The following is a 230686-nucleotide window of genomic DNA, read 5'->3' as shown; positions in this document are numbered from 1 at the left end:
GTCGGCGCCGGTGGGGTCGAGGGCGGCGTCCATGTCCGTGACCCAGCCGCAGTCCACGGCGACGATGTCGTGGCCGTGGAAGGCGACGCTGACGGTGTGGTCGCGGCCGGCGCGGTGCACCGTCAGGTCGGTCGGGGCCGCGTCGTAGCCCAGCGCGCGCAGGACGTCCTGATGCCAGCCGGCGAGCCGCTTGCACCACTGCGGGTCGTCGTAGGCCGACATCCGCAGCGCCGCGTCGTCGCGCTGCACCGGCGCGGCGAGGAACCCGCGGACGTCCTCGTGCAGGTAGATCCCGCGAAGGGAGCGGATCGCCTCGCGTGGCGTCTTGCGCGGGTCGTGCTCGTCGGTTTCCCGTCCGGCCCAGGTGGCGAAGATGCCCTTTTTCAGGTCGCCGCCGAGTTGTTCGGCGAAGTAGTGCGCCGACAGGTACTCGCCGCGGTTGCTGATCGAGTCGAAGTAGGCGCTCATCCAGCGGGCTCCGTGGTGTCGATGTGCGGTTGCAGGACGGCGAGCACCCGAAGCATGGGTTCGCCGGCGGTCTCTAGGGAGGCGACGAGCTTGAGCAGCCGGTCGGCGGTGCTGTCGATGCCGCGTCGGTCGGGACGCGGTCCGGCGATCAGCGCTTGTTGCTGCCATACCTGGACCCGATCGCGGTACGGGGCGAGCTTGGCCTCGACCCGCTGCCGGTACTCGTGCTCGCGCGTGCCGAGGTACCTTCGCGCCTCGTCGACGGCCGCCGGGACGAGCTTCGTCAGCTCCGGCAGGTCGTACGGGACGGCCCGCCCGGGCATCCTGGGACCCAGGCCGTAGTGAGCCAGCAGCTGCGGGGTCAGTGGCACCGTGTCCGGGTCGGCTGGGAGGCCGGTAACGGCCATCCACTCCACGATCGTGGGCCGGCCGAGCGCATTGGAGTAGATGCCCTGCAGCAGGAAGACCGGTTGGTCGACGGTCGCGGCGAGCACCGGCGCCTGGTGCCGGCCGATCTCGACGAGGACCTTGTCGGTCAACCATTCCAGCACCGGATGCACGTCGGTGATGTAGGAGACGTTCGGCCACTGCGTCTTGGAGCTTTCCCGGGCTGCCTGCAGCCGGGTGTCGGCGAGTTGCTTGGAGAATGTGATCCGCACGCGGCCCGGTTCGGTGCGCGTCGGGAGGATGCGCTGCTCCTCCAGGTAGGAGCGGGGCAGGGAGCGCAGCCGGTAGAGCAGGTCCGGTGGCGGCTCGAAGGCGATGGTGCCGTCGTCGTCGCGGCGCAACGACAGCTGGTCCTCAGGGTTGGGTCTGCAGACCTGCCGCAGGGCTTCGTCGAAGTAGTCCCCGGTCGAGTCGAACAGGGTCAGCACCGCTGCTCGTTCGACGTCGGGGTGTGCCGGGGCGGCGCCAACCTGGCCGAGCAGCCCGGCGAGGAACCCCGCGCCCTGATGGGAGGTCTCGATGGACTCCTCGACGGTCCGACCGGCGATGAGGTCCTGGACGAGCCGGTCTTCTTCCTTCTGGGCGCCGTACAGTCCGGTGACCGCCTCGGCGGTGCCCTCGATCTTGTGGGCCTCCGCCTCGCGGGTCAGAAGCTTCTCGCCGACGAGCCGGTCGTCGAGCGTGCGCGGCCGGCCGGTGGCCGGATCGGCGCGCCACGGTAGATCACAGGTGAGGATCAGCGCGCGGAACTGTGGCGGGTGCTCCTGGCCGTAGCGGTCGATGCGGCCGTTGCGCTGCTCGATGCGGATCAGCGACCACGGCAGGTCGTAGTGCATCAGCAGGTGGCACTGCTGGTGCAGGTTCACGCCTTCGGAAGCGACGTCGCCGGTGAACAGCAGCCGCACCGGGTCGTCGCGCAGCCCGAACTGTTCGATGATGCGGCGCTGCTCGTCGTCGGTGCTGGAGTCGCCGTGCATGACCTGGGTGGCGCCGGCGTACGCCAGCCACGGCCGGCGTTCGTCCGAGCTGGCGCCGCGCGGGAAACCGAGTGCCACGGGCACCTGCGTGGCCAGCCAGGTCAAGGTCGGAATGCTTTCGGAGAACACGACGACCCTGGTGTCGGACCCAGGTCCGACACCGAGCTGTCGAAGCTGCTCGACCAGGGCGCAGAACTTCGCGGCCTGGTCGTCGGTGATCCGTTCGGCGAGCGTCCGCAGCTCGTGGAGCGCCGCCAGTTCGGTCGCTCGCGCCGCCGGGTCGGACGGCTTTTCCTCCAGTGACGCGGTCAGGGTCCGCTGCCTGGTGGCAATGGTCGCCAGCAACGCCCGGTGCGAGGACAGGAATGACTTCAGCAGCCGGTACGGCACGAGCTGTGAGGTGCTCACGGACGGGCCGGCATGATCGCCCGGGATCCACCGTTCGATCAGCTCGGCGAACACCGCGGTCTCGGCGTCCGTGGCGGGCACGTGGATCGGCTGGGACGGTCCCCGGTCGGCCCATGCGCCTTTCAGACCGTCGCGGACCTCGGGCGAAGCCTTCGTTCGCCGGATGTACAGATGGCTGAGCTCGCCCGGGTCGTACTGCTCCGGGTCCGCGATCGCCGCCTCGTCGAGCAGTCCGATGAGTTCGGCGAACGATGACGCCTTGCCGTTGTGCGGGGTCGCCGACGCGAGGACGAGTGCGTCCGTTCGGCGGGCCAGCAGGTTGGCCAGGTCGTTATTCTTGGTGCCGCGGTTGAGCAAGTTGTGTGACTCGTCGATGACGACCGCGTCCCAGTCGGTACGGTCGAGATGGTGGGCGTAGAGATCGCTCTTCAACGTGTCGACGGAGATGATCACCCGCTTGAAGTACGCGAACGGGTTCCGGCCGGCCGGGATGTCTCGCTGCACCCGCTGAATTCCTGACGAGTCGAGTCGCACCAGCGGGATCGCGAACCTGGTCCACAGCTCCCGCTGGAACTGCTCCAGCACATGCTGTGGGGTGACGACAAGGATCCTTTCGCCGCGCCCGCGCCGGATCAGCTCGGCGAGCAGGATGCCGATCTCGAGCGTTTTGCCGAGGCCGACGACGTCTGCGATCAGGATTCGCGGCTGCGGGTTGCGCATCGACAGCGCCAGCTCGGCCGGGCGCAGCTGATGCGTCTGCTGGTCCATCAGGAAGCCATCTGCCAGAGCGAGCCCGTGCTCAGTCTGCGGCAGTGCGGTCTTACGCAGCACCGCCTCGAGGAACAGCCGTGCCCGCCGGTGGTTCGGGGAGTCGTCGCCTACGAGTGTTGTCTGCCGCGGGTCCAGCACCCTGATGTCGTCGAGGCGCTGGTAGAACACGGCGTCGGTACCACGGACGAACGGCGACACACCGGTGACCTCGACCATCCACCCGTCGTGCCGGGTCAGTGTGGTCTTGCGGACCAACCATTGCTCGTCCCGGACCAGGACCTGGGCGCCCGGCGGGAACCCGGGCTCCGCCCGGCCGCTCATCCCGGCGGTCGCGGCCTCGACGCTCACTGCTGCTCCGATCGTTCGCTGGTGCGGTGCCTGTCCCCTGGGCGACCCTACTTACAGGGCCGATCGCGCCGCGTAGGCGGTCCGCAACTCATCGGCCACCCGTCGGGATGCCGGGAGGCGTCCCGGCCGTTTCGCCCGGGCTGTGCCAGCCGGAGGCTGCCCATCGGCGCCTTCCCGGGTCGGCGGCGCTTCCGGTTCTGCCTCTTCCTCGCCGGTGTCTGGCGGAACGTCCAGAGGGCTGTCCAGGGCCGTCGCGTCATCTAGAGCGTTCAACGCATCCAGCCGCGCCTCGATCGACGGGGACAGTTGCTGGCTGATCTCTCGCGCGGCGGACGACTCCGCAGACCGTGCGATCAACGCGAGCCGAGCATCGGCCGGCGCGACACCCATCCCGGCCAGCAGACCCGCACAGGTCGCTGCGACGTTCGCCAGGGCCGGCCTCGCCTGCGGCTCGTGCGCCAGCATCGCGGTCAGCAACGGAATCAGGCCGCTCGCCACGCCGCTGAGGTCAGGGCCAGTCTCGGGGTTCAGCACGTTCGCGACGATCGCCTCCCACCGGACGCCGTCGTACGGGTAATGGCCCGCAGCGGCGTACAGCAGGACCGTACCCAGCGCGTACACGTCGGCGGCGGGTGTCACGTGCGGATTGCCGCCGGCCTGCTCGGGCGGCATGCACCGGACCGTGCCGATGATCATTCCGCTGTGCGAGAGGGAGTCGTGCGGCGCGTCGACGAACGCCGCCAGCCCGAAGTCGATGATCATCGGCCCGTCGGTGCCGAGGATGATGTTCTGCGGCTTCAGGTCTCGGTGCAGCAGGCCGACCGCGTGAACGGCTTCCAGCCCCTCGCACAGCAGGGCGCCGAGGCTCGCGATCAGCGGCAACGGCAGCGCGCCGTGCTCGTCGACGTGCTGCAGCAGGGTGTGGCCGGGCACGTACTCCATGGCGAGCCACGGGCGGTCGGCGTACGGGTCGGCGTCGAGGAAGCGGGCGACCCGGTTGGTGCCGATCACGGTGCGGGCGATGAGCGCCTCCCGTTCGAACCGGGCTCTGGTGCTCGCGTCCAGCCGATCGCCGCGGATGACCTTGACCGCTACCGGCGAGCCGGCCGGGGAGTACGCCAGGAAGACTTCCCCCATGCCGCCCGCGCCGAGCCGCCGCGCGACCGTGTAGCGGCCGACCTGGGCCGGAATGTCATCCACGCGTCGTTACCGTTCCTTCCCGGTCGGTCACTCCTTGATTCACTCCGCGACAGTCTGCCCGATCAGCACCCCTCCGTACGACCCCCCGTACGGTGCGTGAACCGCTGTCCGGTTCGTCAATCGCTTGACCGCAGTGGGCGGCACCGAGCGCCCCTACCGGTGATCAACACCCAGTTCGATGAGGGTGCCCGGCTGGATGGAGACGGCGAGCCGGCGGTCGCGCTGGAGATCGGCAAGCGCGGCGGCGGCGTGCGGGATCGTGTTGGTGACGTGCACGGTGTAGGCGGCGTCGGCGGGACGTGACTCGACGAGCCACCGCAGCGTGGCCACACTCGGATGGCCGTGCTTGCCGTCCGCGGAAATGACGTAGTGGTCGGCGCGCACGGCCGTGAAGAACTCCGGCGCGACGTTGTTGGCGCTGCCGTGGTGCGGCAGCTTGAGCACGTTGACGTGCAGTCCGCCGTCCGGCATGAGACCGGTCGCCTGCAGGCCGTCGAGAATGTCGTCGCCACGTGCGTCGCCGGTCAGCAGGACCGTCTGTCCGTGGCCCGCGAGGTGCAGGCCGATGCTGGAAAGGTTCGGGATGCTGCGGTCGGTGAACCCCGCGCCCTGCACCGCCGGGTCGTCGGGAGACTTGGCCCGCCACTGGACCGCGAGCCGCTCCAGCGCCAGCCGTCCCGGCGTGACGACCGTGATCGTGAGGCCATGCAGCTCCGCCTCCCTGCCAGACGTCAGTGAGCCGCCGAACGGCACATTGCCCTCCAGCCGCAGCTGCCGTGCGTGGCTCATCAGCTCCCGACCCTGCTGGTAGCTCGCCGCGCTGACGGCGTCGACCGAAGGCGGCAACGGCGCCTGGAGCAGGTCAAGGCCGTTGAACCACAGACGTTCCACTTTGAACGGCATCGCGCCCTGGTCGTCTCTGACCGCTCGCACGTTCGTGCCCAGCAGCCCGAGTACGCCCGCGATGTGGTCGTCGTCGATGTGGGTGACGCACACCGCTTCCAGCGGCCACCGCAGGTTGGTCAGCCGTGCGCGGAGCACCCGCTCCCAGGTGCCGGCCGGGCCGCCGTCGATCAGCATGCTGCGACGACCGGACTGCCAGTGAACCAGGCAGCAGTCGCCGTGCCCGGCGTCCAGGAACTCCAACGTCAGCACCGGCGCCAGCTCAGATCGATTGCATCGCGCGCAGGACGTCGACCAGGCCGTGGCCCTGAAACGACCGTTCCCGGCCGAGGTCGGTGGCGGTCGCGCAGAGGACCTGCTTCACCCGCTCCGGCCGTCCGAGCAGCTCCCGATGCCGGGCGATCAGCATCGCTGCTGCTCCGCTGACGTGCGCGGCCGCCTGGCTGGTGCCGTGCATCGCGGCGATGCCGTGCTGCGGTACCGGACCGTCGATGTCCTCGCCGGGCGCGAGGAGGTCAGGCTTCGGCCGGCCGTCGGCGGTCGGGCCCCGGCCGGAGAAGTAGCTCACGCCGTGCCGGTGGGGATTGCTGCGATGTGTTGAGCCGACGGTGATGACGGAGTCCGCGTTGCCGGGGTCCGAGATGCTGATGCCCCGGTAGTCGGCGCCGAGTGTCTGGGTGGCGCCGACGAACCCGGAGTTTCCCGCCGCGGCGACGACCACCACGCCGGAGCGGACGAGACGTTCGACCTCGATGCACACCGGCGTCCAGCCGCACGCGTCGGCGGTGACATCGTGCGGCACGGCCAGGCTGAGGTTCGCCCCGGCGATGACAAGCCTGCCGGCCTCCCCGTTGATGTGCCGGATGGCCTGCAACGCCGCGATGACGGCGAACTCGTTCCCGGCACCGCGGTGGTCGAGCACGCGGAAGTCGTACAGCCGGATGTTGGGGCATACGCCTTTCAGGCCCTGGTCAGGCCAGAACCCGCCGAGCACACCGGCGACATGGGTTCCGTGCCGATCCGTCGGCACCTTGTATCCGCGCTGCGGCTCGTGACCCCGGGGCCAGTCGCCGTCTTCGTGCAGGAACATCTCGACCTCGGGCAACGCCCGCGACCAGTCGATCGCCCCGGTGCCGGCGCTCTGAGCGAGCGCTTTGCGGGCGTCGACCAGGTCGAACGCTCGCACGACTCTGGATGCGTCGTGCTCCCAGGCACCCTCGCGTTCGGTCCAGTTCAGAAACGCCGGATGATAGGAGTCAATGCCGCTATCGACGACCGCCCAGCCGATCGCGCTGCAGTCCACGGAGAAGAGCTGCTCCGCCGCATCCGCCTTCACCGTTGCCCGCGACCGGGTGACCGCGGCGGTCGCGGGCCGGTTCATCGTCACTGCGATGATCGGATACTCACGGCGCCGGTCCAGAGTGTCGTCTGTGTCCTTGAGTCGCCGCCGTTCGGGTGGCATTACGGCGTCGTGCAACAGCCTCGCAACCACGTACGACACCGGAACAAGATCGACCGGCGCCTGCCCCTCAGTTGTGGACGGCCGTGCCGCCTGGACCACCGCATGGAGCAGCTTGAGGAACCACCGCAACTGCTCGCTGGACTCCACACTGCGGGCCGGTTTCGCCTCATCCCGGAACAATTCGGCCCGTTCCTCAGCCAACGAGCCGACAAGATCGGGCAGCCACTGTTGGAGGCGCTGACTGGTACTGATCAGGCTCGCCATGCTCGTCATCGGCAGGATCACGCGGACAAGTTCGGCTAACGTCAGCCGTGCGGCGACGAAGCTGCCCGCAGCGATTGGCTGCGCCGTCGCGAAGAGGCCGTTTTCGCGAAGTACATCCAGCACTCGCCGCACCCCGTGCTCCTCGTGGACGGAGAGGATGAGGTCGGCGCGTTTCTCTGCGCCTCCACGCTCGCGACGGGCAAGCTCGAACCACACGTCGAACTTGACCGGGCACTCCGTCGCCCAAGGGTACGCGACCTGACCGGCGCCGTAGAACAGTCGCGCAAGCCGCTTGCGATCCACTGGACCTCCGTTCAACATCAGGGTTCAAAACCGCCGAGCCGACCCCCCCGACACCCATCTATCGCGGTCGAGTTACCGTAGCGGTAGGCGTGGATAGGCCAGACCAGTAGGTCGGACCGAATGAGCCGAACGACGAACACCAGCCATCAAATCGGTTACGGGCTCGTCACTGTAAGACATTCCCGGTACTCTCGGCCGCATGTCGAGTGGGCCATCAGCGCTGTCGATCGACTGGCCGGTCGATGACGGACTGACGCGTCGACTGAAGGCACTGTCATGCACGGCACCTCTGCATGACGTCGACACCCGAAAGGCACGGCTGGCGTGGGCTGACGTTCAGGTGTAACAGATGTCGGAAATTGCACTCACGATCATCGACCATGTCACCATCCGATTAGACTTCGACTGCGGCACCGACCATCGGGGAGGTCGTCGAACGCACCATCCCCTTCGTTCGCATGCAAGCGCCCGACCGCGGTCGCGAGGAACACTAACGGATCGCCCGCTGAGTGCTGGACAGCCTCATCAACGTCGGAAGCAGGATCGCTGTTTCGTGGCGACATACGGCGCCGTCGACGCCGCAGGCGCATACGAGCTGCGGAGCTTGCCTTTTCAAACTGCTGGTAGCGCGTGATCTTTCGATATATTGGGGAAGGCCCAGGGTCCAAGCGCAGCCAGGAGGAGTGTCCCGATCGAGGTGGTTGGTGTAGACGCTTCCGTACCGGAAGTGCCGCTCCCTGGCATGCCGAACGCGTACCCGCTTCGGTACCTGGAGGGCAGACTCCGCCTCGAGAAACCCGGGCATCGGTGCGACGCGATGCTGCCGTGTAGCGTGCTCTGTCGTGAAGGGCGGTAGTACCGCAATGGTGACCGGACGAGATGCCGCCCTCGGCCTACTCGCGGACCAACGGGACCCGGGCGATCGGATCGCTCCGGCGCTGCAACACCTGCGCGGTATAGGCCTGACCGTGCCCAGCGCAGCGCTTGTCAGCGCCATCGGCGTAGGACTCACCCACCGGACCTATCTCTACGAGAACACCACCGACCTGCCCGGGATGACGACCGGGCTGCTGGACGGGCTACGGGCCCTCGGACATACGTTCGTCCATCGCCAGGCAGGTGTCGAGTCCTACCGTCGGATGCCCAGCGCGTCCGCTGGTGCGCTCAGCGATGCCGTCGCGAACATCATGAGCAACCTTCCCGGCTGGGCGGCCGCGCAGCCGTGGCTGCTGCGTTCGGCGGCGCTGGGGAAGAGCTTCGCCGGTGGCCAGGTCCCAGCGAAGGTCTCGGCCGACCTCGGCCGGCAGCTGATCGGAGTGCTTTGCCTGGCTAGCCGGTCCGACATCGCCGCGGACCTGCTGGGCGACGTCATGATTATGCATGGCCAGGATGTCAGTCCGGCCGCGCGCAACCCGAAGTCGTTTCTGGAGGCGAAGTTCGGCACGGGCGGGCTGACGGTGACGGTCGAGCGCGAGGGAGCCGATCACAGATCCTGGTTTCGTGCGCGGGTCACGGACCTGCGCGGGCGAAGTGGCAGCGGTGGCGGATCGGGCAAGAAGTCGGCGCTTCAGGCCGCCTCCCTTGACTACCTTCAGCGGCACATGCCGGAGGCGCTGGTCGCCGTGCCGAAGCCCCCCTTGACGCGCCCGGCGCCCAAGATGCTGACCGGCGTCGCCCCTCATACTGTCCAGGTCCGCCGACTGCTGAAGCTGTTCGCACTACCGAACGAGACGGCGGGCCTTGTGTCTCAGGCGTTCGTCCACTCGTCGTGGGCCTACGAACACCGCCCAGAGCTACACGCTGCCGACCAGCGGGACAACAGCGCGCTGGCATTTGTCGGATCCTGCGCCGCGATGTACGAGCACGCCCTGGGTTCGGTCCGCCACGTCGTCTGCCAGCCGCCGGCCGAGTACACCTTCCGTAACCTCGACAATGACGGGTACGCGGCTCTTTTCGACCTCACCGGCGCACGTCCCGGCCTACTGCTCGGCACCGGGCAGGAAGCCGTCGGCGTCTCCCCGGAGATGGCCGCAACCGCCTTCCAGGCCACAATCGGCGCGATCTTTGTCGGTTCCGGCTACCCGCCCAGCCTCGTGCAAGTGTGGCCAGCGGAGTGGGACGCTGTCCTCGCGGAGATGGCCCCAGCCAGTCCTTACGACGCCGATCCAACAACGATCTTGCAGCAGCATACCAACGCCTTGCGTCTTCGAGTGGAGCGCGAGTTTCACGTTTCGGGTCCACACCACGCCACGGTTTACATCACCACAACCACGCTCATCAGCGATGCACTCGGCGTCCAAACGACTCTGACGGGACCGCAGGCCCACTCCAAGGTCCGCTCAAAGCACGACGCCTCCGGGGCGATCATGAGAGTCCTTGATGCCCTCGCCGAGCCCGACTTCCTCGAACGGATCCAGGGCTGGCCCGCCACCGATCGCGCGCTCGCAGACTTCCTGCTCGCCCACCAGGCCGCCGTGCTGGTCGACACCCCGGTCGCAGCGACGACGTGGAGCCGATTCCGCTTGTTCGGCACCCACCTCGCCACCTCTCAGGAACGGCTGACGCGCTGGGCACGCAACGCGGACACAGCGCTCCGAAGCCACGAAACTATGAGCGGCAGCCAGCCGCGGCTGGAAGAACTCTTCCGCACCGTGCTAGAACGTGACGTCTCGTTGGGTCAGGCTCTCGACAAATGGCTTACGGAGTCGCTGTACACCATTGAGCGGATAGAGCGCCCGACCGGCGTCAAATCCAGTTACGTCAACGAGCTGATCCAGCTGTGCAACGTGTACCGCTGCCTCGGCGCCGACGACCTGGGTGGCGACCTGAGCGAAGCTGCCGAAGAGTGGCGCCTGCTGTATCGCGGTCGCGTGACGGCTGCGGAGATGTCGGGCGCCATCGTCGACGGACGCGAGCGAGCGGTGCTGGACGCGGCCCTGCGGACCATGCTCGGCCGGGACGCCACCGTGGCGGTGTCACTGACGCGCGGCAGCCCAGTTCGCGTCCTGGTCAGAACCGTTGACGGACCCCGCCCCCACCCGGCCAAGGTCGAACGGGTGTGCAAATTGTGGTCCGTGGTCACCGCAACGACAACGCTAACACCGGTGCCGGACGGCATCGAGATAGCCGTTACCCACGCCGCCCTGGAGTCGGCCCCTGGGCCGATCCTGGCCGCAGTACTCGCCGCGAGGCGTCCCAAGGCCGAGCCCTACCGGGCCGGAATTGCAGACCTTCTGCACGATCTCAAGAACCAGCTGACAGCAACCAGGCAAGCCATCACAGACCTGCCCGAGGACCCCGTCGCGCGCCTTGAGCAGCGGCTCGCCGGCGAGCGGCACCTTGCAGCAGCCAAGGTAATCGCACTGAACGTCCGAGTAGCCGCCTCGCTGCTGGAGCGGGCGCCGGACGATGAGGGCCGGACGGAGCTCGGTAACTACCTACGCCGGTACGGAACAGCCGCCATCGGATGGCTACCTGCCGAGATCGCGCTGCGCGTCCCGCCAGCCAACCGAGTCCTCGACATCGCGGTCGACGGCTCAACGCTCACGGCGGCACTGGACAACCTGATGCGCAACGCAGTCGAGGCGATGCCTGACGGCGGCTCGATCTCGCTCGATTGGACGGCCAACGTATACGAGGCGACGATAGAACTGCACGACGACGGCCCAGGACTGCCGCCCGAGGTGGCACAAGCGCTCGAAGCTGGTCGACGTGTTCGCAGCACCAAGCCAGGCGGCAATGGACTCGGCCTCGTGGGCGTTAAGTCGCTGCTCCGCCGCGTCGGCGGACGGCTCACCGCGGTCCCGTCACCCACCGGCACCACTTGGCACATCACCCTGCCGCTCGCACCCACCGTCACGCAGGAGGACCTGTGACCGACGATCTCGACGGAACGCTCGTCCTCGTCGCCGACGATCAGCCCGACGTGGCCCGATCCATCTGCAAGCCGCTGGAGAAGGCCGGCGCCCGCCTACGCTTCGTATCTGACGGAGAGGCTGCGCTGGCCGCTATCGTCGACCGGCCATTGGACCTTCTCCTTGTCGACATGAAGATGCCACCAGACCATTGGGGTGGTCTCTGGTTGCTTGAGAAGCTGCAGCGCGGCGGCTGGAGCATCCCTGCGGTTGCTCTCTCGGGTGAGGGCGCGGCCCACCAGATTACCCGGGCGCTACGGCTCGGCGCGCGCGACTGGGTGGACAAGGACAATGCGGGCGATGAGCTCGCCGAGCGCTGTGCCGTCGCCGTCGGCGACCAGCGGGCCGATGCCCTGAACCAAGCCTCACGGCAGCTGCCTACGCCGATGGCGTACCGCTTCGACCGTTACCTGCGCACCACCGACCCTGAGAAAAGGTTTCTCGAAGGGTTGCATGTCCTGGAGTCTGTGTTCCGCTTCGCAGCAACTGTAGGGCTGGCCGGAACGCCGCCAACTATCCTGAGGCGCGTACGGGCGCAGCAGCTCGGCGCCCCGAGCATGGGAACCTGGCTCAACGTCTGCCTCGCGCTGGACGAATTGCCAAACGCAGGACCCGACTTCAAGCGCCTGTGGGCGTACCTCACCCCAGACCGGAGGAGTCAGCAGACGCTCCAGCACTTCGTCTCCGTGCGCAACGACATCGCGCACGGCCGTGCCGCAGGTAACGGCGAACACGACGAAGGGCTAGACACGCTCCTGCGCCGCTTCGCGCACCGAGCCTTGTCAGCGTGGCGGGCGGAGATTGCCGTGCCGCTCTCGATGATCTACGACGGCGAGCGCTTCGCCATTGAGGCGCTGAAAGCGCGCGGCGCGGGGCATCCCATCCCGGAAACGCTATACACGGATCTTCCCCTCGTCAGCAGAGCGCCGGTCCTGACTCATCCGGACCACCCGCCGCTACCAATGGAACCGTGGATGGCCACTCGGATGCCAGGCGGTCCCGAGACTGCGCACTGCCTCCTGTTCGACGGCGCCGAGCGTACGGCCAGCGGCCCGGCACCCGACACGCCACTACGCTATTCTGCCGCCAACGGTGACGGTGCTGGTGCGACCGGCCCGGGGACGTGGGCGTCCGTCCTGCTTTGGGCCGCTCCGTAGGGCTTCCTCAAGGACGTCCGCCCGTTGACTCGATAGGCCGACCGCACCACCTGCCAAGGGCTACTGCGGAAGGTCGCCCTCAGACCCCGGGCTATTTGCCGCGGCAAATCGCGCAGGCACCGACTCACTGAAAGCTGACCCCGAAAAGCACAGCCGTAGAGCTGGTGACAAGACCTATTGCGGCGACGCGTCTTTCTCGCCGGCTGGTCAACCATCCACCAACCGCCCGACGTACCAGCGCCGATCGTTTGACGAAAAGACGCTCCTGAACGTCCCGCCGCCGCCTAACGGCGGCGTGCCGCCAACGCCCACACGGTCAGGCGCGGATCTTTCCCCAAAACCAGCAACATCAGCATCCGCCCTCGCCCCCCGTCCGGGAACGACGCTAACCTGCGACCGGCGTGCGCCGAGCGAGTCTCGCCAACAGTATTTCCGCGCCTACTCGAGTACACATTCGGCAGAAGTGGAAGGCGGCTGGACTGCAGCGGGTCGCGGTGGGTTGCCGGCCGTACTGGCAGCGTTGGAAGTCAGCCAACAACCAACGAACCGTCTGATAGGACCTCGCCGACAAGCCATTCGCGGGCATAAGGGTCGCGGCTCGGCGGATAGCTGAGGACGACGTCGACGATCGGCGTGGTGATCGACACACGAGCGGCGCTGCCGCCCAGCGTCCCGCGGTCGCTGAACTGCTTGACAACGATGGTGAACTCTGCCGGCCTGGTCACGGTGACAGTCTCGGGTTCCGACCCGTCGATCACGTCACGGTCAAGCCAGGCGAAAGGGTGCGACTCTGCGGAGCCACGATTTTCAAAGTCAATCTTCCACGGCAAATCGGAATCCTCCATACAGCCGCTGACGTGCAAGTCGAGATCCATCGGATCTGGTGTCCAGCTCAACTGCACCGTTGCCCAGGCGCTGCCATCGGCGGATATGGACACCTGAACAGGGTCCAAGTCGAGCACTTGCCTCAACTCAGTCCGCAACCGTTGCCGCTCCTGCGCGTTGTCCGGTCGCAGATGTGGTAGGAGCACGCAGCGGCTCCGGTCTGGCAGCGGTACCCGGTCCAGGATCGCGGCTTGCCCTGGCCCATAGTTGGCCAGCAGCACGCGTGCGTTGGGATGACCGGCAGCGTAGTCGCGCAGGGCCGAGCCGAAGTTCGTTGGGCTGGCCCGCCGATACTGCTTGCATTCGATCACCGCGATCGCGCTGGATGCCGCAGTGACCGGTGGCGTCACCAGTACGTAGTCGGGCTGGATGCCGGCCTTACGACCGCGACCGACCGGTCTCGCTAACGGCGATCTCAGTTCAGCCATCACAAACACCGGACCGTACCGGTGGGTCGTGATGGTCGCTACGTGGCTCCCCGCGAAGGAGAAACTCAGCTTGCCGTCGGGGGTCGGGTGCAGTGCCGCCAGTTTCGGCCCTGCCGCATCGACGATCAGCGTCAGCATCCACGCTGCATAGAGCTCGTGGCGTTTCTTCCACGCTGGAAGGCTCAGCACCTCTTCGATCGACGGCATCAGCCGCTCGACGTCGGCGGCGCCAGCCGGTCGTGTCGCGTTGGCGAGCCGTGCAGTCAGCAGGGCTGCGTCGAGGCCCGAGCCAACGCTGTGGGCCGCCACCAGCCGATCCAGCCCACGCAGCACTTCCTCTGGCCATCGATCGTGATCATAGCGGGCGAGCATGCTGTCCGGTTCGACCTGCTGCAGGGCCGCGCGGTTCACCCCCTGGCTACGGCACAGCTCGATGAAAGCGGCCACCATCGACCGTGCGGACCGCACCTGCCGGTCCAAGTCGTTGTCGCCGGTCTGCGGCAGCACCGGAAGCACATAGGGCCAGCGGCCTTGGTCGTACTCCTCGCTCCAGACGGCCACCGTCGCCGAGAGCGGGTGTTCGCCAGCGGTGTACGCCCTGACAGCGCCATGTAGGAGCGCGAGCTGGTCCGGGGTCCATTGAGGCACACGAGCGAGCGAAACGACCGAGCCGACGGTCTCGACCCACGTCCGGAACGTGTCGAGTAAGAACGTCCACTCGCCGTCGGCACCGCCGAAGTCGTACGAGACAAGCAGGTTCGCACGGTCCGCGCGTGTCGCCGCAGCCTGCTCGAACATGCGCAGAAGGTCGGTCAGCATGCCCGCAAATGGCAGGACACTGCGCAGGACGACGTCCAGCAACGCTTCGATCGAGACTTGGTATCGACCGAGAAGTACGTCAATGTCCCCAGCTCCCAGCCCCAGCTCGTCTCTGATGAGATCGGCGAGATCGACGTCGTAGCCGGTCGGATCAAGACCATAGGCTTCGCGCAGGCCGTCCCAGACCTCCCGGCTGGTCCGTGTCGGAACCGCCATCGGTTGGCCGCTACTCAAGCTGTTCACGTCGGCAGACTAGCCGCACGCAACTCTGCGAAGCTGCCGCCGGACCGCCTCCGCTTCGTCGTCTATCTGTCGAAACCGGTCTGCACACAGAGGGATTAGACTGTTGATCGAACGGAGCAGATTCCATATTGTCAACGCATGAACCCCTGTTTCGTGCAGGGGTGCTATGGGTGGGGGTTCACATCCCCCCTTCGACACGTTAGCCCCTGCGCGCAGACATCTCCGCGCAGGAGGGTTAATTCGAATATTCCGCCTGAACCAGGCAGGAAGTCTCGCTGCAGGACACCACGAGCTGGTGCTCGCGAAGATGGCGGGCGAGCATCCAGACCGGCTGACCTTCAGGGTCCTCGTTCTGCTGCTCGTGCAGTAGCGCGCGAAGGGCCACGATCATTCGGTCCTCTCGGACGTAGAGGTTCCGCAACCGGCCCGTGCCCCTTGGGCCGTGCACTGGAATGACGGTGCTTGCAGCGGTACGCCGGCCGCCCGTGCGACCAGCAGGACTCCATCCGACGGCGGCACAGTCCACAGCGCAGTAAGCCGACCAGCTGATATCTCCGGACACCGCCACACGCCGGGGCGGGCAGCGCGGTGATCTCCTGCGCCGCGATGAAGTCAGCCTCCGACACCAGCACCGGATGGGCCAGCTGCTTGGACATCACCCAATCGCTCGTCCTGGCCCACCGCTGCGTCTTGAACGGTCCCGGCAGGCCCGCCGGCGTGTGATGCGCGGGCTGCCGGTTCCAGACCTGCCGCCCGGTGTACTTCACGTTCGCCAGGATCGCCTGCACCGTCGTCAAACCCCACCCATCCCCGGCCCGGTGACGGTTGCGGCCCGGATCGGCCTGCGACGGGCACGGCACCCCGTCCGCGTTCCGCATCGCAGCGATCCGCGACACACTGCTGCCTCGCAGCCGCTCCGCGAAGATCCGCCGCACCGTCGGCGCGGTCACCGGATCGACGTCGTGCCGCCGCAACCGCCGACCCCACTTCGCATGCATCGGGTTCGGACGCGGGCCGGCGTCCACAAGCCGGTACCCGTGCAACGGCCGGCCGCCGAGGAACCGGCCCTCGTCACGGATCTGCGCCCGTATCGCCGCCAGCGCACGCGAACGCGCCCGCAACACCTCCCGCTTCGACTGCGCCCCGAGCAGCATCAGCAACGCCCGGTGCGCCGGCTCACCGGGATCGACCGGGCCGTGCGCCTCCGGCAACCACAGTTGCACACCGTGACGTTGCAGGAACGGCAGCAACGACAACACCTGATCGCCGTAGAACGTCCGCTCGTACTCCCCCACTACCACCGCATCGAAGCCACGGCCCGGGTCAGCGATCGCCGCCGGCAACAATGCCGCCTGCGGCCGATCCCGCCACGGCAGCCGCCGACTCCGATCGACGTCGAAGAACTCGGCCACGATCCGGCCGTGACCGTCGACGAGGTCTTCGGCGACATCCCGCTGCCACCGCCGCGACGAATCCCGCTCCTGGAAGTCGGCCGTGGACACCCGACCGTAGAACGCGAACCGCAACAGCCCAAGCTCATCAGGTCGTCGCCGGCGCGACCGCTCCACCGACCGGGACTGACTCACCCAACACCTCCGAAGCATGCCGCTCGCTCACCAAAGAGGCCGTCCTGATCTGGAGAAGGAGCCGACCAAGGCGCTGAGTGTGAGTCGAGCCGATCGGCGCGTGTTCACACCGAGCTCAGAACCAATCCGTGGGCGTGCCGCCATCCGGCTCCAGCCCGAACCGGCGAATTCGCCGGACCGGCGGATCCAGGGTGCCTCGATCCGGTTCTCGGCGACAGGGGCGAGCGCGGAGCCGCGTTGACCTCGACCGCTGCGACGGCTCGGCCGGCCGGGGCACATCCCCGGCCGGTGCTCGGCCTCTACTTCGAGTCGTCGATGAGCGTGTTGAGCTTGTCGAGCATCCAAACGGCCGACCGTCCTCGACGAGCGGCCCGGCTCCTCGCCACCGGCCTCGGCGCGGACCAGGTCGAGATCCGGCCCGCAAGCACGGCACCGGCCGTCCCGGCGGGGGCGTGGCCACGCCCCGCGGACGGCGTACCCGCCGGCCGCGCGGCGCGTACCGTGCGGCTGGAGATGCCGATCCCATACCACGGCGAACCGGTCGATACCCTGATCGTGGTCGGCGGACCAGCTGACGACGATCCGCACGCCGACCGGCAGCCGACCGCGGTCGCCGGCTATGTCGGGATGTTGCTGCGCAGCGTCCGCCTGCGATACTTCACCGCCCCGGCCGGCCGCACAACCGGCGTTCACCGAACTCGGCCCCCGCGAACGAGAGGTGCTCGACCTCGTCGCGGGCGGCCTGACCAACGCCGCCATCGCCGGCCGTCTTGGTCTGTGGGCCAAGAACGTCGGCAACCACACGTCGGCGATTTTCACAAAGCTGCAGGTCGCGGGGCGAGCGGAAGCCATCATCCGGGCCCGGGAGGCGGGGTTCGGTCGCTGAGTTGTCGGGTGCGGTGGCCGACAGGACGGCCTGGTCAGGGTTGTCGGGCCTGCCAGAGCCGGACCGTGCCGTCGTCGCTAGCGGAGGCGAGCAGGGTGCCGTCCTGGTTGAACGCGACGGCTCGGACCTCGTCGGTGTGGCCGGTCAGTGGTTCGCCGACCGGTCTGCCGGTGGCGGTGTCCCACAGCCGCACGGTGCGGTCGGCACCGCCACTGGCCAGGATGCTACCGCCGGGCCGGTAGGCCACGCTCCAGACGGCGCCGGTGTGGCCGGTGAGAGGCTCACCGACCGGTCTGCCGGTGGCAGGGTTCCACAGCCGCACGGTGGCGTCGGCGCTGCCGCTGGCCAGGACGGTGCCGTCGTGGTTGTACGCGACGGACAGCAGCGAGTCGGTGTGGCCGGTGAGAGGCTCACCGACCGGTCTGCCGGTGGCAGGGTTCCACAGCCGGATGGTGTCGTCCGCACCGCCGCTGGCCAGGGTGCCGCCGTCGGGGCTGAACGCGACGGTCCACACCCAGTAGTCGCCGTGACCGGTGATCGGCCGACCGATCGGCTCGCCGGTGACACCGTTCCACAGCCGCACCGTGCGGTCTGAGCCGGCGCTGGCAAGGACGCTGCCGTCGCGGTTATACGCCAGCGCCAGCACCGTGTCGCTGTGACCGGACCGCGCGCGGCCCATTGGCTCGCCGGAGATGGGGTTCCACAGTTGGATGGTGTTGGCCGCGCCGGCGCCGGCCAGCATGCCGGTGACGCGGTTGAAGGCGACTGCGTGGACGGGCTGATCGCTGGTGAGTGGCGGTCGGGACGCGGTGCCCGTAATGTCCCAGAGCCGGACCGTGCCGTCGACTCCCGCGGTGGCGATGCGGCTGCCGTCCGGGCTGAACGCCACGGCGAAGACCTCGCCGCGGTGGCCGGTCAGCGTCGTGACGGCCTGCCAGCGAGTCGGCTGCGCGCTCGCCGATACCGACACGGCCGCTGCAGGCGATCCGCCGGTGGCCTGCCGTCGCGGTGGGTCGGTGTCCCGCTGCCAGACGATGATCACGGCGGTCGCCGCGATCGCCGCAACGGTAACGGCCGCAGCCACGATCATCCGACGTCGCCGGCGTCGGGATGCGGTTGCTATCGGAGCGCTCCCGGCCGCCACGGCGGGCGCGGCGGCCCGGGTCGCCACTGGCTCGGACGGCGGTGCCGGGGTCGCCACCGCAGCCGGTGGCATCGGTGCGGCGACCCAGGCGTCGACCCCGGCGTCGGCTGCGAAGGTGGGCTTGGCCGTGGGTTCTACGGTGGGCTCGGCGGTGCCGGATGCGGCGGGAATCGGGGAAGGGTGCCTGCGGGCGGCGGGGACGGCCGGAGCCGGGACCGTCGGGGCGCTCGGCGGTGCCGCCGTCCGGCTGTGCAGGCTGCCCTTGGCGACCACGAGTTCCGGTTCGTCGATCGCGGTCGGCGGGTGGCGCAGCGCGCGGTGCAGCAGGGTTGCGGCGAGCGGTGTCCGGCTGGCGCCACCCACAAGCAGCACCCCGGCGAGGTGCTGCGGCGCGGTGTCGGTCGCCCGCAGCGTGGCCACGGTGAGCTCGACGGTGCGTTCCAGATGCGCTCGGGCGACCTTGTCGAACTCGTCGCGGGTCAGGTGCAGGTCCGCGTCCAGCAGTGGCACGTGCAGGTCGGCGGTGGCGTGGCGGGACAACCGTTCCCGGGTAGCCCGGGCGTGCCGCCACAGAGCATGGTGGGCCCGACGGTCCGCCGGGGTCTGCGGCCAGTCGAGCCGTCCCCACGCGTCGGCGCCGCCGGGGTTGAGCGTGCGCACGTGGTCGATGACGGCGGCGTCCAGATCGAGGCCGCCGACGTCGGGCAGGCCGTCTGCGGCGACGACGTCGTACCCGCCGGAGGTCCGCCGCACGACGCTGACGTCGAAGGTGCCGGCGCCGAGGTCGTAGACGAGCAGGCACTGACCGGGGCGCAGGTACCGGCCCAGCACCGTGGTGAAGTAGGCGGCCGCCGCGACCGGCTCCGCAACCAGCCGCACATCGCTGTTGCCGCAGCGTGTGGCGGCCTCGACGAGCACGGCCAGGCGGGTGGCGCTCCAGCTGGCCGGGTGGGTCAGCACGACCTCGCTGATGGGGCCGGCGGCGACCCGGTGTGCTTCGTGGATGACCCGGGCGAGTACCGCGCCGATCAGGTCGGTGACCGGGAGCTCGCGTTCGCCGAGCCAGACGGTGCCGTCGTCGATGCGGCGTTTCGGGTTCGGTTCGAACCCGGCGGGCTCGGTGGCGGCGGCCTGTTCGGCGTCGTCGCCGGTGAGCAGGGTCGCGTCCGGGGTGGCGAATACGGCGGAGGGCAGCAGCGGCGATGCGCCGAACAGCAGCTGGGTGCACGAGCCATCGGGTCGCTGCAGGACGGCCACGGTGCTGGAGGTACCGAAGTCGATGCCGACCCGGGAGCCGCCGGTCGGTGTGGTGTGTCGTGGTGTCGTCGGCTCGCTCATTGCGCCGCCGATCCGCTCCAGAGGCGTTGGGTGGTCGCGGTGTCGATCGTCGGCGGGTCCGGTGCGGGCAGGTGCTGCAGGGCCAGGTAGACGGCGCGGACGGCGATGACGCGACTGATGTCGCCCAGGATGCCGGCGAAGTACCGCTGGCGGTACTCGCTGTCAGTCATCGAGGACACCGCGAAGTACATGACGCTGAACCCGGCCAGCAGCACCGCCACCGTCACCATCGTCGCCGGTACGGCGTGGACCAGGCCGGACGCTTCGGGATCGGCGCCGATCCATTGTTTGGCGGTGTCGGGGTTGACGGCGATGAGCCCGAAGACGATGAAGAACGCGAACACCGCGACGCCGACGACGGCGGCGCGGATGAGCTGGCGGGTGCCGAGGATGAACAGGATGTTGAGCATCTCGGTGCGACGCAGCCCGGTGAGCCGGGCAACGGGGGCCAGGTCCGGTGCGACCGCCTCCAGCGGGGTCCGCGCGCAGGCGGCGACGAGCCGGTCGGGGGCGGTGGACTGCTCGATGGCGTTGAGCTCCTCACGCAGCCGGGCAGCGATCGCGAAGAACGTGACCGCGGTGAAGACGGCCAGCGTCGCGACGAGCCGCCGCGTGGACAGGTGACTGGCCAGCACCCAGATGTCGGCGGTGAAGAACAGGAAGATGATGATGAACAGCAGGGTCGGCAGCGCCCGGCCGAGCAGACCGAAGCTGTTGCGCAGGTCCCCGACCAGGTGCCGGAGCGAGTGCAGCACCAGCGACACCACGCCGTAGCGGGTGCAAACGTTGGCGACCGCGACGATCAGGGCGAGGCTCAGTGCCATCCTCAAGGCGACCTCGGCCTGGCCCACCGCGCCGGGCGTGACACCGAACGCGCCGGGGTCCAGCGCGACACCAAGCGACGCCAGGCCCATCGGCGCCGCCACGTAGCCGCCGACGAGCAGTACCGCCAGCCAGCGCGGTAGTACCGGCGGCGGCCGCCGCCCGGCCCGGGTGACGATCAACCAGATCGCCGCGGGCACAACGGTGGCCACGGCGACCGCCGTGCGCCAGTCCTCGATGGGGACGACCATGAGGAGCAGGACGAGCAGCAGCAGCGGGAACATGCGCGGCAGGGTGTGGGTGCGCAACGTCTGCCTCGTCACGAACTTCGGCAGACCCTGATGGATCAGCCACCACTCCGTACGCCGGACCAGGGCCGCTCTGTCGGCCAAGGCCGACGGGATCGTCTCAGAACGCTGTTGCAACGTGCACCTCCAGGGAACCGGTGGGCGAACTCAGCGCGGTGCTGTGAGCATGCCGCCCGGCGAGCGAACCGGGCATCAGTACTGCCGCCGGACACGGCACGCAAGACGGTGCAACCGCGACCAGCGGACCGTGAACATGGTCGGCTCACCCGGTCCGGCCAAAGCGATCTCCCAACCTTGGTACGCGAAACCACGGTGGCCCGCGGGCGCATTGCCGGTCGACGGCGGCAGCGGCAGCGGCAGGCCGCCCGGCGGGTTCCGTCGATTGCGTCATCGGGCACCGCTGAGGATGCGGCACGCCATTGCGTCGAGGTTCACGGCGCACCACGTGACGACGCCTCGGCCGGCAGGTAGAGGCGCACCTCGATACCGTCCGGGTCGTGCAGGCCGACGAGGACCCGGCCCATGCGCCCGGTGACGATCCCGCCGTGCGGCTCACCGAGGTCCTCGAAATGCCGCTGCCACCCGTCCAGCGCGGCCGGTGTGGGCAGTTGCAGGGCGAGCGGGTCGAACCCGGCCAGCACGGCCGCGCGTGCCGGATCGCGGCGCAGGGCCAGCTCGATGCTGTCGCCTGGGTCCCGCATCGCCACCCCCATCAGCTCACCCTCCTCCACGAACTCGAGGTGGGTCCGCAGCCCGAGCACCCGCGCGTACCAGTCCCGGCTGCGCACCGGGTCGGTGACCGGAAGCTTGACGTGATGGAAGCCGTTGATCGCCGTATCCATGACATCTCCGAGAGGTCGTTTTGCTGAAGTGAACTATAGCGAATTGCTACAGTAAACTCTAGCGAATGAGTGAAGGTGTCAAGCGAAACCGTCAACCTGGCACACGGCGCGCGGAACAGGCTCGCGCCACCCGCCGCCGGGTCATCGACCACGCCACAACGCTGTTCCTCAGTCACGGCTACTCGGCCACGACGCTCGACCAGATCGCCAAGGCCGCCGGCATCTCGGTGCAGACGCTGTACTTCCACTTCGGCAACAAGGCGACCGTGCTCAAGGAGGTCGTCGACGTCCTGGCGGTCGGCGACGACAAGCCGGTGCCGTTGCTGGACAGGCCCTGGACCCAACGCCTGCGCGACGCATCGGACGGCCCGCAAGCACTGGCGATCTGGGTCCGCAACGCGCGCACCGTCTTCGGCCGGATTGCCCCGATCATGAAAATCGTGCGCGACGCCGCCGGCAGCGATCCGGAGATGGCCGCGCAGTGGCAGACCAACATGGCACAGCGCTACACGGCGCAGCGCACGGTCGTTCAGCACCTCGCCGACAGGCACTTCCTGGGGCCGGACCTGACCGTGGACCGCGCCGCCGGCATCGTCTACTGCCTCATCAGCATCGAGGTCTACCAGCTGTGCACCGTCGACCGGGGCTGGTCACCCGCCCAATGGGAGCAATGGATCATCGACACGCTCACCAGCACGATCCTCCGCTGAAACACGCAGGTCGGCGTCCATGACGCATACAGCGATCGACTTTCGAAGCGCCGCCCCTCCGGGTCAGCAATGCCACGGGCGACGTGCGGTCTGCTGCCGTCGGTGGTGCGCCGACGACAGGTCAGGCCGCCGGCGGCAGATCGCTTACGGCTGTGCCTCGCCGAAGTACCGGGCCGCCTGTTCACCAGCACCCGACGAGCATTGACCACCGACGAACTCACCGACATCAACCACGTCGCCCGCACCACCGGCAACGACACCATCCTCGACGCACTGCCGCTGCGCCTGCACACCGAAACCGCCTGCCGGCGCGGCGGCGGTCGGATGGGCGGTGGCTCCCAGGACCCGGATCCGCCGGCTGGTGTGCTCGTTCACCGCGAGGACGTACATCCGTGTCCCGCTCAACGTCGCCGTCTCGAGGACGTCGCATGCCAGCAGGGCGTCGGCCTGCGAACGCAGGAAATCCGCCCAGGTACTGGAGGACCGCTGGGGTGCCGGATCGATCCCAGCCTCTTTGAGGATCTCCCAGACCGTGGACGCGGCGACCTTGACTCCTAGTACGAGCAGTTCGCCGTGCGGACGTCGGTAGCCCCAGCTGGGGTTCTCCCTTGCCAGGCGGAGCACCGGGACGCGGATGGACCGTAGCGTGCGCGGCCGGCCGGGGCGCTTGGGTCGGGAGGCGGCCGCGTGGCGACCGGCGATCAGATCGCGGTGCCAGCGCAGGACGGTGTCGGGGCGGACGAGTAACCGCAGCCCGTGGAGCACATGTATTGGCAGTCGATGCAGCAGCGCTGCCAGGAACGCCCGATCAGTCGGGTCGAACCGCACCCTGTCCTTGCCCAGTTGACGTCGCAGCACCATGAGCTGGTGGCGGAGGGCGAGGATCTCGGCGTCTTTGTCCCGGTCGCTCATCGGCAGCAACCGCAGCATCGCGAGCACGTTCGTCACACCGAGGTACGCCAGTCGTAGCAGCCCGACGGGCCATCATCCCGCAGTTGTCGTCGGCCATGCGTGAGAACGGCCGCACCGCACGGGTCAAGATCCCTAGCGGCCCGGCATCGGCCTGACCAGGGTGACCGTCAACGGCGGCCACACCATCTGACCGCTCAGCACCCGGCCGTTCAGAGCCCGGCCGTTCAGAGCCCGGCCGTTCAGAGGCTGGCGGCGCGGCCCTCGGTGCCGGGGATGGGGCCGGGCGTCCCGGTGGCGGCGCGCCGGTGCTGGGTGGTGGAGCGGCGCAGCGTCTTCGGGACGGTGAAGGTCTCGGTGTACTGCTCGTAGCCGACCGCGCCGGGCACGGAGATCGCGTTGCCGAGCGGCCCGATGAGGCTGTCCTTCAACGCGAGGGGGCCGCCGAGCAAGACGCCGTAGGTGATGCTGCCGGCGTTGCGGGAGAAGTACGCGCGGGTCGGCTCGCTCAGCGTGCCCGGCGCCGACAGCAGCAGCGGACCTCCGTTGGCACCGATCATCGCCCCGCCGGTGAGGGCGTCGAACCACGTCGTGGCGGTGGCGACGGCCGCGGTCCGCGGGCCGGTGAAGAAGAACTCGGCGACGGCGACCGCGGTCTCGAACTCGGTCGCGCCGAAGACCGGGTAGTACTCGGCGCCGTCGGGCCACGACGGCAGCTGGTTGCGCGCCCCGGCGTTCTCCAGTGCCCGGACGGCCGGTCCGCCGACGGCGATCATCGCGACGGCCTCGGGGTCGAGGCCGTCGAGGTACGCGGCGGTCGCCGCGGGCATCGTGTCGCCGGCGGTGAGGACCACGACGGTGCCCGGGTTCGCCCCGGCGGCGGCACCGGCGGCCAGGGCGTCGTAGTACTTCAGCGACGTCGCCAGGATCACCGCGGACGGCTGGGTGGTGATCGCCTTGGCCACGGCGACGGCGGTCGCGTACTCGTCCTGGCCCCACAGCCGCACGACCGTGTAACCGAGGTCCCGCACCTGCGACTCGACCTTGGCCGACAGCGCGACGGTGCCGCCGAGCAGGTACACGGTGCCGGAGCCGCCGAGGATTCGCTGCATCTCGGCCTGAGTGTCGGCGTGCAGCTTCCCGGGCGGCGTGATCAGCAGCGGACCCTGCTCGCCGACGGCGAGCGCGGACCCGCCGAGCGCGTCGAAGTACACGTCGTCGCGGGACAGCACGACGGCCTTCGCCGGCGCCCGGAACCCGTCGTCGACGCCGTGGTCGGCCCAGTTGTAGCGGGACGTCGCCACGGCGGTGCCGAGTGCGGTGGCGCCCCAGACCCGCTCGACGGTGTTGTCGTTGACCGGCTGGCAGGTCGCCTGGTAGCCGTTCACGACGATCGTGGTGATCGTCTTCGTGGTGACGTCGATCCGCTTGACGTGCGGCACGTCGTTGACCCGGCAGGTGAACAGGATGGCGGTGCCGTCGGTCGTCCACGTGGGGTTGGTGTTGGCGACGCCGGCGGTGGCCTCGGTCGTCAGCTGCACCATGCCGGACCCGTCGGCGTTGGCCATCCAGATCTGCACGACGCGCGGGACACCGTCCATGCCGCCGGTGGAGCGGCTGTAGGCGAGCTTCGTGCCGTCCGGGGAGAAGTCCGGCTCCCACACGCCGCCGGTGATGATCGTGGTGGCGGCGCCGTTGCTCTCGAGCCGCCGGATGACGCTCTGCTCGCCCTGACCCTCCTGGAACACGACCGTGCCGGTGACGGAGACGGCGGGCTCGCTCCTGTGCGTGTCGGCCGGGCCGCCGAACAGGATCTCGCCCTCTTCGCCGCCGCCACCGCCGGCCGGGGCGATGCGCAGCCGGAACCAGTCGCTGAAGATCACGAACGCGCCGTCGGGGGTGTAGGTCGGCTCCTGCAGGGTGCCGGTCGACGGTCCGGCGAGCACCTCCCGGTCGCTGCCGTCCTGGCGCACCGACTCGATGGCCGAGCCGGAGGAGAACACGAACCGGCTGCCGTCGGGCGACCACTCGCCGGATCCTCGCGACTGCGGCGCGTAGTCGACGAGGGTCCGCTCGCCGGTGCCGTCGGCGTTGGCGATGAAGATCTGGAAGTCGCGGCGGAACGTGATCGATCCTCCGCTGCCCGGCAGCGACGCGTGCGCCGTCCGCTGTCCCGGCACGAGCCCGGGGACCGCGACGGCGGTCGCTCCGGTCATCGCGGCGAGGATGGCGGATCTGCGTGTGAGCCCGAACGACATGCTGTCCCCCGTGGTCGCCGTGACCACCGGCGCGGTGATCACGGCGAGGAGTGTAACGGCGGTTCAGCGTGCGGTGGAGGGGCCCTTCGTGCCAGGGATGCCGCCGGTGCGGCCCGGCGTGGTGGCCCGGTGGTGCCGGGCGGAGCGGCGCAGGGTCGTCGGGACGGTGAAGGTTTCGGTGTACTGGGAGACGTCGTACTGACCGGGCACCGAGATCGCGTTGCCGAGCGGCGTGATGAGCGCGTCCTTCAGCGCGAGGGGGCCGCCGAGCAGCACCCCGTACGTGATCGAACCGGCGTTGCGGGAGAAGTACGCGCGGGTCGGCTCGCTCAGCGTGCCCGGCGTGGACAGCAGCAGCGGGCCGCCGTTGGCGCCGATCATCGCACCGCCGGTGAGCGCGTCGAACCAGGTCGTCGCCGTGGCGACGGCGGCGGTGCGCGGGCCGGTGAAGAAGAAGTCCGCGACGGCGACCGCGGTCTCGAACTCCGTCGCGCCGAACACGGGATAGAACTCCGTGTCGTCGGGCCACGACGGCAGCACGGCGTTGCCCAGCGCCCGCACGGCCGGCCCACCGACCGCGATGACCGCGACCCGGTCCGGGTCGACCGCGTCGAGATAGGCGGCCGACGCCGCGGGCATGGCGTCACCGGCGGTGAGCACGACGACGGTGCCCGGGTTCGCGCCCGCGGCGGCACCCGCGGCGAGCGCGTCGTAGTACTTCAGGGACGTCGCCAGGATGATCGCGGACGGTTCGGTGGTGATCGCCTTCGCGACGGCGACCGCCGTCGCGTACTCGTCCTGGCCCCACAGGCGCACGACGGAGTAGCCGAGCGATCTGAGCTTCGTCTCCACGTTCGCGGACAGCGCGACGGTGCCACCGAGGAGGTACACGGTGCCGGTGCCGCCGAGGATCCGCTGGATCTCCGCCTGGATGTCGGCGTGCAGCTTCCCGGTGGGCGTGATCAGCAGCGGGCCCTGCTTCGCCACCGCCAGGGCGGAGCCGCCGAGCGCGTCGAGATACGTGTCGTCGCGGGACAGCACGACGGCCTTCGCCTGCGCCCGGACGCCGTCGTCGACGCCGTGGTCGGCCCAGTTGTAGCGGGACGTCGCCACGGCGGTGCCGAGCGCGGTGGCGCCCCAGACCCGCTCGACGTGGTTGGCGTTGACCGGCTGGCAGGTCGCGTCGGACGCGTTGTCGGCCAGCGGGTCGATCTGCCTCGTGGCGACGTCGATCCGCTTGAGGGTGCGGTTGGCGCCCGCGCGGCTGGTGAACACGACGGCGCCGCCGTCCGCCGTCCAGGTGGGGTTGCCGTTGGAGAAGCCGGCGTTGGACACCGTCGTCAGCTGGACCTGGTCGGTGCCGTCCGCGTCGGCCATCCACACCTGCTGGACGATCGGGGCGCCGTCGCCGCCGGTCATGCGGGTGAATGCGAGCTTCGTGCCGTCCGGGGAGAAGTCCGGCTCCCCCGCGCCGCCGGTGATGATCGTCGTGGCGGTGCCGACGCCGTCGACCCGGCGGATCACGCCGTCGAGGGCATAGTCCCGCTGGAACGCGACCGTGCCGTCGACGGAGACGGTGGCCTGCTCGGCGAAGGACCCGCCGGGGTCGCTGTACACCAGGGCGTCGGCCGTGCCGTGGTCGGTCCCGGCCGCCGTGACGTACAGCTTCCCGCTGTCGCTGAAGATGACGGACCCGCCGTCGGGGGTGAACGCGGGCCCGGTGACGTTGCCGGCGGCGCGCTGGTACACGACGACCCGGTCGCTGCCGTCCTGGCGCACCGACTCGATCGCGTGGCCGGTCGAGTAGACGAACCGGCTGCCGTCCGGCGACCAGCTGCCGGGACCGTAGCCCGCGTTCTCGACGAGCAGCCGCGCGCCGTTGCCGTCGGCGTCCGCGATCCAGACCTGGGTGCCGCGCAGGAACGTGATCGCTCCCCGGCTGCCGGGCAGCGACGCGTGCGCCTTCCGCTGCCCCGGCACCAGGCCGGGGACGGCGACCGCGGTCGCCCCGGTCACCGCCGCCAGGATCGCGGACCTGCGCGTGAGCCCGAACGACATGCCGTCTCCCCCGTGCCTCGCCGACCACCGGCGCGGTGATCACAGCGAGGAGAGTACCTCCGCGAGGCGCTGTTGCGTTCGCCCAGCGGAGGACGCGTTTGACAGTTGCGACAGGTCTTCAGATCGCGGTGGCGAGTTCGGTGGACGCTGCGGCGACCCGCATCCCGTGCGGTGCGTCGACGCCGAGTTCGTAGTGTCCGCGGCGCAGATTCCGCATGAACGCGTGCCCGGCGATGATCGTCTGCGCGGTCCGGTCGGTCCGTAGCCCTCGCACCGGTCTGAGCCGGTGCTTGAGCTGACTGTGGTCGCCCTCGATCCTATTGTTGGCATGCCGTTCGACGTGGTGCCCCGCCGACGGCGTCCAGCAGGATCGCGGTGTGCCAGGCCCGATCGGCCCGCTGGGGCGCGTCGCGCAGGGGCCGGCTCAGGTGCAGGGCGACCCGTTGGTCAGGGTGAAGTTGGTCGGGTTGGTGTTGGTGCCGGTGTAGCCGGCCTGGAAGCCGAAGTTGACCGTCGCGCCCGGGTTGATGATGGCGTTGTACGACTCGTTGTTGATCGCCACGTGCTGCCCGGTCTGGGTGGTGATCCCGTTCCAGGTGCTGGTGATCGTCTGGTTGCCCGCGAAGTCCCAGTTCAACGTCCACTTGTTGACGGGCGCCGGACCGGTGTTCTTGAGCGTGATGTTGGCGGTGAAGCCGCCGGACCAACCGCTCGCCGAGTAGGTAACCTCGCAGGAGAGCGTCGGGTTGGTCACCGTGTACCCGTTGGCTGCGTCGCGCACGGCGGTGACCGACGGGCAGCCGTACGCGTCGTCCGGCGTGTTCAGACCCCGCCAGTGCGAGTTCGACGGGCCGAGGTCGACCCATGAGCCGCTGATCTGCACCTTGATGCCGCTCGCCTTCCACACGTGCCCGCGGCTCTTCGTGCAGTAGTCGCCGACCGTGGTGACCGGGTTGTAGCCGGTGTAGGCCTCGAAGATCGCCCAGCCGAACGTGTCGCCGCCCCGGTTGCCGTGCGTGGTGTACAGAACGTCCCAGGTCGAGGTGGTGACGTTGTACACCGACGCCATCCACTCGTTCGTCGCGGCGTTGGTCTTGACGATCTGGAAGTCGTACGCCGAGTTCGGGGCGTACTTCGACCGGAAGGTGCTGTCGATGTCGGTCAGCTTGTGCAGCCCGCCTGTGACGTCGCACTGGTCCCAGACCCAGAGCTCCAGCCCGTCGTGGTAGTTGTCGTACAGCTCGATACAGGAGTGGCTGCCCGGATAGAGGGTGGGAGAGTAGATGAAGTCTCCCGTGGAATAGCCGGGGTTGATGCTGTGCCGGGCCCGGGCCCCGGTGACCCCCGCATGGATCTCGAACCCGTAGTCGGGGTGGAGCTGGCCGCTCCAACCCGGCAGCGGCAACGGCGGCGACTGCAGACCGGGCCGGATTGTGAATGCCGGACGGCCGTCGGCCGCCTGCTGCGACGCCTCGGCCACCGCCGCTCGCCCGGCGCCGCTGGAGCCCGCCTGCGCTGGGATGCTCCCGCCGGCGAGTGCGATCGCCATGCCACACACGGCCGCCAGACCGGTGGTCACGCCAAAGTGAAACCTCAAGGCTTCCCCTTCCTCCGTGCCAGGGCAGGGCGCGTGCACAGACGACGCCGATGTCGTCCGTCGCCGTCCCCCGTCCTGACGTGACGGAGTCAGCCTCGGTCCCCCGGCCGTCCGGATCCGCGTTCCCGGACAATCCCGGACAGCGCTAACGTGTACCGCCGGCGTCGCGGCCGCCGGGTGCACCTGCGCCTACCTGAGCGCGGCCCGACAACCGCTGCGTCGAACCCCGCCCGGCATGTGCCACCCCGGCTTGACGGCGGATTCCACCTGACCCAGGAAACCGTCGGCCGGCAAGGACCCGAGTTGAGGAGCTGACCTTCGCCGATCCGAACGCTGCGGCCAGCCGCCAACGACGGCGGCGTGCCGATTCGACGACGACGGCGACCGCCGCCAGGAACATCATCGGCACGCACCCGAGCCAGACCCACGGCGGGGTCAGGACCTGATCGGTGGTTTGCCCGGCGACCCGGGGCAGCGAGAGCGGTCCGAGGGCCGTCCCGGCGAGGAGCACGCCGAGCAGCGGGCCGGTCAGTCCGGCGATCACCGCGACCGGCAGCCGTTCCCCGGCCGCGACCCCGGCGGGCATCGCGCAGGCGCAGGCCAAGGGTCCGCAAGCGGCTCAACGTCAGCCATCGCTGCGGCGCTTGCGCCGCCGCGCCCAGCATCAGCCCCATGAGTCCGAGCGCCATCAGGGTCACGACCGAGGCCGCCGACAGCCGCAGCAGACCGGAGACCGTCGAGCCCCCGGATCGTGCGGCGTCCCGCGCGCCAGCAGCACGCCGACGGCCGATCCGTGCCCGGGCATGCCGTGTCCGGTCCAGTGGTTCGTGTCAACGACGCACGAGGAACGCCTCGATCGCGGCGGCGGCGGCCGCTGGGCCGTCTTCACGGCGGATGGCGGTGCCGATCTCGGCTGCCCGGTCGGCGTAACGGCCGGTCGTCATCAGTTCATCCAGCAGACCGGCGAGGCGGGTGGTGGTCAGCCGGCGCAGCGGCAGTGGGCGCGGTCCGACGCCGGCGCTGCGGATGCGATGTGCCCAGAAGAACTGGTCGGCGAAGCTGGGCAGGGCGAGCGACGGAAGGCCGTGCCTCAGGATCTGTGCCAGTGTTCCGGCGCCGCCGTGGTGCACGACGGCGGCCACCCGTGGCAGCAGCGCCGCATAGTCGATCGCCTCGACGGCGTGCACGTTCTCCCCGGTGACGCCCCGGCCGAGCTTGGCGGTGCCGTCCTGCACGACGAGACGGTGCCCGCTCAGCGAGGCGGCAGCGACCACGGTGCGGGCGACCGCGGCGGCATCGGGCACCGGCGTCGAGCCCAGTGTCACGAACACCGGCGGCGGGCCGGAGTCGAGGAAGCGACGAGTGTCCGGGTCGAGCGGCGACACCGTCCCGGGACGGGTCTGCAGGTATCCGGAGACGACGACGTCGTCCGGCCAGTCCGCAGGGCGGGGCAACACCCTCGGGCTCACCGCGGCGACAGCGCCCACGCGCCGCTGGTGCAGGGCGAGCGCCGCCGACGCGGACAGCGGCGGTCGGCGCAGGACGCTATCCCGCAGCCGGTTCATGACCGGTGCGGTCAATCGCCAGGCCAGGCGCCGCTCGACGGCGTACGTGAGACGGTTGCCGATCGCGCCGTAGTTACCGGACACCCGGTGGGCGCTGGGCGACGGGAAGCGGCCGGTCGGGATGGCCGGCACGTGGTGCAGATGGACGGCCGGCACACCGGCGTGCTGGGCGACGTCGAGCGCGGGAAACGTCATCGGATGGCACACGACGGCGTCGGCGTCGGCGACGGCGCTGACGGTCGCCCGGTAGAGCATCTCGAATCCGGGTTCGAGCGCGTCCATGAGCTGCCGGATGGCGCGAGGGTCGAACGGTCTGCGCAGCAGGCGCTTGGCCGCCGGAAGGTCGAGCAGGTCACCGGTCGGGCCGAGGTCGATCCGGTACAGCTCGACGCCGTCGGCACCCGCGGCGAGGTCAGGCTGCGTCACGAGGCGGACCTGGTGACCCCTGGCGATGAGCGCCCCTGCCAATGCCAGGAACGGGTCCACATCCCCGCGCGAGCCGAGGGTGACGAGAACGAGCCGCAGCCCAAACATTCAGGCAACCTACATACATTGACATCCATCAGCAACCAAGCGGAAGTGAATGAATCGTATTCCGCCCTCGTACAGGTGAACATCCACCCATGACGTTCCATCTCCATGGAGCCAGATCTATCGTTTTCCTGGGCTTCGACGGAAGGTGGCGTCCAATGCTTCAGATTCCATTGTCCGATCTGGATATCGAACCCGGCCGCGTATACCACTGGCGGTTGCGCCCGCCGGACGACTTCGATCCGGCCAGGTCGTCCAAAGCCGCTTCGTACAACCAGGAAAAGCACTTCTCCGCCGCGCTCGCGGCGCGGATGGAACACGCCGCGGAGGACTACTGGGTGGCGATGACGCTCCGCATCGACGGTCAGGTGGACCTCGATGCCCTGGAGCTCGCGCTCCGCCGCTTCGTCCAGCGGCACGAGGTCCTCCGCTGCGGGTTCGAACAGATCACGAGCGGCCTGCACTGCGACGTCATGACCGCCGACGAGGTGGCCCTCGAGCGGGTCCATCTCGGCGTGCTGCCGAGCGCGGAGGCGGTGCGCCGCCATCTCGGCGACACGTTCAGCCGCGCCATCAGCGCACTGTCCTGGCCGCTGTTCCTCATGGGCGTCGTGGAGCACCGGCTGCGCTCGACGGTGTTCCTGGCGTTCGACCACATCGTGTGCGACGGCATGTCGCTGGCGATCGCCGTGGAGGAGATCCAGCGCCTGTACACCGCAGCGACCCGCGGCCATCTGCCCGCGCTCCAACCGGCGGGCAGCTATCTGGACTTCGGCGTCGCGCAGCGGCACCGGTACGCCACGATCACCGCCGACGGCCCCGAGCTTGCGTACTGGCGCTCCTTCGTCGCCGGCGCGGGGAGCCTGTTCCCGCGGCTGCCCCTGGAGCTCGGCCTGGACCACGGGCACATGTACCCCGCACACAACGAGACCACGCGCCTGCTCGACGATGCGGCGGCGAGGGAGTTCGAGGCGCTGTGCGACACGCATGGCGTCAAGCTGTCGACCGGGCTGCTGGCGGTGGTCGGCATGTCCCTGCACGAGATCACCGGCCACCCGACGTACCACGGATTCATGCCGATCAGCGAACGGCGCGACCCGCGCTGGCGCGATGCGTTCGGCTGGTTCGTCAACACCTTGCCGATCACGTTTCCCATCGACGTCGGCAACGACTTCGCCGCCGCAGCCGCCGGGGCGCACAAAGCATTCCGTGCGCTGCTGCCGCATACCGACGTCCCGTTCGTCAAGGCGTGGCAGCTCCTCGCGCCGCAGTACTTCCATCTGCGCACGTGGCCCTATCCGGTGAACTTCTTCTCATTCATCGACTATCGGAGGATGCCCGGCGCCGAACATTATCCGCAGTGGCGCCCCACGACCATTCCGGAAGCCTCCCATTCGAACACCGGAAACATGTGGTTCCTACGGAACCACGACGGCATCCACCTCAACATGATCTATTCGGACACACCCAGGTGCCGCGCGGCGATGACCGGTTACCGGGACGCCATCGCTGAACGCCTCGTCGCCCAATGCCGAGCAACCGCAGCTCCCGGCTTCGCGGCACCGTCGGCGGAGCCGCCGCAGCAGCGTTCCGCAGCAACGGCATCTTCCCGCGGGCCCGTTACCGACGCATCGCCAGCCGGCGCGGCACCAGACGCGCGGTCTCCGCGGTTGGCCCCGGCATCCTCACCACCGCCCGGCACGTGATCACCAGCGACAGCCCATCTCGCCGCGACCAACGCCTTCGCACTGCTGCGCTTGCTGCCGATGCGTGACCGGGACAAAGGCATCGAGATCCTTGCCTGCGACATCCACTGGTCGTCCTGCAGCGCCAGGTCGGCAGCCCACGTTCACCAACGCCGACCGCGCTGTCCTCGCCGGTGGGGCGAACTGGCGCGGGCCCGCACCGGTGGGGCGAACTGGCGCGATCAGCCGCCCACTGCCGGGCAGACCCAGCGGCGGGACGTGGCGGCCGGAGGACACCCGTTCAGCTGCGCTGTCCTTGACGACGTGACGTTTCACGCTGACGGGGAGGAGCTTGCGGAGGGCGGCGTTGAGGATGTGCTCCGCGAGATGGCTCCGGCGCTGCGGCGCTGCGGCGCCGCGTTACGAGTCCCTACCGTGTCCGGGAACAACGACGACGGCGGGTACGTCGTGGAGATCAACGGTCGTCGGTGTCTAGTGCTGGACGCCGGCCAGTGGTGGACGACCTCCGAGCACTCCTTCCAGGCTCAGAAGTTCCCCGGTACCCGCCACGCCGAGCTCATCCGGCGGACGGCGACCCCGTTGCGGGCCGCCGAGCTGGGCCGCGACCGGTCCCGGCCGCTGCGCCGCGACTGGGAACGGGTCAAAGGCGACGTGATGCGCCGGGCCGTGACGGCCAAGTTCACCGCCCACGACGACATCCGCGCCGTCCTGTTGGACACCGGCGACGAGGAGATCGTCGAGGACACCGGCACTGACCACTACTGGGGACGCGGCCGCAGTGGCACGGGCAAGAACGCGGACGCCAGGCTTCCGATCAGTTCCGCGGGCCTACGCCGCCGCCCTTGTCGCGGCGCAGCGTGTCCGTACGTCGACGAGCTTGGTCGTGGTGGCGCGAGCCTGCTGGGTACCGCCGGATACTACGGCCACGCCCCGCGAACGAGGTCCCGCGCAGATCGAGACGACGGCCTCGGAGCGCGGCATCGGCGATCGCCCCGGCGCACGGCCGGCGAACGTCCCGAGCGCTGCGGCGACCGCAGCTGCCTCGACGTCGGTTCCCATCATCCCTCCTCGGCGGAGGTCGATGCGTCGTCAGGACGGCCAGCTGTTCGCGCGCGCACCAGCCGTACACCGGTCGCAAGCAGCCACCCGAGCCAGGCGGCGTAGCCGGGCATCCCCACGAAGAGGAGCGATGAGCCGTCCGCGATCGCGAGGTTGGCCGCCCCGGCGGCGAGCAGCAGGCCTCCCCCGGCCACTGCGAGCAGACGCTGCCACGGCGGCGTCAGCTCGCTCGCGTGCGCCGCCAGCGCAGCGCCGATGCATGTGGTGCCGAGCGCCGGCAGCGCCAACGCGAAGGCTGCTGCATGCAGTTGCCAGGCGAGCTCGAACTCCGGGCTCGGATCGGCGAGGTCGCCGGCGGACAGCACGACACCGTTCCACAGGACGGCGTAGAGCGCAAAGACTGCCGAGAGGGTCGCGCCTGCGGCCACCGCGAGGCGCGACCAGTCTGCGCCCGCACGCCCGCGGCGCTCGACGAGCCCGTGGAGACCGGTCAGGAACCCGAGCAGCAGCGGCAGGTTCAGCGCCTCCAGGCCGACCGCGATCGCGACCGCGACCCGGTGCTCCGCGTGGAAGGCGAGCACCTCCCCGATCGGGTCCCCGTAGCCCGGCGCTCCGGCCCAGACCACCACCGCGTTCTGGATCGCCACCGACGCTGCCAACGCGATCGCCGTCGCGCCCACGACCCGCTCTCGGAGCGCTCGGGTCGGGGTAGGCACCGTCGTCGCCGCTGCCGCGCTCACGGGCACGTGCCGGGATTCAGCGCGGTGGCGGGGTTGTGCGGTGATCTCATCTCTCGCTCCTTCGTTGCGGTCGGATGACCGGTGCAAGCACCACGTCATTCGTGGCGCAGGAATGGTCGGAGTTGGTTTCGGAGTCTTCTTTGGCTGCCGTTCCGGTGCTGTGGGACAGATTGCTGGAGCGGCCGGATACGCCGCCACGAGCCAAGGTCGATGGTGGTGGGCCGAAGGTCTACACCTCGGGATCGACTTTGGTCGGATGCCGTGGGGCCCGGCCGGGCCGTACCCTTTGATCATGACGGCCCCGGCGGACCCGCCGGATCGCAGCCCGCTACCGGCGGGTGTGACCAGCGATGCTGACCACGATCCGGTACGCCCGGCCGGGCGCACGATCCGCGGCCGGGTGGTCGATGCCGTGTGTTTCCTGCTGGCCGTCGGCCTCATGGTGCTCGCCCTGGGCGACGGCCTCGCGCAGCACGTCGCCCCGGTCCCGCTCACTGTCGACCTCGTTCTCGGCGGCCTGTGCAGTCTGGGGGTGTGGCTGCGCCGGCGCTGGCCGGTCGGCCTCGCCGTGGTCGCCGGTGTGGTCGGCGTCTACGCGACGTCCGCCTCGGGCGCGGCGATCATCGCGCTGTTCACCGTCGCGGTGCACCGGCGCTTCGCGGTGGTCGCCCCGATCGTGGCTGGGTACGCGCTCGTCCCGTTCCTGACGCTGCTGGTTCGACCCGACGTCCCAGTCGGTTCTCCGTCGGACATCGTGCTGGGCGTCGTCTTCGCGGCCGCGGTACTCGCCTGGGGCATGTTTGTGCGGGCCCGACGCCAGTCGCTGCGGGAGCGGGCCGGGCGGGTCGAGGCCGAACAGGAACTGCGCGTCGCCGAAGCCCGCCAGGGCGAACGCAACCGGATCGCCCGGGAGATGCACGACGTGCTCGCCCACCGCCTGTCCCTGCTGAGTCTGCACGCCGGGGCGCTGGAGCTACGCCCCGACGCCGCGCCCGAGGAGGTCGCCCGTGCCGCCGGTGTGGTCCGCGAGAGCGCCTACCAGGCACTGGAGGACCTTCGGGAGGTGATCGGCGTCCTCCGCGCCGGTGTCGACCGGTCCGACGAGACGCCGGAACGGCCGCAGCCCACCCTGGCCGACCTCCCTGACCTCGTCGACCAATCGCGGCGCGCCGGGATGCGGATACGGCTCGACTGGCAGACCGACGCGCTTTCCGCCGTACCGGCCGGTGTGGGGCGCAGCGCTTACCGGATCGTGCAGGAGGGGCTGACCAACGCCCGCAAGCACGCCCCCGAAGGCGAAGTGGCCGTCACCGTCCGGGCAACCCCGGGCGACGGCGTAACCGTCGAGATTCGCAACCCGTACCCGGCCGAGACCAGCCCTGCCGGCATCCCCGGCGCCGGCATCGGCCTCATCGGGCTCGCCGAACGGGCCGTCCTCGCCGGCGGACGCCTCGAACACGGCCTCACCCCCGCCGGTGACTTCCGGCTCAGGGCCTGGCTACCGTGGCCTACCCTCTGATCGCGGTCGGAACCGGCCCCCGGCCCAGGTGACCACGGACAAGGAGCCCAACGTGAACGCACCGGTGCGGGTCCTCATCGTCGACGACGACCCGCTCGTGCGGGCCGGCCTCACCATGGTCATCGGCGGCTCGCCGGACATCGCCGTGGTGGGCGAGGCCGGCGACGGAAGCGAGGTAGCCGCCGCCGTCGACGCATACGCCCCGGACGTGGTGCTGATGGACATCCGCATGCCCACCCTCGACGGCCTCGCCGCCACCGAACGACTCCGCGCCCGACCCGACCCACCCGAGGTCATCGTCCTGACCACCTTCGACGCCGACGAGCACGTCCTGCGCGCCCTGCGCGCCGGGGCCAGCGGCTTCCTGCTCAAACACACGCCACCCGCCGAGATCCTGCGCGCCATCGCGCGGGTCGCGGCCGGCGAACCCATCCTGTCGCCGACCGTCACCCGACGGCTCATCGCCCATCTCAGCGACACCGGCGCCGCCGCCCGGCATCAGCACGCCACCACCGCGCTGCATCAGCTCAGCGAACGCGAACGCGAGGTCGCCGTCGCCGTCGGGCGGGGCAAGTCCAACGCCGAGATCGCGGGCGAGCTGTTCATGAGCGTGGCCACCGTGAAAGCGCACATTTCCCGCATACTCACCAAACTCGATCTCAACAACCGTACGCAGGTCGCCCTACTCGCCCACGACGCCGGCCTCACCGGCTGACACCGGAAGCCTCTCGGACTGGCGGGCGCGGGCGCGCGGTGCGACTTTTTCCGCGAACAGGGACATTCTTGTGTCGAACCCGCCCGCAGCGGCTGGCCGCCGTACGCGGCGCGACAGCCGGGGCGGGGGTGCGGCGTTACATCGGGTTCCAGCCGTCGGAACCCGCGAGGTACTTCTGCGGCGTGTAGTTGGCCGCCATCGAGTCGCTCATCTGCCGGCGGTTGCTGTTCACCGTCGCGCCCGGACCGGTGTTCTTGTACTCGTAGAACCGGGCGTTCTGCCAGGGGTTGCCGGACATGTCGATCCACGGCTGGCTGGTGGCGATCGTGTTGCTCAGGTTCGACTCCCGGTAGACGACCTGCGCGGCGGGGCCCCAGGGCCGGCCGAGCTGGGTCTTGCCGGCCACCGCACCGGTGATCGTCGACCGGTAGATCAGGAAGCCGTAGGTCTGCGTGGAGGGCGTCCGGGCCGCGGTCAGCGGGCCACTGGTGGAGCGCTTCTCGTAGATCGAGCAGTTGTTGAACACCGCGGTGCCGTCGCCGAAGATGAAGTCGACGGTGCCCTCGATGTAGGAGTTCACGAAGTACGACCGGGCGCCGGAGTTGACCAGCAGCGTGTCCTGGTCGCCGATGAACCGGACGTTGTCGAACGTCGACCGGTCGGCGGCGTCGTTGACCGCCACGGCCTGGGTGCCGCTGCCGGCGTTGGTCTCGTCGAAGTCGTTCGCGAACTGCAGGTTCGTCGCGGTGAAGTCGTGCCCGTTGATGAACACGGTGGCGCTGTTGAACGTGCCGTAGTTGTTCGCGCCGTGGTTGTTGATGATGTTCACCTGGCTCGGCGAGGAACCGAGCCCCTGCAGCGTGATGTACGGCTTGTTCGCCGGGATGGTCACGATCTCGCGGTAGGTGCCCGGCTTGATGGTGATCACCCGCCGTGTGGTGTTGTTCGTCGGAACCGCGTTGATAGCAGCCTGCACCGTCGAGTACGTGCCCGTGCCGTCCGCCGCCACCGTCGGCGGGGTCGTCGTGACGGAGCCGACCTTGACCATCTGCCACTGCTGGTTGTATCCGTCGAGATCGGCGTACTGCGCGACCATGCCGCCGTCGGCGACCGACCACTCCCACAGGTCCAGCGCCTTACCCGAGTGCCGGCTGATGAACCGCACATACCCGCCGGCGGAGTCCTTCACGGCGAAGTGCTGCTTGGTGTCGGTGCTTGCGGTGGTCTGGATGACCTGCGCACCGTCGGTGGCGCTGGGCACCGCGATGACCTTGCCGCTGTTTCGGTTCTTCAACTGGTAGTAGCCCGCGCCCACGTCGACGAACTGGAACTGCTGGTTCACCGCATCGGTACGCGTGTACTGCCGGAGGTTGCCGCCGTCGGCGGTCGACCACTCCCACATGTCCATCGCCTTGCCGCTGTTGCGGTTGACGATGACGTACCATGCGCCGGTGTCGATCGTCGCGGCGTTCGCCGTGGTGACGGCGGACACCGCAACGCCGGCGGCGAGGGCGAGCGCGAGCGCGAGACCGATGATGGCGGGCAGCCGCCACAGACGCCCGCCGGGACGGTTGCGGACCGGGTTCATCAGAACTCCCAAAGGGAACGGGGCAACCGTCGGACGGCACGCGGCCGGCGCGACAATCACCTTGTGGAGGTTTCCGCACCTCGCACGCGCTCAAGGAGGCGTGGCCCCAACGAGGAAAACGCTTTCCTCGATCGTAGGAATTCCGATGAAACATGTCAATGTTTCCGGACTCCCCGGAAGCGGTCCGTCTCATGCGAGCAGGACTCGCAGGCGGCGGCGCAGGTGGTGCCGGAACGGGTCGACGAGGGTGTCGCGGGAGCGCGGCGGGCGTTGCCGTTGCCCGGCCGTGGCGGCGCGGGCGTGGCGTTTCACGGTGTCCAGCGCCCAGCCGAGCCGCCGGGAGCACTCCAGGAGGCTTTGGTCTTGGTCGAGGAGGCCGAGCGGGTCGTTGCCGGGGGCAGGTGCCTCGCCGGCTGCCGCGCGGGCCGCCTGCGAGGCACTGTCCGGTCAGCTGAGGCTGAACCGCTGGTTGGCCTGTCCACCGCAGGACCACAGTTGCAGCTGTGTCCCGTTGGCCGTGCCGGGGGCGTCCAGGCACAACCCCGACTGCACCCCGGTGATGGTGCCGTTGGAGTTGACGTTCCACTGCTGGTTCGACTGCCCGTTGCAGCTCCAGATGATCACGGCGGTGCCGTTGCTGGTGCCCTTGCCGTTGGCGTCCAGGCACATGTTGCCGTACACCTGCAGCTGCTTGCCGGAGGTGTACGTCCACGACTGGTTCGCCTGACCGTTGCAGTCCCACAACTGCACGCGGGTGCCCGCGCTCTGCGAGCTGTTGGGCACGTCCACGCACCGGCCGGACTGCGCGCCGACGATCCGCTTGCCCTGCCCCGGGTCGCTACCGCCGCCGATGCTGTAGGAGAAGTTGTTGACGGCGAGGCCGGTGCCGTTGACCCAGGGCTCGAATCCGGCCTGCACGCTGGTGATGTACCAGGAGTTCTGTGCGTACCCGCGGTTGAGCATGTCGCGGTAGAAGGTCGCGATGTTGAAGTTGATCGAGGAGGTCGAGCCCTGCCGGACGTAGGACACGACGTTCCAGCCGTAGTTGGCGTACCAGACCTCCCAGTTCGCACCCGCGAGGTTGACCGTTCCCACCTGCGAGCCGGCGGCGTGCACGGACCCGGTCTTGTTGAGCCACACCATCAACTCGGCGCCGGTGTTCTGGCCGTCCGTGCGGGGGGTCGGGTCGAACCAGACGTCATAGGAGGCGTCGTACACGCTGCCGTTGTTCGGATAGCTCATGCTGACGCTGGTCGAGATCGTGGAGAACCGGCTGTCGCTGACCCGCAGGGGCAGGCCGCTGCCGGAGGTGCAGTTGCCGTAGTGGCACCCGGCGTAGATGGAGGGATACGCGGCGGGGGCGCCGTTCTGCGGCAGGTTGTGCACAGCCGAGGTGACCGAGAACCCGGTGTTCGTCACGTTGATGCACTGGGTGGTGTCGTCGCCCCAGACATTGTTCTGGACGATGTACTTACCGCCCTGGATGGACGTCGACCCGTACTTGGTGCAGATCTGGGTGTCGGCGAGGGCGGCGGGCGCGGCCACCCCGACGGCGACAGCACTGCCGACGGCGATGAGCGCCGCGGCGACGACGACGGAGAGTCGTCTCATGTATTCCTCCTGAGTGGCTGCGAACGGCGGACTGGAACCGCTTCCGGGAACGATGTGCCGAATGCCGGGTTGTTGCAGGTGATGTGGTGTGGAAGCGCTACCGGCCTTGTGTAGCGGCCGGGCGGCGCGGACGCAACCATCGATCGCCCGGGCGGTGGACCCCTCAGATGCATCGAGGTCGGGGCATGCGACACGCCCGCCGGACGTTGAAAGTTTCAGCTCGCCTGATCAGCGGTCGGGTTTCCGGTCCGGATCGGCTCCGGCGGCGCCGGCGATCTGCGCCGCCGGCCGTGATGCGGAGCGTTTCAGGCCGACTCGCGGACCACCAGGCGCGTGGGCAGGATCAGCGGGCTGGGCTCCTGCCCCGCCAGCAACGCCGTGAGCATCCGGGCCATCTCCGTGCCCAAGGCTCGCACCGGCTGGTGCACCGTGGTCAGCGGCGGCTCCGTGCGGGTCGCGATCTCGAGGTCGTCGAACCCTACGACGGCCACGTCGTCGGGGACCCGGCGACCACGCTCGCGGAGCACCCGCACCGCGCCCGCCGCCATGTTGTCGTTGGCGACGAACACCGCGTCGAGGTCCGCGCGGGTGTCCAGCAGCTCCGTCATCGCCGCGGCGCCGCCGGCGACGGTGAAGTCACCGGCCCGCACGGCGTGCGGTGCCAGGCCGGCGACGGCCATCGCATCGCGGTACCCGTGGTATCTGGACTCGCTGACCTCCGTGTCGGACAGACCGGTGATCGTGGCGATGCGGGTGCGTCCGAGCCCGATCAGGTGGTCGGTGCCCGTGCGGGCACCACCCCGGTTGTCCGCGTCGACGTACCAGGCGGGCTCGCCGTGCAGCGGCCGGCCGCCGTAGACGGTGGGCAGGCCGGAGCGCTCCACGAGGTGGACGAGCGGATCGTCGCCGCGCAGCGCGATGAGCATGACGCCGTCGACCGCGCGGGTGCCGAGCAGGCTCTTGAACCGTGTCTGGGCCCGTCCGGATGCGCCCAGACACAGCAGCAGGTGCAGGTCGGTCTCCTCCAGGGCCGCCGAGATACCGACGATGACATGCGCGAAGAACGGATCGGCGAAGAGGGCGGGGTCGTCACCGGAGACGGCCAGGGCGACCACGCCGCTCTTGCGCGTGGCCAGCGCCCGGGCGCTACGGCTGGGCGCGTACCCCAGCTCCCTGATGGCCTTCTCCACGGCTTCCCGCTTGGCGCGGCTCACGTGCGGCGCATTGTTGATCACCCGTGACGCTGCGGTCATCGACACGCCGGCCCGCGCGGCAACCTCGGCGAGCGTGGGCTGCCGTCGGGACGAACCCGCCGCCGTTGCCATGCATCGTCCCTTCGCCGGTGCCGCCGCGCCACGAACGGTGCGCCGACAAAGAGTACGAGGAGGGTGCGGGCCACCGTCGGCCCACACCCGGGGCCGCGCATCCCAGGAGGCGTTCCTCGGATGGACTCCCGGACCTTCGGCACCCTCGAACAAGCTCGCCCCAGACGCCTCCCAGCGGCGCTGACCACGTCGAGCCGTACCTGGACAGTCGTCGGGCTGCCGGCGCACACCGCCGGCTCTCCGCGCCGGACTGCCCGGCGCCTCGTCCCGGGAAGCCGCGTCTTCGCAGGTGGACGGTGGTGCAACGTCCCACCGTCCCAGGTGTGCGCCACGGGCTGGTCCGCGGCCGGGCCGCCGTGCCATGATCCCTGCCGCCGGGCCATGCAGGGAAAATCCGGTCCGGACCAAAGCGTCAGTTGGCGCCAGGCCCCCGCCATCTCCGCACAGCCGTGTTACGCGCTGTCACTGTTCGTGACAATCCGCCGATCAGCGCTCATCGGTGGGACGGCGACGGACGGTGCGCACGGGCCCGGTCCGGCAACTGTCCACCGACACGTGGAGCTACCCAATGACCGACGCCGTACCTGACGAAGTCGATCCACCCGCCCAACCGCCCGTGGCCGTACCGTATCTGCTGGTCATGCCCGGCGGCGATGGACGGCCGCAGCCGGTCGCCTGGCCCGGCACCGCCGAGGGGCAGACGTGGGCGATTCCCGTGACGATTCCCGCGGGGACCCCGGGATTCGCCGTGTTCGTGCCGCTGGTCCCGGGCGCGACGGCCAAACCTGCCGAGGGCATGACGGCCGCGCCCGTTGAGCCCGAGCCAGTCACGCCCGTCGCCGAGCCGGTCACGCCCGTCGCGGCCGCTGCCGCCGCGCCTGTTGAGGAATCGCCCGACGACGAGCTCGAAGAAGACGAGGAACACGACGAGGAACACGACGAGGAAGAAGACGAGGGACACGACGAGGATGCTGTCGCACCGCCGCCGGCGCAGCACCAGTCGGCAACACGGCCTTTCGCGCCGCCGTACGCCGCGCCCTTCCCGCCGCATCCTGTAGTGCCCCCGTTCCCGCCCTATCAGACCGTTCCGCGGGTCATGGGGCCGCCGCGACCGCTGCCGCCCGGGTTCCTGGAAGCACGTTGGCCCGGGCCGGAGCCCGCGAGCGGCTGGCGCGTACCGGTCGCCGTGCTCGCCGGCGGACTCGTCGCCGCGATCGTCCTGCCCGGCATGCGGGTCGGCATCGGCTGGTTCCTCGGCGGGTTCGCGCTCGTCGCCGCCGTCATCGCCGGCATCTGGCCGGCCGCCGCAGCGCTGCCGAAGGCCGACCGTGCGATGCGGGCCGTCTGGGCCGGCTCCGCGGTCGTCCTGCTGTCGGTGCTGGCGTTCCGCAACGCCTGGTGGCTCGTCACGTTCTGTGTGCTGGGAGCGCTCGGCTGCGCCGCCCTGGCCATCGTCGGCGGCCAACGCGTCCGCTCCATACTGTTCAGCCTCGTGGCGGCGCCGTTCGCGGCCTTGCGCGGCATCCCGTGGGTGGCCAAGCACCTCAGCGCCACCGGCGACCGGCACGGCAAGCCCCGCCACACCCAGCGCGTCGCCTGGTCGGTCGTCATCACTGTGTTCTTCGTGCTGGTCTTCGGCGCGCTGCTCTCCTCCGCCGACGCCGCGTTCTCGCAGGTGCTCTCCGCCGTCGTGCCGACGGTCAGCGTCGGCCGCGTGTTCCTGTTCATCCTCTGCGCGCTGATCGCCGTCGCGGCCGTCTACACCGTCGCCGCGCCGCCGGACCTGTCCACCATCGACAAGCCGGGCACCGCGCGGCTGCGCCGCCTGGAGTGGGGGCTGCCGATCGGGGCGCTGGTCCTGCTGTACAGCGGATTCGTCGTCGTGCAGGCCACCGTCCTGTTCGGCGGCCAGCACCACGTGCTGCAGACCGCCGGCCTCACCTACGCCGAATACGCCCGCAGCGGCTTCTGGCAGCTGGCGACCGTCACTGTGCTGACGATCGCCGTGCTGGGCGGCGTGACCCGCTGGGCCAGCCGCGAGGACCGGGCCGACCGCATCCTGCTGCGCACGCTGCTCGGCCTGCTCTCGTCGCTGAGCATCGTGATCGTGGTGTCGGCGTTGTCCCGCATGTACGCCTACCAGAAGGTCTACAGCTTCACCGGCGAGCGCATCTTCGTGATGGCGTTCGAGCTGCTCCTCGGCACCGTCTTCGTCATGGTCATGGTGGCCGGCATCAGGTGGCGCGGCACCTGGATCCCGTCGACGACCGTCGGTCTCGCGGTCGTCATGCTGCTCACCCTCGCGGTGCTCAACCCGGAGGACTACGCGGCCCGCCGCAACATCGCGCGTTACCAGGAGACCGGCAAGATCGACGCCTGGTACCTGCGCGCCCTGTCCTCCGACGCCACCCCGGCCCTGTCGACCCTCCCTGACTCGGTCCGTCGCTGCACGCTGAGCTGGATCGTCGACGACCTGGACGAGCCGGACCCGTGGTACGGCTGGAACCTCGGCCGCGAAAACGCCCGCGACGCCCTGGAGCGCGTGGGCTCGTCCGGAATCGGCGGCTCGAGCGACTGCCAGCGGGCCGACCAGTTCGACCTGCCGAAGACACGCTGACGCGCCGCCCCGGGCCGCCCCAGCACGGCGGCGGCCCGGTCCGGGCCGTTCGGCTGCGTTCACACCGTGCGGGTCGCCTTCGCGAGGTTCGCCTCCAGCCCGGCCTTCGCCTGCTTGACGACGCTGGGTGAAGGCCTTGACCTCATCCGGGTCGTCGCCGGCATGATGCCGCGCCCCGCCACCGGCGTCCACTCCCGTAACACCGCCGTCGAGGTCGGCATGGACGCCATCACGGTCGAGCAGACCGCCGCGGCGCTCGCCACCGAGCCGGCCGCCCGAGCGCGGCGGGTCTCGCCGGCTCCTTCGCCGACGACAGGGCCCCGCACGTGGCTGCTCATCCTGGCCCTGCTGGCCACCGCCGCGGTCAGCGACCCCACCTCCGGCGACGACGAGACCCCGGCCGCGCTTCCGACCCGGGTCCCGTCTCCTGCCGAGCCCGGCCCCAGACGAAGGCGCCGCCGACCAGGACACCGCAGGTCGCGCCGCCGGCGTGGCCGCCTCCGGTTTCAGCACCCGTGCATTTCGCGTGGGAACCCGTCGGTGCCGCGCTCGAGACGGACGGTGACCGGATGCCCCCGTTCCGCATCCGGTCACCGTCGCCGGTGGCCGGGCCGCCGCTCCCCCAACGGTGCGGGCCACCGCGCTGGCAGTCTGTCAACGCCGTGGTACGGGCGCCAGACGCCGGGACCGATCTGGGACGGCGGGACGGTGGAAACGGACTGACCTGCGGGGATGTTGCGGTCTTGGGACGGTCGATAGGATGCAGCCCGCCCCGACACATGGAGATGACGGCGATGCCGCACCGTCCCGGCGAGCTTGCCGCGCTGCTGACCGCACTGAAGGACCGCAGTGGGCTCAGCTATGCCCGCATCGGGCAGAAGACCAACCTGAGCAAGTCGGCGGTGCACCGGTTCGTCGCCGGGGCGGCGGTGCCGCAGGACTTCGGCACGGTGGAGCGGATCGCCACGGCGTGCGGGGCGGACCGTGACGAGCTCGACCGGCTCTATCCGCTGTGGGCCGCGGCCCCGCGACAAGACCCGGCCGCCATCGCAGACCCGGCCGCCGGCCCAGAACCCGCCGCCGGCCCAGAACCCGCCGCCGGCCCAGAACCCGCCGCCGGCTCCGAACCCGCCGCCACCGCAGCACCCGCCGCCTCGTCGAAGGCCGCCGTTGCACCGGCGCCGCGGCGCCTCGCCCTGTACGCCGGGCTGGCCGCGGCGCTGCTGGTGCTGGCGGGTGCGGTGACGGCGGTGTGGTGGCGGGGCAGGGAGGACCGGCAGCAGACCGCGCCGCCGAGCGCGACCCCGCAGTGGATCAGCGGCCCGAGCTGGACGCTCCCCGCGCGACCGGTCCCGCCGGAGTACTTCGGGGTGACGATCAACAGCGGGACCGGGCACATGCCGGGGTTCACCGTCGGCGCGGTGCGCCTGTGGGACAGCGAGACGCGCTGGTCGCGGGTGCACCTGGCGCGGGACCGGTTCGACTGGACGATCCTGGACCGGCTCGTCGACGGGGCCGCCGCCGCCAGGCTGCCGGTGCTCTACACGATGGGTGGCACGCCGGCCTGGGCGGCGCCCAACGGCAAGCGGTCGGTCTACCCGGACAACGCGAAGTCGTCGCCGCCGGACGACCTGGCGGTGTGGGACGCGTACGTCAGCGCGCTGGTCGGCCGGTACAAGGGCCGCATCGCCGCCTACGAGCTGTGGGTGCTCGCCAACGACGCCCGGATGTACAGCGGCAGCGTCGAAACCCTGGTCGAGATGACCCGCCGGGGCAGCGCGATCATCCGCGCCACCGATCCCGCCGCCACCGTGGTCTGCCCGGGCATGGGCAACCTGTGGAGCGCCGAGGGCCAGCAGGTGCTGCGGGAGTTCGCCCGGCTCGGCGGCTACGAGTACTGCCACGCCGCCGCCGTCAAGCTGCACCAGCGCTCGCCGGAGGACCCGCCGGAGACGATGCTGGAGCTGACCACGCAGATCGACCGGCTCTTCCACGAGGCCGGCCTGCACCCGCCGCTGTGGAACACGGGCACGACGTACGAAATCCCGCTGGAGGGCCAGCTCGACCGGGCCCGCGCCCGCGACTACGCCGTCCGCTTCTACCTCGTCGGGCTGCTCGCCCGCACCACGAACCTGAACCGCATGTACTTCTACAACTGGGGCGGCACGAAGATCCCCATCGTGCTGCAGGCCGACGAGGGCGAGCCGACCGAGGCCGCCCTCGCCGTGCAGCAGCTGCAGCGCTGGCTCGCCGGCGCGCAGATCCGCTCCTGCGGCCACGGCCAGCCCGCCGGCCTGCCCGAGCACGCGTGGCAGTGCGAGTTCGTCGTGCCGACCCCGGCCGGCAACCGGCGCGCCGTCATCCGCTGGACCCACACCGGCTCGGTACGCCTGCACGCCGAGGCCACGGCGGAGGCGCTGCTCCGACTCGACGGCACGACGGAGCCCCTGGCCGGCGGCGCCGAGCTCACCCTGACCGAAACCCCCGTCATGATCCGCTACAGCGACCTGTGACATTCCTCCCAGCCTCAGAGCCTGCGGCGGGGGGCGAGGGTGTCGCAGGTTCGTCGACGGCGCCGTCCGCGCCCTGCTGGATGGATGCGTGAGCAACGCCGCATCCGTGTGTCGGCGACCTGATCTCCGGAATCGGCAACGCCGTGCATCATGTCCGAGAACAGCGCCGACCACGGACGGAAACCGCCATGACCCGCACCCGCAAAGCCATCATCGCCGCCTTCGCGGCCCTGCTGCTCACGCCCGCCCTCGGCGCCTGCGACCTCGTCTCGGGCGGCACCTGCGACACCATCACCATGAGCATCGCCGGCAAACCAGGCGGGAAGAGCGGTGGCAGCAGCAAGAGCAAGTCGAAGAGCGGATCGAAGTCGAAAAGCGGACACGACTGCGACTGAGGGGAACACCGCGCCCCGAGCCGGCCGGGTAGGTCCACGCCGACCCGGCCGCGACCGATACGGTCCGCAATGGACGACTACGGCCGATCCATGTGCAAAGTGTCACGTGTCGCAAAGCATCGGGTTGGGTACGGCTTGCAGCGATTGGGACTGCGTCGCCGGCGAAACCCTGGGGTATCTGTATGCGTTTGCGTGGCCGTGGTGTGCTGTCCGCCGTTTCGTCGCTGCTGCTGTGCGGGCTGCTCGCCGGCGTGGTGCTGGCCGCCGCGACGTTCCCGGCGCTGGCCGTGTCGGGCCTGGCCGCCAAGACCGGCGCCGACCACTTCGAGCGCCTGCCGACCACGTTCGACGTGCTGCCGGCGCCGCAGATCTCGTACATCTACGCCAGCGACGGTCAGACGCTGCTGGCGATGATGTACGACGAGAACCGGCGGGACGTGCCGATCACCGACGTCGCGCCGGTCATGGCGCAGGCGATCGTGGCCGCCGAGGACACCCGGTTCTACCAGCACCACGGGGTGGACGCGAAGGGTGTGGCCCGCGCGTTCGTGAACAACCAGAACGGCGGCGACCAGCAGGGCGCCTCGACGCTGACGATGCAGTACGTGCGGCAGGTCTCCGCCTACACCGCGCGCACGCCGCGGGAGGTCGTGGAGGCCACCGACAAGACGCCGGCGCGCAAGGTGCGCGAGATGAAGCTCGCGGTCGCGCTGGAGAAGAAGCTCTCCAAGGAGCAGATCCTGGAGCGGTACCTGAACATCTCGTCCTACGGCCACGGCGCGTACGGCATCTTCGCCGCGTCGCATGTCTACTTCAACAAGGACCCGAAGGACCTCACGCTGCCGGAGGCCGCGCTGATCGCCGGCCTGGTGAAGGCCCCGACGACCAACGACCCGGCCACGGCCGACGGCCTGCCACGCGCGCTGGAACGGCAGAAGTACGTGCTCGACCAGATGGTGACGATGGGCCACATCACCAGGCAGCAGGCCGACGAGGCGGCGGCCACCGAGCTCACGATCGTCGGCCGGCGGACCCCCGAGGGCTGCGAGGCCGTCCAGCGCCCCGACCTCGGCGCCGGCTTCATGTGCGACTACCTGCGCCGGTGGTGGCTCGAGCAGCCGGCGTTCGGCGCCGACGCGTACGAGCGGCAGAACAAGCTGCGCTCCGGCGGCTACACCATCGTCAGCTCGATGAGCGTGCAGGCCCAGGCCGCCGCGTTCAAGTACGCCCAGAACCAGCCGGGCGCCGGCAGCTCCGTCAAGATCGGCGACGCTGATGCGGTCATGCTCGCCGCGGTCGAGCCGGGCACCGGGCGGGTGCAGGCCCTCGCGACGAACCGCAACTTCAGCAACGACCAGACCCGCAACGGGCCCAGTACCAACCCGGCGAAGAAGGGGCAGAAGGGCAACTATCCCAACACGACGGTCCCGCTCATCACCGGCGGCTCGGAGATCGCCGGCTATCAGGCCGGATCGTCGTTCAAGGTGTTCTCCGCGGTCGCCGCGCTGGAGGCAGGTCTGCCGCTGTCGCACACCGAGAACGTCCAGAAACAGTTCGTGTCCGACTATCCGGTCGACCCCGGCAGCCCCACCGCCTGCAACGGGGCGCACTACTGCCCGAAGAACTCGGGCGACCAGGCCGGCGACTTCAACATGTGGCAGAGCTTCGGCATGTCGCTGAACACGTACTTCGTGCCGCTGCAGCAGAAGGTCGGCGCCGAGAAGGTGGTCGACGTGGCGCAGCGGCTGGGCATCCGGTTCCGGTCCTCGCACGACGCCGAGCTGGCCGCGGACGCCCACCAGTGGGGCGCCTTCACGCTGGGCGTGTCGGACACGACCCCGCTGGACCTCGCCAACGCCTATGCCACCCTGGCCGCCGACGGCAAGTTCTGCGCCCCGACCCCGATCGTCGAGATCCGGGACTACACCGGCAACACGATCGACGCCGGGAGCCCGCAGTGCAAGCAGGTGGTCGACCCGGACGTGGCCCGCGCCGCCGTGGACATGGCCCGCTGCCCGGTCGGCGACCAGTCCGCGTTCAACGCGTGCCCCGCCGGTGGTACGGCCGCCGGCGTCCGCGGCCAGGTCGACCGGCCCGTCGCCGGCAAGACCGGCACCACCGACAGCGAAAAGAGCGCGACGTTCGTCGTGATGGCCAAGCAGCTCGCGGTCGCCGGCATCGTCACCGACCCCGACAACCCGCAGACCGACAAGACGATGTCGCACCCGGTCATCAACAACGCGGTCGCGTACACGCTCAAGGGCGCCCTTGCCGGCGTGCCCGCGGTGAACTTCACCGCGCCGAGCCACGCCAGGGCGTTCGGCGGCTGACCACGTCCCGCTGAGGGAGCGGAGCGGGAGCACGACGGCCCCCGAACGGCGCCGCACCGAGCCGGACGGCGCTCGTGAGCCAGGGCCGGCGGTCGCGCCGCGGGGACGGCTGGACGGGCGGGCAGGACGGCGGCGCAGCGCGTCCTGGGCCGCCCGCCGGTGACGCGACACCGTCCCGGCGGGCGGCGGCGCATCGGCCGTCCCGGATGTCAGAAGTGTGCCATCGTTCAGCCCTCATCCCGAGCGCGGCAGAACTCTGACATCCCCCCTCCGCGATTTCGCGTGCATTCACGAGGCCGGCACGGCGATACCGGGCGGCGGTTACATGGTTGGAACGGTCGAGAAATGTCAGAGCAATGACACTGGACCACTCTGCTCTCACCTGCAGCAGCCGGCTGCACCTCGTTGGCGACACCGGGCTCGGCGCTTGGGACGCCGGCGACTTGCCCGGGACATGAACATCCGCACCATCCGTTGTGCCGCGACCCCGGCGGCACGCCTCCTTGACCAGGAACGGAGTTCCCGCATATGTCCACCACCAGCAAGCGGCTGCGCACCCTCGCCGCCACGGGCGCCTTCGCGACGACCGTCGCCCTCGTGCTCGCCGGCTGCGGCGCCCGCGCCGGCGACGAGAAGACGGCCAGCACCAAGTCGGCCGGACCCAGTTGCGTCGACACCTCGGGCAGCACCATCAAGCTCGGCTTCCTCAACTCCCTCACCGGCGGCATGGCGATCTCCGAGAAGACCGTCTCCAACGTGCTGCACATGGCCGCCGACGAGATCAACGCCGGCGGCGGCATCCTCGGCAAGAAGATCCAGTACATCCAGGAAGACGGCGCCACCGACTGGCCCACCTTCGCGGAGAAGACCGAGAAGCTGCTCACCCAGGACTGCGTCGGCGCGATCTTCGGCGGCTGGACCTCGTCCTCCCGCAAGGCCGTCAAGCCGGTCGTCGAGAAGAACAACGGCCTCTTCTTCTACCCGGTGCAGTACGAGGGCCTCGAGGCGTCGCCGAACATCTACTACACCGGCGCGACCACCAACCAGCAGATCATCCCGGCGATGGACTTCCTCGCCTCCAAGGGGGTGAAGAAGCTGTTCCTCGCCGGCAGCGACTACGTCTTCCCGCGCACCGCGAACGCGATCATCAAGCTCTACGCGGCCAAGCTCGGCATCGAGATCGTCGGTGAGGAGTACGTCCCCCTCGACAAGGACGACTGGACCACCCAGGTGGCGAAGATCAAGGCGGCCAAGCCGGACTTCATCTTCAACACCATCAACGGCTCGTCGAACGTCGGCTTCATCAAGGCCTACTACGACGCCGGCCTCACCGCCGCGACGACACCGATCATCTCGGTGTCGATCGCCGAGGAGGAGGCGCCGGCCATGGGCCACGAGGTCACCGGCCACTACGCGTCCTGGAACTACTTCCAGTCGCTCAAGACCGACACCAACCCGAAGTTCATCGACAGCTGGAAGGCCTACCCCAAGAGCAGCGGCGTCACCTCCGACCCGATGGAGGCCGCCTACATCTCGCTGTACCTGTACAAGGCTCTCGTCGAGGCGGCCGGCTCGTTCGACGTCACCGCGGTGAACGCCGCGGCGAAGAAGAACACCATCACGTTCGCCGCGCCGGAGGGCACCGTCACGCTCGACGGCGAGAACCACCACATCTCGAAGCCGGGTCACATCGGCCGGATCAACGCCAGCAACCAGTTCGACATCGTCTGGTCCTCCGACAAGTTCATCACGCCCGACCCGTTCCTCAAGGGCTACGACTGGTTCCCGGCGAGCGTCCGTGACCAGCTCGTGAAGGCCGCGGGCTGATCGGCCCCAGCCCCACCCGGACGCGGGGTTGCGTGTCGCCTGCGGCAGGCAACCCCGCGGACCCGGATCCTGACCACCCCCACACCCACCCCCGCACAGAGAGCGAGAGCACGTGGACGCATTGATCCCACCGCTGCTGAACGGCAGCGCACAGGGTGCGCTGCTCCTGCTCGCCGCGCTCGGCCTCTCGCTCACGTTCGGTCAGATGGGCGTGATCAACATGGCCCACGGCGAGTTCCTCATGATCGGCGCCTTCACCGCCTACCTCGTCCAGCAGGTCATCGACTCCAGCGACCTGTCGATCCCGGTCGCGCTGCCGGTCGCGTTCGTCGTCGCCGGACTGTTCGGCCTGCTGCTGGAGGTCAGCATCATCCAGTGGATGTACCGCAGGCCGCTCGACACCCTGCTCGTCACGGTCGGTGTCAGCCTGATCCTGCAACAGGCGGCGCTGCAGATCTTCCCGTCCCAGGGCGTCCCGGTGGAGAAGCCACGCTGGCTCGACGGGCAGCTGACCATCCTCGGCTACGACTGGCCGCTGCGGCAGGTGTTCACCATCGTGCTCGCGACCGTCTGCGTCGCCGCGCTGGCGGCCTGGCTCAAGTACACCTCCTTCGGCCGCCGCATCCGGGCGACCGTGCAGCACCGGGACCTCGCCGAGACCGCGGGGATCTCCACCCGCACCGTCGACCGCCTGACCTTCTTCGTCGGGTCGGGACTGGCCGGGGTCGCCGGCGTGGCCGCGTCGCTCATCGGTGGCACGAACTCCCAGATGGGCGCGCAGTACATCATCCCGGCCTTCCTCGTCGTCGCCGCCGGCGGCATCGGTCAGCTCAAGGGCACCATCATCGCCGCGTGGGCCGTCGGCGTCGGCCTGTCGTGCTTCGCCTACTGGACGACCGGCAGCCTCGCGCAGGTGCTTGCCTTCATCCTCGTGATCGTCTTCCTGCAGGTGCGCCCGCAGGGCCTGTTCACGGTGCGAACCAGGAGTCTGGTATGACCAAACTGAAGCCACACCTCTCACTCGGCGGCATCGGGGTGTTCGCCGTCCTGCTCCTCGCGGTCGCTCCCCTCGTGCTCACCGATCACTGGCTCAGCAACCTCGGCAAGTACTGCTGCTGGGCGATCGCCGCCGTCGGCATCGGCCTGGCGTGGGGCCGGGGCGGGATGCTGGTCATGGGCCAGGGGGTGTTCTTCGCCCTCGGTGCCTACTCGATGGCCATGCACCTCACGCTGGAGACCGCCGGTGACGGGGTGCCGGGGTTCATGGTGCTCTACGACCCGCTCGCGCCGCTCCCGGCGTTCTGGGAGCCGTTCCGCAGTGCCGCGTTCACCCTGCTGGCGATCGTGCTGCTGCCGATGGTCACGGCCGGCATCCTCGGCTACGCGCTGTTCAAGCGCCGCGTGAAGGGCGCGTACTTCGCGATCCTGACGCAGGCGCTCGCCGTCGCGCTCGCCACCCTGATCAGCTCCACGATCCGCGAGACCGGCGGCGACACCGGGCTCAGCGACTTCAAGTACTTCTTCGGTTTCGTGCTGAACGACCCGGCGAACCGGCAGATGGTGTACCTCATCACGGCCGCGCTGCTCGTCGTCTGCCTGCTCGTGGTGCGGCAGCTCTACCGCAGCCGCTTCGGCGAGCTCCTCGTCGCCACCCGGGACGCCGAGGAGCGCGTGCGCTTCCTCGGCTACGACCCGGCCAACATCAAGCTCGTCGCGTTCGTCGGCGCGGCGCTGATGGCAAGCATCGGCGGCGCGATGTTCGTGCCCATCGTCGGCATCATCACCCCGGCCGAGATCGGTGCCGCCGCCTCGATCCTCATGATCGCGGGCGTCGCCTTCGGCGGCCGCGCCTCGCTCTTCGGCCCCGCGCTCGGTGCGATGGCGGTCGGCTGGGGGCAGTCGAGCCTCGGCTCCACCTGGCCCGAGGGCTGGACGTACATCATCGGCCTGCTGTTCATCGTCGTCATCCTCTTCCTGCCGAAAGGACTGTCGTCGGTGCTGGCCAAGTTCACGGCAGCGCGACGGGGCCCCGCCGAGCGGCCCGCGGCGGCCACCACGCCCCTGCAGCTCGAGGAGGCGACGTCATGACCGGGCCCACTTCCTCAGGCGACTCGCTCGTCGTCACGGACCTCCGCGTCGAGTTCTCGGGCTTCGTCGCGGTCGGCGGCGTATCCTTCGACGCGCACCCCGGCGAGGTCCGGTTCCTCATCGGCCCGAACGGGGCCGGCAAGACGACCTGCATCGACGCCATCACAGGGCTGTCCGCGGCCACCGGGTCGGCGCGGCTCGGCGAGCAGGAGCTGCTCGGCCGGCCGGTGCACAAGATCGTCCGGCTCGGGGTCGGCCGCACGTTCCAGACCGCGAGCGTCTTCAACGAGCTCTCGGTGCTGCAGAACCTCGACATCGCCGCCGGACGCCACCGCCACTGGGCCTCGCTGCTACGGACCCGGCGTGGCGTCGACCCGTCGATCATGCAGGCGCTCGAGGAGACAGGGCTCACCGACGAGCTCGCCACCCCGGCCGGCATCCTGTCGCACGGCCAGAAGCAGTGGCTGGAGATCGCGATGCTGCTCGTACAGGACGCGAGGGTGCTGCTGCTCGACGAGCCCGTCGCCGGGATGAGCCACGACGAGCGCACCGCGACCGGCGAGCTCCTGCAGCGCATCGCGGCGAAGCGCATCGTGCTGGTGGTCGAGCACGACATGGACTTCATGCGCCGCTTCGCCACCCGCGTGACGGTGCTGCACCAGGGCAAGGTGCTCTCGCACGGGTCAGTGGCCGAGGTGCAGGCCGACCCCAAGGTGCAGGAGGTCTACCTCGGCACCGCCGGAGCCGCGACCACCGCCGCCATGTCGGCCGTGCCCGACGAGGCCGCCGAGGCGCTCGCAAGCTCGCCGACGGAGTCAGCCGGGACGCAGCTGCAGGAGGAGGACTCACATGCTTGAGCTCACCGACATCGAGGCCGGCTACGGGCGCACGCGGGTGCTGCACGGCGTGACGGTGCCGGCCGGGAAGGTCGTGGCCGTGCTCGGCCACAACGGTGCCGGCAAGACGACGCTGCTGCGGGTCGCGATCGGGCTCATCAAGCCGACGAAGGGCCACGTGCGCTTCGACGGCGAGGACATCTCGTCGCTGGCCCCCAACAAGCGCGTCGCTCGCGGCATGGCGTACGTGCCGCAGGGCCAGCAGGCGTTCGGGCAGCTCACCACCCTGGAGAATCTGCAGCTCGTCGCCGACGGACGCCGGGGCGGCAAGGCTCTCATCGACGCGCAGCTGGCTCGCTTCCCCGCGTTGGAGCAGTTCGCCGCCCGCAAGGCAGGCCTGCTCTCGGGCGGGCAGCGCCAGCAGCTCGCGATCGCCCGCGCCCTCATCACCGAGCCGAAGCTGCTCATCCTCGACGAGCCGACCGAAGGCATCCAGCCCACGATCGTCGCCGAGATCGAGCGCACCATCGTGCAGCTGGCCGCCGAGGGCATCAACGTGCTGCTCGTCGAGCAGCACATCGGCTTCGCCCTCGAGGCCGCCGAGCGTTACGTCGTGCTCGCCTCGGGCTTCGTCACCCATACCGACGAGGGGGGCTCGGCAGCCGTCTCCACCGTGCGGGCCGCCATGGCGATCTGAGCCGACATTGCCGGTTTCCGGGCCTGCAACACCTTCGTAACAACGCACCCGGAAGATGCCCCACGCCCGTCGCGTGAGGGGATGCCACAGTGAGCAGGACAGGCAACGCGCGCGCGGCCGCGGAGGACAGCCTCGAGGACTACGCCTTCCGATATGTGCCGCGCACCTTCCGGCGCTGGAGCGCGGCCACCGTCGGCGCGACAGCCCTCGGGTCCATCGCGTTCCTCGCCGATTTCTCGATCGGCGCGACCATCGGCATCGACCACGGCACGACCAATGCCATGCTCGGCATCCTGTTCGCGTCGGTCGTCATCGTCATCGTGGGCGTGCCCGTCGCCTACTACGCCGCCCGCTACAACCTCGACCTCGACCTCATCGCCCGCGGCTCGGGATTCGGCTACTACGGCTCGATCATCACCACCGTCGTCTTCGCCGGCTTCACCTGCATCTTCTTCGCCTTGGAGGGCGCCATCATGGCGCAGGGGCTGCAGGTGGCGACGGGGACGCCGCTGTGGCTCGGCTATCTCATCTCGACCGTGGTGGTGATCCCGATCGTCATCTACGGCATGCGTGCGCTGGAGCGCCTGCATTTCTGGACCACGCCCCTGTGGCTCGCCCTCGCCCTGCTGCCGCTGCTGTGGATCGTCGTGTCCGACCCCGAGTCGGTGCGCGCCTTCACGTCGTTCAACGGCAACTCCGACGGCTCCGTCAGCTTCGGCGCCGTCGTCTCGAGCGCGGCCGTGTGCTTCGCCCTCACCCCGCAGCTCGCGGAGCAGATCGACTACATCCGCGCCATGCCGCCGCGCACGCCCTCGAACGCCCGCTCGTGGTGGACGTCGTTCGCGTTGTCCGGCCCGGGCTGGGTGATCTTCAGCAGCACCAAACAGATGATCGGGGTGTTTCTCGCCGTCTACGTCCTCGTCAACGTCGATCCCACCCTCGGGCACTCCGCGACCGAACCGGTCAAGCAGTTCGTCGGCATGTACCAGACCCTGTTCCCCGACTGGCTCGCGATCGCCCTCGCCCTCGTGCTCATCGTGGTCGCGCAGGTGAAGATCAACGTGACGAACGCGTACTCCGGCTCGCTCGCCTGGTCGAACGTCTTCACCCGGGTGGCGAAGCACTACCCCGGTCGCACGATCTTCGTGCTGCTCAACCTGGTGATCGCGTACGCGCTGATGATGCTGGACGTCTTCACCCTCATCTCCTTCGTCCTGAGCCTGTACGCGAACGTCGTCATGGCGTGGCTCGTGACGATCGCCACCGACATCGCGATCAACAAGTGGGTGCTGCGCATCTCGCCGCGCTTCCCCGAGTTCCGCCGCGGCATGCTGCACGACTGGAACCCGGTGGGGCTGGTGTCGGTGGGGCTCGCCTCGGTGCTGTCGCTGCTCGCGTTCGCCGGGCTGCTCGGCCCCGCCGTCAAGCCGTTCTCGGTGCTCATCGCGATCGGCGTCGCGTTCGTCGCCACGCCGGTCATGGCCCTCGCCACGCGAGGGCGCTACTACCTGCGCCGCCGCTCCGACGGCATCGACTCCCCCCTGTTCGACGAGCACGGCAACCCCTCCGGCGAGCGGCTACGCTGCCACGTCACCGGATATATGTTCGAGCGACCGGATATGCTGGCCTCGGCCCAGCGAGGGGCGTACGGCCAGGTGCAGTACGTCTCGTCACTGGCGCTCACGCTCGACGATTCCGACCGCTACGTGCTTCCGCCGGAAGTCACCGGCCCCCCGCACTGGGCGACCCACCGAGGCAGGGGAACGTGATGGAGGAGCCGGTCGACACCGCGACCGCGATTCTGGCGAGCGCGGCGGTGCTGCTGCGGGAGCACACGTTCGACGACATCTCCTACCGCGCCCTCGCCGACCAGGTCGGCATCTCGGAGCGCACGGTCTACCGCCAGTACCCCACGCGCGCGCACCTGCTCGCCGCACTGTCGAACTGGATCGACCAGACCCATTTCCCGCTGCCGCCGTTCGTGACCGTGGCCGATTTCCGCGCTGCCGTGCACGAGCGCTTCCGCGCCTTCGACGCGTCGCCCGCGTACGCGTTCGTCGGCGCCCGGGCGTCCACGATCTCGCTGACGCTCGACGCCGAGCCCGCCTACATCACCCGTGCGATCGAGGCGATGCTCGACGTCTCGGCCTCGACGCTCAACCGGCGGGACCGGCGGCGGATCGCGGCGTCCCTGCGGTACTTCTCCTCGGCGATGTTCTGGGCGCGCCTGCGCACGGGCTTCGACCTGGACGCCGGCGAGATCTGCGACGCGTTCGACCGCGCCGTGGACGCGATGCTCGCGAGGCTGCCCGACGCGACGTGGGCGCAGCCGTGAGCGGCCAGCGCAGCGGCTCGGGCCGCGAACCATGGGCTCAGTGTTGCGCTCGCGGCGGCGCCGGAGCGCAGCGGAGGTGACGCCGTGAGCAGGTCGACGGCCGTCCCGGCGCTGAGCGGCACCCAAGCGGCGATCCTCGCCGCCTACGCGGAGCTGATCGAGGAGGTCGGCAGCGACGACGTGTCCTACCGGCTCGTCGCCCGCCGGGCCGGCATCGCCGAGCGCACGGTGTTCCGGAACTACCCGACGCGGGTCGACCTGCTGCTGGCGACCGCGGCGTGGATCGAGGCGACGGTGTTCGTCCGCGAGGAGTCCCACTCGATCTTCGACATCCCCCTCGCGATCCGCGACGCGATGCAGCGGTACGACGCGCGACCGGAGCTCGCGCACGTCGTCGCCGAGACGGCGATGCGCGGCGTCAGCGGCACGGCGCCGGCGCTCGGCCGGGCGCACCTCGAGCGGCTGCTGGACGCCGAGGTCCCGTCCCTCGACGCGGCGCAGCGCAGCGCGGTCATCGTGGCGCTGTCCCACCTCGACTCCGCCGCGACCTGGGTGACGTTCCGCCGCGAGTTCGGCATGGACCGGCGTGACATCGCCGACGCGGCCGCATGGGCAGCCGAGGCCGTGCTCGACAGCATCCGCGACCGCGTCGTCCCGTAGCCGCCGGCCCGGCCGGGTGGACGACGCCGCATCCAACGCCGGGCTGGTCGACGTAGCGCGATCCACGGCACGGCAGTTCGGCAACCGAACGTCAATGCCCGCAGTCGGTGCCGCGCACCGGCACCGTCGCAGCGGCCCCGCTCGACCAGGCGCTGCCGTCCTGGTCACCGTCTCGGTGAACGCCCGCCACCGGGACGGCCGCGGTCCGCCTGGCGGGCCGACCCGGCCACAGCGACTCGCGCGATCGACAGGCTCACCCCGGTCGGCGACACCGCCCGCCCCGACGTGCGCCAGGCCGTCGGCGACCGGTCCAGCGAGCGGCGCAGCCCGCCGCTGGTCCGCTCGTTCGCCCGGTTCAGACCGCGGTGAGGTGGACGAGCATGATGGTCTCCGGGCCGCGCGCCGGGGCGGGGAGGCCGACGTCGGCCAGGAGCGCGCCGGAGCAGCGGGCGCCCTCGCCGCGCCACGGGGGTGCGCCGGGGGGCGGCAGCAGCTGGTGGGCGACGTAGTCCTGGTCGGCCGGCAGGCCGGGGACGCGGAGCGGCTCGGGCTCGTGGACCTGGTCGTCGAGCTGCACGTACGCGACCACGGCCGCGCGGGCGTCGCGAGCGACGACGCCGTGCGTGTACACGGCGGGCTGGGTGGTGTCGCCGCGGAAGGTGCGGCCGCTGTGCAGCAGGCCGCGCAGGCGCCGGTGCTCGGCGATCCACTCGGCGAGCCGGGCCAGGTCCTGCGGGCCGGCCGCGGTGAGGTCCCACTCGATGCCCATGCTGCCGAAGAACGCCGTGGCGGCCCGGAAGTCCAGCGACAGCCGCCGGCCGGTCTGGTGGTTGACCGGGGCGCTGACGTGGCTGCCCAGGTACTCCGGCGGGACCAGCTGGCCGGTCCAGCGCTGGATGAGCTGCCGGGACAGCGCGTCGGTCATGTCGGAGGTCCAGCACCGCTCGACCCGCTCGATCACGCCGAGGTCGATGCGGCCACCGCCGGAGGCGCAGCTCTCCCATTCCACGTCCGGGTGGGCGGCGCGGAGCCGGTCCAGCAGCGCGTAGAACCCCAGGGTGGCGGCGTGCACGCCGGGCGCGTCGGCGCGCGGTGTCGAGCCGGCGTCGGTGAGCGGCCGGTTGTGGTCCCACTTCACGAACCGGATCGGGTATTCACGCAGCACCGCGTCGATCCGCGCGAACAGGTGGTCGCGGACGTCCTCGCGGCCCAGGTCGAGCACGAGCTGGTGACGCGAGCGGCGGGGCGGCCGGTCGCCGATGGACAGGACCCAGTCCGGGTGGGCCCGGTACAGCTCGGAGTCGGGGTTGACCATCTCCGGCTCGAACCACAGCCCGAACTGCATGCCCCGGGCGGCGACCCGCTCGACCAGCGGGCCGAGCCCGTCGGGCCAGACGTCCGGGGAGACATACCAGTCGCCCAGCCCGCTGGTGTCGTCGCGGCGCCCGCCGAACCAGCCGTCGTCGAGCACGAACCGCTCCACGCCCACCTCGGCGGCGAGGTCCGCGAGCGTGGTGAGCCGGTCGAGATCGTGATCGAAGTAGGTCGCCTCCCACACGTTGTACACGACAGGGCGTGGGGTGCCCGGGTGGGCGGGCAGGGCCCGCACGTGCTCGTGCCACTGCGCGGCCAGCCCGTCGAGCCCGTCGGCCGACACGGCCAGCAGCACCTTCGGGGTGGTGTACCGCTCCCCCGGCGCGAGCACCAGCTCGCCGGGCAGCAGCAGCTCGCCGCCGCGCAGCAGCGACAGGCCCGAGGGCAGCCGCTCCAGGGCGTAGCGGCTGTTGCCGCTCCACGCCACGTGCAGCCCGTGGACCAGCCCGTGCCCGAAGCCGAACCCGGCGGTCCCCGCGACCAGCACCGTGGGGCTGTCGAAGTGCGGCCGGCCGGCCCGCCCCTCGCGCAGCCAGAGCCCGTCGGCGATCGGGTGGCGCTGCGGGCTGCGCTCGCGGGCCCAGCGCCCGGTGAGGTCGAGCACCTCGGCGACCCGGTCGGCCACCGGGTACACCACCTCCAGGTGGTCCACCACGTAGTCGCCGGGGGCGGTGTTGGTCAGCGTGTGCCGGGTCTGCAGCACGCCGCCGGGGCACGCCTCGATCTCGGTCAGCAGGTGCAGCCCGGCCCGCTCGTCGACCGCCTCGATCCGGACCGCGCGCTCGTCGCCGGTCAGGTCGGTGGTCACGAACGCCGTCGCCCAGTCCCGGCCGGTCGCCGCCGGCTCGCCGCCGTGACGGTACCCGGCGAGGCCGGGCCGCCCCAGCCAGAGCCGGGACGCCTCCGGCAGCAGCGCCGCGCCGGTGCGGTCACCCCCGTCGTCGTCCGGCCGGGGGCCGCCCCCGCGGACCGCGGCGACCTGCGCCGGGTCCAGCCCTGGCCGGGCCGGGCCGGTCCAGACCAGCCTGGGTAGCCCGGTCGGGTCCGGCACCAGGACGGCCACGGTGCCGTCCTGCGCGCCGGCACCGATCAGCACCGGCGTCCGAATGGGGGTCAGGGGCACGTGCGCTCCTTCGACGTCGTGTCGTGTCGGGCCGGACCGGACCGGCGTCATCCCTTGTTGGCACCCAGCGTCAGTCCGGAGATGAACTGCTTCTGCAGGGCGAAGAAGACGATCAGCGTGGGCAGCGCCACCAGGACGGAGCCCGCCGCCAGGAGGTTGTAGTCGGTGAAGAACTGACCGCGCAGATTGTTGAGCGCGCTGGTGACCGGCAGCTTGTCGCCGCTGCTCATCAGCACCAGCGCCCACAGGAAGTCGTTGTAGATCCAGGTGAACTCGAGGGTCGCCAGCGCGCCGAGGGCCGGGCGCAGCAGCGGCATGGTGATCTGCCAGTACTGCCGCCACACACCGGCACCGTCGACCACGGCCGCCTCGGTCAGCTCCACCGGGATGGTCTGCGTGTAGTTGTACAGCACGAACACGCAGAACCCGGTCTGGAACGCCACATGGATCGCGATCAGACCCAGGTACGAGTCGTACAGCGTCAACGAGCTGGACATCCACTCCGGCAGCGGGATCTTGGTGTACGCGGTGTAGAGCGGCGTCACCATGACCTGCGGCGGCAGCAGGTTGCCGGCGGTGAACGCGACCAGCATCGTCTTGCGCCCGGGGATCTTGAACCGGGCCAGCGCGAACGCCACGAACGAGGCGAAGAACAACGTCAGCAGCACGGCCGGGACCGCGATGAAGAACGTGTTGCGGAAGTAGCGCGGCATCTCCGCGCCGCTCCACGCCTGCTGGTAGTAGTCCAGCGACAGCTTGTGCGGCCAGGAGAAGTAGCCGTACTGGGCGGTCTCCTGGTACGGACGCAGCGACGCGTACAGCGCCAGCAGCAGCGGGGCCAGCCAGCCCAGCGCGACCACGGTCAGGAAGACGTAGAGAACGATCCGCGCCGGGCGCAGTGGCCGCCGGTTGCGCCGCGCGGCCGGCTCGGCGGCGGGCGGTGTGGCGGCGCGGGCGGCGGCCGTGACGCTGCTCATGCCACCCCCTCCGCTACGCTCCGGCGCCGGCCTGAGCTCCACCCTGAGTTGCCGATTCGCAGCCCTCCGCTGCGCTGCGGGCCGCTCATGCCGCCACCTCCGCTACGCTCCGGCGCCGGCCTGAGCTCCACCCTGAATTGCCGATTCGCAGCCCTCCGCTGCGCTGCGGGCCGCTCATGCCGCCCCGCCCAGGACTCGCTGGCTCATTGCCGTTCCTCCCGGATGATCTGCGAAAGGTAGACGACCACGAAGCCGATCGACGTGGTCAGCAGGATGACGGCGATCGCCGAGCCGAAGCCGATCCGGCTGGCCTCGCCCACGATGTTCTGGGTCACCAGCACCGACAGCAGCTCCAGACCGTTACGGCCGGAGTTGATCGCGTAGACGATGTCGAAGGCGCGCAGCGCCTCGATGACGGTGATGACCAGGACGATGATGTTGATCGGGCGCAGGGTCGGGAAGACCACCCGGAAGAACAGCTGCCGCTCGTTGGCCCCGTCGAGCGCGGCCGCCTCCTTCAGCGCCGGGTCGACGGCCTTGAGCCCCGCCAGGTACAGGATCATCACGTAGCCGGTGTGCCGCCAGACGGCCGCCACCAGCACCGCCCAGATGTTGATCTTCGGGTCGCCGAGCCAGTCGGTCGGGTGCTCGGCGTTGCCCAGCAGCACGTTGAGCGCGCCGTGGTCACGCGAGTAGACCAGTTGCGCGATGAAGCCCACCACCGCCAGGGACAGCACCACCGGCATGTAGAAGACGCTCTGGTAGAACCGGGTGAACCGGATCTGCTTGTCCAGCAGGAACGCGAAGAACAGGCCCAGCGGCGTCGCGATCACGCCCAGGACCGCCAGCCACAGCAGGTTGTTGCGGACCGCGCCCCAGAACGGCTCGTAGATCGTGACGATCTGCGTGTAGTTGCGCGTGCCGATCCATTCGACGTCGGTCACGCCGTTGTAGCTGGTGAACGACAGGCCGATGGACGCGGCCGTGGTGGCCCAGATCAGCGCGAGGCTCAGCAGGGCCGGGATGGCCAGGAGCACCGAGAGCACGGCGACGTCCCAGCGGGTGAGTTTGCTCAGACGGCGGCGCCGGCGCCCGCGGACCTTGCTGGTCCGCGGGGCCGGCGCTTCGGCCGTGAGGGGTGAAGACGTCACAGGACCGCCTTGTCATCGGCCGGCAGGAGGTTCCGGCGGTGGTGGATCAGCCGGTGTAGATGCTCTTGGCCTGCGACTCGATGCTCTTGAGCAGCCCGTCGATGTCGTTGGGGTCGCCGATGAACTTCTGCAGCGCCGGGATCATGACGGTCGAGGCGAAGGTCGGGTTGGCGTCGCGGTCGAGGAACTGCGAGATCTGCTTGGCCTCCCCGATGAACGTCGCGGCCTTCTTCTGCAGGGCGTTGTACCCGCTGCTGTCGGTCTTCGAGTTGGCGCCGACGTCGCTCGGGTCGCTCTTGAGGTAGGTGTTCTGCGCCTCGGCGGTGCCGAGGTACTTGAGCACCTCCTTCGCGCCCGCGGCGTTCTTCGCCTTCTTGGAGATCATGAAGCCGTCGATCGGGGCCTCCACCGCCCCGGTGCCGATGGTGGAGTCGACCTCGGGGAAACCGAAGAAGTCCAGGTCGTCGAGGTCCGCGCCCTTGAACTGCTGGGCGACGAAGCTGCCCAGCAGGTACATGCCCGACTTCTTGGCGCCGAGGTCCTGCGCGGCCTCCTGCCAGGTGCGCCCGTTGGCGCCCTCCTGGTGCAGCGGCAGCAGGCCCTTCCACAGGTCGAACACCGCCTTGACCTTCGGGCTGGTCCACGACTCCTTGTGCGCCATCAGGTTGATGTGGAAGTCGTAGCCGTTGAGCCGCATGTTGAGCTGGTCGAACGTGCCCATGGCGGGCCAGCCGTCCTTGTCGGCGAACCCGATCGGGGTGAGCCCGTCGGACTTCATCTTGGCGCCCAGCGTCCGCAGCTCGTCGATCGTCTTGGGGACCTGGTAGCCCTTGGCCTGCCAGACGCTCTTGCGGTAGAACAGCGCCCACGGGTAGTTGTAGAACGGCACGAAGTACATCTTGCCGTCGTCACCGGTGGATGCCTTCTTGAACGCGTCGCTGTAGTTGGCGCCGATGGACTCCCACACGTCGTCGATCGGCTGCGCCAGGCCCTGCGCCGCGAAGTACCGCATGCGGAAGCCGGCGAACCAGTTGTAGGCGTCGTCCGGATTGCCCTGCAGGTACCGGGTGATGTTCTCCTGGAAGGAGTTGTGGTCGACTGTGTTGACTTTTGTCGTGAACCCTTTTTCGGAGTCGAACTTGGCCAGCGTGTCCGCGAACGCCTTCTTGGGGACCTCGTCGGAGTAGTTCGAGCCGAAGGTGACGGACTTGTTGGTGCCGTCCGCGCTCTTCGAGTCGCTGTCTCCACAGCCGGCCAGTGCCGCGGGGACAGCCAGTGCGCCGGCGCCGAGCAGGGAGCCCCGCAGCACGGTGCGCCTCGACAAGAAGTGGGCCATACGTCCTCCTGCAGTGCGGGTGAGTGGGGTGTGCGGTGTGGGTGTGGGGTGTGAGCTGCTGCGACAGATCGTGATCGATATGCGATTCAACGCAAACGATCACGACGCGACACAATCCAACGCCGCAGGTCTAATGCTGTCAATAGACCGCACAATCATGTTTCGTTGATGTGACCTACGGGCGCCCGCCGCCCGCCGGGCGGCGTGGCCGAGGTCCGGCCTGTCGCCTTCTGTTGACTTGCGATCGATCAACGCTGCACCCTGGACGCCATGTATCCGCCGCGGACCGGACGCCTCTGCTTCGGCGCCGACTACAACCCTGAGCAGTGGCCGACCGACGTGTGGCGGGAGGACGTGGCGCTGATGCGCGACGCCGGCGTCACGATGGCGACGGTCGGGGTCTTCAGCTGGGCCTGGCTGGAGCCGTCCCAGGGGCGCTACGAGTTCGGCTGGCTGGACGAGGTGCTGGACCTCCTCGGTGACCACGGCATCGCGGTCGACCTCGCCACCGCCACCGCGTCACCGCCGCCGTGGCTGTCGCAGGCGCACCCGGAGGTGCTGCCGGTCGACCAGGACGGCCGCCGGCTCTCCTTCGGCAGCCGGCAGGCGTACTGCCCGAGCTCGCCGTGGTACCGCGCCGCCGCGCTGAGCCTGGTGGAGCGGCTCGCCGAGCGCTACCGCGAGCACCCCGCCCTCGCCATGTGGCACGTCAACAACGAGTACGGCTGCCATGTGACGCACTGCTACTGCGACACCAGCGCCGCGGCCTTCCGCGACTGGCTGACCGACCGCTACGACAAGGACCTCGACGCGCTCAACGCCGCCTGGGGCACCGCCTTCTGGTCGCAGCGCTACAGCGACTGGGCGCAGGTGCAGCCGCCGCGGGCCACCCCCACCTTCGGCAACCCCACCCAGGAGCTGGACTTCCGCCGGTTCTCCTCCGACGCGCTGCTGGCCCTGTTCACCGCCGAGCGCGACATCCTGCACCGGCTGACCCCGCGGATCCCGGTGACGACCAACTTCATGGCCGGCATGTTCGACCGCCTGGACTACTGGCGCTGGGCGCCGCAGACGGACGTCGTCTCCACCGACCACTACCTGACCGCCGCCGAGCCGGACAACCACCTCGGCCTGGCCTACGCCGCCGACCTGACCCGCTCCCTCGCGGGCGGGGAGTGGCTGCTGATGGAGCACTCCACCAGCGCGGTCAACTGGCAGCCCCGCAACGCCGCCAAGCGCCCCGGCGAGATGGTGCGCAACAGCCTCTCCCACGTGGCCCGGGGCAGCCAGGGCGCGATGTACTTCCAGTGGCGCGCGTCGCGGGCCGGCGCGGAGAAGTGGCACTCGGCGATGCTGCCGCACGCCGGCACCGACTCGGCCGTGTGGCGCGACGTGGTCGCCCTCGGCGGCCACCTGGCCGCGCTCGCCCCGGTGCTGGGCTCGAGCGTCGACGCCCCGGTCGCCCTGCTGCACGACTACCAGAGCTTCTGGGCCGAGACGCACCCGGCCCAGCCCAGCGACGACATGGTGCCCGAGGCCGAGATCAGGCGCTGGCACGCCGCGCTGCTGCGGCGCGGGATCACCGCCGACCTCGCCCACCCGGGCGCGCCGCTGGACCGGTACCGGGCCGTCTTCGTCCCGAGCCTCTACCTGATCAGCGACGCGGACGCCGCCAACCTGGCCGCCTACGCGCAGAGCGGCGGCACCGTGCTGGTCGGCCCGTACAGCGGCATCGTGGACGAGCACGACCAGGTGCGGCTCGGCGGCTACCCCGGCGCGTTCGGCGACCTGCTCGGCGTCCGGATCGAGGAGTACTTCCCGCTGCTGGCCGGCGAGTCGGTCGCGCTGGACGACGGGACCCGCGGCACGGTGTGGACCGAACGCGGCCGCACGACCGGCGCCGAGATCCTGGCCCGGTACGCCGACGGGCCGCTGGCCGGGGCGCCCGCGCTGACCCGCAACGGGCGGGCCTGGTACGTGGGGACCCGCCTCGCCGACCCGGACCTGGAGCGGCTGCTGGCCACGGTGTGCGCCGAGGCCGGTGTGACCGCCCCGGTGCCGGACCCGCCACCCGGCCTGGAAGTGGTGCGCCGCAGCGCCCCCGACGGCGCCGCCTACCTGTTCCTGCTCAACCACTCCGGCGAGGAGGTCGGCCTCGACCTCGCCGGCACCGACCTGCTGACCGGCGCCCACCACGACGCCGTGCGGGTGCCGGGCGGCGGTGTGGTGGTCCTGGCCACCACGGACCCCGGCCGGGACGGCGCGCGGTAGGACCGGCCCGCCCGCCGCGGGCGCGGCGCGGTCTCACCCACGGTGAGCATTCCCGGGCAACGCCGGCGTTCGGCGCCGCCGCCGGCGGCATCATGGCGGTGCCGGGGGAATCCCGGCCGTGTGGTGACAGCGTGGGGGTGCGGCGTGCAGTACGTGGCGGTCGAGCCGGTGGTCAACCGCGAGCGCGCGCCCGCACTCGCGCAGGCCGTGTGGGACAACGCCCGGGAGGACCCGGACGCGGTGCAGTTCGTGCGCCCCGACCCGGATCCCCGCTCCTGGCCGGCGCCGCCCGCTCCCCGGGGCGGGGCGCTGCCGGTGAGCTGCGCGACCTTCCGTGACGACGTGCTCGCCGTCGCCCGCGGGTTCGTCGCCGCCGGTGTCGAGCACGGCGACCGGGTCGCGTTGATCAGCCGCACGAGGTACGAGTGGACCCTCGTGGACTACGCGCTGTGGACGATCGGCGCGGTGACCGTCCCGGTCTACGACACCTCCAGCCGGGAACAGATCGAGTGGATCCTGGGCGACTCCGAGGCCGTGGGCTGCGTCGTGGAGACCGGCGACCAGGCCGCCACCGTCGCCGGCCTCCAGCACCGCCTGCCGGCCCTGCGCACGACCTGGCAGATCGACGCCGGGGACCTGATCGCCCTGGCCGGCCGGGGCCGCACCCTCGACGAGGCCCAGCTCGACGCGCGCCGCGAGCGGGTGAGCGACGCCGACCTGGCGACGATCGTGTACACCAGCGGCACGACCGGCCGGCCGAAGGGCTGCACGCTGACCCACCACAACCTCTACTGCGACGCGGCCGGCGCGCTCGCCGTCCTGCCGCAGCTGCTGCACCCCGGGGCGTCGACCGTGCTGTTCCTGCCCCTCGCGCACGCGTTCGCCCGCCTGATCCAGGTGGGGATGGTGCAGGCGCGGGCGACGATGGTCCACACCGCCGACATCGCCGGCGTGCAGGAGCAGTTGGACAGGCACCGGCCGACGTTCGTCCTCGCCGTGCCCCGGGTGTTCGAGAAGCTGCACGCACAGGCCCGGCAACAGGCCGCCGAGGCCCGCCGCGGCTGGCTGTTCACCGTCGCCGAGCGGGTCGCCGTGCGCTACAGCCGCGCGCTGGACACCGCTCGCGGCCCAGGCGCGCTGCTGCGGCTGGCTCACACCGTGTGCGACCTGGTGGCGTACCGCAGGCTCCGGGCGGCGCTCGGCGGGCGGTGCCGGACGGCGATCGTCGGCGGGGCGCCGCTGGGCACGCACCTGGGGCACTTCTTCCGCGGCGCCGGCGTCACCGTCCTGGAGGGCTACGGGCTGACCGAGACCTCACCGGCGCTGACCGTGAACACGCCGGCGGCGCAGCGCATCGGCACCGTCGGCCGCCCCCTGCCGGGGGTGGAGCTCCGCATCGCCGACGACGGCGAGATCCAGGCCCGCGGCGACGTGGTCTTCCCGGGCTACTGGAACAACCCGGACGCCACCCGCGCCACGTTCACCGCCGACGGCTGGCTGCGTACCGGCGACCTCGGCAGCCTCGACCGGGCCGGCTTCCTGCGGATCACCGGCCGCCGCAAGGAGGTCATCGTGACCGCGGCGGGCAAGAACCTCACCCCGGCCCCGCTCGAAGAGGCGATCCGGACGCACCCGCTGGTCAGCCAGTGCGTGCTGGTCGGCGACGGCCGCCCCTACGTGGCCGCGCTGGTCACCATCGACCCGCAGGCGTGGACCCGGTGGCGCTCGGCCCACGGCCGGCCCGGGGCGTCACTCGCCGAGCTGCGGCACAGCCCCGAGCTGCGCAGCGAGATCCAGCCCGCGCTCAAGCAGGCCAACCGGGCGGTGTCGAAGGCGGAACAGGTCAAGACCTTCCGGATCCTGCCCCGCGAGCTCACCGAGGCCGACGGCGAGCTCACCCCCACCCTCAAGGTCAAACGCAACGTCGTCGCCGAGCGGTACGCGGCCGACATCGACGCCCTCTACGGCGGCCGCTGAGCCGACCGCGTCGGCGAAGGAGCACCCTGGCGGATGCCGAACCGTCCGGCCGCCCGTCCCGCCCAGCCAGGTCCCGCGCCCTGTCCGAGGCGCCCCGGCCACGGACGCCGGGCTCGAGTCGTAAGTCGGGCAGACGTGGGTACCGGCTCGCGAAGCCCTTGACAGCCTCGGACAGCGGACGGAGACACGAGCACATGTCGGATCTGATCGTGATCGGGTATGACGACCCGGACAACGCCCGGCGGGCGTACGAGCAGGTGCAGCGCCTGCAGCAGGATTTCATCGTCGAGCTGCGCGGACTCGCCGTCGTCCACGTCGACGCCGACGGCAAGACGCACGTCGACACGCCGCAGCGGACCGTCGGTGCGTCCGCGGCCGGCGGCGCGCTCTTCGGCCTGCTGATCGGCCTGCTGTTCTTCGTCCCGGGCATGGCGCTGCTCGGCGGCGCGATCGGCGCGCTGATGGGCAAGCTGAACAAGTCGGGTATCAACGCCGAGTTCCGCGACCGCGTGGAGCACCTGCTCACGCCCGGCCACTCCGCGGTGGTGATCATGGCCTCGAAGATCACCGAGGACCGGTTCGCCGACGCCATGCGGCCGTTCAACGGCGTCGTCCTGAAGACCTCGCTGTCCGACAGCGACGAGAAGGAACTGGCCGAGGAGCTGGCCGGCGCCCGCTGAGCCGGCGCGGACCGGCACGCACCGTGGGCCGCCACCCACGGCGTGCGCGACGCGACGACCGCCGGATAGATTGCCGGCAGTCGTCGTGGAGGGAAGCCCGTGAGCACGGACGAAGCGCCGCAGCACTCGTTCAACGGCCTGCACCACGTCCAGCTGGCGATCCCGCCGGGCGCCGAGGATCGGATCCGGGCCTTCTACGGCGGCATCCTCGCAATGGTGGAGCTGGAGAAGCCACCGGTGCTCGCCGCCCGTGGCGGCTGCTGGTTCCGCGGTGGCGGCGTGGAGCTGCACTTCGGCGTCGAGCAGGAGTTCGTCGCGGCCCGCAAGGCGCACCCGGGGGTGCTGGTCACCGGCATCGACGCCCTCGCGCGGCGCCTGACCGCCGCGGGGGTCGAGGTCGAGTGGGACGACAACTTCCCGGGCCACCGCCGCTGCTACGCCGTCGACCCGCTCGGCAACCGGTTGGAGTTCCTTGAACCGGAGACGGCCGCCTGACGGGCGGGGCGGGTCCGCTACTGCAGCGCCGCCCGTACGGCGGTCACGAACTGCCAGAAGGTCGCGGTGGTGGTGTTCTTGCGCTGCGCCCGGGTGTTGGTGGTGAACATCGCGGTGCGCAGCGGGGTGGTGAGCTCCAGCTGCGCGCCGCCGCCGGTGAGCGTGCGGTTGACGATGTTCGCCGGGTCGTCGCCGTTGAGCGCCGGGATGCCCGCCGCGTCGTGGGCCTGGATGCCGGCGGCGGCGAAGCACGCCAGCAGCCGGCCCTTCAACGCGAGGTCCAGCCCGCCGACCACGACCGCGGCCGTGCCGTCGGCGAGCCCGGCCTGGGCGGGGGTGCAGCCGTGCAGGGAGACGGCCCGCCGGGCGCCGGCGGTCAGGGCACGGGCGACCGGGTCGTCGCAATGGGTGGCCGTGACGTGCAGCGGGCTGTTGTTCGACGCGCGGATGCCCTCGAACATCCAGTGGTCGTAGGTCGGCCCGCCGGCCGGCTCGACCGCGCCGGTGCCCGGGTGGTAGCCGGCGACCGCCAGGCACAGCTCCGAGGTGCCCGGTTCGATGCCGCCACCGTGCAGGGCGAGCACGACCGTGTCCGGGAACGGGGAGGAGGCCGCGTCGCTGCCGTCCACCGCCTCGTGCCGGCGGTACCGGCGGGCGTAGTCCACCCCCTCGGCGAGCGCGGGATCCGCGTAGAGCGCCGTGTTCGAGGCGTAGTCGTCGGCGGCGTAAGCGGCAGTCGGTACAAGCGCGACGGAAGCCGCGGGTGCGGCGGCCACCGCACCGATGGCGCCCAGCACCGTGCGGCGACTGATGGTGGTCACGTCATGCCTCCCCGTGCAGGTGCGTGGACCGACAGCGTAGCCGCCCGCACGACCCGCCCTCGCGCCACTGTTCACGGCGATGTCACCGGGCCGATTCCGCGCGGCCGGACCGGTCGCCGAGCCTGTGTGAACACAGGGTGGGTCCGTGTCGCACCGACGGGTGATCACCGGGTGAGGTGCCTATACTCACCCGGCAGCGATTCGCCACTTTGAAGGTGACTTATCACGATGACATTGGCGCAGCACGCCGAGCAGCAGGCCGACACCCCGCCCGACGGACGGCCGTCCGGCGCGTCCCGGACCGCTGTGTGGCGATCGGGATGGTGGCCCGCTGCGCTCGTCGCGGTCTGCGCGGTCGCGCTGCTGTGGTGCTACGACGTGCCGCCGGCCACGACGGGGGTGTTCGCAGCGTACGTGGCGCTCGCCGTGACCGTGCCGGGCATGCTGCTGTGGCGGCTGGTGCACCGCGGCTCCCGCACGCTGCCGGAGGACCTGGCCGCCGGCACCGCCATCGGCTACGGCATCGAGGTGCTCGCCTACATCCCCGCCCGCGCCGCCGGGATGCCCCTCGCGGCGCAGGCGGTGCCGGTGCTCATCATCGCCGCGTTCGCCGCCGTGCCCGGGCTGCGCCGGTACTGGCGCGGCGACGGCGCGGCCGGGCGGGTGCCGCTGGCCTGGTCGTGGACCCTGGCCGTGGTGGCGCTCATCATGCTGGCCTGGGCGTCCAAGTACTACCGGTACCTGGGCCAGAGCTGGCCCAGCTACGGCCGCACCGACATCGACCTGCCGTTCCACCTGGCGCTCACCGGCGAGTTCAAGCACCACATGGACCTCGTGACGCCGTGGGTCACCAGCGAAGGCGTCTACTACCACTGGTTCATCTACGCCGACTTCGCCTCGACCAGCTGGGTGACCGGGATCGAGCCGTGGACCCTCATCAGCCGGCTGTCGCTGCTGCCGATGATCATGGCGTACGTGGTGCTCGTCGCCGCGTTCGGCCGCCGCGCGACCGGGTCCTGGCTCGGCGGCGCACTCACCGCCCTGGCCGCGTTCCTGATCCTGTCGCCGGACCCGTACGGCTGGCCGCTGGACGGCTTCTACACCAGCTACGCGTTCAACACGATGGACGACGGCTCGAACCTCAAGCTGTTCCTGTGGTCCAGCCCGAGCCAGACGTTCGGCAGCATGCTGTTCGTGCCGCTGATGCTGCTGCTGCTCGACCTGCTGCGCGACCACGGCGGCGACCGGCGGCGGTGGGTGCTGTTCGCGCTGCTGCCGGCCGCGATCATGGGCGCGAAGGCGACGTTCCTGCCGACCCTGCTGTGCGGGCTGCTGCTGGTCGTCTGCGCGCAGCTGCTGTTCCGGCGGCGGCTCAACCGGGTCGCGCTCGCCGCGCTCGGCGTCGTCGCGGCCTGGATGCTGTTCGCGCAGTTCGTGCTGTTCGGCGGGGAGAGCCAGGGGCTGGACATCGTCGCGCTCGGCGGCATGCGCCACAACCCGGTCGGCGACACCACCAACTACATCAGCGACCCCAAGCTGTACCGGCTGGCGATCCTGCTCGGCCTCACCGCGCTGTGCTGGGTCTGCATGTGGGCCGGCGCCGTCGGCCTGCGCCGCCACGTGCTCGACGCCGACGTGCTCGTCATGGCGGGGCTCGGCATCGTCGGCATGTCGGCGCTGCTGCTGTTCGCGCACTCCGGCGGGTCGGCCGAAGGCTTCTTCCTCATGGGCGCGCGGCCCTACCTGGCGACCCTCGCCGTCTGGGGGCTGCTGCTGCTCGCGCCGGCCCTGACCTGGCGCCGCGCCCGGCCGCTGCTGCTGAGCCTCCTGGCCGGCATGGCCGTCATCTGGACGATCCGGGCGCTCGACGGCGACAAGGTCCCCATGTTCAGCGCCACCTACCGCACGCTCAAGCTCACCACGAAGATCACGTACCCGTACGCGATCCTGGCGCTGCTCGCCGTCGCCACCGCCGTCGTCGCCTGGCGCTACCGGGCCCGCCTCGGCACCATCCGGCCGGCGGCGCTCGCCGTCGCCCTGATGCTCGGCTTCTCCCTGCCGACCGCGATCAGCCAGATCTCCGCCCTGTACCCCGACGGCCGCGACTACGGCTGGAAGGACCGCGCGGACCTGTGGCCGATCGTCACCGAGGGCACCGTCGAGGCCGGCCGCTGGCTGCGCGCCCGCTCCACCGCCGACGACCTGATCGCCACCAACGCCCACTGCGTGTACCTCAGCCCCGCCGACGGCTGCGACCGCCGCCACTTCGGCATCGCCGCGTACAGCGAACGCCGCGTCCTGGTCGAGTCGTGGGCCTACACGGCCGAGGCGCACAGCCAGGAACAGTCCCAGGGCGTGATCCAGCAGTACACGATGTACTGGCACCCGCAGACCATCATCGACAACGACGCCGCCTTCACCGACCCGTCCCCGCAGACCGTCGGCCGCCTGCGCGACCAGTACGGCGTGCGCTGGCTGTGGGTCGAGGACGTGTCCAACTGGTACTGGACCGAGGAGCCGCCGTACCCGGACGAGGTCCACGTCTCGCCCGACCTCGGCAAGTTCACCACCCTGCGGTACCGCGCCGGCCACGTGGCCATCTACGAGATCACCTGACCGGAGGGGCGGCGAGCCGCAGATCACAGGCCGGTCACGGGCACATGCACATGCAGCTGGACCGGTACGGTGCTCGCGTGACAACGCCGCCCTCCCCTGCCGGGCCGAACCCGGACCTCCCCTCCTGGAGCACGCCCGACGCCCCTGCCTCCGGCGTGCCGGCCCCCGGTACGCCGCCCCCCGGCGCGCCCGCGTTCGGTCCGCCCACCTCCGGCATGCCCGCGTACGGGCCTCCCACGTCCGGGATGCCCGCGTACGGGCCCCCCACGTCCGGGATGCCCGCGTACGGGCCCCCCACCTCCGGGATGCCCGCGTACGGGCCGCCCACCTCCGGCATGCCCGCCTTCGGGCCGCCCACCTCCGGGATGCCCGCGTACGGGGCGCCGGACGGGTCGGGGCTGCCGCCCGGCGGGGCGCCCGGCTGGAGCGGGCCGCCCACCGGGCCGGTCGTCGGCGGGCCGGGCGCGGGGTGGCCGAGCGGTGACCGGGTGCCGTCCACGGGGTCGAGGAACAAGCTGATCATCGGGGTCGTCGCCGCCGTGCTGCTGCTGGTGTGCGGCGCGGGAGCGGTCGCCGCCGTCGTCGGCGGCGGTGGCTCGGACAAGAAGCCGACGTCCGCGGCCGGCGGCGCGTCGGCGAGCCCGACGCCGAGCAAGGCGCCGGAGCCGGTGACCGCCACCGCGTACCAGACGCTGCTGACCGAGGTCGACGGGCTGATGGGGCCGGCGTGGCAGAAGGTGGCCGGGGCGAAGAACCAGGCGGCGACGACCGAGGCCGTGCAGGCGCTGGTCGACGCGGCCAAGGCCAGCGGGCCCCGGTTCGCGTCGCTCACCCCGCCGAAGGAGGCGGCCGCCGGGCACGAGCAGCTCAAGCGGGCGTTCGACGCGTTCCGCAACGACTTCATCGCGCTGACCGGGACCGTCAAGAACGGCGAGATCTGCGCGGGTTCCGCGGCGGTCGCCCAGGTGACCGGCCTGCAGTCGGCGACCTACCTCCGGGAGGCGGTCAAGGCCTTCGGGTCCGCGTTCACGTTCGGCGCGTGGCTGCCGGCACCGGTCGCCCAGCAGACCCGCACCCTCGCCAACGGGACCATGGTGAAGAAGGGGACCCTCAACGGGTCGGGCGAGTTCACGATCAACAACAGCGGCAGTGACACCGACGTGGTCGTGAGCCTCGTGCCGAACGGCACCAAGGTCGCGGCCTGGACGGTCTACGTGTCGGCCGGCAAGACGTACAAGGTCAAGCGGGTCCGGGACGGCAACTACCAGGTGTACATGACCACCGGCGTGGACTGGGACGCGGCCGCCGCCGGGTTCACCCGCTCCTGCGAGTTCGAGAAGTTCACCGACCTCCTCGAGTTCAAGACCACCAGCCGGCAGTACACCACGTGGGAGATCACCCTCAAGGCCAGCGTCGGCGGCAACGCCGACACCGACGCGGTCGACCCGGGCGACTACCCGCAGTGATCCCGGACCGCGGTGGCCGCTCGGCGCGGCGCTGAGCGGCCACCGCGGGGGCTGACAAACCACCGAACGCGAGCCAGAATCGCGTTCACTATGACGACCGTCTCGCCCTCATGACCCCCCGGCGGATCTGGGCGGCGCCGCAGGGCCGCGCCGCCGTGGCCGTTGTCGCCGTGCTCCTCGCCGTCGTCGCGGCCGGCGCCGTGACCGACCCGTCGGGTCTGCTCGCACCGGTCGGTGGCCGGGGGCTGCCCCTCGCCGGCACCGGCGGCGCCTACCGCTGGTCGCCCCTGCTGGTCGGGCTGCCGGTCCTGCTGGCCGGTGCGGCGGTCCCGGTCCTGCTCGTCGCCGGTCGGCTGCCGCCCCGGTGGGTGTTCGCCGCCGCCTGGGTCGCGACGGTCGGCGCGGGCGCCTGGGCGAGCGCCGCGAGTGGTGTCGTGGCGGCGGTGCCGATGATGGGGGCGCACCTGCCCGCCGGTCTGGCGCTGCGGTACGCGGTGAGCACGAGCGGCTTCGCGGCGTTGAAGTACCTCGCCGTCGGCGTCCTGGTCGGGGCGGGTGCCGCGCTCGCCGTCCGCGCCGGCCCGGCGGCCCGCGCCGAGGACGGACCCGTGGACGGCCGGCCGGTCGTCGTGGTGTTCGCGGTGGCCGCGCTCGCCGCGGCCGGACCGGCGGCGCACTGGTGGCGCGGCGGCCCGGTCGGATACGCGTTCGCGGGGTTCCTCGTCGCCCCGACCGCCGCCGCCGGTGTGCCCGGCTTCCTGCTCGGCATGGCCGTGTTCCTGGCCGGCGTCGCGGCCGTGGTCCGGGTCCTGGCCCGCCGGCTGCCCGGTGCCGGTGGGGTGGTCGGGTGGCTGGCCTGCGTGGTCGCCGGCGCCGGCCTCGGCGTCATCGACGCGGCGGTCGCCCCGTTGGCCGGCGACCCGCCGGGTGCGGGGCCCGACACGTGGTGGGTCGCCACCGCGGTGGTCGCCGTCGCGACCGGGATCAGCTACGGCGCGGCCGTCGGTCTCACCGCGGCGGTCGTGGTCGTGGTCCTGGACCGGCTCGCGCCGCGGTGGTGGGCCCTGCCGCTGCCCCGTCCGGGCACGCGGGTGCGGCTCGGGGCCCTCGTGGCGGCCGGGGCGCTGCTCCTCGCGCTGGCGCCGGTGCTCGGCGTGACGGCCCGGCCCGGGCCGCCGGCCGTCGCCGCGGTCGCGGGCACCGGCGGCATGCCGCGGCTGGTGGTGCGCCCGGCGCCCGGCCGCGGCGAGCCGGCCACGATCGCCGACGTCACCGGCCGGCAGGTGATCCTGCGGGGCGTCAACGTGAACCAGCTGATCGACTACCACCTGCGGGATCCGGCCGTACCGGCGACACAACCGCTGACCGACGACGACTTCGCGCAGATGGCGGCGATGGGCTTCACCGTGGTGCGGCTCGGCATGTCGTGGTCGCGGCTGGAGCCGGCGCGGGGCAGGTTCGACGAGTCGTACCTGCGGGAGATCCAGGCGGCGGTCGCCGGTGCCAAGGCGCACGGCATCTACACCGTGCTGGACATGCACCAGGACGCGTGGGGCAACGCCCTGGCCCGGCCGGCGCAGCGGTGCGGCGGCGGCACCACGCCGACGACCGGCTGGGACGGCGCACCGGCCTGGGCGACGGTCACCGACGGCACGGCACACTGCCAGTTCCTGGCCCGCGACCTCGCGCCCGCGGTGGCGACGGCGTTCGGCAACCTGTACACCGACCGCGACGGCATCCAGACCGAGCTGGTCCGCACGTGGGCGTTCGTCGCCCGCGCCTTCGCCGGCGAGCCCGCCGTCGCCGGGTACGACCTGCTCAACGAGCCCGGCATCGACACCGCCCCGCCGGTCAGCTCGGGGCTGCTGCTGGGCCGGTTCTACGACGCCGCGATCACCGCGATCCGCGCGGCCGAGCGCGCCGCCGGCGGGTTCGCGCACCTCGCCTTCTTCCAGCCGAGCGTCCTGTGGTCCGGCCTCGGCTTCGACGTGGCCCCGCCGCCCGGGTTCACCGCGGACCGGCAGCTGGTGTTCGCCCCGCACCCGTACAGCGAGTCCATCAGCATGGACCAGAGCCTGGGCCTGACGCTCGCGTCGATCGAACGCAACCTCACCGTGTCGGCCCGCGCCGCCGCCGCGTACAGCGCCGCGCTGTGGGCCGGGGAATGGGGCTGGTTCGGCGAGCCCGCCGTGGACGGTGGCAAACTGTGGCGCTTCGCCGCGGTCCAGGACCGGCTCGGCGCCGGCGGTGCGTTCTGGGTCTGGCGGCAAGGCTGCGGCTCCCCGGAGACCGGCGCCGACGCGGCCACGTCGGGCAACCTCGTCGCGGTCGACTGCCGTACGGGCGCGTCGATCCCGCCGCCGGTGCCCTTCGCCGAGCCGCTGTCGCGGGCCTACCCCCGCGCCCTGCCGGGCCGGCTGGAGTCACTGACGGCCGGGCCGCACGGCACCGACCTGCGCGTCACCGCGACCGCCCCGCCCGGCCCGGCGAACTGCCAGGTCGACATCTGGTTCCCGGGTGGGACGGCGCCGCGCCTGCGGACCACGGGCGTCAGCGACGCGTCGGCCGAGCAGGTGCCGGGCGGCTGGCGCATCACCGGCTGCGCGAGCGGCGCCTACACCGTGACGGCGAGCTGACCCGGCTCCCACCGCACGGCGCCCTTGCCGAGGTCGAGGCCGACGAGCCGGCCGCCGACAGCACCGCCCGGCCGTGCGACGTGGCGAGCGGCCGCGCGCCGTCCGGTCAACGGCGCCCGGCGCGGTTCAGGCCTGGTCGAGCAGGTAGCCGCTCGGCCCCCAGCTGACCTTCCAGTCCTCGTACACGCCGAGCAGCCCGCAGGCGAGGCAGCGCCCTCCGACGAGCACCCACCGCACGTCCGGGGCGCTGTCGGGCGGATCGGGCTCGTGCAGCGAGAACCCGACGGCCGCGGCGAACGCCTCGTGCCCGCAGAGGCAGGCGCAGCACCCGACCTCGGCGTCGTCGTCCCACCATTCCATGCTGTCGGCGATGAACGCCTCCTGCCCGCAGTCCAGGCACACGCGCCGCACGGCGGAGGTGATCGTGGCCACCCGCAGCTGGAAGCGCCGCCCGCCGCACGAGCGGCAGACGCACTCGCGCACCAGGTCGACGGGGTGGCCGCCCGGCTGGCACCGCCGCAGGAACGCGGCCAGGTCCTCAAACGAGGCTCCAGAGACGGCGTGGACAGCGGCGGGCATGCGGCACCTCCAACGAACGCGGTGCCGTCGAGCCTAATGCTCGGCCGGCTCGGCCGTCGGCACCGCAGCCCGGGGGCCGGCAAGGTGGTGACAGGCGAGGTCGCCGTCCACCGCCTTGATCGGCAGCTCCATGCGCAGGGTCGTTCCTTCGCCGCGGGGGCTGTGGAGCTGGATCCGTCCGCCGAGCGCCTCGACGCGGTCGCTGAGGCCGAGCAGGCCGGTGCCCCGGGTGAAGCAGGCGCCGCCGACACCGTCGTCGCGGACCGCGACACGCAGGACGCCGTCGTCGGCGTCGGCGTCGGCGTCGACGGTGACCGAGACGGCCGAGGCGTGCGCGTGCTTGGCCGCGTTGGTCAGTGCCTCGGCCACGACGTAGTAGGTGCTGACCTCGACGTGCTCGGGCAGCCGCACGTGGTTGCGCATGGTCAGGTCGACCGGGATCGGCGAGCGGCGGGCGAGCGTGCGCAGCGCCGGCCGCAGGCCCCCCTCGGTCAGGATCGCCGGGTGGATACCTTGCGCGATCTCACGCAGGCCCTCCAGCGCGCCGGTCGCCTCGACGACGGCACGGTCGAGCCGCGCGCCGATCGCGCCGAGGTCCGGCGGCAGCGCCGCCTGGATCTCGCGCAGCTGCAGTGCCAGCGTGACCAGTTGCTGCTGGGCGCCGTCGTGCAGGTCCCGTTCGATGCGGCGGCGGGTCTGGTCGGCGGCGGCGACGATGCGTGCGCGCGACGTGGTGAGCTCGGTGCGGCTCTCGGCGTTCGCGATGGCGGTCGCGACGAGCTCGGTGAAGTCACCCAGCCGGGATTCGGTGTCCGGCGGGAGCTGCTCGCGTCCCGCCGCCACGCCGATCGCTCCCCAGATGCGGTCCTCCACGACGATCGGGCTGGCGACCGTGGAGCAGGCGACGTCAGGGACGGTCCCGGGCGGCGCCGCCCGGCTCGTGTGGTCCACGTCGTGGCGGGCCGCGCAGCCGGTCGCCTGGACCGCGTACACGGCCGAGCGGGGATCGAGCCTGGCGTGCGCGTCGCGCTGCGGGCGCCGCAGCGGGTAGCCGCCCATGAACGTCGCCTGCCCGTCCGGCTCGAACCGGGTGATCGTCGTGTTGTCGGCGCAGAAGAGCGTGGCGACCTCCTCGGCCACCGCGGTGAACACGAGGTCCGGCGGTGCGCCGCGGGCGACGAGCGTCGCCACCCGCCGCAACGCCGCCTGCTCGTTGGCGACGCGGCGGTACTCGGTGTACAGGCGGGCCAGCTGCTCCTGCGAGCGCCGCAGCGTCACCTCCCGCCGCTCGCGTTCGGCCTCGAAGTGCTTGCGCTCGGTGACGTCGCGCGCGCTCGCGTAGATCAGGCCCTGCTCCGGCACGCCCAGCCCCGACCACTCCAGCCAGCGCAGCGAGCCGCTCTTGCACCGGTACCGGTTCTGGAAGTTCATCGTCTCGTGTCCGTGCGACAGGACCTCCGCCTCGGCGGCGGTGCGCTCCCGGTCCTCGGGGTGCACGAAGTCGATGAACGGCCGCTCCAGCAGCTCCGCGGTGGAGTACCCGAGGGTCCGCTCGAACGCCGGGTTCACCCGCCGGAAATAGCCGTCGAACCCGATGGAGCAGATCAGTGCGGGCGAGAGCAGGAAGATGCGGTCCAGCTCCTCCCGGGCCCGCTGCCGGGCCTCGGAGGTCCGCATCGTGCCGAGGGTCAGGTCGAGGACTCTGCCCATGCTGCGCACGAGGCTGATCTCGTCGACGCTGAAGCCGTCCTCCCCCGAGCGGGCGACCAGCAGGTGCCCGGACGAGCCGCCGGCCAGCGGCACGATCACGGTGTGGCAGGTGCCCGCGCCGGGGACCTCGATCGTGTCCTTGCGCCGGTTGGCGATCTCCACGATGTCGGCGAGGGGGAGCCGGCCGGCCGGGAAGCCGACCGAGCTGACCACCCCGTCGTGCCCGAGCACCACGCCGACCTCGCACTCCAGCGCCCGGGCGGCCCGCTCGGCGGCGACCTGGGTCGCCGCCGCCGCGTCGGGTGCCGCCGATACCGCCGCGAGGAACTCGGCGATGCTCTGGGTCGACAGCGCGGCTGCGGACGGCACCATGTCAGCCAACCGCGAGCACGACGAGCGTCTGGTTGTGGTAGCCGGTGATGCCGCGGAGCCGGGCGAACTCGCCCCAGGTGGAGAGGCCGGCGACGGGCGCGCCGCCCGACCGCTCGCGCATGCGCCCGACCGAGGCGCTGGAGCGCTCGTCGCCGAGCAGCCGGCGGCGGGCGATGCAGTCGAAGGCGAACACCCCGAGCGGGCGTGGCCGGCCCACCGCGGCGGCCGCCTCCCCGCAGGCGTCGCCGGCCGCGTCCAGCCCGGTGTCGGCGTCGCCCTCCATCAGCCAGATCACCCCGCCCTCCGGCACCTCACCCCGGGAACGCAGCCAGGGCTCCTCGACGAGGAAGCGGTTCGAACCGATGTCGCGGATCTCCAGGCCGCTCCGGCGCCGGATGCCGATGGGCCGGGTGCGGGCGAAGTCCCTGAACGCGTCGGGGTCCGTGTAGGCGTCCCCGGGCGCGCCCAGCCGGTCCAGGTAGGCGACGCGGGCAGGCTTCTCGTCAAGGGTGTAGATGTTCCCGCCCTCACTGTGCGTAACGATCATGGGTTCGCCGACCTGGCGCCAGCCGTGCCCGACGGCCTCGCCGATCGGCCCGTCCGACTCGATCACGGCACCGACCACGCCCCCGGTGAGCACCTCCGTGCCGAACAGCTCGTACGTGCCGCCGAACGCGAGGTCCGGGCTGCAGGCGCCGCCGACATACGGCATGCTCGCCCCCACCACGCCGTAGGCTCCGGCGAGGATGCGCTCGTGGTTGACGACCTGACCGTCGGCGAGCAGCACCAGGACGTGCTGTGCGCGCTCGGGCAGCACCGACGCGCCGGCGGCAGCGGCGGCGCCCGCCCGCTGGGGTGCCGTGGCCGCGTCCCGCCCGACGCCGGTCGCGGCGGACAGGCCCGCCCCGCCGAGCGCGGCGACGACCACGCCGTCCCACCGCGGGCCGTCCGGGTCGATGGCCACCGTCGAGGAGCACCCGATCAGCGGCGTGCCGGGGGCGACCTCGGTGATGCCGGCCAGCACCGCGGCCGGGTCCGGGGTGTTGGCGCAGAAGACGATCAGCAGGCGGGGATCTTCGCCGGTGACCGCCCGCAGGGCCGCCTCTCGCCCTTCGTCGTGGCCGGCCGCCCTGTCGCGGGTGCCCGCACTGCCGACCGACAGCCACCGCCGTGCTGGTGATGCGACGGCGCGATCACCTTCGTGCAGGTGTGGGTCCAGGCGAGCGTCCATCCCATCCCTCCCGGCCGTGGAACCAATGGTACTTGGTGCCGACATATCCACCTTATCGGTCAAGTCGGGTGGCCCTGCCGGTCCAGACCGCGGGTCCTCGACCCGGCATTGACATCCAGCCATCGATGCCCTCCAATGCTTGCAGCATCGACGACGTTGCCTGCCGTCCCGCCTGCCGAAGGGTCACCCGGTGCGTCCACGAACCCGCCGCGCGTCCGTCCTGACCGCACTCGCCGCCGCCGTCCTGACCGGCGCCGCCCCCTCTCCCGCCGGCGCGGCCGGGGACCCGGCGGGCCCGGCCGCCCCCGTCGCGCCCTGGGCGAGCAGCCTCGGCACGACGATCAGCGTGAGCTGGCAGCAGCCGCGCACCGGCCCGGCGGCCCGCTCCTTCCACGTCCGGGAGGGCGACCGGGTGGTGGCCCGCACCAGCACGACGTCCGTGCAGTTGGAGGTGGCCTTCAGCACGTCGCACACGTACACGGTGACGGCGGTGGACGGCCGCGGCCGGGAGTCCGCGCCGAGCCCGGCGGTGACCGGGCGGTCCTGGCTGTCCGGGTACAACCCGGAGTGCATGCCCAGCTCCGTCCCGCTGACCGTGACCGCGGTCGGCGCCACCGCGCTGTCCGTGGCGTGGACCCCGCACCCGCTCGGCGGGGACCTGGAGCTGCGGGTCGACGGCCAGAGCCTGGGCTTCACGCAGGTGACCGGCGCGCGGGTCGGCGGCCTCACCCCGGGCACCACCCACCAGCTGGCGCTCTACCGGTACAACCGCTGCGGGTCCGGCGCGCTGACGCAGGTCGCGTCGGCCAGCGCGACGACCGCGGCCGGCGCGCCGGTGACCCTCTCGGCGCCGTCCGGCCTCACCGTGACCACGCCGACCGACACGGCTGTCGGCCTGTCGTGGACGCCACCGGCCGGCCCGCCGCCGGCCCGCTACGCGGTGTACGACGCGGGGACGCTGGTCGCGGTCACCACCGCCACCGCGGTCCGGGTGGACCGGCTGTACCCGGCGACCGCGCACCGGTTCACGGTCGCCGGGCTGGACGGCGCCGGCAACGAGTCCACGCACAGCGCCCCGGCGGCCGCCACCACGCAGCCGTGCCTGGCGGCGCCGCCGCGGCCGGCCGCGCTGACCGCCACCGCCCTGTCGGCCTCCACCGTCCGGCTCGGCTGGACCCTGGAGGCGGTCGCCGGCTCGTACACCGTCCACGACGGTGACACCGTGGTGGCCACCTCCCGCTACCCGGACGTGGTGCTCACGGGCCTGCCGTCGGGCTCCTGGCACGCGTACCGGGTGAGCGCCACCCTCGCGCAGGGGTGCGGCGAGACACCGCGCAGCGCCCGCGCCACCGTGGTCACACCCGCCGGGCCGGCGGCGCGGCCGGACGCACCCGCCGGCCTGTCCGTCACCGGCAACACGCCCACCGGGACGGCGGGCACGCAGCTCACCCTCGCCTGGACGGCGTCGGCCGGCGCGGATCCGGCGGCCGGCTACCGGGTGTACGAGGGCGCGACCGTGGTCGGCGAGACCGCCGGCACCACCCTGTCGTTCCCGGTCGGCGCGGCGACCACCCACGCCTACACGGTCGTCGCCGTGGACGCGGCCGGCCTGGAGTCGGCGGCCGGCCCGGCCGTCACCGTGCGGGCGATGTACCTGCCGCCGCCCTGACCGGCCACTGCCCGGATCATGCCGGCCGGGCGGGCCGCGGTGAACCCCTCCAGCAGGGTCGCGAGGTGCTCGCCGGCGGCCGCGGTCGGCGCGGCCACCCAGGCAGGGCCCGACGCTTCCGGACCGAACTGTTCGAGGACTTGTGAACGTCGCGCGGCGGCCGGTCGCGCTACGGGTGGCGGGCCGGGCCGGTGGAGGCGCGCACGATCAGGCGGGTCGGCAGGGACGCGCGCGGGCCGCCGGCCCGGGCCCGGCCGGTGGGCCGGTCGTCGAGCAGGTCGGCGAGCAGGTCGACGCCGGCCCGGCCGCACCGGTCCTGCGGCTGGCTGACGGTGCTCAGCGCCGGGCTCACGAGAGCCGCGGCGGGGATGTCGTCGAAGCCGACGATGCTGATGTCGCCGGGCACGGTGACGCCCCGCACGGCGAACCGGCTGACCAGGCCGAGGGCGATCATGTCGTTGTACGCGATGACCGCGGTGACGCCGGCGGCCAGGACCAGGTCGGCGACGGCCACACCGCCCTCGAGGTCCGGCGACACGTTGCCCGGCTCGACCACGTCGACGCCCAGCGCGGCCGCGCCGGTGCGCACGGCGCGCTGCCGCTCCCGGTTGACCCACGAGGTGCGGGGACCGGCGACGTAGGCGACGCGGCGGTGGCCGAGCGCGGCGAGGTGTGCCAGCGCCTGGCGCACACCGTCGGCGTTGTCGAAGATGACGGCCGGCAGCCGGCCGACCCGGCGGTTGAGCAGGACCACCGGCAGGTCACCGCAGACGGAGCGCAGCTCCTCGTCCGCGGCGCGGGGCGCGCACAGCACGAAGCCGTCGACCTGCTTGGTGAGGGTCCGGATGAGGTCCAGCTCGGTGGCGGGGTCCTCGTCGGCGTCGGCCAGCAGCACCGCGAGCCCGAGGTCGCGGGAGCGGCGCTGGGCGGCCTTGACGATCCCGGCGAACAGCGGATTGGCGATGTCGGGCACCAGGAACCCGAGGGTGCCGGTGCGCCCGGTGCTCAGGCCGCGGGCGATCCGGCTGGGCTCGTACCCGAGCTGCGCGACGGCCCGCTCGACCCGCTCGCGGGTGGCCGCCCGCACCTGGTCCGGCGCGGCGAGGGCGCGCGACACCGACGACTGGGAGACGCCGGCCAGCCGGGCGACGTCCCTGATCGTCGCCGCCATCCGCAGCTCCTCGCACTCCTGGAAGCGGTTCCAGATCTTGTCAGCGACCTCACGGTACCACGAAGGACATCGATTCGAAGTCCGTCAATTGCAAAGTATTGACAAATCTCATTGGGACGGCGCACCGTTGGAACCGTTTCCAGGGGCCCCCAAAGCGCAACGGATTCGCCCGCACCAGTCGAGGAGAGTCGATGCGATGAAGAGAAGGAACCTGCTCGGCGCCGCCGCCGGGCTGTCGATCGGGGCCGTCGCCGGCGCGCCGTCACGCGCCGGCGCCGCGGTCGGGGAGCAACTGGGCGCCTACGCCTCGCACGTGGCCGACGCCCGCAGCGTCACCGTCACCAGCACCACCGGCCAGCGGCTGCGGCTCACCGCGTACGGCAACCAGATCGTGCGGATCCGCGCGGTCCGCAACGGCGAGGCGTTCTTCGCCGACACGCGCTACGAGATGGTCGTGCCCGCCAACCACGCCGGCATGGGCGGCACCCTCACCGTCACCGCCGACGCCACCGCGCTGACCGTCGTCACCGGCGCGGCCGACGGCGTCAGGATCGTGCTGCGCAAGGACCCGCTGCGGCTGGAGCTCTACCACCGCGCCACCGGTGCGCTGCTGGCCAGGGAGGACGCGACCCGCAGCATCACCTGGGGCGGCACGAACAACAGCGTGGTCACCCAGGCGTTCGTCCCGCCGCCGGCCGACGAGCGCTTCGTCAAGGCGGGGCACGGCCTGTTCGGGCGCTCACCCAGGCTCGACCGGACCGGCGACGTCGTGTCGCACAACTACGGCACGGTCCGTGGCGACCAGGCACCGGCGATCGTGCCGCTGTACCTGTCCAGCCGGGGCTACGCCGTCTTCGTCAACACCACGTTCGACACCACGTTCGCCTTCGCCAGCGGCGCCGCCCGGGACTACGCGTTCTCCGCCGACGACCACGACACCGGCGGCGCCCGGCCGCAGCTGGACTACTTCCTCATCAACGGCCCGCGGTTCGCGACGCTGCTCGACCGGTACACCCAGCTGACCGGGCGCCCCCGCCTGCCGCAGCTGGCCATCTTCGGCCTGCACCTGTCCGACAAGAACTTCCCCGACGTCAGCGACCAGAGCTGGTGGCGCACGAAGATCACGCAGCACCGCAACGCCGGGTTCCCGTTCGACCACCACGTCAACGACAACCGCTGGCGCTCCGGCACCGGCGCGTGGGGCGGGTCCTGGTTCGAGTTCAGCGCCGTACGGTGGCCCGACCCCGCCGGCTACCAGGCGTGGGCCGCGGACAACGGGGTCACGATGACCCTGGACTACAACCGCAACAACTCCAACCTCATGGCCGGCTGGGTGGGCGGGCCGCCGCCCGGGTACAGCTTCAAGGCCGCCGACCTCACCGGGGTCGCCGACAACGGCTCGGTGCCCGACTGGAGCAACCCGGCCACCCGCGCCTGGGTGTGGAACGTCTTCTGGTCCAAGGCGCTCAACCCGGCGCTGCACTTCCCCGGCGACGGGCTGTGGCTCGACGAGCCCGACGAGCTGGGCCCCATCCCGTTCGACGCCGACAGCGCCGGCGGCAAGAAGTGGTCGGAGCTGCGCAACGCGTACTTCTTCTACCTGCACAAGGCCGTCGGCGAGGAGGGCTGGGACCCGGCGGCGGCCGGGCACGTCGGCACCGCCAAGCGCCCGTGGACGTGGAGCCGCGGCGCGTCGGCCGGGCAGCAGCGCTACGGGCACTACTGGACCGGCGACATCGCCTCCACGTACGACGAGATGCGGATGCAGATCCGCGGCATGCTGGCCGGCGGGCTGGGCGGCTTCCCCTACTCGAACATCGACGGCGGCGGCTTCCTCGGCGGGGCCGGCGGCCTGATCTCCGAGCCGTTCTACCGCAACTGGCCGGCCGCCTGGTCGAGCCTGTCGCCGATCTGGCGGCCGCACAGCGGGGCCAGCACCACCAGCCAGGGCGCGGTCGCGTCCCGCTGGCCCCTCGATCAGAACGCGACCGTCCAGGCGGACTTCCGCAAGTACGCCGAACTGCGCTACACCCTGCTGCCGTACATCTACACCGTCGCCCACCAGGCCGCCGCCACCGGCCTGCCGATGGCCCGGGCCATGGTCGTGGACCACCAGGACCGGCCGAACGCGTACACCCACGACCTGCAGTACCTGTGGGGGCCGTCGCTGCTGGTCGCGCCGCTGACCCAGGACGGCGGGGGCACCCAGGACGTCTGGCTGCCCGCGGGCAGCACCTGGTACAACTTCTGGACCGACAGCAGGCACACCGGCACCGACGCGGCCGACCTGCCCTACGTCACCCGCACCGGCGAGATCGTCCTGTTCGTCAGGGCCGGCGCGATCCTGCCCCGGTACCAGTACGCGCAGAGCACCGCCTACCTGAACAAGCGGCAGCTGGAGCTGGACGTCTACGCCGGCGCCGACGGCACCTTCGACCTGATCGAGGACGACGGCGTCACCGAGTCCTACCGCACCGCGGGCGCCCTGAGCGTCACCACCCTGACCTGGACCGACGCCGCGACCAGGGTCACGGTCGGGCACCCGCGGGGCACCTACGGCGGCGCGCCCGCCACGCGCCGCTACGTCGTGCGGGTGCACGGCCTCGCCGCGCCCGTCGGCATGCGGGTCAACGGCGGCGCCACCCTGCCCGCCCGCACGGGTGAGGCGACCGCGATCACCAGCGGCGGCGGCACCGTGTGGGACGCCGCCAGGAAGGTCCTGACCGTCGTCACCCCGAGCATCGCCACCGTCGTCGGCGGCGGCGTGGCCGTCACGGTCGAGCCGAGCGGGTCGCCGTACCCGACCGTCACCGGCGGCACCGCGTACCCGGCGGAACGCGCCACGCTCAGCGGCGCCGTCATCGACACCCGGCACCCGGACTACACCGGCACCGGCTTCGTCGACTTCACCGACGCCGCGGCCAGCGGTGCCTCCGTCCAGTGGACCGTCAGCGTCCCCACCGCCGGCCCGAGGACGCTGACGTTCCGGTACGCCAACGGCGGCAGCGCCAACCGCCCGCTGTCGATCTCGGTCAACGGCGGCACCGTCAACGCCGCGCTGGCGTTCAACCCGACCGGCTCCTGGGCCACCTGGGCCAGCACCTCGGTCACCGCCACCCTGCCCGCCGGCACCCAGGTCACGGTCCGGGCGACCACCACCGGCGCCAACGGCGCGAACATCGACAGCCTGACCGTCAGCTGACCCGCCGGCCGGTCGCGCCGGGCCCCCCGCCGGGGCCCGGCGCGACCGCCGCAGCGGCGCCCGGAGCGGCACGGACCCGGTGCGGCGCCATCCTCGCCGGCCCGCACGGCGGTCCTAGGGGCCGGTGCCGCCGCGGACCGCGTCGCAGGCGTCGAAGACGCCCAGCAGGACCACGCCGATGAGGGCCGGCACCATCCACGTGACCGCCCAGTGGATCTCGGTTTCGGTCCGGCGGGCGACCCGGACCACGACGAGCGGCACCACGACGGCGAACGCCAGCGCCGACAGGTGCACGGCGAGCGCCGCCGTGGTGTCGTGCTCCGGGACCAGCTCGACCAGGACCACCATCCAGATGATCGGCGTGCACACCCACACCACCAGCGCGGCGTGCAGCGCCACGGTCAGCACGGCGCGCCGCCGCGACCACGGCAGCGGATCGCGTCGGACGGCCACGCCGGCAACGGTAGCCACCGTGCGCAAGGCCGCCGCCCGCGGGCCGGGCTAGACTCTGCGGACTGTACCGGCGGGGGGAGGCGAGACGTGGCACGAGTGGCGGCGGGTGTGGTCGCGCAGCTGTGCCGGCGCATCGCCGACGGGCAGCTGCGGCCGGGTGACGCCGCGCCGTCCGCCGAGGACCTCGCGCGCGAGCTCGCCGTCACGACCGGCGCCGCCGATCACGCGCTGGTGATGCTCCACCAGGAGGGCGTGGTCGAGGACGCCCCCGACGGGCCGGTGATCACCGACCGGGCACCGCGGATCGCGGCCGGGTGGCGGGCCGACGCCCCGCGGCGCGGCGCTGCGCGGGCGGACGCGCGGCTCGTGGCGCTGACGGTGCGCACCGCGATCCGGCTGGCCGACGCCGACGGGCTCGCCGAGACGTCCATGCGGCGCATCGCCGGCGAGCTCGACATGGACTTCACCGCGGTGCGCAGGTTCGTGCCGGACCGGGCGCGGCTGGAGGCGCTGATGGCCGACACCGTGTTCGCCGGGCACCCGCCGCCGGAGCCGTCCACCGGGGACTGGCGGGCGCGGCTGACCGCGCTGTGCCGCCTTCAGCTGCTGCTGTACCGCCGCCACCGCTGGCTGCCCGAGGCCGTGTCGTTCCGGGAGCCGTGGCTCGGCCCGCACGTGGCCGGGCACCTGGACCGGGCGGAGCGGGCGCTGCAGGACCAGCCGCCGGGCACCGCGCGGCGTCTCGCCCTGACCGCGGCGAACTTCGTGCGCGGCCACGGGATGCGGCTGGCCCAGCAGGAGCCGGCGCAGGACGACGACGCGTTCGAGTTCGGCCTGCAGCGGCTGCTGGACGGGTTCGCGCGGCCGGCGCCGGACGGCGGGGGGCACCGGTGACACTGACGGCGGCGGACATCGTCGCGCGGCTGCGCCAGCGCATCGTCACCGGCGAGCTGGAGACCGACGACGAGCTGTCCTTCCGCGACATCATGGCCGAGTGGGACGTCTCGATGCACATCGCCTTCAAGGCGCTGCGGCTGATGCGCGACGAGGGCCTCACCATGAAGGTGCCCGGCATCCACGGCATGGTGGTCACCGAGGACGCGTTCGACATCGCCCTCGCGTGGCGGCCAGCACCCGAGCCGCCGGTGGTGTCGGAGGCCGCGGCGCGCGTCGTGCGCACCGCGATCGAGCTGGCCGACGCCGAAGGGCTCGCCGCCGTCTCCATGCGGCGCATCGGCGAGCAGCTCGGCATCGCCACGATGACGGCGCACCGGCACGCGGGCAACCGCGCCGGCCTGGAAACGATGATGGCCGACGCGATCTTCGCCGGCCACCCGCCGCCGCAGTCCCCCGGCGGGGACTGGCGGGCGCGGCTGGAGCTGCTGTGCCGCACGCAGTGGCAGCTGTACCGGGAGCGCCCGTGGCTGGCCAGGACCGTGTCGTTCCAGCCGTCGAAGCACACCGCCCACGTCGTCGCGCACGCCGAATGGGCGGCGCGGACGCTGCGGGAGCACGGCCTGGCCGAGCCGGCCGCGACGCAGGTCGCCGCGACCGTCGCCGACTTCGTCCGCGGCGCCGCGCTGGACCTGGCGCGCGAGCCCGCGGACCCCGACGAGGACACCGAGCTGTTCGAGTTCGGCCTGCGGCGCCTCCTGGACGGGATCGCCCCGCTGATCCCGTAGACCGGGCGACCGCGACGGCCGGTCGCCCCCGGCTCACCACCCGGGCCGGGGCTACGCCGGGCCGGGGAGGATGGTCTCGCCGGCGCGGGCGACGATCTCCTGGAGCGCGGCGACGTGCTGGCTGAAGGCGCCGCGCCCCGTCGGGGTGAGCCGGACCGTGGTGCGGGGGCGCTTGCCGACGAAGCCCTTGCGCACCTCGACGTAGCCGGCCTCTTCGAGGGTGGTCAGCTGCTTGGACAGCGCCGAGTCGGACAGGTCGACGGTCTCCTTCACGTACCGGAACTCGGCCCAGTCGGTGGCGGCGAGCAGCGACACGATCGCCAGCCGGGTGGGCGCGTGGATGAGCTCGTCGAACCGGGCGGCCGTCACCGCAGCTCCTTCGTGGCGGTGTCGCGCATGATGCGCTGCAGCCGGCGGCCCAGGAGGGGCCCGAACAGCGCCATCGCGACAGCGACGGCGACGTTGGCGACGGTGCCGGGCAGTGGGACGCCGGCGGCGCGCAGGGCGAAGGCGAGGCCGATGCCGAACGCGACGAGCGCGGCGACGAAACCGCCGATGGTGCGGCCGCCTCGGGCGCCGAGCAGGTCGTTGCGCAGCTGGAGCGGCCGTTTGCGGATGACCACGACGATGAGGGTGCCGAGGCCGGCGGCGAAGGCGACGGCACCGGTGGCGACGACCGCGGGGTGGCCGATCTCGACGGCGGCGGTGAAGGCGACGTTGAGCGCGCCGAGGCTGGGCCAGAACCAGCCGGGGAACGGCGGGGTGGTGAACACCTGCGCCTGGTGCAGGCGGACCTGCTCGAGCGCGGCGGCGGCCTCGTTGGGCCTGATCTCTGCGGCGTTCATGGTTTCCTCCCGGACGAGTACTTGCCTACTAGGAAAGTAGCGTGCACTTTCCCGGTAGGCAAGTACTTTCCGGTAGGGCGGGTTACTGGAAGGTGATCGAGTCGATGGTGATGGTGGAGGTGCCGCCGTACCAGAAGCCCATGGCGAGCTGCCCGGGCGCGGTGCGGCTGATCCCGTTGCTGGTCAGCGGGATCCGGATGTCCTGGAAGGACGTGGTGATGACCGGGTGGGCGCCGCCGTCGAGGGTGAGGTCACCGAACACCTTCGTCGTCCCGCCGAGGCTCAGGTTGAAGTGCGCCTGCTCTCCCCCGGCCGCACCCTTCACCCGGACCACCAGGTAGCTGCGGGAACTGAGGTCGGTGTTGACGTCCGAGCCGAACCAGCCACAGTTGCTGTACCGCAGGCTCAACGCCCCACCCGACACCACACCCGACCCGCCACCGTCCAGGAAACAGTTCCCACCGGTCCACTTCCCCAGGTCGTTCAGCGCCGCCGACGGATACGCCGGCGAACCGTCGAAGTCGTCGAGGACCAGACCGGCCGGCGCGGCGGACGTCGTCACCGACACCGCGTTGCTCGCCGGCGAACGGTTCCCCGCCGCGTCCCGCGCCTTCACCGTGTAGCTGTACGCGGTCGACGCGGTCAGACCCGTGTCCGTGTACGAGGTCCCGGTCGGCGCGCCGACCAGCACACCACCGCGGAACACCTCGTAGCCGGTGACGCCGACGTTGTCCGTGGACGGCGACCACGACAACGACACGCTCGTGTTCGTCACCCCGGACGCCGACACCCCACCGGGCGCCGACGGGGCCGTGCAGTCACCGGCGCACCCCGTCGTCGTGGCGGTGACCGCCGCCGACGGACCGGAGACGTTGCCGGCCGCGTCGACCGCCCGCACCGTGTACTGGTACGTCTGCCCGGGCGAGCGACCGGTGTCCGTGAACGACGTCCCCGCCACCGTGCCGACCCGCGCACCGTCACGGAACACCTGATACCCCGTCACCCCGACGTTGTCCGTCGACGGCGACCAGGACAGCGCGACGCTCGTGTTCGTCACCCCGCCGACCGCCAGCCCGGCCGGTACCGACGGCGCGGAACAGTCGCCGGAGCAGGTGCCGGTGGTCGACAGCGGGCCGAGGTCGACCCAGCCGTCGGCGCCCTGGTTGGTGTTCGCGAACGACAGCGGCAGCGCCGGACGCCACTGGTCGATGACCCAGTCGGTGAGGCGGCTCGCGGCGGGCCGGGCCCGCAGCACCTGCGGCGTGACCGCCTCCAGGGGGTTGCGGACCTTCAGGACCAGGCGGTACTGCCCGGCGGGCACCCCGGCGGTGCTCAGCGTCGCGGCGAAGTTCACCGGCCGGCCGTAGTCGAGGTAGGCCGGGCCGGCACCCCAGTCGGGGAACGCCCGGATCTTCAACGGCTGCACCTGCCGCAGGTCCCAGCTGGTGTCCCAGGTCTTGACGACCGTGCCGGCGGCGTCGCGCAGGCCGATGACGGTCGTCCACGGGTAGTAGAACGGCGCGACGCCGGTGTTCTGCATGGTGACGCCGACCTTGAACGTGCCGGCGGCGGTGGCGTTGAAGTTGGCCTGCGGGATGTGCAGGTTGTATCCCATGGCGCGCACGCCCGCGGCGACCTTCGGGTCGCTGGTGCTGTACCCGCCGGCGCCCGTCTGGTTGATCATCCAGGTGATGTGGGTGAGCTCGGTCGCGGCGAGGACGTCGTCGACCTGACCGGAGCCGCCGGGCCAGTTCGCGTACAGGCTGCCCTGGATCTCCGGGCGGGCCTCACCGCCGATCGACTGGGTCACCCACCGGTTCTCGGTGCCGGTGTTGAGCTGCAGCTGCAGGAACGCGTCGTCCCAGCCGTTCATCGACACCGGCAGCGTCATGCCCTTCAGCTGCCCGCCGCGCCACTCCTTGTACGGCCACGAGTCGTCGTGGAAGCCGATGTTCGCCGTCTCCGTCCCGGCGAGGGGGTAGCGGACCTCGAGCTGGATGTTGGCGAACGCGGCGTCGTAGGCGCCGATGATGGTGCGGATGGTGGCGTCGGTCGGCATCAGGTCCGGGTAGCCGTCGGCGGTGTCCCGGTCGTACGGCCACGTGTGCCACTCGCCCCACAGCCCGACGAGGCCGAGGGACATGAACCCGATCCGCGGGTCGGCGGTGCCGCCGGGCCCGGCCCGGTCGTAGCGCTGCGCGAACGCGGTGATGAAGCTGGTGATCGCGGCGATGACGTCGGGGTCGTCGTAGTCGGGGCTGACGGTGCCCCAGAACCCGTTGGTGCGCAGCGCCGCCTTGCCGTTCAGGCACGGCGGGATGCCGTTGCCCGGGTGGGTGCCGCTGCCGCCGGGGTACTCCAGGTAGAAGCGGAACGCGACCTGCCGGCCCCAGACGGCGGCCTCGTCGAGGGCCTTGTCGAAGACGCTCCAGTCGAACACGGCGCAGCTGGCCGGGTCCTGCATGACCTCGTTGAGGGCGAAGTAGCTCCAGACGAGCCCGCCGGGGTACTTCGTGGACAGGTTGTCACCGGGGAACAGGTACGGGGCGAAACCCTTCAGCGGCTGGCCGAGCGGGGCGTCGGCGTAGCCGTACGCGTGGGTGGTGAGGCTGGTGTCGGGGCCTGGCCCGGCGGCCGGGCGCGGTGGCGGGCCGGCCGGGGCCGCGGTGGCGGCGCCGGCGGGCAGCAGGGCGAGGAGCAGGGTCGCCGTGACGGCGGCGACGACGGTACGCAGGGGTGCCATGGGCCGTGTCCCTTCCGGACTCAGACGGTGCCGAGGGTGAGCCAGCCGGCGCCGGTGTCCTGGGCGGTGTTGGCGAACCGCAGCGGGATGCCGCCCCGCAGCGGGTTCGGCACGCGCAGGACGACGCGGTAGCGGCCGGGGCGCAGGCCGCGGGTGTCGATGCGGGCGGACAGGGTGGTGGCGTCCTGGCCGGGCTGGATGCCGGTCAGGGACCACGACGTCGGCCAGCGCCGCACGACCCGGCCGCGGTCGTCGACGGCGGCGAGCTCGGCACGCCAGTCGGCGTAGAACGGTGCGACGCCACGGTTCTCGACGCGGACGCTGACCCGGTCGCGGCCCAGCGCCGCCCCGGTGACGGTCAGCTCGTAGCCCAGGGACCGGGCGCCGGCGACGGCCCGCTGGTACCGGTCGCCGGTGAGCCCGCCACCGGCGAACGCGGCGTGGTTGATCAGCCAGGACGCGTGGGTCTGCGCGACGGACTCCGGGTAGCTCTCGTACTGGGCGCAGCTGACCGGCTCGTCCCACAGGCACGTCTGGATCTCGGGGCGCAGCTCGCCGCCGACCGGCTGGGTGCGCCACTTGTCGGTGACGCCCTCGTCGATGAGCCGCTGCACGAAGTGCCACGACGTCGGCGGCAGCGTCTCGAACGCGAACGAGTCGTCGTGGTACCCGATCCGCAGGGCCCGGTTCTCCTGGCTGGGATACCGGGCGAGCAGGAACGTCCGGTCGAACGCGGCCTCGTAGCGGGCCAGAACGCGGCTGAGCACGTCGGTGCCCGGCATCCAGTTCTCCGGCTGGGTCCAGCCGTCGTACGGCCACGTGTGCCACTCGCCCCAGAACCCGATGAGGCCGAGTGTGATGAACCCGATGCGCGGGTCGCCGTCGTAGCGGCGGCCGAGCGCGGTGATGAACTCCTCCAGGGCCGTGACGAGGCGCGGGTCGCTGTAGTCGGGAGCGACGCTGACCCCGTTGTTGCCGAAGTCCGGGTACGGGCGGGTGAGCAGCCCGGCGTCGAGCAGGTACTGCGGGACGCCGGTCGGTCGGCCCGGGTAGTCCAGGTAGAAGCGGAACACGGCCTGGTGGCCCCGGCCGGCGACGGCGTCGAGCTGCTGCTCGAAGGCGTCCCAGCGGAACTGCCGCGGCCCGGTCATCACGTCGCGCAGCGGCAGGTAGAACCACTCCATGCTGTGCGGGAACGTGTCGTAGTCGCCGGCGAACGGCAGGAAGCCCTTGAGCGGGTTGTCGGCCGGCGCGGCGGTGTAGGTGAGCGGTTTCCACCGCGGTCCGGCGGGGTGCGCCGCGGCGGGTGTGCCGGCGGCGAGGGTCAGCGCAGCCGCCAGGGCGACGGCGAGGCGCAGAGTTCGGCTCATGGACAGTTCCTCGCACTCGGAGGGGTCAGGGAAGCCCAGCCGCAGGTCAGCGGCGGTGACGGTGCCGTGCCGAGGGCGCGCGGAGGCCCGACGCGTCGGTCACCCTCTCGCGGCTCTGGCGGCAGCAATACGCAGAGGTGTTGACGAACTTACGAAGGACTACATCATTATTGGAGACATGGCCGGCTGGCAAGAGGCAACCTGCCGGGATCGTCGCCGACCGATGCGTGCCGCCTCCGCACGGCGGCCGCAGGCCCCCGGGGTCAGCGGGACGGGGTGCCGCAGGTCGGGCGGTACGGCACCGACGGCAGGTGGGCCGCCCACTCCTCGCGGGTGAGGGCCCGCCCGGCGCACAGCCGGGCCCGGGCGGCGGTGACGTCGAAGGACCAGCTGACGAGCCGGCCGTCCTCGGCGCCGGAGACCAGGGTGCCGGCGGCGGTGAAGGCGAGCCCCCGCACGCGCGCCCGGTGGCCGCTGAGCGTGACGAGCGGCCGCCGGGTGGCGACGTCCCACACGACGACGGTGTGGTCGTCGCCGGCGGAGGCGAGCCGGCGGCCGTCCCGGCTGAACGCGAGGACCTGCACCGGCGCGGTGTGCCCGGCGAGGGTGGCCAGTTCCGCGCCGGAGGCGGCGTCCCACAGCTTGACGGTGCGGCTGTCGCCGGCCGTCGCCAGGACGGCGCCGTCGGGGCTGACCGCGATGTCCTGCACCGCGCTCTGGCCGGTGCCGGACCGGCGCAGCTGCTTGCCGGTGCCGACGTCCCAGACGTTGACGTAGCCGCCGGCGCTGGCACCGTACAGGCGGCGGCCGTCGGGGCTGAACGCGAGCGAGGTGACGATGCGGGCGCCGAACCGGGCGGTGATGTCGGCGGGCCGGGCCGGATCCCGCACGTCCCACAGCGACTGGCCGAGCGTGGCCGCGGCGAGCACCGTGCCGGTGGCGTCGAAGGCCACGTCGGTGGAGACGCCCGCGCCGGTCGTGGTCAGCCGGGGCGCCACCGGCTGCCGCCGCTGGACGTCCCAGACGGTGACCGTGTTGGTCCGCGTGACGGCGGCGAGCAGGCGGCCGTCGGGGCTGAACGCGACGGCCTGGACCTCGTCGGGGTGGCCGGCGAGGATGCCGGTGGGGCGGCCCGCGGTGTCCCACAGCCGGACCGTGCCGTCGCTGCCGGCGGAGGCGACAACGGTGCCGTCGGGGCCGGCCTTCACGTCCTTGACCGCGGCGGTGAACCCGCCGAACGGCACGCCGGCGAGGTCGTGCACGACGATGGTGCCGTTGAAGCCGGCGGAGGCCAGGAACGTGCCGTCGGCACTGAGCACGACGGAGACCGTCTCGGTGCGGCCCCGGTCCTGGAACGTCTGCAGCGGCACGCCGCGGCGGTGGTCCCAGACGGTGACGGCGCCGTTCTCGTCGGCCACGGCGATGCGGTCCCCGGCCGGCGCGGACACCGTCCACGCGTAGCGGCCGGCGAGGGGCAGCGCCGGCAGCGGCGCCGGGCGGCGGCCGGTGAGGTCCCACAGGTACACGCCGCGGTCGTCGGCGGAGCCGGCGAGGACGTACCCGGCGGCGCCGAACCCGACGGCGACGACCCGCTCGGCGCCGGGCAGCTCCGCGACGAGGGCGCCGGTGGCCGCGTCCCACACCTTCGGCGCGTCGTGGCCGTCGGCGGAGGCGAGCAGCGTCCCGTCGGCGCTGAACGCCAGCGACGTCACGGGCCTGGCCCGGGCGGCGAGCACGGTGCGGGTGCCGGCCCGCAGGTCGCGCAGCACGATGCCGCCGGTGGTGGTGGTCGTGGCGAGCCGGGTGCCGTCGGCGCTGAACGCGACGGAGGAGCCCGGGTCGGCCTCGTCGAACCGGCTGACCGGCTGCCGGGCCGGCACGTCCCACACGACGACCGTGCCCTTGGCGCCGTCGACGCCGACGGAGGCGAGGCGGGTCCCGTCGCCGTTGAACGCGACGGCCGCGGCCCGGCCGGGGTGCCCGGGCAGGGTGGCGACCCGGGTGCCGCGGACCGGGTCCCACAGCCCGACGGTGCCGTCGCCGGCCGCGGCGGCCAGCAGCGTGTGGTCGGGGTTGAACGCGACGCCGTACACCGACGGCCCGCCGGTGTTGAGCTCGGTGCGCCGGGGCGCCGCCGCCGCGCTGAGCACGCCGCCGCGCGTCTCGACGTCCGGGTGCAGCCGCTCGGCCTCCGCGGCGAGCAGGCCGGCCAGCTCCGGGTCGGTGGGCAGCAGCGACCGGGCCCGCACCGACACCTCCTCCGCGAGGGCCGCCAGCTGCTGCCGCCGGGCGTCCTGCCGTTGCCGGACCGCGATGCCGCCGCCGAGCAGCGCGAGGACCAGCAGGACGGCCATGCCGGCGACGAGCCGCTTGAGCAGCCGCGCCTGGCGGCGGGCACCGAGCTGCTCGGCCTCGGCGAGGGCGTCGCTGGCCCGCAGGTACGCCGACTCCAGGTCGTTGAGCTCGTCGGGGCGGTCCCCGGCGAGCCCGCGGGCGGCGGCGAGCTGCACCCCGCGCAGCAGTGCGCCGGGGTCACGGCGCAGCGACGCCCAGGTCTGCGCGGCGTCGGTGAGCCGCCGGTGGGCGAGCAGCCCGGCCCGGTCGTCGGTGAGCCAGCGGTGCAGCCGGGGCCAGGCCCGGATCAGCGCCTCGTGGGCGACCTCGACCGTGCCGTCGCCGAGCACGACGAGCCGCGCCTCGGCCAGCTCGTCGAGGACCCGGGCGGTGACGGCGGGGTCGGCGACGCCGTCGAGCTCGGCGCGGGCGATCGGGCGGCGGGTGTCCTCCGTGCCGTCGCCGAGCGCGGTGAGCCGCAGGAAGATCCGCCGGGCCGCCTCCTGCCCCGCGGCGTCGAACCCGGCGTGGACCCGTTCGGCGGTCTGCGCGATGGCGCCCCGGACACCGCCGCTGGCGTGGTACGCGGCGAGGGTGAGCGCCGCGCCGTCCCGGCGGTGCCACGTCTCCAGCAGCGCGTGCGAGACCAGCGGCAGCGCGCCGGGCTCGTCGGCGGCGTCGGCGAGCAGCGCGGCGACCAGGTCCGGCTCGACGCCGACACCGGCCAGCGCGGCCGGCCGGGTGACGACCTCCCGCAGCTGCGCGCCGGTCGGCGGCCCGACGAGCAGGTGCGCCTCGTCGGGCAGGGCGTCCAGCAGCGCGGTGTCCTGGCTCAGGTGCGCGAGGAAGTCGGCGCGCACGCCGAGCACGACCGTGGTGCGCCGCCCCTCGCCGAGCGCGGCGTCCAGCAGGGCGGCGACGAACCGGCGGCGCTCGTCCCGGTCGGCGCAGAGGGTGAACACCTCCTCGAACTGGTCGACGACGAGCAGCGCCCGGCTGTCCGGCGGGCCGGCGGCCAACGCGCCGCGCACGGCGATGTCCAGCGTGGCCGGGTCGGCCGCCAGCTCCTCCCGCACGCCCTGCCGGTCGGCTCCGGACAACTTCGTGACCAGGTCGGACAATGCCTCCAGGGGGTGCTCGGTCGGGGTCAGCAGCAGCGTGCGCCACCGGGCCGCCAGCCGCGGGTCGGCGGCGACGGCGCCGAGCAGCCCGGCGCGCAGCAGCGAGGACTTGCCGCTGCCGGACGCGCCGTACACCCCGACCAGCGGCAGCCGCTCCACCTTGTCCAGCAGCCGCTCGACCAGGGCGGAGCGGCCGAAGAACCACTCGGCGTGCTCCGGCTGGAACACGCGCAGCCCCTGGTACGGGCAGCGCTCCTCGGCCGGTCGCGGCGCCGGCGTCTCGGCCGCGGCCGACCACAGCGCCCGCCACTGCGCGGGGTCGCCGCCGCACGCCTCGGCGTACGCGAGGGTCACCTCCAGCGACGGCAGCCGGTCGCCCTTCGCGGCGTCGGCGAGGGTGCTCGCCGAGTAGTGCGCGCGGCGCGCGAGGACCCGGTAGCCGGGGCTCCCGGCGCTCTCCCGCAGCCGGCGCAGCTGCCAGGCCAGCCGCTGCACCGGCCCGGCCTGCGGGTCGACGGGCTTCTCGGGACGGCCCACGCTTCCCCCTCCACGCGTCTGCCGCCCGGTCATCGACCGGGGTCAGGGAAGTATCGCCGCGACCGGCCCGCCGCCGCGCGCCGGGGCCGCCCGCCCGCCGGCACCAGGTTGTCCGGCGTTGTTTGTACGGCACCCGGTGGGCTGTCGGTCAACGCGCCGGCCGTCCAAGGTGGACCCCGGCCGACTACGACGAGGGGAGAACTGATGCGTCGACGGATCGCAGCGACGTGCCTGGCGGCGGTCGCGGCCGCCACGCTGGCGGTGCTGGGTGGCGCGCCGGCCGCGCGCGCCGACCAGGGCTGGATCGGTGCGTGCCATCCGCAGCAATACGGGGGCTGGTGTGACGGCAACGGACCGGACTGGCAGTACCGCGGCTTCGTCAACTGCGCCGCGCAGTCCAGCGGCAACCAGGACTACCACGGCCCGTACCGGTGGGCCGGTGACCGCACCGGCTCGACGGCCAAGTGCACGTTGGGCACCTCGTACCGCTACGGCGGCGTCAAGACCTACTACCGCGGCACGTTGATGTGCACGCACCGGTACAACGCCGTCCCGGTCTGCAGGTAAGGGCTGGCGCGACCTTGTCCCGGCGCACGGCCGGTGGTCCGGCGTGTTTGTCCGGCGGTGTTTGTCCGGCGGTGTTTGTCCGGTGTTGTTTGTCCGGTGTTGTTTGTCCGGCGCCGCCGGGCCTGCCGGACAACCCGGCGGCGGTCCACGCTGGACCCGGGACGGTGACGAAGGGAGTGCCGATGCGTGGACGGACCGCGGACGGGTCCGGTGGGGGCCGTGGACGTCACGCCGGTGGGGGTGGCCGGCACGGCCGCCGGCCACGGCCGGACCGGTGGGTGCCATCCGCAGCACGACGGGGGCTGGTGTGACGGCAACGGACCGGATCGGCACCGCCTTGGGGCCCGCGCCACCTCCGGCTCGACGGCCAGGTCCGCGTCGTGCCACGACCGCGTTCCCCGACCCTCCTCCGGGGGCGCCCCGGGTGGACGCCCGGACCTGACCCACGGCGGTCCCGCCACGGACCGCCGGGCATCCTGGCCGCGCAGGCCGCACAGGGCGAGCGGGCCCGCGCGGACCCGGCCGCGGCGACGCGGCGCGGCGTGCGCCGGCCAGGGCGTCGTGCCGCGGCTGTGCGCGGCGGGACGCCGGTGGTGCGGCCGCCCGGCGACGGGCGGCCGCACCGGATGTCAGATCTGCAGGTTGAAGTACCGGTAGACGGCGTCGTCGGCCTCGATCGCGCCGGCGGGCTGGTCTACGGTGACGGCCTTGCCCCAGTCGGTGAACGCGTAGGTGACCGGCGTCGGGGCGTCGCCGTCGGTGCCGGGGATCTCGAAGGTGAGGCCGGTCAGGCGGCCGTCGCCGTCCAGGGTCGCCTGGAACGGCACGGCCTTGGCCTTGTCGCCGAGGTCCGGCACGTCGGTCGGGTCGAGGTACAGCACCTCACCGCTGACCTTCGACAGGTCCACGGTGCCGGTGAGCCTGCCGTCGGCGGCGCGCTGGGTGGCGGTCAGGGCCGGCACGACCCGCAGGACGCCGGAGGGGTCCTTGACGTCCTGGAAACCCAGGCCGGTGCTGTCCTTGAGCTTGGCCGGGTCGAGGTGCAGCCACTTGCCCTCGAACGCGTCCGGTCCCGGTTCGACCTTGACGTACCAGTCCTTGCCGTCGACCCGGCCCTCGGTCGTGGCCTTCACGCCGAGGATCTCCATCGAGCCGTTGATCAGAACCTTGCCGGCCGCGGGGTCGGCGGATCCGGTGAACGTGAACGCCTCGGCCTTGAGCGAGTAGCCGTGCGGCGTGGTGCCGAAGTGCCTCGCCGCGGCCGCGAGTGCGTCGGCCGGCGACAGCGGCGCCGCGGACGGTGTGGACGGTGCGCCGCTGGCGGCCGTCGTGGTCGTGTCCCCGCCGCCGCAGGCGCCGGTGAGGGTGAGTGTGGCGGTCGCGACGAACGCCGCCGCGAGCATGGTGATGCTGCGCAAGACTGGTACCTCCCCGTGTGACCGGTGCAGCCGCACCGGTGTCGAGGCAGCAGCTTAACCATCCAGTGCCACGTGATGGTGCCCCTGCGCCGGCGGCTACGACGGGGTCGACGCGTCCAGCTTGCGCACCTGCAGCCACATGCCCGTGGCCCGCAGCCGCGCGACGAGGTCCAGCCCGGCGCGCTGGTCGCGGGGCGCCAGCACGAACACGAACTCGACGCCCTCGCCGCGGCCGCCCGGCCACACGACGGTCACGGGCGACCTGGTGAACGTCATGCCGGCCTCGACCAGCGCGCGGTCGACCGCGTCGACCGCGTCACCGAGCGTCGTCAGGTGGTACGCCGCCACACCTTGATAGATCTGCACGCCTCATTGTGGACCGGTGCCGCGCCCGGCGGTGCGGTCCGTGCCATGGTCGAGGAGGTCCTGCAGCTCGTCGAGGGTGTCGGGGATCTCCGCGCCGGCCGCCATGTCGGGCAGGTCGTCCTCCATGCGGTGCAGCGGCCGGTACGCCAGGCCGAGCGCGCCCCACACGACCAGCAGCACCCCGCACGCGAGCAGGATGAGGGCGGTGCCCCGGTCGGCGCCGGTGCCCACCACCCGGCCGAGCGTGCCGGCGAGCGCCCCGCCGGGAGCCAGCAGCGGCGCGGCGGCGCCGGTGAGCAGCGGCGCGGTGAGGAACGCGGCCGGGGTCATGGCGACCGCGAGCATCTGGTTGGTGGCCAGGACCCGCCCCTGCAGGTCGAGGCCGACCTTGACCTGGATGATGGCGAGCCAGTGCGCGTTGAGGATGCTCAGCGACGCGTACCAGATGAGGCTGCCGGCGGCGGCGACCGCCGTCGACGGGCGCAGGCCGACGAGGGCCGCGCCGAGGCCGACGCCGATGACGAAGCCGACCATGCCGGTGGCGCGGCGCTCGGCGCCGCCCCACAGGACCATGGCGAGCGCGCCGAGGCCCGCGCCGACGCCGCTGCACGTGGTGACGACGCTGACCGCGGTGGTGCCGCCGAACGCGTACACGGTGGGGACGGTGACCGCGAGGGCGAGCATGGCCAGGTAGTTCTCCACCACGAAGAACCCGATCATGATCATGAGGGGGCGGCGGCGGGTGAGGAACCGCCAGCCGCCGGCGATGGCGCGGACGAACGTCTCCTCCTGGCGGCGGAACAGCCGGTCGGGCAGGCGCACCAGCAGCAGGGCGCCGACCCCGGCGAGCAGCGACGCGACGTCGACGGCGACGACCCACGGCATGCCGAGCGCGGTGATGAGGGCGCCGCCGGCGAGGGGCGCGACCAGCATGCCGATGCCCGGCCCGAGGTTCGCCAGCGCGTTGGCCTGCCCCAGGTACGGCTTGGGCACCAGCTGCGCGACCGCGGCCAGGTACGCGGGCCGGTGGAACGCGGTGACCGCGGACAGCAGCCCGGCCAGCAGCCCGACGCTCCAGATCTCCAGGCGGCCGGCGGCCAGCAGCCCGACCACGACGGACATGACGGCGGCGCCGGCGCCGTTGCAGGCCAGCATGATGCGGCGCCGGTCGAACCGGTCCGCGACCGCGCCGCCGAGCGGCAGCAGCACGATGGCGGGCAGCAGCGCGAGCATGGTGACCAGGGCGTAGTCGGCGACCCGGCCGTGCTGCTGGTACGCCCACACCCCCAGCGCGAACGAGCTGAGCGCCGCGCCGATGAGCGACGCGGTCTGCCCGGCCGCCATGAGGTAGAACTCGCGCAGGTCGCGGCGGGCCCGGCCGCCGGTGACCGCGGTGCGCACCGGTGCCGGCGGCCGCCCGGCGCGCCACTGCGTGACCGCGCCGGCGATCTGCTCGGCGGCCGCGGCGGCCTGGTGCTTGAGGAAGTAGTGCCCGGCGCGGGGCAGCACGGCGAGCGCGACCCGGTCGGCGAACGCGCCCCATTCGGCGTACCGCTCCTCGTACAGCTGCGTGGAGCGGTCCCGGGCACCGATGAGGCACAGCACCGGTGCCCGCAGCCGGCGCCGGCCGGTGCCGGTCAGCTCCCGGGTGAACCAGCTCTGCGCCTCGTCGACGTCGTGGCGCAGCCCGCGCAGGATCACGCCCGTGTCGAGTTCGGCGTCGTCGTCGAGGCCGCCGAGGGTGCGCAGGAAGTCCCGGTACGCCCGGTCCGACGTCCACCAGGTGGCCGGGACCCGCCGGTGCAGCCAGGCGGTGACCCGGCCGGGCAGCCGGGCGGCGGGGAAGCTGCCGCCGACCACGAGCCCGGCGACGTCCCGCCCGCCGGCCTCCAGCCGCAGCGCCAGCTCGGTCGCGGCGGCGGAGCCGACGCAGTGGCCGTACACCAGGACGGGACCGGGCGGCAGGTCGGCCACCACCCGGTCGACGAGCTCGTCCATCGGCAGCGCGGCCTCGTCGGGGCGGGCCGGGTCGTGCCCGGGCAGCTCGACGGCGAGCACCGCCGCGCCCGGCAGCCGCTGCGCCAGCTCGGTGGCGAGGGGCCCGTACGCGGCGGCCGAACCCCCGCCGTACGGCACGCAGACGACGGTGAGGGTGGCGCCGGCGGCCGGGCCGGCGAGGCGGTGCAGCAGGCCGGTGCCGCCGGTGCCGCCGTCGAGGTGGGCGGCGAGCTCCCGGACGGTGGGGTGGGTGAACAGGTCGATGACGCGCAGCTGCGGGTCGATGGCGCGCACGGCGCGCACCGCCTTGAACGAGTCGCCGCCGAGGGCGAAGAAGTCGTCGTCGGCGCCGACGTCGGCGCCGTCGAGGACCTGCGACCAGGCCGCGGCGACCCGCGCCTCGGTCGGGGTGCGCGGCGCGACGCGGGTGGCGGCGGCGGGCGGCTCCGGTGCGGGCAGCGCGGCCCGGTCGACCTTGCCGTTGGCGGTGAGCGGCAGCCGGTCCAGGGCGACGAACGCCGACGGGACCATGTAGTCGGGCAGCCGGTCGCGCAGCGCGGCCCGGATCCGGCCGGGGTCGGCGCTCGCGGGCGTCACCCACGCGGCGAGCCGGCGCGTGTGCGCCTCGCCGACCGGCAGGACGACGGCGTCCTGCACGCCGCCGGCGGCGCGGACCGCGGCGGCGACCTCGTTGAGCTCGACCCGGAACCCGCGGATCTTCACCTGGTCGTCGACGCGGCCGAGGATGTGCACGAGGCCGTGCGCGTCGACGCGGACCCGGTCGCCGGAGCGGTAGTGGCCGCCGGTGAACCGGGCGTCGGGGCCGTGCAGGTAGCCGCGGGCGACGCTGGGCCCGCCGATGCGCAGCTCCCCCGGCACGCCGGCCGGCACGGGCCGCCCGGCGTGGTCGGTGACCCGGCAGGTGACGCCGGCGAAGGGCCGGCCGATGGGGACGGTGCCGTGCCGGCGCTCCGCGGGGACCTCGCGCACGTCGCAGCCGAGGACGGACACGGTGGTCTCGGTCGGGCCGTAGTGGACCTGGACCTCCAGGTCGGGCCGGGCCCGCTCGACGCGCTCGACGAGCTGCCACGGGCAGGGCTCGCCGGCCAGCACGAGCAGCCGGCGGGGCAGCAGCGCGGCGAGGTCGCCGTGCGCGGCGAGCAGCTGCAGGTGGCTGGGGACGAGCTTCATCGCGTCGACCGGGTGCGCGGCGAGGTACGCGGCGAACGCGGCCGGGTCGGTGGCGGTCTCCCGGTCCACCAGGTGCGCGACGCCGCCGGTGGTCAGCGCCCCGAACAGGTTGGTCATGCCGAGGTCGGCGGCGTGCGTGGACACCAGCGCGAACGAGCCGTGCCGCCCGATGCGCCCGGCCACGGCGTGCAGGTAGTGGGTGATCTGCCGGTGCTCGACGGCGACGCCCTTCGGCCGGCCGGTCGAGCCGGACGTGAAGATCACGTACGCGAGGTGGTCCATCGGCACCGGCACGGCCGGCGCGGGCGGGCCCGTGACGTCCGCGACGACCACCGCCTCGCGGCCGGGGACCCGGTGCGCGAACGCCGCCTCGGTGAGCACGAACCGGACCCCGGCGGCGTCGAGGATCTCCGCGACCCGCCCGTCGGGGTACCCGGGGTCGACGGGCAGGTACGCGGCCCCGGCCCGCAGCGCGCCGAGCATCGCCACGGGCAGGGCGGTGCCGCGTTCGGTGAGCACCGCGACCGGCTCCTGCGGCCGGACCCCCGCGGCCAGCAGCCGGCCCGCGACGGCGGCGGCCCGCCGGTCGAGCTCGGCGTAGCTGAGCCGGCCGTCGGCGGCGACGACGGCGGTCGCGGCCGGGGTCGTCGCCGCGTGCCGCGAGATCAGCTCGTGCAGCGGCCGGTCCAGCTCGAAGCGGGCCGGCGGGCCGTCCGGCCCGGCCGGCGTGCCGGGCTCCAGCGGCAGCTCGCCGACCGGCCGGTCCGGCGCGGCGACGAGGCCGGCGAGCAGGGTCAGGAACCAGCCGGCGAGGCGCCGGGCGGTGGCGTCGTCGAACAGGTCGGTGCGGTACACCAGGCTGCCCTCGTACCCGCCGCCGGCCCGGGACAGCCCGAGGTTCAGGTCGTACTTGGTGGTGCGCACCGGCAGGTCCACGGCGTGCGCGTCGACGTGCGGCAGCCGCAGCGGCGCGGCCGGCTGCTCCAGGACGTTGAGCAGCACCTGGAAGACCGGGGTGGTGGCGAGGTTGCGGTCGGGCTGCAGGCGCTCCACGATCCGCTCGAACGGGGTCTCGGCGTGGGCGAGGGCGTCGATCGCGGTCTCCCGGGCGCGGGCGAGCAGCTGCCGGCCGGTGGGGTCGCCGGCGCAGTCGGTGCGCAGCACCAGGGTGCCGATGAAGCAGCCGATCATCCCCTCGACGTCGGGGTGGTGCCGGCCGGCGGCGGGCACGCCGACGGCGACGTCGCCGGTGCCGCACACCCGGGCCAGCAGTGCCTGCCAGGCGGTGAGCAGCACCATGAACGGGGTGGCGCCGCACGCGGCGGCGAGCTCGCCGACCTGCCCGGCGAGGCCGGCGGGGACGGTCACCGGCACCTGCCCGGCGGCGGCGCCCGCGACGGCGGGCCGGGGCCGGTCGGTCGGCAGGTCCAGCACCGGCGCGAGCCCCGACAGCCGCCGCACCCACCAGTCGAGGTCCACTGTGGACGTCTCGCGGTGGGTCTGCCAGCGGGCGTAGTCGGCGTACTGCAGCGCGGGCGCGGCCGGTGCCGGCCGGCCCTCGACGCGGGCGGCGTACAGCTGCGCGATCCCGGTCAGGGCCAGGTCCACCGACCACGCGTCGAACGCGATGTGGTGCACGACGAGCAGCAGCACGTGCTCGTCCGGCCCCGACCGGGCGATGAGCGCGCGCAGCGGCGGCTCCTCGGCGAGCCGGAACGCCCGCCGCCGGAACGCCTCCAGGTCCCCGCCGGTCTCGACGGGCACGTCGTCCGCGCCGCCCAGCACCGCGGTCGGCACGCCGCCGCGGTCCACGAACCGGGTACGCAGCACGTGGTGCCGCTCGGCGAGGTCGCGGACGGCACCGGCCAGCGCCGGCACGTCGAGCGGGCCGGTGAGCCGGACGGTGGCGGTCACGTGGTACGCGGCGCTGTCCGGCTCCAGCTGGTGCATGAACCACAGCCGGGCCTGCGCCGGGGACAGCGGTGCCGGCTCGCCTGGGTCGCCGGCGGGGATCGTGGTGGCGGTGGTGGCGGCGGCGGTACGGGCGGCGCGGCGCGCCCCGGCGAGGCGCTGCTGCAGCAGTGACCGCTGGTTGTCGGTGACCGTCACGCCTGCGTCACCTCGGCGAGCAGCAGCGACTCGAGCGCGGCGGCGAAGCCGGCGAGGACCGGCTGCTCGAACAGCAGCCGCACCGGCACCGGGAAGTCCAGCGCGTCGCGGAGCCGGCCGACGACGAGGGTCGCCGACAGCGAGTGCCCGCCGAGGGCGAAGAAGTTGTCGTGCACCGACAGGTCGTCGCGGCGCAGCACGGCGCCCCACACCTCGGCGACCAGCTGCTCGGCCTCGCTGGCGGGCGCGACCCGCGGCCGCTGCTGTTCGCCGGGGTCGGGCAGGGCGGTGCGGTCGACCTTGCCGGAGCCGTTGACCGGCAGCGCCGGCAGCGTCATCCACCGCCGCGGCACCATGTGGTCGGGCAGCGTGGCCCGCAGCAGCGTCTCCAGCCGCGCCGGGTCGGGGGTGTGCCCGGGGACGGTCACCACGTACCCGACGAGGTGCGCGTCGCCGGAGCGGTCGGCGACGACGACGACGGCCTCGGCGACGCCGGGCGCGGCCCGCAGCCGCACCTCGATCTCGCCGAGCTCGATGCGGTGCCCGCGGACCTTCACCTGGTGGTCGCGGCGGCCGAGGAAGTCCAGCAGGCCGTCGCCGCGCCAGCGCGCGAGGTCGCCGGTGCGGTAGCAGCGCGCACCGGGCCGGTGCGGGTCGGCGACGAACGCGGCCTCGGTCAGGTCGGGCCGCCCGCGGTAGCCGCGGGCGACGCCGGCGCCGCCGATCCACAGCTCCCCGACGGTGCCGGGCAGGGCGAGGCGGCCGGCCGCGTCCATCACGTACACCGACTCGCCGGGCATCGGCGTGCCGATCGGCACGGTGTCGCCGACGGGCTCGGTGACCCGGTACATGGTGGAGGTGACCGCGGTCTCGGTGGGGCCGTAGCCGTTCCAGAACTCGCCGAGCCGGGTGGTCAGCTCACGGGCGAGGGCGGGGTCGACGGTCTCGCCGATGGCGACGGCCCGCACGGCGGGGGCCTGCCAGCCGGCGGCGACGAGCATCCGGAACGTGGTCGGGGTCGCGGTCATCACGGTCACGCCCGCGTCGGCGATGCGCCGCGCGACGAGGTGCCCGTCGACGGCGACGGCCCGGTCGAGCAGGACGAGCCGCAGCCCGTGGCCGAGGGCGACCCACAGCTCGAGGCCGGCCACGTCGAAGGAGAGCGCGGTGAGGCCGAGCATCACGTCGTCGGGGGCCACCGGCATCAGCGCGCACTGCCCGGCGACGAACGCGGCGAGGCTGCCGTGGCTGAGCTCGACACCCTTGGGGCGACCGGTCGAGCCGCTGGTGTAGAGGATGTACGCGAGGTCGGCGGGTCCGACGGCCGGCGCCGCGCCGGGCGCCGCGGTGAGGGCCGCCGCCAGGTCCACGACGGCGGCGCCGGTGCCCTCGGTGATCCGCCGCGCCACGTCCAGGGTCTCGGCGGCGGCGAGGACGACCCCCGCGCCGGAGTCGCCGAGCTGGTAGCGCAGCCGGTCGACGGGGTGGTCGGGTTCGAGCGGCACGTACGCGGATCCGGCCTGCCACACGCCGACCAGGGCGGCGGGCAGGCGCCGGTCGCGGGGCAGGCAGATCCCGACGGGGGTGCCGGGTCCGGCGCCGTGCGCGCGGACGGCGGCGGCGACGCGGGCCGCGGCCGCGGCCAGCTCCCCGTAGGTGAGGGTGCCGTCGCGGGCGTCGACGGCGACCGCGCCGGGGCGGGCGGCGGCCTGGGCGGCGACGGCGTCGAGGATCGTCGCGGGGGCGCCGGCGGGCAGGGCCGGGCCGGTGCCGAGGTCGAGCAGCGCGGCGCGGCCGGCGTCGCCGAGCAGGTCGAGCCGGGACAGCGGCCGGTCCGGCTCGCCGAGCATCCCGTCGAGCAGGGCCAGCAGCCACCCGGCCCACCGGTGCACGGTCCCGCGGTCGAAGAGGTCCCGGCGGTAGCTGATGAAGCCGTCGTACCCGCCGTCGCGGCCGGTCAGCGACAGGCTCACGTCGAACTTGTTGGAGTCCAACGGCGATTCGAGGCGTTCGGCGCGCACGCCGGGCAGGACCGGGTCGCGCTGCGGGGTCTCCAGCAGGAACAGCATCGACTGGAAGATCGGGGTGGTGGCGGTGGAGCGTTGCGGCGCGACGGCCTCCACGACCTGCTCGAACGGCGCGGCGGCGTGCGTGAACGCCTCCAGGGTGGTCTCCCGGACCCGCTCCAGCAGCTGCCGGCCGGTCGGGTCGCCGGACAGGTCGGTGCGCAGCACCAGGGTGTTGATGCAGCAGCCGACGACCTGTTCGGTGGCGCGGTGGTGCCGGCCGGACTCCGGGACGCCGACGGCGACGTCGTCGCTGCCGCAGAGCCGGCCGAGCAGCGCCTGCCAGGCGGCGAGCAGCACCATGAACGGGGTGGCGCCGCCGTCGCCGGCGGCCTGCCGGATCCGGGCGGCGAGCGCCGGGGGCACGTGCACGGGTTCGTAGCCGCCGGCCCAGTCGGCGACGGCCGGGTACGGGCGGTCGGTGGGCAGGGCGAGCGCCGGGGCGAGCCCGGCGAGCCGGTCGACCCAGTACGCGACGTGCTCGCCGGTGGACTCCGCCGCGCGGGACGCCTGCCATTCGGTGATGTCGGCGTACTGCAGGCGCGGCGGCGCGGGCGGGGCGCCGTGCCCGGTGCGGGCGGCGTAGAGGGCGCCGAGCTCGTCGAGCATCAGGTCCTGGGACCAGGCGTCGGTGGCGATGTGGTGCACGGTCAGCGCCAGCACGTGGTGCTCGGCGGCGAGGCGGAACAGGGTCGCCCGCATCGGCGGCTCACGGTCCAGCTGGAACGGGCGGCTCACCTCGGCGCGCAGCGCGGCGGCGAGTCCGGACCCGTCGATTTCCACAATGGACAGACCGACGCGGTCGGCGGGGCCGGCGACGGCGACCGGGGGTGAGCCGTCCGGTAAGCCGGATCCCGGTGCGGGCGTGACGATGACGCTGCGCAGCACCTCGTGCCGGGCGGCGACGTCGCGCAGCGCGGCGAGCAGCGCCCCGGCGTCGAGGGCGCCGGTCAGGCGCAGCACGGCGGGCACGTGGTAGATGGACGTGTCCGCCTCGAACTGGGCGTTGAACCACAGCCGGCGCTGCGCGGGTGACAGCGGCTGCGGCGCGTCCGGGTCGGCGCGGCGCGGGATGTCCGCGCCGGTGGCGGCGGCGGCGCGGGCCGCGGCGACCCGCCGCTGCATGAGCTCCCGCAGGGTGTCGCGGGTCGGTGCGGTGTCCTCGTGGGTGTGCTGGTCTGACAAGGTCATAGTCAAATCCCCGGATGGTTGTGGCCGGGTGTGGCCACGATGTCGTCCATGACAAGGCGCTCCAGGCGCTCGGCGAAGTCGGCGAGCACCGGGTGGTCGAACAGCAGCCGGACCGGCACCGGGCAGCCGAGCGTGTCGCGCAGCCGCCCGGCGACCCTGGTCGCGGCGAGGGAGTGGCCACCGAGGCCGAAGAAGCTGTCCCCGGCGCCGATCGCGTCCGTGGCGAGGACCTGCCCCCACACGTCGGCGACCAGCTCCTCCATCACCGACGCCACCGGCCGGTGCGGCGTGCCCGGTCCGCCGGTCCCGTCGCCCTGGCCCGGTTCGGGCAGCGCGGCCAGGTCGACCTTGCCGCTGGGCAGGGTCGGCAGCGCGTCGAGCACCACCCAGCGGTGCGGGACCAGGTACTCGGGGAGGCGGCCGCGCAGGTATTCGGCGGCGGCCGTCCCCGTGGCCGTGCCGGCGAGGTAGCCGACGAGGTGCGCCTCGGCGCCGTGCCCGCGCGCGGTGACGACGGCGTGCGTGACCCCGGGGTGCTCGCGCAGCGCCGCCTCGATCTCGCCGAGCTCGACCCGGTACCCGCGGATCTTCAGCTGGTGGTCGCGGCGGCCGCGGAACAGCAGCTCCCCGTCGGGGCGGCGGCGGACCAGGTCACCGGTGCGGTAGCAGCGGCCGCCGGGCACCGCCGGGTCCGGCACGAACGCGGCCGCGGTCAGCTCCGCCCGCCGGTGGTAGCCGAGGGCCGGGCCGGCGCCGCCGATCCACAGCTCGCCGGTGACGTCCGGCGGCGCGAGCCGGCCGAGGGGGTCCATGACGTAGAGCCGCTCCCCCGGCAGCGGGTGCCCGATCGGCACGGTGCCGTCCAGGTCGTCGGCGTCCGTCACCTGGTACGCCGAGGACAGCACGGTCGCCTCGGTGGGGCCGTACACGTTCCACAGCTGCTCGACCCGGGGCAGCAGGTCGCGGGCGAGGGCCGCGTCCAGGGCCTCGCCGCCCGGCCACACCCGCAGGTGGGGGGTGCCGGTCCAGCCGGAGGCCAGCAGCGTGCGCAGCATCGTCGGCGGCACGTTCATCGCGGTGATCCGGTGCGCCGCGATGCGCTCGGCGAGCCGGAACCCGTCCACGGCGCTGTCGCGGCCGACGACGACGCAGCAGGCGCCGGCGGCCAGGGACGTCCAGATCTCCGCGCAGGAGGTGTCGAAGCTGAGGGTGGCGACGGCGAGCATCCGGTCGCCGGGGGCGAGGCCGGGCTCCAGGCGCAGCGCCTCGGTGAGCGCGGCGAGGCCGGCCTGCGCGACCGCGACGCCCTTCGGGGTGCCGGTCGACCCGGACGTGTACAGCAGGTACGCGAGGTCCCGCGGCGCGGCGGGCGGCAGCGCCGGCGCCCGGTCCGCGGCCGGCGCGCGGTCGAGGTCGACGGCGTGGGTGCCGGCGACGGCCGCCGCCGCGGCGGCCGTGCCGGTGCGGCACAGCACGGTGCGGACCCCGCCGTCGGCGGCGAGCCAGCCGAGCCGCTCCGCCGGCTGGTCCGGCTCCAGCGGCAGGGACGCGGCGCCGGCCCGCCACACGCCGAGCAGCGTCGCCGGCAGCCGGTGGTCGCGGGGCAGGCACACGCCGACGACCTCGCCGCGGCGGGTGCCGCGGTCCACCAGGACCGCGGCGACCTCGGCGGACGCGTCCCACAGCTGCCGGTAGGTCAGCCGCCCGTCCGCCCCGGCCACGGCGGTGTCGCCGGGGCGCTGCCGCACCTGCCGCTCGACCGCCTCGACGACGGTGGCGGGGGCGCCGGCCGGCAGCGGCGGACCGGCGGCCAGGCGCAGCAGCCGCGCCTCCTCGGCCGCGGTGACCAGCGGGACCGCCGACAGCGGCCGGTCCGGGCCGGCGGCGACCCCGGCGAGCACGTGCAGCAGCCGGTCGGCGAACGCCGCCGCCCACGCCCGGTCGGTCAGGTCGAGGTCGTACTCCAGCTGCAGCTCGGTGCCGGCGGCGGTCTCGTTGACGAAGACGGTGAGCGGGTTCTGCGCCCCGCCGCAGCTCAGCTCGCCCAGCAGGTCGAGGCGCAGCGGGCCGCGGCGCACCGTCACCGGCAGGTCCGGCGGCTGCGCGGACAGCACCACCGGGGTGGGCATGGCGCCGCGCGGCTGGGTGCCGACCGCGTCGAACAGGTCCGCGGTGGACGGCCGTGGCCGGTCCAGGGCCCGCGCGGTGGCGGCCGCGGCGGCGGCGATCGTGTCGCGGACGGTGGCGGCGGCGTCCAGGCGCAGCCGGACCGGCAGCACGTCGACGAGGGGCCCGATCACCCGGTCGAGCTCGGGTCCGGCGCGGCGGGCGACGACGGTGCCGACGAGGACGTCGTCGCGGCAGGTGTACCCGGCGAGCACCAGCCCCAGCGCGGTCAGCCAGCCGGCGAACGGTGCGGCGCCGCCGGCCGCGCACGCCGCGGCCAGGGCGGTGCCGAGCGCCGGGGGCACCGGGCGGGTGAGCCGCTCGCCGCGGAACCCGCCGGCGCCGGTGAACAGCCCGTCGGGCGGCGACGCGCCGTCCAGCTCGGCGCGCCACGCCTGCCCGGCCGGCGGGGCGGGGGCGAGCGCGAGGTCACCGACCTGCAGCGGCGGCGGGGCGACGGACCCGGGCGCGGTCAGCTCCTCGGCCAGCTCGGTGAGCAGCGCCCCGGTGGACCAGCCGTCGAACGCGACGTGGTCGGCGACGAGCACCAGGTCCGACACGTCGCCGGGGTGCCGCACGACGTCGGCCCGCAGCAGCGGTACGGCCGCCGCCAGGTCGAACGCGTGCCGGGCCGCCGCGGCGGCGAGCGCGCCGGCCCGGGCGTCGCGGTCGGCGGCCGGCAGGTCGCGCAGGTCGTGCTCGGTGACCGGGACGTCGGTGCCGGCGCCGACGACCGCGACCGGTTCGCCGTCGCGCTCCACGATCCGGCTGCGCAGCACCTCGTGCCGGGCCACGACCGCGGCCAGGGCCCGGCGCAGGTCGCCGGGGTCGACGGGGCCGGTGAGCCGCACCCGGAACGCCACGGTCGTCACCGCCGGCACCGGGCTGACCTGCCGCAGCGTCCACAGCTCCCGCTGGGTCGGGGTCAGCGGGTACTCGGTGCGCCCCTCGTGCCGGACCGGGGTGGCGCCGGCCGTGCCGCCCTCGCCGCCCTCGCCGCGCCGCTGGACGAGGGCGGCGAGGGCGGCGACGGTCGGCTCGGCGAGGAAGTCGGCGAGGGCGACGGTGGTGCCGTGCCCGCGGCCGGCGAGGGCGCAGACCCGGGCCGCGGCGAGGGAGTGCCCGCCGAGGTCCGGGAAGCGGTCGTGCACGCCGACCTCGGCGATGCCGAGCACCCCGCCGACGATCCCGGCCAGGTCCGCCTCCACCGGTGTGCGGGGCGCGACGTAGCCGGTCGCCGTCTCCCGCCGCGCCGGCAGCTGCGGCAGGGCGGCCCGGTCGACCTTGCCGTTGGGGCTCAGCGGCAGCCGGTCCACGACGGCGAGCCGGGTCGGCACCAGGTGCTCCGGGACCCGGCGGCGCAGCCACGCGCGCAGCGCCCGCTCGTCGGGGCCGCTCGCCTCCACGTGCCCCGCCAGGTACGCGACCCCGTCCGGGTCGCGGGCGGGCAGCACGCACGCCCGGCGGACGTCCGGGTGCCGTACCAGCACCGCCTCGACCTCACCGGGCTCCACCCGGTAACCGCGGATCTTCACCTGGTCGTCGCCGCGGCCCGCGAAGTGCAGCACCCCGGCGCGGCGGCGGACCAGGTCACCGGAGCGGTAGACCCGGCCGCCGTCCTCGTCGGTGGTGAACGCGGGCGACGCCTGGCCGAGGTAGCCGCGGGCGACGACGGGCCCGCCGATCCACAGCTCGCCCAGCTCACCGTCGGCGACGGGGACGCCGGCGGCGTCCCGCACGGTCATGACCGCGCCGGCGGCGGGGCGCCCGATCGGCGGCTCGCCGTCGTCGTCCCGGCCGATCTCGGCGACCGCGCAGGTGGTGGTGCACTCGGTGGGCCCGTACAGGTTCAGGACCCGCCGCACGCCCGGGTTCGCGTAGATCCGCTCGACGAGCGCCCTGGTCAGCGGCTCGCCGCCGGCGAACACGGCCCGCACGCCCGCCGGCAGCGGCTCGCGCAGCAGCGCGGCGAGGGCGGACGGGACGCCGTACACGGTGCGGACCTCGTCGCGGGCCGGCAGCGTGGGCAGCGCCAGGAGGTTCTCGGCGAGGATCACGGTGCCGCCGGTGACCAGGGGCAGGAACAGCTGGCTGACCGACGGGTCGAAGCTGATCGACGCGGTGGCGAGCATGCCGCCGAGCTCCTCGGCGGTGTACGCCCGCGCCTCCCAGCGCAGCAGGTTCATGGTGTTGCGGTGCTCGACGACGACGCCCTTGGGGCGGCCGGTGGAGCCGGAGGTGTAGATGACGTACGCGGCGTCCCGCCCGCCGCCCGGCGTGTCCAAGGGGGTGGCGTCGTCGTCCGGCTCGTCGACCCGCACGGCCGGGCCGGTGACCGCGCGGGCGGTGTGGCCGGTGACGGCGGTCAGCGCCGTCGCGGCGTCGGCGGCGATGTAGGCGAGGCGCTCCGCCGGGTACGCCGGGTCCATCGGCACGTACGCCGCGCCGGTCTTCAGCACGCCCAGCAGCGCCGGCACCAGGTGCTCGTCGCGGCCCAGGCACACCCCGACGAGCGTGCCGGGCCCGGCACCGGCCCGCCGCAGCCGCCGCGCGATCCGGTTCGCCCAGGCATCGAGCTGCGCGTATGAGGTGCGGACCTGTCCCGCGATCACCGCCACCCGGTCCGGGGTGCTTCGTGCCTGCTCCTCGAACGCGACATGGACACGATGAGACACGCGCAGTCCTCCCCCGTCCGTGGCACCGGTGCCACGACGTTGCTCAGAGGAATCATGCCGCATCTATCTGTGCAACGAAACCGCATCCACGGTCATCGGTGCGGCTCGGACCCCGGCGGCACGGCGGTGACGCCCCTGCTCGCAGGGGGCGCCGGCGGGCTGCCGCCCCGGCCGGTGCGGACCCGAACGACAAGGGCCATGTCGAGGGTGCCGCCCCACCATGGCCCTCGTCACGTCGGCTCAGGGGGCGCCGGCGGCACCGATGGACCCTCGCGGACCACCACCTACGAAGCGGTCGAGCGGTACGGCACCCAGTTCTCCTCGTCCCGGGCGTACCTGTCCTCGCCCGCGTACCCGGAGGCGGACGCCGCGCTCGGCGAGCTGCTCGGCCGGCCCACGATCCTCGCCCCCAGCACCTCCATGGGGCACCTGGCCGCGCTGCCGACCGTCATCGGCGGCGACGACGTGCTGCTGCTGGACCACCAGGTCCACCACAGCGTGCAGACCGCCGCCAAGCTCGCCCAGGCGCAGGGCACCCGGGTCGAGCTGCTGCCCCACAACGACGTGCGCACCCTGCGCCGCCGCGTCGAGGAGCTGCGCCGCGGCCACCCCCGCATCTGGTACGCCCTCGACGGCCTCTACAGCATGTACGCCGACTTCGCCCCGTTCGCCGAGCTCAACGACCTCATGGCCGAGCGGGGGCAGCTGTGGCTGTACGTCGACGACGCGCACGCCTTCTCGTGGACCGGCCGGCCCGGCCGCGGCCGGGCCCTGGAGGCGCTCAGCCCGCTCGCCCTGTCCCGCAGCGTCGTCGCCGGCTCGCTGAACAAGTCCTTCGCCGCCGCCGGCGGCGCGCTCACCTTCCCCGACGCCGAGACCCGCCGCCGGGTCTTCACCGTCGGCGGCCCGCTCATCTTCTCCGGCCCCGTCCAGCCCCCGATGCTCGGCGCCGTCATCGCCTCCGTGCACCTGCACCGCACCCCGGCGGTGACCGCCCGCCAGGAGCGCCTGCTGCACCTCATCCGCCTGTTCAACCGCCTCGCCGCCGACCGCGGCCTGCCCGTGGTGAGCCGCAGCGAGGCCCCGATCCGCTGCGTCGCGGCGGGCGGCCCCCAGGTCACGTACAACCTCACCGCCCGCCTGCGCGCCGCCGGCTACTTCACCGACGCCGCCACCTCCCCGGCCGTCCCGGCGAAGCGCTCGGGCGCCCGCATCACCATCACCACCCACCACACCGACGCCGACATCGCCGGCCTCGTGGACGCCCTCGCCGACGCGCTGCCACGCGCCCTCGCCGAGGAGGGCGAGAGCGTCACGGCCCTGCGCCGCGCGTTCCACCGCCAGCTCGGCGACCAGCCGGTCCTGCCCGCCGCCGCCTGGCCTGACGCGACCCGGCGCGCCGCCGGCCGGGCGGTCAGGGCGTCCCGGCCGGCACCGGTGACCGGGTCGGGGTGCGCAGGTCCGGCATCGCGGTGACCGCCCGGCCGAACGTCGTGGCGAGGGCGAGCAGCAGCACGACCGCGGCGAACGACAGGAACACCGCCGCGGACGGGATGCGGTCGATGAGGACACCGGCGAGGGCGGGGCCGAACGGGGCGGCGAGCATGGCGAAGAAGCCCGTCGCCGCGTTCGCCCGGCCCTGCAGTTCGTCGGGGGTGAGCAGGGCCAGCACGGTGAGCATGCCGATGTTGGCGGCGGGGATGAGCAGCGAGCAGGCGCCGGCGAGCGCGCCGAGGACGAGGCCGTTGCCGGTGCCGGCCATGGCGGCGATCAGCGCGCACGACGACCAGGTGACGGCGAGGATCAACCGGCCGACAGGGACCACCGCGGTGAGCCGCGCGGCGAACAGTGAGCCGACGACCGCGCCGAGGCCGACGCACGCGACGGTCGTGCCGGCCGACAGCGCGGACGCGCCGCCGCGGACCGGCACGACGAGGACGGCGAGCAGCACCCCGGAGAAGACGAAGTTCATGACGGCGCCGCTGACGAGCACGTACCGCAGCGCCGGGCGCTGCCACAGGAACCGCAGCCCGGCCACGGACTGGCGGGCCAGCGACGTGTCGGGTTCGTCGCGGGGACGGCCCAGCGGGGCGCGCACGGCGGCGACGGCGAGCATCGACGCGGCGTAGGACACCACGTCGACGATGAACGGCAGCGCCGGGCTGATGCCGAACAGCAGGCCGCCGAGCGGCGGGCCGGCCAGGTTGACGGCCGCGTTGCGGGTCTCGTTGAAGGCGGTCGCGGCGCGCAGGTCACCGTCGGGGACGACGGCGCGGCTCGCGGCCGACGCGGCGGGCTGCACGGCCGCGCCGAGCGCCGCGACGAGTGCGGCCAGGGCGGCGATCATGGTGACCGGGGCGCCGCGGGTCCAGGCGAGGGCGGCGACCGCCCCGACCGCGAGCAGCGCGCCGCCGTCGCACAGCAGGATGATGCGCCGCCGGTCGTGCCGGTCGGCCAGCAGCCCCGCCGGCAGCAGGACCAGCACGAGCGCCGCGCCCTCGGCGAAGGCGACGAGACCGGCGTCGGTGGCGGACCCGGTGAGGGCCAGCACCAGCAGCGGCAGCGCCACACCGGTGATCTGGGTGCCCAGCTTCGACGTGGTACGGGCGAAGGTCAGCAGGACGAAGTCGCGGTTGTGACGCAGGCCGGCGCTCGGCATCGGGGCTCCCTGGGGTGGAGACAGGAGCGGGCGGGCGCGTCGACACGCCCGCCCGCTCCCGCCTGTGCGGGTCAGTTGCAGCAGATGAAGCTGTAGGAGCTGGAGATCACCGGCTGCCGGTTGGTCGTCTGGGGGCGCAGGGCCTGCAGGCGCAGCACGTTGCTCATGGTGTTCACCTCCTTTCGGCGATGGTCGGGGTGGTGGCCGCCGGGACGGGCCCTCTCGGTCGGGACCGGCCCGGCGGGGTCTGTGGTGGGGCGGGTCAGCCGGTGGCGAGGGCCGCCTCCGCGGCGGCAGCAGGCGAGGCGGCCCTCGCCACCGGGGGCACCGGTGCCTGCGGGGGCGCCGGCGCCGGAAGGAACGGCAGGGTGACACCCGTGCCGTGGGTCGCGGCGTGCACGGCCAGGAGGATGCCGGCGCCGCCGGTGGCGAGGTCGTGCGACAGCCGGGTCAGGGTGTCGCCGACGAAGGCGAGTCGGCCGTGGTGGGCGAACGCGTGCCACGACAGCCGCTCGATGTGCCCCGCGACGTGCCGGGCCGTGCCCGGGCGGGCGGTGCCGTCGAGCAGCGCCGCGGCGGCCAGCAGCCCGGCCCGGCCGTGGAAGAGCCCGGGCAGCATCGTGAACTCCGCGCCGAGCGCCCGGCCGACGCCGTCGATGAGCGACCGCAGCCAGGGCTCCTCGCCGTGGCGCAACAGCGCGTGCGCGGCGACCGCGAGGCCGGCGCTGCCCTCGTCGATGTACAGCAGCAGCCGCGACCCGTCGGCCACCTGCGGGTTGCCGCGCTGGTCGTCGGTGCAGCTCGCCAGGTCCAGGCGCAGCGCGGCCCGGGCCGCCCGCAGGTGCCGCGGGTCGCCGGTGTGCTCGTACAGCCTGGTGAGCAGCAGCGCCGGGCCGGACCAGCCGCGCAGCAGCCCCGGGTGGCGCGGCTCGGCGAACGCGACCGCCTGCGGGTCGCCGGACAGCGCGCGGACCAGCCGCTCGCCGATGGCGAGGACGTCGGGGTCGCCCGGGCCGGCGACGCGGTCCAGGGCGAGGCCGATGCCGGCCAGGCCGCTGTGCAGTGACGCGCCGTGCAGGTCGCCGAGGACGGCCCGGCACGACCGGAGCAGCTCCAGGGCCTCGTCGCGGCGGCCGAGGTCGTGCAGGACCGCGGCGATGCCGGCGCGGCCGTCGTACAGCCCGACGAACGGTGCCGGCAGCTCCCCGGCGGCCCGCAGCATCCAGTCAACGTGCTCGTCCAGCTCCGGGTACTGCGAGCCGGTCGCCACCAGCGCGTGGATCACGCCGGCCGCGCCGTGCGCGAGGGTGGCCCCGCCGTGCGGGAACTGCGCCGGGTCGCCGGGGAAGAGCCGGTCCTCCCGGTCGGGGGTGGCGGACGCCCGGATGCCTTCGGCGAGGGACGCCAGCAGCGGCGCCGGATCCGCCGGTACCGGCGACGGCCACGCGAACCGGGTCACCGCCGCGATGTCCACAGTGGATGGCTCCGGGTCCCCGGTCGCGAGGGCCCGGCGCAGCCCGTCACGGATGCGCCCGGCGTACCCCGGCGGCAGCGGGAACCGGGCCGCGACCGCGAGCAGCTCCTCCACCTTGGCCGGGCACAGGGCCGTCAGCGAGGTCAGCGGCACGAACACGCTCAGCCGCAGGCAGGCCAGGGCGTAGTCGTCGACGCCGACACCGCGGCGCACCCGCGGGCTGGTGAAGCCGGCGTCGCCGAGCGTCGGGGTGAAGTCCTCGTCGAGGCCGTACGCCTGCTCGAAGTCGATGAGCACGACGTCGCCGCCGGGGCGGACCATGACGTTGGCGGGGTGCAGGTCGCCGAAGACGACACCCTGGTCGTGCACCTGCCGCAGCGCCCGCTCGACCCGGTCGACGACGTCGACGGCCCACGCCGTGTACCCGGCCAGCTCCTCGGCCGGGACGTCCGGGTAGATCAGCGGGTACCGGGCGCCGACCGCGTCCTGCAGGGTGTCGCCCTCGATCAGCTCCTCGGCCAGGTACTCGTGCTCCCACCAGGTGAAGTGGTCCAGCACCCTGGGCACACAGGGCAGCCCGTCGAGGCGGCGCAGCATGTCGCGCTCGCGGTGCAGCCGGGTCACCGCGTCGGCGCCGGCGCCGTTGAGCCCGGCGTACGGGCGGGCCTCCCGCAGCACCACCCGGGTGCCGTCACGCAGGTCGGTGGCGAGGTACACCCCGCCGCCGTTGGAGTGGTGCAGTGCCTCGTCGATCTGGTACGGCTGCTCGGTGACGGGCTCCTCGGCCACCGCCGCGATGCGCTCGGCGACGAAGTCCGGCACCGGCGCCCAGTCGGGCACCGCGAACACCGGGTCGCGTTCGTCCGGCACGAGCAGGCCGTCCGGGGTCTCGACCGCCGTGACCGGCTCGTCGCCGTCGTGGCAGTACCGCTCCGCGAACCCGCCGAAGCGCAGGAACAGCGGCCCGTCGTGCCAGCGCAGGTCGCTCAGGACGTACGGGCCGCGCAACCCGGCGAGCGCGGCGCCGAGCTCGGTGAGGGTGCTGCGCAGCGCGTCGTCGCCGACGGGGTACAGCGCGGCGAGCTTGCCGCTGGAGCCGCGGTGCGCGTACTTCTCGTTGTGCACCAGCGCCAGCTGCCGGCTGCGGACGAACTTGAACGCGATGCCGTGCCGCACGCAGTGGTCCCGGACCTTCGCGAGGGCCTCGGCGGCGTCGGGCAGGTCCACCGACACGTGCACCTTCCAGCCCTGCCGGGGCAGTCGGTGGCCGTCGGGGTGCCACAGCACCCACACGCTGCGCCGCGCCTCGCACCAGCCGTCCGGCGGGGTCTCGCGGGCGAGCGGGAACCATGACGCGCGGTCGTCGACGCGGTCGGGGGTGTCGGCGAAGACGCGGTCGGCGATCAGGTACGCACCGGGCGTTTGCATGGCACACCTCGCGGGCAGGTCTGGTCGGGGACGCCGCCCCGGCCCGGGGGCCGCGGCGGAACTGCCCCCAATCCTGGGCGGCCCGGCCGGCGCTGCCGTCCGGCCACGGGCCGATGTTGCCGCTCCCCCCACGGGCCCCGCGGTGGCGCCGGGGTCCGCCTGGCGGCGTACCCGGAGGTCCGCCCGGATGCGGACGCGTCGCCTGGCGCGGGTGGGCAACAATGCCGGATACCGCGCAGCCACCCGCACTCCCACCGGAGGTTCGTCGATGCCGACCACCACGCAGAGCCCGCCGATCGTCGTGTTCGCGCAGCACCACCGCGACGGACGGTGGGCGGCCGTCGCGCACGGCGTGCCGCTCGACGACCGGCACTGCCTGCTGCGGGCCGGCACGGCCGGCGCCGTGCGCCCCGGCGCGCGGCTGCGGGTCGTCGCCGTCACCGGCACCGCCCCCGAGCCGGTCCTGCTGCCGGTCGGCGCGGTCTCGGTGCTGCGCGACACCGGTGCCGACCTGGTCATGGTGACGCTCACCGGCGCCGACGCGACCCTCGCCGCGGCCGCGCACGGCACCGGCGCCGCGCAGGTCCGCGCGGTCCTGGACCTGCTCGGCGACGCCTGGCACCCGCTGTGGTGGCAGACCGGGCACACCGCCCTGGAGGTGGACCTGCCGGGCGTGGCCACGCCCGGCGTGCCGGTGCTGCGGCACCGGGTGGTGGCCGACATGACCGGCGGGGTCCTCGACGGGCCGCTGACGTGGGCGTGCCGGATCTTCGGCATCGGCTGCCCGGACGAGAACAGCTCGTGACCGGTCCGGGAAGACCCCGGTGAGCGGGCCGCCGCCGCGGCCGGCGACCGGCGCGCCCCGCCGGTTCCGCGGGCTACCGCCCGACGCGGCGCTGCTGCCCCTGCTGTGCGGCCTCGACCTGTTCACCGCCTCGTCCGTGGTCGTGCGCAGCCACCCCGTGCACCCGGTGGCGCTCGCGCTGCAGATCCTCGCCGCCGTGGCCGCGTTCGCCGCGCTGGCGTGGCGGCACCGGGCCCCCGTCGCCGTCCTCGCGGTCGAGTGCGGCCACGGCGTGGCCATGTGGTTCCTGCTGCACGACTACCGGCCGTGGGTGGCGCTCGTCGTCGCCCTGTACACGGTCGCCGCGCGGCGACCGCTCGCCGTTTCCGGGGCCGCGTACGCCGGTGCCTGCGCCCGCGGGCTGTTCAGCGCCGTCGACTCGTTCCGGGTCGAGCCGGTCCCGGCGGCGCGCACCGGCGAGTTCGTCGTCACCGCGGTGATGTTCGTGCTGCTGTTCGGCTCCGCGTGGGCCGCCGGGCTGGTCGTGCGCGCCCACCATGCCCGCGTCGCGCAGCTGGAGCGGGCGCAGCGGGCGGCCCGCACCGAGGCGGTCACCCTGGAGCGGCAGCGCATCGCCGCGGAGCTGCACGACGTCGTGTCGCACTCGGTGACGGTCATGGTCCTGCAGGCGGCCGGCGCGTCCCGGCTGGGCGCCGCGGACGCAGACCGGGTGCACCAGTCGCTGCTGCACATCCAGCAGGCCGGGCAGCAGGCGATGGCGGAGCTGCGCCGGCTGCTCGAGGTGATCCGCGTCGACGGCCCGGCCGGCCGGCCACCGCTGGGACCGCAGCCGTCGCTGAAGGACGTGGAGGTCCTGCTGGCCTCGATGCGCCAGGCCGGCCTGGCCGTCACGACCAGCACGTCCGGCGTGCCGCGCCGGCTCGACGCGAGCGTCGGGCTCGCCGCGTACCGCACCGTGCAGGAGAGCCTCACGAACACGCTGAAGCACGCCGGCCCGGGCGCCCGGGTCGCCGTCCGGTTCACCTGGGAGCCGCACGTGCTGCTGCTGCGCGTCGACGACGACGGCGGCGCGCTCACCGGTCGCCCGCCCGGCCCGGTCACCGCCGGGCTGTCCGGCGGGCACGGCCTGGCCAGCCTCGCCGAGCGGGTGCGGCGCGTCGGCGGGCGGCTCGAGGCGGGTCCCGGCCCCACCGGCGGGTACCGGGTCAGCGCCTGCTACCCCGTCCCGCACCACCTCGACGCCGCAGGTTGCCCGGAGGATGCCCCCGGTCCGCAGTCCGACAGCTGACTTCCCACTCCCGTCCCGCCGATACATGATCGCCTCGCGGCGAGCCGGTACCGGCGACACGGCCGCGACCAGGGCCGCACGACGACGGGAGCACGGATGCGCATCAGGGTGGTGCTCGCCGATGACCAGCCACTCATCCGGGCGGGGATCGCCATGCTGCTGTCGGCCGAACCTGACATCGAGGTGGTGGCCGAGGCCGACGACGGCCTGCAGGCGGTCCAGCTGACCCGCCGGCTGCGTCCCGACGTGGTGCTCATGGACGTGCGCATGCCCGGCCTGGACGGCGTCGCCGCGACCGGCGAGCTGCTGGCCGACCCGTGCCTCGCCGGCGACCCGGACCGGCCGGTGCGGATCATCATCCTCACCACGTACCACGTCGACGAGGCGGTCCACGCGGCCGTGCGCGCCGGGGCGTCGGGGTTCGTGCTGAAGGACGCGGCGCCGCAGGAGCTGGTGGCGGCGGTGCGCGCGGTCGCCGCGGGAGAGGCGTGGCTCGACCCGGCCGTCACCCGGCGGCTGCTCGACGACCTCGCCACCCGCCCCGACCCGGGCCTGCCGGCGCCGGTCGAGCTGCGGCAGCTGACGCCGAGGGAGCTGGAGGTGCTGGTCCTCATGGCGTACGGGATGTCCAACCGCGAGATCGCCGAGCATCTCGTCCTGGGCGACGCCACGGTGAAGACGCACGTGAGCCGGGTGCTGATGAAGCTGCGCCTGCGCGACCGCACGCACGCCGTGGTGATGGCGTACCAGAGCCGCCTGGTCGAGCCGGGCACCGTCCCCCCGGCCCGCGGCACCGTGCCGGCCCGCTGACCGTCGGCGCCGCCGCCGGGCCCGGCGGGCGCAGGGGCCGGGCCACCCCGCCGGCGGTGGCGGGGTGGCCCGGGGAGTCGCCGGTCAGGACGTGATGGCTGAGCCGGTCACCGCGTTGGAGTACGCGGTGCCGCGGTAGGTCCGGACCGTCACGAACACGTACGTGTTGCGCGGCAGCAGCGCGTACCGTGCGCTGACGTCACCGCCGTTGTACGCCCCGGTCCGCCAGGTGGACTGGTAGCCGCAGCTGGTGCCGTTCGGCGGGTAGTTGCCCTCCTGGTCGCCGCACGACGTCGACCACGACACCGTGACCTCGTAGTCGGTCTCGTCGGTGGCGTTGTCCGTCCAGACAATGACGATGTCGCGGGAGCCGGCGTACAGCCGCAGGTTGCCGGGCGCGGGCACCGGGACGTTGTACTGCTTGCAGCCCAGGCGGTAGTTGGACGCGACCGGGGTGGTGCCGTCGGGCCAGTTGATCCCGTAGACGCAGACCTCGTGCGGGCCGCTGCTCGACGGGGCGGGGAACGAGCCCGAGTAGCCGTGGTACGGGCCGTTCACCGGGTACCGCTGGCCGACGTCGGCCCGGTACTGGTCCGCGGTGAACGCCGCGGCGAACTGGCCGTCCACGTAGACGTGCACGTTGTTCGGGCCACCGTTGATGTCGATGGTCCAGCCGGTGACCGAGGCGGTGCCGGCGTTGTACGACAGGGTGTCGAACGCGCCGAACGGCGAACGGTCCGACGGGGTCGGCCCGGGCTCGGGGTTGCAGCTCGGGGGTGGCTCCGGCTGGTTGCAAAGGGACTGTGCCATCGCGGGCGCGGACGTCGTGACGACAGGCGTCACGAGCAGGCCGGCGACGAGGACGGCGCGGATGCACGCGCGGATCATCGGCTCTCCTTGCTCGGTGGTGCGGGCTTCGACAGGTCGCACCCAGGGCCTGACCGGACCTGGGTGCGGGCGCGCGGCGTCGCCGCGCCGGGCGGGCGGGCCGAGGGCACGCCGGACGGGCAGCGGGGACGCCGGGGGTGGACGCCGCGGGACCGCCGAGGACACCACGATGCGGTGGTGGCAGGGCGGACGCCGGCGGCGTGGGACGCGCATGACCGAGAACAGCGCGGCACCGATGCGGGCACCGAGACCCGCGGAAACCATTCTCGCCGCGGGCCCGGCGGGCGGTCAACGGATCGCCGAGACGGCCTTCTTACAGAAACGGCACGGGCCCGATCGCCGGGCCGGCTTCCGCCGGCGGCGGCACGGGCGCGGCGGCCGGGGCGCGCGGCCGGGCCCCCGCCGGCACGTCGTGCAGGACGAGGCAGTGCGCGCCGAGGCTGGCGTCGTCGCCGACGTGGACCGGGCCGAGGACCGTCACGCCGACGCCGAGGACGACCCGGTCGCCGACCGCCGGGCGCCGGCGGCTGCCGGCGCTGTCGGCCCACCAGCCGCGCCCGCCGAGCGTCACCCGGTGGTACATGGTGACGTCGTCGCCGCCGACCGGCGCGCCCGGTGGGGGGCACCGGCGCCGCGACGTGGTCGGCGCGGTCGACGTCAGTTGCCGCTCGGCGAATGTCACGGGTTCCGCGGGACGTCAGCACCGTTGGATGCGGCACGTCCGGCTGGCGGGGCGGCGGCTGACGCGTCGATGCCCGCGCCGCGTCGAGCGTCGGCGGCGCGCAGGCGAACGCTTCGAAAGACCCGTCCGATCGGCCGGCCACCGGCGAGATACGGCCCACCAAGATCCGGCCGGCCGGATCTTGGTGGGCGCCCGACGGCCGAACGGCCTGCCGGCCGCCACCTTCAATGGTGCCGGCCGGCGGGCCGCGGCCGCGCGGGCGGAGGCTACTTGACCAGGACCGGCTCCGGCTCCTGCGCCGGGGCGGCCGACGGTGCCGGGGCGGCGGGGCGGCGGCGGGACGCGCCGGTGCGGGCGTGGGTGGCGTACACGGTCAGCCCGACGAACGTGATGCCGCCGACGAGGTTGCCCACGACGGTCGGGATCTCGTTCCAGATGAGGTAGTCGGCGAGGGAGAAGTGGCCGCCGAGCAGCAGCCCGGACGGGAAGAGGAACATGTTGACGACCGAGTGCTCGAAGCCCATGTAGAAGAAGACCAGGATGGGCATCCACATGCCGATGACCTTGCCGGACACGCTGGTGGAGATCATCGCGGCGACGACGCCGGTGGAGACCATCCAGTTGCACAGCACGCCGCGGACGAACAGGGTGAGCATGCCGGCGGCGCCGTGGTCGGCGTAGCCGACGGTGCGGCTCTCGCCGATCTTGCCGATGGCCTGCCCGACGGCGTTGGGGTCGACGCTGAAGGCGAACGTGAAGATGACCGCCATCATGACGGCGACGGTGAGCGCGCCGGCGAAGTTGCCGACGAAGACCAGGCCCCAGTTGCGCAGCACCCCGCGCAGGCGCACGCCCGGCCGCTTGTCGATCAGGGCCAGCGGCACCAGCGTGAACACGCCGGTGAGCAGGTCGAACCCGAGCAGGTACAGCAGGCAGAACCCGACCGGGAACAGCAGGGCGCCGATGACCGGCTGGCCGGTCTGGACGTTGACGGTGACCGCGAACGCGGCGGCGAGGGCGAGGATCGCACCGGCCATGTACGCCCGGATCAGGGTGTCACGGGTGGACATGAAGACCTTCGCCTCACCGGCGTCGATCATCTTGGTGGCGAGCTCGGGTGGGTTCACATAGGACACGACGTCGCTCCTCCGGCGGCGGGCGGGCGCCACAGATCGGGCACAGATCGGGCACAGATCGGGCAGCCGGGACAACTCGGCTCCCGCACGAGTCTGCGCAGCGCTCGTTTCCGGCGTGTTGCACGGTAGAAAGCCTGCTGTCACGTCGGCCTCACGAGCCGGGAAACGCGATGCTCATCCGTTCGAACACTGCCCGAAACACTTCCCGCACCGTGGCTCACCGGCGGCGGGTGGTGCGCCACTGCCGCAGCGCGACCACGGCGGCCGCCTCGAGCGTCCAGGCGGCGAGCACGAGCGCGGCGTTGCCGGCGTCGGTGTGGCCGTCGACGGCGCCCCGGCCGACCTCGCCCAGCCAGTACGTGGGCAGCGCCCGGCCCAGGTCGGTGGCGGGGCCGACCAGCGGCGCCGGGAACAGCACGAACGGCACGAGCAGGCCGCCGAGCGGCGCGCCGACGCCCATGACGCCGTTGCTGACCGCCGCCAGGTTGCCGGCCCGGGCGAACTGGCCGAGGAACAGCACCGCCGGCAGGGCGACGGCGAGCAGCAGGTACCGCGGGTTGCGCAGGGCCCGGCGGGTCTCCAGCGCGAGGTATCCGGACATGGTGTCCTTTCAGCGGACGAGACAGGGGCGGGTGGCGGCGCCGGTACGGCCGTCGCGCAGGTGCACGACCCGGTCGGCCCAGGCGTCGGGCAGGTCGCGGGCCCGGCCCGCCGCGACACGCGAGCACCCGGGTCGATGCGTCCCCGGCCGGGGCGGGCGCGTCAGTGGTTGCGCAGGAACCGCAGGACCGCCAGGACGCGGCGGTGCTCGCGCTCCCCGGGGGGCAGGCCGAGCTTGGTGAAGATGCTGCGCACGTACCCCTCGACGGTCTTCGGGCTGACGAACAGCTCCTCGGCCAGGGCGGCGTTGGTCAGGCCCTGCGCCATCAGGGCGAGGACCTCCCGCTCGCGGTCGGTGAGGCCGGCCAGCGGGTCGTGCTCGCGGCGCCGGCCGACGAGCCGCGACACCAGCTCCGGGTCGATGACGACCTCGCCCGCGGCGACCCGGCGGATGTCGACGGCGAACGCCGTGAGGTCCGAGACGCGGTCCTTGAGCAGGTACCCGACGGCGCCGTCGAACCCGGTCATGAGCCGCAGCGCGTGGTGCACCTCGACGTGCTGCGACAGCAGCATCAGCCCGACGCGCGGGGCGAAGGAGCGGATCTCGGTGGCCGCCTCGATGCCCTCGTCGGCGAAGCCGGGCGGCATCCGCAGGTCGGTGACGACCACGTCCGGCGGGTCGCGGCGCACCAGGGCGACCAGCTCGGCGCCGTGCCGGGCCCGGCCGGTCACGTCGAAGCCCATCCCGGTGAGGATGTGGGCCATCCCCTCCCGGAACAGCAGCGCGTCGTCGGCGACGATCACCCGCACGGCAGCACCGTCCCGAGCCGGGTCCCGCCGCCGGCGGGGCTGTCCACGTCGAGGCGTGCCCCGAGCGCGGCGACCCGGTCGGCGAGCCCCTGCAGGCCGCCGCCCGCCGCCGGTCGCGCGCCGCCGCGGCCGTCGTCGGCCACCTCGACGCGCAGCCCGTCGCCGGCTGCGGTCACCGCGACGGTCACCACGCCCGCCGCCGAGTGCCGGGCGGCGTTCGTGACCGCCTCGCTGACCAGGTAGTACGCGGTCGCCTCGACCTCCCGCGGCAGCCGGTGCGGCACGTCGACCCGCAGCCGCACCGGGATCGCGGACCGGTCCGCGACGGCGGCCAGCGCCGCCTCCAGGCCGTCCTGGGTGAGCACCGCCGGGTGCAGGCCGCGGGCCAGCTCCCGTAGCTCCGCGGTGGCCTGCAGCAGCTGCGCGCGGGCGTCCTTGACCCGGTCGGCGAGGTCGCCGGCGCCCTTCGCCTGCTCGGCGAGGGCGCCGAGGGTCATGCCGAGCGTCACCAGCCGCAGCTGCACGCCGTCGTGCAGGTCACGCTCCAGCCGCCGGCGGGCCGCGCCCTCCGCGGCCACGATGCGCCGCGCGGCCGCCTGCAGCTGCCGGGCCTGCTCCTGCTGCACGATCGCCAGGCCGGTCTGCGTGACCAGGTCCGTCAGCAGCCGCTCCTCGGCCGCGGTGAGCGGCTCGCCGGGCGGTTTGCGCACGGCGACGGCGCCGCGGACGGCGCCCCGCACGACGACGGGCCGCACGTGCCAGCGCGGCTCCTGGCGCAACGCGTCCAGGGTCGCCGGCAGGGTCGCCGGCAGGGTCGCCGGCAGGGTCGCCGGCAGGGTCGCCGGCAGGGTCGCCGGCAGGGTCGCCGGGCCGGCCGGCGGGGCGGGCCAGCCGGCCCGGGGCACCATGGCGTTGCCGTCGCCGACCCAGACGCGCACCTCCCGGGCGCCGACCGCGCCGGCGACGGTCGCGGCGATGCCGTCCAGCAGGTCCTCCGGCGCCGCGGCGAGCTGTGCCGACAGCCGCGACAGCGCCTCGTACGGGGTGGCCCGCGGCCCGTGCACGAGCCGGTCGGCGAGGTGCTGCGCCCGCCGCCGCAGCGGCTCGAAGACCACGGCGACGGCGGCGGTCGCCAGCAGCGACAGCCAGCCGCGCTGCACCGGCACGAGGGCGCCGACGCCCACCACGAGCGCGACATAGCCGGCGGTGATGAGCAGCAGCATCGCGCCGACGACGAGGGTACGGCTGATCACCGGGTCGATGTCGTACAGCCGGTACCGCAGGATCCCGAACCCGGCCGCGACCGGCACCAGCGGCAGCGCGAGCAGCCCCGGCACCGGGCTGCCGAGCACGACCAGCCCGGCGACGAGGACCAGCCCGCCCATCACGACCGCGTAGACCAGCCACCGCAGCCGGCGGGCCTCGTCGCCGCGGGCCCGGCGCAGCCGGACCACGACCGCGACCGTCCACAGCACCTGGAACAGCAGGTAGACGAACTGCAGGCGGTCCCAGGCCCGGCCGGCCACGGCGGCGCCCGGAAGGTGCAACGGGTGCGGCGCGACCAGGCCGGTCCGGTCGTACTCGGCCGGCCACAGCGCCGAGGCGAGGGACATCGCGGCGGCGGTGGCGAGCATGGCCCACGCGACGGCCGGCCACGGCCGCGGCAGCAGCCGCCCGTCGGGGAACGCCATGAGCGTCCACCCGAACACCGCGACGGCGAGCGGCACCGGCCACACGCCGAGCCAGCCGAGCCAGGAGGCGCCCGGCAGCGGGCCGTCGTGCAGCCCGTACTGCCGACCGAAGAACATCACCGCGTGCACGACGCCGGTGAGCACGAACAGCCAGCCCTCGGGGTGCCGGGGCCGCATCCGCACCACGTACAGCCCGACCGCCGTCCACGACGCCGCGATCAGCCCGTTGTGGGCGTTGGACAGGTGGAACCCGAGGTACCAGCCGGCACCGACGAGCGCGGCGACGAGCAGCGCCGCCGCGCCGAGCCCCGCCTCACGGGCGGCGGGCGGGGCCTCGTCTGCGTTCACCGCCGCGGCCACACGCACGATCGTGGCACAACGGCCTCACCTGCGGATGAGGGTTAACCCTGGGCGAGGTGCCGGGCGGGCACGGATCCGCCGGGACCCGTTCGGCAGGGACCGTCGGAGGCGGCATCGGATCCATCCGGCAGGAGGCAGCCATGAGCACACCGGTCATGACCGGCCCGTCCACGACCACGCGTCCCGAACTGGCCACGGGTGCGTGCCTGGTGGTGGGCGGCATCGCGTTCATCGCCGGCGGCGCCACGCACCCCGGCGACAGCGGCGAGGGCAGCAAGGTCCAGCAGCTGCACGAGATGCTGGTGCAGCCGAGCTGGTACCCGTCGCACGCGCTACTGCTGGCCGCGATCGCCCTGTTCACCGCCGGCTTCTTCCTCGTGTCCCGCCGCCCCGGCCTGCCCGCGCGGATGCGCGCGGTGACCAGGGCGGTGGCGTGGGTCGGGGTGCTCGCCACCGCCGGCATGACCGCGCACCTGTTCGCCGCGCTGGAGGCCGACGCCCTCGCCGGGGGCGAGCCGACGACCGTCTCGACCGTCCAGACGTGGAACGAGACGGTCGTCGACTCGCTGTGGGCGCTGAGCATCGCGGTCCTCGCCGTCGCCGGTGGGCTGACCCGGACCGTCGGCAACCGGCTCACGCTCGTGCTCGGCCTGGTGGGCGGGGTCGCGTTCGGGCTCGCCTCGGCCACCATCGCGTTCACCGACCGCTTCGACGGGCTGTTCCCGGCCGGGTCGCTGATCGGCATCTGGGCCGCCGCGGTGGGGGTCCTGACCGTCGTGCGGCGCTGACCCCGCGGCGCGTCACGGCCCGGCGGGCAGCCGGGCGGGCCCGGGCCGGCGCACCGGCCACCCGCGGCCGCCCGGTGCCCGCCTCACGCCCCCGCGTGCAGCCGCGTCATGAGGGCGAACAGGTCCTCCGCGGTGCACCGCACCGGGGTGTCGCCGAGGTCGACCCCGGTGCCGCGGAAGTCGACGAACACGAGCGGCTCACCGCCGTCGACCTCGACGGCGACGCCCGCCTCGGGCCGGCTCCGGCCCTCGCCGTGCCGCCGCACCGCCCGGACCCCGCTCCAGCGCACGGTGCCGCTGCGCAGCGCCGAGAACGGCGTCTCCCACGCCCACACCAGCCGGGCGGTGGTGAGCAGGAGCGCCACGTACCGGCCGATCTCGGTGGGCAGGGCGCACCGGCACATCACCACCAGCCGCTCACCGCCGCCGACGGCGTCGGCGAGCGCGTCCGCCTGCCCGGGCCACAGCCCGTGCTCGAAGTCGCGGAACCGGTCGCGCAGCGTCACCTGGTTGCGCTGGGCGGCGAGGGCCTCCGGCAGGCTCGTCCACGCCGGGTCGCCGCCGCCCGGGTCGAACCCGAAGTCGTGGCCGCACGCCGGGCACCGCACCAGCAGCGACTCGTCGCGGACCGCCCGGCAGGACGGGCAGAACGTGACGGGCGCGCTGTCGAACGTGTCGCCGTCGCAGCGTCCGCACGGGGCGCCCGGACCGCCGTCGGCGCCGGCCGCGCCCGCCTCGGCGGCGTCCGCGGCGTCGGCCACGAAGTTCAGCAGCGCGAGGAGCGGCTCGTCGTCGTCGATCAGCTCGGCGGTGCGCACCAGGGTCGCGCCGGACGGGCCGGCCCCGGCGGCCCGCGCCGTGCGGGCCCGGCGCGCCGGGTCCTCGATGCGCGCCTCGCCGCACGCCGTGCAGGCGTGGCGGACCCGCAGCGGCAGGTGCCGGCGGATCGTCTCCTGCCGGCGGACGAGGTCCAGCCACCGCTGCGCGTCCGGGGGCAGCGCGACGACCGGCGTGCGGTCGCCGTCGCCGGGGTCGAGGGCCCGCGCCAGCCCGTCCAGCGCCGCGGGGTCCGGCCGGTCCCCGGCGACGGTCGGCCGGTCGCGCAGCCTGCCGACGGTCTCGCGCAGCACGGCGAGCTGCCGGCCGGTGAGCAGCGCCGCGCGGTCCCCGGCGGCGGTCACGTACACCGCCGCGACGATCCCTGTCATGGTGGTCCTCCCCGGTCAGCTGGTCCTGCGCAGGTGGGCGGTGACGGTGAGCTCGACGCGGCGGCCGACGAGGAACCGGGGCACCCGGATCCCCACGTCGGGCAGGTGCAGCGCGGCGGTGCCCGTCACCGTGAGCCGCTGCCCGTCCGGCGCCCCGTCGAGCACGCCGTGCAGCGGCAGCGTGGTTTCCGCGCCGGCGACCCGCACGGCGGCGTGGGCGAGCCAGCCGGCGGCGGTCGCCTCGAAGCGCTCGGCGGTCACCTCGATCACGGGGTGGTGCGCCACGTCGAGGAAGCGCCGGCCGCGCAGGTCCCGGTCCCGCCGCGGGTTGCCGGTGTCGACGGACGCGGCGTCGAGGGCGCCCGACAGGCGGACCGGCCGGCCGTCGGGGCCGAGCTCGAGGGTGCCGGCGGTGACGGCGAGGGTGCCGCGGACGGTCCGCACGCCGAAGTTCCGGGCGGCGAACCCGGCCCGGGCCGGCGTCTCGACGCGCCACGTGCCGGCGGCCACGGCGGTGACGGTGCTCATGCGCCACCCCCCGCGGACCCGCCGGCCGCCGGGATCGGCAGGTCGGCGTGCATGAGGCGGTACACGCCCATCCGGTCAGGGCCGGTGAGCAGCCGCGGGTCCTCGCCCGGCAGGAGGCTGGTCGACATGACCGCCCGGACCGCCGCGTCGATCGCGTCGGCCGTCTCGGCGAGCGTCACGACGCTCGTGCCGCCGTCCGCGGCGCGCAGCCGCAGCGTCCAGACGATGCCGGGGACCTCGCGGACGGCGGGCCACAGCCGCCCGTGCGCGGCGGCCTGCTCGGCGGCGACCCATTCGGGTGAACGTGGCCCGTCGAACGCGACGACCTGCATGAACCGGGCAGGTCCGGCGCCCTGCCCGGCGAGCGCCTCGACGAGCGCGTACGGCTGCTCGAACAGGTCCGGGGCCGGGTCCGGCCACCCGGCGAGCATGAGCCCGTCGCCGCCGTCGAGCGGGCAGCCGACGAGCGCCCCGACCGGGTCGCCCGCGGCGTATGCGGTGCTGAGGGCCGCGTCGACCCAGCCGGTGTCGACCGGGTCGGCGTCGGGCAGCGGGTGCGTGGAGATGTCCATGCCGTCGAGCGTGCCGCCGCGCGGGGGCGCGGACATCCGTACCGCCACTGGACCCGGCACTGAACCCGGCCACTGGGACACCCGCATACTGGGCGGGTGTCCGTGCCGGATGACGTGTTCGTCGGTCGCCGCGCCGAGCTCGCCGCGCTGACCGGCCGGCTCGCGGACGCCGGTGGGGTGGTGCTGGTCGAGGGGCCCGCCGGCGTCGGCAAGACCATGCTGCTGGAGCGGGCGCTGCGGCAGGCGGGGACGGCGGCGGTGCGCGGCTGGTGCCCGGCCGAGCCGGCGCCGCCGCTGTGGCCGTGGCGGGCCGCCCTGCGCCGGGCCGGGGTGCGGCTCACCGACGGGTCGGCGGTGGAGACGGGCGCGGCCGCGTCGGCCCGGTTCGCCGAGCTCGCCCGGATGAGCGACGCGGTCCTCGCCGCCGGTCCGATGGTGGTCGCGCTGGAGGACCTGCACTGGGCCGACACGGCGTCGCTGGACCTGCTGCGGCACGTGGCGCAGGAGGCGACCGGCACCGGGATCGCCGTGCTCGGCACCGTCCGCTCGCCGGCGCCGGAGGAGGTGGCGCTGCGCCTGGCCGAACTGGGCCGGTACGGCGCGGTCACGCTCCCCCTCGCCCCGTTCACCCCCGACGAGGTCGCCGAGCTGGTCGGTCCCGCGGTCGCGCCCGGCGTCCACGCCGACACCGGGGGCCTGCCGCTGCTCGTCGCGGCGGTCCGCGCCGGGCACGGCGACCTGCCGACGGTGGCGCGTACCCTGCTGGCCGCGCTCACCCCGGACCAGCGCGAGGTGGTGCGGGCCGCCGCGGTGCTCGGCGAGGAGGTCGACGAGCCGCTGCTCACCGTGGTCGTCACCGGGGCCGGCGGCGCACCGGCCGGCGCCGTGCCGGGCGCCCTCACCGCCGCGTGGCACGCCGGGCTGCTCACCGCCGCCGGCGACGCCACGGGGTACCGGTTCGCGCACGCCCTGGTGCGGGCCGAGATCGTGGCCGGGCTGGCACCGGCCGCCCGGCGGCGGCTGGCCCGCCGCGCCGCGCAGGCCCTGGAGGCCGCCGGCGGCGAGCCCGCGGCCCGCATCGCCGCGCACTGGCGGCAGGCCGGCGCCGGCCCCGACGACCGCCGGGCCGCCGCCGCGTGGTCCCGCCGGGCCGCGGCGCAGGCCCAGGCGGCCCACGCGTACGACGACGCGGCCGGCCACCTCGCCGGCGCGCTCACCGACCTGTCCACGGTGGACGTCCCGGCGGCGCAGCGGGCGGAGGTGCTGCTGGAGCTGGCCCGGGCCGAGTACCTCGCCGGCCGGTACGAGCCCTGCCTCGCGCACTGCGACGACGCGGCCGACCTCGCCGCCGGCGCCGGGCGCGGTGACCTCGTCGCGGCCGCCGCGCTGGTGCTGCAGGGGGTGACGTTCCCGCAGGCGGCCAGCGTGCTGACCCGGCTGTGCCAGCGGGCGCTGGCGTACCCGGACCTCGGCGACGCCGCACGGGCCCGGGTCATGGCGCAGCTGGCCGTCATGACCGCCGACGCCGGGCGGGTCGCACAGGCCGAGGGGCCGGCCCGGGAGGCGCTGCGGCTGGCGACGGCGAGCGGCGACCCGCACGCGGAGCTCGACGCGGCCCGCGCCCGGGAGATGACCCTCCTCGACGCCGGCGACACCCCCGAGCGGCTGCGCCTCGGCGACCTGGTGGTCGACCGCGCCGAGGCGCTCGGGCAGCCGCTGTCCGCGCTCATCGGGCACGAGTGGCGGATGCAGACCGGGTACCTCACCGGCCGCCTCGACGTGGTCGAGTCGGCGTCCGCCGCCATCGAGGACCTCGCCGCCCGCACGCCGCTGCCCGTCCTGCAGTGGCACCGGCACCGGATGCTCGCCAGCCGGGCCGCGCTCGCCGGCCGGTTCGCCGAGTCGGTGGCGCACAGCCACCGGGCGACCGCGGTCGCCGAGCGCTGCGGCGACCCGAGCGGGGCGGTGATGCACTTCGCGCACGGGGTGTACCTGGCGGTGCTGCGCGGCGACCCGGCGGCCCTGCCCGACGGCCTGGACGCCGCGTTCGCCGCCGCCCCGCTGGTGCCGCTCGTGGACATCCAGCGGGCCAACGCCCTCGCCCTGACCGGGTCCGTCCACGAGTGCCGCGACGTGTACGACCGGCTCCGCGCCACGCTGCGGGTCCGCACCGACCATCCCGCCTGGGCCGGGGTGCTCGTCCAGCTGACCGGGCTCGTCGAACGGTTCGACGACGCGGCCACCGCCGAGGCCGCGTACCGGCAGCTGCTGCCGTACCGGCCGTACCCGGGCGCGATCGGCACGGCGACGGTGTTCTACTGCGGCACCGTCAGCCGCCACCTCGGCGAGTTCGCCGCGGTCGCCGGCGACACCGCCGGCGCGGTCGAGCTGCTGCGCGAGGCGCTGCAGCGCAACCGGGCGATCGGCGCCCGCCCCGACACCGCGCTGACCCTGCTGAGCCTGGCCCGGGTGCTGCGCGGCCGCACCGAGCTGGCTGAGGCGGCCCGCCTCACCCAGGAGGCCCTGGACGCCGCCGCCCGCCTCGACATGCCGGGCACCGTCGCCGCCGCCGGGCGCCTCGCCGCCGAGATCGCCGCCGAGCGTGACCAGGCCGACCCGCTCACCGGCCGGGAACGCGAGATCGCCGCCCTGCTCGCGCAGGCGCTCACCAACCGGCAGATCGCGACCCGCCTGGTGCTGTCGGAGCGCACCGTCGAGTCGCACGTGCGCAGCATCCTGGCCAAGACCGGCAGCGCCAACCGCACCGAGTTCGTCGCCCGCTGGAGCGGCCCCTGACGCGGGCCCGGCCGGTCCCGGACGGCTGAGCGGTCAGCCGCGGTCGCGGCGCAGCACGCTCAGCGTCGCCGGGCCGGCCGGCTCGACCCGCGTGAACCGGAACCCGGCCGGCGCGGTGAACAGCCGGTCGCCCTCCCCCACCGCCAGCGGGAACGTGATCAGCCGGTACTCGTCGACGACGTCGGCCGCGGCGAGCTGGCGGACCAGGCTCAGGCTGCCGATCACCACCACGTCGCGGTGGTCGCGCTCCGCCGCGGCCCAGGCGACGGGGTCGCCGTCCACGACCGCCGAGTTCGACCAGGCGGCCGGGTCGCAGCCGGTGCGGGTCGCGACCCGCTTCGGCACCCGGTTCATCACCGCGGCGTAGTCGCTGTCGCGGCCGGGCCACAGCCGGGCGAAGTGCTCCCAGGTGCGCCGCCCGTACAGCTGGACGCCCCGCTCCATCCGGTCGCCGAGCTGGAACTTGTCGCCGCTGACGGGGCCGTCGCCGAACCGGAACGCCCAGCCGCCGTGGCCGGTGCCCCACCGCCCGTCGGGGTCGGAGACCACGCCGTCGAGCGTGACGAACTGGATGACGATGATGTCGCCCACGAGGGGTGTCCTTCCGTCGTGGCGGCCGACGTCCGGCCGCCTTCATCCGACATGTACGGGCACCGCCCGCCGGACTCATCGGTCGGCGGGTCGCGCGACGTACGCTCGTCGGCGTGGTGGACGCAGCGGCGCAGCCCGGGTACGAGACGTTCGAGGCCTACCGGGGTGACCTGCTGGCGCACTGCTACCGGATGCTCGGCTCCCTCGACGAGGCCGAGGACCTGGTCCAGGAGACGCTGCTGCGGGCCTGGCGCGCCGCCGGCCGGTACGACCCGCTGCGCGCCTCCCCGCGCACCTGGCTGCACCGCATCGCCACCAACGCCTGCCTCGACGCCTTGGAGGGCCGGGCCCGGCGGCCGCTGCCGAGCGGGCTGGGCCCGGCCGGCGACCCGCATGCGCCGCTGCGGCCGAGCCTGGACGTGCCGTGGCTGCAGCCGTTCCCCGACGCCCGGCTCGGCGACCCGGCCGACGTCGCGCAGCAGCGCGCCGGGCTGCGCCTCGCCCTGATCGCCGCGCTGCAGCTGCTACCGGCCCGGCAGCGGGCGGCGCTGGTGCTGCGCGAGGTGCTGCAGCTGCCGGCCGCCGAGGTCGCGCAGGTCCTCAACAGCAGCGTCGCGTCGGTGAACAGCAGCCTGCAACGGGCCCGCACCACGCTGCGGGCCGCCGGGCCGGTCCTCGACGAGCTGCGCGGGCCCGCCGACCCCGGCGAGCACGCCGTCGTGGAGCGGTACCTCGCCGCGTTCGAGGCGGCCGACGTACCGGCGCTGACCCGGCTGCTCGCCGACGACGTGGCGCTGGAGATGCCCCCGGTCGCGCTGTGGCTGTCCGGCCGCGACGACTACCGGCGGTTCATCGAGCGGGTCTACGTCATGCGCGGCACCGGCTGGCGCCTGGTGCCGGTGCGGGCCAACGGCGGCCCGGCCCTGGCCGCGTACACGGCGGACGGCCGGGCCCACTCGCTCCAGGTGTTCACCGTCGCGGGCGGCCTCGTCCGGCGCTGCGTCACGTTCGCCGACCCGGCCGTGTTCGGCCCGTTCGGCCTGCCGCCGGCCGTGTGAACCGCCGGCCGTGTGAACCGGTGGCCGCCGTGTGAACCGGCGGCCGCGGGAACCGGTGTCCTACGCTGCACCGGTGACCGAGATCGCCGGGACGTTCGAGATCCACCTGACCGCCGGCGGGTCCGGGGCGCAGGACCTCGCGGACCTCGCCGCACGCCACGGCGTGCGGTTCGTGCACATCGTGCTCGACCAGGGGCGGCACCCGTCGCAGCCGATGCTGACGGTGCCCGCCCGCGGCACCCTCGACGAGGTGCGGGCGCTCGCCCGGCAGTGGCGGGAGCGGCTCGTCGCCCGCGGCACACCGGTGACCCGGGTGAAGATCGAGGCGGCGCCGTGGTGCGCCGGGGTACCGCAGGACGACGCCGCCGCGGCCGCCGAGCCGCCCGGGCGGTACTTCGAGCACCACGTGAAGCTGCTGCTGCCGGCCGCCGCCCCGGTCGCCGCGATGCGGGTCGCCGCCGACGCCGGCGCCGCCTACGGCGCCCGGCTGTCCCGCAACGCGCGGCGCCGCGACGGCGAGGGCCGCCAGGAGCGCTTCCTCACCGCCCGCTGCCACGGGGTGGGCCTGGCCACCGCGACGGCGCGCCTCGACGCGTTCGTCGCCACCCTGCGCGGCGCCGGGCTGGAGGTCGTCGAGGTGGAGCAGGAGTACGTGGTGGACGACTCCAACCTCGGCCTGGACCGCGGCTGGCTCGACGGCCGCCCCGACGACCCGGTGGCCGGGCGGCACCCGCCCGCCGCCGGCGAGACCACCGTCGCCGACGAGGACACCGTCGCCGGCGAGGGCACCGGCCGGCGCCGGGCCCGCCGCGCGGCCCTGGAGCACGTGCTCGGCGTGCTCACCCGCAGCCGCTGGGCGGAGCACCTGGTGCTGCGCGGCAGCGTCACGATGGCCGCGTGGGTCGGCGAGGCCGCCCGCGAGCCCGGCGACCTCGACTACGTCGTCACCCCGGCCGGCATCACCGGCGACAGCCCGCAGGCCCGCGAGCTGCTCGCCGGCGTCACCGCCGCGCTCGCCGCCGACCCGGGTGCAGGCCTGCGGCCGCAGCGGACCACGCGCTCGGCGATCCGGACGTACGAGCGCACCGACGGCCACCGCCTCACCGTGCCGTTCCAGGTCCCCGGCGCCCCCGCCGGCGCCGTCCAGATCGACCTGGCCTTCGGCGAGCACCTGCCGCTGGCGCCCGAGCCGCTCACCCTGCCCGGCATCGACCGGCCGGTCCTCGCCGCGCCCGCGCCGCTCGCCCTGGCGTGGAAGCTGCGGTGGCTGTGCACCGAGCGGTGCCCGAAGGGCAAGGACCTGTACGACGCCACGCTGCTGGCCGAGCACACCACGGTCGACCTCGCCCTGGTCCGCGGCCTGCTGCGCGGCGACCTGGGCCCGGACGCGGACACGTTCACCGCCGAGCGCGTGCTGTCGCTGCCGGTCGACTGGCCCGGCCGCACCGACGGGCACCCGGGCGTGGACGGCACCGCCGAGGACTGGCGGTGGCGGCTCGCGCTCGCCCTGGAACGGCACTGGAGCTTGACCGGCCGGCGGGTCGGCCGCCGCGCCCGGCTCAGGCGGCCCGGGCGGTGACGGTGGCGAGGCCGGGGCCCTCCAGGGTGGGGGCGGCGACGGCGGTGCGGCCGGTGAGCAGGAGCAGCAGGGACAGGGCCGGGCCGGCCACCTCGGGGCCGGCGCCCACCGTCCACGGCGTGTCGGTCGCGCGCAGGGTGACGCCCGCCAGGCGGCGCCGGGCGTTGAACGGCCAGCCCATCCGCCACACCCGGTCCAGGCCGCGGGCGGTGTACCCGACCGGCACCGGGCAGGGCCGGCCCAGCGGCGCGCCGATGTCCTGGTAGTGCACGACGACGTCGAAGAGCGCGTTGCGGGTGTCGAGCACCGCCGCCGTACGCCGGTCGCCGGCGTGGCGACGCAGGCCGGCGACGAGCTCGCCGGGCTCCCGTGCCCCGGCGCGGACCGCGGTCAGGGTGTTCATCCGGTTGACGTTGCCGCGGGCGCGCGGCGCGGTGGCGATCAGGTCCCAGGTGGTGATGGTGGGGACCGTGACCAGGTGACCGGCGACGTCGCGGACCCGCCACCCCTCGCACAGCGACGGCGCGTCCCACTCGGCCGGCTCGATCGTCTCCAGCAGGTCGGCGACGCGCAGGCGCATGGCCTGGACCGCGGACCAGTACGACTCGTCCATGACGCCCCCAAATAAAGTCCGAACTTCGGACCACTTTAGTCCGAAGCTCGGACTTCTGCAATCATGGACGCATGGAGGAGCTGAACCTGGGGCTGCTGTTGTTCATCCCGTACCGGGCGATGGAGTCGGCGGTGCTGGCGGCGCTGCGCGAGCACGGGCACGACCTGCCGCTCAACCAGGCCCGGGTGTTCCAGCGCATCGCCCCGGGCGGCTCGCGGCTGGCGGAGCTGGCCGAGGCGGCACAGGTGAGCAAGCAGACCGTCGGCTCCATCGTCGACCAGCTGGAGCGGGCCGGCTACGTCGAGCGGGTCGCCGACCCCGACGACGCGCGGGCCCGCCTGGTCACGCTGACCGCGAAGGGACACGAGATCGTCGAGCTCAGCATCCCGGTCGTGCGCGACATCGAGGCCGCCTGGGAGGCGCACCTCGGCCGGGCCCGCACCCGGCAGCTGCGCGAGACCCTCGCCGAGCTGCGCGAGCTCACCGACCCCTACGCGACCCCGCGCCGGCGCGGCTGACCGGCGCGGCCGACCGGCGCGGCTGACCGGCGCGGCTGACCGGCGCGGCTGACCGGCGCGGCTGACCGGCGCGGCTGACCGGCACCCGCGGGCCGGCGCCGCCGGCCCGCGGCTCACCGCGACGCGGCGGGCGCGGCGGGCGCGGCGGGCGCGAACGCCGGCAGCAGCGTCGCGATGATCACCTTCGGGGCCCGCTCGGCGGTGAGCCGCCCGGCGTTGATCTCCTCGGCGGCGCCGTGGATGACGCCGTAGAAGACGCTCGCCATCCAGGACACCGGCAGGTCGGTCCGGAACACCCCGCTGCGCCGCCCCCGCCTGATCAGCGCCTCGACCCGGCCGAGGGGGCGGTCGTGGTACTCGCGGATCCGGTCGGCGGGCAGCTCCAGCTGGGCGGCGAAGAGCAGCAGCCGGAACTGCTCGACGATCCGCCAGGACGACCTGACCAGCCGGGCGAGGGCGGCGCGCTCGTCACCGGTGAGGTCCACGTCGGCCAGGGCCCGGTCGGCGTCGGCCATGACCCTGGTGAACACGGCGTCCAGCAGCTCGGCCCGGGAGCCGAAGTGGCTGTACAGCGTCACCCGGCCGACCCCGGCGGCGCGGGCGACCTCCTGCATGCTCGCGGTCGGGTCGACCGACAGGCACTCCCGGGCGGCGTCGAGGATCGCACCCACGTTGCGCTGCGCGTCGGCGCGGCTGCCCCGCGGGCGGCCCGCCCCGTCGCCGCCGTCCGCCGCCTTCGTCGTCGCTGCCATCGGCACCTCCGCACGCACCCTACCAGTCCATGAAACCGAACACACATGTTCAGTTTAGGCCGACGACCCGCTACGGTAAACCGTACATCGCTGTACGACATAGGAGTGACGGTCATGCCTCATCATCATCCGGCCGGCACCGGCCGCCGCGGCGGCTGGGGCGTGCTCGCCCTGCTCTGCCTGGCCCAGTTCATGGTCATCCTGGACGTCACGGTCGTGAACGTCGCGCTGCCGCGGCTCGCCACCGACCTACGGCTGGACCGGGCGGCGGCGACCTGGGTGGTCACCGCGTACACCCTGTGCTTCGGCGGGCTGCTCGTGCTGGGCGGCCGCCTCGCCGACGTCCTCGGCCGGCGCGCCGTCTTCCTCACCGGCCTCGCCGTGTTCACCGCGGCGTCGCTGGCGGCCGGGCTGGCCGGCGGCCCGGCGACCCTGCTGGCCGCGCGGGCGGCGCAGGGCGTGGGCGCGGCGCTGCTGTCCCCGGCCGCCCTGGCCGTCGTCAGCACGATGTTCCACGGCCCGCGCCGCCACCGGGCGCTCGCGGTGTGGGGCGCCGTCGGCGGTGCCGGCGCCGCCGCCGGTGTGCTCGTCGGCGGGTTGCTCGTCTCCGGACCCGGCTGGAGCTGGGTGTTCTTCGTCAACGTGCCGATCGGCGTGGCCGTCGGCGGTGCGGTGGCCGTCGTCGTGCCCCGGTCGCCGCGGTACCGCGGCCGCGTCGACGTCCCGGGCGCGCTGCTGCTGACCGGGGCGGCCGCCGCGCTGATCCACGGCCTGACCCGGGCCGGCGGCGCCGGTTGGACGTCCACCGGCACCTGGCTGCCGATCGCGGCCGCCGCCGGGCTCGCCGCCGCGGCCGCCGTGGTGCAGCGCACCGCCCGCACGCCGCTGCTGCCGGTCACGCTGCTGCGGCGGCGGCCGGTCCTTGCCGGCAACGCCGTCATGCTGGCCGCGTCCGGGCTGCTCGTCGCCGGGTTCTTCCTCACCTCGACACTCGCCCAGCACGTGTTCGGGTACTCGGCGCTGCGCACCGGCCTGCTGTTCCTGCCGGTCACCGTGGCCACCGTCGCGGCGGCGCACGCGGCCGCGCACGGCCTGCGCCGCTTCGGTGCCCGCCCGGTCGCGTTCGCCGCCTTCGCCGCCGCGGCGGCCGGCTTCGCCCTCCTCGCCGGGGTGTCGGCGCACGACGACCCGCTGCGGGCGGTGCTGCCCGGGTTCGTCCTGGCCGCCGCCGGCCTCGGCGCCGGCTTCGTCACCGCGTCCACCTCGGTGATGACCGGCGTCGAGGGGCACGCGGCGGGCAGCGCGTCCGGCGTGCTGAACACCGGCCACGAGCTCGGCGCGGCCCTCGGCGTCGCGATCGCGTCGTCGGTCGCCGCCGCCGGCGTGGACCCGGCGGCCGGGCCGGCGGCGGTCGCGGGGTTCACCGACGCGTACACCGTCGCCGCGGTCACCGCCGCGGTCGCCGCGCTGCTGCTGGCGGCGGCGCTGCCCGGCGGCCGCCCGGCGGCCACGGACGCACCGGTGTTCGTGCACTGACCGCGGTCCCGGCGCGGTCCCGGCGCGGTCACCGGTGGTCACCGCACCGGCACGCGGCGGCGGGGGCGGGTCCCGTGGTGGGCCGGGATCGGGCGCCGATCGGTGGAACCGGCGGCGCCCGCGATTGACACCGCGGGGCGCCGGTGCGGACCCTGGGCGGGCGCCAGCCGGGCGCCGTGCCCGAGGAGTCGCCGCCAGTGCCGAACCGTCGCCGGCCGTGGACCGCCGTCCTCGGCGTCGCCGTGCTCCTCGGCGCCGCCGTGGTGCCGCGCGGGGCGCCGCCGGTGGCCGCGCGGGGCGCGCCCGCCGCCGCCCGGGTGGTCACCGGGGTGTCGCTGGTCAACGACGCGACCGGGCGGCCGGTCCTGGGGCTGTCGCCGCTGACCGACGGCACCGTGCTCGACGCCGCCGCGCCGGCCGGCCGCAGCCTGCGCGCCGGGTTCGCACCGGGCGTGCGTCCGGGCGGGGTCACGTACACCATGCGCGGCACCGACGGCGGCGGCACCGCACACACCGCGCCGGCGGCGTCCGGCTTCCGCTGCGACACCACCGGCTGCCCGCTGCTGGCCAGGCCCGGCCGCTACACCCTCAGCGTGCAGGCCGTCACCGGCGCGGGCGACCCGCTCGGCGCCCCGCGCACCGTGCGCCTCACCGTCGCCGCGGCCGCGCCCGCCACGGACCTGGACGTGCTCTTCGTCGGCAACAGCCTGCTCGGCACGGTCAACCGGACCAGCGGCGAGGACACGCCCGCGCTGGTGCGGCGCCTGGCCGCCGCCGCCGGCCGGACGGTCACCGTCACCGAGGTCATCCGCTCCGGGTACACGCTGCGCCGCACCTGGGACGACGGTCTCGTCGCCGCGGCGCTCAGCGGTGCGCGCCGGTACGACGCGATCGTGCTGCAGGAGTACAGCACCCTGCTCGCCACCGACCCGGCGGCCGCCACCGACACGCTGCTGCACCGGTACGCGCCGACGTTCGGGCGGGCGCTGAAGCCCGGCGGGCGGGTGGTGCTGTTCAAGAACTGGGCCCTGGCCGACCCGGCGCCGTTCCCCAGCCGGGCCGCCGCGACGGCCGCGATCGACGCGCACGCCGCGGACCTGTCGGCGGCGCTGGCGGCGGCCCGGGACACGCCGCACCTGTTCGCCCCGATCGGTGACGCGTTCGAGACGGTGATCGCCGCGCGCGGCACGGCGTACCTCATCACCGCCGACGGCAAGCACCCCACCGACACCGCCGTGTACCTGGACGCCGCAGTGCTGTGCGGCGTCCTGCTGCGCGCCTCGCCGCGCGACCTCGACGACCTGTACGTGCCCGCGCCGGCCGCCGCGTACCTGCGCGCCGTCGCCGCCACCGCGACCGGCTGGTGACGGTTCCCGGCCGGGCCGCGGCGGGCACCGCGGGCATCGACGTTGCTCGCCGAGCCGGCGGCGTTCCCGGCCGGGCGTGACGGTGTCGCGACCGGCCGCGACCGGGCGGGGCGCGGCGAGCGGCGCGGGCGGCGGGTCGGTACCGTCAGGGCATGGCCGCGCGATGCCCCACGGTGCGCCGGCGCCGGGCGGCGGGATGACGGCCGCGGGGCGCCGGGAGACGCGCGCGCTGCTGGCCAGGGCGGTCGACGTGCAGGCCGACGCCGAGGCGGTCGCCGGGATCGTCGGCGCCGCCCGGGCCGAGGTCGTCGCCGCGTACGAGGTGGCCAGCGAGCCCCAGGTGTGGGCCGCGCTCGGCACCATGTCGATCGAGACGTTGAAGGACACCGTCGACGGCCGGGCCCGGCTGGACGAGCTGCCCGCGCACGGCATCCGCTCGGTCGCCGACGTGCTGCGGGCCGGCCCGCGACGGCTCACGGCGGTGCCCGGCATCGGCGACGGCACCGCCCGGCGGACCATCCACGCCGCGGAGCAGCTCAAGCGGGCGGCGCGCGACGCGCTGCAGTTCCGCATCGAGTTCGACCCGAAGGACCCGGACATGACCCGCCTCGTGCGGGCCCTCGCCACCTGGGGCGCGGTGTGGCACGCGGCCGGGGCGCACGAGCCGGACGCGACGCGGCTCGCCGGTGACCTGGCCCGGCAGCGGCCGGTGGCCGCGCCGGCCGGGTCGCTGCGCCGGTGGTTCATGCGGGCCGCGGACCGGGCCACCGCCGACGACGCGGCCCGGCGGGTCCGCGCGCTGGTCGACACCGCCGAGTCCGCCGGCCTGCCGGCGGCCGCCCGGGCGGTCCGCGCCGTGCGCCCGCCCGGCGCGAAACCGGCCTGGCGCGACTACGAGCGGCGCTCCGCGGACTACTACGGCCTGCTCAGCCAGGTCGTCGGCCTCGGCGGTGACGTCGCGGCCAGCGAGGGGTTCCTGCCCGCCGACATCGTCGAACGCGTCGGCGCCCAGCAGCTGGACACGTCCCGGCTCAGCGACGGCCTGCGGCTGCGCGGGTACCAGTCCTTCGGTGCCCGGTTCGCCCTGGTGCAGCGGCGGGTCGTGCTCGGCGACGAGATGGGGCTGGGCAAGACGGTCCAGGCGATCGCCGCGATGGCACACCTGGCCGCCCGCGGCGCCACCCACTTCCTGGTCGTCTGCCCGGCCAGCGTACTGATCAACTGGTCACGCGAGATCGCCCGGCACTCGACGATCCCGGTCGTCGCCCTGCACGGCAGCGGCCGGTCCCGGGCGGCGGCCCGGTGGCGGGCCCAGGGCGGCGCCGGGGTGGTCACGTTCGGCTCGCTCGGCGCCCTCGGCGAGCTGCCGCTGCGGCCCGCGATGCTGGTCGTCGACGAGGCGCACTACGTGAAGAACCCCGACGCGAAGCGGTCCCAGGCGGTGAACCGGGCCGCCGCGGGCTCCGAGCGGGTGCTGTTCCTCACCGGCACCCCGATGGAGAACCGCATCGACGAGTTCCGCGCCCTGATCGAGCACCTGCGGCCGGACGTCGCCGCCGGCATGGGCCCGGAGCACGCGGCGATCAGCGTCGAGGCGTTCCGCCGTGCGGCGGCCCCGGTGTACCTGCGCCGCAACCAGCCCGACGTGCTCACCGAGCTGCCCGAGCTGGTGCAGGTCGACGAGTGGGAGCAGTTCAGCGCCGAGGACGGCCGGGCGTACCGCGACGCGGTGCGCGAGGGCAACTTCATGGCGATGCGCCGGGCCGCCTTCGCCGTGCGCCGCCCGCACGACTCGGCGAAGCTGACCCGCCTGCTCGAACTGGCCCGCGAGGCCCTCGCCAACGGCCGCAAGGTCGTCGTCTTCTCCTACTTCCGCGACGTCCTCGCCGTGGTCGGCGCCGCGCTCGGCGCCGACGCCCGCGGCCCGATCACCGGCGCCACCCCGGTCGCCGACCGGCAGCGCATCGTCGACGCGTTCACCGCGGCGGCGCGACCCGCCGTCCTCGTCTGCCAGATCGAGGCCGCCGGCGTCGGCGTCAACATCCAGGCCGCCTCCGTCGTCATCCTGTGCGAGCCCCAGGTCAAGCCGTCGATCGAGGCCCAGGCGATCGCCCGGGCGCACCGCATGGGCCAGGTCCGCACCGTCCAGGTCCACCGGCTGCTCATCGCCGACTCCGTCGACGAGCGGATGATCGAGATCCTCGGCTCGAAGGCGCAGCTCTTCGACGCGTACGTGCGGCACAGCACCATCGCCCAGGCCTCCCCGGGCGCCGTGGACATCTCCGAGGTGCAGCTCGCCCGGATGATCGTCGCCGAGGAGCAGCAGCGCCTCGCCGGCACGCCCGAGCCGCCGCGCCGGCTGACCCGGGCCACCCCCGGCTGAGCCGGCACCGCCGCCGGGGCCAGATCCGTCTTGCGTCTTCGTTAAGTGTGGCTTAGATCGAGGCTCGGCGGTGTCCGCGGCGGTTACGTTGGGGCTGGCCTGCCGGACGTCGCCGCCCCGCCGGGGTGGCCCGGGCAGGTGCCGCCGAGTCGCCGGCCGGGCGCCCGAACGCCGGGCGTGGGCCGGGGAGCCGGGGAACCAACCGGGGTTTCCCATGGGGTGAATCCGCGCCGCGGCGCGGTAGGGCGCGCCTTCTTCTCGCCCGAATCCGTCAGCTAACCCGGTAGGCGGTCGCGGAAGAAGGACTGTGCCGTGTTGAACGGACGCACGACGCTGCGCACGGCGGTCGTCGCGCTGGCGGTGGCGGCGATGATCGCCCCGGCCTGCGCCGCGCACGCGGACCCGACGCCGGAGGAGCTCCAGGCCCGCATCGACCAGGGCAACAAGGAGGTCGAGCTGGTCGTCGAGCAGTACAACAAGGTCAACGGCGACCTGGAGGCCACCCAGGCGGCGATCACGAAGCTGCAGGCGGACCTGCTGCCGCTGCAGGCCAGCATGCAGGCCGCCCGGGACGACGCCGCCACCGTCGCCGTCAACGCCTACAAGACCGGCGGCAACCTCGGCACCTGGTCGCTGATGCTCGGCGCGCGCTCCACCGACGCGTTCACCGACCGGGTCGGCACCCTGCGGCAGATCTCCCGCAGCCAGCAGCGGGACCTGGCCGCGTACGGCACGGCGAAGGACGCCTTCGACGCCGAGCAGCGCCGGCTCAACGACACCCTCGCCACGCAGAGCCAGCAGAAGATCGAGCTGGAGACCCGCCGCAAGAAGATCGAGGGCGACATCGCCCGCCTCGACGAGCTGCAGCGCAAGGCCGAGGCGGCGGCCGCCGCGGCCAAGGCGAAGCCGAAGACGACCACCACGACCGCGAACCCCGGCAAGCCGCCGGCGGTGTCCGGATCGGCGGGCAAGGCCGTCAGCTACGCGTGGGCACAGCTGGGCAAGAAGTACGTGTGGGGCGCCGCCGGACCGAACACCTTCGACTGCTCGGGGCTGACGATGATGGCCTGGAAGGCCGCCGGCGTGTCGCTGCCGCACAACGCCGCCCAGCAGTACCAGAAGGTCCGCCACATCTCCCGCAGCCAGCTCGCCCCGGGCGACCTGGTGTTCTACAACGGCCTCGGGCACGTGGGCATCTACATCGGCAACAACCAGATCATCCACGCGCCGAACAGCCGCACGGTGGTGAAGGTCGCCCCGATCGACATCGACAGCCTGTACGGGTACGGCCGCCCCGGCTGACCGGCTGACCGCGGCTGCCGCCACCCGGGCCGGTGGCGGCAGCCGCGGCGGGTCCCGCCTCAGACCCAGCGGGGCGGGCTGGCGGCGCTCTCGTGCCAGCGGCGGTCGAGGGCGGTGACCACGTACGTGTAGCGGCGGCCCGGTTCGGCGGTCGGGTCGGTGTACGTGGTGCCGCGCACCGTCGCCATGAGGTGCGCGGCGTCGGCGAGGTCGCAGGCGCCCGGCACGGTGGTGCCGTCGAAGCGGTACACGCCGTACGAGGTGACCTCACCGAACGGGCCGGTGCCGGACGCCGTCGGATGCCACCCCAGCTGCACGCCGGTGTCGGTGCGCCGGGCCGTGGTGAGCACCGGGAACAGCAGCGGGCGCGCCGGGCCCCAGGCGGGCGGGAACGCGGGCCGGCTGCGGTGCTCGGCGGTGAGGACCGTCTCCGCGCCGAGGCGGTCCGCGCGGACCTGCACCGCGCTGAAGTGCACGTCGCCGAGGACCTGCGGGTACTGCCGGTTGAACGTCAGGTGGTCGGTCAGCTCGCGCGGGTCGAACCAGTCGGCGGGCTGGCCGGCGGCGGCAACCTTGTAGTCGGCCTGGCCGATGTAGAGCTGGACGTCGGTGCCGGCCACGACGTCGGCCCACCACGGCACGAGCTTGGCGTAGTCGGCGACGGCGAAGCCGATGTGCCAGTACACCTGCGGCACGATGTAGTCGATCCAGCCCTCCTTCACCCACTTGCGGGTGTCGGCGAAGTTGGCGTCGTAGGACTGGGTGCCGTTGGTGTCGGAGCCGAGCGGGTCCGCGGCCTTGTTGCGCCAGATGCCGAACGGGCTGACCCCGAAGCGGACCCACGGCTTGGCGGCGTGGATGCGGCCGTCCAGCTCCTGGATGAGCAGGTCGATGTTGTTGCGCCGCCAGTCGGCCTTGGTGGCGAAGCCGGCGCCGTACTCGGCGAACGTGGCGTCGTCGCCGAAGTCCTGGCCGGCCGCCGGGTACGGGTAGAAGTAGTCGTCGAAGTGGACGCCGTCGATGTCGTACCGGGTGACGGCGTCCATCACGGCGTCCTGCACCCAGGCGCGGGCGGCGGGGATGCCGGGGTTGAGGTAGAGCCGGCCGGCGGCGTTGCCGACCGGGTAGGGCACCGCCCACTCGGGGTGCGTGCGCAGCGGGCTGTTCGCGGGCAGCTTCGCCACGTCGGTGCCGGCGCCGCCGGGTGCGGGCATGCTCGCCCGGTACGGGTTGAACCAGGCGTGGAACTCGAGGTTCTCCTCGTGGGCCCGGCGCACCAGGTAGTCCAGCGGGTCCCAGCCGGGGTCCTGGCCGGCGACGCCGGTGAGGTACTGCGACCACGGCTCCAGCGGCGAGGGCCAGAACGCGTCGGCGTGCGGGCGGACCTGCACGATGACGGCGTTGTAGTTGAGCCGCCGGGCGAGGGCGAGCCAGCCGTCGTACTCGGCCTTGACCTCGGCCTCGCTCCTGCCGGGGGCGCTGGGCCAGTCGATGTTGACGACGCTGGCGATCCACATGGCGCGCAGCTGGTGCTTCGGGGTGGCCGGGTCGGTGACGCAGGTGGCCGGGGCGACGGCGGTGGTGGTCGCGCCCGCCGGCGCGGGATGCGCCGCGAGGGCCAGCAGCGTGGCCGCGGCCGCGGCGGCGGCGAGCGTGGATCGGACTGACATGTGCACCTTCATCCGCGACGGTGGACGGTGGGCGGTGTCCCGGGGTTCGGCCGGGCCGGTGGCGGGGTTCGCCGGGGTTTCACCAGTTGTCGGAGCCGGGCACCCGCGGCCAGCGGGTGCCGGCGGGGGCGATCAGGTAGGCGATGCCGCCGCTGCCGGAGGCGACGGTGCCGTTCGCGCGGTGCCGCTTGGTGCGCAGCCACACCTGCTCGAACTCGGCACGGCGGTACACGTTGCGGACCGCGTCGTTCGACGAGGACGCCGGGTCGTTGACGATCACGTCACCGGTGGCGGTGAAGCCGACGATGACGAACAGGTGCCCGGACGTCGAGTAGTTCGCCCCGGTCAGCTCGCTGGCGAGGAACGACTGCGAGGTGATCACCGGGATGCCGGCGGCGATGAACCGTTCGGCCTCGTCGAGGGAGTGCAGCCGGGTCACGATGCCGGTGAGGCCGTAGGTCGCGGCGTACGCGGTGTTGAACGGCCAGTTGCCGGCGCCCTCGTACGTGGCGTCGTAGGTGCTGCGGGCGGCGTGGTCGACCTGCGGGTCGGCGTAGGACGGGTCGACCCAGGCGAGGTCCTCGGCGCTCGGGCGGTGGCCCCAGTACTCGACGACCATCTCCGTCGACGTCGGCGAGCACCACGCCTCACCGCCGCCGTCGTACTGCGGGTACTCGCCCTCGTGGATGTTCTGCGAGTAGCGCGGCACGGCCAGCTCCCGGCCCCAGGCGATGTGCCCGGCGCTGGCCGGCACGGTGAACCGGTCCGGCACGTTGGACGCCATCGCGCCGACCTGCCGGACGCGGGGCGCCGCGGTGGAGCCGGGCGTGCGGTACAGGGTGACCCGCAGCCGGTAGGAGGCCAGCAGCACCCCGGCCGCGGCGTCGTCGACGGCGAACGTGTCGGTCCAGATCGACGACACGCCGTCGCCCTGCCCGTCCACGGAGGCCCGCCGGATGTCCTGGTCGCCGGCGGCCCAGCGGCCCATCACGTAGCGCGGGGTGGCCCGGCCGTCGGTGTACGTGCCCTCCAGGTCGACCTGCAGCCAGGTGCCGGCCGGGGTGTCGGCGTTCCACGACGCGACGAGCTCGCTGGCGCCGAAGCCGATGTGGTGCACCGGCGAGGTCCAGGTCGCGTACTCCCAGGTGCGGGTCGTGCCGGTGTGCGGGTCGGTGTACTCGGTGGTGCCGGCGGCCCGGCCGATCGTCAGGTACGGCGAACGCCCCGGCACGGCCCGGGTGCCGTCGGCGGTGCCGCTGCGCCACTGCGGGTAGGACCGCCACGCGTGGAAGGCGATCTGCTCGTCGTGCGTGACCGTCCCCGGGTGCGCCGCCGCGGCGGCGGGTGCCGGTGTCACCAGTGCCAGGACGAGGGCGGCGGTGGTGGCGGCGCGTCTCATGACCCCTCCGGTGGCGTGGGCAGGAACGACGGCAGGATCTGCACGTCGTCGAGGTTGACGAACATGACCCGGTGGCCGAACTGGACCTGCGCGTAGCGGGTCTGGCCGCGGATGACGGTCCAGTCGCCGGGGCCGGTGCCGGCGAAGGTGGTGGCCCGGTAGTACTCGCCGGGCACGATGCCGCCGAGGGTGTACCGCTGCCCGGCCGCGAACGTGTACTGCAGCGGGGTGACCGCCTGGACCGGCACGCCCGGCGGGTACGCGGCCGCCTCCGGGTAGGCCCGCCCGTAGACGGGGACGCTGGCGCGGCCGGGTTTCGGGGTGACGACGAGCCCGGTCGACCACTTCGCCGCCGGCTGCCCGGGCGGGTTGTGGAACCAGCCGCGCTGCCCGAGGTACCAGATCGCGGTCCAGTCGCCCTGCCGGCCGGCGACGGCGTACGTCTGCCCGGCGGCGGCGCGGGCGCCGTGGTCGGCGATCTGCATCGTGGCCGGTTCGCCGCCCGGGTGCAGGCCGGGGTCGGTGAGCAGCGGCGCGTCGGCGGACGGCGCGGTGCGCAGCAGCACCGTCGAGGCGCCGTGCGGCGGGCACGGGGTGTCCGGCGTGCCGGTGCAGCCGGTGAACGGCAGCCGGTTGCCGTCGTAGCCGGGGTCGATCGTGACGAGCCCGGTCCGCGGGGTGCCGAGGGTGACGAACGGCGCGTGCAGCAGGTCGAAGTAGTGGTCCCAGTCCCAGTACGGGCCCGGGTCCCAGTGCATGCCCCTCACCGTGGACGGCACGGTGCCGGGGACGTTGTCGTGGCCGAGGACGTGCTGCCGGTCCAGCGGGATCGCCAGGCGCAGCGCCAGGTACCGCACCAGTTTCGCGGAGGCGCGGTACATCGCCTCGGTGTACCAGGCGCCCTGCTGCGCGGCGTACCCCTCGTGCTCCAGGCCGACGGACTTGGCGTTGACGTACCAGTTGCCGGCGTGCCAGGCGACGTCCTTGGTCCGCACGTGCTGGGCGACGTGGCCGTCGGCGGAGCGCAGCGTGTAGTGCCAGCTGACGTACGTCGGGTCCTGCACCAGGTCCAGGGTGGTGGCGTAGCTCGCCTCGGTGTCGTGGATGACGATGTACTCGATGCGCTGGCGCTGCGGCCGTTCGCTGAGGTCGTGGTTGCCGTAGTCGCCGGCGCCGGGGCCGGTCTGCTCGTAGGGTGCCGGGATCCACTCGCAGGACAGGTCCGCGGGGCACTCCAGGCCGTCGGGGCGCGGTGCGGTGGGGCGCAGCCCGAGCCGGTCCAGCCAGCTCGTGACCGGCCGCAGGCCGGGCTGCGCGGGCAGGGTCAGCGGGTGCCCGTCGTCGGTGGTGCGGGCCGCGCCGTCGCGCAGCGTCGCGTACACCTCGTCGGCGAACGCGGCCGCGGCGCCGGTGGTGTCGGCGCCGCTGTACCGGGCGACCGCGCCGTACCAGGCGGCGGGGTCGCTGCCGGCGCCGGCCGGGCCGCCCGCGGCACGCTGGTAGGCGGCGAGCAGCGCGGCGCCGCCGTGGATGTTGGCGGCCGGGTCGGTGCGCAGGACGTCGGCGGCGGTACCGGTGAGCTCGGCGGCGCGCTGGAGCGTCTGCAGCGCCGGCCCGGCGGGCGCCGCGGTCGCGGGCCGGACGGTCCTCGGGGCGCGGGCGTCGTCGCCGCGCGCGTCCTCGCCGTCGGCGTCGCCGCCGCCCGTGTCGCGGGGTGCCGCGGCCGCGGCGAGGGTGGCGGCGTCGGTGAGGTGCATCGGGCCGTAGCCCGCGTCGGTGCTGGGGGCGCCGCCGTTGGTGTCCCACCGGGACTCCAGGTAGGACACGCCGAGCAGGACGCTCTGCGGCACGCCCCAGGTCTGCGCGGCGGCGGCGTAGGCGGCCTGGCGGGCGTCGGGCTCGGCGGCGGCGGCCGGGGCGGCGCCGAGCGCGGTGATCGTGGCGGCGGCGAGCGCGAGGGCCGTCGCGGCGCTGAGGGGGGCGGTCGTGGCGAGGGAGCGGCGTGATCGGCGCATCGAGCCTCCTGACTGCGGGTGGCTCGGCACAGCGTGACGCATAGGAATCTTTGACGTCAATCCCTTGCGCAAAGTTGCCTCGGCTTGTGGGTAACCTACAGGATCTGCGCCCGATTCAGGGGGCTTCGTCGGCATTTGCGCAGGGAGCAGTCGCACCGGGGGACGCTCGCAGGCTTTGCAGAGTCGTTACCACCGACCGGTGACGGCGCGGGTTTCGTAGATTACCTTCACCCTAACGTCGTCCTGCGGCGGTTATCTACAGTCGTTGCCTTCGATCAAGGAGGACGGCGCCGATGAGTGTCGTGCCATTGGACGTCAGTCGGGAGGGCCGGACCGGCCCGCCCGCCGAGGACGGGGGGCCGGGCGGGCCGATCGCCGCCCGGTCGCCCGGGCAGGCCGTGCGCATGCGGCTGCGCCGGGACCGCACCGCCCTGGCCAGCGGTGTCGTGTCGGCGCTGCTCATCGTCGTCGCGCTGACCGCGCCGCTGATCGAGGCGGCGTACGGCACCGGCCCGCAGGACACGTTCAAGGACGACCTGGACCGCTACGGCATGCCGTACGGGGTGGCCGGCGGGGTCTCGGCGCAGCACTGGTTCGGCATCGAGCCCGGCCTCGGCCGCGACGTGTTCATCCAGATGGTCTACGGGATGCGCACCTCGCTCGGCATCGCGTTCGCCGCGGCGGTGACCACCACCGTCCTCGGCGTGCTCACCGGCATCGTCTCGGGCTACCTGGGCGGCTGGGCGGACGCCGTCATCAACTGGATCACCGACGTGGCCCTGGCACTGCCCTTCCTCATCTTCACCCTCGCCCTGATCCGCCCCCTGGAGCTGGCCTTCTACGGCCCGCGGGAGGCGGTGCCGGGCTGGTTCCGGGTGGCCGTGCTCATCGGGCTGTTCGCGCTGTTCGGCTGGACCGCCACCGCGCGGCTGGTCCGCGGGCAGGTGCTGTCGCTGCGGGAGCGCGAGTTCGTCGACGCGGCCCGCGCCACCGGCGCCCGCACCTCACGGATCCTGTTCCGGGAGCTGCTGCCGAACCTGTGGGCGCCGATCATCGTCGTGTTCTCGCTGTCGATCCCGGCGTACATCACCAGCGAGGCGGCGCTGAGCTTCCTCGGCATCGGCATGCTGGAGCCGACCCCGGACTTCGGCCGCATGATCTTCCGCAGCCTGAACTACCTGCAGACCGACCCGGCCTACGTGTGCTTCCCCGGCGTCACGATCTTCGTGCTGGTGCTCGCGTTCAACCTGTTCGGCGACGCGGTCCGCGACGCGCTGGACCCCCGCTCGGCCCGGCCGGCCCGGTAGCGCGCCGTGCTCGCCTTCCTGATCCGCCGGATCCTGCTGGCCGTGCTGACCCTGTTCGCGGTGAGCGTGCTGACGTTCCTGATGTTCTTCGCCCTGCCCCGCGACCCGGCGACCGCGATGTGCCCGAAGAACTGCGACGCGGCCCGCCTCGAGCGGGTCCGCGACGAGCTCGGCCTCAACGACCCCAAGCACGTGCAGTACCTGCACTACGTGCGGGGCATCTTCGCCGGCCGGGACCTCGGCGCGGCCCAGGGCGGGCACTGCGACGCGCCCTGCCTGGGCTGGTCCTACGTCAACGGCGAGCCGGTCACCGCCACCTTCGCCCGGGTCGTGCCGGTGACGCTGAGCATCGTGGTGCCCGCCTCGATCCTGTGGCTCGCCGTCGGCATCGGCCTGGGCATGCTGTCCGCGCTGCGGCTCGGCACCGTCTTCGACCGCCTCGCGATCGGCGCCTCGCTGACCGGGGCGTCGCTGCAGCTGTACTTCGTCGGCGGGGTGCTGCTGCTCGTCTTCGTCTACACGCTGAAGGTGCTGCCGTACCCGCGGTACACCTCGATCCTGGACAACCCGTGGGACTGGGCGACGGCGCTGATCCTGCCGTGGTGCGCCCTCGCCGTGCTGTTCAGCGCCGTCTACGCCCGGCTGTCCCGGGCGCAGATGCTCGAGACGCTGTCGGAGGACTTCGTGCGCACCGCGCAGGCGAAGGGGCTGCCGTACCGCACCGTCGTGCGCCGGCACGCGCTGCGCGCCGCGCTGACGCCGCTGGTCACGACCGCCGGCATCGACGTCGGCGCCGCCCTCGGCGGCACCGTCATCACCGAGACCACGTTCGGGCTGCGCGGCCTCGGCCGGACCGCGATCGACGCGGTCAAGGACGGCGACCTGCCCACGATCATGGGCACCGTCCTGCTCGCGGCCGCGTTCATCGTCGCGGCCAACCTCGTCGTCGACGTGCTCTACACCCTCATCGACCCGCGTGTCCGGTTGCGATGACGACCCACCACCCCCGGAGGACCACATGAGATACCGGCCCGTGACCGCGCTGGTGCTGCTGACGCTCGTCGCCGGCCTCGGCGCGTGCAGCAACAACAAGCGCACCGACGACGACGCCGCACCCGACGCCGGCCGGCAGGCCAGCGGCTCGATCGCGACCGACCCGAAGGACTCCCGCGGCCCCGCCGCCGAGGTCCCCGGCGCGGCGAAGGGCGGCACCGTCACCGTGCTGCGCCAGAGCAAGGTCTCCCACCTCGACCCGCAGCGCGTGTACTCGTTCGTCGGGCTCACCGCGTCGCAGCTGTACGCGCGGCGGCTCACCACGTACAAGGACGACGGCAAGGGCAAGGTGGTCCTCGTCGGCGACCTGGCCGAGACGCCCGGCACCGACGTGACGAAGGACTGCAAGACCTGGGAGTTCAAGATCAAGGAGGGGGTGAAGTTCGAGGACGGCAGCGCGGTCACGTCCAAGGAGATCGCCTACGGCATCGCCCGCTCGTTCGACCTCGCGCTCACCGGCGGCCCCACCTACCTGCAGGAGTGGCTCGCCGACACGCCCCAGTTCGACACGAAGTTCAACTTCACCGCCGACAAGACCGCGCTGCCGCCGGGGCTGAGCACGCCCGACCCGCGCACGCTGCGCTTCACGTTCGCCAAGGCGCACTGCGACCTGCCGTTCGCGGTGTCGCTGCCGGCGACCGCGCCCGTGCCGCCGGCGAAGGACACCGGCACCGACTACGACAAGGCGCCGGTCTCCTCCGGCCCGTACCGGCTGGCGAAGAACGAGGCCGGCACCCGGCTCACGTTCGAGCGCAACCCGCACTGGGACCCGGCCACCGACCCGATGCGCCACCAGTACCCGGACACGTTCGTCTACGAGTTCGGCGCCAACCCCGTCACCCAGACCAACCGGATCATCGCCGACAGCGGCGCCGACGCGTCCGCCGTGTCGTTCAACGGCGTCGACTCCTCCCTGGTGTCCAAGGTGGTCGGTGACCCGGCGCTGAAGTCGCGCACGCTGCAGGAGCCGACGCCCAGCGAGTACACCCTCACCATCAACAACAACCGGGTCACCGACCTGAAGGTCCGCCAGGCCCTCAACTACGCCATCGACCGCGACGGCGTGGTCAAGACCCTCGGCGGGGACACCGTCGCCCGCGGCGTCACCACCCTCATGCCGCCGGCCACCCTCGGCTGGAAGAACTACGACGCGTACCCGGCCGGCCGCACCGGCAACCCCGGCAAGGCCCGCGAGCTGCTCGGCGGCGCCACCCCGGAGCTGGTCCTCGGCTTCCCCGACGACGCGCGCAACCAGGAGCTCAGCACCACCCTCAAGAGCAACCTGGAGAAGGCCGGGTTCCGCATCACGCTGAAGCCGATCGCCGCCGACACGTTCCTGGACGAGACCAAGAAGAAGAACAACCCCTGGGACCTGTACATCGGCTCCTGGGGCGCGGACTGGCCCAGCGGCGCCTCGATCCTGCCGGTCCTGTACGACGGGCGGGCCATCAAGGACGGTGGCAGCAACAACGGCGCGTCGTACCTGAACGCGCCCGCGCTCAACGCCGAGTTCGACCGGATCCTCGCCATGCCCGTCGCCGACCAGCTCGCCGAGTGGGGCCGCCTCGACGAGAAGATCATGCTGGAGTACGCGCCGGTCGTGCCGCTGTACGTCGACGTCATGTTCACCATCCACGGCTCGAAGGTCGGTGGCATCTTCATCGACTCCATCTGGGGCAGCGTCGCCGTCACGAACGCCTACGTCCGCCCGTGACCCCGCTGTTCTTCGAGCCGCCATCCGTGGCGGCCGTGGCACCCGGCCGGATCTCCGTGGTCCTGGGCCGGCCGGGTGCCCCGCCCACCCGCACCCGGCTGCCGGACGCGCCGCACGCCGCGGCCAGCATGATGAAGCTGGCCGTGCTCGTCGCCCTGTACCGGGCCGCGGACGCCGGCACCGCCGACCTGGACGCGCCGGTGCCGGTGGTGAACGACTTCGCCTCGGCGGCCGGCGGCCGGTACACCGCCGAGCGCGGCTACGACAACGAGCACGCCGTCTGGGACCGCCTCGGCGGCAGCGCCCCGGCCCGCTGGCTGGCCCGCCGGATGATCGTCGGGTCGAGCAACCTCGCCACGAACCTGCTCCTCGGCGTGCTCGGCCTGCCCGCGGTCGCCGAGGCGTGGCGGGCGGCCGGCGCGACCGGCAGCGTCACCGGCCGCGGCATCGGCGACCTGGCCGCCGACGCCGCCGGCATCCGCAACACCGTCACCGCCGCCGACCTCGCCCGGCTCCTCGGCGGCGTCGCCACCGCGACCGTCGCCACCCCCGGCGCGTGCGCCGAGATGCTCGACGTCCTGGCCGCCCAGGAGCACCGGGTCGACCTCGCCGCCGGCGTCCCGGCCGGGACGCCCGTGGCGCACAAGAACGGCTGGATCACCGGCGTGCGGCACAGCGCCGGCGTCGTGCTGCCCGGCGACGCGCCGCCGTACGTCCTGGCCGTGTGCACCACCGGCTGCCCCGACGACGACGGCGCCTGCCGGCTGATCGCCCACGTGTCCCGGCTCGCCTACGCCATGCGGGGGTCGCTGTGATCCGGGCCGTTCGCACTGACGGGCCCGCTGTGATCCGCGCCGTCCGCCCGCACGGGCCCGCTGTGGCCCGCACCGTCCACACGCATCGGGGGTCGCCGTGATCCGGGCCGTTCGCACGCACCGGGTGTCGGCGCCGTTCCACACGCCGTTCGTCACCGCGCTGCGCCGCGCCACCACCGCCGAGTCGCTCATCGTGGAGATCGAGGACGCCGACGGCCGCCGCGGCTACGGCGAGGCACCCCAGGTGTGGCAGGTCACCGGCGGCAGCGTCGCCGGCGCCGAGGCCTGCGTCGAGCAGCTGCTCGGCCCGCTGCTCACCGGCCGCGACGCCGACGACGTGGCCGGCGGCGGCCGCCTCGTGCAGCGGGCCGTGCAGCGCAACGAGGGCGCGAAGGCCGCCGTCGACGTCGCCCTGCACGACCTCGCCGCCCGCCGCGCCGGCGTCCCCCTCGTGCGGTTCCTCGGCGGCGTCGCCACCACCGTGCCCACCGACGTCACCCTCCCCGCCGGCAGCCCCGACGCCCTCGCCGCCGCCGCGCACGACCGGGTCCGGGAAGGCTTCCGGGTGCTGAAGGTCAAGGTCGGCGACGCCGGCACCGACCTGGCCCGGGTCCGCGAGATCCGCGCCCGGGTCGGCCCCGACGTGGTACTGCGCCTCGACGCCAACCAGGGCTGGACCCCGCGGCAGGCGGTCCGCGTCATCCGCGGCATCGAGGACGCCGGCCTCGACGTCGAGCTCGTCGAGCAGCCCGTGCCCCGTCACGACCTCGACGGCCTCGCCTGGGTCAGCGACCGCGTCGGCGTGCCGATCCTCGCCGACGAGGCCGTGTTCGGCGCCCGCGACCTCGTCGAGGTGATCCGCCGCCGGGCCGCCGACCTGGTCAACGTGAAGCTGGCCAAGTGCGGCGGGCTCGGCCCGGCCCGGACCCTGCTGGACCTCGCCGCCGCGCACGACATGGGCACCCTGGTCGGTTCGATGATGGAGACCGAGATCGGGGTCGGCGCCGCCGCCAGCCTCGCCGCCGCCTTCGGCACCAGCGCCGTGTCCGACCTGGACGCCGCCTGGTGGCTCGCGTCCTCCCCGGTGCGCGGCGGCATCCGGTACGCCGGCGCCGAGGTCCACCTGCCCGACGCCCCCGGCCTCGGCGTCACGCTGGACGTCGCATGACCAGCACGGAGCGCAGCGGAGGTGACGTCATGACCCCGGCCGCGGTGCGCGTGCCGGTGGCCACCGTCTGGTCGGCACCGTCCGCCGTGCGGCCCAGCGACGCGGCGGCCGTCCGCGACGACCCGGACGTGGCCGCCTGGATCGCCGCCATGACCCCCGACGAGCAGACCTCCAGCGCCGTGGTCACCCAGCTGCTGCTCGGCGACCCGGTCGTCGTCGACGAGGTCCGCCCCGACGGCTGGGCCAGGGTGGTGGCCCCCGCCCAGGCCGCGCCCACGCTGGACCCGCGGGGCTACCCGGGCTGGATGCGCGCCTCGCACCTGGCCGCACCCGTCCCCGCCGGCCCCGGCCCCCTGGTGGTCGACGCGCTGTCGACCACGCTGGTGGACGCCCCGACCGGCCGTCCCGTGCTGCCCGGCGTGGGCCTCGGCACACTGCTGACCCCGGCCGGCCCGGCACTCGGCCCGGCGCCGGGCGGAGCATCGGACGGCGCGCCGGGCGGGGCATTGCACGGCGCGTCGGGCGGGACGTCAGGCGGGACGCCGGGCAGGGCGTCGGGCGGCGCGCGGGGTGGGTGGCTGCCGGTGCACGTCCCCGGCCGGCCGGAGCCGCTCTGGGCCCGCACCGCCGACCTCGCCCCGGCCCCGTCGGCCCCGCCGACCGGCGCCGAGGCCCTCGCCATGGCCCGCCGCCTCCTGGGCGCCGTCTACGTGTGGGGCGGCCTGTCCACCCTCGGCATCGACTGCTCCGGCCTGGTCCACCTCACATGGCGCCGCCTCGGCGTCCGCCTCCCCCGCGACGCCCACGACCAGGCCGCCGCGGCACCTGCCGTGGCCCCGGGCACGGAACGCCCCGGCGACCTGTACTGCTTCGCCCGCCCCGGCCGCCGCGTCCACCACGTCGCCGTCGTGGTCACCCCACCCGACGGCACCACCCCGCCCCGGATCCTGCACGCCTCCACCGGCGCGCACCGCGTCGTCGAGGAACCCATGCCCCCGGACCGCGCCGCCACCCTCACCGGCGCCCACCGCCCCTGACTGTCGGCCCGGCGTCACCGCGCCGGGGTGGACGGGTCCAGGAGCTGGGCGAGGTGGACGGCGGGGCGGTCGCGCAGGTCGGCGACCTGGGTACGGCAGGAGAAGCCGTCGGCGAGCACGACCGCGTCCGGGGCGGCGTCGAGGGCCGGGAGCAGGTGCTGCCCGGCCACGGCGACGGAGACGTCGTAGTGGCCGATCTCGACGCCGAAGTTGCCGGCCAGGCCGCAGCAGCCGGCGAGGCGCCGGACCTTGGCGCCGGTGGCGGCGAGCAGGTCGGCGTCGGTCTTCCAGCCGAGGACGGCGTGGTGGTGGCAGTGGGGCTGGGCGACGACCTCGACGCCGGACAGGTCCGGTGGGGTCCAGCCGGGGGTGGCGGTGAGCAGCTCGGCGAGGGTGCGCACGGCGCCGGCCACGGCGGCCGCGTCCTCGTCGCCGGGGAGCAGCTCGTGGATGTCGGAGCGCAGGACCGCGGTGCAGGACGGTTCGATGCCGACGATGGGCACGCCGGCGTGGGCATCGGGGGCGAGGGCCGCGACGGTGCGGGACAGGATCGTGCGGGCGCTGTCGAGCTGGCCGGTGGTGATCCAGGTCAGGCCGCAGCACACGGCGGACGACGGGAGGCGGGGCTCGTAGCCGGCGGCGCGCAGCACCCGTACCGTCGCCGCCGCGGCGTCCGGGGAGAACGCGTCGGAGAACGAGTCGGCGAACAGGATCACCGGGGTGCCGCCGGGCTCGGGGCGGAAGGTGCGCCGGAACGGGCGGCGGGCGAACGCGGGCACGGTGCGGCGGCGGTCCACGCCCGCGAGCCAGCGCAGCAGGCGGCCGAGGCCGGGCAGGCGCATGCCGAGGTTCGCCAGGCGCGGGGTCCAGCCGGCCAGGCGCGCCCAGCGGGGCAGCATGCCGAGGGTGTAGTGGGAGCGGGGGCGCAGCCGGCCACGGTACGTCTGGTGCAGCACCTCCGACTTGTAGGTGGCCATGTCGATGCCGGTCGGGCAGTCCGACGCGCAGCCCTTGCAGGACAGGCACAGGTCGAGCGCGTCGTGGACGGCCGGGTCGGACCAGGCGAGCTCGCCGCGCACCACCTCCTGCAGCACCCGGGCGCGGCCCCGGGTGGAGTCCTTCTCCTCCCGGGTCGCCAGGTACGACGGGCACATCACCCCGCCGGCGGCCGAGTTGTCGGCGCGGCACTTGCCGACCCCGGTGCAGCGGTGCACGGCCTGGGCGAGGTCGCCGCCGTCGTGCGGATACGCCATGGCCAGGGCCTTGAGCGGGAACCGGCCGGCCGGGCGGACGTCGGCGTCGACCGGGTCGGGGTCGACGAGCACGCCGGGGTTGAGCAGGTTGCCCGGGTCGAACGCGTGCTTGACCGCGGCGAACAGGGCGATCGCGTCGGCGGAGTACATGTGCGGCAGCAGCTCGGAGCGGGCGCGGCCGTCGCCGTGCTCGCCGGACAGCGAACCGCCGAACTCGCCGACGAGCTTCGCGGCGTCGGTGAGGAAGTCGCGCAGGATCTTCGTGCCGCCCGGCTCGTCGAGGGGGAAGTCGAGGCGCACGTGCATGCAGCCGTCGCCGAAGTGCCCGAAGGGCGCGGACGTCAGCTTGTACGCCGCGACGAGCTCGTCGAAGCGGGCCAGGTACGCCCCCAGTCGCTGCGGCGGGACGGCGGCGTCCTCCCAGCCGGGCCACGCGGGCCGGTCCGACGGGGCCCGCCCGGCGAGCCCGGCGCCGTCCTCGCGGATGCGCCACAGCTGCGCCTGGGTGGCCGGGTCGGTGACGACGAGCGTGGCGTCGCTGATGCCGTCGGCGGCGAGCCGGCGGGCGCGGGCCTCGACCTCGCCGGCGTCGTCCCCGGCGAGCTCGACGAACAGCCACGCGCCGCCGCGCGGCAGCGGCGGCACGGCGGCCGGGCCGCGCCGGGCGAGCAGCACGTCGATGAGGCGGGAGTCGAGGCCCTCGCAGGAGGTCGGGCCGTGCGCGACCACCGCGGGGGCGGCCTCGCCGGCGGCGACGATGTCGCGGAAGCCGAGCACGACGACGACCCGCACGGGGGCGTCGACGACGAGCTTCACGGTGGCCCGGGTGATGACGGCCAGGGTGCCCTCGGAGCCGACGAGGGCCTGGGTGAGGTCGAACCGCTCCGGCAGGAGGTGCTGCACGGCGTACCCGGACACCTGGCGGCCGAACCGGTCGAACTCGGTGCGGGCGGTGGCCAGGTGCCGGCCCACGGCCGCCCGGGCCGCGTCGACGGCGGCCGCCGCCCCGCGCGCGAACGGCACGCGGGCGTCGTAGCCGGTGGCGAGGGTCTCGCCGGCGGCGGTCAGCAGCTCCAGTCCCGCCACGTTGTCGCTGGTGCGCCCATAGGCGAGGGACCGCGACCCGCACGCGTTGTTGCCGATCATCCCGCCGATCGTGCACCGCGGGTGGGTGGACGGGTCGGGACCGAACCGCACGCCGTGCGGGGTGACGGCCTTCTGCAGCACCGCGTGCACGGTCCCGGGCTCCACGACCGCGGTGCGGGCCTCGGGGTCGACGGCGAGCACCCGGTTGAGGTGCCGGGAGAAGTCCAGCACGATGCCCCGGCCGACCGCGTTGCCCGCCACGGACGTGCCGGCGCCGCGGGACGTGACCGGCACCCCGGTCTCGCGGGCCACGGCGAGCGCCGCGGCGACCTCGTCCACGTGCCGGGGCCGCACCACCGCGAGGGGCGGGATGCGGTACAGCGAGGCGTCGGAGGCGTACATGCCGCGCGTGCCGGCGTCGGCCCGGACCTCGAGACCGGCCGCCTCCAGCGCCGCCACCACGTCAGTCATGAGTAACATGTTACTCGTGCCGTCGCTTCGCCTGCCGCAGGAGGCCCCCACCCTCGCCGACGCCGTCGCCCAGGCGGTCCGCGACGGCATCGCCGCCGGCGAGCTGCTGCCGGAGCGGACGTATTCGGTGTACCAGCTCGCCGAGCTGCTCGGCGTCTCCCGCAGCCCGGTCCGCGAGGGCATGCTCCGCCTCGCCGAGGCCGGCCTGGTCGTGATCCAGCGCAACCGCGGCTTCCGCGTCCTGCCGCCGCGCGCCCACGACATCGAGGAGATCATCGAGATCCGGCTGGCCCTGGAGGCGCCGGCCGCCGGGAAGGCCGCGGTCGCCGGCACCGCCGAGCAGCACGCCGCCATCCGGGCCGCCCTGGACACGATGGCCCGGGCCGCCGCCGCCGGCGACGAGGCGGCCTTCTGGCCGGCCGACCGCTCGCTGCACGACCTGCTGCTGCGCACCGCCGGCAACACCCGCGCCGCCGCCATCGTCGCCCAGCTGCGGTCGACGACGGCGCTGCTCGGCCCGCCGACCACCGCCGGCGGCAGGACCCTGCACCAGATCCACGCCGAGCACGAGCCGGTGGTGCGGGCGGTCCTGGCCCGGGACGGCCCGGCCGCGCAGGCCGCGATGCGCACCCACCTCGAGGAGACCGGCCGGCTGCTGATGCTGCGGCTGTGCTAGCTGCCGCGCCTCCGGCGCGGCGGCGGGGGTTCCCACCCGCGGCCCCCATGCTCGCTGCGCTCGCACTCCCCAGGCCGGCTGGACTGGGGAGTGCGGGCGCTGCGCTTCCTAGCTGCGTCGTGGTCGGGCTTCCGTCGAGGGCTGGACGGGGCGGAGCCGTGGTGGTCGTCCTCCCCTGGCGGGGCTGGACTGCGGAGATCGGGCGCTGCGCTTCCTAGCTGCGTCGTGGTCGGGCTTCCGTCGAGGGCTGGACGGGGCGGAGCCGTGGTGGTCGCCCTCCCCTGGCGGGGTCAGGCCGTGCCTCGCCGCACGGTCCCGGTCAGCGGACGGCGAAGGCGACCGTGTCGTGGATCAGCCGGTCGCGCGGGACCTCACCGGCCGGCGGCCACCTGGCGCAGTGCCTCGTCGAGGGGCACCACCGGGGTCCAGCCGGTCACCGCCGTGAAGGCGGTCGCGTCGACGACGACGTCGTGCTGGTCGGTGAGGGTCGCGGTCGGCGGCGGCGGTACGGTGCGCACCGGCACCGGCGGGCCGCCCGTGCGCTCCGCGGCGGCCGCGGCGATGCGGGTGAACAGCTCCCGCAGCGGCACCGGCCGCCCGGTGCCCACCACCCACGACCGGCCCGGCGGGCCCGCGATCAGGCCCGCGGCGGGCCCGGCGGACACACCCGCGACAGCACGGCCCGCGGCGATGAGGGCGGGCGCGTGGTCGGCGGCGGCGACGACGGCCGCGGCGGCGTCGGTGGCGTACAGCAGGTCGCGCAGCACGTCGTGCCACAGGGTGAGCGGCTCGCCGGCGAACGCGCGGCGGAACATCGCGGCCACCATGCCGGGGCCGTCGAGTGCGCCGAAGATCGTCGGCAGGCGCAGCGTGACGCCGTGGACGGTGCCGGCGGCGGTCGCGGCGGCCAGAAGGCCCTGCGCGGCGCACTTCTGGTGGTCGTACGGGGTGCGCGGGTCGTCCGGCTCGGTGCCGTCGATCGGCAGGCGGGCCGGTACCCCGGCCTGCGACGTCGACCCGGTGAACACGACCGTGGGCCGGGTGCCGGCCGACCCGGCGGCCCGGAGCACGCAGTCCAGGACGCCGACGTTGACGTGCGCGTTGCCCTCCGCGTCGCGCCAGCCGCCGCGGTGCGCGACGAGGTGCACGACCAGGTCGGCGCCGGCGACCGCGGCGCGCACGGCGGCCGGGTCGGTGAGGTCGGCGGCGACCGGCTCGACCCGCGCCCGCGCGCCGGCCGGCGGCGGCTGGGGGTTGCGCGCGACGGTGCGCAGGTGCAGCGGCCGGGCGGCGAGCAGCCCGGTGACCGCGGTGCCGATGAGCCCGGACGCGCCGAGCACGACCGCGACCGGCCGGGTCACGACGCCGCCCGGGCGTACAGGGCCTGCCAGTAGAAGCTCCACGGCACGGCCCGCTGCGAGGCCAGGCAGTGCCAGTCGCGGCCGGGCCGGTACGCGGCGAGGAACTTGTGCGACTGGGCCGCCACGACCTCGCTGTCGTGGATGTCGATGACGTCGCGCAGCAGCCCCGACCGCAGCGCGAGCGCGACGGTCTCCTCGCCCTGGGCGTGCCCGTCGAGGCTCTTGTCGAGGTACTTGCCGACCGGGTTGCACACGTACAGGTAGCGGCAGGTCCGGTCGATCAGGTCGAGGTACTGGTGCACGGTCGCGGCGTCCATCTCGGCGAACGAGTCGACGTTGAGGCACAGGTCGAACCGCTGCGCCGCGGTGACCCGGTCGACGTCGTCGATGCGGGTGAACGTGACCTTCGCCAGCTGCTCGGGGGTCAGCACGGCGCCCAGGTACGTCCGGGCCAGGCTGAGGGAGTTGTCGAGGTCGATGATGTGGTACGCCTCGATGTCGGCGTTGGACAGCAGCAGGTGGCAGGTGCGGCCGTAGCCGGCGCCGATCTCCAGCACCCGCGCGCCGTCCAGCGGCAGCTGCCCGGCGATGAAGTCCAGCTCGAAGACGGCCTGCAGGTAGTCCAGGCACATGCGCTCGCCCTGGCAGCGCACCGCGATCGGGTCGCCGACGTCGCGGTTCGCCGTGCGGCGCAGCCGGTCCAGGTTCTGCGCCGACAGGTTCATGCCGAGGTGGTGGATGAGGGTCTTGAGGTACCGCACGCCGTTGACCCGCGGGTCCCACAGGGCGAGCTTGAAGTTGACCTCGTTCGCCTTGAACCCGGCGAGGGTGCTCACCGCGTCGGCGGTGATCTGGGTGCGGTTGATCCGTTCCCACTGGGCGCTGCGCCCGTACTTCGCCGGGCCGTCGAGCGACGACTGCATCTGCCAACCCCTTCCAGCACGCTGCCCGGGACCGTGGCCGGTCCGGTGCCGCACACTGTCGCTCCCGCCGGTCGACGGGCTGTCCAGCGGCGGTCGACCACGGCGCCCGCGCCGCGCCGCGGCTCAGGCGAGGCGGGCGTGCCGCCGCACGTTGCCGACGAGCACGTCACGCTGCAGCTCCCGCAGGGTGATCGAGGGCTGGATGCCGAGCTCCTCGTCGAGGGTGCGCTGCAGCCCGCGGTACGTGTCCAGCGCGTCGGCGCGCCGGCCCGCCTCGTGCAGCGCGATCATCAGCTGCTCGTGGATCCACTCGTCGAGCGGGTTCTCCTGGGCTGCCGAGCGCAGCTCCGGGATGAGCGCCCGGTGGTTGCCGAGCTGGGCGTCGGCGAGGATCCGCAGCCGCAGCGCCCGGGTGCGGGCCTCGGTCAGGTGGGTCAGGTGCGGGGTCAGCACCGGGCCGCCCGGCACGTCGGCGAGCACCGGCCCGCGCCACAGGCTCAACGCCTCCCGCAGCCGCCGCGCCGCCTGCTCGGCGTGGCCGGCGGCGAGCAGCGCCTGACCCTCGTCGCTGAGCTTCTCGAACCGGAAGGCGTCGATCTCGTCGGTGTCGACGCGCAGCACATAGCCGGGCGGGCGGGTCTCGATCAGCTCGCCCGAGCCGAGATCTCGAAAATGCCGGTGGAACTTCTTGCGAAGCTGGTAAACGTAGGTCTGTGCCGTTGTCACCGCGCTTCGCGGCGGATTCTCACCCCACAGCTCATCGATGATCGCGGCGCGGTCAACCACCTGATTCGCGCGGAGCAGGAACAGTCCGAGAGTCCATCTGACTTTGTGCGCGGTCGGTGTCTCAAATTGACCGTTGATGATGACTTCCAATGGCCCAAGCACCCGAAAAATCATGCGGATATTGTGCCCAGCCGATAACGCACAGCATAAGGGAGGGCTACGCAAGCCACAGTGCCGGTGGGCCGCGGGGTGCAGCGTCGTGTACCGGACGGCCCACGACGGCTCAACCCCGCGGCGGACCCACCGGTCGCCGCCGCCGGGGTCAGGCGCGGTGCATCGTGCGCAGCAGGTACTCCTCCCTGTGCACCGGGTTGTTGTCGGTGCGGGCCCGGGTGGGTACCTCGCCGGTCACCGGCTGGTACCCACTGAGCTCGGAACTGAAAACCGCCGCGCCGTGCGACAGTCCGGGCAGGTCCTGCTCGACGTCGTGCACGGCGCTGGCCGGCAGGGTGCCGCGCAGGTGGCAGGCCCCGCCGGCACCACCGGCGGTGCCGTCGGCGCCGTCGGCCCCGCTGTCGACGGTGGTCACCGCCCGGGCCCGGGCCAGCCGGGCCAGGACCGCACTGAGGCAGTCGGGCGGGATCTCCAGCTCGAAGCGGTTGACCGGCTCGTGCACCCGGGTCCCGGCCTGGCGCAACGCCTCCATCAGCACCAGCGGGGTGAGCTTGCGGAAGTCCCCGGCGGCGCTGATCGGGCTGAAGTACCCGGTCCGGGTCAGCGTCACGACGCAGTCGGGCACCTCCCAGCCGTACAGGCCCTGGGTGAGCGTGCCGCGCACGGTCTCCTCGATCGCCTTGTGGTACGCGGCCGGCAGCGCCCCGAGCTCGACGGCGAGGTCGAACCGGATCCCGGTGCCGGGCGTGGCCGGCCCGACGCGCAGCCCGACGGTCGCCCAGAACGGGCTGCCGCCGGCGCCGATCTCCTCGACCGCCTCGCCGTGGCCGACGACGGTCTCCACGCACACCGGACGGGTCTCGGTGAACTCGACCTGCACGCCGTACGTCTCGGCGAGGGTCGAGGCCAGGATCTCCTTCTGCACCTCGCCGTAGAGCCGCACCGACAGCTCCCCGCCCAGCTCGTCCCGGCGCAGGCTGATGAGCGGGTCCTGCTCGGCGAGGCGCTGCAGGGCGGCGTGCAGCGCGGGCCCGCCGCCGGGGCGGCCCGGGCGCACGATCGTCTCCAGGCTCGGCGGCAGGAAGATCCCGGTCTCCGCCAGCCCGTCGGCGGTGCCGAGCTGGTCGCCGATGCGCACGTCGGTGAGGCCCCACACCTTCGCGATCGCGCCCGCGGTCGCCGGCGTGTCGGTGGTGTCCGTGCCGCGCTCGAACGTGCGCACGGCGGTGAGCTTCGCGGCCCGCTCGACGACGGCGCCGTGCGGCTCGCGGCGGTGGTACGCGACGCGCTCCCGGGCGGCCAGGGTGCCGGCGTGCACCCGCACGTAGGCGATCCGCTCGCGGGCCCGGCCGTGCTCGATCTTGAACACGGTGGCCCGCAGCGGCCCGTCCTGCGCCGCGACCGGCAGCAGCCGGCCCAGGTCGCCGACCAGCCCGGCGACGCCCTCGCCGGTGACGGCGGAGCCGAAGAACACCGGGTGGACCTGGCCGCGGCGGCTCTGCCGGGCGACCTCGGCCCGGTAGGCGTCCTCGGTGAGCGCGGCGTCGTCGTCGAGGTACGCGCGCAGGAACGCGTCACTGTGCTCAGCGAGCAGCTCCGCCACGGCGGTGCCGCGCAGCGCCGCGGGCACGGCCCGGGCGTGCGGGGTGCCGAGGTCCTCGACCGTGGCGACGGGCACGGCGGCCGGGGTGAGCAGCCGCCGGATGTCGTGCAGCAGCTCGTCGTGGCGCGCGCCGCGCCGGTCGATCTTGTTGACGAACAGCAGGACGGGGATGCCCAGCCGGGTCAGCGCGCGCATGAGCACGCGGGTCTGCGCCTGCACACCCTCCACCGCGGACAGCACCAGCACGGCGCCGTCCAGCACCCGCAGCACCCGCTCGACCTCGGCGATGAAGTCGGGGTGCCCCGGCGTGTCGATGAGGTTGACCCGCAGGTCGCCGACGGTGAACGCGACGACCGCCGAGCGGATCGTGATGCCGCGGCGGCGCTCGAGGTCCATCGAGTCGGTCTGGGTGTCGCCGTCGTCGACGCTGCCGACGCGGCCGATGACGCCCGAGTGGAACAGGATCCGCTCGGTCAGGCTCGTTTTACCGGCGTCGACATGCGCGACGATACCGATATTCAACATACGGGTGGACAAGTGTGATCTCCCAGCTGTCAGCCGATCCGGTCATAGCTTCGACACCGACTGACTTTTGGGACATCGCGAACTCCCGTCATTGACAAACGTGGTTGAAAGCACGCCTTTCGCGCGACTTGAGGTTACCACGCTGCGGCACCGTGACCGGCCACGTCATCGACTCGCATTCGAGGCCGCGTCGAAGCGCCCTGCCTAACGTCCGCCACCGGTACCGACGTCGGACAAGGAGAGGCGATGCGGATTCTTTTCGTAACCGCGGCGGGCGCGCACGTGCCGTGGATCGTGCCGTTGAGCTGGGCCAGCCAGCTCGCCGGGCACGAGGTCCGGGTGGCGGTGCGCCCCATGGGTGTCGACGCGGTGCGCGGCACCGGCCTGGTGACCGTGCCGCTCGGCGACGAGGCCACCATCCAGCGGGCGCAGAGCCGCCACCAGGGGCTCGCCTACCGGGGCACCCCGCGCAACCTGCCGGGCAACTGGTTCGCCGACCCGGGCCTGCTGGACAAGGACCTGCGGGTCAACATGGCGCTGCGCCTGCTGGCGGCCGCGGAGGGCGCCGCCGCCGACGCGGTCGCCCTCGCCGAGTCGTGGCGACCGGACCTCGTCGTCTACGACACGGTCGCCTCCGTCGGGCTGGTCGTCGCCGCGGCGGCCGGGGTCCCCGCGGTCGGGCACACGTTCGGCTACTCGTTCGGCTTCGACTACCAGGGCGAGGAGGAGCTGTGGACCGCGTACCGGCGGCTGTTCGAGCCGCACGGCCTCGACCCGGTCTTCCCGCAGTTCCTCGTCGACCCGTGCCCGCCGGCGCTGCGTGACCCGCACCGCATCCCGTGGGCACCGATGCGGCTGATCGCCTACAACGGGCCGGTCGTCGCCGAGGACTGGCTGACCAGGCGCGGCACCGGACCCCGGGTCTGCATCACCTCCGGGATGACCTCGACGCTGCTCGACGGCGTGGTGGCCCGCATCGTCGACGGCGCGGAGAAGCTCGGCGCCGAGGTCGTCCTCGCCGTCGACCACCGCGACCGGGCCACCGTGGCCGAGCGCCCGCCGACGGTGCGCGTCGTCGAGTCCTACCCGTTGAGCGTGCTCGCGCCGACCTGCGACGTGGTCGTGCACCACAGCGGCGTCGGCACCGGCATGATCACCGCGATCAGCGGCGTGCCGCAGGTCGTGCTGCCGCAGAGCACCTCCCAGGACTTCTGGGCCGACAAGGTCGAGCGGGCCGGCGCCGGCGTCGCGGTCCGCGATGTCGAGCACGCCGACCCCGACGTCATCCGCGACGCGGTCGAGACGGTGCTCAACGACGCCTCGTACCGCGAGGGCGCCGAGGCGATCCGCCGCGGCAACGCCGCGATGCCCACCCCCGCCACGATCGTCGGCCTGCTGGAGGACTGCGCGGCCGGCGCGGACGTGCGCTCCAGCCCGCTGCTGCGCACCGCCTGAGCCCGGCCACCCGTCACCGCAGGAAAGGACACCACATGCCCACCGACCGCGACTACGACGTCATCATCATCGGCACCGGCCTGTCCGGCACCATGCTCGGCTCGATCCTGGCCCGCCACGACTTCCGGGTCCTGCTGCTGGACGGCACCCAGCACCCGCGCTTCGCCGTCGGCGAGTCGACGATCGGGCAGACGCTGACCGTGCTGCGGCTGATCTCCGAGCGCTACGACGTGCCCGAGATCGGCCACCTCGCCAGCCTGCAGGGGGTGCTGCGGCACGTCAGCAGCGCGCACGGGCAGAAGAGCAACTTCGGCTTCGCGTTCCACCACGACGGGCAGGAGCCGGACCCGCGCGAGACCAACATGTTCCGCATCCCGTCGTCGATGGGGCAGGCCGCGCACTACTTCCGCCAGGACACCGACGCGTTCATGTTCCACGCCGCCGTCCGGTACGGCTGCGACGCCCGGCAGAACTACCGGGTCGAGAAGCTCGACCTCACCGACGACGGCGCGTCCGTCACCGGCGCCGACGGCAGCACCTACCACGCCCGGTACCTCGTCGACGCCAGCGGCTTCCGCTCGCCGCTGGCCAACCAGCTCGGCCTGCGCGAGCGCCCGAGCCGGCTCAAGCACCACGCCCGCTCGATCTTCACGCACATGGTCGGCGTCCAGCCGGCCGACGAGCACCTCGGTTTCGGCCCGCAGGACCAGCCGCCGGTGCCGTACAACAGCGGCACGATGCACCACATCTTCGAGCGCGGCTGGATGTGGGTCATCCCGTTCGACAACCACGACGCCGCGACCAACCCGCTGTGCAGCATCGGCATCCAGCTCGACCCGCGCCGCTACCCGCTGCGCGCCGACCTGACCGCCGAGGAGGAGTTCTTCGCCCACGTCGACCGGTTCCCGGCGGTGCGCCGCCAGCTCGCCGGCGCGCGCAGCGTCCGCGAGTGGGTCCGCACCGACCGGATGCAGTACTCCTCGTCGGCGACCGTCGGCCCGCGCTGGTGCCTGATGTCGCACGCCGGCGGCTTCATCGACCCGCTGTTCTCCCGCGGCCTGTCCAACACGTGCGAGGTCATCAACGCGCTGTCGTGGCGGCTGATCGAGGCGCTGCGCGAGGACGACTTCACCGCCGAGCGGTTCGCGTACGTGGAGCGGCTCGAGCAGGGCCTGCTGGACTACAACGACCGGCTGGTCAACGCCGCGTTCATCGCGTTCTCCAACTACGACCTGTGGAACTGCCTGTTCCGCACCTGGGCGGCCGGCAGCGTCATCGGCGGCAAGCACGTGCTCAACGCCCTCATCGCCGCCAAGCGCAGCGGCGACGACGGGCCGTGCCGGCGGCTCGACGACACGCGGTACCCGGGGCTGTGGTGCCCGACCGACTTCTACGCCGACCTGTTCGAGGACCTCGTCACCACCTGCGAGGCGGTCGAGGCCGGGCAGGTCGACGCGCAGGCGGCCGCGGACCGCCTCAGCGGACGCATCCGCGACGCCGACTGGATGCTGCCGCCGCTGGACTTCAACCGCCCGGAGGTCCGGTTCATCGACCCGACCGAGGACAAGATGCGGCGCATCTCGGCCTGGGCGCAGCAGCACCCGCGACCGGCGATCCGCGAGCTGCTCGCAGCCGCCGCGCCCACCCACTGACCCGACGCCTCTCGACAAGGACGGTGACCGGATGAACACGACGGACATCGCGGTGGTCGGCTGCGGCCCGGTCGGCGCGCTGCTCGCCGGTGAGCTGCGCCTCGCCGGTGTCGACGCGGTCGTGCTGGAACGCTCCCCCGAGCCGAACGTGCACTCCCGCGCGTTCCGGCTGCAGACCGCGACCCTGGAGCTGCTCGACGCGCGCGGGCTGCTCGAGGACTTCCTCGCCACCGCGGTCAGGATCCCCAAGACACACTTCGCGGGGATCCGGCCGCCGCTGCTGGACCTGGACCGCCTCGACAGCGAGCACCCCTTCACCCTCGGCATCCCCCAGTCGCTGACCGAGGCGCACCTGGAGCGCTGGGCCCGCGGTCTCGGCGCGCGGATCCGCCGCGGGCACGAGGTGCGCGGCGTCGAGCAGGACGGCGACGGCGTGCACCTCGACGTCGACGGCCCCGACGGGCGCTACCGCCTCGACGCCGCGTACGTGGTCGGCTGCGACGGCGGGCGCAGCACCGTGCGCAAGCTCACCGGCATCGGGTTCCCCGGCCGCGAGGGCACGGTCAGCGCGCTGCTCGGCGACGTCGCCCTCGACGACCCGGCCGGTTTCCCGTCCGGCATCCCCGGCACGCTGCGCACCGCGACCGGCCTGGTCATGGCGGTCGCCATGCCCGGCACCGGGGTGCGGGTCTTCACCTGCGAGTTCGACCGCCCGGTGCCGCCCCGCGACCGGCCGGTGACCCTCGACGAGCTGCGCGCCGCGGTCCGCCGGGTGGTCGGCGCCGACGTCGGCATGCGCGAGCCGACGTGGATGGCCAGGTTCACCGACGCGTCGCGGATCGTCGAGGCGTACCGGCAGGGCCGTGTCTTCCTCGCCGGCGACGCGGCGCACGTGCACTTCCCGATCGGCGCGCAGGGGCTCAACCTCGGGCTGCAGGACGCGGTGAACCTCGGCTGGAAGCTCGCCGGGCGGGTGCGCGGCTGGGCGCCCGACACACTGCTGGACACCTACGACCCGGAGCGGCGGCCGGTGGCGGAGCGGGTGGTCCGGGAGACCCGAGCGCAGGTCGCGCTGATGAACCCGGACGAGCGCATCGACCCGCTGCGCGAGCTGTTCCGGGAGCTGCTCGCGATCGGCGACGTCAACCTGCACCTGTCGCGGCTGCTCACCGGCCTCGACGCGCGGTACCCGACCGATGTGGACGCCGGCGCGCACCCCCTCGTCGGGCGGCGGGCGCCGGCGCTGCGCCTGGACGGCGGGGTCCGCGTGGCGCAGCTGCTGCGCCGGGGCCGGCCGGTGCTGCTGAACCTGGAACCGGCCGCGTTCACGCTGCCGGCGGCGGTCCTGCCGCACGTCGACGTCGTCACCGCCCGCGAGGTCGGCACCGGCACGGCGGCGGCGCTGCTCATCCGCCCGGACGGCGCGGTCGCGTGGGTGGCGGGGCCGGACGAGGACCCGCAGGAGGCGGGCAAGCGGCTGCGCGGCACGCTGTCGACGTACTTCGCCGACGCGGGCTGAGCCCGGCGCGCCGAAGGGCGGCCACCCTCCCGGGTGGCCGCCCTTCGCCGTGTGGTGCGGGGCGGCGGCCGGTCGCCGGGCCGCGCGGGCGCAGGCCGGGGTCCTGCGGCGCGCGGCGGCGTCCTACATGTCGACCTCGATGTCGTCGTCGAGGCGGACGTCCTTGAGCAGCAGGCAGCAGACGAACCCGAGCGCCACCACCGGGATCGTCCACAGGAACACGTCGCTGATGGCGTCGGCGAACGCGGTGCGCAGCGCCGCCCGCAGCGCCGGCTCGAGCGCGTCGACCTGGGCCGGGGCGATGGAGCCGTCGCGGGGGACGGTCGCGGCGGTGTCGGCCGGCAGCCGGCGGGTCAGCTCCGCGTCGAGGCGGGTGCTGAAGAACGCGGCGAGCGCGGCGAACCCGACGGACCCGCCGATGCGCTGGCTGAACGTGCCGGTGGCGGTGGCCGCGCCCAGGTCCTCCCGGGGCGCGGTCGCCTGGATCGCCAGCATCAGCGGCTGCATGCACAGGCCGATCGCGATGCCGAACACCGCCATGTACACGACGACCAGCCACGCGCTGGTGTGCGGGGTCATGCCGGCGAACAGCACCAGCGACCCGACGCCCATCGCGGTGCCGAGCACCGGGGCCCACTTGTACCGCCGCCACCGGGTGATGAGCCCACCGCCGACCGCCGAGACCAGCATCAGCGCGGCGATGATCGGCAGCTGCAGCAGGCCGGAGTTGGTCGCGTTGAACCCGATCGCGAACTGCACGAACATCGGCAGGAACGCGCCGATGACGGTGGCCCACGTGTGCACGGCCACGTTGCCGAGGTTGGCGAACGTCACGGTGCGCTCGCGGAACATCCGCAGCGGCACGAGCGGCTCCGGCGCGACCCGCTCCCGCAGCACGAACAGCACGAGCAGCACCGCCGAGGCCACGCCGAGCACCACGATGACGGGTGAGCTCCACGCGTACCGCCCGCCGCCCCACGAGGTGACCAGCGTGATCGTCGCGGTCGCCGCCGCCAGCAGCACGAACCCGGTGTAGTCGACGGGGCCGCCGGCCGCCCGCGGCGGCGGCTTGAGCGCCCGGACGATCGCCACCAGGGCGATCAGGCCGAGCGGCAGGTTGATGTAGAAGATCCAGCGCCACGACAGCTGGTCGGTGAGCACGCCGCCGAGCAGCGGCCCGGCGACCGCGCCGCCGCCGAGCACCGCGCCGAACATGCCCATGAACCGGCCCCGGTCGCGCAGCGGCACGATCTCGCCGATGACCGTCATCGTGAGCACGGTGATGCCGCCGGCGCCGATCCCCTGCACGGCCCGGAACGCGATCAGCTGCGGCATGCTCTGCGCGAGGCCGCTGAGCGCCGAGCCGGCGAGGAACGCGCCGATGGCGAAGATGTACAGCCGGCGGGAGCCGTACAGGTCGGCGAGCTTGCCGTACAGCGGCGTGGTGATGCCCGACACGATGATGTAGACGGTGAACAGCCACGACAGCCATGGCACGCCGTGCAGCTCACCGACGATGGTCGGCGCGGCCGTCGACACGATCGTGAGGTCGAGGGAGCCCAGCGCCGAGCAGAGCATGATGGCCACGACCACCACGCGCAGCTGCCGGCGCTGCATCGGGGGCGCGCCGTCGGCGGTCCCCTGTGTCGTCGATTCGGGTGTGACCATCGGCGCTCTCCTGGACTCGGGTCCGGTCATGGGTCGGCGCGGCCCCGCGCTGCCGTCGCGGGCCGTGCGTCGTGCTGTGTCGCCCGCCGGGGCGGGCCTTGTGCCGGCCGCGGATTCCGGCCGTGGGTCGTGCCGTGCGCCCGCCGGGCGGGCTGGTCCTGCCGCGCCCGCGGGGCGGGCTGGTCCTGCCGCGCCCGCGGGGCGGGCTGGTCCTGCCGCGCCCGCGGGGCGGGCGGTGGGGCGTGTGCGGCCGGGGTGCTACAGGCCGCGTTCGAGCAGGTCGAACATCTCGTCGATGAGGGCCTCGACGGGTGCGGCGCCCTCGACCCAGGAGGCGCGCACGGCGCTGTGCACGACCCCGAACGACGTCGTGACGAGCAGCCCCGGATACACCGCCCGGACCGGGTCGGCGCCGATGCGCTCGGCCACCGCGGCGATGAGCGCGGGGAAGATGTCCTCCTCGGACTCCGGCTGGCCGATGGCGAGCAGGTCGGGGTGGCGCTGCCAGAGCTCCAGCTCCTCCCGCGCCGGCGCGAACGAATCGGCGATCTCCTTGGCGATCGCCCGCATCGACCGCACCGGCGGCTCGTCGGCGGGCCGGGCGGCGAGCAGTGCCAGCAGCTCCTCCGCCGTCCACGACGAGTCCATCGCGAGCGTCTCCTCCTTGGCGGAGAAGTAGTTGAAGAACGAGCGGACGGAGATGTCGGCGGCGGCGCTGATCGCCTCGACGGTGAGCGCGTCCGGTCCGCGCTCCAGCGCGAGGCGCACCGCGGCGAGCTTGATCTCGCGGCGCTTCTGCGCCCGCCGGCGCGCCCGCCGCTCCTGCCCCGCCGTCACGCCCCGACCATACCGCCGCCTTGCACACCGTGCAAGAACTGCACGATGTGCAAGGCGGGGTGGCGGGGCCCGGCCGGGCACGGTCAGTCGACCGGGGAGGCGGCGCTGCGCTCCAGGCGGATCGTCTCCTCGGCGGTGTGCTCGACCTTGCGCATCGCCCAGCGCAGGATCGGCGGCGCCATCACCGAGGTGAGGATGGCGATGAGCACCACGATCGTGTACGTCTCGGCGTTGAGCACGCCGAGCCGCAGGCCGGCCATGGCGACCACGATCTCGACCACGCCGCGGGCGTTCATGCCGGCGCCGAGGGCGAGCGCCTCCCAGCGGTTGAGCCGGCACAGCAGCGCGCCGATGAAGGCGCCGCCGAACTTGCCGGCGACGGCGACGAACAGCAGCAGCGCGGCGACGCCGAGCACGTCCGGGCGGCGCAGCACCGTCAGGTCGACCCGCAGCCCCGCGGTGGCGAAGAACAGCGGGGCGAACACGGCCAGCACCAGCGTCCGCAGCGGCGCGAGTGCCGCCCCGGTCGACAGCACCGGCGCACCGGAACCGCCCGACGGGCCGGCCGCAACCGACGAACCCAGGGCGCCCGGCGGGCCCGGCACGCCCGACGGACCCGAGGCACCGCCCGTGCCGGAGACGCGCGGCGCGCCCGACGGACCCGAGGCACCGCCCGTGCCGGAGACGCGCGGCGCGCCCGAGGCACCGATCAGCGCGCCGGCGAGGAACGCGCCGAAGATCGGCTCCAGGCCGACCGCGAGGGTGCCGGCGGCGCCGCCCAGCATGAGCGCCACCGCCGCGGCGACGACCACCGCGCCGCCGGCCCGCGCGGCCCGGCGCATCACCGCCCGCACCACCAGCCGGCCGGCGGTCAGCGCGACCACGACGACGGCGAGGGTGCTGCCGACCGACCGGCCGACGTCGCCGGCCCGCACGCCGGTCGTCGCGAGCGCCGACACCACCGACAGCATCAGCCAGCCGAACGCGTCGTCGACCGAGCCGGACACCAGGATGAGCTGGCCGATGTTGCGGTGCAGCAGCCGCATGTCGGTGAGCGTCTTGGCGATGACGGGCATGGCGCTCACGCACATGGCGACGCCGAGGAACAGCGCGAAGACGGGCCGCTCGGTGTGCGCGCCGCGCAGCGTCGCGGGCAGCAGCAGCCCGACGCCGATGCCGAGGGCGAGGGGCAGCAGCAGACCGGCGGCGCTGATGCGCACCGCGGTGCCGCCGCGCCGGCGCACCAGGCCCGCGTCGAGCTCGACGCCGGTGAGCCCGACCAGGAGCATGACGCCGATCTGGCCGACCGCGTCGAGCAGGTGGAACTGCCCGGCCTGCCGCGGCAGCAGCCACGCCGACAGGTCACCGGCGACGTGGGCGAGCAGGGTCGGGCCGACGATGATGCCGACGCACAGCTCACCCACGATCGGCGGCAGCCCGACCCGCCGGGCGGCCCGGCCGAGCAGCACCGCCAGCGCGATCAGCAGGGCGGCCTGCAGCAGGAACACCAGCAGCTGGTGCGGCGGGATCATCGGTACGGGCGCGGGCACAGGACACCTCCGGGCATGACGGGCACGGCTCAGCCCTCCGCGGCGAGGGTCAGCGCGATCTCGCGGGCGTCGTCGGTCACCGGCCAGCCGCCGTAGCGCTGCCGCCAGTACATGAGCGGGCCGACCCGGTCGGGGTGCGCGTCGCCGGCCACGATCCCGCCGACGACGATCACGTGGTCGCCGGCGTGCAGCGTCCCGGCGACCTCGCACTCGGCGTGGGCGACGGTGTCGGCCAGCAGCCACGGCACGCCGGTGCGCCGGCCCGGCTGCCACGGCACCGCGGCGAAACGGTCCTCGGCCCGCGAGGCGAACACCGCCGACGTCGCCTCCCGCCGGTCGCGCAGCACGTTGACGATGAACTGGCCGCGGCGCAGGATCGCGTCCAGCACCCGGCTGCGGTCGTTGAGGCATACCAGCAGCAGCGGCGGGCGCTGCGACACGCTGCACGCCGCGCTGCAGGTGAGCCCGACGGGCCGGCCGTCGGGGTCGAGGGTGGTGACGACCGTGACCCCGGACGGCAGCGCCCCCATGACCGCACGGAACGTCGCCTCGTCCACCCAGGACCCGGGCGGCTCCGGTACGTCCAGGCGAAGCTGTCCAGCGGTCATGCCGTCACCTCCGCTGCGCTCCGGCGCCGGCCCGACCTCGACCCTGAGCCGCTGATTCGCAGCCCTCCGCTGCGCTGCGGGCCGCTCATGCCGCCACCTCCGCTGCGCTCCGGCGCCGGCCCGACCTCGACCCTGAGCCGCCGATTCGCAGCCCTCCGCTGCGCTGCGGGCCGCTCATGACACCGGCTCCCCGAACCAGGTGCGCAGCGCGGTCTCCAGGCCGGGCTCGTCGTGCCCGGCGCCGCCGGCCCATGCGACGTAGCCGTCGGGCCGGACCAGGTAGTCCGCGGCGTCCAGCGGCTGCGCCACGGTGCCGGTGACGACGTCGACCCGGTCCTTCCAGCCGCGCAGCAGCTCGCCGCGGTCCGCGCCGGACGTCGCCAGCAGCACGCCCCGCCCGGTGACGCAGCAGGCGCTGAAGCGCCGCGGCCCGCCGCCGGTGGTGACGAGGACGTCGGGCATCGGCCCGCCGGTCGCCGGGTGGGTGCCGCCGAGGTCGTACCGCACGGACAGCGCCGTGTTGTGCCCGGTGAAGTACCGGTTCACCGGCTCCAGGCGCAGCAGCTCGGCGAGGGTCTCGCGCAGCGGCACGAACCGCGGGTCGGGGTCCAGCAGCAGGCACTGCGTCCGGGTGTCACGCAGCACCTGCGCCGCCACCGGATGCCGCTCGGCGTGGTAGGTGTCCAGCAGCGCCCCGCCCCAGCCGTGGACCGCGCCGGCGAGCTTCCAGCCGAGGTTCATCGCGTCCTGCAGCCCCGCGTTGAGGCCGGGCCCGCCGGTCGGGAACACGGTGTGCGCCGCGTCGCCGGCGAGGAACACCCGGCCGCTGCGGTACCGGGCCGCCTGCCGCGACGCGTCGGTGAACCGGGTCAGCCACTGCACGTCGTACATGCCGAAGTCGGTGCCGGCCAGGTCGACGAGGGCGGCGCGCATCTCGTCCTCGGTGACCGGTGCCCGGCGGTCCTCGAACTGCCGGCCGTACCAGAACACCATGACCCGGCACAGGCCCTGCTCCTCCGGCAGCGGGATCGCCGAGAACCAGGCGCGCAGGTCGGGCCGCAGCACGCCGTACCGGCGGAACGGTCCCATCGCCGGGTCGCTCGGCAGCGCGTCGTGGAACCTCGCGTCCGCCATCAGCACCGCGACGCCGGGGCCCTGCCCGGGGAAGTCGATGCCGGCGAGCTTGCGGGTGACGCTGCCGCCGCCGTCGCAGCCGACGAGGTACGCGGCGCGCACGTCGTAGCGGCCCTGCGGGCCCTGCACGGTGGCGACCACGGCGTCGTCGTCCTGCCGCAGGCCGACCAGCTCGTGGCCGCGGCGCACCGGCACGCCCAGCTGCGCGGCGTGCGCCGCGAGCAGCGCCTCGGTCTCCACCTGCTTGCGGTAGACGCCGTACGGGTGCCGGGTGTCCATCGCGCCGTAGTCCAGCGGCACGGGCAGGCTGGCGAAGTGGCCCTTCGGCAGCTTCGGCGCGCCGTCGAGGAAGCGCCCGGCGATGCCGCGCAGCTCGAACATCTCGATCGTGCGCGGGTGGATGCCCAGCGCCTTGGAGTGCGGGAACGGCTCGGTGCGCCGCTCCACCACCAGCGGCCGGAGCCCGGCGAGCCGCAGCTCGCTGGCCAGCCACAGCCCGGTCGGGCCGCCACCGGCCACGAGCACGTCGCAGGTGGCGGCGGCCGGCTCCGCCGACGGGGTGGTCACGACGCCGCCTTGCGGCCGATGACGAAGTGGTCGCGGGTGATGGTGTCGGTCCGGTACGCCTTCTCGACGGTGAAGCCGACCTCCCGCAGGTACCCGGCGCACTCGGTGACCCGGTACGCGCCCATGTCATCGCGGATCATCGCGCTGTTGAGCCGCTGCAGCAGCGCCTCCACGTCGTCGCGGTCGTCGTCGACCATCACGTCGTAGACGACGACGGTGCCGCCGGGGCGCAGCGCGGCGTGGCAGCGGCGCAGCAGCTCGACCCGGCGCGGCTGCGGCCAGTCCGCCAGGACGTGCCCGACGACGATCACGTCGGACTCCGGGATCGGGTCGGCGAAGAAGTCGCCGCCGTGGAACTGGACCTGCCCGGCGGTGCCGAGCTGCGCCATCAGCTCGTCGAACAGCGGCCGCAGCGCCGGCAGGTCCACGACGTGCCCGCGCAGGTGCGGCACCGCCTGGACGATCCGGGCGGCCACGTTGCCGCGGGCGCCGCCGACGTCGGTGACGGTGGTGTACCCGCGCCAGTCCAGCTGCCGGGCGATCTCGTCGGCGGTGAACCCGTTGTGCGCGTCCATGTGCGTCATGACCCGCCGGGCCTGTTCGAGGTCCTCGTAGTAGTTCACGTACGCCTTGGCGCCCTGCGCGGCGACCGCCGACTGGGCCCGGCCCTCGCGCATCGCGTCGGCGAGCTTGCCCCACGCGTGGTAGTGCAGCTTCGCGTGCTGGCGGGCGGTGCCGCCGAGGTACGCCGGGCGGTCCGAGACGAGGAACTCCGCGGCGGTGGCGCTGTTGCCGTACCGGTCGCCGTCGCGTTCCAGCAGGCCCAGGCCGGTCAGCGCGTCGAGGTAGTCGACCGCCAGCCGGTGCCGGATGCCGAGCTTGGCGCAGATGTCGGCGGCCGGCTGCGGGCCACCGTCGAGCAGGTCGAACACGCCCAGCTCGACGGCGCTCTGCAGGACCTTCGCCCGGAAGTACGCCGTGTTGAGCCGGACCACGGCGCGGGCACGGGCGACGGCCCCGTCGGTCGTGGTGTGCGCGGAAACGTCGGTCATCCAGTCCTCCCCTGTCGTCGGGTGCCGCCGAACGGTCGCACCGGCCGGTCGTGACCCGGTCGAGCGCGGCAGGAGCAGCCCGGCGGCCGCCGGCGCCACGGATCCGCGGCGGCCCGCGCCCCGGCGGTCCAGCGCGCGTCAAGGGCGCGTCGAACCGCGCGGACCACGCTCACCCTCCCGGCTCACGCTGCGATGGGAGACATGAATGCCTGAGGGACACGGTGGTCGGCGGGTGGTGGTGACCGGCATCGGCGTGGTCGCCCCCGGCGCTGTCGGCACGAAGCAGTACTGGGAGATGCTGACCGCGGGGCGCACCGCCACCCGGACCATCTCCCGGTTCGACGCCAGCCAGTTCCGCTCCCGGGTCGCCGCCGAGTGCGACTTCGACCCGGTCCGGGCCGGGCTGACCCGGCGGCAGATCCGCCGGTGGGACCGCACCTGCCAGTTCGCGGTCGTCGCGGCCCGCGAGGCGCTCGCCGACAGCGGCGTGCTGGACGGGCTGCGCCCCGAACGCACCGGCGTCATGGTCGGCACCGCGTGCGGGATGACGATCAGCCTCGACCAGGAGTACGCCGTCGTCAGCGACGAGGGCGCCACGTGGCTGGTCGAGGAGGCGCACGCGTCGCCGTACCTGTTCGACTACTTCGTGCCGTCGTCGATGTCGGCGGAGGTCGCCTGGCTGGTCGAGGCGGAGGGCCCGGTCGGCATCGTGTCGACCGGCTGCACGTCCGGCATCGACGTGCTCAGCCACGCCTCGGACCTGATCCGCGACGGCGAGGCCGACGTGATGATCGCCGGCGCGTCCGACGCCGCGATCTCCCCCATCACCGTCGCCTGCTTCGACGCGATCAAGGCGACCACGCCCCGCAACGACCAGCCGGAGACGGCGTCGCGGCCGTTCGACCGGACCCGCGACGGCTTCGCCCTCGGCGAGGGCTCGGCGATCTTCGTGCTGGAGGAGCTCGGCCACGCCCGGCGCCGCGGCGCCCACGTGTACGCGGAGATCGCCGGGTACTCCTCGCGCAGCAACGCCTTCTCGATGACCGGGCTGCGCCCGGACGGCGCCGAGCTGTCCGCCGCGATCGACGACGCGCTGGACAAGGCCCGCGTCGACGTGTCCGGCATCGACTACATCAACGCGCACGGCTCCGCGACGAAGCAGAACGACCTGCACGAGACGAACGCCTACAAGCGCAGCCTCGGCAAGCACGCGTACACGACCCCGGTCAGCTCGATCAAGTCGATGATCGGGCACTCGCTCGGCGCGATCTGCTCCCTGGAGGTCGCCGCCTGCGCGCTGGCCGTCGAGCACGACGTGATCCCGCCGACGGCGAACCTGCACGAACCCGACCCGCAGTGCGACCTGGACTACGTGCCGCTGGTCGCCCGCGAGCAGCGCACCGACGTGGTGCTGAGCGTCGCCAGCGGCTTCGGCGGCTTCCAGAGCGCGATCGTGCTCACCGACCCGGACCGGAGGACGCCGTGACCGCGGCCGTCGTCACCGGCCTCGGCGTCGTCGCCCCCAACGGTCTCGGCGTCGAGGCGTACTGGTCGGCGGTGCTGGCCGGCACCTCCGGCATCGGGCGGATCGCCCGCTTCGACCCGTCCGGGTACTCCGCGCAGCTGGCCGGCGAGGTCACCGCCGACATGACGGCGCTGCTGCCGAGCCGGCTGCTGCCGCAGACCGACCACATGACCCGCCTCGCGCTCGTCGCCGCCGAGGAGGCGCTCGCCGACGCCGGCGTCGACCCGGCGACCCTGCCGCCGTACGCGGCCGGCGTGGTCACCGCCGCGTCGGCGGGCGGCTTCGAGTTCGGCCACCGGGAGCTGGAGGCGCTGTGGAGCAAGGGCGGCGCGTACGTCAGCGCCTACCAGTCCTTCGCCTGGTTCTACCCGGTCAACACCGGCCAGATCTCGATCCGCCACGGCATGCGCGGCCCCGGCAGCGCCCTGGTCGCGGAGCAGGCCGGCGCCCTGGACGCGGTGGCGAAGGCCCGCCGGCACGTGCGCGACGGCACGCACCTCATGCTGACCGGCGGGGTCGACGGGTCGCTGAGCCCGTGGAGCTGGGTGTGCCTGATCCGCTCGAACCGGCTCACCACGTCCACCGACCCGGACCGGGCGTACCTGCCGTTCGACCGGGCCGCCGGCGGGTACGTGCCCGGCGAGGGCGGCGCCCTGCTCGTGCTCGAGGACCCCGTGCGGGCCCGGGCCCGGGGCGCGGCCAAGGTGTACGGCACGGTCGCCGGGCACGCCGCCACCTTCGACCCGCCGCCGTCCAGCGGCCGCGGACCGGCGCTGCGCCGGGCGGTCGAACTGGCCCTGGACCGGGCCCGGGTCGCCGCCGCCGACGTCGACGTCGTGTTCGCCGACGCGGCCGGGCTCGCCGACCTCGACCGGGTCGAGGCGACGGCCCTCGCCGCCGTGTTCGGCCCGCGCGGGGTACCGGTGACGGCGCCGAAGACGCTGACCGGCCGCCTCCTCGCCGGTGGGGCGGCGCTGGACCTGGCGACCGCGCTGCTGGCGATGCGCGACTCGGTGATCCCGCCGACCGCGCACGTCGAGGACCCGGCGTTCGCCGGCCTGATCGACCTGGTCGGGCCGCAGCCCCGGCCGGCCCGGCTGCGCACCGCGCTGGTGATGGCGCGCGGCCACGGCGGCAACAACGCGGCCATGGTGCTGCGCCGCGACTGACCCAGCGCACGAAGGCGCCGGACCGGGAATCCCGGTCCGGCGCACTGCTGTGCCGGCCTCGCGCTCAGCCGACCGTGACCACGAACAGGCCGACCGAACCCCTCGTCCACAGCCGGTACGTGTCGAACCGGGCGGCGAGGGCCGCGTCCAGGTCGCCGAGGGCGTCCTCGGCGTTGTGCATGACCTCGTCGGCGTTGAGCGACTCCAGGGCCTTCGGCGCCATCCGGCCGTGCCGCACGCCCCGGGCCAGCACGGTGCTGCCGAAGATCCGGCCGCCGGGACGCACGTACTGCCGCACGTGGTCGAAGACGGTCGTCTTGTGCCGCATCCCGCCCGGCAGGCAGTGCAGCAGGAAGTTCATGCCGACCGAGTCGAACCGGGCCGCGCCGAGCTCCAGCGGCTGCAGCACGTCCCGCTTGTACAGCGTCGGGTGGTACCGGTGCAGCCGCCCGCCGGTCTTGCGCAGCACCTCCTCGTTGAGGTCGGCGAGGACCAGCTTCGGCGCCGGCGTCGGGAACCGGCACCGGTCCAGGAAGAACCCGGTGCCGGGGCCCAGGTCGAGGTGCTCGGCGCCGACGTGCTCGTCGTACAGGGCCAGCATCTCCCGGCGCGGGCAGTGCCAGATGCGGGAGCAGACGAACCCGAGCACCCAGAGGTCGTAGGCGGCGAGGATCCGCCGGCTGTAGACGGCCGCCCCGGCGAGCACCTCGTCGGCGGCGGGTGGCGACGCGTCGGCGGTCACCAGCCCAGCTCCTCTTCCGCGTACGCCTTGGCCAGCCGCAGGTTGCCCATGCTGTTGGCGCTGAGGACCCGGCGCAGGTACCGGCGGGCCTTCTCCACGGTCGTGCCCTCGCCGAGCAGGTGCATGCCCTCGGGCCGGATCGTGGCGGTGTGCCGGGCGCTGAGGATGAACCCCTCCCGCGCCGGGGTGACCAGCCAGTGCCCGGTGTGCGCGGTCATCGTCTTCGGCGGCTGCGTCTGCTTGTACACGATCTTGTGGTTCTCCAGGCAGATGCGCACCGAGCGGGTCGTGTGCTCGGAGCCGTCCGCGGACTTCGTGTCCATGTCGAAGAACTGCACGTCCGGCGACGGCTGCTCCAGCTTCAGGCCCACGACGTGCGGGATGCGCTCCGGCCACTTGTCGGCCTCGTACAGGTAGGTGTACGCCTTCTCGACCGGCCCGGCGACGTACAGCGGGTCCTCGAAGGCGACCACGAGGTCGGCCAGCTCCTCGCGGTGCTCGGCGGCGTACCGGACCGACGCGAGGAACTCGGCGAGCTCGCCGCGGGCCAGCTCCACCTGCCGCGCCGCCTCCGCCTGGTCGGGCCGGGCCAGGGTGAACTGGTGACGCACCTGGATGACGCTGCCGCCGGCGCCGTCGTCCTGCACCGTCCACTGTTGACGGACGTCGGCGAACGGCGCCGCGGCCGGCTCGTGCACGACGTCGACCCGCCGGCCGCCGTCGGACACGGTGCGCCGCTCCAGCCAGCTGCGCACCGTGGTGCGGCTGGTCACCCACCAGTGCTGCACCAGGTCGCCGTCCTCGCCGCGCTCGCGGACCTCGGCGTGCACCGCCGGGCGGTGCAGCTGGGGCCAGCCGGCGACGTCGTTCAGCACCTGCGCCACGTCGGTCGCGGGTGCGCCGACCGCGCACCGGTCCTCCACGACCTGGGTGTCGACCGTCAACATGGGAGATCCTCTCGTCTCGGACGGACCCGTCGCGTCGCGTCGCGTTGCCGTCGCGTTCTAAGGTCGGCGCCGCCCTTATAGGCCGGGTCAAGCACGGGTCGACCAGACCGCTGCGAGCCGCCCTCCACCGGGCGTCGAACGGGCACCGGCAGCGTTGGCCGGGCCGGCCGGCAGCACGGCCGGTGGCAACCGCGACGACGGGAGAGGCATCGTGACAACGCAGGCGGCGCCGCAGGTGCGGGACATCGGGTTCGACCGGCTCTACATCGAGGTGCAGCAGTTCTACGCCCGGCACATGCAGCTGCTGGACGCCGGCGCGGCCGACGAGTGGGGCGCCACGTTCACCGCGGACGGCAGCTTCGCCGTGCCGACCCTGCCGGAGCCGGTCCACGGCCGGGACAACCTGGTCGCGATGATGCGCCGGACGGCGGCGGAGCTGGCCGCGGCCGGTGATCAGCGCCGGCACTGGCACGGCATGCTGGACGTGCGGCCGCAGCCGGACGGCACGGTGCTGGTGCGCTGCTACGCGCTGGTGTTCTCGACCCTGGAGGGGGGCGAGCCGCGGCTGCACCGCACCTGCGTCTGCACCGACGTGCTGGTCCGCGAGGACGGCGAGCTGCGGGTGCGCAGCCGCAGCGTCACCCGCGACGACCTGCGCTGAGCCGGCGACGGACGGCCCGGGGGCGCTTCGCGCCCCCGGGCCGTGGAGGGTCAGGATCGCAGCCCCGGGGCGCACCGCGCCCCCCGAACCGTGGACGGTCAGGATCGCAGCCCCGGGGCGCACCGCGCTCCCGGGGCCGTCGTGTGCGGAGGGTCAGTGCCGCGGGCCGGGTCCGGTCAGCGTGGCGAGCGCCGCACCGAACGTGTCGCGGGCACCGGCGGCGCCGGCCGTGCCGGACGGCAGCAGCGGCACGACCGCGCTGCGCCCGGCGCGCACCGCCGGGTGCCGCCGGGCCAGGGTCGTCAGCAGCTGGCCCGGGCCGGCCTCCACGAGGGTGTACCCGCCGCCGGCCAGCAGCGCGTCCAGGGCCGGCCAGAACAGCACCGGCGCGGCCAGCTGGCCGCCCCAGAACCCGCCGTCGAGCGCCTGCGCCGCGCCGACCACGGCGCCGGTGCGGGTGGACCACACCGGGATGCCCGGCGCCGCCAGGGGCACGTCGGCGAACGCCGCCGCGAACCGGGCCGCCGCGCCGGCCAGGGCCGGGCTGTGGAACGGCTGCCGGGCCGCGACCGGCCGGTGCACGACCCCGTCGGCGCGCAGCCGCCCGGCGACCGCCGACAGCCGCGGCAGCGGCCCGCACAGCACCGTCTGCCGCGGCGCGTTGACGGCGCCGACCACCACCCCGTCCGGGTCGCCGGGCGGGTCCACGTACGGCGCCAGGTCCGCCGCCGCGGCCACGACGGCGAGCATCCCGCCGGGCGGGGCGCCCGCCATCGCGGCCGTGCGGGCCAGGTTCACGTGCGCCGCGCCGGGCAGGTCGAGCACGCCGGCGAGCACGGCCGCGGCCAGCTCGCCGACGCTGTGCCCGAGCAGCGCGGCCGGCCGGACACCACGGTCGTGCAGGGCCCGGCCCAGCGCGTACCCGACCGCGAACAGCAGCGGCTGCGCGGTCGCCGCGTCGTCGAACGCCGCACCCGGCCGGGCCGACAGCCACGCGGCGCGCAGCCGGCGGCCCTCCGCGCCGAGCAGGCCGAGGAACCCGTCCATGGCGTCGGTGAACGCCGGCTCGGCGCCGTACAGCTCCACCGCCATGCCGGGGTGCTGCGATCCCTGCCCGGGCAGCAGCAGCGCGACCGGCCGCCCGCTCATCCGGGCACGGTGGCGGCGATCAGGTGCAGGTACGAGTTCACCGGCCGCACCTCGGTGACCCGCAGGTCGGCCTTCGCCATGAGGTCGAGCAGCCCCTGCCGGGTGTGCTTGCGGCCGCCGACGTTGAGCAGCAGCAGCAGGTCCATCGCGGTGGTGAAGCGCATCTCGGGGCTGCCGTCGATGAGGTTCTCCAGGACCATGACCCGGGCGCCGGGGCGGGCCGCGGCGACGATGCTGCGCAACGTGGCGACGGTGCTGTCGTCGTCCCACTCGAGGATGTTCTTCAGCAGGTACAGGTCGGCGCGCACCGGCACGTCGTGGCGGCAGTCGCCGGCGACCAGCCGGACCCGGCCGGCGAGGGCGCCGCCGGGGCGCAGCGCCGGGTCCGCGGCCGCGACGACCTCCGGCAGGTCGAACAGCACCCCGCGCAGGTGGTCGTGGCGCTCCAGCAGGGTCCGCAGCACGTGCCCCTGCCCGCCGGCGATGTCGGCGACCACCTCGGCGCCGGCGAGGTCGAGCACGTCGGCGATGGCCCGGCCGGACAGCCGGCTGGACTGGGTCATCGCCCGGTTGAACACCTCGGCGGACTGCGGTGCCTCGGCGTGCAGGTATGCGAAGAACTCCTGCCCGTGCAGGTCCTCGAAGACGCTGTGGCCGCTGCGCACGGCCTGCTCCAGGTGCGGCCACAGCTGCCACGTCCACGGCTCGGTCGCCCACAGCACGCTGTGGCGCAGGCCGAGCGGTGCGTCGTCGCGCAGCAGCCGCGACATCGGGGTGTGCGCCCACCGGCCGTCGTCGGTGGCGGTGAACAGGCCGTGGCTGGCGAGGACCCGCAGCAGCCGCAGCGTGGCGGCCGGGTCGGCGCCGACGTCCGCGGCGAGGTCGGCGGCGGTGCGCGGCGCGTCGCCGAGCGCGTCGGCGAGGCCGAGCCGGGCCGCGACCCGCACCGCCGCCGCGCCGGCCGCGCTGAGCGCCAGCTCCCGCAGGTGCCGCACCGCGTCGGGCAGCGCGGTGCCGGTCCCGTCCGCGGCAGTGCCCGCGGTGCCGTCCGTGGCCGTCACCGGGTGGCCCCGGCGGGCGCGTCGTGCGCGTCGGCGCTGTGCTGGGCGCGCAGCGTGTACGGCGCGAAGTCGACCTCGGCGTGCTTGATGACGGTCTGCAGCGGCTGCCGGAAGCCGTCGGTCGCGGTCGCCTGCCGGTGGTGCTCGGCGCTCTCCCACTCGGCGATCTCGACGTACACCTTCGGGTCGCGCTGCGACTGGTAGAACCGGTGCGAGCGGAACCCCGGCTGGGTCGCCATGTGCCGGGAGATCTCGGCGATGACCCGCTCGAACTCGGCGGCGTCGCCGGTGACCGTGAGCCGGTCGATGAACGTGAACATGCTGCACTCCTGTCTGTGGGTGGGTCGGTGGCCTACCGGGTGCGGCGCCGTTCGAGCGCGGCGTCGCGCAACGCCCGGCGCTGCACCTTGCCGGTCGCCGAGCGCGGGATCGCGTCGACCAGCTCGACGTCCTTGAGGTGCGCGTAGTACGGCTGCCGTTCGTTGACGAACGACATGAGCCCGGCGGGGTCCGTGGCCGGGTCGGTGACGACGGCGAGGGCGTGCGCGACCGCGCCGCTGTCCGGGTCGGGGTGGTCGAACACGACACAGTCGGCGACCGCCGGGTGGCTGCGCAGCGTGGCCTCGATCTCGCTCGGCGAGACCAGCCAGTTGTCGCACTTGAACACGTCCTTGATGCGGTCCACGACGTACAGGTAGCCGTCCTCGTCGACCCGGCCGACGTCGCCGGTGGCGAACCAGCCGTCGGCGTCGACGTCGCGGGAGCGGTCCCGGCCCAGGTAGCCGAGCATCAGCTGCGGCCCGCGGACCTGGATCTCGCCGACACCGCCGGGCGGCAGCGGCACGCCGGTGTCGACGTCGACGATGCGGCACTCGGTGCCCGGCACCGGCGGTCCGCACGAGCCGGTGCGGGGCCGCTCCAGGTGGCCCAGGTGCGTCGACGGTGACGTCTCCGCCAGCCCGAAGCCCTGCGTCACCGGCACCGCGAAGTGCCGCTGCAGCGCCTCGGTCACCTCGGGCGGCACCGCGGACCCGCCGGACAGCACGGCCCGCAGCCCCGGGATCCGCAGCCCCGGCAGCCGCTCGTCGCGGGCGAGGCGGATCAGGCGCACCGGCAGGCTGTAGAAGTGGGTGGCGCCGCACCGGGCCGCGCCGCGCACCGCGTCGGCGACGTCCTCGTCCGGCCACAGCACGTGGGTCGCGCCGGCGGCCAGGCCGATCGTCAGGTGCATGAGGTGGAACGTCGGCAGGTAGTTGAACAGCACCGACGTGTCGCTGAGACGGTGGCCGTACGCGGTCTGCGCCGCGTTGACGGTGAGGTTGCGGTGCGACAGGCGCACGGCCCGCGCCGGTCCGGTGGTGCCGCTGGTGAACTGCAGGCACGCCACCGCGTCGGGGTCGGCGTCCCCGGCGGTGCTGCCGGCCGGGCCGGCGCCGGCGGGCGCGCCGTCCATGAGGTCCCACAGCGTCGGTACCGCGTCGGCGGCCGTCTCCGCGTCGCGGTGGGTGAGCACGATCCGCCCCAGCCGCGGCAGCCAGTCGCGGGAGCCGGCGAGGCGGCGGTACATGCGCGGCGTGACGATCGCCGTCGCCGCCTCGCTGAGGGCCAGCACGTGCCGCAGCGCCTCCTCGTGCAGCAGCGGATTGACCTGCGCGCTGACGTGGCCGGCCCGGATCGCGCCGAGGAACCCGACGGCGAAGACGGGGTCGAGCACGCCGGCGACCGCGACCACCGAGCCCGGCGCGGCGAGCCCGCGCAGGACGGCGGCGCACCGGCTGACGGCGTCGTCGAGCCCGGCGAAGGTGTACTGCCGCGCCCCGCACCGCAGCGCGACCCGGTCCGGGTCCCGGTGCGCGGCCCTGGTCAGCAGGTCGGCGACGCCGGGCCCGCCGAGCAGCCCGTCGAGGGTGCCGCGGATCGGTGGGCCGGCGGTCACGTACGCAGCGCTCATCGTGGCTCGTCACTCCCTCTGGTGTCCGGTCCGGTGCCCGCGTCCGGTGCCTGTCGCGGTGCACGACGGACTGTGGCGGCGGGCGCTCGACGGCGGGTCGAGGGCAGGGCGAGCGGGCCGGTGCGCACCCGGCGGCGCCCTCCCCGGGCGGCGTCGCTCCGCCGCTGCTCGACCGGTGGTCGAGGCGCGGTCAGCACAGTGGCCGCACCCGAGACAGGAGAAGCCGATGAACGCAGACGTCGACGTACTGGTCGTGGGCGCCGGGCCGGTCGGGCTGACCGCGGCGCACGAGCTGGCCCGGCGGGGCGTCGCCGTGCGCGTCGTCGACCGCGCGGCCGGACCCGCCGTGACCAGCCGCGCGACCGCGACCCACGCACGCACGATGGAGACCTACGCCCAGATGGGCCTCGCCGAGGAGTTCCTGCGCCGCGGCCAGCGGGTCGAGCACTTCACGATGCACCGGGCGGGCCGCCGGCTCATCCGGCTGGACACCGACTACTCGCACCTGCCGACCCGGTTCCCGTTCACGCTGCAGGTCGACCAGGTCATCGCGGAGGAGATCCTCCGCGACGCCCTGCACCGGCTCGGCGTGGACGTCGAGTGGGGCGTCGGCCTGGTCGACCTCACCAACCACCCGGACCGCGTCGACGTGGTCCTGCAGCGCGCCGACAGCACCGTGCAGCGGCTCACCGTGCCGTGGCTGGTCGGCGCCGACGGCGGGCACAGCACGGTGCGCAAGCGGCTGGACCTGCGCCTGCAGGGCGACTCGACCGAGACGTGGCTCATCGCCGACGCGGTCGTGGACGCGCCGCTGCCGCGCGACAGCCTGCACTGGATGCACACCGGCAACGGCACGATCATGCTGGTGCCGTTCCCCGCCGAGGGCAAGTGGCGGCTGCTGGACACCGTCGACGTCACCGGCGCCGACGACCCCGACGCGGTCGCCGCCCGCTTCGCGCGCAAGATGACCCGGGCGCTGCGCACCCCCGTCCACGTACGGACACCCACGTGGGTGTCGGTGTTCGAGATCCAGCAGCGGATGATCGGGCAGATGCGGGCCGGGCGCTGCTTCGTGGCCGGCGACGCCGCGCACGTGCACAGCCCCGCGTCCGGCCAGGGGCTCAACACCGGCGTCCAGGACGCGTACAACCTGAGCTGGAAGCTCGCCGACGTGATCCGCGGCCACGCCGAGGACACGCTGCTGGACAGCTACTCCGCGGAGCGGGTGCCGATCGGTGAGACGCTGCTCGCCTCCACCCGCACCGCGACCGGCCTGGTCGCGCTGCGCAACGCCGCCGCGCCCGTGGTCCTGCCGGTCGGGCTGGGCATCCTCAACACGGTCAAGCCGCTCAAGCGCAAGGTCGAACGCAAGATCATGGAGGGGATGTCGGGGCTGGCGCTGCACTACGCCGGCAGCCCGCTCAGCGCGCCGGCGACCGGCGGTCCCGGCGTCCGGCCCGGGTACCGGGTCGCCTGCTCCACCGACGAGCAGCGGCGCAGCCCCGGCTGGGCGGCGATGTGCGACGAGCTCGCCGACCCGCGCTGGACGCTGCTCGGGGTGGCCGCGGCGGACCCCGCGGTGGCCGGCGCCCTGCACGACGCGGCGCGGCGCTTCAGCGGGACCGTGTCGGTGCGCACCCTGCTGGACGCGGCCCGCTCCGAGACCTACCCGGGGCCGCTGCCGGACCCGGACCGCGCCGTGCACGAGCGGCTCGGGCTGGGGCCCGGCGACTACGCGCTCGTGCGCCCCGACGGGTACCTCGCCGGCAAGGGCCGGCTGAGCACCGGGCAGGACCTCGCCACGGCGCTGCGCGGGTTCGGCCTGCGCCCCGGCGAGCACGCCACCACCAGGTAAAGGAGCCGGACATGCGCATCATCGACCTGTCGACGCCGGTGGACGCCGGCGTCTGGGAGCCCAACCCGATCGAGCACACCGTCATGTCGCCGGCCGAGGGCGCGCTGCACATGGCGGAGGCCATGCGCACCAAGCACGACCTGGACTTCGACCCGGCGGTGCTGCCCGGCGGCGAGCTGCTGTCGCTGGACTTCCTGCGGCTGACCTCGCACACCGGCACGCACGTGGACGCGCCGTCGCACTACGGCTCGACGGCTGCGTACGGCCGCCCCCGCGACGTCGACGAGCTGCCGCTGGACTGGTTCGTGCGGCCCGGGGTGGTGCTCGACATCAGCGACGCGCCGGTCGGCACCGTCGACAGCGACCGGCTCAAGCTGCAGTTCGACCGCATCGACTACACGCCCCGGCCGATGGACGTGGTGCTGCTGCACACGGGCGCGGCGCGGCTGTCCGGCACCCCGGCGTACTTCACCGACTTCACCGGCCTCGACCGCTCCGCCACCGAGCTGCTGCTGGACCTCGGGGTGCGGGTCATCGGCACCGACGCGTTCAGCCTCGACGCCCCGTTCGGGCACATGATCCGCGAGTACCAGCGCACCGGCGACACCGGCGTGCTGTGGCCGGCGCACTTCCTGGGCCGGGAGCGCGAGTACTGCCAGATCGAGCGGCTCAACCACCTGGAGACGCTGCCCGCCCCGACCGGGTTCACGGTCAGCTGCCTGCCGGTGAAGATCCGCAACGCGGGCGCCGGCTGGGCCCGCGCGGTGGCGATCCTGCCGTCCTGACGGTCCCCCCGTGACGCCGCGGTGCCCGGGCGGGCACCGCGGCGTCGTCGTGTGCTCAGCCGGCGTCGGGCAGCCACTGCGTGGTGTGCCGGCCGTCGCGGAAGCACGGGTCGTCCAGGATCGCCGACAGGTACCCGGCGGTCGTGTGGATCCCGGCGCCGGTCGCCCGGAACTCGTCCAGCGCGGTGCGCATCCGCGCGATCGCCTGCGGCCGGTCCGGGCCCCATACGATCACCTTCGCCAGCAGCGAGTCGTACATGGCGGGGATCCGGTACCCGGGGTGCGCGTGGGTGTCGACCCGCACGAACGGCCCGCCCGGCGCGGTGAACTCGGTCAGCAGCCCCGGCGTGGGCAGGAAGCCGCGCGCCGGGTCCTCCGCGTTGATCCGGCACTCGATGGCCGCGCCGCGCGGCCGGACGTCCTGCTGCGCGATCGACAGCCGCTCGCCGGCGGCGACCAGGATCTGCTCGCGGACCAGGTCCACACCGGCGGCCGCCTCGGTCACCGGGTGCTCGACCTGGATGCGGCAGTTGACCTCCATGAAGGAGAACCCGCCGGCGCCGTCGACGACGAACTCGAACGTCCCGGCGCCCACGTAGCCGACGGCCCGGGCGCCGCGCACCGCGGCCTGCGCGATGCGGCCGGTGAGCTCCGCGGGCAGCCCGGGCGCCGGGGTCTCCTCGATGAGCTTCTGGTGCCGCCGCTGCACGGAGCAGTCCCGCTCCCCCAGGTGGACGCAGCCGCCGTGGCCGTCGGCGAGGATCTGCACCTCGACGTGCCGGGCGCCGGTCACGTACCGCTCCAGGTAGACCCGGCCGTCGCCGAACAGCAGCTGCGCCGCCGCGTGCGTCTCCCGGTAGGCGCCCACCACGTCGGCGGGGTCGGTGACGACGCGCATGCCGCGCCCGCCGCCGCCGGCGACCGCCTTGATGATGACCGGGTACCCGGCGGCCTCGGCCGCGCGGGCGGCGGCGTCGGCGTCGGCGAGCGGCTCGAGCGTGCCCGGCAGCAGCGGCAGGCCCGCCGCGGCCATCGCGGCCCGCGCCGTGGACTTGTCGCCGAGGCGGCGCATCACCGCGGCGGGTGGCCCGATGAACGTCAGCCCGTTCGCCTCGCACGCCTCGACGAAGTCGGCGTCCTCGGACAGGAAGCCGTAGCCGGGGTGGACCGCGTCGGCGCCGGTCTGCAGCGCCGCCTGGATGACGGCGGCGGCGTTGAGGTAGCTGCGGCGCGCCGCCGGCGGGCCGATCACGACGGTCGTGTCGGCGAGCCGGGTGACCGCGGAGTCCCGGTCCGCCTCGGAGCACACGGCGACCACGCCGAGGCCGAGCTCCCGGCAGGTACGGGCGACCCGCACCGCGATCTCGCCGCGGTTGGCGATGAGGACGCGCTTCACAGCGGTGCCACCTCGAACAGCGGCTCGCCGTACTCGACCGGGTCGCCGTCCTGCCGGCACACCCGCACGATCCGGCCGGACAGCTCCGCCTCCACGGGGATCATGAGCTTCATCGCCTCGACGATGGCGACCTGCTGGCCGGCCACCACCGTGCCGTGCTCCTCGACGAACGGCGCACCGCCCGGCGTCGGCGCCCGGTAGAACGTGCCGACGGTCGGTGCGGTCACGTACCGGCCGCCGGTGGGCTCCCGCGGCGCGTCTGCTGCCTGCGACGCGGCGGCGGGTCCGTGGGCCGTGGCGGGGGCGTTCGACGCGGCGGCGGGCGGTGGTGCGGGGGCCGCCGACGGGGCGCCCGGCCAGGCGATGTCGATGGCGACGTCGCCGGCCCGGACCGTCAGTGCCTGAGGACGTGGGCCGGTCCGGTCCAGCAGGGCCCCGACGGCGGCCGCCGCCTCACGCAACGCGTGGACCAGCGATGACGCGCCGTCCTCGGCTGGCCGGCGGTCGGTGGTGTCGGTGGTGCGGCGGCCGTTGGTGTCCGCGGTGGTGGTCATGTCAGCCCCTCCTTCCGGCCGCGGGCGCGGCGGCGGCGACGGTCATCGCGGTGGCGGGTTGCGGTGGCAGGGTGGAGAACCGGCGGAACCGTTCGGCGCGCAGCGCCGGCAGGTCCGCCCGGGGGACCCGGGCCAGCTCGGCGAGCTGGCGGGTCACCGCGTCGCGCAGCAGGTCGGCGGCGGCCTGGTGGTCGGCCTGGGTGCCGCCGGGCGGCTCGGGGATCACCGCGTCGACGACGCCGAGCCGCAGCAGGTCCCGGGCGCCGACCCGCAGCGCGGCCGCGGCCCGGGGCGCCTGCGCCGCGCTGTTCCACAGGATCGCCGCGCAGCCCTCGGGGCTGATCACGGAGTACACGGCGTCGGCGAACATGAGGACCCGGTCGGCGACGCTGAGCGCGAGGGCGCCGCCGCTGCCGCCCTCACCGACGATGACGCTCACCACCGGCACCGGCAGCCGCGCCATGCGCCGCAGGCAGTCGGCGATCGCGAACGCCTGCCCGTCCTGCTCCGCCTCGATGCCCGGGTGCGCGCCGGGGGTGTCGACGATCGTCACGACCGGCACGCCGAGCTTCGCGGCCAGCCGCAGCAGCCGGGCCACCTTGCGGTACCCGGCGGGTGAGGCCATGCCGAAGTTGTGCGCCGCGAGCTCGGCCGCGGTGTGCCCCTTGCGGGTGCCGATGAGCATCACCGTGGTCCGCCCGAGCCGGGCCAGGCCGCCGGTGATCGCGGGGCAGTCCTTGGCCAGCCGGTCGCCGTGCAGCTCCTGGAAGTCGGCGAACGCGCGGGCCGCGAAGTCGGCGACGCCGGGGCGGGCGATGTCGCGGGCCAGCCGGACGCTGTGCCACGGGTCCCGCTCCGGCAGCTCGGCCGGGTCGGTCACCAGCCCGTCCACCCCGGCCGGCCCTGCCGCGCCGTGCGGGGCGGCCGGGCCGGCCGGGCCGGCGGCGGGCAGCGGGCGGGGGTTGCGGCGGGCCGACGGCGGGCCGCCCAGGGTGAGGATGCGCCGCAGCGCCGGGCGCAGCCGGCCGCGCGGGCACACCAGGTCGATCAGGCCGCGGCCGTGCAGGAACTCCGCGGTCTGGAAACCGGCCGGCAGCGGCTGGCGGATCGTCTGCTCGATGACCCGTGGCCCGGCGAAGCCGAGCCGCGCGCCCGGCTCGGCGACGATCACGTCGCCGAGGGTCGCGAACGACGCCGCGACCCCGCCGAACGTCGGGTCGGTGACCAGGCAGACGGTGAGGATCCCGGCGGCGTCGAGGCGGCCCATCGCCTCGCTGGTGCGGGCCAGCTGCATCAGCGACAGCGCGCCCTCCTGCATGCGGGCCCCGCCGGAGCAGGTGACCAGCAGCAGCGGCGTGCGCTCGCGCAGGGCCAGGGCGGCCGCGCCGGCGACGAGGTCACCGACGGCGGCGCCCATGCTGCCGCCCATGAACCCGAAGTCCATGACGGCGGCGACCACGGGCGCGCCCTCGACGGTGCCGGAGACGACGACGGCCGCCTCGGTGAGGCCGGTGCGCCGGCGGGCGTCCTCGCGCCGCCGCGGGTAGGGCAGCGCGTCGGTGAAGCCGAGCGGGTCGGTGTCGGCGACCGCGATGTCGGCCTGGCGCACCGAGCCGGGGTCGAACAGGACGTCCAGCCAGCGCTGGGCCGTCATCGGCAGGTGCCGGGCACAGTCGGGGCAGACCCAGAGGTCGCGCCGCAGCCGGGCGGTGAAGATCAGGGCGCGGCACGCCGGGCACAGCGTCCAGTCCGGGCCCTCGCGCGCGGTCGTCGCCAGCGGTGCTGAACCAGTCATCAACGGTCCTCTCCGTCGTCCGCCGGGCGGCCGCCACGGCCGGCCGGGCGCCCCGGCGGGCCGTGGTGGCGGGCCGGGACGCGACACCGACGGTGCGGCACCGGCATCCACCGCCGCTCAAAGCCGCCTCGACCGGGCTCGGTCAGCGTGGTCGGCACTCCGGGCGCGCGACCTGCCGCGCGCCCCACCGACACGCGAAGGTGGTCACGATGGCCCAGTTCAGCATCGACCAGCTCATCGAACTGCTGCGGGACAGCGCCGGCGAGGACGAGGCGGTCGACCTGACCGGCGACGTGCTGGACGTGCCGTTCGACCAGCTCGGGTACGACTCGCTGGCGCTGCTCAACACCGTCAGCCGCATCGAGCGGGACAACGGCATCCACCTGTCGGACTCGGTCGTCACCGACGCCAAGACGCCCCGGCTGCTGCTCGACGAGGTCAACGCCCGGCTCGGGCGGCGGGCCTGACGGCGCGCGGGCCGGGGACGCGGACATGTGCGGGATCGTGGGGTGGGTCGACTACACCCGTGACCTGTCGGGGCAGCGGGCCGTCGCGGCAGCGATGACGGACACCATGGCGTGCCGCGGCCCCGACGACGAGGGGCTGTGGCTGGACCGGCGGGTCGCGCTCGGGCACCGGCGGCTGGCCATCATCGACCCGCAGGGCAGCCGGCAGCCGATGCGCGTCGAGGTCGACGGCCGGACGGTGGCGGTCCTGACGTTCTGCGGGGAGCTGTACAACTTCGCGGAGCTGCGCGGCGCGCTGGAGGCGCACGGCCACGTGTTCCGCACCCGCGGCGACACGGAGGTGGTGCTGCGCGCCTACCTGCAGTGGGGCGAGCGCCTCGCCGACCGGATGGTGGGCATGTTCGCCCTCGCCGTCTGGGACGTCGCGCGCGAGGAGCTGCTGCTGGTGCGCGACCGGATGGGGGTCAAGCCGCTGTACTACCTGCCCACGCCGGGCGGGGTGCTGTTCGGCTCGGAGCCCAAGGCGATCCTGGCCAACCCGGCGGCGGCCGCCCGGGTCACGGCGGAGGGCCTGTGCGAGGTCCTCGACATGGTGAAGACGCCCGAGCACGCGGTGTTCTCCGGCATGTACGAGGTGCGCCCCGGCCACCTGGTGCGGGTCCGCCGCGGCGGGATCACGAAGCGGCCGTTCTGGTCGCTGGAAGCCCGCCCGCACGCCGACGACCTGCCCACGACCGTCGCCACGGTGCGCGGCCTGCTGCAGGAGGCGGTCGCCGGGCAGCTCGTCGCGGACGTGCCGGTGTGCACGCTGCTGTCGGGCGGCCTGGACTCCTCGGCGGTCACCGCCCTCGCCGGCCGGGCCCTCGCCGCGGCCGGCGACGGGCCGGTGCGCTCGTTCTCGGTCGACTTCGCCGGTGCCGAGGACGTGTTCCGGGCCGACGCGGTGCGCGGCGACGCCGACCGGCCGTACGCCCGGCAGGTCGCCGCGCACGTCGGGTCCCGGCACACCGAGGTGCTGCTGGACAGCGGCCGGCTCGGCGCGCCGGACCTGCGGGCGAAGGTGCTCGCCGCCACCGACCTGCCGCCGGCGTACTGGGGCGACATGTGGCCGTCGCTGTACCTGCTGTTCCAGGCGGTACGGCAGCACTGCACGGTCGCGCTGTCCGGCGAGTCCGCCGACGAGCTGTTCGGCGGCTACCGGTGGTTCCGCAACCCGAACGCGGTCGGCGCCGACACGTTCCCGTGGCTGACGGCCGGATCGGCGCGCTACTTCGGCGGGCTGTCGCTGCTGGACCGCGGGCTGGTCGACAAGCTCGACATCCCCGGCTACCGCGCGGCCCGCTACGCCGAGGCGGTGGCGGAGGTGCCGGAGCTGCCCGGCGAGGACCCGCAGGAGCGGCGGATGCGGCGCATCACGTACCTGAACCTGACCCGCTTCCTGCAGACGCTGCTGGACCGCAAGGACCGCATGAGCATGGCGGTCGGGCTGGAGGCGCGGGTGCCGTTCTGCGACCACCGCCTGGTCGAGTACGTGTTCAACGTCCCGTGGTCGATGAAGTCGTTCGACGGGCGGGAGAAGAGCCTGCTGCGGGCGGCGGTCGCCGACCTGCTGCCGCGCAGCGTCGTGGAGCGGGTCAAGACGCCCTACCCGGCCACGCTCGACCCGGCCTACGAGGCGGCGCTGCGCACCCGGCTGGCGGCGGTCCTCGCCGACCGGGACGCGCCCGTGCGCCCCCTGCTGGACCTGCGGCGCGCCGCCGGGCTGCTGCGGCGCGACGTCGGCGACCGCAGCCGGCCCTACGACCGCGGCGGCCTGGAGATGGCGCTGTGGCTGGACGACTGGCTGCGCGCATACGACGTGACCCTGGATCTGTGAAGCGTCAGAAATCGCTCGGTCAGGGATTTGACATATAGTCGCTTACCGATCATGCGAGCTATAATGACACGGCTTTGAGGGCACCGGGCCGGTAACGTCTGCAATCGCCATGCGACTAGGAATTGCATGGCGCCGTCCCGGCCTGCCCTCACCACCGAATCATCGATGATTCTACCAGGCCTGGAAGCCTGCCCGATATTTTTCGAGCCGACGCAAACGCATGCCTCGGAACGGACGGAGGCCACCATTTCCGGTAGAGCAGAAACGGGGGTATTCGTGAGCTACAACCAAGCGGCTGTCGTGCGGGTGCTGGTCGTCGAGTCGAATCCGGTCTTCCGGTGCGGCCTGGAGGCCCTGCTCAGCGCCGGCGAGGGGCTGCAGGTCGTCGCGGCGGTCCCCGGCGTCGAGCAGATCGGCTCGGTGGTGAGCCAGCACCGGCCCGACGTCGTCGTGCTCGGGCTCAACGACCGCGGCGACGAGGCGGGCGAGGTCGGCGCCCTGCTCAACGAGGTGCTCGGCAGCGGCGCCGCGCTGCGGGTGGTGGTCCTCGCCCACGGCGGCCGCAGCGTGGAGGCCAAGGTCATGCTGCGCGGCGGGGCGCGCGGCTACCTGCCGAAGGACATCTCCAGCGACCACCTCGTCACGGTCGTGCGGGAGGTGTGCCGGGAGGACGAGAAGGTCTTCCTGTCCGCGCCCCGGTCGGTGATCTCCTCGATCATGAGCGACGACCGGGAGCTGCTGTCCGGCCGCGAGCGGGAGGTGATCTCCCTGGTGGCGCAGGCGATGACCAACGCGCAGATCGCGCGCACCCTGCGCATCGCCAAGGGAACCGTCAAACGACACCTGCACAACATTTTCGCGAAATTAAACGCGGTGTCCCGCGTGGACGCCGTGAACAAAGCGCGCGCCGCAATGCTGATCACCGACATCGCGATGGAGGCGCAGCACAAGATGAATTTACTGTAATACGCCGGAACGAGCCGGTCTTGAACCGGGCTCGACCGATCCGGTGAATGATTTCCGGCATCACATCTGTGCGCGAGCTGCGGAGGCGCTGCATTGAAGGCCTTGGTGCTGGCCGGCGGGACCGGAAGCCGATTGCGTCCACTGACTCAAACAATCCCGAAACAATTGCTGCCGATCGCGAACACACCGGTGCTGCGGCACTGCCTGGAACAGCTGCGCACGCTCGGCGTCACCGACGTCGGGGTGGTCGTCGGCCGGTTCGGCGGGCAGATCCGGGCGGCGTTCGGCGACGGCGCCGACCTCGGGCTGCGTGTCAGGTATCTGACACAGGACCGGCCGGCGGGGCTCGCCGACTGCGTGCGGCTGGCCGGCGACTTCCTCGGCGACGACGACTTCGTCATGTACCTCGGCGACAACGTCCTCGTCGGTGACCTGCGCCCGGCGCTGCGGCGCTTCCGCGAGACCCGCTCCGACGCGCACCTGCTGGTCACGGCGGTGCCGGACCCGCGGGCGTACGGGGTGGCCGACCTCGCCGCCGACGGCACCGTGCGGGCGGTGGCCGAGAAGTCCCCGGACCCGCCGAGCGACCTGGCGATCATCGGCGTCTACTGGTTCACCGCCGCCGTGCACCGGGCGGTCCGGCGGATCCGGCCGAGCGCCCGCGGCGAGCTGGAGATCACCGACGCGATCCAGCACCTGATCGACGACGGGCGGCCGGTGACCGCGCAGCGGTTCCACGGCGCCTGGCGCGACGCCGGCAGCGTGACCGCCCTGCTGGACTGCAACCGCCTCCTGCTGTCCGACCTGCGCGGCGCGGCCACCCCGGCCACCACCCCGGACGCCGGCCGGGACACCAGGACGGACGCCGGCCGGGACGCTGGGACGGACGCCGGCCGGGACGCCGGGACGGGCGTCGGACCGGGGACCGTCGTGCACGGCCCGGTGCGGGTCGACCCGGGGGCCAGGGTCGTGCGGTCCCGGCTCGTCGGCCCGGTGGTCGTCGGCGCCGGCAGCGTCGTCGTCGACAGCCTCGTCGGCCCGGATGTCGCCGTCGGCGCCGGCTGCGGCGTCACCGGCGCCGTCGTGCGCGACGCCATCCTGCTGCCCGGCGCCGTCGTCGACGGCGGCGCCCCGGTCGTCGGCGCGGTCGTCGGTCCCGGCCGCCGGGTCACCCCGGGCCGCACCGCGCCCGTGCCGGCCGCCACCGGCCACGCCACCGGGCGGGCCACGGCCGCCGTGCCGCAGCCGACCGCCACGCCGTAACCCCGACCCCCACCCGGCCGGCACCAGCGTGCCGCCGCCGGCGGAGAGGAGCACCGTGTCCTTCACGGCCAAGGAAGTGCAGTACCTGCGGTCCCAGCAGCTGGGGCGGCTGGCGACCGTCGGCGCCGACGGCACCCCGCACAACGTCCCGGTCGGCTACCGGTACAACGCCGACCTCGGCACGATCGACATCACCGGCCGGGACCTGCGCCGCAGCCGCAAGTACCGCGACGTGCAGGCCGGCAGCCGGGTCGCCTTCATCGTCGACGACCTGCCGTCCACGGCGCCGATCGTCGCCCGCGGCCTCGAGGTCCGCGGCACCGCGGAGGCGCTCACCGGCGACGAGGACCTGATCCGGGTCCGCCCCGTGCGGATCGTCACCTGGGGCATCGAGGCGGACTGGCAGGCCGGCCCGACCGGCCGCACCGTGCGGCCGGCGACACCGAGGAGCGCGACATGATCAGAGAACTGCCCGAGTTTCCGTGGTCGGTGCTCGCCCCGGTGCGCGAGCGGGCGCTGCGCCACCCCGGCGGCGTCGTCAACCTCGCCCTCGGCACCCCCGTCGACCCGGTCCCCGACGTCGTGCAACGCGCCGTGCGGGCGTGCACGGACACGCCCGGCCACCCGGCGACCGAGGGCACCCCGCGGCTGCGCGCCGCCGCGGCCGGCTACCTGCGGCGCCGCTTCGGCGTCACGGTCGAGCCGTCCGCGGTGCTGCCGGTGGTCGGCACGAAGGAGGCGATCGCCTGGCTGCCGGCCGCGCTCGGCCTCGGCGCCGGCGACCGCGTCGCCTACCCGGCGCTGTCCTTCCCCACGTACGACGTGAGCGCCCGCCTCGCCGGCGCCGAGTCCGTGCCGGTCGACGTGCACCACGGCCTGCCCGCGCCGGCCCGGCTGCTGTGGCTCAACTCGCCCGGCAACCCCGACGGCCGGGTGCTCGGCGTGGCCCGGCTGCGCGAGCTCGTCGCGTGGGGCCGCGCCAACGACGTCATCGTCGTCAACGACGAGTGCTACCTGGAGCACGCCTGGGACGTCCCCGCCACGTCGATCCTGCACCCGGACGTGTGCGGCGGCTCGCACACCGGCGTGCTCGCCGTGCACTCGCTGTCGAAGCGGTCCAACCTCGCCGGCTACCGGGCCGGCTTCGTCACCGGCGACGAGACCCTCGTGCGGCGGCTGCTGGAGGTGCGCCGGCACGCCGGGCTCATCATGCCGGAGCCGATCGCGGCCGGCACGACCGCGGCCCTGGAGGACGACACGCACGTCGACGAGCAGCGTGGGCGGTACCTGCGCCGCCGCGACAAGCTGCGCGCCGCCCTGGAGGGCGCGGGCCTGCGGGTCGAGCACTCCGAGGCGTCGCTGTTCCTGTGGTGCACCCGCGACGAGCCCTGCTGGGACACCGTCATGTTCCTCGCCGGCCTCGGCATCCTGGTCGCCCCCGGCGTCTTCTACGGCGACCCCGGCCACGCCCACGTCCGCGTCGCGCTCACCGCGACCGACGAACGCGTCGACGCCGCCGTCGAGCGGCTGTCCACCGTGCGGCCCGGCACCCGTCCCGCCGTCCCGCTGAGCGCCGAGGAGGTGACGGCATGACCACACGGGTGTGGGACTACCTGCCGGAGTACCGGACCGAACGCGACGACATCCTCGACGCGGTGCGCACCGTCTTCGAGTCCGGCCAGCTCGTCCTCGGCGACAGCGTGCGCGGCTTCGAGGCGGAGTTCGCCGCGTACCACGGCGTCGGGCACTGCGTCGGCGTCGACAACGGCACCAACGCCGTCGCGCTCGCCCTGCAGGCCGTCGGCGTCGGGCCCGGCGACGAGGTCGTCACCGTGTCGAACACGGCGGCGCCGACCGTGGTGGCCATCGACAGCGTCGGCGCCACCCCGGTCTTCGTCGACGTGCGCGAGTCGGACTACCTGATGGACGTCGGCCAGGTCGCCTCGGTCGTCACCGACCGGACGAAGGTGCTGCTGCCGGTGCACCTGTACGGCCAGTGCGTCGACATGGCGCCGCTGCGGGACCTCGCCGGCGCGCACGGCCTCACCGTCGTGGAGGACTGCGCCCAGGCGCACGGGGCCCGCCACCACGGCCGGCTCGCCGGGACGATGGGCACGGCCGCCGCGTTCTCGTTCTACCCGACGAAGGTGCTCGGCTGCTACGGCGACGGCGGCGCCGTGCTCACCGGCGACGCGCGGGTCGACGCGAACCTGCGGCGGCTGCGGTACTACGGCATGGCCGAGACCTACTACGTGGTGCAGACCCCCGGGCACAACAGCCGCCTCGACGAGGTGCAGGCGGAGATCCTGCGGCGCAAGCTGTCCCGGCTCGACGCGTACGTCGACGCCCGCCGCGCCGTCGCGGCCCGGTACGCCGAAGGGCTCGCCGACCTCGCCGGGCACGGCCTCGTGCTGCCCGCCACCACACCCGGCAACACCCACGTCTACTACGTCTACGTCGTGCGCCACCCGCAACGGGACACGATTCTGGAGCGCCTGCGGGAGCGCGACATCGCCCTGAACATCAGCTACCCGTGGCCGGTGCACACGATGACCGGCTTCGCCCATCTCGGCTACGGCGCCGGTGACCTGCCCGTCACCGAGCGGCTGGCCACCGGGATCTTCTCGCTGCCGATGTACCCCGCGCTCGCGCCGGACCTGCAGGACAAGGTCATTGACGCGCTGCGGGCCGTGATCCTGAGCCTGTGAAGGAGTGAGCATGCAAGCACCGACGGAGACCGACCAGCCGCGCACCGGCACCTGCCGGGTGTGCGCGGGGCAGGTCGTGCAGTTCCTCGACCTCGGCCGGCAGCCGCTGTCCGACCACTTCATCGAGCCCGCCGAGATCGGCACCGAGTTCACCTACGACCTGCTCGTCGGGCAGTGCCGGTCGTGCACCATGGTGCAGCTGCTCGAGGAGGTGCCCCGCGAGCGGATGTTCGCCGACGCGTACCCGTACCGCTCCTCCGGCTCCGCCGTCATGCGCGAGCACTTCGAGCGCACCGCCCGAGACCTGCTCGACGGCCCGCTGCGCGGCCCCGACCCGTTCGTGGTCGAGGTCGGCTGCAACGACGGCGTCATGCTCGGCACGATCAGCGCCGCCGGCGTGCGCCACCTCGGCTTCGAACCGTCCGGGCAGGTCGCCCGGCTCGCCGCGGAGCGCGGCATCACCGTGCGCAACGCGTTCTTCGAGGCCGCCACCGCCGCGGAGACCCGCGCCCAGCACGGCCCCGCCGACGTCGTCTACGCCGCCAACACCATGTGCCACATCCCGTACGTCGAGTCGATCCTCAAGGGCGTCGACGCGCTGCTGGCCCCCGACGGGGTGTTCGTCTTCGAGGACCCGTACCTCGGCGACATCGTGGACAAGACGTCGTTCGACCAGATCTACGACGAGCACTTCTTCCTGTTCTCCGCCGGGTCGGTGCGGGCGATGGCCCGGCACTTCGGCTTCGACCTGGTCGACGTGCGGCGGCTGCCGGTGCACGGCGGCGAGGTGCGTTACACGCTGGCCCGCGCCGGCGTGCGGGAGCCGTCCGCGGCCGTGCGCGACCTGCTCGCCGAGGAGGACGCGCGGGGGCTTTCGGACCTGGCGACGCTGCGCCGCTTCGCGGCGAACGTGACGCGTGTCCGCGACGACCTGACCGCCCTGCTGCGCCGGCTGCGCGCCGAGGGCAAGCGCGTCGTGGCGTACGGCGCCACCGCGAAGAGCGCGACCGTCACGAACTTCTGCGGCGTCGGCCCGGACCTGGTCGAGTTCGTGTGCGACTCGACGCCGGCCAAGCAGCACCGGCTGACGCCGGGCCGGCACATCCCGGTGCGGCCCCCGGAGGCGTTCGCCGCGCCGTACCCGGACTACGCGCTGCTGTTCGCCTGGAACCACGCCGAGGAGATCATGCGCAACGAGCAGGCGTTCCGGCAGGCGGGCGGCGCGTGGATCCTCTACGTGCCCGACGTGCGCGTGGTGTGACGGATGCGGGCGCGCAAACTGGCGATCCCGGGCGCCGTCGAGTTCATCCCGGACGTGTACCCCGACGAGCGCGGGCTGTTCCTGTCACCGCTGGAGGAGTCGGCGTTCGTCGAGGCGGTCGGCCACCCGTTCTTCCACGTGGCGCAGGTCAGCTACAGCGAGTCCCGCGCCGGGGTGGTCCGCGGACCGCACTACACCCGCACCCCGCCCGGCATGGCCAAATACGTCTACTGCCCGCGCGGCGCCGTCATCGACGTGGTGCTCGACACCCGGGTCGGCTCGCCCACCTTCGGGCAGTGGGACGCGGTGCGCCTGGACGGGCGGCACCGGCACGCCGTCTACCTCCCGGTCGGGGTAGCGCACCAATTCATCGTGATCGAGGATAGCGTGATGTGCTACGTGCTGTCGCTGCAGTACCGCGCCGAGAACGAGCTGGCGCTGTCCACGCACGACGACCGGCTCGGCCTTCCGCTCCCCGACGGCGTGACGCCGCTGCTGTCCGCCCGCGACGCGGCGGCACCGACCCTCGCCGAGGCCCTCGCCGCCGGGCTGCTGCCCGGCTACGAGGAGTCCCTGGACCTGGAGAGCCGGCTCGGCCAGCCGCAGGTGACGGCATGAACGACGTTGTCAGGCTGGCCACCCGCAACGACAGCAGCAGCTCGGTCCGGATGTGGCAGTCGGCGGCGATGACCGACGCCGGCGCCGGGCTGCGCACCGCCGACTTCGCCGCCTGGCTGGAGCGGCGCCGGCGCGCGCACCGCTTCCAGGTGCGCCGCATCCCGTTCGCCGACCTCGACGGCTGGGCGTTCGAGGAGGCGACCGGCAACCTGCGCCACCACAGCGGCCGGTTCTTCACCGTCGAGGGGCTGCACGTGGTGCGCGGCGGCCCGCCGGTCGGGCCGTACCAGGCCGCCGAGTGGGAGCAGCCCATCATCGTGCAGCCGGAGGTCGGCATCCTCGGCATCCTCGCCAAGGAGATCGACGGCGTGCTGCACCTGCTGATGCAGGCGAAGATGGAGCCCGGCAACCCCAACCTGGTGCAGCTGTCGCCGACCGTGCAGGCCACGTACAGCAACTACACCGGCGTGCACCGGGGCGCGCCGGTGAAGTACCTCGACTACTTCGTGCGGCCCGGGCGCGGCCGGGTCATCGCCGACGTGCTGCAGTCGGAGCACGGCTCCTGGTTCCTGCAGAAGTCCAACCGCAACATGATCGTCGAGGCGTACGACGACGTGCCGCTGGAGGAGGACTTCTGCTGGCTGACGCTCGGGCAGATCGCCGAGCTGATGCGCCGCGACTACGTGGTGAACATGGACTCCCGCACGGTGCTCGCCTGCTGCCCGGCCGACTACGACGAGGCCGGCGCCCTGTACTCCGACACCGAGGTGCTGTCCTGGTTCACCGCCGAGCGGGCCCGGCACGACCTGCGGGCCTGGCGGATGCCGCTGGACGACGTGGCCGACTGGGTCCGCGACGAGCACCGCATCGCGCACGTGGCGAACCGGTACTTCCGGGTCGTCGCGGTCGCCGTCGAGGGCTCCAGCCGGGAGGTCGCCAGCTGGACCCAGCCGCTGTTCGAGCCGGTCGGGCTGGGGCTCGTCGCCTTCGTGGTGCGCTCCTTCGCCGGGGTGCCGCACCTGCTCGTGCACGCCCGGGTCGAGGGCGGCTTCCTGGACACCGTCGAGCTGGGCGCGACCGTGCAGTGCACGCCCCGCAACTCCGCGCACCTGGACAGCGCCGACCGGCCGCCGTTCCTGGACCTGGTGCTCAACGCGGCACCGCACCAGATCCGGTACCTGGCCCTGCACTCGGAGGAGGGCGGTCGCTTCATGCACGCCAACAACCGGTACGTCATCGTGGAGGCCGACGAGGACAGTGCCCCGGCGGTGCCGCCGCCGGGGTTCCTGTGGGTCACCCCGGGCCAGCTGAGCTTCCTGCTGCGGCACGGCCGTTACGTCAACGTCCAGGCCCGGACCCTGCTGGCGATCCTCAACGCGCGGGCGGTGCAGCTGTGAACGCCACCGTGTCCACCGTGCCCGCCACGTCCGCCACGTCCGCCACGGACGGCGCGGACGGCGCGGACGGGGCGCTGCGCCGGCCGGCCACGGCCGAGGGGCGGCGGCTGCTCGACGCGATCGGCGGCTGCCTCGACGAGGTGCGCGCCGGCGCCCGGGTCAACCACCGCGACGGGCGGTTCCCGACCGCCGTCTTCGACCGGTTCCGCGACCACGGCATCCTCGGCGGCACGGTGCCCGCGGAGCTCGGCGGCCTGGGCGTCGGGCGGCTGCACGACACCGCCGTGGCCCTGGCGGCGCTCGGCGAGGCCGACCCGTCCACCGCGCTCGCGCTGCACGTGCAGTTCAGCCGCGGGTTGACGCTCACGTACGAGTGGCGCCACGGCCGGCCCGCCGTCCGGCCGCTCGCCGAACGGCTGCTGCGGGCCATGGCCCGCGGCGACGCCCTGGTGTGCGGCGCGGTCAAGGACCACCGCGACGCGGTGACCGAGCTGGCCCCGGACGGCGAGGGCGGCTACCTGCTGTCCGGGCGCAAGACGATGGTCAGCATGGGGCCGGTCGCGACGCACTTCGTCGTCTCGGCGCAGCTGCCCGCCGCCGGCGCACCGCCGGACCTCGTCGCGCCCGTCGTGCGCCGCGACACCCCGGGGCTCACCGTCGTCGACGGCTGGGACCCGCTCGGCATGCGCGCCTCCGGCACCGTCGACGTGGTGTTCGACCGGTGCCCGGTGCCGGCCGGCGACGTGTTCGCCCGCGGCCGCGTCGGCGCCCGCGACGACGCGGTGCTGGCCGGACAGACCGTCAGCTCGTGCTCGATGCTCGGCATCTACGTGGGCGCGGCGCAGGCGGCCCGCGACACCGCCGTCGGCCACGTGCGCGACCGGGGCGGCGAGCCACCGGCCGCGGTGTGCACGCTGGTCGCCGACGTCGACGCCCGGCTGTTCGCGGTCCGGGCGACCGTCGCGGCGGCCCTGACCGAGGTCGACCGGGTCTCCGCCGACACGTCGCTGGAGCCGGGCGAGCGGGGACGGCAGATGATGACCGCGTTCCAGTGCGCGAAGATGACGGTCAACAGCCTCGCGCCCGCGCTCGTCGACGACTGCCTCACCGTCGTCGGCGGCGCCGCCTACACCGCCGGGCACCCCCTCGCGCGGCTCGCCCGCGACGTGCGGGCCAGTTGGTTCATGCAGCCGTACACGTACCCGGACGGCGTCGGCTACCTCAGCGGGCAGGCGCTCAAGCTCGACCGGGACAACAACTACGTCAGCACCCGGGCCGGCGGCCACCGTTCCTGAAATGTCCGGGTGCGGGGAAAATGCCCGCACCCGGCATTTCGGTGTCAATCTCCGATCGGTCTTACGGGCAAATCTTCTGTCTATTCTACGATCAGCATCTGCGCCATCATCCCGAGCCAGGAATGCTCCAGGAAATGGCAGTGGAAGACGTACTGGCCGAGAAAGTCCTCGAATGTCGCCTGGACCTGCACGGTGTGCCCGGGCGGCAGCGCGACGGTGTCCTTCAGGCCGGCGTCGTCCAGGGTGATCGGCCCGCCGTTGCGGCTGAGCACCCGGAACTGCGTCATGTGCAGGTGGAAGTTGTGCGGCACCGGGAAGGGGCCGGGCACCGGGTCGGCGTTGCGGACCGTCCACACCTCGGTCGTGCCGCGCCGGACGCGGAAGTCGACCCGTTCGGGGTCGTACGGCTGCCCGTTGACCTGGGCGACCGGCAGCGGGTCGCCGGTGAAGTCGATGTTGAACGCGACCTCCCGGAACACGGTCGGCGCCGGCAGCGGCGGCAGCGGCCGCAGCCGGTCCGGCAGCCGGCTGCCGTCCGGGACCCGCCGCACCACGTCGAAGCGCAGCAGTGGCTGGTCACCGTCGAGCAGCAGGACGTGCCCGCCGATCGGCACCTGGGCGAAGTCGACCACCACCTCGACCCGCTCACCGGCCCACAGCCCGACCTGCGGGCGCGGCACCGGGGCCGGCAGCAGCCCGCCGTCCGACGCGATCTGCGTCATCGACGCGCCCTCCAGGCGCAGGTCGAAGGCGCGTTCGGTGGAGGCGTTGAGCAGCCGGAAGCGGTACTTGCGCGCGGCCACCCGGAAGAACGGCTGGACCTTGCCGTTGACCAGGATCGTCGGCCGGTTGCCGGGGTCGTCGTAGACCAGCTGGTGCTGGTCGTCGAACAGCGCGTCGCGCAGCATGATCGGCACGTCGTACGGGCCGGCGGGCAGCCGCAGGTCGCACTCGGCGTCGTCGTCGATCACGTAGAAGCCGTGCATGCCCCGGTAGACGTGCTCGGCCTCGGTGTGGTGCTCGTGCGCGTGGTACCACAGCGTCGCCCCGCGCTGCCGGTTCAGGTACTCGTACGGCTTGGACCCGCCGGGCTCGATGACGTCCATCGGGTGGCCGTCGCTGTTGGCCGCGGTGTGCCCGCCGTGCAGGTGCACGTTGGCGGCCTCACCGAGCTGGTTGGTGAACACGACACCGACCCGGCGGCCGGCCTTCGCCCTGATCAGCGGGCCCATGAAGGCACCGCCGAAGGACAGCACGTCAGTGGTCGTGCCGGGGAAGATCTCCACCTTCGCCGGCCGGATCGGGATCCGGTACAGGTCGATGCCGCCGGTCGTGGACACCGGCGCCACCGACGGCGGCAACGGCATCGGCGACCGGAACGGCGTCACGACCGGCCCCCCGCCGGTGCGGCGCGCCGGCGTCAGCCGGGGCAGGTGCCCCGTGTGGACGCCGGCGGCGGATGGAGCGGAGGTGGCACTGGATGGAATGAACAGACTCGCGGCCCCGACCGCACCACCGAGCGCCAGGGCTTTCCGTCGGTTGAGCATCCGTCCCCTATCGCCGTGCAGCACCGACCCGGGCACCCACCGCCCACGACCGGAACCGCGAAATTGGGACGAGCGCGGAACGCGTTCTCGCCGAACGTCATAGTAATCGGCGAGCAACTATTTTCAAGGCCGCAAACATCTTGACTGAACTCGATATCACAACATGGCGGAATTCGCCTACCCGCACCGCCGGGCGCGCTCTTCCAACCGCCGGTCGAGACTCACCGCGGCGTTGATCAGCGACAAATGGCTGAACGCCTGCGGGAAGTTGCCGAGCTGCTCACCGGTCAGGCCGATCTCCTCGGAGAACAGCCCGAGCGGGTTGGCGTACGTCTGCATCTTCTGGAACACCAGCTGCGCCTCGGTGAGCCGGCCGGCCCGGGCCAGGGCGTCGACGTACCAGAAGGTGCAGATCGAGAACGTGCCCTCGTCCCCGCGCAGCCCGTCGGGCGAGGCGCTCGGGTTGTACCGGTAGACCAGGCTGTCGGACACCAGCTCCCGCTCGATCGCCGCCAGGGTCGACTCCCACAGCGGGTCGTTCGGGGTGACGAAGCCGGTCAGCGGCATCAGCAGCAGCGCGGCGTCGACCACGTCGGAGCCGTAGTGCTGGGTGAACGTGCCCTTCTCCGCGTTCCAGCCCCGGCTCATGATCTGGCGGTACACGTTGTCCCGCTCGATGGTCCACCGGGCGACGTCGGCCGGCCGGCCGTGCTCCGCCGCGAGCCGCAGCGCCCGGTCCAGCGCCACCCAGCACTGGAACCGGCCGTAGGTGAAGTCCTGCCGGCCGCCGCGGGTCTCCCACACGCCCTCGTCCGGCTGGTCCCAGTGGTCGCACAGCCAGTCGATCACGTCGGTGAGGCCGAGCCACGCCTGGTGGGCGATGCCGATCCCGCCGCGCTCGGCGGAGTACATCGCGTCCAGCGCCTCGCCGTAGATGTCCAGCTGCAGCTGGTCGGCGGCGTCGTTGCCGATGCGCACCGGGCGGGAGCCGCGCCAGCCCTCGAGATGCTCGAGGGTCTCCTCGGTGAGGTCGGAGGAGCCGTCCACCCGGTACATGATCTTCAGCGGGCCGGACGAGGAGCCGGCGCTCTCCATGGTGCGGTCGCGCAGCCACCGGCCGAACGCGGCCGCCTCCTCGGTGTAGCCCAGGCCGAGCAGGGCGTGGATGGAGAACGAGCCGTCGCGGATCCAGGTGTACCGGTAGTCCCAGTTGCGCTCGCCGCCGACCTGCTCCGGCAGCCCCGCGGTCGGCGACGCCACGGGCGCCCCGGTCGGCGCGTAGGTCATCAGCTTCAGCGCGATCGCCGAGCGGGTCACCATCTCCCGCCAGCGCCCCCGGTACGTCGAGGCGTTCACCCAGTCCCGCCAGTACCTGGCGGTGTCCTGGGCCAGGTGCTCCAGCTCCGCCAGGGGCACCCGGTGCGGGCGGCCGCCCATCGACTCCAGCAGCACGCCGGCGGACTCACCCTCGTCCAGGGTCAGCTCGACCAGCAGGTCGTCGCCGTCGCGGTGCACGTCCAGCGCCCGGTGCCCCGAGCCGACCGGGCTGACGGTGAGCTCCATGCCGTCGCCGGCGAACACCGCTCCCTCGTCGAACATCTCCAGCTTGTGCGGGGCCCGGCCGTAGTCGAAGCGGGGCCGCACCTCGAAGGTGAAGCGCATCGTGCCGCGCACCGTGCGCACCATCCGCACCAGGCGGTGCCGGTCGGTGGGCACCGTCCCGGCGACCGGCATGAAGTCGACCACCTCGCCGACGCCGCCCTCCGTCATGAACCGGGTGATCAGCATCGCGGTCTCCGGCAGGTACAGCTGCCGGCTCACCACGTGACCGTCGACCGGGGCGACCCGGCAGTACCCGCCGCGGTCCGCGTCCAGCAGCGAGGCGAACACGCTCGGCGAGTCGAAGCGGGGGCAGCAGAACCAGTCCACCGTCCCGTCGCCGCTGACCAGTGCGGCGGTCTGCAGGTCACCAATCAACCCGTGGTCGCCGATCTCCGGGTAACGCTCCATGGTGACTCCTCCTCCGTGGGGGGTACCTCACCCCTCCACGGTCGCCGTCACCCGCGCCGGTCACCTCGCCCGGCCGGGGTGACGGCCGATGGACGGCTCGGCGTCCAGCACCGACTTGAACCGCTGCAGCTCCTCGCGCGCGCCCCGGTCGACCACCGGGTAGCGCGGGTTGATCCCGATGAGGGTGTCCGCGATGACGGCCGCGGCCGCGATCCGGGCGAACCATTTGTGGTCGGCGGGGATGACGTACCAGGGGGCCCACCGGGTGCTGGTCCGCGCCAGCATGTCGGCGTACGCGTCCTGGTAGGCGTCCCAGTGGCCGCGCTCGGCGACGTCGGCGGCGGAGAACTTCCAGTTCTTGTCGGGCCGGTCGATGCGCTGCAGCAGCCGCTTGCGCTGCTCCTCCTTCGACACGTTGAGGAACAGCTTCACGATGCGGAAGCCGTTGCCGGTGAGGTGCCGCTCCCACGCGTTGATCGCCCGGAACCGGCGCCGCCACAGGTCGCCGCGGCGCGCCTCGACCGGCAGGCGCTGGCGGTCCAGGTGCTCCGGGTGGACCCGCACGACCAGCACCTCCTCGTAGTGCGACCGGTTGAAGATGCCGATCTCGCCGCGGCCCGGCAGGCGCTGCGCGTACCGCCACAGGAAGTCGTGCCCGAGCTCCTCCGTCGACGGGACCTTGAAGCTGTGCACGTGGACGCCCTGCGGGTTGACGCCGCTCATCACGTGCCGGATCGTGCCGTCCTTGCCGGCGGCGTCCAGCGCCTGCAGCACCACCAGCACCCCGTGGGTGCCCTGCGCGGCCAGCCGCGCCTGGTAGTCGGTGAGCAGCGCGACGCCGCGCTGCAGCAGCTCGTCGGTGCCGCCGCCGTGCCGGTGCAGCCCGCCGGTGTACCCCGGGTCGTACTGCCCGGCCAGCCGCAGCTTCGCCCCGGTCGGCACCCGCAGCGGCGCGATGAGCTTCGCGATCCGCTCCGCCTGGACATCCCGCTCGGTCATGCCGTCACCTCCGCTGCGCTCCGGCGCCGGCCTGACCTCGCCGGCCTGACCTGAACCCTGAGCCCATGATTCGCGGCTCCTCGCTCCGCTGCGGCCCGCTCATGCCGCCACCCCCGCTGCGCTCCGGTCCGCGCGCGCCGCCTCCGCCGCGCGGTGGCGCAGCACCAGGGCCCGCAGCTCGGTGACGACCAGCAGCGGCACGGCCGCCACCACGCAGATCAGCCACTGCCGCAGGTCGAGCCCGACGGTGCCGAGGATGCGCTGCGCCACCCCGGCCTCGGCGGCCACCACGATCGCGAGGACGGACAGGCCGGTGGTGGCCACGAACCGCCGGTCGTCGAAGGTGTCCAGGGTGAACACGGAGCGCAGGTCGCAGCGCACCGAGACGGACAGCACCAGGTTGAGGACCGAGAACGTGGTGAGGCCCATCGTGCGGGCCACGCCGAGGCCGTGGGCGCGCTGCGCCCACCAGATGACCGCGAGCGTGGTCGCGCCCATGACCAGGCCGATGACGGTCAGCCCGAGCAGGGTGCGGCCCGGCAGCAGCGGCGCGTCGGCGCGGCGCGGGCGGCGGGACATCAGCCCCTGGTCGGGCTTGCCGGAGCCGAGGCCGACGGCCTGGAACACCTGGGTGGTGAAGTTCACCCACAGCGTCTGCAGCGGCAGCAGCGGCACCCCGGAAGCGACGTTGAGCAGGCTCGCGCCGAGGAACGTGGCGATGAACCCGATGAGCGCGCCCATCTGGAACAGCACGTACTTCTGCAGGTTGTCGTACAGGCCGCGACCGATCGCGACGGCCTTGACGATGGTGGCGAAGTCGTCGTCGGTGAGGATCATCGCCGACGCCTCCTTCGACACCTCGGTGCCGGTGATGCCCATCGCGATGCCGATGTCGGCCCGCTTCAGCGCAGGCGCGTCGTTGACGCCGTCGCCGGTCATCGCGACGATGTGCCCCTTCGCCCGCAGCGTCTCGACCAGACGCACCTTGTGCTCGGGGGTGACCCGCGCGATGACGCCGATGCCGTCGATCTGCTCGGCGAGCTGCTCGTCGCTCATCGCGGCGAACTCGGCGCCGGTGATCGCCCGGCCCTCGATGCCGAGCTGCCCGGCGATCGCCGCGGCGGTCACCGCGTGGTCGCCGGTGATCATGCGGACCTGGATCCCGGCGGCCTTCGCGGTCGCGATGGCCGACTTCGCCTGCGGCCGGGGCGGGTCGACGATGCCGACGAGCGCGAGCAGGGTCAGCCCGTCGAGCAGGCCGAGCAGGTCCGCGCCCGGGTCGAACCCGGCCGCGGGGAAGTCCTTGCGGGCGGTGGCCATGACCCGCAGCCCCTGCCCGGCCAGGCGCGCGTTCTCCGCCAGGTACCGGTCGCGCAGCGGCTCGTCGATGACCACCGGCGGCTGCCCGGGCCGGTCCGGCACGTCGACCGCGGCGGCCCGGGCGAGCAGCTGGTCCGGGGCACCCTTGACGTAGGCACGGACCACGTCGCGGCCGGCGTCGTCGGTGCACCGGTGGAAGGTGGCCATCAGCTTGTACGCGGCGTCGAACGGGACCTCCGCCAGCCGCGGGTACCGCTGCCGAGTGGCCGCGACGTCCAGGTGCCCCTTCTCGGCGAGGACCACGAGGGCACCCTCGGTCGGGTCGCCGACGAGCGCCCCGTCGGCGACGACCGCGTCGCAGGCGAGGGCGAGCGGCAGCAGGTAGGGCTCCAGCGGCACGTCGGGCTCGCCGCCGGTGTGCCGGATGTCGCCGTCGGTGCCGTAGCCGGTGCCGGTCACGGTGTAGTGCCGCCCCGGCAGGGTGAGCTCCACGGCGGTCATCTCGTTGAGGGTCAGCGTGCCGGTCTTGTCGGAGTTGATCGCCGAGGTGGAGCCGAGGGTCTCCGTCGAGCGGAGCCGTTTGACGATCGCGTTGGCCCGGGCGAGGGCCTGCGTGCCCAGCGACAGCATCGTCGTCACCACGGCCGGCAGGCCCGTCGGGATCGCGGACACCGCGAACGCGACCGCGGCCGTGAACACCACCTGGAACGTGTTGCCGCGGGCCAGGTTGACCAGCACCGACACCAGCAGCGCGGCGCCGGCCACGACGAGGATCTGGTCGGTGAGGCGGGCCAGCTGCCGGGTCAGCGGCGTCTCGGCGCCCTCGTCGCGCTGCAGCAGCCCGGAGATGGCGCCGACCTCGGTCGCCATGCCGGTGGCGGTGACGACGACCTCGCCGGTGCCCCGGGTGACGTTGGTGTGCATGTACACCATGTCGACGCGGTCACCGAGGGCGGCGTCGTTGCCCGGTACCGTCGCCGCGTCCTTCACCACGGGAACGCTCTCGCCGGTCAGGGCGGACTCGTCGACCTCGAGGCGGGCCGCGCGCACCAGCCGGCCGTCGGCGGGGACGACGTCACCCGCCTCGACCAGCACCACGTCGCCGGGGACGAGGTCCTCGGCCGGCACCTCGGTGAGCCGGCCGTCGCGGCGCACCCGCGCCTTGACCACCATCATCTGCTGCAGCGCCGCGACGGCGGCCGCCGCCTTACCCTCCTGGCGCAGCCCGAGCACCGCGTTGAACAGGGTCAGGGCGAGCAGCAGCAGACCGGTGCCGAGCTGCTTGAGCGGGTACAGGCTGCCCACGCCGGCGCACAGCAGCACGATCTGCATCGGGTCGGCGTACTGGCGGGCGAACGCGCGCCAGCGGGGCTCCCGGCGCGCCTCGGCGAACCGGTTGGGCCCGTACGCCGCGCGCCGCGCCGCGACCTCGGCCGAGGACAGCCCGTCGTCGCGTTCGACCCGCTCGACCGCCAGGACCTCGGCGATCGACAGCGTGTGGAACCGGGCTTCCGGCTTCGGCAGCGTGCTCGTCACGGTGAGCCTCCAGGGTGGGGCGGCACGGTCCGGCGCCCGGATGTACCCCGTCGCGCGGCGCCGAACCGTCCCCGCCCGGCTCAGCCCTGCCGGAGGGTGAGCCGGGCGGCGTCGAGGCGTTCGGCGGGCGTGTCGGACCAGGCGGCGCCGCGCAGCTGCGCCGGCTCGGTGACGCCGGCCCGGGCCAGCGCGTCGGCGGTGCGCCGCACCACGTCGTCGGCGACGTCGGGGTTGGGCGCCGCGGTCACCGGCTCGCCGTACTGGTCTGACCAGCCGAAGCGGGCCGTGACCCGGTCCGGGGTGACGGCGGCCTCCGCGACCATGTCGCCGCCGGGGCGGCGCAACCGCCAGCGGGCGCTGCTCGCGTACGGGTGCAGCAGCGGCAGCGCCTCCACCCAGGAGCGCAGCAGCGCCCGCAGCTCCTCCAGGGTGCCGTCGAGGGTCTCCGCCGGGGAGTGCGGGTAGGACATCATCCCGAGCAGCGCCCCGGCCTGCGGTGCCTCCACGTCCGGCTCGGTGGTCCACAGCTCGTCCGGTGCCCAGTCGTCCGGCGACATCATCCACTTCTGGTGGTGGTAGATGAGGTTCTCCCGCGCCTCGGTCGGCTCCACCTCCAGGCGCAGCTCGGTGCCCCGCACCAGGGCGAGGGTGAGGGTGGTGCGGGCGCCGCGCCAGCGGGCGAACGGGGCGCGGCCCTCGTCGCCGACGAGCGGCGGATGCCCGAGCACCGCGACCGCCGCGGCGAGGGCCCGCCGGTACGCCGCGGCGGCGCCGTCCGCGTCGACCGGCTGGGTCACGGTCAGCGCGCTGAGCTCGCCGTGGCCGTAGTGGCCGGCGTCCCAGCTGCCGGCCCGCAGCGTCGCGCCGTCGCCGATGCCGAACACCGGCTCCCGGCGGCCGGTCGCCTCGGCGGTCCAGCCGTGCGCCGCGACGAGGCGGTCGAACGCCGCCTGCGACCAGTCGCCGAGCCCGTCGGCGAACACCGCGCACCACTGCCGCCAGCTGGGTGCCGGGTCCGGCAGGAGGGTGGCCGGGTCCGGGTCCGCCGGCCGCTGCCCGGCCTCGGCGGCGACGGTGCGCAGCCGCGGCGCGCGCAGCCCGTCGTTGTTGAACGAGCTGTAGGTCAGCCCGCCCGGGTCGGCGACGCCGTGCACGTCGCGCAGCGTCCGCACGATGAGGTCGGCGAGCCCAGCGGCGGTGTCCGGGTCGACCGGCGCCGGCACCTCCGGCCGGCCGAGGGTCTGCAGCTCGTCCCAGCGGGCCCAGCCGAGCCCGGCCAGCCCTTCGGCGGCCGGCGACCCGGGCTCGACGGCGCTGGTGTGCACGAACACGGCCGGGCCGGTCAGGGTCATGCCGCGGGTGAACCGGATGAACTGCACCCAGACGTCACCGGTGCCGAGGGAGACGGCGTCCTCGGCCCGCAGCGCCGTCAGCGCCCCGGCGAGCTCCTCGGTGACGGCCTCCCAGGCCGGGTGCTGCGTCGTGGACATCGGTCTGCTCCTCCCCCGTCGGCGAACCGCTGCGAGCCTAAGGGGTCGGCGGCGCTCAGATCCGGGCCCCCTTGGCGAGGTTGCACCGGCGGCACAGCAGCTGCAGGTTGCCGACGCTGGTCGCGCCGCCGCGGCTCCACGGGATGACGTGGTCGAACTCGAGGTACTCGGTGGCCTTGCACTCCCGGCACGCGCCGCCGTCGAGCCGCCACACCTCGGCTTTCATGGCGGCCGGGATGGAGCGCGAGTCGCGCTGCGCGGGGACCTGGGCGATCCGCTTGGCGACGCGCAGCACACCGGTGAGGACGGCGGCGACGTGCTCGGCGTCGTCGACCTTGTAGTTGCCGCCCTCTGCGCTGGTGGTCGCCAGCACGACGCGGCCGTTCTCGGGCCGGATCTCCATGACGTTCTTCCATTTGATCTGGGATCCGCCGGTGTCGCTGACGAACCGCAGCTTCGTGTTCGTCACGATCAGCCGGCCGTCCTGCGGACGCGGCCCGTTGGCGTAGAACCTGATGCGGGTGGCCGGCGTGTCCAGGTGCAGGATCTCGCCGGCGTCCAGGGGCAGGGTCGTCCCGGCGATGCGCGGCACGTCGCCGGCGGAGATCAGGCCGAGGTCGTACCCGCGCTGCAACCGGCGGCGCATGTCGGTGATCGCGGGGTCGGTGACGCCGATGCGGCGTACCGCGTCGTCGAAGCCCTCGATCTCGTGCCGCTCGATGAGATCGTCGGCGAACGCGAACGCCACCACCTGCTGCAGGTGCTGCAGGGCGGCGGGGCGCAGCGCCTCCCGGCCACGGGGTGAGTCGATGCGGTGGTAGCGCAGCTCCTGCCACAGCGCGTCCCACTCCGGGCCCTGCGGACCCGACGCCTCGAGGACCTTGGCCGCCTTGGTCCGCCAGCTGCTCAGCAGGCCCGCGATCTCCGTGTCGCACCGGGCGCACGACGGCCGGCCGCCGGCGGGCGCGCCGGATTTCGCGCCGCCGCACCGCCCGCAGGTGGTCGGCGTCTCCTGGCACCGCGGCACCGTCTGCATGCTCCACTCGGTGCCGGTCCACCAGCGCAGGGTCGCCGGGTCGTCCGGCAGCGGGTGCCAGTCGGGCCGCGGCTGCCGCGGGGCGGGCGGCTGCGCGGGGGCGTCGTCGTCCACGGTGACGCCGTAGTGGGTGACGAGTCCGGCCAGGCCCGAGTCGAAGCCCTGGCCGACGGCGCGGAACTTCCACTGCCCGTCGCGCCGGTACAGCTCGCCGAAGATCATCGCGTCGACCCGTTCGACACCGGTGACCGGGAACCTGGCGAGGATCCGTCCGTGCCGGCCGTTGACGGTGAGCTCCAGGCCGGGCACGGCGTCGAAGGTGCCGGTGTCCATCGAGCCGGCGATGACGACCTTGTCCACGGCGGCCGGGAGCCGCCCCAGCCGCACGGCGAGGCTCGCGCCGCCGTCCTCGCGCACGGTCAGCTCGACCGCGCCGGACGTGTCGCGGGGCTGGTTGTAGAAGACGAAGTCGTCGTCGCCGCGGACCTTGTCCTGCGCGGTGACGAGCAGTGCGCACGGGTCGACCGGCGAGCCCGCCCGCCAGGCGATCGCCACCTGCACTGCCGGGTCGTCGATCGTGGTGTTCGCACCGCGTACGAGCGCGACGGTTGTCATTGCCGGGCCACCTCCGGCGTGATCCTAACGACCGTCGATCACCCGCAGCGATCATCCCGTCACGAATATGGACAACCGTCCATCATGATCCGCCGGCCTGCCACACTCCTGCCGACGATGCGTGGCCGGGCGGTGACCGAACGGCCGGGCGATCCGGCCGGCGGGCTCATGACAGGTTCGGCAGGAACAGCGACAGCGTCTCCACGGTCCCCCACAGGCACGCGAGGAGGACCGGCCCGCCGACGAACCAGGCCTGCGGGCCGCCCCAGCGCTGCCGGGCCCACGTCGTGCCCAGCGCCGCGAACACGAACAGCTGCAGCCAGAACACCAGCGGCACGAGGGCGTCCGGGTCGGCCTGCAGCGCCTTCTCCGCCACCGTCACCGTGGCCGGCCGGCCGGGCAGCCCCGGCTGGAGGTCCCCGCCGCGCAGCGTCGCGTCGACGTACACCACCCGGTCCGGCGCCCAGCCGCTGCGCCAGCCGTCGGCCTCCGCCGTGACCAGGGTCAGCCGGGCACCGCCGGCGGTCAGGGGGGCCGGCAGCGGGTCACGCTCCCGGCGCAGGCCGGTGACCTCGTACCGCATGATCCCCAGACCGCCGGTGACCGTGATCTCGTCGCCGGGCCGCAGCTCGGTGACCCGGCGGAACGGGCCGCCGAACGCGGCCGCGTGGCCGTAGAGGACCGCCGTGCCGGGCTGCCCGGGCAGCGCGGTGTCCCGGCGGTGGCCCGGGCCGGCGCGCATGACCCCGGAGCTGGTGCCCTCCACGACGACCTGGCGCAGGCCGATCGCCGGCGCCTCGATCACCGCGACCGGGGTGCCGGGGTCGATGTCGCCACCGATCGGCGCGGTGGCCAGGGCCACCTTCTCCCGCAGCTCGCCGTACAGCTCGTGCTGTGTGCGGGCCTGCTGCACGGCGCTGACCCACAGCGCGTACGCGACGAGCCAGCCGGCCAGCAGCGCCAGCGTCAACAGCGACCGCACGACCACCGCGACCGGGGCCGGCACCGGAATCCTCGTCAGCCGGACCGGCTCCGGGTCGGCGAAGTCGTCCAGGTCGTCGAAGCCGTCCGGGCCGTCGGGGCCGTCCGGATCGTCCGGGTCGACGAGGTCGTCGAGGTCGTCGAGCTCGTCGCCGGCCAGGTGCCGCGGGCCGGGCTTCACCGATGCGGTCATGTCGCCTTCCACCAGGTCACGACGAACGTCACCACCCGGGTGACCGAGCCGATCAGCAGGGCCGCCAGCGCGATCATCACGGCGACCGGCAGCGCCCACGCCGCCAGGGCCGAGGACAGCCCGGCGGTGAACCCGGCCGGACGCTGCGCCGCCGGGGGCGCCGCGGAGGCCGGCGTCGACGGCGCCGCGCCGGACGGCCGCGAGCCGGTGGCCGGCACGGTGGCACCACCGCCGCCGGTGCCGCTGCCGGAGCCGGAGCCGGAGCCGGAGCCGCCGGACGTGCCGCCCGTCGTCGGGGTCGGCGTCGGGGCCGCATTGCCGCCGCCGATCAGCGGCACGGTGCCGGCCTGCGCCTGCACCGCGTCGGCGGCGCGCAGCGTGTAGGCGACGAAGTCACCCAGCCCGTTGCCGGCGGTCATCGGCAGGTACCCGGGCGGCAGCTGGCCGTTGCCGAGCCCCTGGACCTGCCCGTCGCCGGCGGCGAAGCGCAGCAGCTGGGCGAGCTTCGCGCCGTCCTGCGCGCCGATGTCCCTGGTCGGGATCGTGGCGTAGACGGGCAGCGTGCCCGGGTAGGCGCCCGCGGCGTCGGCGCCGACCAGCTTGTCGTACTGCATCAGCCAGGTGTTCGTCGCCGCGTCCTGCTTGGCGAACGTCATCGCCAGCCGCATCGAGTCCTCGGTCGGCTCGACGAACGTGCGCCCCTGCCGCCCGGTGAACCGCTCACCCGCCGGCACCGTCGAGCGCGACTGCAGGGCGGCCGTGTTGAGCTGGAAGAACTCCGCGTCGGCGAGGCTGGTCACGCCGAGCATGAAGCGGCCGCGGAACTCCTGCCGGCCGATCGCGCCCATGTTGACGCCGATCGGCAGGCCGCCCTCGTCGCGCAGCAGCACGCAGTTGACGTGGGCGTTGGACAGGGCGTACTGCACCCGCTGGGCGATGTTGCCCAGGTCCTGCACCGGCGCGGACAGCAGCGGCAGGTACGGGATCTGCGCCAGGCCGTCGGTGAACTCCGGCTCCGAGCAGCCGGTGTAGGGGGTGAAGTCCTCGGAGACGAAGGAGTCCAGCAGCGGCCAGCTCGTCCTCGGCAGCTGGATGCCCTTGTACCGCGGGTTCACCACCATCTTCCACGGGTCCGGCGTGCCGTCGAGGAAGGCCCGCGCCTCCGGGTCGGCGTTGATGTAGGCCGACAGCGCGTACATGACGTCGGAGTTGCCGGACAGCGCCAGCAGCGCCGAGGAGCTCAGCACGCTGGCGAACGCGTCGCCGACGGCCGGGTTGAGCGCCTTGAACTCCGGATCCAGCGACACCGTCAGCGGATTGCCGGCCAGCGCCCGGTACGGGTCGTTGTCCGGTGCCGTGCCGTAGGCGCCGCGCAGGTCGCTCTTCGTCGGGTACGACTCGCTGAGCATCTTCGCCAGCAGCCGCGCGTTGAGCTTGAGGTCCTTGTACTCGTTGCCCTGCGCGTCGTCCATGACGTAGCTGATCGCGAAGCCGGTCACGGCGATCGGCGCGCTCACCGTCGGTATCGGGTACGGCTCGGCCGGCGGGCTGCTGACCAGCGCCGCCTTGGCGCCGCTGGCGACCAGCGCGGACTTGGCCTGCGGCTCGCCGAGCCGCACGTGGCGGAACTTGAAGCGGCTCGGGTCGGTGCAGAACGCCGTCGACCACTGGTCGGTCGCCTGGATCATCAGCTCCGAGCCGAACAGGTCCACCGGCGTGCTGGCGTCGGCGAGGTCGCACAGGTTCCCCGGCGGCCCGAAGCTCAGCGGCACCGTGATCCGGTTGCGCCAGTTGGACGCACTCCACCAGAACTTCGCGGTCACCGCCACGTCGACCTGGTCGGGGTCGTTGTTGTCGTAGAACTCCCCCACGCCCTTGCGGCCGGACTTCCTGCACTTCTCCCCGGAGAACCGCACGTCCACGGGCGTCGGCCGGTCGGCGGCGGGCAGGCCGGCCGCCTGCAGGTCGCAGCTGATGCCGATGACGGGCAGCACGACCAGGGAGCACACGACGGTCATCGAGCAGCCCAACGACTGGTTGTACTCGTCGGTGGTGACCACGAACTTGATGCTGCCGGCGCCGTCCTTGTTGCTGGCGGCGAAGGTGGTGTTGCTCGGGGTGGCGTCCTTGTCCTCGACGTTGACCATGTCGGGGGCGAGGACCGGGCCGCAGGACACGTTCTCCCGCCGGTTCAGCGGGTAGTACACGACGTGCTGCGGCGGTGGCCCGGTGAACGGCACGAACCGCGACGGCAGCGTGACGTCGGACAGGTCGCAGGTCTGCGGCACCGACGCCGGTACGCCGACGCTCGCCCTGCGGTTGGCCGGGCTCTCGTACAGGTCGAGCCGCCACGGCGGGAACTGCAGCGTCGGGTCGGTGTAGCGGCGCTCCTCGACGCTCTGCGTCCAGCAGGTCGCGGGGTCCAGCGGCTGCTCGGCGGTGTCGGCGCCCCGGCACTGCATGACGACGACCGGGTACTCCTGCAGCGGGGCCTGGACGCTGTTGGGGTTGCTGGAGGTGGCGAGCGTCGGGTGCGCGCCGGTCCAGCTCACCCGGATCTGCTGCCGGTTGCGCAGGTTGCTGGTCTGGCTGACGGTCGCGGTGACGGTGCGCTGGTCCACGGTGGTCCGTGTGCCGTCGGCGTCCACGTGCGTGCGGGCCATCGTCCTGGACCCGGTGAACTCGGGCTCCGGCTCGTCGGACGGCGCCGAGAACCCGGACCCGGGCACGACCAGCCCGGCGCAGACGAGGACCACGACGAAGGCGGCGACCCGGCGGCGGTTCACGCCGCCACCTCCGCTGCGCTCCGGCGCCGGCGTGAACCCCACCCTGAGCCAATGGTTCGCAGCCCTCCGCTACGCTCCGGCCCGCTCACGACTCCTCCCGGCGGCGGCGCAGCCAGCGACCGAAGAGCGCGGGGCCGAACACGACGAACAGCACCAGCAGGGCCGCGGCCGGGCCGAGCACCTTCATGTGCTTGCCCGTCCGGAACGCCGCCAGGTCGTTGGGGACGCCGACGGCGTTGACGTCGCCGCCCGCGCCGCCGCCGGCGCCGCCGCTGACGACCTCGCCGGTGTCGGGGTCGATCTGCGCACCGGCCGTCGCGGCGCCGGACGCCGAGGGGTTGGCCGCGGTGCCGCCGGTGGTGCCGCCGGTGGTGCCACCGGAGCCGGTGCCGCCGCCGGAGCCGGAGCCGGTGCCGCCGGAGCCGCCGGAGCCGGTCGGGGAGCCGTTGCCCGTGCACGGGCCGTTGCCCCGCTTCGCGCACTCCGGCGGGTTCGGCGCGATCTCCGCCAGCCGGTTGCGGCTCGGGTCGCTGGCGATGAAGGTCGGGTTGTTGCACGTGGTGACCGGCTGCGCGGAGAAGGTGACCGCCGGGTCGATGTCCTTGAGCTTCTTCAGCTGCTCGAAGCCCGCCTGCACCAGGTTGAGCGGCAGCGGCGAGTAGCCGGCGACGCCCATCGAGGCCTGCCCGGTGCAGATCGAGTAGGACATGAAGTCGAGCAGCGTCTGGCGCTTCTCGCTGTTCATCTTCGCGTCGTTGCCGACCGGCAGGATCATGTACGAGTAGGACGACATCGCGTACGTGCGCTTGTCCGGGTTCACGTACACCTTGTCGAGCTTCTGCAGCAGGTAGGTCAGCGGGTCGGACCTGTCCAGGTTGATCTCGGCGGCGCGCAGCGCGACGGCGACGTTGAAGTCGGTCGGCTTGGTGAAGTAGCCGGCCTGGTTCTCCAGCTCCACGACCGGGTAGCCGGCGCCGAGGGCGTAGGAGTACTCGTCGTAGCCGATGGCGCCGTTGCTGGAGCCGGCCGTGACGGTGTTGATGACCGAGTCGGAGCCGTTGACCGAGACGACCGGCTTGCGACTGCCGCTGCGGGGCGTGGCCGGGAAGTACTCCGTGAACTCCGACGAGCCGCTGTAGGTGCGCCACAGGTCCGGGTACTGCCTGGCGAGGTACGAGGTGAACTGCGCGGTGGAGCCGGAGCCTTCGGAGTGCACCACCACGATGATCGGCAGCGACGGCAGCTTCCGGCCGTTGTTGTCGGCGGTGATCTGCGCGTCGCTCCAGTCGGTGATCTGGCCGAGGAAGATCTTGGCGAGGGTGAGCCCGGACAGCCGCAGGTTGCGCACCAGCTGGCCGCCGACGCGGACCTGGTAGACGAACGAGGTGCCGCCGGCGACGATCGGCAGGTAGGCGAACGCCCGGCCCTGCGCGTCGTCGCGCTGCCCGGTCGTCGGGTCCTTGCCGCGGAAGCCGATGTCGGAGACGGCGAAGTCGTTGGCGACCGCGGCGAAGTCCTTGCGGCCGGTCGCCGAGCCGGTCGCGGTGAAGTCGACCTGCAGGTTCTGCTTGCGCACGTCGGCCACCCACTGGGTGATGGCGTTGGCGCTCCAGGACGACCCGGTGCCGGTGATGCGGGCGTGGCCGGCGGCCGCGGCCGGGCCCGCCGGCGCGACCAGGCTCAGGACCAGCGCCAGCACGGCCACGACGGCGGTCCGCCGGCCGGCGGTGGCGGGAGTCTGCACGATGGTTCCTCGTCCAATTCTGTGACGTTGTACGTGGCGTTCGGTGGTCGGTCGCATCGGGCTCACACCTTCGGCCGGGCGAGCCAGCGGGCCAGGGCGAAGAGGATGAGCACCACCAGGAGCAGGACGGCCGCGGCGCCGAACCCGCGGTCGATGAACGCCGGCTGGCCGCTGCGGACACCGACGAAGATGTACAGCGGCAGCGAGTTCATGGTGTTCTCGACGGGGTTGAAGTTGAGGAACGTCGAGGCGCCCGAGACGATCAGCACCGGCGCCGTCTCGCCGATGCCGCGGGCGACGCCGAGGATGACGGCGGTGGCCAGGCCCGGGCGGGCCGTCGGCAGCACGACGTGCCGGACCACCTGCCACTGCGACGCCCCCAGCGCCAGACCCGCCTCACGCAGACCGCCGGGGACCACCCGCAGCACCACGTCGGAGGTCCGGGCGATGATCGGCACCATGGTCACCGCGATCGCCAGGCCCGCCGCGAGGCCGGACTTCGGGAACCCGAAGGCGACCACGAGCGTGGTGTAGACGAACAGGCCGGCGAGGATGTCGGGGACCGCGGTCATCGCCTCGATGACCGTCCGCACGAACCGCGACAGCCGGCCGCCGACCTCGACCATGTAGACCGCGGTCACCAGGCCCAGCGGCAGCGAGATCACCAGCGCGATGCCGACCTCGATGAGCGAGCCGACGAGCGCGTGCAGGATGCCGCCCTCGTCCAGCGGCGCGGTCGGCCGCACGCCGCTCATGTCCGTGGTCAGGAAGTTCAGGTGGAACGCCACCGGCACGCCGCGGATGAACGTGTAGAGCACGGTGGACAGCAGCGCCACGGCGACGACCGCCGCGCCCGCCTGCACCATGGCGCCGGCCAGCCGGTCCACGACCACGGGTCGCGGGCTCGACATGCTGGTGACCGTCGCGTACATCAGCAGGAACACGACGTACCAGACGATGACGAAGCCGAGGAGCCCCGAGAACGGCAGGAGCTTGCCGTACAGGACCCAGGTCAGCGCGAGCGACCCGGCGGCGGCGCCGAAGAGGCTGAGCTTGTCGTCGAGCGTGCGCGCCCGCAGCCGGCGGGGGCGCTCGACGGCGGGCCGCTCCGGCGCCGGCCGGACCGGCGTGGGGCGCACGGCGGTGGTGCCCTTCATGGTCACACTCCCCTCCTGCGGGTCAGATCTCGGTGGCCGCGCCGCTGCGGCCGCGGCTGACGATAACCGCGGCGATCGTGTTGACGACCACGGTGATGACGAACAGGACGAAACCCGCCGCGAGCAGCGCCGCGAGCTGGGCCGAGGTCGCCTCGCCGAAGCGGTTGGCGATGAGGGACGACACGGTGATCGTGCCGTTCTCCAGCACCCGGACCTTGAGGTCGAACGCGAAGCTGATGGTCATCAGCACGGCGACGGTCTCGCCGAGCGCCCGGCCGAGGCCGAGCATCGTGCCGCCGACGATCCCGCCCCGGCCGAACGGCAGCACGACGGTGCGGATCATGCCCCAGCGGGTCGCGCCGAGCGCGAGGGCCGCCTCCCGCTCCCCGACCGGCGCCTGCGCGAACACGTCCTGCATCACCGCGGACGCGATCGGGATGACCATCATCGCCACGACCAGCCCGGCGGTGAACGCCGACTGGGTGTACTGCGACTGCGCCCAGACCGGCGCGTCCGGGTCGGTGCGCACCTCGAAGAACGGGATGAACCCGAGGTTCTGGTGCAGCCAGTGGGCGACCGGGATCAGCCGCGGGCCGAACAGGAAGACGCCCCACAGCCCGTAGATGATGCTCGGCACCGCCGCCATCAGGTCGACCATCGCCACCAGCGACTTGCGCAGGCCCGGCGTGGCGTACTCGGTGATGTACAGCGCGCACGACAGGGCGAGCGGGAACGCGGTGAATATCGCGATGAGGCTGACCAGGAGCGTGCCGAGCAGGACCGCGGACATGCCGACGGTGTCGCGCTCCGGCAGCCAGTCGTTCTCGGTGAAGAACGCCCACCCGTAGTGCTCCAGCGTCGGCACCGCCTGCAGCGCCAGGAAGAAGCCGATCGCGCCGAAGATGACGGTGACCAGGACGGCGACGCCCCGCGACCCGCCCCGGAAGATCCGGTCCGGCAGCGAGCGGGCGGAGGCGAGCGGGCGCGGCCGGTCCCCGTCGACGGCGGGCAGCGGGACGGTGCTCATCCGAACCGCCCGTTGACGTAGTCGGCGGTGCGCTGGTCGACGGGGGCACCGAACATCTGCCCGGTGTCGCCGCTCTCCACGATCGCGCCGGGCGCGCCGTTCTCCGCGAGGAAGAACGCGCACTGCTGCGAGACGCGGTGCGCCTGCTGCATGTTGTGGGTGACGATGACGATCGTGACCTCGGCGGCGAGCTCGGCGATCGTCTCCTCGATGACCCGGGTGGAGGTCGGGTCCAGCGCGGAGCACGGCTCGTCCATGAGCAGCACCCGCGGCCGGATCGCGAGGGACCGGGCGATGCACAGCCGCTGCTGCTGGCCGCCGGACAGCGCGCCGCCGGGCGAGCGCAGCCGGTCCTTGACCTCCCGCCACAGGCCGCCCTTGATGAGGCACTCCTCGACCAGGGCGTCCTTGTCCGCGCGGCGGATCTTCACGCCGGTGAGCCTCAGCCCGGCGACCACGTTGTCGTAGATGCTCATGGTCGGGAACGGGTTCGGCTTCTGGAACACCATGCCGATCTGCCGGCGGGCGTCGGTGAGCCGGCGGCCGGTGTCGTAGATGTCGACGCCGTCGAGCAGCACCTCACCGGCCAGCTGCGCCGAGGGCACCAGCTCGTGCATCCGGTTGAGGATCCGCAGGAACGTCGACTTGCCGCAGCCGGACGGCCCGATGAGCGCGGTGACCCGGCCCGCCCGCATGGTCAGCGACACCCGGTCGAGCACCTTGCGGGTGCCGAACCAGGCGGAGATCGCCCGCGCGTCGAGCGTCGCGAGCGGCGCCGCGCCCGGCGCCGCCGTCGTCTCGTCGGTCCAGGTGGCGGTCATGCCCGCACCGCCCTGCGGCGGCGGCCGAGCACGACCGCGGTGACGCCGGCGGCGACCAGCAGCGCCCCGGCGCCGGCGAGGGTCGTCACGTCGGTGCCGGTGCGCGGCAGGGGGCCGCCACCGCCGCCGGCCGGGGACGGGGCCGGGCTGCCGTCGACGCGTACCTCGATCGGCACGTCGGCGCCGCCCTCCCGCAGCGTCATCGCCGCCGCGCCGAGGGCGCCGGCCCGGCCGGCGCGCACGACCGTCCACCGGTCACCGCTGACCCTGATGTCGGCGGTCGCGTAGCTCGACGTCAGGGTCGCCTCACCGGGGACGCCGAGGTAGATGCGCAGTTGCACGAGGCCGTCCCACTGGGTCGGGTACACGTCGAGGAACTCGCCGAGGGACCCGGCGCCGTCCGGCGCGACGACCGTCGGGTGCGCGGGGTCCGGGTAGGCGCTGGCGCCGGTCAGGAACCGGCCGTGCCACTGCGTGGGGTCGGCGTCCTGGCGCGGCAGGAACGCCAGCAGCGTCGCCTTGCGGCCGTCGCGGTCGTACGGGTCCGGGGCCTTGGCCTGGCCGACCGCCTTCGCGACGAACGGCCGGTCGTTCGTCCTGCCGGAGGTGACGGCCGTGCCGTCCTTGTCGTACAGCACGATGCCCCCGGTCGAACGGCTGTCGGTGTACGGCACCGCGGACGCGGGACCGGTCGTGCAGGCGGTGGCCGCGGCCAGCACGATCGCGGCCAGCACCGCCGCGGCCAGGACCTGCCCGGCCAGGGACGGCGCGCCCGGCGCGACGGTGCTCGGGTGACGGCTCATGCCGCCGCCCCGGCCTTCGCCGCCTTGCGGGCGCGGCGGCGCTCCAGGGCGGCGGCCTCGGCGCGGGCCAGGCGGCGGCGCAGCAGCCGGCGGCGGACTCCGAAGCCGGCGCCGGTGCCGAGGATGAGCAGCGCGAGGAGCAGCAGCCACGGCCAGGCCCAGATGGTGGTGTGCCCCTCGGTCTTCGGCACGGCCTGGCCGACGGGCTGCTCGGGGTCGCCGAACGGCACCAGCTCGACGCGCACGGTCAGCGGTCCGGCCGGGAACACCCCGCCGATCTCGGTCTGGTGCGGCACCCGCTGGCCGGGCAGCAGCTCCGGCAGGTCGGGCAGCCGCCGCTCGGCGAGGGTGATGCCGGTCAGGGCGGAGGTGACGACCAGCTTCGGGTGGCTCCGCAGGCGGATGTTGCCGGTGTTCTCCGTCGTGTACGACACGCTGACGCTGCCGGAGCCGAAGGGGTTGCCGACCCCGGTGTAGTCGGCCTCGACCTTCGTCGCGGCGAGGACCGGACGCAGCAGCCCGGCGATCCTGAGGTACACCCGGACCGCGACCCGGGTGTCGACCTTGACGTCGGTGCCGGTGGCCAGGGACACCACGACCCCGCCGGCGTGGTCGCCGGGGGTCGCGTTCGCGGGCACGATGACCTTGAACGGCACGGCGACGGTGGCGCCGGCGTCGATGGTGACCGTCGAGGCGGGGAACTGCATCCAGGTGCCGATGTCGGTGGGCTTCTGCGCGGCGGGCAGCAGGTCGAAGGCGCCGGTCGCGGTGTTGAACGCGTCGGTGCCGTAGATGACGAACGATGCGGAGACCTTGCTGCTGTTGGTGACGAGAACCTGCTCCTCCACCGCCGCGCCGGGGACACCCTGCAGCGTGTAGTGGGTGCGCTTGTCCGGCTTGCCGTCCGGTGTGCCGGGCCGCAGCGACCAGGCGCGGTTGCCGTCGTCGGCGGGCTCGGCGTGCGCGGCCGCGGGGGTCAGCACCGCGGCGGCGGCAAGCGCCGCGACCAGTGCGAAAAGGCGTCTCATTGCAGGTTTCCCGTCCGTCGGTGGTGCGACAGTTGGCACAGGCCGGCCCGGGGCAGCCCGGGCCGACCTGGCGGTTTGCTCAGGGCACCGTCAGGGGCTGACCAGGGTCAGCGTGAGGGTGCTGGTGTACAGACCCGTCGGCGACGTGTCCGGAATCCGCAGCTCCAGGGCGGAGCTGAGGTTCTTCGTGCCGAGCCCGTTGCCCGGGGCGGCCTTGGCGAACTGGCTGCTCGTCTGCAGACCGTTGCTGGTGGCCGTCTTGAGCTTCGAGTCGACCGCCACGCCGGCGGCCACCGTGCCCTCGGCGTCGCCGCCGCTGGTCGCCGGGACCCAGCCGAGGTTGGCCGCCGGCACCACGGTCTGGCCGTTGCGGAAGTCCGCGGCCTGGCCGTTGAGCGTCCAGCCGTCCTGGGTGGGCCGGGTGTCGTTGACCGAGACACCGGTCAAGTTGCCCGTGAACACCCAGGCGTGCCGGTGACCCGTCGGGTCGGTCGCCTGCGCCGGGTGGCCGTTCGGGTCGTTCACCGGCACCTGCGTCAGGTGCACGGCGGTGCCCGCCGCGACCTGGAGCACCAGCGCACCGGCGAACGGGTCGGTGTCGTTCTGCGCGTCGAGCGGCACGGCCGCCGAGTTCGCACCGACCACCGCGTAGTTCAGGATCGACGAGGACGACGACTGGAAGCCGCCGACGCTCGGCGTGAACGTCGCGATGAGCAGGTGGTTGCCCGTCGCCAGGGCCTTCACGAGCGTCGCCACACCGGTGGCGGCGTCGTAGGTGCCCGTGCCCAGGTCCGTGGCGCCGTCGAAGAAGCGGACCGAGCCGGCGGTGCCGGCCGGGGCCACGCTCGCCGAGAGCGTCACGTCGAGGGTGCCGCCGGAGCCGGCCGCGGTCCCGCTGGGCGGGGTCGCGGACAGCGTGGTGGTGGTCGGCGTGCCCGGGGCGTTCACGGTGAAGGGCAGCGCCGTGGAGGTGGAGCCGGAGAAGGCGGAGGTGTCACTCGGCGTGAACTGCGCGGTGAGCGAGTGACTGCCGACCGACGGCGTGACGCTGATGGTCGCGTTGCCCGTGGCCGGGTTGTACGTGCCGGCACCGAGGTCCGTCGCACCGTCGAAGAAGTGCACCGAACCGGCGGTGTTGGCCGGGGTGACGTGCGCGGTCAGGGTGACCGCGGTGCCGCTGCCGACCGGGCCGGCCGGGTTCGCGGACAGCGTGGTGGTGGTGGCCGTCGCCGACGCCGGGTGGACGACCGTCCACGTGCCGGCGGTGGTGTCGACCTGGACGTCCACGCGGAAGTAGTTCACGTCGGGGGACTGGCCCGCGGCGGTCGTGATCAGGCGGAGCTGGTAGATGTTCGCCAGGTTCGCGGCCGTCTCGGTGTTGGGCTTGCTCGCGATGTACGCGCCCAGGGAGGTGCCGGCCGTGGCGCTGACGAGCGGGGTCGTCAGGGCGTTGAGCGGCGCCGGCGCGGTGGGGTTCGGGAAGTTGCTGGTGTTGGTGACGACCGCCGACTCGAACTGGTCGGTCGGCGTGGCCGCCTTCGGGGTGGCTACCCGGAGGAAGGCCCTCGTGTCCCCGGCCCGGCCCGCGCCGCTGGCCGCAGCGAACGCCACCATCGGGCTGTCGCTGAGGTTGCCGCCGGTGATGACGGCGCCGCTGGCGTTGTACAGGGTGATGCCGCCGATCGCGTTGGGGTCGGGCTCGAAGCCCGGGGTCACCGCCGCGTGGGCGACACCTCCCCCCACCAGAACGCTGGCCACGACCGCCAGGGCTGCCGCCCCGACCGTCAGGGACCTTGAGCGAATCTTCAACTGGGACTCCGTTTCGAAGGAATGGTGTGCGGGACCGCGGTTACGCGGTGTGGCACAGGCCCGCGTCGGCGTACTGGTACGTGAAACCGGCCGAGTCCTCGATCAGGGGCTGCGCGAGGAAGGACTGCGACAGGAACCCGTTCGGCGCGAACAGCGCCTTGTTCCAGGAGGTGTTGATCTCGCTGTTGCGGACGATGAAGTACACCGGGCGGGTCACGTCGAACGCCGAGCCGCCGGACAGCAGCGTGATCGGGTCCTGCGCGGCGCCGGCGTTGAAGTACCCGTTGTGGATCATGACCAGCCGGGCGGTCGAGAACGGCGCGATGGCGTTCGCGTTGCTCTGGATGACCGACGCGTCGTGCTCCTCGGCCCGGACCAGGCCCTCAGCGGTGGTGCGCAGCTGAGCCTCGGTCAGGCCGATCTGGGCGATGAAGAACTGCTCGGTGCCGGAGGTCGCGGGCGGCAGGATCGGCACGATCGTGGCGCCCGGGTTCGGCCCGTTGTACCCGGTGACCTGACCCCAGGTGGTGATCTGCGGCGGGCTGCTGTAGATCTTCTTGAGGTCGGCGGTGCTGATGCCGGCGGTGCCGGCGTTCGAGGCGACCGTCTTGGACACGGCGATCTTCAGACCGTCGAGGCCGAGCTGGTAGCAGCGCAGGCCGCCCCAGCCGTTGGCGACCGCGCGGTCGTCCTCGGCCTTGGTGGGCTTGCGGGAGCTGCGCACGAACTGCACCTTGTGCACCGCGCCGGTGTCGGTCTGCGTGAGATACGTCAGACCACCGCCGGAGCCGTTCGGCCGGGTGACCGGGAAGTTGCCGCCGCGCAGCACGACGGTGGCACCCGCCGTGAGCTTGCCACTGGCGTCACCGGTCGCGTCGAAGTTGAACACCCGGCCGCCCGCGGCGTTGAAACCCGGGTTGCCCTGGTAGTCGCCGTCGGCCAGGAAGTCGGCGGCGTACTGGATGGTGTCGGACCCGATGCCGACGATGTCGTTGCCCTGTGCCGCGACATCCGCGTGAGCGGCGGTGGCCTGGGAGAACAGGAGCACCGCTACCCCCGCCACCCCCAGCCCGACCTTACTGATGTGTCGCATTCCATGACCTTTCCGCCCTGCACTCGAAGTTGAATGCGAGTGGGACCTTCGCAGTGCAGGACCACCGCCGAGTGCTGCGTCAATGAACGACGAATGAATCTGCATACCGCGGGTGTGCGTTTGATTCTCAGATCGGGGACATTGCGAAATCGTGAGCCTTTTCCGGTCGCATGAATCGCCGCGTCAAGAAAGGCCTGCGCCGGACATGC

The 230686-nt window shown here is 73.5% G+C and carries 168 protein-coding genes and 1 riboswitch (1 of these 169 running past the window's edge); of the genes, 71 read left to right on the top strand and 97 right to left on the bottom strand.

Annotated elements, in window-relative coordinates; all coding sequences use genetic code 11:
* The 5 genes from OP18_RS03475 to OP18_RS03455 all read right to left on the bottom strand — a co-directional run.
* Nucleotides 1-468: the 5' end (the start) of a hypothetical protein gene (locus OP18_RS03475; RefSeq protein WP_033357176.1), read on the bottom strand. It extends 5001 nt beyond the left edge of the window; only the first 468 of its 5469 coding nucleotides appear in the window; its start codon is at nucleotides 466-468; the stop codon falls past the left edge of the window.
* On the bottom strand, nucleotides 465-3419 hold the full coding sequence (locus OP18_RS03470) for a DEAD/DEAH box helicase (RefSeq protein WP_245635240.1): 2955 nt from the start codon (nucleotides 3417-3419) through the stop codon (nucleotides 465-467). The genes OP18_RS03475 and OP18_RS03470 overlap by 4 nt, the downstream gene beginning before the upstream one ends.
* A gap of 51 nt (nucleotides 3420-3470) precedes the next feature.
* The gene (locus OP18_RS03465) at nucleotides 3471-4619 is read right to left on the bottom strand and encodes a serine/threonine-protein kinase (RefSeq protein WP_033357175.1); all 1149 of its coding nucleotides are present in this window, start codon (nucleotides 4617-4619) and stop codon (nucleotides 3471-3473) included.
* 153 nt (nucleotides 4620-4772) lie between these two features.
* Nucleotides 4773-5774, bottom strand: a complete 1002-nt coding sequence (locus OP18_RS03460; RefSeq protein WP_033357174.1) for a ComEC/Rec2 family competence protein — start codon at nucleotides 5772-5774, stop codon at nucleotides 4773-4775.
* A 10-nt stretch (nucleotides 5775-5784) separates the two neighbouring features.
* On the bottom strand, nucleotides 5785-7551 hold the full coding sequence (locus OP18_RS03455) for a S8 family serine peptidase (RefSeq protein ID WP_033357173.1): 1767 nt from the start codon (nucleotides 7549-7551) through the stop codon (nucleotides 5785-5787).
* An 842-nt stretch (nucleotides 7552-8393) separates the two neighbouring features.
* On the opposite strand from OP18_RS03455, the gene OP18_RS03450 reads away from it, so the two are divergent.
* Complete coding sequence (locus tag OP18_RS03450) at nucleotides 8394-11426, top strand: ATP-binding protein (protein WP_156089267.1); 3033 nt, start codon at nucleotides 8394-8396, stop codon at nucleotides 11424-11426.
* The gene (locus OP18_RS03445) at nucleotides 11423-12622 is read left to right on the top strand and encodes a response regulator (RefSeq protein ID WP_033357171.1); all 1200 of its coding nucleotides are present in this window, start codon (nucleotides 11423-11425) and stop codon (nucleotides 12620-12622) included. The genes OP18_RS03450 and OP18_RS03445 overlap by 4 nt, the downstream gene beginning before the upstream one ends.
* 527 nt (nucleotides 12623-13149) lie before the next feature.
* Here the strand turns inward: OP18_RS03445 and OP18_RS03440 are convergent.
* A complete protein-coding gene (locus OP18_RS03440) occupies nucleotides 13150-14997 on the bottom strand; it encodes a hypothetical protein (RefSeq protein WP_156089266.1) in 1848 nt (615 codons plus the stop codon).
* A gap of 338 nt (nucleotides 14998-15335) precedes the next feature.
* The gene (locus OP18_RS51055) at nucleotides 15336-16523 is read right to left on the bottom strand and encodes a recombinase family protein (protein ID WP_162189738.1); all 1188 of its coding nucleotides are present in this window, start codon (nucleotides 16521-16523) and stop codon (nucleotides 15336-15338) included.
* Between the two features lie 679 nt (nucleotides 16524-17202).
* Between OP18_RS51055 and OP18_RS61720 the strand changes: the two genes are divergently transcribed.
* Complete coding sequence (locus tag OP18_RS61720) at nucleotides 17203-17469, top strand: helix-turn-helix domain-containing protein (protein ID WP_081970268.1); 267 nt, start codon at nucleotides 17203-17205, stop codon at nucleotides 17467-17469.
* A 34-nt stretch (nucleotides 17470-17503) separates the two neighbouring features.
* Here OP18_RS61720 and OP18_RS51990 read toward each other — a convergent pair whose 3' ends face one another.
* The 3 genes from OP18_RS51990 to OP18_RS03415 all read right to left on the bottom strand — a co-directional run bounded on the left by OP18_RS51990 (nucleotide 17504) and on the right by OP18_RS03415 (nucleotide 21923).
* Nucleotides 17504-19951: an Hsp70 family protein gene (locus OP18_RS51990; RefSeq protein WP_052386166.1), complete on the bottom strand. Its 2448-nt coding sequence runs from the start codon at nucleotides 19949-19951 to the stop codon at nucleotides 17504-17506.
* Nucleotides 19948-21165 (bottom strand): hypothetical protein, encoded by a 1218-nt coding sequence (locus tag OP18_RS03420; protein ID WP_033357169.1) that lies wholly within the window; start codon nucleotides 21163-21165, stop codon nucleotides 19948-19950. Before OP18_RS03420 ends, OP18_RS51990 begins: the two co-directional genes overlap by 4 nt.
* Nucleotides 21166-21512: 347 nt before the next feature.
* Nucleotides 21513-21923, bottom strand: a complete 411-nt coding sequence (locus tag OP18_RS03415) for a VOC family protein (protein ID WP_052386165.1) — start codon at nucleotides 21921-21923, stop codon at nucleotides 21513-21515.
* A 65-nt stretch (nucleotides 21924-21988) separates the two neighbouring features.
* Here OP18_RS03415 and OP18_RS03410 point away from each other — a divergent pair, with 65 nt between their 5' ends.
* Nucleotides 21989-22633, top strand: a complete 645-nt coding sequence (locus OP18_RS03410; RefSeq protein WP_033357168.1) for a TetR/AcrR family transcriptional regulator — start codon at nucleotides 21989-21991, stop codon at nucleotides 22631-22633.
* 144 nt (nucleotides 22634-22777) lie between these two features.
* On the opposite strand, the gene OP18_RS03405 is transcribed toward OP18_RS03410, so the two are convergent.
* From OP18_RS03405 to OP18_RS03380, 6 genes are all read right to left on the bottom strand, one after another.
* Entirely contained in the window at nucleotides 22778-23581 is an 804-nt protein-coding gene (locus OP18_RS03405) for a transcriptional regulator (protein WP_245635238.1), read from the bottom strand.
* 203 nt (nucleotides 23582-23784) lie between these two features.
* Nucleotides 23785-25842, bottom strand: coding sequence for a cell wall-binding repeat-containing protein (locus OP18_RS03400; RefSeq protein ID WP_033357167.1), 2058 nt, complete (start codon nucleotides 25840-25842; stop codon nucleotides 23785-23787).
* A gap of 21 nt (nucleotides 25843-25863) precedes the next feature.
* On the bottom strand, nucleotides 25864-27858 hold the full coding sequence (locus OP18_RS03395; RefSeq protein WP_033357166.1) for a cell wall-binding repeat-containing protein: 1995 nt from the start codon (nucleotides 27856-27858) through the stop codon (nucleotides 25864-25866).
* 118 nt (nucleotides 27859-27976) lie between these two features.
* A complete protein-coding gene (locus OP18_RS60255) occupies nucleotides 27977-28249 on the bottom strand; it encodes a DDE-type integrase/transposase/recombinase (protein ID WP_052386164.1) in 273 nt (90 codons plus the stop codon).
* Between the two features lie 33 nt (nucleotides 28250-28282).
* Nucleotides 28283-29407, bottom strand: coding sequence for a cellulose-binding domain-containing protein (locus tag OP18_RS03385; RefSeq protein ID WP_156089264.1), 1125 nt, complete (start codon nucleotides 29405-29407; stop codon nucleotides 28283-28285).
* A gap of 878 nt (nucleotides 29408-30285) precedes the next feature.
* A complete protein-coding gene (locus OP18_RS03380) occupies nucleotides 30286-31554 on the bottom strand; it encodes a glycosyltransferase (RefSeq protein WP_081970266.1) in 1269 nt (422 codons plus the stop codon).
* 155 nt (nucleotides 31555-31709) lie between these two features.
* Here OP18_RS03380 and OP18_RS03375 point away from each other — a divergent pair, with 155 nt between their 5' ends.
* A complete protein-coding gene (locus OP18_RS03375) occupies nucleotides 31710-33257 on the top strand; it encodes a condensation domain-containing protein (protein WP_162189737.1) in 1548 nt (515 codons plus the stop codon).
* A gap of 60 nt (nucleotides 33258-33317) precedes the next feature.
* Nucleotides 33318-34421: a riboflavin biosynthesis intermediates N-glycosidase gene (locus OP18_RS54750; protein WP_341483916.1), complete on the top strand. Its 1104-nt coding sequence runs from the start codon at nucleotides 33318-33320 to the stop codon at nucleotides 34419-34421.
* Here the strand turns inward: OP18_RS54750 and OP18_RS03370 are convergent.
* A complete protein-coding gene (locus OP18_RS03370) occupies nucleotides 34316-34996 on the bottom strand; it encodes a hypothetical protein (RefSeq protein ID WP_245635237.1) in 681 nt (226 codons plus the stop codon). The genes OP18_RS54750 and OP18_RS03370 overlap by 106 nt on opposite strands.
* Before the next feature lie 352 nt (nucleotides 34997-35348).
* On the opposite strand from OP18_RS03370, the gene OP18_RS03365 reads away from it, so the two are divergent.
* Nucleotides 35349-36575, top strand: coding sequence for a sensor histidine kinase (locus OP18_RS03365; RefSeq protein WP_033357162.1), 1227 nt, complete (start codon nucleotides 35349-35351; stop codon nucleotides 36573-36575).
* Nucleotides 36576-36690: 115 nt separating this feature from the next.
* A complete protein-coding gene (locus OP18_RS03360; RefSeq protein WP_389250508.1) occupies nucleotides 36691-37290 on the top strand; it encodes a response regulator in 600 nt (199 codons plus the stop codon).
* Between the two features lie 136 nt (nucleotides 37291-37426).
* Here OP18_RS03360 and OP18_RS03355 read toward each other — a convergent pair whose 3' ends face one another.
* The 5 genes from OP18_RS03355 to OP18_RS60250 all read right to left on the bottom strand — a co-directional run bounded on the left by OP18_RS03355 (nucleotide 37427) and on the right by OP18_RS60250 (nucleotide 42775).
* A complete protein-coding gene (locus OP18_RS03355; protein ID WP_033357161.1) occupies nucleotides 37427-38878 on the bottom strand; it encodes a pectinesterase family protein in 1452 nt (483 codons plus the stop codon).
* A gap of 189 nt (nucleotides 38879-39067) precedes the next feature.
* Nucleotides 39068-39190, bottom strand: coding sequence for a hypothetical protein (locus OP18_RS61715; protein WP_260709533.1), 123 nt, complete (start codon nucleotides 39188-39190; stop codon nucleotides 39068-39070).
* 135 nt (nucleotides 39191-39325) lie between these two features.
* Nucleotides 39326-40489 carry a GH12 family glycosyl hydrolase domain-containing protein gene (locus OP18_RS03350; RefSeq protein ID WP_033357160.1) on the bottom strand — a complete coding sequence of 388 codons (1164 nt, stop codon included), beginning with the start codon at nucleotides 40487-40489 and terminating at the stop codon, nucleotides 39326-39328.
* Between the two features lie 305 nt (nucleotides 40490-40794).
* On the bottom strand, nucleotides 40795-41814 hold the full coding sequence (locus tag OP18_RS03345) for a LacI family DNA-binding transcriptional regulator (RefSeq protein ID WP_033357159.1): 1020 nt from the start codon (nucleotides 41812-41814) through the stop codon (nucleotides 40795-40797).
* A 493-nt stretch (nucleotides 41815-42307) separates the two neighbouring features.
* On the bottom strand, nucleotides 42308-42775 hold the full coding sequence (locus tag OP18_RS60250) for a hypothetical protein (protein WP_245635235.1): 468 nt from the start codon (nucleotides 42773-42775) through the stop codon (nucleotides 42308-42310).
* Nucleotides 42776-42910: 135 nt separating this feature from the next.
* On the opposite strand from OP18_RS60250, the gene OP18_RS03340 reads away from it, so the two are divergent.
* Nucleotides 42911-44431, top strand: a complete 1521-nt coding sequence (locus tag OP18_RS03340) for a DUF4153 domain-containing protein (protein WP_245635234.1) — start codon at nucleotides 42911-42913, stop codon at nucleotides 44429-44431.
* A 59-nt stretch (nucleotides 44432-44490) separates the two neighbouring features.
* On the opposite strand, the gene OP18_RS03335 is transcribed toward OP18_RS03340, so the two are convergent.
* The gene (locus OP18_RS03335) at nucleotides 44491-44769 is read right to left on the bottom strand and encodes a hypothetical protein (protein WP_156089263.1); all 279 of its coding nucleotides are present in this window, start codon (nucleotides 44767-44769) and stop codon (nucleotides 44491-44493) included.
* A gap of 456 nt (nucleotides 44770-45225) precedes the next feature.
* Between OP18_RS03335 and OP18_RS03330 the strand changes: the two genes are divergently transcribed.
* The 11 genes from OP18_RS03330 (at nucleotide 45226) to OP18_RS03280 (ending at nucleotide 58112) form a co-directional block, all read left to right on the top strand.
* The gene (locus OP18_RS03330; RefSeq protein ID WP_211273431.1) at nucleotides 45226-46944 is read left to right on the top strand and encodes a helix-turn-helix domain-containing protein; all 1719 of its coding nucleotides are present in this window, start codon (nucleotides 45226-45228) and stop codon (nucleotides 46942-46944) included.
* A 188-nt stretch (nucleotides 46945-47132) separates the two neighbouring features.
* Nucleotides 47133-47339 carry a hypothetical protein gene (locus OP18_RS03325; RefSeq protein WP_033357156.1) on the top strand — a complete coding sequence of 69 codons (207 nt, stop codon included), beginning with the start codon at nucleotides 47133-47135 and terminating at the stop codon, nucleotides 47337-47339.
* 182 nt (nucleotides 47340-47521) lie between these two features.
* The gene (locus OP18_RS03320) at nucleotides 47522-49669 is read left to right on the top strand and encodes a transglycosylase domain-containing protein (RefSeq protein ID WP_081970262.1); all 2148 of its coding nucleotides are present in this window, start codon (nucleotides 47522-47524) and stop codon (nucleotides 49667-49669) included.
* Between the two features lie 528 nt (nucleotides 49670-50197).
* A complete protein-coding gene (gene urtA, locus OP18_RS03315; protein WP_033357155.1) occupies nucleotides 50198-51496 on the top strand; it encodes an urea ABC transporter substrate-binding protein in 1299 nt (432 codons plus the stop codon).
* Between the two features lie 112 nt (nucleotides 51497-51608).
* Nucleotides 51609-52493, top strand: coding sequence for an urea ABC transporter permease subunit UrtB (gene urtB, locus OP18_RS03310; RefSeq protein WP_033357154.1), 885 nt, complete (start codon nucleotides 51609-51611; stop codon nucleotides 52491-52493).
* Nucleotides 52490-53584: an urea ABC transporter permease subunit UrtC gene (urtC, locus tag OP18_RS03305; protein WP_033357153.1), complete on the top strand. Its 1095-nt coding sequence runs from the start codon at nucleotides 52490-52492 to the stop codon at nucleotides 53582-53584. Before urtB ends, urtC begins: the two co-directional genes overlap by 4 nt.
* Nucleotides 53581-54441: an urea ABC transporter ATP-binding protein UrtD gene (urtD, locus tag OP18_RS03300; RefSeq protein ID WP_081970260.1), complete on the top strand. Its 861-nt coding sequence runs from the start codon at nucleotides 53581-53583 to the stop codon at nucleotides 54439-54441. Before urtC ends, urtD begins: the two co-directional genes overlap by 4 nt.
* Nucleotides 54434-55117: an ATP-binding cassette domain-containing protein gene (locus tag OP18_RS03295; RefSeq protein ID WP_033357152.1), complete on the top strand. Its 684-nt coding sequence runs from the start codon at nucleotides 54434-54436 to the stop codon at nucleotides 55115-55117. Before urtD ends, OP18_RS03295 begins: the two co-directional genes overlap by 8 nt.
* A gap of 89 nt (nucleotides 55118-55206) precedes the next feature.
* Nucleotides 55207-56886 (top strand): purine-cytosine permease family protein, encoded by a 1680-nt coding sequence (locus tag OP18_RS03290; protein WP_052386161.1) that lies wholly within the window; start codon nucleotides 55207-55209, stop codon nucleotides 56884-56886.
* Nucleotides 56886-57452, top strand: coding sequence for a TetR/AcrR family transcriptional regulator (locus OP18_RS03285; protein WP_033357151.1), 567 nt, complete (start codon nucleotides 56886-56888; stop codon nucleotides 57450-57452). The genes OP18_RS03290 and OP18_RS03285 overlap by 1 nt, the downstream gene beginning before the upstream one ends.
* A gap of 84 nt (nucleotides 57453-57536) precedes the next feature.
* Complete coding sequence (locus OP18_RS03280) at nucleotides 57537-58112, top strand: TetR/AcrR family transcriptional regulator (protein WP_033357150.1); 576 nt, start codon at nucleotides 57537-57539, stop codon at nucleotides 58110-58112.
* 355 nt (nucleotides 58113-58467) lie between these two features.
* On the opposite strand, the gene OP18_RS03275 is transcribed toward OP18_RS03280, so the two are convergent.
* From OP18_RS03275 to OP18_RS03260, 4 genes are all read right to left on the bottom strand, one after another.
* Nucleotides 58468-60609, bottom strand: coding sequence for an alpha-galactosidase (locus OP18_RS03275; RefSeq protein ID WP_033357149.1), 2142 nt, complete (start codon nucleotides 60607-60609; stop codon nucleotides 58468-58470).
* A gap of 47 nt (nucleotides 60610-60656) precedes the next feature.
* On the bottom strand, nucleotides 60657-61586 hold the full coding sequence (locus OP18_RS03270) for a carbohydrate ABC transporter permease (RefSeq protein ID WP_033357148.1): 930 nt from the start codon (nucleotides 61584-61586) through the stop codon (nucleotides 60657-60659).
* Between the two features lie 203 nt (nucleotides 61587-61789).
* Nucleotides 61790-62737 carry a carbohydrate ABC transporter permease gene (locus OP18_RS03265; RefSeq protein ID WP_081970256.1) on the bottom strand — a complete coding sequence of 316 codons (948 nt, stop codon included), beginning with the start codon at nucleotides 62735-62737 and terminating at the stop codon, nucleotides 61790-61792.
* A gap of 46 nt (nucleotides 62738-62783) precedes the next feature.
* Nucleotides 62784-64073: an ABC transporter substrate-binding protein gene (locus OP18_RS03260; RefSeq protein ID WP_033357147.1), complete on the bottom strand. Its 1290-nt coding sequence runs from the start codon at nucleotides 64071-64073 to the stop codon at nucleotides 62784-62786.
* 270 nt (nucleotides 64074-64343) lie between these two features.
* Between OP18_RS03260 and OP18_RS03255 the strand changes: the two genes are divergently transcribed.
* The 4 genes from OP18_RS03255 (at nucleotide 64344) to OP18_RS03240 (ending at nucleotide 69496) form a co-directional block, all read left to right on the top strand.
* Nucleotides 64344-66344, top strand: coding sequence for a beta-galactosidase (locus tag OP18_RS03255; RefSeq protein WP_052386160.1), 2001 nt, complete (start codon nucleotides 64344-64346; stop codon nucleotides 66342-66344).
* 144 nt (nucleotides 66345-66488) lie between these two features.
* A complete protein-coding gene (locus OP18_RS03250) occupies nucleotides 66489-68321 on the top strand; it encodes an AMP-dependent synthetase/ligase (protein ID WP_052386159.1) in 1833 nt (610 codons plus the stop codon).
* A 194-nt stretch (nucleotides 68322-68515) separates the two neighbouring features.
* Nucleotides 68516-69001: a DUF1269 domain-containing protein gene (locus OP18_RS03245; protein WP_033357146.1), complete on the top strand. Its 486-nt coding sequence runs from the start codon at nucleotides 68516-68518 to the stop codon at nucleotides 68999-69001.
* A gap of 99 nt (nucleotides 69002-69100) precedes the next feature.
* Complete coding sequence (locus OP18_RS03240; RefSeq protein WP_052386158.1) at nucleotides 69101-69496, top strand: VOC family protein; 396 nt, start codon at nucleotides 69101-69103, stop codon at nucleotides 69494-69496.
* A gap of 17 nt (nucleotides 69497-69513) precedes the next feature.
* Here OP18_RS03240 and OP18_RS03235 read toward each other — a convergent pair whose 3' ends face one another.
* Nucleotides 69514-70317 (bottom strand): poly-gamma-glutamate hydrolase family protein, encoded by an 804-nt coding sequence (locus OP18_RS03235; protein ID WP_033357145.1) that lies wholly within the window; start codon nucleotides 70315-70317, stop codon nucleotides 69514-69516.
* A 228-nt stretch (nucleotides 70318-70545) separates the two neighbouring features.
* On the opposite strand from OP18_RS03235, the gene OP18_RS03230 reads away from it, so the two are divergent.
* From OP18_RS03230 to OP18_RS54745, 3 genes are all read left to right on the top strand, one after another.
* Complete coding sequence (locus OP18_RS03230; protein WP_156089261.1) at nucleotides 70546-72933, top strand: hypothetical protein; 2388 nt, start codon at nucleotides 70546-70548, stop codon at nucleotides 72931-72933.
* A 77-nt stretch (nucleotides 72934-73010) separates the two neighbouring features.
* Complete coding sequence (locus OP18_RS03220; RefSeq protein WP_156089260.1) at nucleotides 73011-74399, top strand: hypothetical protein; 1389 nt, start codon at nucleotides 73011-73013, stop codon at nucleotides 74397-74399.
* Between the two features lie 110 nt (nucleotides 74400-74509).
* The gene (locus OP18_RS54745) at nucleotides 74510-77035 is read left to right on the top strand and encodes a cellulase family glycosylhydrolase (protein ID WP_052386157.1); all 2526 of its coding nucleotides are present in this window, start codon (nucleotides 74510-74512) and stop codon (nucleotides 77033-77035) included.
* Between the two features lie 126 nt (nucleotides 77036-77161).
* On the opposite strand, the gene OP18_RS03210 is transcribed toward OP18_RS54745, so the two are convergent.
* From OP18_RS03210 to OP18_RS03200, 3 genes are read right to left on the bottom strand one after another with little or no spacing between them, the layout of a single operon-like run.
* Entirely contained in the window at nucleotides 77162-77614 is a 453-nt protein-coding gene (locus OP18_RS03210; protein WP_052386156.1) for a hypothetical protein, read from the bottom strand.
* A 33-nt stretch (nucleotides 77615-77647) separates the two neighbouring features.
* On the bottom strand, nucleotides 77648-79696 hold the full coding sequence (locus OP18_RS03205) for a PAS domain S-box protein (protein WP_052386155.1): 2049 nt from the start codon (nucleotides 79694-79696) through the stop codon (nucleotides 77648-77650).
* Nucleotide 79697: 1 nt separating this feature from the next.
* Nucleotides 79698-80927: an FIST signal transduction protein gene (locus tag OP18_RS03200; protein ID WP_052386154.1), complete on the bottom strand. Its 1230-nt coding sequence runs from the start codon at nucleotides 80925-80927 to the stop codon at nucleotides 79698-79700.
* 190 nt (nucleotides 80928-81117) lie between these two features.
* On the opposite strand from OP18_RS03200, the gene OP18_RS03195 reads away from it, so the two are divergent.
* Complete coding sequence (locus tag OP18_RS03195; RefSeq protein ID WP_033357141.1) at nucleotides 81118-82596, top strand: fibronectin type III domain-containing protein; 1479 nt, start codon at nucleotides 81118-81120, stop codon at nucleotides 82594-82596.
* A gap of 169 nt (nucleotides 82597-82765) precedes the next feature.
* Here the strand turns inward: OP18_RS03195 and OP18_RS03190 are convergent, their stop codons facing one another.
* Nucleotides 82766-83767, bottom strand: a complete 1002-nt coding sequence (locus tag OP18_RS03190; protein WP_033357140.1) for a LacI family DNA-binding transcriptional regulator — start codon at nucleotides 83765-83767, stop codon at nucleotides 82766-82768.
* A 196-nt stretch (nucleotides 83768-83963) separates the two neighbouring features.
* Here OP18_RS03190 and OP18_RS03185 point away from each other — a divergent pair, with 196 nt between their 5' ends.
* Nucleotides 83964-86969 carry a TIM-barrel domain-containing protein gene (locus OP18_RS03185; protein WP_052386153.1) on the top strand — a complete coding sequence of 1002 codons (3006 nt, stop codon included), beginning with the start codon at nucleotides 83964-83966 and terminating at the stop codon, nucleotides 86967-86969.
* A 114-nt stretch (nucleotides 86970-87083) separates the two neighbouring features.
* On the opposite strand, the gene OP18_RS58520 is transcribed toward OP18_RS03185, so the two are convergent.
* The gene (locus tag OP18_RS58520) at nucleotides 87084-87422 is read right to left on the bottom strand and encodes a hypothetical protein (RefSeq protein WP_033357139.1); all 339 of its coding nucleotides are present in this window, start codon (nucleotides 87420-87422) and stop codon (nucleotides 87084-87086) included.
* 87 nt (nucleotides 87423-87509) lie between these two features.
* Between OP18_RS58520 and OP18_RS03175 the strand changes: the two genes are divergently transcribed.
* Both OP18_RS03175 and OP18_RS03170 read left to right on the top strand, forming a co-directional pair.
* Nucleotides 87510-88316: a GntR family transcriptional regulator gene (locus OP18_RS03175; protein WP_162189736.1), complete on the top strand. Its 807-nt coding sequence runs from the start codon at nucleotides 87510-87512 to the stop codon at nucleotides 88314-88316.
* Complete coding sequence (locus OP18_RS03170; RefSeq protein WP_052386151.1) at nucleotides 88313-89104, top strand: TetR/AcrR family transcriptional regulator C-terminal domain-containing protein; 792 nt, start codon at nucleotides 88313-88315, stop codon at nucleotides 89102-89104. The genes OP18_RS03175 and OP18_RS03170 overlap by 4 nt, the downstream gene beginning before the upstream one ends.
* A 51-nt stretch (nucleotides 89105-89155) precedes the next feature.
* On the opposite strand, the gene OP18_RS03165 is transcribed toward OP18_RS03170, so the two are convergent.
* The 5 genes from OP18_RS03165 to OP18_RS03145 form a co-directional block, all read right to left on the bottom strand.
* Complete coding sequence (locus OP18_RS03165) at nucleotides 89156-89473, bottom strand: winged helix-turn-helix domain-containing protein (protein ID WP_033357138.1); 318 nt, start codon at nucleotides 89471-89473, stop codon at nucleotides 89156-89158.
* Nucleotides 89470-89949, bottom strand: coding sequence for a hypothetical protein (locus tag OP18_RS03160; RefSeq protein WP_052386150.1), 480 nt, complete (start codon nucleotides 89947-89949; stop codon nucleotides 89470-89472). The genes OP18_RS03165 and OP18_RS03160 overlap by 4 nt, the downstream gene beginning before the upstream one ends.
* Before the next feature lie 82 nt (nucleotides 89950-90031).
* Nucleotides 90032-92692, bottom strand: a complete 2661-nt coding sequence (locus OP18_RS60245) for a fibronectin type III domain-containing protein (RefSeq protein WP_052386149.1) — start codon at nucleotides 92690-92692, stop codon at nucleotides 90032-90034.
* 20 nt (nucleotides 92693-92712) lie between these two features.
* Complete coding sequence (locus tag OP18_RS03150) at nucleotides 92713-94062, bottom strand: DUF4832 domain-containing protein (RefSeq protein WP_033357137.1); 1350 nt, start codon at nucleotides 94060-94062, stop codon at nucleotides 92713-92715.
* Between the two features lie 263 nt (nucleotides 94063-94325).
* On the bottom strand, nucleotides 94326-98054 hold the full coding sequence (locus OP18_RS03145; protein WP_052386148.1) for an nSTAND1 domain-containing NTPase: 3729 nt from the start codon (nucleotides 98052-98054) through the stop codon (nucleotides 94326-94328).
* A gap of 204 nt (nucleotides 98055-98258) precedes the next feature.
* Here OP18_RS03145 and OP18_RS03140 point away from each other — a divergent pair, with 204 nt between their 5' ends.
* Nucleotides 98259-98621, top strand: coding sequence for a hypothetical protein (locus tag OP18_RS03140; protein ID WP_033357136.1), 363 nt, complete (start codon nucleotides 98259-98261; stop codon nucleotides 98619-98621).
* A 629-nt stretch (nucleotides 98622-99250) separates the two neighbouring features.
* On the opposite strand, the gene OP18_RS03135 is transcribed toward OP18_RS03140, so the two are convergent.
* The 5 genes from OP18_RS03135 to OP18_RS03115 form a co-directional block, all read right to left on the bottom strand.
* Entirely contained in the window at nucleotides 99251-100039 is a 789-nt protein-coding gene (locus tag OP18_RS03135) for a hypothetical protein (protein WP_033357135.1), read from the bottom strand.
* A gap of 96 nt (nucleotides 100040-100135) precedes the next feature.
* Entirely contained in the window at nucleotides 100136-100405 is a 270-nt protein-coding gene (locus tag OP18_RS03130; RefSeq protein ID WP_156089259.1) for a hypothetical protein, read from the bottom strand.
* A 3-nt stretch (nucleotides 100406-100408) separates the two neighbouring features.
* Entirely contained in the window at nucleotides 100409-105703 is a 5295-nt protein-coding gene (locus OP18_RS03125; RefSeq protein ID WP_052386147.1) for a non-ribosomal peptide synthetase/MFS transporter, read from the bottom strand.
* The gene (locus tag OP18_RS03120; RefSeq protein WP_052386146.1) at nucleotides 105700-108960 is read right to left on the bottom strand and encodes a non-ribosomal peptide synthetase; all 3261 of its coding nucleotides are present in this window, start codon (nucleotides 108958-108960) and stop codon (nucleotides 105700-105702) included. Before OP18_RS03120 ends, OP18_RS03125 begins: the two co-directional genes overlap by 4 nt.
* 2 nt (nucleotides 108961-108962) lie before the next feature.
* Nucleotides 108963-113801 (bottom strand): non-ribosomal peptide synthetase, encoded by a 4839-nt coding sequence (locus tag OP18_RS03115; protein ID WP_162189735.1) that lies wholly within the window; start codon nucleotides 113799-113801, stop codon nucleotides 108963-108965.
* A 198-nt stretch (nucleotides 113802-113999) separates the two neighbouring features.
* Between OP18_RS03115 and OP18_RS03110 the strand changes: the two genes are divergently transcribed.
* Nucleotides 114000-115277, top strand: coding sequence for an aminotransferase class I/II-fold pyridoxal phosphate-dependent enzyme (locus OP18_RS03110; RefSeq protein ID WP_162189734.1), 1278 nt, complete (start codon nucleotides 114000-114002; stop codon nucleotides 115275-115277).
* Here OP18_RS03110 and OP18_RS03105 read toward each other — a convergent pair.
* The 3 genes from OP18_RS03105 to lanKC form a co-directional block, all read right to left on the bottom strand.
* Nucleotides 115216-116460: an MFS transporter gene (locus tag OP18_RS03105; RefSeq protein ID WP_052386144.1), complete on the bottom strand. Its 1245-nt coding sequence runs from the start codon at nucleotides 116458-116460 to the stop codon at nucleotides 115216-115218. The two genes, OP18_RS03110 and OP18_RS03105, sit on opposite strands and share 62 nt — an antisense overlap.
* Nucleotides 116461-116531: 71 nt before the next feature.
* Nucleotides 116532-116627, bottom strand: coding sequence for a class III lanthipeptide (locus OP18_RS59455; RefSeq protein WP_211273430.1), 96 nt, complete (start codon nucleotides 116625-116627; stop codon nucleotides 116532-116534).
* 95 nt (nucleotides 116628-116722) lie between these two features.
* The gene (lanKC, locus tag OP18_RS03100) at nucleotides 116723-119362 is read right to left on the bottom strand and encodes a class III lanthionine synthetase LanKC (protein ID WP_052386143.1); all 2640 of its coding nucleotides are present in this window, start codon (nucleotides 119360-119362) and stop codon (nucleotides 116723-116725) included.
* Between the two features lie 268 nt (nucleotides 119363-119630).
* Between lanKC and OP18_RS03095 the strand changes: the two genes are divergently transcribed.
* From OP18_RS03095 to OP18_RS03085, 3 genes are all read left to right on the top strand, one after another.
* Nucleotides 119631-120167 (top strand): hypothetical protein, encoded by a 537-nt coding sequence (locus tag OP18_RS03095; RefSeq protein WP_033357132.1) that lies wholly within the window; start codon nucleotides 119631-119633, stop codon nucleotides 120165-120167.
* A gap of 19 nt (nucleotides 120168-120186) precedes the next feature.
* Nucleotides 120187-121455, top strand: a complete 1269-nt coding sequence (locus tag OP18_RS03090) for a sensor histidine kinase (RefSeq protein WP_052386142.1) — start codon at nucleotides 120187-120189, stop codon at nucleotides 121453-121455.
* Nucleotides 121456-121551: 96 nt separating this feature from the next.
* Nucleotides 121552-122265: a response regulator gene (locus tag OP18_RS03085; protein WP_033357131.1), complete on the top strand. Its 714-nt coding sequence runs from the start codon at nucleotides 121552-121554 to the stop codon at nucleotides 122263-122265.
* Between the two features lie 84 nt (nucleotides 122266-122349).
* Here OP18_RS03085 and OP18_RS03080 read toward each other — a convergent pair whose 3' ends face one another.
* The 6 genes from OP18_RS03080 to OP18_RS51975 all read right to left on the bottom strand — a co-directional run bounded on the left by OP18_RS03080 (nucleotide 122350) and on the right by OP18_RS51975 (nucleotide 128420).
* Nucleotides 122350-123153, bottom strand: coding sequence for a hypothetical protein (locus OP18_RS03080; protein WP_033357130.1), 804 nt, complete (start codon nucleotides 123151-123153; stop codon nucleotides 122350-122352).
* Between the two features lie 313 nt (nucleotides 123154-123466).
* On the bottom strand, nucleotides 123467-123835 hold the full coding sequence (locus OP18_RS03075) for a hypothetical protein (protein ID WP_052386141.1): 369 nt from the start codon (nucleotides 123833-123835) through the stop codon (nucleotides 123467-123469).
* A gap of 266 nt (nucleotides 123836-124101) precedes the next feature.
* Nucleotides 124102-124971 carry a formate/nitrite transporter family protein gene (locus OP18_RS03070; protein ID WP_033357129.1) on the bottom strand — a complete coding sequence of 290 codons (870 nt, stop codon included), beginning with the start codon at nucleotides 124969-124971 and terminating at the stop codon, nucleotides 124102-124104.
* Between the two features lie 217 nt (nucleotides 124972-125188).
* Nucleotides 125189-125572: a hypothetical protein gene (locus OP18_RS03065; RefSeq protein WP_052386140.1), complete on the bottom strand. Its 384-nt coding sequence runs from the start codon at nucleotides 125570-125572 to the stop codon at nucleotides 125189-125191.
* Between the two features lie 161 nt (nucleotides 125573-125733).
* Entirely contained in the window at nucleotides 125734-126381 is a 648-nt protein-coding gene (locus OP18_RS03060) for a response regulator transcription factor (protein WP_033357128.1), read from the bottom strand.
* A complete protein-coding gene (locus tag OP18_RS51975; RefSeq protein ID WP_162189733.1) occupies nucleotides 126372-128420 on the bottom strand; it encodes a sensor histidine kinase in 2049 nt (682 codons plus the stop codon). The genes OP18_RS03060 and OP18_RS51975 overlap by 10 nt, the downstream gene beginning before the upstream one ends.
* A gap of 152 nt (nucleotides 128421-128572) precedes the next feature.
* On the opposite strand from OP18_RS51975, the gene OP18_RS03050 reads away from it, so the two are divergent.
* Complete coding sequence (locus tag OP18_RS03050) at nucleotides 128573-129220, top strand: hypothetical protein (RefSeq protein WP_033357127.1); 648 nt, start codon at nucleotides 128573-128575, stop codon at nucleotides 129218-129220.
* An 83-nt stretch (nucleotides 129221-129303) separates the two neighbouring features.
* Here OP18_RS03050 and OP18_RS03045 read toward each other — a convergent pair whose 3' ends face one another.
* The 3 genes from OP18_RS03045 to OP18_RS54740 are packed head-to-tail and all read right to left on the bottom strand — an operon-like array spanning nucleotide 129304 to nucleotide 131564.
* Nucleotides 129304-130428, bottom strand: a complete 1125-nt coding sequence (locus tag OP18_RS03045) for a zinc ribbon domain-containing protein (protein ID WP_033357126.1) — start codon at nucleotides 130426-130428, stop codon at nucleotides 129304-129306.
* Nucleotides 130429-130443: 15 nt separating this feature from the next.
* A complete protein-coding gene (locus tag OP18_RS51970) occupies nucleotides 130444-130956 on the bottom strand; it encodes a YceI family protein (protein WP_052386138.1) in 513 nt (170 codons plus the stop codon).
* The gene (locus OP18_RS54740) at nucleotides 130953-131564 is read right to left on the bottom strand and encodes a hypothetical protein (RefSeq protein WP_052386137.1); all 612 of its coding nucleotides are present in this window, start codon (nucleotides 131562-131564) and stop codon (nucleotides 130953-130955) included. The genes OP18_RS51970 and OP18_RS54740 overlap by 4 nt, the downstream gene beginning before the upstream one ends.
* Nucleotides 131565-131624: 60 nt before the next feature.
* On the opposite strand from OP18_RS54740, the gene OP18_RS03030 reads away from it, so the two are divergent.
* A complete protein-coding gene (locus tag OP18_RS03030; RefSeq protein WP_081970247.1) occupies nucleotides 131625-134324 on the top strand; it encodes an AAA family ATPase in 2700 nt (899 codons plus the stop codon).
* A 33-nt stretch (nucleotides 134325-134357) separates the two neighbouring features.
* On the opposite strand, the gene OP18_RS03025 is transcribed toward OP18_RS03030, so the two are convergent.
* On the bottom strand, nucleotides 134358-134915 hold the full coding sequence (locus OP18_RS03025) for a dihydrofolate reductase family protein (RefSeq protein WP_033357125.1): 558 nt from the start codon (nucleotides 134913-134915) through the stop codon (nucleotides 134358-134360).
* Between the two features lie 113 nt (nucleotides 134916-135028).
* Between OP18_RS03025 and OP18_RS03020 the strand changes: the two genes are divergently transcribed.
* Nucleotides 135029-135973: an RNA polymerase subunit sigma-70 gene (locus tag OP18_RS03020; RefSeq protein ID WP_052386136.1), complete on the top strand. Its 945-nt coding sequence runs from the start codon at nucleotides 135029-135031 to the stop codon at nucleotides 135971-135973.
* A gap of 73 nt (nucleotides 135974-136046) precedes the next feature.
* Nucleotides 136047-137552 (top strand): nucleotidyl transferase AbiEii/AbiGii toxin family protein, encoded by a 1506-nt coding sequence (locus tag OP18_RS03015; protein WP_052386186.1) that lies wholly within the window; start codon nucleotides 136047-136049, stop codon nucleotides 137550-137552.
* On the opposite strand, the gene OP18_RS03010 is transcribed toward OP18_RS03015, so the two are convergent.
* Complete coding sequence (locus tag OP18_RS03010) at nucleotides 137533-138165, bottom strand: maleylpyruvate isomerase family mycothiol-dependent enzyme (protein WP_033357124.1); 633 nt, start codon at nucleotides 138163-138165, stop codon at nucleotides 137533-137535. The two genes, OP18_RS03015 and OP18_RS03010, sit on opposite strands and share 20 nt — an antisense overlap.
* A gap of 71 nt (nucleotides 138166-138236) precedes the next feature.
* Between OP18_RS03010 and OP18_RS03005 the strand changes: the two genes are divergently transcribed.
* Nucleotides 138237-138683: a MarR family winged helix-turn-helix transcriptional regulator gene (locus OP18_RS03005; RefSeq protein ID WP_211273429.1), complete on the top strand. Its 447-nt coding sequence runs from the start codon at nucleotides 138237-138239 to the stop codon at nucleotides 138681-138683.
* Nucleotides 138684-138796: 113 nt separating this feature from the next.
* Here OP18_RS03005 and OP18_RS03000 read toward each other — a convergent pair whose 3' ends face one another.
* The gene (locus OP18_RS03000) at nucleotides 138797-139435 is read right to left on the bottom strand and encodes a TetR/AcrR family transcriptional regulator (protein ID WP_033357123.1); all 639 of its coding nucleotides are present in this window, start codon (nucleotides 139433-139435) and stop codon (nucleotides 138797-138799) included.
* Nucleotides 139436-139549: 114 nt separating this feature from the next.
* Between OP18_RS03000 and OP18_RS02995 the strand changes: the two genes are divergently transcribed.
* The 4 genes from OP18_RS02995 (at nucleotide 139550) to OP18_RS02980 (ending at nucleotide 146023) form a co-directional block, all read left to right on the top strand.
* Entirely contained in the window at nucleotides 139550-140971 is a 1422-nt protein-coding gene (locus OP18_RS02995; protein ID WP_052386185.1) for an MFS transporter, read from the top strand.
* A 197-nt stretch (nucleotides 140972-141168) separates the two neighbouring features.
* Nucleotides 141169-142338, top strand: a complete 1170-nt coding sequence (locus tag OP18_RS02990) for a hypothetical protein (protein ID WP_156089258.1) — start codon at nucleotides 141169-141171, stop codon at nucleotides 142336-142338.
* A gap of 163 nt (nucleotides 142339-142501) precedes the next feature.
* Nucleotides 142502-144721 carry a DEAD/DEAH box helicase gene (locus OP18_RS02985; protein WP_211273428.1) on the top strand — a complete coding sequence of 740 codons (2220 nt, stop codon included), beginning with the start codon at nucleotides 142502-142504 and terminating at the stop codon, nucleotides 144719-144721.
* A 159-nt stretch (nucleotides 144722-144880) separates the two neighbouring features.
* Nucleotides 144881-145026, top strand: a riboswitch (cyclic di-AMP (ydaO/yuaA leader).
* 7 nt (nucleotides 145027-145033) lie between these two features.
* Nucleotides 145034-146023, top strand: a complete 990-nt coding sequence (locus OP18_RS02980) for a C40 family peptidase (RefSeq protein ID WP_156089257.1) — start codon at nucleotides 145034-145036, stop codon at nucleotides 146021-146023.
* A gap of 59 nt (nucleotides 146024-146082) precedes the next feature.
* Here the strand turns inward: OP18_RS02980 and OP18_RS02975 are convergent, their stop codons facing one another.
* The 3 genes from OP18_RS02975 to OP18_RS02965 form a co-directional block, all read right to left on the bottom strand.
* Nucleotides 146083-147693: a glycoside hydrolase family 10-like protein gene (locus OP18_RS02975; RefSeq protein ID WP_033357246.1), complete on the bottom strand. Its 1611-nt coding sequence runs from the start codon at nucleotides 147691-147693 to the stop codon at nucleotides 146083-146085.
* Nucleotides 147694-147772: 79 nt separating this feature from the next.
* Entirely contained in the window at nucleotides 147773-149092 is a 1320-nt protein-coding gene (locus OP18_RS02970) for a C39 family peptidase (protein ID WP_033357120.1), read from the bottom strand.
* Nucleotides 149089-151107: an N-acetylmuramoyl-L-alanine amidase gene (locus OP18_RS02965; protein WP_052386134.1), complete on the bottom strand. Its 2019-nt coding sequence runs from the start codon at nucleotides 151105-151107 to the stop codon at nucleotides 149089-149091. Before OP18_RS02965 ends, OP18_RS02970 begins: the two co-directional genes overlap by 4 nt.
* A 293-nt stretch (nucleotides 151108-151400) precedes the next feature.
* Here OP18_RS02965 and OP18_RS02960 point away from each other — a divergent pair, with 293 nt between their 5' ends.
* From OP18_RS02960 to OP18_RS02935, 6 genes are all read left to right on the top strand, one after another.
* Entirely contained in the window at nucleotides 151401-152414 is a 1014-nt protein-coding gene (locus tag OP18_RS02960) for an ABC transporter permease (protein ID WP_033357119.1), read from the top strand.
* A gap of 6 nt (nucleotides 152415-152420) precedes the next feature.
* Complete coding sequence (locus OP18_RS02955; protein ID WP_033357118.1) at nucleotides 152421-153407, top strand: ABC transporter permease; 987 nt, start codon at nucleotides 152421-152423, stop codon at nucleotides 153405-153407.
* Nucleotides 153408-153432: 25 nt separating this feature from the next.
* The gene (locus OP18_RS02950; RefSeq protein ID WP_033357117.1) at nucleotides 153433-155181 is read left to right on the top strand and encodes an ABC transporter substrate-binding protein; all 1749 of its coding nucleotides are present in this window, start codon (nucleotides 153433-153435) and stop codon (nucleotides 155179-155181) included.
* A gap of 5 nt (nucleotides 155182-155186) precedes the next feature.
* Nucleotides 155187-155996, top strand: a complete 810-nt coding sequence (locus tag OP18_RS02945) for a serine hydrolase (RefSeq protein ID WP_052386184.1) — start codon at nucleotides 155187-155189, stop codon at nucleotides 155994-155996.
* 97 nt (nucleotides 155997-156093) lie between these two features.
* Nucleotides 156094-157164 carry a mandelate racemase/muconate lactonizing enzyme family protein gene (locus tag OP18_RS02940; RefSeq protein WP_033357116.1) on the top strand — a complete coding sequence of 357 codons (1071 nt, stop codon included), beginning with the start codon at nucleotides 156094-156096 and terminating at the stop codon, nucleotides 157162-157164.
* Nucleotides 157161-158201 carry a C40 family peptidase gene (locus OP18_RS02935; RefSeq protein ID WP_245635233.1) on the top strand — a complete coding sequence of 347 codons (1041 nt, stop codon included), beginning with the start codon at nucleotides 157161-157163 and terminating at the stop codon, nucleotides 158199-158201. Before OP18_RS02940 ends, OP18_RS02935 begins: the two co-directional genes overlap by 4 nt.
* Before the next feature lie 14 nt (nucleotides 158202-158215).
* On the opposite strand, the gene OP18_RS02930 is transcribed toward OP18_RS02935, so the two are convergent.
* Nucleotides 158216-161011 (bottom strand): FAD-binding and (Fe-S)-binding domain-containing protein, encoded by a 2796-nt coding sequence (locus tag OP18_RS02930; protein ID WP_245635232.1) that lies wholly within the window; start codon nucleotides 161009-161011, stop codon nucleotides 158216-158218.
* Between the two features lie 16 nt (nucleotides 161012-161027).
* On the opposite strand from OP18_RS02930, the gene OP18_RS02925 reads away from it, so the two are divergent.
* Nucleotides 161028-161687 (top strand): GntR family transcriptional regulator, encoded by a 660-nt coding sequence (locus OP18_RS02925; protein WP_052386133.1) that lies wholly within the window; start codon nucleotides 161028-161030, stop codon nucleotides 161685-161687.
* Nucleotides 161688-162058: 371 nt separating this feature from the next.
* Here OP18_RS02925 and OP18_RS02920 read toward each other — a convergent pair whose 3' ends face one another.
* From OP18_RS02920 to OP18_RS02905, 4 genes are all read right to left on the bottom strand, one after another.
* Nucleotides 162059-163048, bottom strand: coding sequence for an NAD-dependent epimerase/dehydratase family protein (locus OP18_RS02920; protein ID WP_033357114.1), 990 nt, complete (start codon nucleotides 163046-163048; stop codon nucleotides 162059-162061).
* On the bottom strand, nucleotides 163045-163971 hold the full coding sequence (locus tag OP18_RS02915) for a putative sugar O-methyltransferase (protein ID WP_033357113.1): 927 nt from the start codon (nucleotides 163969-163971) through the stop codon (nucleotides 163045-163047). Before OP18_RS02915 ends, OP18_RS02920 begins: the two co-directional genes overlap by 4 nt.
* Before the next feature lie 123 nt (nucleotides 163972-164094).
* Nucleotides 164095-164871, bottom strand: a complete 777-nt coding sequence (locus tag OP18_RS54355; protein WP_033357112.1) for an AfsR/SARP family transcriptional regulator — start codon at nucleotides 164869-164871, stop codon at nucleotides 164095-164097.
* A 148-nt stretch (nucleotides 164872-165019) separates the two neighbouring features.
* Complete coding sequence (locus OP18_RS02905) at nucleotides 165020-166999, bottom strand: elongation factor G (RefSeq protein ID WP_033357111.1); 1980 nt, start codon at nucleotides 166997-166999, stop codon at nucleotides 165020-165022.
* Between the two features lie 246 nt (nucleotides 167000-167245).
* On the opposite strand from OP18_RS02905, the gene OP18_RS02900 reads away from it, so the two are divergent.
* The 3 genes from OP18_RS02900 to OP18_RS02890 are packed head-to-tail and all read left to right on the top strand — an operon-like array spanning nucleotide 167246 to nucleotide 171625.
* Nucleotides 167246-168454: a nucleotide disphospho-sugar-binding domain-containing protein gene (locus tag OP18_RS02900; RefSeq protein WP_156089255.1), complete on the top strand. Its 1209-nt coding sequence runs from the start codon at nucleotides 167246-167248 to the stop codon at nucleotides 168452-168454.
* A 35-nt stretch (nucleotides 168455-168489) separates the two neighbouring features.
* The gene (locus OP18_RS02895) at nucleotides 168490-170106 is read left to right on the top strand and encodes an NAD(P)/FAD-dependent oxidoreductase (protein ID WP_033357109.1); all 1617 of its coding nucleotides are present in this window, start codon (nucleotides 168490-168492) and stop codon (nucleotides 170104-170106) included.
* A 31-nt stretch (nucleotides 170107-170137) separates the two neighbouring features.
* Nucleotides 170138-171625, top strand: coding sequence for an FAD-dependent monooxygenase (locus OP18_RS02890; protein WP_033357108.1), 1488 nt, complete (start codon nucleotides 170138-170140; stop codon nucleotides 171623-171625).
* Between the two features lie 123 nt (nucleotides 171626-171748).
* Here the strand turns inward: OP18_RS02890 and OP18_RS02885 are convergent, their stop codons facing one another.
* The 6 genes from OP18_RS02885 to OP18_RS02860 all read right to left on the bottom strand — a co-directional run bounded on the left by OP18_RS02885 (nucleotide 171749) and on the right by OP18_RS02860 (nucleotide 179041).
* Complete coding sequence (locus OP18_RS02885; protein WP_052386131.1) at nucleotides 171749-173293, bottom strand: MDR family MFS transporter; 1545 nt, start codon at nucleotides 173291-173293, stop codon at nucleotides 171749-171751.
* A 258-nt stretch (nucleotides 173294-173551) separates the two neighbouring features.
* A complete protein-coding gene (locus tag OP18_RS58510; RefSeq protein WP_033357107.1) occupies nucleotides 173552-174130 on the bottom strand; it encodes a TetR/AcrR family transcriptional regulator in 579 nt (192 codons plus the stop codon).
* An 83-nt stretch (nucleotides 174131-174213) separates the two neighbouring features.
* Nucleotides 174214-175680, bottom strand: coding sequence for a cation:proton antiporter (locus tag OP18_RS02875; RefSeq protein ID WP_211273427.1), 1467 nt, complete (start codon nucleotides 175678-175680; stop codon nucleotides 174214-174216).
* Nucleotides 175681-175709: 29 nt separating this feature from the next.
* Nucleotides 175710-176288 (bottom strand): flavin reductase family protein, encoded by a 579-nt coding sequence (locus OP18_RS51955; RefSeq protein WP_052386130.1) that lies wholly within the window; start codon nucleotides 176286-176288, stop codon nucleotides 175710-175712.
* Nucleotides 176289-176462: 174 nt separating this feature from the next.
* On the bottom strand, nucleotides 176463-177989 hold the full coding sequence (locus tag OP18_RS02865; protein WP_052386129.1) for an FAD-dependent monooxygenase: 1527 nt from the start codon (nucleotides 177987-177989) through the stop codon (nucleotides 176463-176465).
* Nucleotides 177986-179041 carry a methyltransferase gene (locus OP18_RS02860; protein WP_052386128.1) on the bottom strand — a complete coding sequence of 352 codons (1056 nt, stop codon included), beginning with the start codon at nucleotides 179039-179041 and terminating at the stop codon, nucleotides 177986-177988. Before OP18_RS02860 ends, OP18_RS02865 begins: the two co-directional genes overlap by 4 nt.
* Nucleotides 179042-179246: 205 nt before the next feature.
* Between OP18_RS02860 and OP18_RS02855 the strand changes: the two genes are divergently transcribed.
* Together OP18_RS02855 and OP18_RS02850 are read left to right on the top strand one after the other, a co-directional pair.
* On the top strand, nucleotides 179247-180527 hold the full coding sequence (locus OP18_RS02855; RefSeq protein ID WP_033357105.1) for a beta-ketoacyl-[acyl-carrier-protein] synthase family protein: 1281 nt from the start codon (nucleotides 179247-179249) through the stop codon (nucleotides 180525-180527).
* Nucleotides 180524-181735 carry a ketosynthase chain-length factor gene (locus OP18_RS02850; protein ID WP_033357104.1) on the top strand — a complete coding sequence of 404 codons (1212 nt, stop codon included), beginning with the start codon at nucleotides 180524-180526 and terminating at the stop codon, nucleotides 181733-181735. The genes OP18_RS02855 and OP18_RS02850 overlap by 4 nt, the downstream gene beginning before the upstream one ends.
* A 64-nt stretch (nucleotides 181736-181799) precedes the next feature.
* Here the strand turns inward: OP18_RS02850 and OP18_RS02845 are convergent, their stop codons facing one another.
* Both OP18_RS02845 and OP18_RS02840 read right to left on the bottom strand, forming a co-directional pair.
* The gene (locus OP18_RS02845) at nucleotides 181800-182477 is read right to left on the bottom strand and encodes a class I SAM-dependent methyltransferase (protein ID WP_211273426.1); all 678 of its coding nucleotides are present in this window, start codon (nucleotides 182475-182477) and stop codon (nucleotides 181800-181802) included.
* Complete coding sequence (locus tag OP18_RS02840; RefSeq protein WP_033357103.1) at nucleotides 182474-183424, bottom strand: SRPBCC family protein; 951 nt, start codon at nucleotides 183422-183424, stop codon at nucleotides 182474-182476. Before OP18_RS02840 ends, OP18_RS02845 begins: the two co-directional genes overlap by 4 nt.
* A 211-nt stretch (nucleotides 183425-183635) precedes the next feature.
* On the opposite strand from OP18_RS02840, the gene OP18_RS02835 reads away from it, so the two are divergent.
* Nucleotides 183636-184085, top strand: a complete 450-nt coding sequence (locus tag OP18_RS02835) for a nuclear transport factor 2 family protein (protein ID WP_052386183.1) — start codon at nucleotides 183636-183638, stop codon at nucleotides 184083-184085.
* A 153-nt stretch (nucleotides 184086-184238) separates the two neighbouring features.
* On the opposite strand, the gene OP18_RS02830 is transcribed toward OP18_RS02835, so the two are convergent.
* The 4 genes from OP18_RS02830 to OP18_RS02815 are packed head-to-tail and all read right to left on the bottom strand — an operon-like array spanning nucleotide 184239 to nucleotide 188246.
* Nucleotides 184239-185234 (bottom strand): acyltransferase domain-containing protein, encoded by a 996-nt coding sequence (locus tag OP18_RS02830; RefSeq protein WP_033357102.1) that lies wholly within the window; start codon nucleotides 185232-185234, stop codon nucleotides 184239-184241.
* Nucleotides 185231-186295: a methyltransferase gene (locus OP18_RS02825; RefSeq protein WP_033357101.1), complete on the bottom strand. Its 1065-nt coding sequence runs from the start codon at nucleotides 186293-186295 to the stop codon at nucleotides 185231-185233. The genes OP18_RS02830 and OP18_RS02825 overlap by 4 nt, the downstream gene beginning before the upstream one ends.
* On the bottom strand, nucleotides 186292-186615 hold the full coding sequence (locus OP18_RS02820) for an antibiotic biosynthesis monooxygenase family protein (RefSeq protein ID WP_052386127.1): 324 nt from the start codon (nucleotides 186613-186615) through the stop codon (nucleotides 186292-186294). Before OP18_RS02820 ends, OP18_RS02825 begins: the two co-directional genes overlap by 4 nt.
* Nucleotides 186616-186647: 32 nt before the next feature.
* A complete protein-coding gene (locus OP18_RS02815; protein WP_052386126.1) occupies nucleotides 186648-188246 on the bottom strand; it encodes a class I adenylate-forming enzyme family protein in 1599 nt (532 codons plus the stop codon).
* A gap of 226 nt (nucleotides 188247-188472) precedes the next feature.
* Here OP18_RS02815 and OP18_RS02810 point away from each other — a divergent pair, with 226 nt between their 5' ends.
* A complete protein-coding gene (locus OP18_RS02810; RefSeq protein WP_033357100.1) occupies nucleotides 188473-190101 on the top strand; it encodes an FAD-dependent oxidoreductase in 1629 nt (542 codons plus the stop codon).
* Between the two features lie 11 nt (nucleotides 190102-190112).
* Nucleotides 190113-190886: a cyclase family protein gene (locus OP18_RS02805; RefSeq protein WP_033357099.1), complete on the top strand. Its 774-nt coding sequence runs from the start codon at nucleotides 190113-190115 to the stop codon at nucleotides 190884-190886.
* 55 nt (nucleotides 190887-190941) lie between these two features.
* On the opposite strand, the gene OP18_RS02800 is transcribed toward OP18_RS02805, so the two are convergent.
* Genes OP18_RS02800 through accA form a run of 3 tightly spaced genes read right to left on the bottom strand, consistent with a single transcriptional unit; the run spans nucleotide 190942 to nucleotide 194631 of the window.
* Entirely contained in the window at nucleotides 190942-192282 is a 1341-nt protein-coding gene (locus OP18_RS02800; RefSeq protein ID WP_033357098.1) for an acetyl-CoA carboxylase biotin carboxylase subunit, read from the bottom strand.
* Entirely contained in the window at nucleotides 192279-192836 is a 558-nt protein-coding gene (locus OP18_RS02795) for an acetyl-CoA carboxylase biotin carboxyl carrier protein (protein ID WP_052386125.1), read from the bottom strand. Before OP18_RS02795 ends, OP18_RS02800 begins: the two co-directional genes overlap by 4 nt.
* 1 nt (nucleotide 192837) lies before the next feature.
* The gene (gene accA / locus OP18_RS02790) at nucleotides 192838-194631 is read right to left on the bottom strand and encodes an acetyl-CoA carboxylase carboxyltransferase subunit alpha/beta (protein ID WP_063745417.1); all 1794 of its coding nucleotides are present in this window, start codon (nucleotides 194629-194631) and stop codon (nucleotides 192838-192840) included.
* A 209-nt stretch (nucleotides 194632-194840) separates the two neighbouring features.
* Between accA and OP18_RS02785 the strand changes: the two genes are divergently transcribed.
* The 11 genes from OP18_RS02785 (at nucleotide 194841) to OP18_RS02735 (ending at nucleotide 206482) form a co-directional block, all read left to right on the top strand.
* A complete protein-coding gene (locus OP18_RS02785; RefSeq protein WP_033357231.1) occupies nucleotides 194841-195098 on the top strand; it encodes an acyl carrier protein in 258 nt (85 codons plus the stop codon).
* Nucleotides 195099-195123: 25 nt separating this feature from the next.
* Entirely contained in the window at nucleotides 195124-196974 is a 1851-nt protein-coding gene (asnB, locus tag OP18_RS02780; RefSeq protein WP_033357097.1) for an asparagine synthase (glutamine-hydrolyzing), read from the top strand.
* Nucleotides 196975-197250: 276 nt separating this feature from the next.
* On the top strand, nucleotides 197251-197940 hold the full coding sequence (locus OP18_RS02775) for a LuxR C-terminal-related transcriptional regulator (RefSeq protein ID WP_063745416.1): 690 nt from the start codon (nucleotides 197251-197253) through the stop codon (nucleotides 197938-197940).
* Nucleotides 197941-198045: 105 nt separating this feature from the next.
* Complete coding sequence (locus tag OP18_RS02770) at nucleotides 198046-199203, top strand: sugar phosphate nucleotidyltransferase (RefSeq protein WP_245635241.1); 1158 nt, start codon at nucleotides 198046-198048, stop codon at nucleotides 199201-199203.
* A gap of 55 nt (nucleotides 199204-199258) precedes the next feature.
* The gene (locus tag OP18_RS02765; protein ID WP_033357096.1) at nucleotides 199259-199663 is read left to right on the top strand and encodes a PPOX class F420-dependent oxidoreductase; all 405 of its coding nucleotides are present in this window, start codon (nucleotides 199259-199261) and stop codon (nucleotides 199661-199663) included.
* Complete coding sequence (gene dapC, locus OP18_RS02760) at nucleotides 199660-200796, top strand: succinyldiaminopimelate transaminase (RefSeq protein WP_052386123.1); 1137 nt, start codon at nucleotides 199660-199662, stop codon at nucleotides 200794-200796. Before OP18_RS02765 ends, dapC begins: the two co-directional genes overlap by 4 nt.
* Complete coding sequence (locus tag OP18_RS02755) at nucleotides 200793-201911, top strand: DegT/DnrJ/EryC1/StrS family aminotransferase (RefSeq protein ID WP_033357095.1); 1119 nt, start codon at nucleotides 200793-200795, stop codon at nucleotides 201909-201911. Before dapC ends, OP18_RS02755 begins: the two co-directional genes overlap by 4 nt.
* Before the next feature lie 10 nt (nucleotides 201912-201921).
* Nucleotides 201922-203172 carry a class I SAM-dependent methyltransferase gene (locus OP18_RS02750; RefSeq protein ID WP_033357094.1) on the top strand — a complete coding sequence of 417 codons (1251 nt, stop codon included), beginning with the start codon at nucleotides 201922-201924 and terminating at the stop codon, nucleotides 203170-203172.
* A 3-nt stretch (nucleotides 203173-203175) separates the two neighbouring features.
* The gene (locus OP18_RS02745) at nucleotides 203176-203790 is read left to right on the top strand and encodes a dTDP-4-dehydrorhamnose 3,5-epimerase family protein (protein WP_033357093.1); all 615 of its coding nucleotides are present in this window, start codon (nucleotides 203176-203178) and stop codon (nucleotides 203788-203790) included.
* Nucleotides 203787-205187 (top strand): NDP-hexose 2,3-dehydratase family protein, encoded by a 1401-nt coding sequence (locus tag OP18_RS02740; RefSeq protein ID WP_033357227.1) that lies wholly within the window; start codon nucleotides 203787-203789, stop codon nucleotides 205185-205187. Before OP18_RS02745 ends, OP18_RS02740 begins: the two co-directional genes overlap by 4 nt.
* The gene (locus tag OP18_RS02735; RefSeq protein ID WP_245635231.1) at nucleotides 205184-206482 is read left to right on the top strand and encodes an acyl-CoA dehydrogenase family protein; all 1299 of its coding nucleotides are present in this window, start codon (nucleotides 205184-205186) and stop codon (nucleotides 206480-206482) included. The genes OP18_RS02740 and OP18_RS02735 overlap by 4 nt, the downstream gene beginning before the upstream one ends.
* Before the next feature lie 80 nt (nucleotides 206483-206562).
* On the opposite strand, the gene OP18_RS02730 is transcribed toward OP18_RS02735, so the two are convergent.
* From OP18_RS02730 to OP18_RS02655, 16 genes are all read right to left on the bottom strand, one after another.
* Entirely contained in the window at nucleotides 206563-207870 is a 1308-nt protein-coding gene (locus OP18_RS02730) for a multicopper oxidase family protein (RefSeq protein ID WP_211273424.1), read from the bottom strand.
* Nucleotides 207871-208206: 336 nt separating this feature from the next.
* Nucleotides 208207-210039: a glycoside hydrolase family 15 protein gene (locus tag OP18_RS02725; RefSeq protein WP_033357091.1), complete on the bottom strand. Its 1833-nt coding sequence runs from the start codon at nucleotides 210037-210039 to the stop codon at nucleotides 208207-208209.
* Between the two features lie 60 nt (nucleotides 210040-210099).
* The gene (locus tag OP18_RS02720) at nucleotides 210100-211038 is read right to left on the bottom strand and encodes a polyphosphate kinase 2 family protein (protein WP_033357090.1); all 939 of its coding nucleotides are present in this window, start codon (nucleotides 211036-211038) and stop codon (nucleotides 210100-210102) included.
* A 99-nt stretch (nucleotides 211039-211137) separates the two neighbouring features.
* Nucleotides 211138-213894 carry a cation-translocating P-type ATPase gene (locus OP18_RS02715; protein WP_033357089.1) on the bottom strand — a complete coding sequence of 919 codons (2757 nt, stop codon included), beginning with the start codon at nucleotides 213892-213894 and terminating at the stop codon, nucleotides 211138-211140.
* A gap of 80 nt (nucleotides 213895-213974) precedes the next feature.
* Nucleotides 213975-215384, bottom strand: coding sequence for a DUF6301 family protein (locus OP18_RS02710; protein WP_033357088.1), 1410 nt, complete (start codon nucleotides 215382-215384; stop codon nucleotides 213975-213977).
* A 55-nt stretch (nucleotides 215385-215439) separates the two neighbouring features.
* Nucleotides 215440-217035 carry a TerD family protein gene (locus OP18_RS02705; RefSeq protein ID WP_033357087.1) on the bottom strand — a complete coding sequence of 532 codons (1596 nt, stop codon included), beginning with the start codon at nucleotides 217033-217035 and terminating at the stop codon, nucleotides 215440-215442.
* A gap of 166 nt (nucleotides 217036-217201) precedes the next feature.
* Nucleotides 217202-218209 (bottom strand): sortase domain-containing protein, encoded by a 1008-nt coding sequence (locus OP18_RS51950; RefSeq protein ID WP_052386122.1) that lies wholly within the window; start codon nucleotides 218207-218209, stop codon nucleotides 217202-217204.
* On the bottom strand, nucleotides 218206-220995 hold the full coding sequence (locus OP18_RS02695; RefSeq protein ID WP_033357086.1) for a hypothetical protein: 2790 nt from the start codon (nucleotides 220993-220995) through the stop codon (nucleotides 218206-218208). Before OP18_RS02695 ends, OP18_RS51950 begins: the two co-directional genes overlap by 4 nt.
* An 85-nt stretch (nucleotides 220996-221080) precedes the next feature.
* Nucleotides 221081-222739 carry a substrate-binding domain-containing protein gene (locus tag OP18_RS02690; protein ID WP_033357085.1) on the bottom strand — a complete coding sequence of 553 codons (1659 nt, stop codon included), beginning with the start codon at nucleotides 222737-222739 and terminating at the stop codon, nucleotides 221081-221083.
* A 62-nt stretch (nucleotides 222740-222801) separates the two neighbouring features.
* Nucleotides 222802-223896, bottom strand: a complete 1095-nt coding sequence (pstA, locus tag OP18_RS02685; RefSeq protein WP_081970285.1) for a phosphate ABC transporter permease PstA — start codon at nucleotides 223894-223896, stop codon at nucleotides 222802-222804.
* 22 nt (nucleotides 223897-223918) lie between these two features.
* Nucleotides 223919-224923 (bottom strand): phosphate ABC transporter permease subunit PstC, encoded by a 1005-nt coding sequence (gene pstC, locus OP18_RS02680; RefSeq protein WP_052386121.1) that lies wholly within the window; start codon nucleotides 224921-224923, stop codon nucleotides 223919-223921.
* Nucleotides 224920-225744, bottom strand: coding sequence for a phosphate ABC transporter ATP-binding protein (locus OP18_RS02675; protein ID WP_033357084.1), 825 nt, complete (start codon nucleotides 225742-225744; stop codon nucleotides 224920-224922). The genes pstC and OP18_RS02675 overlap by 4 nt, the downstream gene beginning before the upstream one ends.
* Entirely contained in the window at nucleotides 225741-226547 is an 807-nt protein-coding gene (locus OP18_RS02670; protein WP_033357083.1) for an LPXTG cell wall anchor domain-containing protein, read from the bottom strand. The genes OP18_RS02675 and OP18_RS02670 overlap by 4 nt, the downstream gene beginning before the upstream one ends.
* A complete protein-coding gene (locus OP18_RS02665; protein ID WP_052386120.1) occupies nucleotides 226544-227575 on the bottom strand; it encodes a WxL protein peptidoglycan domain-containing protein in 1032 nt (343 codons plus the stop codon). The genes OP18_RS02670 and OP18_RS02665 overlap by 4 nt, the downstream gene beginning before the upstream one ends.
* A gap of 90 nt (nucleotides 227576-227665) precedes the next feature.
* Complete coding sequence (locus tag OP18_RS02660; RefSeq protein WP_156089253.1) at nucleotides 227666-229384, bottom strand: Ig-like domain-containing protein; 1719 nt, start codon at nucleotides 229382-229384, stop codon at nucleotides 227666-227668.
* Between the two features lie 40 nt (nucleotides 229385-229424).
* A complete protein-coding gene (locus tag OP18_RS02655; protein WP_156089252.1) occupies nucleotides 229425-230477 on the bottom strand; it encodes a PstS family phosphate ABC transporter substrate-binding protein in 1053 nt (350 codons plus the stop codon).
* Nucleotides 230478-230686 lie beyond the last annotated feature (209 nt).

It is taken from the genome of Dactylosporangium aurantiacum (genome assembly GCF_000716715.1).
Classification (GTDB): domain Bacteria; phylum Actinomycetota; class Actinomycetes; order Mycobacteriales; family Micromonosporaceae; genus Dactylosporangium; species Dactylosporangium aurantiacum.
Note: the sequence above shows the minus strand (reverse complement) of the source record. Positions and strands in the feature narration are given on the sequence as shown.

Bases quoted from the DNA above. Each gene is read 5' to 3' on its own strand.
- OP18_RS02705 (WP_033357087.1), bottom strand. From the start codon at position 217,035: ATGACAACCGTCGCGCTCGTACGCGGTGCGAACACCACGATCGACGAC.
- OP18_RS03080 (WP_033357130.1), bottom strand. From the start codon at position 123,153: ATGATCCGCGCGTGCATCCGCGCCGTCCTCGTCGCCGGCCTGCTCGTG.
- OP18_RS02995 (WP_052386185.1), top strand. From the start codon at position 139,550: ATGCCTCATCATCATCCGGCCGGCACCGGCCGCCGCGGCGGCTGGGGC.
- OP18_RS02655 (WP_156089252.1), bottom strand. From the start codon at position 230,477: ATGCGACACATCAGTAAGGTCGGGCTGGGGGTGGCGGGGGTAGCGGTG.
- OP18_RS03140 (WP_033357136.1), top strand. From the start codon at position 98,259: ATGCGTCGACGGATCGCAGCGACGTGCCTGGCGGCGGTCGCGGCCGCC.
- OP18_RS02970 (WP_033357120.1), bottom strand. From the start codon at position 149,092: ATGAGACGCGCCGCCACCACCGCCGCCCTCGTCCTGGCACTGGTGACA.
- OP18_RS02915 (WP_033357113.1), bottom strand. From the start codon at position 163,971: ATGCAGTCGTCGCTCGACGGCCCGGCGAAGTACGGGCGCAGCGCCCAG.
- OP18_RS03325 (WP_033357156.1), top strand. From the start codon at position 47,133: ATGACCCGCACCCGCAAAGCCATCATCGCCGCCTTCGCGGCCCTGCTG.
- OP18_RS03360 (WP_389250508.1), top strand. From the start codon at position 36,691: ATGGTCATCGGCGGCTCGCCGGACATCGCCGTGGTGGGCGAGGCCGGC.
- OP18_RS03375 (WP_162189737.1), top strand. From the start codon at position 31,710: ATGCTTCAGATTCCATTGTCCGATCTGGATATCGAACCCGGCCGCGTA.
- OP18_RS02675 (WP_033357084.1), bottom strand. From the start codon at position 225,744: ATGACCGCCACCTGGACCGACGAGACGACGGCGGCGCCGGGCGCGGCG.
- OP18_RS51950 (WP_052386122.1), bottom strand. From the start codon at position 218,209: ATGACCGCATCGGTGAAGCCCGGCCCGCGGCACCTGGCCGGCGACGAG.
- OP18_RS03065 (WP_052386140.1), bottom strand. From the start codon at position 125,572: ATGTCCGGATACCTCGCGCTGGAGACCCGCCGGGCCCTGCGCAACCCG.
- OP18_RS03105 (WP_052386144.1), bottom strand. From the start codon at position 116,460: ATGCCGAGCGCCGGCCTGCGTCACAACCGCGACTTCGTCCTGCTGACC.
- OP18_RS03380 (WP_081970266.1), bottom strand. From the start codon at position 31,554: ATGTTTGGGCTGCGGCTCGTTCTCGTCACCCTCGGCTCGCGCGGGGAT.
- OP18_RS02860 (WP_052386128.1), bottom strand. From the start codon at position 179,041: ATGACCGACGTTTCCGCGCACACCACGACCGACGGGGCCGTCGCCCGT.
- OP18_RS02720 (WP_033357090.1), bottom strand. From the start codon at position 211,038: ATGACCGAGCGGGATGTCCAGGCGGAGCGGATCGCGAAGCTCATCGCG.
- OP18_RS03010 (WP_033357124.1), bottom strand. From the start codon at position 138,165: ATGGACGAGTCGTACTGGTCCGCGGTCCAGGCCATGCGCCTGCGCGTC.
- OP18_RS03330 (WP_211273431.1), top strand. From the start codon at position 45,226: ATGCCGCACCGTCCCGGCGAGCTTGCCGCGCTGCTGACCGCACTGAAG.
- OP18_RS61720 (WP_081970268.1), top strand. From the start codon at position 17,203: ATGTCGGGATGTTGCTGCGCAGCGTCCGCCTGCGATACTTCACCGCCC.
- OP18_RS02820 (WP_052386127.1), bottom strand. From the start codon at position 186,615: ATGTTCACGTTCATCGACCGGCTCACGGTCACCGGCGACGCCGCCGAG.
- OP18_RS54355 (WP_033357112.1), bottom strand. From the start codon at position 164,871: ATGATTTTTCGGGTGCTTGGGCCATTGGAAGTCATCATCAACGGTCAA.
- urtA (WP_033357155.1), top strand. From the start codon at position 50,198: ATGTCCACCACCAGCAAGCGGCTGCGCACCCTCGCCGCCACGGGCGCC.
- dapC (WP_052386123.1), top strand. From the start codon at position 199,660: ATGATCAGAGAACTGCCCGAGTTTCCGTGGTCGGTGCTCGCCCCGGTG.
- OP18_RS02905 (WP_033357111.1), bottom strand. From the start codon at position 166,999: ATGTTGAATATCGGTATCGTCGCGCATGTCGACGCCGGTAAAACGAGC.
- OP18_RS51990 (WP_052386166.1), bottom strand. From the start codon at position 19,951: ATGAGCGAGCCGACGACACCACGACACACCACACCGACCGGCGGCTCC.
- OP18_RS03355 (WP_033357161.1), bottom strand. From the start codon at position 38,878: ATGAACCCGGTCCGCAACCGTCCCGGCGGGCGTCTGTGGCGGCTGCCC.
- OP18_RS03000 (WP_033357123.1), bottom strand. From the start codon at position 139,435: ATGGCAGCGACGACGAAGGCGGCGGACGGCGGCGACGGGGCGGGCCGC.
- OP18_RS02710 (WP_033357088.1), bottom strand. From the start codon at position 215,384: ATGTCCACGACGCAGCACCCGGCCTGGGAGGCCGTCACCGAGGAGCTC.
- lanKC (WP_052386143.1), bottom strand. From the start codon at position 119,362: ATGCAAACGCCCGGTGCGTACCTGATCGCCGACCGCGTCTTCGCCGAC.
- OP18_RS02725 (WP_033357091.1), bottom strand. From the start codon at position 210,039: ATGGAGCGTTACCCGGAGATCGGCGACCACGGGTTGATTGGTGACCTG.
- OP18_RS02810 (WP_033357100.1), top strand. From the start codon at position 188,473: ATGAACGCAGACGTCGACGTACTGGTCGTGGGCGCCGGGCCGGTCGGG.
- OP18_RS02815 (WP_052386126.1), bottom strand. From the start codon at position 188,246: ATGAGCGCTGCGTACGTGACCGCCGGCCCACCGATCCGCGGCACCCTC.
- OP18_RS03340 (WP_245635234.1), top strand. From the start codon at position 42,911: ATGGGGCCGCCGCGACCGCTGCCGCCCGGGTTCCTGGAAGCACGTTGG.
- OP18_RS03210 (WP_052386156.1), bottom strand. From the start codon at position 77,614: ATGCCCGCCGCTGTCCACGCCGTCTCTGGAGCCTCGTTTGAGGACCTG.
- OP18_RS02900 (WP_156089255.1), top strand. From the start codon at position 167,246: ATGCGGATTCTTTTCGTAACCGCGGCGGGCGCGCACGTGCCGTGGATC.
- OP18_RS03150 (WP_033357137.1), bottom strand. From the start codon at position 94,062: ATGAGCCGAACTCTGCGCCTCGCCGTCGCCCTGGCGGCTGCGCTGACC.
- OP18_RS03205 (WP_052386155.1), bottom strand. From the start codon at position 79,696: ATGGTGCCGTCCGCAGCCGCGCTGTCGACCCAGAGCATCGCCGAGTTC.
- OP18_RS03190 (WP_033357140.1), bottom strand. From the start codon at position 83,767: ATGGCGGCGACGATCAGGGACGTCGCCCGGCTGGCCGGCGTCTCCCAG.
- OP18_RS03410 (WP_033357168.1), top strand. From the start codon at position 21,989: ATGAGTGAAGGTGTCAAGCGAAACCGTCAACCTGGCACACGGCGCGCG.
- OP18_RS02975 (WP_033357246.1), bottom strand. From the start codon at position 147,693: ATGTCAGTCCGATCCACGCTCGCCGCCGCCGCGGCCGCGGCCACGCTG.
- OP18_RS03230 (WP_156089261.1), top strand. From the start codon at position 70,546: ATGACATTGGCGCAGCACGCCGAGCAGCAGGCCGACACCCCGCCCGAC.
- OP18_RS03345 (WP_033357159.1), bottom strand. From the start codon at position 41,814: ATGGCAACGGCGGCGGGTTCGTCCCGACGGCAGCCCACGCTCGCCGAG.
- OP18_RS02840 (WP_033357103.1), bottom strand. From the start codon at position 183,424: ATGTTGACGGTCGACACCCAGGTCGTGGAGGACCGGTGCGCGGTCGGC.
- OP18_RS02855 (WP_033357105.1), top strand. From the start codon at position 179,247: ATGCCTGAGGGACACGGTGGTCGGCGGGTGGTGGTGACCGGCATCGGC.
- OP18_RS02670 (WP_033357083.1), bottom strand. From the start codon at position 226,547: ATGAGCCGTCACCCGAGCACCGTCGCGCCGGGCGCGCCGTCCCTGGCC.
- OP18_RS03005 (WP_211273429.1), top strand. From the start codon at position 138,237: ATGGAGGAGCTGAACCTGGGGCTGCTGTTGTTCATCCCGTACCGGGCG.
- OP18_RS03285 (WP_033357151.1), top strand. From the start codon at position 56,886: ATGGAGGAGCCGGTCGACACCGCGACCGCGATTCTGGCGAGCGCGGCG.
- pstA (WP_081970285.1), bottom strand. From the start codon at position 223,896: ATGAAGGGCACCACCGCCGTGCGCCCCACGCCGGTCCGGCCGGCGCCG.
- OP18_RS02965 (WP_052386134.1), bottom strand. From the start codon at position 151,107: ATGCGCCGATCACGCCGCTCCCTCGCCACGACCGCCCCCCTCAGCGCC.
- OP18_RS03255 (WP_052386160.1), top strand. From the start codon at position 64,344: ATGTATCCGCCGCGGACCGGACGCCTCTGCTTCGGCGCCGACTACAAC.
- OP18_RS03095 (WP_033357132.1), top strand. From the start codon at position 119,631: ATGCCGACCACCACGCAGAGCCCGCCGATCGTCGTGTTCGCGCAGCAC.
- OP18_RS02805 (WP_033357099.1), top strand. From the start codon at position 190,113: ATGCGCATCATCGACCTGTCGACGCCGGTGGACGCCGGCGTCTGGGAG.
- OP18_RS59455 (WP_211273430.1), bottom strand. From the start codon at position 116,627: ATGAGCAACGTGCTGCGCCTGCAGGCCCTGCGCCCCCAGACGACCAAC.
- urtC (WP_033357153.1), top strand. From the start codon at position 52,490: ATGACCAAACTGAAGCCACACCTCTCACTCGGCGGCATCGGGGTGTTC.
- OP18_RS03200 (WP_052386154.1), bottom strand. From the start codon at position 80,927: ATGGACGCTCGCCTGGACCCACACCTGCACGAAGGTGATCGCGCCGTC.
- OP18_RS02785 (WP_033357231.1), top strand. From the start codon at position 194,841: ATGGCCCAGTTCAGCATCGACCAGCTCATCGAACTGCTGCGGGACAGC.
- OP18_RS54740 (WP_052386137.1), bottom strand. From the start codon at position 131,564: ATGTCCGCGCCCCCGCGCGGCGGCACGCTCGACGGCATGGACATCTCC.
- urtD (WP_081970260.1), top strand. From the start codon at position 53,581: ATGACCGGGCCCACTTCCTCAGGCGACTCGCTCGTCGTCACGGACCTC.
- OP18_RS60245 (WP_052386149.1), bottom strand. From the start codon at position 92,692: ATGGCACCCCTGCGTACCGTCGTCGCCGCCGTCACGGCGACCCTGCTC.
- OP18_RS03185 (WP_052386153.1), top strand. From the start codon at position 83,964: ATGAAGAGAAGGAACCTGCTCGGCGCCGCCGCCGGGCTGTCGATCGGG.
- OP18_RS03295 (WP_033357152.1), top strand. From the start codon at position 54,434: ATGCTTGAGCTCACCGACATCGAGGCCGGCTACGGGCGCACGCGGGTG.
- OP18_RS51955 (WP_052386130.1), bottom strand. From the start codon at position 176,288: ATGACCGCTGGACAGCTTCGCCTGGACGTACCGGAGCCGCCCGGGTCC.
- OP18_RS03110 (WP_162189734.1), top strand. From the start codon at position 114,000: ATGTCGAGGGTGCCGCCCCACCATGGCCCTCGTCACGTCGGCTCAGGG.
- asnB (WP_033357097.1), top strand. From the start codon at position 195,124: ATGTGCGGGATCGTGGGGTGGGTCGACTACACCCGTGACCTGTCGGGG.
- OP18_RS02895 (WP_033357109.1), top strand. From the start codon at position 168,490: ATGCCCACCGACCGCGACTACGACGTCATCATCATCGGCACCGGCCTG.
- OP18_RS02950 (WP_033357117.1), top strand. From the start codon at position 153,433: ATGAGATACCGGCCCGTGACCGCGCTGGTGCTGCTGACGCTCGTCGCC.
- OP18_RS03350 (WP_033357160.1), bottom strand. From the start codon at position 40,489: ATGAGACGACTCTCCGTCGTCGTCGCCGCGGCGCTCATCGCCGTCGGC.
- OP18_RS02960 (WP_033357119.1), top strand. From the start codon at position 151,401: ATGAGTGTCGTGCCATTGGACGTCAGTCGGGAGGGCCGGACCGGCCCG.
- OP18_RS03365 (WP_033357162.1), top strand. From the start codon at position 35,349: ATGACGGCCCCGGCGGACCCGCCGGATCGCAGCCCGCTACCGGCGGGT.
- OP18_RS51970 (WP_052386138.1), bottom strand. From the start codon at position 130,956: ATGAGCACCGTCACCGCCGTGGCCGCCGGCACGTGGCGCGTCGAGACG.
- OP18_RS02745 (WP_033357093.1), top strand. From the start codon at position 203,176: ATGCGGGCGCGCAAACTGGCGATCCCGGGCGCCGTCGAGTTCATCCCG.
- OP18_RS02890 (WP_033357108.1), top strand. From the start codon at position 170,138: ATGAACACGACGGACATCGCGGTGGTCGGCTGCGGCCCGGTCGGCGCG.
- OP18_RS03385 (WP_156089264.1), bottom strand. From the start codon at position 29,407: ATGGCGATCGCACTCGCCGGCGGGAGCATCCCAGCGCAGGCGGGCTCC.
- OP18_RS02665 (WP_052386120.1), bottom strand. From the start codon at position 227,575: ATGAGACGCCTTTTCGCACTGGTCGCGGCGCTTGCCGCCGCCGCGGTG.
- OP18_RS02755 (WP_033357095.1), top strand. From the start codon at position 200,793: ATGACCACACGGGTGTGGGACTACCTGCCGGAGTACCGGACCGAACGC.
- OP18_RS03120 (WP_052386146.1), bottom strand. From the start codon at position 108,960: ATGACCTTGTCAGACCAGCACACCCACGAGGACACCGCACCGACCCGC.
- OP18_RS02795 (WP_052386125.1), bottom strand. From the start codon at position 192,836: ATGACCACCACCGCGGACACCAACGGCCGCCGCACCACCGACACCACC.
- OP18_RS54745 (WP_052386157.1), top strand. From the start codon at position 74,510: ATGACCCCCCGGCGGATCTGGGCGGCGCCGCAGGGCCGCGCCGCCGTG.
- accA (WP_063745417.1), bottom strand. From the start codon at position 194,631: ATGACTGGTTCAGCACCGCTGGCGACGACCGCGCGCGAGGGCCCGGAC.
- OP18_RS02830 (WP_033357102.1), bottom strand. From the start codon at position 185,234: ATGAGCGGGCGGCCGGTCGCGCTGCTGCTGCCCGGGCAGGGATCGCAG.
- OP18_RS02930 (WP_245635232.1), bottom strand. From the start codon at position 161,011: ATGACTGACGTGGTGGCGGCGCTGGAGGCGGCCGGTCTCGAGGTCCGG.
- OP18_RS03320 (WP_081970262.1), top strand. From the start codon at position 47,522: ATGCGTTTGCGTGGCCGTGGTGTGCTGTCCGCCGTTTCGTCGCTGCTG.
- OP18_RS03415 (WP_052386165.1), bottom strand. From the start codon at position 21,923: ATGGATACGGCGATCAACGGCTTCCATCACGTCAAGCTTCCGGTCACC.
- OP18_RS03260 (WP_033357147.1), bottom strand. From the start codon at position 64,073: ATGGCCCACTTCTTGTCGAGGCGCACCGTGCTGCGGGGCTCCCTGCTC.
- OP18_RS03160 (WP_052386150.1), bottom strand. From the start codon at position 89,949: ATGAACGCCGCAGAGATCAGGCCCAACGAGGCCGCCGCCGCGCTCGAG.
- OP18_RS03270 (WP_033357148.1), bottom strand. From the start codon at position 61,586: ATGAGCAGCGTCACGGCCGCCGCCCGCGCCGCCACACCGCCCGCCGCC.
- OP18_RS03395 (WP_033357166.1), bottom strand. From the start codon at position 27,858: ATGTCGTTCGGGCTCACGCGCAGGTCCGCGATCCTGGCGGCGGTGACC.
- OP18_RS54750 (WP_341483916.1), top strand. From the start codon at position 33,318: ATGCGTGACCGGGACAAAGGCATCGAGATCCTTGCCTGCGACATCCAC.
- OP18_RS03335 (WP_156089263.1), bottom strand. From the start codon at position 44,769: ATGAGCAGCCACGTGCGGGGCCCTGTCGTCGGCGAAGGAGCCGGCGAG.
- OP18_RS03085 (WP_033357131.1), top strand. From the start codon at position 121,552: ATGCGCATCAGGGTGGTGCTCGCCGATGACCAGCCACTCATCCGGGCG.
- OP18_RS03050 (WP_033357127.1), top strand. From the start codon at position 128,573: ATGAGCACACCGGTCATGACCGGCCCGTCCACGACCACGCGTCCCGAA.
- OP18_RS02885 (WP_052386131.1), bottom strand. From the start codon at position 173,293: ATGGTCACACCCGAATCGACGACACAGGGGACCGCCGACGGCGCGCCC.
- OP18_RS02750 (WP_033357094.1), top strand. From the start codon at position 201,922: ATGCAAGCACCGACGGAGACCGACCAGCCGCGCACCGGCACCTGCCGG.
- OP18_RS03245 (WP_033357146.1), top strand. From the start codon at position 68,516: ATGTCGGATCTGATCGTGATCGGGTATGACGACCCGGACAACGCCCGG.
- OP18_RS02985 (WP_211273428.1), top strand. From the start codon at position 142,502: ATGCCCCACGGTGCGCCGGCGCCGGGCGGCGGGATGACGGCCGCGGGG.
- OP18_RS02740 (WP_033357227.1), top strand. From the start codon at position 203,787: ATGAACGACGTTGTCAGGCTGGCCACCCGCAACGACAGCAGCAGCTCG.
- OP18_RS02935 (WP_245635233.1), top strand. From the start codon at position 157,161: ATGACCAGCACGGAGCGCAGCGGAGGTGACGTCATGACCCCGGCCGCG.
- pstC (WP_052386121.1), bottom strand. From the start codon at position 224,923: ATGAGCACCGTCCCGCTGCCCGCCGTCGACGGGGACCGGCCGCGCCCG.
- OP18_RS03045 (WP_033357126.1), bottom strand. From the start codon at position 130,428: ATGACAGGGATCGTCGCGGCGGTGTACGTGACCGCCGCCGGGGACCGC.